Source organism: Cellvibrio sp. PSBB006 (genome assembly GCF_002162135.1).
GTDB lineage: Bacteria > Pseudomonadota > Gammaproteobacteria > Pseudomonadales > Cellvibrionaceae > Cellvibrio.
This window is the reverse complement of the sequence record NZ_CP021382.1, coordinates 3,152,050-3,382,735: the sequence shown is the minus strand read 5'-3', so window position 1 is coordinate 3,382,735 and position 230,686 is coordinate 3,152,050. Positions and strand designations below refer to the sequence as shown.

177 protein-coding genes, 1 tRNA gene and 2 pseudogenes (2 of these 180 running past the window's edge) are annotated in these 230,686 nt (G+C 50.5%); 120 read left to right on the top strand and 60 right to left on the bottom strand.

The features are described from left to right. The 7 genes from rsmG to rpmH all read right to left on the bottom strand — a co-directional run. On the bottom strand, positions 1–19 hold the start of the coding sequence (rsmG, locus tag CBR65_RS13905; RefSeq protein ID WP_087469074.1) for a 16S rRNA (guanine(527)-N(7))-methyltransferase RsmG. The gene continues 641 nt to the left of window position 1, outside the view; 19 of the gene's 660 nt are visible here — the first part of the coding sequence; its start codon is at positions 17–19; its stop codon lies beyond the left edge, outside the window. Between the two features lie 182 nt (positions 20–201). After that, positions 202–2,112, bottom strand: coding sequence for a tRNA uridine-5-carboxymethylaminomethyl(34) synthesis enzyme MnmG (mnmG, locus tag CBR65_RS13900; RefSeq protein ID WP_087467415.1), 1,911 nt, complete (start codon positions 2,110–2,112; stop codon positions 202–204). Positions 2,113–2,712: 600 nt separating this feature from the next. Further along, positions 2,713–4,074 (bottom strand): tRNA uridine-5-carboxymethylaminomethyl(34) synthesis GTPase MnmE, encoded by a 1,362-nt coding sequence (gene mnmE, locus CBR65_RS13895; RefSeq protein WP_087467414.1) that lies wholly within the window; start codon positions 4,072–4,074, stop codon positions 2,713–2,715. 9 nt (positions 4,075–4,083) lie between these two features. Continuing rightward, positions 4,084–5,751 carry a membrane protein insertase YidC gene (yidC, locus tag CBR65_RS13890; protein ID WP_087469073.1) on the bottom strand — a complete coding sequence of 556 codons (1,668 nt, stop codon included), beginning with the start codon at positions 5,749–5,751 and terminating at the stop codon, positions 4,084–4,086. 1 nt (position 5,752) lies between these two features. Then, positions 5,753–6,001 (bottom strand): membrane protein insertion efficiency factor YidD, encoded by a 249-nt coding sequence (gene yidD, locus CBR65_RS13885; RefSeq protein ID WP_087467413.1) that lies wholly within the window; start codon positions 5,999–6,001, stop codon positions 5,753–5,755. Between the two features lie 5 nt (positions 6,002–6,006). Then, complete coding sequence (gene rnpA / locus CBR65_RS13880; protein ID WP_087467412.1) at positions 6,007–6,393, bottom strand: ribonuclease P protein component; 387 nt, start codon at positions 6,391–6,393, stop codon at positions 6,007–6,009. A gap of 32 nt (positions 6,394–6,425) precedes the next feature. Beyond that, positions 6,426–6,560 carry a 50S ribosomal protein L34 gene (gene rpmH, locus CBR65_RS13875; RefSeq protein ID WP_087467411.1) on the bottom strand — a complete coding sequence of 45 codons (135 nt, stop codon included), beginning with the start codon at positions 6,558–6,560 and terminating at the stop codon, positions 6,426–6,428. Positions 6,561–6,974: 414 nt separating this feature from the next. On the opposite strand from rpmH, the gene dnaA reads away from it, so the two are divergent. From dnaA to CBR65_RS13845, 7 genes are all read left to right on the top strand, one after another. Continuing rightward, positions 6,975–8,510, top strand: a complete 1,536-nt coding sequence (dnaA, locus tag CBR65_RS13870; RefSeq protein ID WP_087467410.1) for a chromosomal replication initiator protein DnaA — start codon at positions 6,975–6,977, stop codon at positions 8,508–8,510. A 114-nt stretch (positions 8,511–8,624) separates the two neighbouring features. Beyond that, on the top strand, positions 8,625–9,728 hold the full coding sequence (gene dnaN, locus CBR65_RS13865) for a DNA polymerase III subunit beta (RefSeq protein WP_087467409.1): 1,104 nt from the start codon (positions 8,625–8,627) through the stop codon (positions 9,726–9,728). Between the two features lie 57 nt (positions 9,729–9,785). Further along, the gene (gene recF / locus CBR65_RS13860; RefSeq protein WP_087467408.1) at positions 9,786–10,889 is read left to right on the top strand and encodes a DNA replication/repair protein RecF; all 1,104 of its coding nucleotides are present in this window, start codon (positions 9,786–9,788) and stop codon (positions 10,887–10,889) included. A 36-nt stretch (positions 10,890–10,925) separates the two neighbouring features. Then, the gene (gyrB, locus tag CBR65_RS13855) at positions 10,926–13,346 is read left to right on the top strand and encodes a DNA topoisomerase (ATP-hydrolyzing) subunit B (protein WP_087467407.1); all 2,421 of its coding nucleotides are present in this window, start codon (positions 10,926–10,928) and stop codon (positions 13,344–13,346) included. Positions 13,347–13,431: 85 nt separating this feature from the next. Beyond that, positions 13,432–13,596: a hypothetical protein gene (locus CBR65_RS22320; RefSeq protein ID WP_198300743.1), complete on the top strand. Its 165-nt coding sequence runs from the start codon at positions 13,432–13,434 to the stop codon at positions 13,594–13,596. Positions 13,597–13,795: 199 nt separating this feature from the next. Then, positions 13,796–14,572: a ParA family protein gene (locus CBR65_RS13850; RefSeq protein ID WP_087467406.1), complete on the top strand. Its 777-nt coding sequence runs from the start codon at positions 13,796–13,798 to the stop codon at positions 14,570–14,572. Positions 14,573–14,697: 125 nt separating this feature from the next. Continuing rightward, the gene (locus CBR65_RS13845; RefSeq protein WP_157672075.1) at positions 14,698–15,939 is read left to right on the top strand and encodes a hypothetical protein; all 1,242 of its coding nucleotides are present in this window, start codon (positions 14,698–14,700) and stop codon (positions 15,937–15,939) included. Positions 15,940–15,951: 12 nt separating this feature from the next. Here the strand turns inward: CBR65_RS13845 and CBR65_RS13840 are convergent, their stop codons facing one another. Then, on the bottom strand, positions 15,952–17,817 hold the full coding sequence (locus tag CBR65_RS13840; protein ID WP_198300742.1) for a sigma 54-interacting transcriptional regulator: 1,866 nt from the start codon (positions 17,815–17,817) through the stop codon (positions 15,952–15,954). A 525-nt stretch (positions 17,818–18,342) separates the two neighbouring features. Here CBR65_RS13840 and CBR65_RS13835 point away from each other — a divergent pair. The 15 genes from CBR65_RS13835 (at position 18,343) to CBR65_RS13765 (ending at position 31,512) form a co-directional block, all read left to right on the top strand. Next, entirely contained in the window at positions 18,343–19,776 is a 1,434-nt protein-coding gene (locus CBR65_RS13835) for a CmpA/NrtA family ABC transporter substrate-binding protein (protein WP_087467404.1), read from the top strand. Positions 19,777–19,778: 2 nt separating this feature from the next. Further along, a complete protein-coding gene (gene ntrB / locus CBR65_RS13830; protein ID WP_087467403.1) occupies positions 19,779–20,606 on the top strand; it encodes a nitrate ABC transporter permease in 828 nt (275 codons plus the stop codon). 3 nt (positions 20,607–20,609) lie between these two features. Then, positions 20,610–21,512 carry an ABC transporter ATP-binding protein gene (locus CBR65_RS13825; RefSeq protein ID WP_087467402.1) on the top strand — a complete coding sequence of 301 codons (903 nt, stop codon included), beginning with the start codon at positions 20,610–20,612 and terminating at the stop codon, positions 21,510–21,512. Between the two features lie 12 nt (positions 21,513–21,524). Further along, positions 21,525–21,965 carry a cyanase gene (gene cynS, locus CBR65_RS13820; RefSeq protein ID WP_087467401.1) on the top strand — a complete coding sequence of 147 codons (441 nt, stop codon included), beginning with the start codon at positions 21,525–21,527 and terminating at the stop codon, positions 21,963–21,965. 183 nt (positions 21,966–22,148) lie between these two features. Further along, positions 22,149–22,736: an NAD(P)H-dependent oxidoreductase gene (locus CBR65_RS13815; protein ID WP_087467400.1), complete on the top strand. Its 588-nt coding sequence runs from the start codon at positions 22,149–22,151 to the stop codon at positions 22,734–22,736. A 172-nt stretch (positions 22,737–22,908) separates the two neighbouring features. Further along, positions 22,909–23,907 (top strand): family 43 glycosylhydrolase, encoded by a 999-nt coding sequence (locus CBR65_RS13810; RefSeq protein WP_232461197.1) that lies wholly within the window; start codon positions 22,909–22,911, stop codon positions 23,905–23,907. A gap of 160 nt (positions 23,908–24,067) precedes the next feature. Further along, a complete protein-coding gene (locus tag CBR65_RS13805; protein ID WP_087467398.1) occupies positions 24,068–24,982 on the top strand; it encodes a hypothetical protein in 915 nt (304 codons plus the stop codon). 135 nt (positions 24,983–25,117) lie between these two features. Continuing rightward, positions 25,118–25,654 carry a hypothetical protein gene (locus CBR65_RS13800; protein ID WP_087467397.1) on the top strand — a complete coding sequence of 179 codons (537 nt, stop codon included), beginning with the start codon at positions 25,118–25,120 and terminating at the stop codon, positions 25,652–25,654. Beyond that, positions 25,651–26,349, top strand: coding sequence for a hypothetical protein (locus CBR65_RS13795; protein ID WP_087467396.1), 699 nt, complete (start codon positions 25,651–25,653; stop codon positions 26,347–26,349). The genes CBR65_RS13800 and CBR65_RS13795 overlap by 4 nt, the downstream gene beginning before the upstream one ends. 17 nt (positions 26,350–26,366) lie before the next feature. Then, positions 26,367–26,894: a hypothetical protein gene (locus tag CBR65_RS13790; protein WP_198300741.1), complete on the top strand. Its 528-nt coding sequence runs from the start codon at positions 26,367–26,369 to the stop codon at positions 26,892–26,894. Then, positions 26,888–27,988 carry a PQQ-dependent sugar dehydrogenase gene (locus CBR65_RS13785; RefSeq protein ID WP_087467395.1) on the top strand — a complete coding sequence of 367 codons (1,101 nt, stop codon included), beginning with the start codon at positions 26,888–26,890 and terminating at the stop codon, positions 27,986–27,988. The genes CBR65_RS13790 and CBR65_RS13785 overlap by 7 nt, the downstream gene beginning before the upstream one ends. A 230-nt stretch (positions 27,989–28,218) precedes the next feature. Further along, positions 28,219–28,599, top strand: coding sequence for a GntR family transcriptional regulator (locus CBR65_RS13780; protein WP_232461196.1), 381 nt, complete (start codon positions 28,219–28,221; stop codon positions 28,597–28,599). A gap of 36 nt (positions 28,600–28,635) precedes the next feature. Continuing rightward, positions 28,636–29,517 carry an ABC transporter ATP-binding protein gene (locus CBR65_RS13775; RefSeq protein ID WP_087467393.1) on the top strand — a complete coding sequence of 294 codons (882 nt, stop codon included), beginning with the start codon at positions 28,636–28,638 and terminating at the stop codon, positions 29,515–29,517. Beyond that, positions 29,514–30,248, top strand: a complete 735-nt coding sequence (locus CBR65_RS13770; protein WP_087467392.1) for an ABC-2 transporter permease — start codon at positions 29,514–29,516, stop codon at positions 30,246–30,248. Before CBR65_RS13775 ends, CBR65_RS13770 begins: the two co-directional genes overlap by 4 nt. 58 nt (positions 30,249–30,306) lie before the next feature. Then, positions 30,307–31,512 carry an acyltransferase family protein gene (locus CBR65_RS13765; RefSeq protein ID WP_087467391.1) on the top strand — a complete coding sequence of 402 codons (1,206 nt, stop codon included), beginning with the start codon at positions 30,307–30,309 and terminating at the stop codon, positions 31,510–31,512. On the opposite strand, the gene CBR65_RS13760 is transcribed toward CBR65_RS13765, so the two are convergent. Further along, positions 31,505–31,969: an Lrp/AsnC family transcriptional regulator gene (locus CBR65_RS13760; RefSeq protein ID WP_087467390.1), complete on the bottom strand. Its 465-nt coding sequence runs from the start codon at positions 31,967–31,969 to the stop codon at positions 31,505–31,507. The two genes, CBR65_RS13765 and CBR65_RS13760, sit on opposite strands and share 8 nt — an antisense overlap. A 519-nt stretch (positions 31,970–32,488) precedes the next feature. Here CBR65_RS13760 and leuA point away from each other — a divergent pair. From leuA to CBR65_RS13635, 23 genes are all read left to right on the top strand, one after another. Beyond that, entirely contained in the window at positions 32,489–34,153 is a 1,665-nt protein-coding gene (leuA, locus tag CBR65_RS13750; protein ID WP_087467388.1) for a 2-isopropylmalate synthase, read from the top strand. A gap of 163 nt (positions 34,154–34,316) precedes the next feature. Next, positions 34,317–34,697 (top strand): DUF4150 domain-containing protein, encoded by a 381-nt coding sequence (locus CBR65_RS13745; protein ID WP_087467387.1) that lies wholly within the window; start codon positions 34,317–34,319, stop codon positions 34,695–34,697. Between the two features lie 50 nt (positions 34,698–34,747). Next, the gene (locus CBR65_RS13740) at positions 34,748–35,815 is read left to right on the top strand and encodes a hypothetical protein (protein ID WP_087467386.1); all 1,068 of its coding nucleotides are present in this window, start codon (positions 34,748–34,750) and stop codon (positions 35,813–35,815) included. A gap of 158 nt (positions 35,816–35,973) precedes the next feature. After that, positions 35,974–36,222, top strand: coding sequence for a YidH family protein (locus tag CBR65_RS13735; RefSeq protein WP_087467385.1), 249 nt, complete (start codon positions 35,974–35,976; stop codon positions 36,220–36,222). 342 nt (positions 36,223–36,564) lie between these two features. Further along, positions 36,565–37,290, top strand: a complete 726-nt coding sequence (locus tag CBR65_RS13730; protein ID WP_087467384.1) for an ABC transporter ATP-binding protein — start codon at positions 36,565–36,567, stop codon at positions 37,288–37,290. A gap of 6 nt (positions 37,291–37,296) precedes the next feature. Further along, positions 37,297–38,532 carry an ABC transporter permease gene (locus tag CBR65_RS13725; RefSeq protein ID WP_087467383.1) on the top strand — a complete coding sequence of 412 codons (1,236 nt, stop codon included), beginning with the start codon at positions 37,297–37,299 and terminating at the stop codon, positions 38,530–38,532. A 5-nt stretch (positions 38,533–38,537) separates the two neighbouring features. Next, positions 38,538–39,803, top strand: coding sequence for an ABC transporter permease (locus tag CBR65_RS13720; RefSeq protein WP_087467382.1), 1,266 nt, complete (start codon positions 38,538–38,540; stop codon positions 39,801–39,803). Positions 39,804–39,905: 102 nt separating this feature from the next. After that, a complete protein-coding gene (locus CBR65_RS13715; protein WP_087467381.1) occupies positions 39,906–40,979 on the top strand; it encodes an efflux RND transporter periplasmic adaptor subunit in 1,074 nt (357 codons plus the stop codon). Between the two features lie 194 nt (positions 40,980–41,173). Continuing rightward, positions 41,174–42,043: a MipA/OmpV family protein gene (locus tag CBR65_RS13710; protein ID WP_157672074.1), complete on the top strand. Its 870-nt coding sequence runs from the start codon at positions 41,174–41,176 to the stop codon at positions 42,041–42,043. Positions 42,044–42,110: 67 nt separating this feature from the next. Further along, positions 42,111–42,467: a DUF3019 domain-containing protein gene (locus CBR65_RS13705; RefSeq protein WP_232461195.1), complete on the top strand. Its 357-nt coding sequence runs from the start codon at positions 42,111–42,113 to the stop codon at positions 42,465–42,467. Between the two features lie 18 nt (positions 42,468–42,485). Continuing rightward, a complete protein-coding gene (locus CBR65_RS13700) occupies positions 42,486–43,187 on the top strand; it encodes a response regulator (protein ID WP_087467379.1) in 702 nt (233 codons plus the stop codon). 9 nt (positions 43,188–43,196) lie between these two features. Beyond that, positions 43,197–44,474, top strand: a complete 1,278-nt coding sequence (locus CBR65_RS13695; RefSeq protein ID WP_087467378.1) for an ATP-binding protein — start codon at positions 43,197–43,199, stop codon at positions 44,472–44,474. Between the two features lie 353 nt (positions 44,475–44,827). Then, the gene (gene pelA / locus CBR65_RS13690; RefSeq protein WP_087467377.1) at positions 44,828–45,973 is read left to right on the top strand and encodes a pectate lyase; all 1,146 of its coding nucleotides are present in this window, start codon (positions 44,828–44,830) and stop codon (positions 45,971–45,973) included. Between the two features lie 124 nt (positions 45,974–46,097). After that, entirely contained in the window at positions 46,098–49,040 is a 2,943-nt protein-coding gene (locus CBR65_RS13685) for a TonB-dependent receptor (RefSeq protein WP_087467376.1), read from the top strand. Between the two features lie 98 nt (positions 49,041–49,138). After that, positions 49,139–51,445, top strand: a complete 2,307-nt coding sequence (locus tag CBR65_RS13680; protein WP_087467375.1) for a fibronectin type III domain-containing protein — start codon at positions 49,139–49,141, stop codon at positions 51,443–51,445. Between the two features lie 133 nt (positions 51,446–51,578). Further along, positions 51,579–54,221, top strand: coding sequence for a pectinesterase family protein (locus tag CBR65_RS13675; RefSeq protein WP_087467374.1), 2,643 nt, complete (start codon positions 51,579–51,581; stop codon positions 54,219–54,221). 149 nt (positions 54,222–54,370) lie between these two features. After that, positions 54,371–56,425 carry a polysaccharide lyase family 1 protein gene (locus CBR65_RS13670; RefSeq protein WP_087467373.1) on the top strand — a complete coding sequence of 685 codons (2,055 nt, stop codon included), beginning with the start codon at positions 54,371–54,373 and terminating at the stop codon, positions 56,423–56,425. 841 nt (positions 56,426–57,266) lie between these two features. Then, positions 57,267–60,851 (top strand): pectate trisaccharide-lyase, encoded by a 3,585-nt coding sequence (locus CBR65_RS13665; protein ID WP_369825665.1) that lies wholly within the window; start codon positions 57,267–57,269, stop codon positions 60,849–60,851. Between the two features lie 303 nt (positions 60,852–61,154). After that, entirely contained in the window at positions 61,155–61,415 is a 261-nt protein-coding gene (locus CBR65_RS13660; protein WP_087467371.1) for a hypothetical protein, read from the top strand. 351 nt (positions 61,416–61,766) lie between these two features. Further along, a complete protein-coding gene (locus CBR65_RS13650; protein WP_087467369.1) occupies positions 61,767–62,792 on the top strand; it encodes a hypothetical protein in 1,026 nt (341 codons plus the stop codon). A gap of 161 nt (positions 62,793–62,953) precedes the next feature. Further along, positions 62,954–63,112, top strand: coding sequence for a DUF3309 family protein (locus CBR65_RS13645; protein ID WP_087467368.1), 159 nt, complete (start codon positions 62,954–62,956; stop codon positions 63,110–63,112). 38 nt (positions 63,113–63,150) lie between these two features. Continuing rightward, on the top strand, positions 63,151–64,437 hold the full coding sequence (locus CBR65_RS13640; protein WP_232461194.1) for a sorbosone dehydrogenase family protein: 1,287 nt from the start codon (positions 63,151–63,153) through the stop codon (positions 64,435–64,437). Between the two features lie 151 nt (positions 64,438–64,588). Continuing rightward, positions 64,589–66,574 (top strand): glycoside hydrolase family 97 protein, encoded by a 1,986-nt coding sequence (locus CBR65_RS13635; RefSeq protein ID WP_087467367.1) that lies wholly within the window; start codon positions 64,589–64,591, stop codon positions 66,572–66,574. Between the two features lie 292 nt (positions 66,575–66,866). On the opposite strand, the gene CBR65_RS13630 is transcribed toward CBR65_RS13635, so the two are convergent. The 5 genes from CBR65_RS13630 to glyQ all read right to left on the bottom strand — a co-directional run bounded on the left by CBR65_RS13630 (position 66,867) and on the right by glyQ (position 73,724). Further along, entirely contained in the window at positions 66,867–69,062 is a 2,196-nt protein-coding gene (locus CBR65_RS13630; RefSeq protein WP_087467366.1) for an alpha-glucuronidase family glycosyl hydrolase, read from the bottom strand. Positions 69,063–69,233: 171 nt separating this feature from the next. Next, the gene (locus tag CBR65_RS13625; protein WP_087467365.1) at positions 69,234–70,004 is read right to left on the bottom strand and encodes a 1-acyl-sn-glycerol-3-phosphate acyltransferase; all 771 of its coding nucleotides are present in this window, start codon (positions 70,002–70,004) and stop codon (positions 69,234–69,236) included. After that, a complete protein-coding gene (gene gmhB, locus CBR65_RS13620) occupies positions 70,004–70,594 on the bottom strand; it encodes a D-glycero-beta-D-manno-heptose 1,7-bisphosphate 7-phosphatase (protein WP_087467364.1) in 591 nt (196 codons plus the stop codon). The genes CBR65_RS13625 and gmhB overlap by 1 nt, the downstream gene beginning before the upstream one ends. A 68-nt stretch (positions 70,595–70,662) precedes the next feature. After that, positions 70,663–72,741 (bottom strand): glycine--tRNA ligase subunit beta, encoded by a 2,079-nt coding sequence (gene glyS / locus CBR65_RS13615; protein ID WP_087467363.1) that lies wholly within the window; start codon positions 72,739–72,741, stop codon positions 70,663–70,665. Next, complete coding sequence (gene glyQ / locus CBR65_RS13610; RefSeq protein WP_087467362.1) at positions 72,741–73,724, bottom strand: glycine--tRNA ligase subunit alpha; 984 nt, start codon at positions 73,722–73,724, stop codon at positions 72,741–72,743. The genes glyS and glyQ overlap by 1 nt, the downstream gene beginning before the upstream one ends. A gap of 365 nt (positions 73,725–74,089) precedes the next feature. On the opposite strand from glyQ, the gene CBR65_RS13605 reads away from it, so the two are divergent. The 4 genes from CBR65_RS13605 to CBR65_RS13590 all read left to right on the top strand — a co-directional run bounded on the left by CBR65_RS13605 (position 74,090) and on the right by CBR65_RS13590 (position 78,601). Next, positions 74,090–74,989, top strand: coding sequence for a lysophospholipid acyltransferase family protein (locus CBR65_RS13605; protein ID WP_087467361.1), 900 nt, complete (start codon positions 74,090–74,092; stop codon positions 74,987–74,989). 206 nt (positions 74,990–75,195) lie between these two features. After that, positions 75,196–76,101: a RimK/LysX family protein gene (locus tag CBR65_RS13600; protein WP_087467360.1), complete on the top strand. Its 906-nt coding sequence runs from the start codon at positions 75,196–75,198 to the stop codon at positions 76,099–76,101. Further along, on the top strand, positions 76,098–77,648 hold the full coding sequence (locus CBR65_RS13595; RefSeq protein WP_087467359.1) for an inactive transglutaminase family protein: 1,551 nt from the start codon (positions 76,098–76,100) through the stop codon (positions 77,646–77,648). Before CBR65_RS13600 ends, CBR65_RS13595 begins: the two co-directional genes overlap by 4 nt. Further along, positions 77,645–78,601: an alpha-L-glutamate ligase-like protein gene (locus tag CBR65_RS13590; protein WP_087467358.1), complete on the top strand. Its 957-nt coding sequence runs from the start codon at positions 77,645–77,647 to the stop codon at positions 78,599–78,601. Before CBR65_RS13595 ends, CBR65_RS13590 begins: the two co-directional genes overlap by 4 nt. A 70-nt stretch (positions 78,602–78,671) precedes the next feature. On the opposite strand, the gene CBR65_RS13585 is transcribed toward CBR65_RS13590, so the two are convergent. The 6 genes from CBR65_RS13585 to def all read right to left on the bottom strand — a co-directional run bounded on the left by CBR65_RS13585 (position 78,672) and on the right by def (position 85,804). Further along, entirely contained in the window at positions 78,672–80,117 is a 1,446-nt protein-coding gene (locus tag CBR65_RS13585) for a TrkH family potassium uptake protein (RefSeq protein WP_087467357.1), read from the bottom strand. A 32-nt stretch (positions 80,118–80,149) separates the two neighbouring features. Beyond that, positions 80,150–81,538: a Trk system potassium transporter TrkA gene (gene trkA / locus CBR65_RS13580; protein ID WP_087467356.1), complete on the bottom strand. Its 1,389-nt coding sequence runs from the start codon at positions 81,536–81,538 to the stop codon at positions 80,150–80,152. A gap of 129 nt (positions 81,539–81,667) precedes the next feature. Beyond that, a complete protein-coding gene (locus CBR65_RS13575) occupies positions 81,668–82,879 on the bottom strand; it encodes a hypothetical protein (RefSeq protein WP_087467355.1) in 1,212 nt (403 codons plus the stop codon). Between the two features lie 76 nt (positions 82,880–82,955). After that, positions 82,956–84,263, bottom strand: a complete 1,308-nt coding sequence (rsmB, locus tag CBR65_RS13570; RefSeq protein WP_087467354.1) for a 16S rRNA (cytosine(967)-C(5))-methyltransferase RsmB — start codon at positions 84,261–84,263, stop codon at positions 82,956–82,958. Further along, positions 84,263–85,246, bottom strand: coding sequence for a methionyl-tRNA formyltransferase (fmt, locus tag CBR65_RS13565; protein ID WP_087467353.1), 984 nt, complete (start codon positions 85,244–85,246; stop codon positions 84,263–84,265). Before fmt ends, rsmB begins: the two co-directional genes overlap by 1 nt. 51 nt (positions 85,247–85,297) lie before the next feature. Continuing rightward, complete coding sequence (def, locus tag CBR65_RS13560) at positions 85,298–85,804, bottom strand: peptide deformylase (RefSeq protein ID WP_087467352.1); 507 nt, start codon at positions 85,802–85,804, stop codon at positions 85,298–85,300. A gap of 312 nt (positions 85,805–86,116) precedes the next feature. Between def and CBR65_RS13555 the strand changes: the two genes are divergently transcribed. The 7 genes from CBR65_RS13555 to CBR65_RS13525 all read left to right on the top strand — a co-directional run bounded on the left by CBR65_RS13555 (position 86,117) and on the right by CBR65_RS13525 (position 94,405). Next, positions 86,117–87,151, top strand: a complete 1,035-nt coding sequence (locus CBR65_RS13555; RefSeq protein WP_087467351.1) for a LysM peptidoglycan-binding domain-containing protein — start codon at positions 86,117–86,119, stop codon at positions 87,149–87,151. A 68-nt stretch (positions 87,152–87,219) separates the two neighbouring features. Next, positions 87,220–88,353: a DNA-processing protein DprA gene (gene dprA, locus CBR65_RS13550; RefSeq protein WP_087467350.1), complete on the top strand. Its 1,134-nt coding sequence runs from the start codon at positions 87,220–87,222 to the stop codon at positions 88,351–88,353. Positions 88,354–88,455: 102 nt separating this feature from the next. After that, complete coding sequence (locus CBR65_RS13545) at positions 88,456–89,025, top strand: L-threonylcarbamoyladenylate synthase (RefSeq protein ID WP_087467349.1); 570 nt, start codon at positions 88,456–88,458, stop codon at positions 89,023–89,025. Between the two features lie 120 nt (positions 89,026–89,145). After that, entirely contained in the window at positions 89,146–90,072 is a 927-nt protein-coding gene (gene hemF, locus CBR65_RS13540) for an oxygen-dependent coproporphyrinogen oxidase (protein ID WP_087467348.1), read from the top strand. Between the two features lie 84 nt (positions 90,073–90,156). Next, positions 90,157–90,999, top strand: coding sequence for a shikimate dehydrogenase (gene aroE, locus CBR65_RS13535; protein WP_087467347.1), 843 nt, complete (start codon positions 90,157–90,159; stop codon positions 90,997–90,999). Positions 91,000–91,752: 753 nt separating this feature from the next. Beyond that, complete coding sequence (locus tag CBR65_RS13530; protein WP_087467346.1) at positions 91,753–92,721, top strand: pectate lyase; 969 nt, start codon at positions 91,753–91,755, stop codon at positions 92,719–92,721. Positions 92,722–93,151: 430 nt separating this feature from the next. Beyond that, complete coding sequence (locus CBR65_RS13525; RefSeq protein ID WP_087467345.1) at positions 93,152–94,405, top strand: pectate lyase; 1,254 nt, start codon at positions 93,152–93,154, stop codon at positions 94,403–94,405. A gap of 71 nt (positions 94,406–94,476) precedes the next feature. Here CBR65_RS13525 and CBR65_RS13520 read toward each other — a convergent pair whose 3' ends face one another. The 3 genes from CBR65_RS13520 to CBR65_RS13510 form a co-directional block, all read right to left on the bottom strand. Continuing rightward, complete coding sequence (locus tag CBR65_RS13520) at positions 94,477–96,975, bottom strand: glycoside hydrolase N-terminal domain-containing protein (RefSeq protein ID WP_198300740.1); 2,499 nt, start codon at positions 96,973–96,975, stop codon at positions 94,477–94,479. A gap of 132 nt (positions 96,976–97,107) precedes the next feature. Continuing rightward, entirely contained in the window at positions 97,108–98,772 is a 1,665-nt protein-coding gene (locus CBR65_RS13515; protein ID WP_087467343.1) for a family 43 glycosylhydrolase, read from the bottom strand. 54 nt (positions 98,773–98,826) lie between these two features. After that, a complete protein-coding gene (locus tag CBR65_RS13510) occupies positions 98,827–99,840 on the bottom strand; it encodes a LacI family DNA-binding transcriptional regulator (protein ID WP_087467342.1) in 1,014 nt (337 codons plus the stop codon). Between the two features lie 562 nt (positions 99,841–100,402). Here CBR65_RS13510 and CBR65_RS13505 point away from each other — a divergent pair. The 9 genes and pseudogenes from CBR65_RS13505 to CBR65_RS13470 all read left to right on the top strand — a co-directional run bounded on the left by CBR65_RS13505 (position 100,403) and on the right by CBR65_RS13470 (position 117,761). Further along, positions 100,403–103,129: a TonB-dependent receptor gene (locus CBR65_RS13505; RefSeq protein WP_087467341.1), complete on the top strand. Its 2,727-nt coding sequence runs from the start codon at positions 100,403–100,405 to the stop codon at positions 103,127–103,129. Positions 103,130–103,290: 161 nt separating this feature from the next. Further along, positions 103,291–104,895 carry a carboxylesterase/lipase family protein gene (locus tag CBR65_RS13500; RefSeq protein WP_087467340.1) on the top strand — a complete coding sequence of 535 codons (1,605 nt, stop codon included), beginning with the start codon at positions 103,291–103,293 and terminating at the stop codon, positions 104,893–104,895. 53 nt (positions 104,896–104,948) lie between these two features. Further along, positions 104,949–105,758: a rhamnogalacturonan acetylesterase gene (locus CBR65_RS13495; RefSeq protein ID WP_087467339.1), complete on the top strand. Its 810-nt coding sequence runs from the start codon at positions 104,949–104,951 to the stop codon at positions 105,756–105,758. Positions 105,759–106,133: 375 nt separating this feature from the next. Next, on the top strand, positions 106,134–110,000 hold the full coding sequence (locus tag CBR65_RS13490; RefSeq protein ID WP_087467338.1) for a LamG-like jellyroll fold domain-containing protein: 3,867 nt from the start codon (positions 106,134–106,136) through the stop codon (positions 109,998–110,000). A gap of 15 nt (positions 110,001–110,015) precedes the next feature. Next, positions 110,016–110,954 (top strand): annotated as a pseudogene (locus CBR65_RS22730) (glycoside hydrolase 43 family protein); the annotation flags it as partial. Between the two features lie 171 nt (positions 110,955–111,125). Then, positions 111,126–111,674 (top strand): annotated as a pseudogene (locus tag CBR65_RS22725) (glycoside hydrolase); the annotation flags it as partial. Between the two features lie 579 nt (positions 111,675–112,253). Next, positions 112,254–116,366 carry a pectinesterase family protein gene (locus CBR65_RS13480; RefSeq protein WP_087467336.1) on the top strand — a complete coding sequence of 1,371 codons (4,113 nt, stop codon included), beginning with the start codon at positions 112,254–112,256 and terminating at the stop codon, positions 116,364–116,366. Between the two features lie 76 nt (positions 116,367–116,442). Next, positions 116,443–116,796, top strand: coding sequence for a lactoylglutathione lyase (locus CBR65_RS13475; protein WP_087467335.1), 354 nt, complete (start codon positions 116,443–116,445; stop codon positions 116,794–116,796). 47 nt (positions 116,797–116,843) lie between these two features. Then, entirely contained in the window at positions 116,844–117,761 is a 918-nt protein-coding gene (locus tag CBR65_RS13470) for a polysaccharide deacetylase family protein (protein ID WP_087467334.1), read from the top strand. On the opposite strand, the gene CBR65_RS13465 is transcribed toward CBR65_RS13470, so the two are convergent. Together CBR65_RS13465 and CBR65_RS13460 are read right to left on the bottom strand one after the other, a co-directional pair. After that, positions 117,758–119,878, bottom strand: coding sequence for a YCF48-related protein (locus CBR65_RS13465; protein ID WP_087467333.1), 2,121 nt, complete (start codon positions 119,876–119,878; stop codon positions 117,758–117,760). The two genes, CBR65_RS13470 and CBR65_RS13465, sit on opposite strands and share 4 nt — an antisense overlap. Before the next feature lie 324 nt (positions 119,879–120,202). Further along, complete coding sequence (locus CBR65_RS13460) at positions 120,203–121,105, bottom strand: LysR family transcriptional regulator (protein WP_087467332.1); 903 nt, start codon at positions 121,103–121,105, stop codon at positions 120,203–120,205. A gap of 180 nt (positions 121,106–121,285) precedes the next feature. Here CBR65_RS13460 and CBR65_RS13455 point away from each other — a divergent pair, with 180 nt between their 5' ends. The 12 genes from CBR65_RS13455 (at position 121,286) to CBR65_RS13400 (ending at position 140,818) form a co-directional block, all read left to right on the top strand. Then, entirely contained in the window at positions 121,286–121,726 is a 441-nt protein-coding gene (locus CBR65_RS13455) for a DoxX family protein (RefSeq protein WP_087467331.1), read from the top strand. Positions 121,727–121,799: 73 nt separating this feature from the next. After that, a complete protein-coding gene (locus tag CBR65_RS13450; RefSeq protein ID WP_087467330.1) occupies positions 121,800–122,495 on the top strand; it encodes a pirin family protein in 696 nt (231 codons plus the stop codon). 209 nt (positions 122,496–122,704) lie between these two features. After that, positions 122,705–123,274, top strand: a complete 570-nt coding sequence (locus CBR65_RS13445) for a hypothetical protein (protein ID WP_087467329.1) — start codon at positions 122,705–122,707, stop codon at positions 123,272–123,274. Between the two features lie 29 nt (positions 123,275–123,303). Continuing rightward, positions 123,304–124,098 (top strand): hypothetical protein, encoded by a 795-nt coding sequence (locus CBR65_RS13440; protein WP_087467328.1) that lies wholly within the window; start codon positions 123,304–123,306, stop codon positions 124,096–124,098. A 424-nt stretch (positions 124,099–124,522) separates the two neighbouring features. Beyond that, the gene (locus tag CBR65_RS13435; RefSeq protein WP_087467327.1) at positions 124,523–127,612 is read left to right on the top strand and encodes a BspA family leucine-rich repeat surface protein; all 3,090 of its coding nucleotides are present in this window, start codon (positions 124,523–124,525) and stop codon (positions 127,610–127,612) included. Positions 127,613–127,741: 129 nt separating this feature from the next. Next, on the top strand, positions 127,742–130,105 hold the full coding sequence (locus CBR65_RS13430; RefSeq protein WP_087467326.1) for a sensor histidine kinase: 2,364 nt from the start codon (positions 127,742–127,744) through the stop codon (positions 130,103–130,105). A 57-nt stretch (positions 130,106–130,162) separates the two neighbouring features. Continuing rightward, on the top strand, positions 130,163–130,792 hold the full coding sequence (locus CBR65_RS13425) for a response regulator transcription factor (protein ID WP_087467325.1): 630 nt from the start codon (positions 130,163–130,165) through the stop codon (positions 130,790–130,792). 181 nt (positions 130,793–130,973) lie between these two features. Beyond that, on the top strand, positions 130,974–131,834 hold the full coding sequence (locus tag CBR65_RS13420) for a hypothetical protein (RefSeq protein WP_087467324.1): 861 nt from the start codon (positions 130,974–130,976) through the stop codon (positions 131,832–131,834). Between the two features lie 194 nt (positions 131,835–132,028). Beyond that, entirely contained in the window at positions 132,029–135,298 is a 3,270-nt protein-coding gene (locus CBR65_RS13415) for a hypothetical protein (protein ID WP_087467323.1), read from the top strand. A 136-nt stretch (positions 135,299–135,434) separates the two neighbouring features. Then, a complete protein-coding gene (locus CBR65_RS13410) occupies positions 135,435–136,055 on the top strand; it encodes a hypothetical protein (protein WP_087467322.1) in 621 nt (206 codons plus the stop codon). Positions 136,056–136,434: 379 nt separating this feature from the next. After that, positions 136,435–137,058 (top strand): YopT-type cysteine protease domain-containing protein, encoded by a 624-nt coding sequence (locus CBR65_RS13405; RefSeq protein ID WP_087467321.1) that lies wholly within the window; start codon positions 136,435–136,437, stop codon positions 137,056–137,058. A 232-nt stretch (positions 137,059–137,290) separates the two neighbouring features. Beyond that, complete coding sequence (locus CBR65_RS13400; protein WP_087467320.1) at positions 137,291–140,818, top strand: carbohydrate-binding protein; 3,528 nt, start codon at positions 137,291–137,293, stop codon at positions 140,816–140,818. A gap of 115 nt (positions 140,819–140,933) precedes the next feature. Here the strand turns inward: CBR65_RS13400 and CBR65_RS13395 are convergent, their stop codons facing one another. The 10 genes from CBR65_RS13395 to CBR65_RS13350 all read right to left on the bottom strand — a co-directional run bounded on the left by CBR65_RS13395 (position 140,934) and on the right by CBR65_RS13350 (position 149,375). Beyond that, complete coding sequence (locus CBR65_RS13395; RefSeq protein ID WP_087467319.1) at positions 140,934–141,401, bottom strand: cyclic nucleotide-binding domain-containing protein; 468 nt, start codon at positions 141,399–141,401, stop codon at positions 140,934–140,936. Positions 141,402–141,407: 6 nt separating this feature from the next. Continuing rightward, a complete protein-coding gene (locus tag CBR65_RS13390; RefSeq protein ID WP_087467318.1) occupies positions 141,408–143,216 on the bottom strand; it encodes a DUF885 family protein in 1,809 nt (602 codons plus the stop codon). A gap of 273 nt (positions 143,217–143,489) precedes the next feature. After that, on the bottom strand, positions 143,490–144,293 hold the full coding sequence (locus tag CBR65_RS13385; RefSeq protein WP_087467317.1) for a M48 family metallopeptidase: 804 nt from the start codon (positions 144,291–144,293) through the stop codon (positions 143,490–143,492). Positions 144,294–144,317: 24 nt separating this feature from the next. Beyond that, entirely contained in the window at positions 144,318–144,791 is a 474-nt protein-coding gene (locus tag CBR65_RS13380; RefSeq protein ID WP_087467316.1) for a YbjQ family protein, read from the bottom strand. Positions 144,792–144,796: 5 nt separating this feature from the next. Continuing rightward, positions 144,797–145,111 carry a YbjQ family protein gene (locus CBR65_RS13375; protein WP_087467315.1) on the bottom strand — a complete coding sequence of 105 codons (315 nt, stop codon included), beginning with the start codon at positions 145,109–145,111 and terminating at the stop codon, positions 144,797–144,799. Between the two features lie 73 nt (positions 145,112–145,184). After that, complete coding sequence (locus CBR65_RS13370; RefSeq protein WP_087467314.1) at positions 145,185–146,012, bottom strand: ABC transporter permease; 828 nt, start codon at positions 146,010–146,012, stop codon at positions 145,185–145,187. Beyond that, positions 146,009–146,986: an ATP-binding cassette domain-containing protein gene (locus CBR65_RS13365; RefSeq protein WP_087469068.1), complete on the bottom strand. Its 978-nt coding sequence runs from the start codon at positions 146,984–146,986 to the stop codon at positions 146,009–146,011. The genes CBR65_RS13370 and CBR65_RS13365 overlap by 4 nt, the downstream gene beginning before the upstream one ends. A 198-nt stretch (positions 146,987–147,184) precedes the next feature. Further along, on the bottom strand, positions 147,185–147,871 hold the full coding sequence (locus CBR65_RS13360; RefSeq protein ID WP_087467313.1) for a fumarylacetoacetate hydrolase family protein: 687 nt from the start codon (positions 147,869–147,871) through the stop codon (positions 147,185–147,187). Between the two features lie 81 nt (positions 147,872–147,952). Next, complete coding sequence (locus tag CBR65_RS13355; protein WP_087467312.1) at positions 147,953–148,657, bottom strand: hypothetical protein; 705 nt, start codon at positions 148,655–148,657, stop codon at positions 147,953–147,955. 130 nt (positions 148,658–148,787) lie between these two features. Then, positions 148,788–149,375, bottom strand: a complete 588-nt coding sequence (locus CBR65_RS13350; protein WP_087467311.1) for a gamma carbonic anhydrase family protein — start codon at positions 149,373–149,375, stop codon at positions 148,788–148,790. A gap of 128 nt (positions 149,376–149,503) precedes the next feature. Here CBR65_RS13350 and prlC point away from each other — a divergent pair, with 128 nt between their 5' ends. Together prlC and CBR65_RS13340 are read left to right on the top strand one after the other, a co-directional pair. Continuing rightward, positions 149,504–151,558 carry an oligopeptidase A gene (gene prlC, locus CBR65_RS13345; RefSeq protein WP_087467310.1) on the top strand — a complete coding sequence of 685 codons (2,055 nt, stop codon included), beginning with the start codon at positions 149,504–149,506 and terminating at the stop codon, positions 151,556–151,558. After that, positions 151,558–151,797, top strand: a complete 240-nt coding sequence (locus tag CBR65_RS13340) for a YheV family putative zinc ribbon protein (RefSeq protein WP_087467309.1) — start codon at positions 151,558–151,560, stop codon at positions 151,795–151,797. The genes prlC and CBR65_RS13340 overlap by 1 nt, the downstream gene beginning before the upstream one ends. Positions 151,798–151,877: 80 nt before the next feature. On the opposite strand, the gene CBR65_RS13335 is transcribed toward CBR65_RS13340, so the two are convergent. Continuing rightward, positions 151,878–152,546, bottom strand: coding sequence for a hypothetical protein (locus tag CBR65_RS13335; protein ID WP_087467308.1), 669 nt, complete (start codon positions 152,544–152,546; stop codon positions 151,878–151,880). 740 nt (positions 152,547–153,286) lie between these two features. Between CBR65_RS13335 and coxB the strand changes: the two genes are divergently transcribed. From coxB to CBR65_RS13315, 4 genes are all read left to right on the top strand, one after another. Next, positions 153,287–154,432, top strand: a complete 1,146-nt coding sequence (gene coxB / locus CBR65_RS13330; RefSeq protein ID WP_087467307.1) for a cytochrome c oxidase subunit II — start codon at positions 153,287–153,289, stop codon at positions 154,430–154,432. Positions 154,433–154,442: 10 nt separating this feature from the next. Then, positions 154,443–155,993: a cytochrome c oxidase subunit I gene (ctaD, locus tag CBR65_RS13325; protein WP_087467306.1), complete on the top strand. Its 1,551-nt coding sequence runs from the start codon at positions 154,443–154,445 to the stop codon at positions 155,991–155,993. A 12-nt stretch (positions 155,994–156,005) separates the two neighbouring features. Next, on the top strand, positions 156,006–156,575 hold the full coding sequence (locus CBR65_RS13320; RefSeq protein WP_087467305.1) for a cytochrome c oxidase assembly protein: 570 nt from the start codon (positions 156,006–156,008) through the stop codon (positions 156,573–156,575). A gap of 79 nt (positions 156,576–156,654) precedes the next feature. Continuing rightward, positions 156,655–157,575: a cytochrome c oxidase subunit 3 gene (locus CBR65_RS13315; protein ID WP_087467304.1), complete on the top strand. Its 921-nt coding sequence runs from the start codon at positions 156,655–156,657 to the stop codon at positions 157,573–157,575. Between the two features lie 42 nt (positions 157,576–157,617). Here CBR65_RS13315 and CBR65_RS13310 read toward each other — a convergent pair whose 3' ends face one another. Then, on the bottom strand, positions 157,618–157,842 hold the full coding sequence (locus CBR65_RS13310) for a DUF2909 domain-containing protein (RefSeq protein ID WP_087467303.1): 225 nt from the start codon (positions 157,840–157,842) through the stop codon (positions 157,618–157,620). A gap of 61 nt (positions 157,843–157,903) precedes the next feature. On the opposite strand from CBR65_RS13310, the gene CBR65_RS13305 reads away from it, so the two are divergent. From CBR65_RS13305 to CBR65_RS13285, 5 genes are read left to right on the top strand one after another with little or no spacing between them, the layout of a single operon-like run. Next, positions 157,904–158,665, top strand: a complete 762-nt coding sequence (locus tag CBR65_RS13305; RefSeq protein ID WP_157672072.1) for an SURF1 family protein — start codon at positions 157,904–157,906, stop codon at positions 158,663–158,665. 14 nt (positions 158,666–158,679) lie between these two features. Beyond that, entirely contained in the window at positions 158,680–159,318 is a 639-nt protein-coding gene (locus tag CBR65_RS13300; RefSeq protein ID WP_087467301.1) for a hypothetical protein, read from the top strand. Positions 159,319–159,323: 5 nt separating this feature from the next. Next, positions 159,324–160,358, top strand: coding sequence for a heme A synthase (locus CBR65_RS13295; RefSeq protein ID WP_087467300.1), 1,035 nt, complete (start codon positions 159,324–159,326; stop codon positions 160,356–160,358). Between the two features lie 29 nt (positions 160,359–160,387). Then, positions 160,388–161,320, top strand: coding sequence for a heme o synthase (gene cyoE, locus CBR65_RS13290; RefSeq protein WP_087467299.1), 933 nt, complete (start codon positions 160,388–160,390; stop codon positions 161,318–161,320). Positions 161,321–161,331: 11 nt separating this feature from the next. Beyond that, positions 161,332–162,006, top strand: coding sequence for an SCO family protein (locus CBR65_RS13285; protein ID WP_087467298.1), 675 nt, complete (start codon positions 161,332–161,334; stop codon positions 162,004–162,006). Between the two features lie 52 nt (positions 162,007–162,058). Here CBR65_RS13285 and CBR65_RS13280 read toward each other — a convergent pair whose 3' ends face one another. The 6 genes from CBR65_RS13280 to CBR65_RS13255 form a co-directional block, all read right to left on the bottom strand. Next, entirely contained in the window at positions 162,059–162,940 is an 882-nt protein-coding gene (locus tag CBR65_RS13280) for a UDP-2,3-diacylglucosamine diphosphatase (RefSeq protein WP_087467297.1), read from the bottom strand. 104 nt (positions 162,941–163,044) lie between these two features. Further along, the gene (locus CBR65_RS13275) at positions 163,045–163,326 is read right to left on the bottom strand and encodes a hypothetical protein (protein ID WP_087467296.1); all 282 of its coding nucleotides are present in this window, start codon (positions 163,324–163,326) and stop codon (positions 163,045–163,047) included. 25 nt (positions 163,327–163,351) lie between these two features. Next, complete coding sequence (locus CBR65_RS13270) at positions 163,352–163,570, bottom strand: hypothetical protein (protein WP_087467295.1); 219 nt, start codon at positions 163,568–163,570, stop codon at positions 163,352–163,354. 111 nt (positions 163,571–163,681) lie between these two features. Further along, positions 163,682–164,467 carry a zinc ABC transporter permease subunit ZnuB gene (gene znuB, locus CBR65_RS13265; protein WP_087467294.1) on the bottom strand — a complete coding sequence of 262 codons (786 nt, stop codon included), beginning with the start codon at positions 164,465–164,467 and terminating at the stop codon, positions 163,682–163,684. Then, positions 164,460–165,233: a zinc ABC transporter ATP-binding protein ZnuC gene (znuC, locus tag CBR65_RS13260; RefSeq protein ID WP_087467293.1), complete on the bottom strand. Its 774-nt coding sequence runs from the start codon at positions 165,231–165,233 to the stop codon at positions 164,460–164,462. The genes znuB and znuC overlap by 8 nt, the downstream gene beginning before the upstream one ends. After that, on the bottom strand, positions 165,230–165,733 hold the full coding sequence (locus tag CBR65_RS13255; RefSeq protein ID WP_087467292.1) for a Fur family transcriptional regulator: 504 nt from the start codon (positions 165,731–165,733) through the stop codon (positions 165,230–165,232). The genes znuC and CBR65_RS13255 overlap by 4 nt, the downstream gene beginning before the upstream one ends. 185 nt (positions 165,734–165,918) lie before the next feature. Between CBR65_RS13255 and CBR65_RS13250 the strand changes: the two genes are divergently transcribed. After that, positions 165,919–166,782, top strand: a complete 864-nt coding sequence (locus CBR65_RS13250) for a zinc ABC transporter substrate-binding protein (RefSeq protein WP_157672071.1) — start codon at positions 165,919–165,921, stop codon at positions 166,780–166,782. On the opposite strand, the gene CBR65_RS13245 is transcribed toward CBR65_RS13250, so the two are convergent. Together CBR65_RS13245 and CBR65_RS13240 are read right to left on the bottom strand one after the other, a co-directional pair. Beyond that, on the bottom strand, positions 166,741–167,025 hold the full coding sequence (locus CBR65_RS13245; RefSeq protein WP_087467290.1) for a hypothetical protein: 285 nt from the start codon (positions 167,023–167,025) through the stop codon (positions 166,741–166,743). The genes CBR65_RS13250 and CBR65_RS13245 overlap by 42 nt on opposite strands. 293 nt (positions 167,026–167,318) lie before the next feature. Next, on the bottom strand, positions 167,319–167,582 hold the full coding sequence (locus tag CBR65_RS13240; RefSeq protein WP_087467289.1) for a hypothetical protein: 264 nt from the start codon (positions 167,580–167,582) through the stop codon (positions 167,319–167,321). Positions 167,583–168,011: 429 nt separating this feature from the next. Between CBR65_RS13240 and polA the strand changes: the two genes are divergently transcribed. Then, positions 168,012–170,801, top strand: coding sequence for a DNA polymerase I (gene polA / locus CBR65_RS13235; protein WP_087467288.1), 2,790 nt, complete (start codon positions 168,012–168,014; stop codon positions 170,799–170,801). A 456-nt stretch (positions 170,802–171,257) separates the two neighbouring features. Here polA and yihA read toward each other — a convergent pair whose 3' ends face one another. Next, complete coding sequence (gene yihA, locus CBR65_RS13230; RefSeq protein ID WP_087467287.1) at positions 171,258–171,875, bottom strand: ribosome biogenesis GTP-binding protein YihA/YsxC; 618 nt, start codon at positions 171,873–171,875, stop codon at positions 171,258–171,260. A 178-nt stretch (positions 171,876–172,053) separates the two neighbouring features. Here yihA and CBR65_RS13225 point away from each other — a divergent pair, with 178 nt between their 5' ends. The 5 genes from CBR65_RS13225 (at position 172,054) to CBR65_RS13205 (ending at position 179,790) form a co-directional block, all read left to right on the top strand. Further along, the gene (locus CBR65_RS13225) at positions 172,054–172,737 is read left to right on the top strand and encodes a cytochrome c (RefSeq protein ID WP_087467286.1); all 684 of its coding nucleotides are present in this window, start codon (positions 172,054–172,056) and stop codon (positions 172,735–172,737) included. 210 nt (positions 172,738–172,947) lie between these two features. After that, a complete protein-coding gene (locus CBR65_RS13220) occupies positions 172,948–173,580 on the top strand; it encodes a thiol:disulfide interchange protein DsbA/DsbL (RefSeq protein ID WP_087467285.1) in 633 nt (210 codons plus the stop codon). A 145-nt stretch (positions 173,581–173,725) separates the two neighbouring features. Continuing rightward, a complete protein-coding gene (locus CBR65_RS13215) occupies positions 173,726–175,441 on the top strand; it encodes a GGDEF domain-containing protein (RefSeq protein WP_087467284.1) in 1,716 nt (571 codons plus the stop codon). Between the two features lie 247 nt (positions 175,442–175,688). Next, the gene (locus CBR65_RS13210; protein ID WP_087467283.1) at positions 175,689–178,178 is read left to right on the top strand and encodes a glycoside hydrolase family 9 protein; all 2,490 of its coding nucleotides are present in this window, start codon (positions 175,689–175,691) and stop codon (positions 178,176–178,178) included. Positions 178,179–178,296: 118 nt separating this feature from the next. After that, positions 178,297–179,790, top strand: a complete 1,494-nt coding sequence (locus CBR65_RS13205; RefSeq protein ID WP_087467282.1) for a tryptophan halogenase family protein — start codon at positions 178,297–178,299, stop codon at positions 179,788–179,790. 78 nt (positions 179,791–179,868) lie between these two features. On the opposite strand, the gene CBR65_RS13200 is transcribed toward CBR65_RS13205, so the two are convergent. Further along, positions 179,869–182,826, bottom strand: a complete 2,958-nt coding sequence (locus tag CBR65_RS13200; protein ID WP_087467281.1) for a TonB-dependent receptor — start codon at positions 182,824–182,826, stop codon at positions 179,869–179,871. A gap of 751 nt (positions 182,827–183,577) precedes the next feature. On the opposite strand from CBR65_RS13200, the gene zigA reads away from it, so the two are divergent. From zigA to CBR65_RS13185, 3 genes are all read left to right on the top strand, one after another. Continuing rightward, complete coding sequence (gene zigA, locus CBR65_RS13195) at positions 183,578–184,780, top strand: zinc metallochaperone GTPase ZigA (protein ID WP_087467280.1); 1,203 nt, start codon at positions 183,578–183,580, stop codon at positions 184,778–184,780. Positions 184,781–184,880: 100 nt separating this feature from the next. Continuing rightward, positions 184,881–185,501, top strand: coding sequence for a DUF2796 domain-containing protein (locus tag CBR65_RS13190; RefSeq protein WP_087467279.1), 621 nt, complete (start codon positions 184,881–184,883; stop codon positions 185,499–185,501). 47 nt (positions 185,502–185,548) lie between these two features. Beyond that, positions 185,549–186,553: a GTP-binding protein gene (locus tag CBR65_RS13185; protein WP_087467278.1), complete on the top strand. Its 1,005-nt coding sequence runs from the start codon at positions 185,549–185,551 to the stop codon at positions 186,551–186,553. A 406-nt stretch (positions 186,554–186,959) separates the two neighbouring features. Here the strand turns inward: CBR65_RS13185 and CBR65_RS13180 are convergent, their stop codons facing one another. Further along, a complete protein-coding gene (locus tag CBR65_RS13180; protein ID WP_087467277.1) occupies positions 186,960–187,601 on the bottom strand; it encodes a DUF3299 domain-containing protein in 642 nt (213 codons plus the stop codon). Positions 187,602–187,713: 112 nt separating this feature from the next. Here CBR65_RS13180 and CBR65_RS13175 point away from each other — a divergent pair, with 112 nt between their 5' ends. Together CBR65_RS13175 and CBR65_RS13170 are read left to right on the top strand one after the other, a co-directional pair. Continuing rightward, complete coding sequence (locus CBR65_RS13175; RefSeq protein WP_198300974.1) at positions 187,714–188,418, top strand: ABC transporter ATP-binding protein; 705 nt, start codon at positions 187,714–187,716, stop codon at positions 188,416–188,418. Next, positions 188,408–189,664 (top strand): ABC transporter permease, encoded by a 1,257-nt coding sequence (locus tag CBR65_RS13170; RefSeq protein ID WP_087467276.1) that lies wholly within the window; start codon positions 188,408–188,410, stop codon positions 189,662–189,664. The genes CBR65_RS13175 and CBR65_RS13170 overlap by 11 nt, the downstream gene beginning before the upstream one ends. Positions 189,665–189,667: 3 nt before the next feature. Here the strand turns inward: CBR65_RS13170 and CBR65_RS13165 are convergent, their stop codons facing one another. Both CBR65_RS13165 and pdsR read right to left on the bottom strand, forming a co-directional pair. Next, positions 189,668–191,761 carry an ATP-binding protein gene (locus tag CBR65_RS13165; RefSeq protein WP_087467275.1) on the bottom strand — a complete coding sequence of 698 codons (2,094 nt, stop codon included), beginning with the start codon at positions 191,759–191,761 and terminating at the stop codon, positions 189,668–189,670. Between the two features lie 2 nt (positions 191,762–191,763). Next, positions 191,764–192,462: a proteobacterial dedicated sortase system response regulator gene (pdsR, locus tag CBR65_RS13160; RefSeq protein ID WP_087467274.1), complete on the bottom strand. Its 699-nt coding sequence runs from the start codon at positions 192,460–192,462 to the stop codon at positions 191,764–191,766. 235 nt (positions 192,463–192,697) lie between these two features. Here pdsR and CBR65_RS13155 point away from each other — a divergent pair, with 235 nt between their 5' ends. The 4 genes from CBR65_RS13155 (at position 192,698) to CBR65_RS13140 (ending at position 199,352) form a co-directional block, all read left to right on the top strand. After that, entirely contained in the window at positions 192,698–194,836 is a 2,139-nt protein-coding gene (locus CBR65_RS13155) for a marine proteobacterial sortase target protein (RefSeq protein WP_087467273.1), read from the top strand. After that, positions 194,829–195,698, top strand: a complete 870-nt coding sequence (locus tag CBR65_RS13150) for a class GN sortase (protein WP_087467272.1) — start codon at positions 194,829–194,831, stop codon at positions 195,696–195,698. Before CBR65_RS13155 ends, CBR65_RS13150 begins: the two co-directional genes overlap by 8 nt. A gap of 281 nt (positions 195,699–195,979) precedes the next feature. Continuing rightward, positions 195,980–198,382: an acyl-CoA dehydrogenase gene (locus tag CBR65_RS13145; protein ID WP_087467271.1), complete on the top strand. Its 2,403-nt coding sequence runs from the start codon at positions 195,980–195,982 to the stop codon at positions 198,380–198,382. 49 nt (positions 198,383–198,431) lie between these two features. Then, complete coding sequence (locus CBR65_RS13140) at positions 198,432–199,352, top strand: pirin family protein (RefSeq protein WP_087467270.1); 921 nt, start codon at positions 198,432–198,434, stop codon at positions 199,350–199,352. A 28-nt stretch (positions 199,353–199,380) separates the two neighbouring features. On the opposite strand, the gene CBR65_RS13135 is transcribed toward CBR65_RS13140, so the two are convergent. Next, positions 199,381–200,688, bottom strand: a complete 1,308-nt coding sequence (locus tag CBR65_RS13135; RefSeq protein ID WP_087467269.1) for a GGDEF domain-containing protein — start codon at positions 200,686–200,688, stop codon at positions 199,381–199,383. Between the two features lie 357 nt (positions 200,689–201,045). Here CBR65_RS13135 and CBR65_RS13130 point away from each other — a divergent pair, with 357 nt between their 5' ends. From CBR65_RS13130 to CBR65_RS13120, 3 genes are all read left to right on the top strand, one after another. After that, positions 201,046–201,327, top strand: a complete 282-nt coding sequence (locus tag CBR65_RS13130; protein ID WP_087467268.1) for a helix-turn-helix domain-containing protein — start codon at positions 201,046–201,048, stop codon at positions 201,325–201,327. Beyond that, the gene (locus CBR65_RS13125) at positions 201,320–202,576 is read left to right on the top strand and encodes a type II toxin-antitoxin system HipA family toxin (RefSeq protein ID WP_087467267.1); all 1,257 of its coding nucleotides are present in this window, start codon (positions 201,320–201,322) and stop codon (positions 202,574–202,576) included. Before CBR65_RS13130 ends, CBR65_RS13125 begins: the two co-directional genes overlap by 8 nt. Before the next feature lie 496 nt (positions 202,577–203,072). Continuing rightward, entirely contained in the window at positions 203,073–206,687 is a 3,615-nt protein-coding gene (locus CBR65_RS13120; RefSeq protein ID WP_087467266.1) for an SIR2 family protein, read from the top strand. 393 nt (positions 206,688–207,080) lie between these two features. Here the strand turns inward: CBR65_RS13120 and CBR65_RS13115 are convergent, their stop codons facing one another. From CBR65_RS13115 to tviB, 6 genes are all read right to left on the bottom strand, one after another. Next, positions 207,081–207,329 (bottom strand): hypothetical protein, encoded by a 249-nt coding sequence (locus tag CBR65_RS13115; RefSeq protein WP_087467265.1) that lies wholly within the window; start codon positions 207,327–207,329, stop codon positions 207,081–207,083. A 2-nt stretch (positions 207,330–207,331) separates the two neighbouring features. Further along, on the bottom strand, positions 207,332–207,796 hold the full coding sequence (locus CBR65_RS13110) for a hypothetical protein (RefSeq protein WP_087467264.1): 465 nt from the start codon (positions 207,794–207,796) through the stop codon (positions 207,332–207,334). Between the two features lie 206 nt (positions 207,797–208,002). Next, positions 208,003–208,079, bottom strand: a tRNA-Arg gene (locus CBR65_RS13105). Positions 208,080–208,161: 82 nt separating this feature from the next. Continuing rightward, a complete protein-coding gene (locus CBR65_RS13100) occupies positions 208,162–209,109 on the bottom strand; it encodes an XrtA system polysaccharide deacetylase (RefSeq protein WP_087467263.1) in 948 nt (315 codons plus the stop codon). A gap of 63 nt (positions 209,110–209,172) precedes the next feature. Beyond that, positions 209,173–210,180 carry an NAD-dependent epimerase gene (locus CBR65_RS13095; RefSeq protein WP_087467262.1) on the bottom strand — a complete coding sequence of 336 codons (1,008 nt, stop codon included), beginning with the start codon at positions 210,178–210,180 and terminating at the stop codon, positions 209,173–209,175. 17 nt (positions 210,181–210,197) lie between these two features. After that, positions 210,198–211,472, bottom strand: a complete 1,275-nt coding sequence (gene tviB / locus CBR65_RS13090) for a Vi polysaccharide biosynthesis UDP-N-acetylglucosamine C-6 dehydrogenase TviB (protein WP_087467261.1) — start codon at positions 211,470–211,472, stop codon at positions 210,198–210,200. Positions 211,473–211,714: 242 nt separating this feature from the next. On the opposite strand from tviB, the gene CBR65_RS13085 reads away from it, so the two are divergent. The 7 genes from CBR65_RS13085 to xrt all read left to right on the top strand — a co-directional run bounded on the left by CBR65_RS13085 (position 211,715) and on the right by xrt (position 220,150). Continuing rightward, positions 211,715–213,133 (top strand): TIGR03013 family XrtA/PEP-CTERM system glycosyltransferase, encoded by a 1,419-nt coding sequence (locus tag CBR65_RS13085; RefSeq protein WP_087467260.1) that lies wholly within the window; start codon positions 211,715–211,717, stop codon positions 213,131–213,133. A gap of 112 nt (positions 213,134–213,245) precedes the next feature. Next, positions 213,246–213,788 (top strand): XrtA/PEP-CTERM system exopolysaccharide export protein, encoded by a 543-nt coding sequence (locus tag CBR65_RS13080; protein ID WP_232461444.1) that lies wholly within the window; start codon positions 213,246–213,248, stop codon positions 213,786–213,788. Between the two features lie 36 nt (positions 213,789–213,824). Then, complete coding sequence (locus CBR65_RS13075; protein ID WP_087467259.1) at positions 213,825–215,345, top strand: XrtA system polysaccharide chain length determinant; 1,521 nt, start codon at positions 213,825–213,827, stop codon at positions 215,343–215,345. Between the two features lie 14 nt (positions 215,346–215,359). Continuing rightward, positions 215,360–216,145, top strand: a complete 786-nt coding sequence (locus tag CBR65_RS13070) for a CpsD/CapB family tyrosine-protein kinase (protein WP_087467258.1) — start codon at positions 215,360–215,362, stop codon at positions 216,143–216,145. A gap of 21 nt (positions 216,146–216,166) precedes the next feature. Then, on the top strand, positions 216,167–217,450 hold the full coding sequence (locus tag CBR65_RS13065; protein ID WP_087467257.1) for a hypothetical protein: 1,284 nt from the start codon (positions 216,167–216,169) through the stop codon (positions 217,448–217,450). A gap of 436 nt (positions 217,451–217,886) precedes the next feature. Beyond that, on the top strand, positions 217,887–218,459 hold the full coding sequence (locus tag CBR65_RS22120; RefSeq protein ID WP_157672070.1) for a hypothetical protein: 573 nt from the start codon (positions 217,887–217,889) through the stop codon (positions 218,457–218,459). Positions 218,460–218,686: 227 nt separating this feature from the next. Then, a complete protein-coding gene (xrt, locus tag CBR65_RS13050) occupies positions 218,687–220,150 on the top strand; it encodes an exosortase (protein ID WP_087467254.1) in 1,464 nt (487 codons plus the stop codon). Between the two features lie 2 nt (positions 220,151–220,152). Here xrt and CBR65_RS13045 read toward each other — a convergent pair whose 3' ends face one another. After that, positions 220,153–221,301 (bottom strand): DegT/DnrJ/EryC1/StrS family aminotransferase, encoded by a 1,149-nt coding sequence (locus tag CBR65_RS13045; protein ID WP_087467253.1) that lies wholly within the window; start codon positions 221,299–221,301, stop codon positions 220,153–220,155. After that, positions 221,280–222,425, bottom strand: coding sequence for a glycosyltransferase family 2 protein (locus CBR65_RS13040; RefSeq protein WP_087467252.1), 1,146 nt, complete (start codon positions 222,423–222,425; stop codon positions 221,280–221,282). The genes CBR65_RS13045 and CBR65_RS13040 overlap by 22 nt, the downstream gene beginning before the upstream one ends. A gap of 171 nt (positions 222,426–222,596) precedes the next feature. Between CBR65_RS13040 and CBR65_RS13035 the strand changes: the two genes are divergently transcribed. The 6 genes from CBR65_RS13035 to CBR65_RS13010 all read left to right on the top strand — a co-directional run bounded on the left by CBR65_RS13035 (position 222,597) and on the right by CBR65_RS13010 (position 230,398). After that, positions 222,597–223,691 carry a glycosyltransferase gene (locus CBR65_RS13035; protein WP_087467251.1) on the top strand — a complete coding sequence of 365 codons (1,095 nt, stop codon included), beginning with the start codon at positions 222,597–222,599 and terminating at the stop codon, positions 223,689–223,691. 71 nt (positions 223,692–223,762) lie between these two features. Beyond that, on the top strand, positions 223,763–224,608 hold the full coding sequence (locus tag CBR65_RS13030; RefSeq protein WP_087467250.1) for a glycosyltransferase family 2 protein: 846 nt from the start codon (positions 223,763–223,765) through the stop codon (positions 224,606–224,608). A 98-nt stretch (positions 224,609–224,706) separates the two neighbouring features. Then, positions 224,707–225,645 (top strand): glycosyltransferase family 2 protein, encoded by a 939-nt coding sequence (locus CBR65_RS13025; protein WP_087467249.1) that lies wholly within the window; start codon positions 224,707–224,709, stop codon positions 225,643–225,645. Beyond that, on the top strand, positions 225,642–226,778 hold the full coding sequence (locus CBR65_RS13020) for a glycosyltransferase family 4 protein (RefSeq protein ID WP_087467248.1): 1,137 nt from the start codon (positions 225,642–225,644) through the stop codon (positions 226,776–226,778). Before CBR65_RS13025 ends, CBR65_RS13020 begins: the two co-directional genes overlap by 4 nt. Positions 226,779–226,861: 83 nt before the next feature. Continuing rightward, a complete protein-coding gene (locus tag CBR65_RS13015) occupies positions 226,862–228,598 on the top strand; it encodes an ABC transporter ATP-binding protein (protein ID WP_198300738.1) in 1,737 nt (578 codons plus the stop codon). A gap of 279 nt (positions 228,599–228,877) precedes the next feature. Next, positions 228,878–230,398, top strand: a complete 1,521-nt coding sequence (locus CBR65_RS13010; RefSeq protein ID WP_087467246.1) for a putative Ig domain-containing protein — start codon at positions 228,878–228,880, stop codon at positions 230,396–230,398. A gap of 23 nt (positions 230,399–230,421) precedes the next feature. Here the strand turns inward: CBR65_RS13010 and asnB are convergent, their stop codons facing one another. Further along, positions 230,422–230,686: the final stretch of an asparagine synthase (glutamine-hydrolyzing) gene (gene asnB, locus CBR65_RS13005; protein WP_087467245.1), read on the bottom strand. Its footprint extends 1,682 nt past the window's final position; only the last 265 of its 1,947 coding nucleotides appear in the window; its start codon lies off the right edge, out of view; the stop codon is at positions 230,422–230,424.

Genomic DNA, 230,686 nt, shown 5'->3' with positions numbered 1-230,686 from the left:
TTTTTTGTAGATCAGTCAAAACCAAATACTCGTAAGGAAAGATGTTCGCGAGGATTCCATAGTGACTTCCGAGACCATCACCCGCATGGATGCGGGTGCTGAGCCTACAGGGATGTATTCACGGCGTGTCTCGGAAGTCACTATGGAATCCGTCTCTCAGAGCTAAAACTCTGAAATTAAAATTTTCTTTTTCGCAATTTATCAAGAAGCTTGTTCAAGACTCTCGGCTGATTTTGCTTTTTTTAACAAGCCACGTTTTTTCATGTACATCATGAGTTGTGAAATCGCTGCCGGGGTTACGCCGGAAATTCGTGAAGCCCGTGCAAGAGTTTCCGGTTTGGCGTTGGCGAGTTTTTGTTTTACCTCGTTGGACAAACCTTCCACTTGGGTAAAATCAAAATCCGTCGGAATCAAGGTGTTTTCATACGCGCGCATGCGCTCGATCTCTTCCTGCTGGCGATCAATGTAACCTGAGTACTTCGCCTCGATTTCAATTTGTTCCGCCACAAACTCATCAGCAACGCCTTCGCCTTTTAAATCGGCAAGATCTGCATATTCCAGTTCCGGACGTTTTAATAAGTCGTAAAGATTGTATTCGCGTAATAATTTCGTCTGCACTTTCGCTTCGATTTTTTCGGCTTCAGGTGATCCGGCTTGAATCCAGGTGGCTTTCAGGCGTTCCTGTTCGCGCGCGATGGCTTCGCGTTTTTCGCAGAAGGCGCGCCACTGTTCTTCGCCGACTAATCCCAGTTCGCGCCCTTTTTCTGTGAGCCGTAAATCGGCATTGTCTTCGCGCAGCATCAACCGGTATTCCGCGCGGCTGGTGAACATGCGATAGGGTTCTTTGGTACCGAGGGTAATCAGGTCGTCAACCAATACACCGAGATAGGCTTCATCGCGACGCGGACACCAGGTGTCTTTGTCCTGCGCGCGCAGCGATGCATTTAAACCGGCGAGCAAGCCTTGGGCGCCCGCTTCTTCGTAGCCCGTGGTGCCGTTAATCTGGCCAGCAAAAAACAATCCGCCAATGACTTTGGTTTCAAGACTGTGTTTCAAATCCTGTGGATTAAAAAAGTCGTATTCAATCGCGTAGCCGGGGCGAACGATATGCGCGTTTTCAAAACCTTTGATGGATCGCACCAGGCTCATCTGCACATCAAACGGCAGGCTGGTCGAAATACCATTGGGATACAGTTCGTGGGTGGTTAAACCCTCCGGCTCGATAAATACCTGGTGAGAGTCTTTATCCGCGAAGCGGTGAATCTTGTCTTCGATGGATGGACAGTAGCGTGGACCGATGCCTTCGATGACGCCGGAGTACATCGGCGAACGATCCAGACCGCCGCGAATAATCTCGTGGGTTTTTTCGTTGGTGTGGGTGATCCAGCAACACATTTGCTCCGGGTGCATCGCGCGATTGCCGCGCACTGACATCACCGGGCGTGGCTCATCGCCCCATTGTTTTTCCAGACCATCAAAATTAACGGTACGCGCATCAATACGCGGCGGTGTACCGGTTTTCAAGCGATCAACGCGCAAAGGCAACTCGCGCAGACGTTTGGAAAGTGCAATGGACGGTGGATCACCGGCACGACCACCGGAATGATTTTGCAAACCGATATGGATCAAACCACCGAGAAAAGTGCCGGCGGTCAACACCACCGAACTGGCGTAAAACTTTAATCCCATCTGTGTCACCACACCACGTACCTGATCATTTTCCACGATCAGGTCATCGGCGGCTTGCTGGAAGATCCACAGGTTAGGCTGGTTTTCCAGCATGTGGCGAACCGCTGCTTTGTAAAGAATCCGGTCAGCCTGGGCACGGGTAGCCCGCACGGCCGGGCCTTTACGAGCGTTGAGTACCCGAAACTGGATGCCGCCTTTGTCGGTGGCCAACGCCATCGCACCGCCCAGGGCATCGATTTCTTTCACCAGATGGCTTTTTCCGATACCGCCAATAGCCGGATTACACGACATCTGCCCCAAGGTCTCGATATTGTGGGTCAACAACAGGGTTTTACTACCCATCCGCGCCGCCGCCAGGCAAGCCTCGGTCCCTGCGTGGCCGCCGCCAATTACGATGACATCAAAACGTTCAGGAAAGATCATGGTTTTAAAGGCCTCACAAGTCAGCCGGTTGGAAAAAGGGGATCAGGCAAATTCAAAAGGGGCGCCATTATAGAGCGGCGCGCTCACTTGTACAAAACTTGCGCAAACTATTTTTAGTTTCAATGTTTTTAGTTCTTCACGTTACAACAGTGGAAAATTTATTAATTAAAAATATATAGAGTTATTTAATGAAAGGATAAATGCTGTTACTACTAATATGAGACCGGCATTCTGTGGATAAGACAAAAATATCCTTTAATTTCAATAAATTAGTTTAATAATAAGTCCAAGGGAAAGATCCTCATAAGCTGGCAGAAAGCTGCCGCAAAGCTGGTGGTAAAAGTGTTAGTTATACAGCCAGAGCTGATTTTTCAGGTTATCCCCAAAACTATTGGCAGTTTTTAAGCCCACAAGCCAACAGACTTACCCACATAACGCAGATAGCTGGATCAAAATATGAAGGAAAACAGAAGTTTATTGAATAAACCTGTGAATAAATGTGGATAACTTGTGTAACTGCTGGTGGAATCAGGGTTAATAACGAGGAAAAGGTTACTCGCAGGGGAAGGTTTTTGCTCGTTATTGACGTGGATGGGGTGTTTATTTGCCGATGCAGAAACTGCTGAAGATACGGCCGAGGAGATCATCAGAGGTAAATTGACCCGTAATTTCACTCAGTGCGTTCTGAGCCTGGCGTAGATCCTCGGCGAATAATTCGCCCGCAGCATAGCCATGAAGCTGGGCTTTGCCGGCATTGAGATAGATCTGGGCACGTTCCAGTGCATCCAGATGGCGTCGACGGGCGGTGAAGCCGCCTTCACCGGTCTGTTGATAACCCATGATGTCTTTAAGGTGTTGCTTGAGGATATCGATCCCGGCTCCGGTAGCGGCACTGATGCCTATAGCACTGTGTTCTTTATTAAGGAATCCACAGGCCTCGTTGGTTAAATCGATCTTGTTGCGTACCAGAGTCAGCTTGTCCGGGTCCGGCAGCTGGGAAACAAATTCCGGCCAGAGGATCTCCGGTTGTTGCTCGTCACTGCTGCGCGCATCGACTAATAAGAGGATACGGTCAGCCTGGCGGATCTCCTGCCAGGCGCGCTGGATACCGATCTGTTCGACTTCATCGGGACTGTCGCGTAATCCGGCGGTATCGATGATATGCAGCGGCATGCCGTCAATGTGGATATGTTCGCGCAACACATCGCGAGTAGTGCCTTCGATGCTGGTGACAATGGCGCTGTCCCGTCCGCTCAAGGCATTTAACAAGCTGGATTTACCGGCATTGGGACGACCGGCAATCACCACCCGCATGCCGTCACGCATCAAGACGCCTTGTTTGGCTTCGCGAAATACCGCTTCAAGACGCTGCTCTATGTGTGCAAATTCTTTTGCAACGTGGCCGTCGCTCAGGAAATCGATCTCCTCTTCGGGAAAATCGATAGCCGCTTCAACATAGATGCGTAACTGGATCAGCGCTTCCACCAGTTCATTGATCTTCACTGAGAAGGCACCCTGCAAAGAATGTAGGGCATTGCGAGCGGCCTGTTCGGTAGTGGCATCAATCAGGTCAGCGATGGCTTCGGCTTGGGCGAGGTCCAGTTTGTCATTGAGGAAGGCGCGCTCCGAGAATTCGCCGGGACGCGCAAGTCGTACACCCAGTCGGGTAATTTCGCGCAGCAGTAAGTCCAGGATAACCGGGCCACCGTGGCCCTGCAGTTCGAGGACATCTTCGCCGGTGAAGGAATGGGGACCGGGGAAAAACAACGCAATACCCTGGTCGAGGACTTCGCCAGCTTGAGTGTGGAAGCTGCAATAGTGCGCATGGCGCGGTTGCAAGGGTTGCTTGAGTAATGCATCCGCCACTATGCGGGCTTTAGGGCCTGAGACCCGCAGGATACCGACACCACCGCGCCCGGTGGCGGTGGCGATGGCGGCAATAGTGTCGGTATTGGGATTCACGATAAGGGCTTAAGCCTTTTTATCGGCGTTCTCTATCTGGCGGGTAATCAACCATTGTTGCAAGATACCCAGTGTGTTGTTGGTAACCCAGTAAAGTACCAGACCGGCCGGGAACCACAGGAACATAAACGTAAACACGACCGGCATCAACTGCATAACCCGCGCTTGCATCGGGTCCGGTGGTGTCGGGTTCAATTTCATCTGGATAAACATGGTGAGGCCCATAATCAGCGGCAACACAAAGAATGGATCTTTAACGGACAGATCCTGAATCCAGAAGAAGAAAGGTGAATGACGTAACTCGACGCTCTCCATCAAGGTCCAGTACAAGGCCAGGAACACCGGCATTTGCACCAGGATCGGCAGGCACCCGCCGAGCGGGTTCACTTTTTCTTCCTTATAAAGCTTCATCATTTCCTGCGACATCTTCTGGCGATCATCGCCACACCGCTCTTTCAGGTCCTGCATCTTTGGCGCCAGCTTGCGCATCTTGGCCATGGATCGATAACTGGTAGCACTCAATTTGAAGAAAGCGGCTTTCACCAGGATCGTTAAACCGATAATCGCCAGACCCCAGTTACCCACGAAGCTGTGGATAAATTTCAATAACCAGAACAGAGGTTTGGCAATCCACCATAGCCAGCCGTAATCCACGGTCAGGTCAAGGTAGGGAGATATCTCTTCAAGCCGTTCGGTATCTTTCGGGCCGGCGTAGAACTGGGCCTGCAAACTGCCCTCGCTACCCGGCGCAACCTCTACCCGTTGACTGGTAAAACCCAGCAGATACAAATCCTGTCCGGCAACCTTGCGCAGGTGGTAGGTGTTTTGTTGTTGTGCGGCGGGAATCCAGGCGCTGATAAAGTAGTGTTGCACCATCGCGACCCAACCACCGTCGCGCGTGGTTTTAAAGTCTTTCTCGCTCAGGTCATCAAAACTCAATTTCTTGTAGTTTTCATCCAGCGTGGTGATGGCTGCACCGAGGAAAGGGTTCATCTCCAACGCGCTGACTTTATGGAAGTTCTGACCGTCGCGCTTGATCTGACCATAGAGGTTGGCGCTCCAGGCTGTGTCGCTCTGGTTGTTGATCAGGTATTCCACCTTGACCAGGTATTCTTCGCGGGTGAAAGTGAAGCGCTTGGTGATGGACACCTCACCTTGTTGATAAACCAGGTCTACGATCAGGCTGTCCTGGTCATCTGCCATGCGGTATTCGCGTTGAGTCGCGCTGAAGGTCGGCCGTCCTGCCGCACTGTCGGTGCCGTTAGCGCCAATCAAACCGCTCTGTGCAACATAAGTGTGGTTATTGCGATTATCCAGCAGTACGAAGGGAACATCGGGCGTATTCAACTCAGCGTAATGGCGCGGCAGGGCAACAGAGGTGATATCGCCGCCGAGGGTGCTGATCTCCAGCTGCAGACTGTCGGTGAATACCTTGATGGTCTGATTGGTGGGGGTTGGTGCCTGATTGGGTTCGGCCGGTACATCCTCATTAGCCGGCAGGCTCGGGATATCACTGGCACTTTGATCCGGGGTCTCGAAACCTGAACCTTCAGTAGTGGAGCTTGCTACGGGTACTTGTGAGTCGGGGAGGTTTTCCTGAAAGTCATTCCAGCGAATCACCAGCATAAAAAGAACGGCGATCATCGCCGCGATTAACAGGTTCTTTTGCCAATCCATCTTATCGAGTGCCATCTGTTGGTTGAGTATGAGTGGTTTTCTCCGGGACCAGATCAATTCCGCCCGCATGCCAGGGGTGGCATTTTATAAGGCGACGGAACGTTAAATAACCCCCTTTTATAAAACCGTGTTTTTCAATTGCTTCCTCAGCGTAATGCGAACAGCTCGGGTAAAAGCGGCATTGATTGCCGATCCACGGACTCAGCAGGTAGCGATAGCCATGTATACATTTAATGGCCAGCCGACGCATGCGTGTTACCTCTGTTCATTGCGGGCAGGTTGCGGCGTCTGATTGAGTTTGCGTACTACCCGCTGCCACTGTTGCTGGAGTTGTTTCGCAACGACCGGATTCGCCAGGTCATCCATCCCTTTGCGGGCCAGTACAATAACATCTATACCCGCCAAAGATTGCTGTTGTTGACGAAAACTTTCGCGAATCAAACGTTTTATGCGATTGCGAGCCACGGCAAGACGAATGTGTTTCTTGGCTATCACCAAACCTAAACGGGGATGATCCAATTGATTGGCGCGCGCGAGGATAAGGAAGTGCTGGTGGGATATACGAGCAGTGGCGCCATCGAAGACGCTTTGAAAATCACTAGAGGAAAGAAGGCGGAGCGACTTCCCGAACGCCTGCTTCACTCTAGCGACTCATTTTCTTGCGGAAGCAGCAATTAGATAGTTAATTGCTTGCGACCTTTAGCGCGACGACGAGCCAATACCAAACGACCGTTCTTGGTAGCCATGCGGGCACGGAAACCGTGATTGCGGACGCGCTTCAGATTGCTGGGCTGGAATGTTCTTTTCATGAAACTGAACCTGTTGTTTAAGAGCTGCTGTTGATGCAACCGTAGCGGAGATCACACGGCGTGTGAAAAGACGCGGGATTCTAAAGAAAGCCCAAAGGTAAATCAATGTATTTTGTCGAAATGCTGCAGGCTTGAGTGCATTTTGTTGTTATTTTTCGATATACCGGTTTTTCACCAATTTATTACGAGGATATCCACAGATTTATTAACAGATAAGATTAAAAAATGAACAATTTTTTGTGCCAGCTCTGTGTATAAATTTTCTGGTGAGTGGTTGTTAACTTATTGAATTTAAATGAGTAAAAAATTTCTTATGACATTATTTTTTTGTGTCAACTGTGGATAACAAAGAGGTGGGAGAGTACACTAGCCGGCTCATTTTGAAATAATAACTTTCAGCCTGGAGTAGGGGTTTTGCCGCAGTCACTTTGGAAATTATGCGCATCGAGTTTACAGGGTGAATTGCCCCAACAGCAGTTCAACACCTGGATTAAACCGTTGCAGATCGATGAGTCGGCCGGCCCCAACGAATTACGTTTATTAGCACCTAATCGATTTATTTGCGATTGGGTGTCCGAAAAATTTCTGACTCGCATTCGTGAGTTGGTCGGCAGTTACCAGCAGGGAAGCAGTTTGACAGTGGTGATCGGGATTCTTCCCAGACCCCAGGCAGCGTTCCAATACAATCGCGTGCCGGTATCGCCTGCTGTTGAATCAGTTCCCGTATCCTCGTTTGCGACCCAGCAACCTCAACACAATGGCAACTTATCATCGGAATCCCGCGCTCCTGCTTTGTCTTCTATTGATGGCGTGGTCTCAGGGGTTACCTCGATGGCTACGCCGATAAAAGACGCCGCAGCGGTGGAGACCGGTTTTGAGTCTGGTTCGCGTAACACGCAGGAGGCGGAAGTTGAGGGAGCGCTTAAGCATAGTAACTATCTGAATGTGTCCTCAACCTTCGCTACCTTTGTTGAAGGTAAGTCCAACCAGCTGGGCCTGGCGGCGGCACGTCAGGTGGCTGAAAATCCCGGCGGTGCATACAATCCGTTATTTATTTACGGCGGGGTAGGCTTGGGTAAGACCCACTTGATGCAGGCAGTTGGTAATGCCATGGTGGCCCGTAATCCGAATGCCAAGGTGGTGTATCTGCACTCCGAGCGTTTTGTGGCAGATATGGTTAAGGCGTTGCAGCTGAACGCGATCAACGACTTCAAACGCTACTACCGTTCCATGGATGCTTTGTTGATTGACGATATTCAGTTCTTCGCTGGCAAAGAGCGGTCCCAGGAAGAATTTTTTCATACCTTTAATTCCCTTCTTGAAGGCGGTCGGCAGATCATTCTCACCTGTGATCGTTATCCCAAGGAAATTAATGGCCTTGAGGAGCGCTTGAAGTCCCGTTTTGGTTGGGGGCTAACGGTGGCCATTGAACCGCCGGAGCTGGAAACTCGCGTCGCTATATTAATGAAGAAGGCTGAACAGGTCGGTATAGATCTACCCCACGAAGCCGCCTTCTTTATTGCCCAGCGTATTCGCGCCAATGTGCGCGATCTGGAAGGTGCGTTAAAGCGGGTGATTGCCAGTGCTAATTTTACGGGTCGCGCCATTGATGTGGACCTGGTGCGCGAAGCTTTGAAAGACCTCTTGGCCCTACAGGATAAACAGGTGGGGATAGATAATATCCAACGCGTTGTAGGCGAGTATTACAAGATCAAGATCAACGACTTGCTTTCCAAGCGTCGCAGTCGCTCAGTTGCACGTCCGCGGCAGGTGGCCATGGCGCTGGCAAAAGAATTAACCAATCACAGCCTGCCGGAGATCGGTGAGGCTTTTGGTGGACGAGATCATACAACGGTTTTGCACGCTTGCCGCAAGATCAAGGAGCTGCAGGAAGAGAGTGCGGACATTCGTGAAGACATGAAAAATTTGCTGCGTTCCCTCACAACTTGATCCAGACACACTGATTCGGTTTATGATGCGCAAGCCGTGCAGGGTTATCGCACACCAGAATTCCTATACCTTCTGTTGAAGCACTTTTATCAGGACATTTAAAGAGACCAACACATGAAATTTGTCGTTTCCCGCGAGGCTCTGCTTAAACCCTTACAATTGGTTGCCGGTGTGGTAGAGCGCCGTCAAACCCTGCCAGTACTGTCTAATGTGCTGCTGGTCCTGAATGGTGATCAACTGTCGTTGACCGGTACAGATCTGGAAGTGGAGATTGTCGGGCGCGTACAACTGGAGCAGGCAGGGGAGAGTGGTGAGATAACTGTTCCTGCACGTAAGCTGGTAGATATCTGCAGATCCCTTCCTGATGGCTCCAATATCGAGTTTTTTCAGGAAGAGCAGCGCATTATTGTCAAGAGCGGACGCAGCCGTTTTACCTTGTCTACGCTCGCCGCGAGTGATTTCCCCAATGTTGAAGACAGCCCGGGCAATTTGCAATTCAGCTGTGCCCAACAGGAGATTAAACGCCTGATTGAACGCACGGCTTTTGCCATGGCACAACAGGATGTCCGTTACTACCTGAACGGGATGCTATGGGAAGTTCGTCAGGATCAGCTACGTGTAGTTGCCACCGATGGACACCGCATGGCGATGTGTACCAGGGCAGTTGCCGTCAATACCGCTGAAATTATCCAGGCGATCCTGCCGCGTAAAGGGGTATTGGAGTTATCCAGATTACTGGATGACTCTACTGCTCAAGTAGAAATTACTCTCAGTGCCAATCATATTCGCGTCACTTCAGCTGAGTACACCTTTACCTCCAAGTTGGTGGATGGCAAGTTCCCTGAATATGAACGAGTGCTGCCCCGTGGTGGTAACAAGGTGGTGATTGGCTCGCGTCTTGAACTTAAACAGGCGTTTGGTCGCACCGCTATTCTATCGAATGAAAAATACCGGGGCGTGCGCTTGTTGTTAAGCGATGGTGTGCTGACGATTGTGGCTAATAACCCGGAACAGGAAGAAGCAGAAGAGCAGGTTACTGTAGATTATTCTGGCGATTCTTTGGAGGTGGGTTTTAACGTGAGTTATTTGCAGGATGTAGCGAATGTCATCAACCACGAGAACATCAAGATTACCCTTTCTGATGCTAACAGCAGTGCCTTGATTGAAGAGCCTGAGAACAGTGATTCGCTTTATGTTGTTATGCCGATGCGTCTGTAAGACGCGTCGGTGTAGCGGCCTCATCTCAATCCCTGATTTCCATTAAGAGACCTTCTTATGACCTTGAAGCGTCTCTTTATCCAGCATCTCCGCAATCTCGATTCCATCGACATTTCCCCATCAGAGCAGGTTAACCTTATTTTTGGGGAGAATGGCTCCGGCAAGACTAGCATTCTTGAAGCCATCAATGTCTTGGGTGTCGGCCGTTCCTTCCGTAGTCATAAACACAAACCGCTTATTAATCACCAACAGGATTCCTTTACTGTATTCGGTAAGGTGAGTGCTGAGGGCACAGAGATACCGGTCGGAATCAATCGTCAAGCCAATGGAACAGCCACTTTTAAAGCCAACGGAGCTTTGGTGCCTTCAGCCGCAGCGCTGGCATCCTATCTACCGATTCAGGTGATCAACTCGGATACGTTTCAGCTTTTAGAGGGAAGCCCTAAGGTGAGGCGCCAGTTTATGGATTGGTTGGTGTTTCACGTGGAACCGGGTTTTTTCCAGGTCTGGAAAGATGCGCAGCGGTGCCTCAAACACCGCAATAGCCTGCTCCGGCGTGATAGAATGGACCGCTTTGAACTCGCGACCTGGGATAAAGAACTGGCTCAGTATAGCGAGCAGATTCACGCTTACCGACAGGTTTGCATGACCAAATTTTTCGAAACCTTTTATTCATTGATTCAGGAATTCATTGCCATAGAAGGGATTGAGCTCACCTATTATTGCGGGTGGGACCAGAATAAAGACTACGCCAGCATTCTCGCAGACAGTGCGGAAAAAGATCGGCGGCAGGGTTTCACCCAGATAGGTAGTCATAGGGCAGATCTGCGCATAGCAGTAAAGGGGTTTCCGGCAGCTGAAGTATTGTCCAGAGGTCAACAAAAGCTCCTGGTATGTGCCCTTAAGATTGCTCAAGGCTATGTGTTTTCTCGACTTACAGAACGTCGTTGCATCTACTTGATAGATGATTTGCCAGCGGAGTTGGACGAGCAGCACCGTTACTTGCTCGTAAGATGGCTGGACAGTATGGGTACGCAAACATTCGTAACCGGTGTAGAGCAACAGATTTTGATAGATGCCTGGCGGCAACTGCCGGGAACGGAGATAAAACTGTTTCACGTGGAACAGGGTAAAATTCAAGCGGTTATCAATTCACGATAAACGCGACAGATAAAGTAGCAAGCGGAGAATAAATCTATGTCAGATGAGAAGACTTACGACTCGTCCAGTATTAAAGTCCTTAAAGGACTGGATGCGGTGCGTAAGCGCCCAGGGATGTACATTGGTGATACTGATGATGGTTCAGGCCTGCACCACATGGTCTTTGAAGTTGTCGATAACTCCATCGACGAGGCGCTCGCCGGTTACTGTACTGATATCAAAGTAATTATCCACCCGGACGAAACTGTCTCTGTCGCTGACAATGGTCGGGGTATTCCGACAGATATGCACGAAGAAGGTGTATCAGCGGCTGAAGTTATCATGACAGTTCTGCACGCTGGCGGTAAATTCGATGACAACACCTATAAAGTGTCCGGCGGTTTGCACGGGGTAGGGGTATCCGTGGTTAATGCGCTGTCAGAAGAACTTAAACTGACGATTCGCCGCAAAGGCAAGATCCACGAGCAAGTCTACCGCCATGGGGTTCCACAGGCACCCTTGACCATTGTGGGCGATACCACAACGACCGGTACAGAGATTCACTTCAAACCTTCTCCGGAAACCTTTACGAACATTGAGTTCCACTACGATTTATTGGCCAAGCGCCTGCGTGAGCTATCTTTCCTTAACTCCGGTGTCTGCATCCACCTGAAAGATGAACGCAGTGGAAAGGAAGACACCTTTCAGTATGAAGGTGGGTTAAAAGCGTTTGTTGAATACCTGAATCAAAACAAAAGCTCCATGAATAAGGTTATTCACATCCTTGCGGCGCAACGGGAAGACGGCATCGGTGTGGAGATTGCGTTGCAGTGGAATGACTCCTTCCAGGAAAATCTCTTCTGCTACACCAATAACATTCCCCAGCGGGATGGTGGTACTCACCTGGCGGGCTTCCGCGCAGCATTAACCCGCAGCTTGAATACTTACATCGAGAAAGAAGGCTTGGGCAAGACCGCCAAGGTTGCCACCACCGGTGACGATGCCCGTGAGGGTTTGACGGCTATCATCTCGGTAAAAGTACCGGACCCCAAGTTTTCCTCACAGACCAAGGACAAACTGGTTTCATCCGAGGTGAAAACAGCCGTAGAGCAGGAGATGAACCAGATCTTCAGCGATTACCTGCTGGAGAATCCCTCTGAAGCCCGCGCTATTGTTAACAAGATGATCGAAGCGGCTCGCGCCCGTGAAGCGGCGCGCAAGGCGCGTGATATGACTCGCCGTAAAGGGGCATTGGACATTGCCGGGCTGCCCGGCAAGCTGGCGGATTGCCAGGAAAAAGATCCGGCATTATCAGAAGTTTACCTGGTGGAGGGTGATTCGGCGGGCGGTTCAGCCAAACAGGGTCGCGCCCGTAAGACCCAGGCAATATTGCCGCTCAAGGGGAAGATCCTCAACGTTGAGAAAGCTCGCTTCGACAAGATGCTCTCCAGTGCTGAAGTCGGCACCCTGATTACCGCCTTGGGCTGCGGCATTGGTAAAGACGATTACAACCCCGAAAAATTGCGTTACCACAGCATCATCATCATGACGGACGCCGATGTGGACGGTTCCCACATCCGTACCTTGTTGTTGACCTTCTTCTTCCGCCAGATGCGTGAATTGATTGAACGGGGCCACATCTACATCGCTCAGCCGCCCTTGTACAAAATCAGCAAAGGCAAACAAGAGCAGTACTTAAAAGATGAAGCGGCGATGACGGAGTTCCTGACCCAGGCTGCCCTGGAAGGCGCCAGCCTGCATGTCAATGCAGATGCGCCGGGTATCAGCGGAGAAGCACTGGAAAAGCTGGTGGGCCAGTACCGTAAGGTCATGGCTACGATCGAACGTTTGTCCCGTCTTTATCCATCAGAAGTGCTGGAGAAGATGATTTACTTGCCATCACTGCGCGCTGAACATTTGGCAGATCAAGGTCATATGCAGCAATGGTGTGACCAGATGCTGGCCCGATTTAGCCTGGATACCCGTGCTGGCAGCCAGAAGTACATCATCAGTGTGCGTGAAGACAGTGAGCGCCATTTATTCCTGCCACAAGTCGAGATCATCGCGCATGGCATTTCACACCACTATCCCTTTAACCACGACTTCTTCCAGTCCGGCGAGTATGCTTCGATCGTATCCTTGGGTGAAAACCTTGAAAGCCTGATGGAAGAAGGTGCCTATATGCAGCGTGGTGAACGTAAGCAAACGGTAAGTAATTTTGCCGAGGCGCTCGATTGGTTGATGAAGGAATCCCGCAAGGGTTACAACATCCAGCGCTATAAAGGGCTGGGGGAGATGAACCCGGAACAGCTGTGGGAAACCACCATGAACCCGGAAACCCGACGTATGTTGCGGGTCAGTATCCAGGATGCTATCGCTGCTGATCAGATTTTCACCACGTTAATGGGTGATCATGTGGAACCGCGCAGGGAGTTTATCGAGACCAATGCGTTAGCGGTTGCTAACCTTGACATCTAATGTTGCTGCCGCCATGGTCTATACTGGTTGTATGGCTGCATCGCAGTCAGTTCAATCAGTAACCGTGTAGCAAGAGGCAATATCAATGAGTGAAGAAAAACTCAAGGTAGTAACGCTTAGCCAGATCGCTGAGGCGTTGGAAGAACGCCAGACGCCCGATCGGCGCAAGAAGAGTGAGGAGCTTCCGGAAGGAGTCGTCAATGAGCGCCGCAAAGGTGATAGACGTAACCTTAAAAGTGAAAGCAAGTAACCGGTAACGTTTTCGCAAAAAAGCCAATCTGTACAGATTGGCTTTTCTTTTTGGTCATCACAGAAATCTACGCATCAAGTTTGCATTAGCGGATGAGAATCGATATATATCGCTTTGATACATTTTTTTACTAAAAGACGACGTATTATTCCAACAGCATCATCGGCTTGTCGACCGGGCTCAACCTTGTGAGAGGGTTATGGACACACCTGAACAGTCTAATAAACAACGATCATCCGCTGAGCCCATGGTGTCCATCCAGGTATTGAATGCCTGTCGTATTCTGGTGATCAACGGCAAAGGAGGTGCGGGAAAGACAACGGTCAGTACCAACCTCGCTGCCTGGCTTGCTCACCGTGGCGAGCGAACGGTATTGGTCGATGCTGATCCGCAGGCTTCTTCCCACTACTGGGTAACGCATCGCGATCCTGTGTTGCCTTCTATATATAGCGTCAAGATCGAAACCAATTCGCGCACAACGCGCAGCTTCCAATGGCGTGCCCCCAAGCCGACTCGCTGGCTGATTACCGACGCTCCGCCGGGCCTGACAGGCCCTGCGCTGGACGATCTGGTGCAGGACCACGATTTGATCGTGGTTCCCGTACAGCCTTCTGATATCGATATTCGTGCGAGCGCGCGCTTCATCGGTGAGTTGCTGCTGACGCAAAATATGCGCCGCAAACGCCGGCCGATTGCTGTGGTTGCCAATCGTGTGAAGCAACAAACCAACGCGTGGGAGCGCCTGCAAAAATTCCTGCTGAGTTTGAACATTCCGTTTCCCGCCACGCTGCGCGATACCCAGAATTATGTGCGGGCTTACAGTGAAGGGCGTGGCATCGTGGATTATCCGTTTCAAAGCCACGCGCGCGATCGCCAGGATTGGGAGATTTTAATTCGCTGGCTGGATGCGCAGAATTCGACCCATGAATGGCTGAAAGACGAATCACCGAGTAATACCATTACCAACGCATCCTGATACCGGACACCGTATCCTCAATGATAAAAAAATCTGTCCGATTCCTATTGCTTATTTTGTTGGCAATAGCCTGTCTTTCCATACTCTGTTATCTGCTGTTGCTCGCTATAAATTGGCGTGACCAAGTGCCCAATGCTGCTGCTTTGGAAATGGTGAGAATCAATTCACTTCCAGCTATCGGTGACGACCAAGATAATGGATTTCATATTTTTTATGGATTTGATGCACCCTTAGAAAAAGATGCGCAACAAGTGGGTAAAGACAGAGCAAAAGAAAATCACAGAAATGATTATGGCGCTGGGACTATATGGGAGTCTCAAGACTTTAAATCTACGTGGTCAGAGGCTTCATTGAAGCTATTTCGTGACTGCGAGGAAATGAATGACCACTGTTACGAATCAATAATCAAGGCAAACAAGACGGACAACATCCTGTTTGAAAACGAAGAAGTGGTTGTTCAACGTTATCAAGAGCTTCTAGATAAACCTTTCTTTCATGAAACAACCGCATCAGCTATTCGATTTCCTTCTTATGCGCCTTTGCTCGACGCACAACGTTTGTGGTTATTTCGCGCATTTGCGCTGGCGGAAGCCAGAGAGAGTAAAGGCTTGGCTGATTTATTGGATCAGGATTTCGTCTTCTGGCGCAAAGTAATGGCAGACTCCAAGCTTCTTATCACACGAATGGTGGCTGTGAACGCTATCAAGCGAAACTTGGCGGCAGGCTGGATAATCTATGTAAATCATCAATCCGAAATGATTCTTCCAAGTGCATGGCAAGTTCCTTTTACCCATGCAGAACTATCGTCAAGAAAAGTTCTCGCAGGTGAGTGGCAATATGTTGCAGGTTTAATTAACGAAGGCTACGAAAATATTTCCTCCAACGAAACCAGATTCGAAAAAATAATGAAAACTATCGTTGCACCATTATTTCAGCCTCAGGATTCGATGAACCGCCACGCCACTTATTTGTTAGCTTTGGCAAAAGAATCAGAAAGAGAGCTGAATGAAATTCAGCTCAACGTGAGTAGCGCACAAAAACTTGCTGATAAAGCTTTCGATCCAAATAACCTTGGGTGGATTAACTATATCTATAATGGTATGGGAAAAATATTGTTGAATTTGGGATTCTCGCAATATACCGAATACATAAAAAAAGCACATGATCTTGAGGGAATTCGTCGGCTCCATATTTTAGCAATTCAGTTGCGTGCTTCTCGCTCGTTGAACAAAATGCAGAAGCGAATCTCTACAAGCATGTTGAGAAACCCATACGACGAAAAACCATTTCTCTGGGATCAAATGAACAGAAAGCTAATCTTTGATGCTCGGGGGGATAAGGAAAAATATTACGAAATTCCGTTGTAGTTCTTAAAGCTTTCACGCAAACAAAGATCTATCAATCCCCATTTTCTTCATACGCGACGCCAGGGTAGTTGGCTTTATACCCAATAGACTCGCAGCACCATCATCGCCATACAGTTTTCCTTTTGTTTGTCGCAAGGCGTCGATCGTGGTTTGGTAACGCAAATGCCGATAATCCTGCTCCGTAATAGCTTCGGATATCGTTGGCGAAATATCTTGTGCTGGCTCATATGTTAAAGCGAGATCATCGAGCACCAGCTTATCGCCGCGACTTAAAATCACTTGCCGTTCAATCAGGTTTTCCAACTCACGAATATTGCCGGGCCAATCGTACTGCTGCAGACGCTGTATTTGTGCGATGGATACTTTTAATTCCGGTTTGTGAAAACGCTGACAGGTTTTTTGCAGAAAGTGAGCTGTTAGCAAGGGAATATCTTCCAGTCGCTCGCGCAAGGGCACAGAGCGAATCGGGAAAACATTTAAACGGAAATATAAATCCTCGCGAAACCTTCCTTCCTTGGCGAGTTGCCTGAGATTACGATTTGTGGCAGCGATTACGCGCACATCTACCCGGCGTGTTACCGATTCACCAACCCGCTCAAACTCGCCATCCTGTAACACCCGTAACAATTTTCCCTGCAATCCCGGCGGTAACTCGCCCACTTCATCGAGAAATAGTGTGCCGCCATCGGCCACTTCAAAGCGACCCAGGCGATCTGTCACCGCACCGGAAAAAGCGCCACGCACGTGACCAAAAAATTCACTCTCAAATAAATCCTGCGGAATTGCCGCGCAATTTACGCGGATTAAGGGTCGGCTATTACGATCACTCGCGCTATGAATGGCACGAGCAATTAATTCTTTACCGGTCCCGGATTCGCCGGTAATCAAAACTGTTGCAACCGTGGGTGCGACCAATTGAATTTGATACGCAATTTGTTGCACCGCCGGACTGCGGCCAACGATATGATGCGGGTTATAGCCTTCACTGATCTCTTCTTGCAGATAAGCATTTTCCAATTCCAGTTTATGCTTCAACTGCTCAACTTCTTCCAGTGCCTTACGCAATTTACTTTCGGCCAGTTTGCGATCCGAGACATCGCGAAAGATGACCACCGCACCCACCAGGTGACCATTGTCCATAATAGGTGTACTGGTATATTCCACCGGAATCGGCCGGCCATCACGATGCCAAAAAACTTCGTCATCCACGCGCCGTATCGCACCGTCTTTAAAGGCGGCAAAGATCGGGCAATCGTGCACGCAATAATCTGAACCGTCGGTATGACTGTGATGAATTGCCACATGAATATTACGACTGATTAATTCTTCCGCCTTCCAACCCAGGATACGCTCCGCCGCAGGGTTCACAAACGTCGCGCGACCCTCGGCATCAACGCCGTAAATACCTTCGCCGGCCGCGCTCAATATCAACTGGTTTTCCTTTTCAATATCCTGGAAAACCTGGTGGATGCGTTGCCACTGCAATAAACCAAATTTGTGATGGCGCTGCGCGTTCGCGTGCATGCGCCACTGCTGATAAAAATCCCGGTCGCGCAGGCACAGACAAATCAGTTGCTGGTTGTCGACGCTGGTGATCGAAGCATTGATCTCCAATTCAATTTCGCGACCATCTGCAGTGGTGATGGTGATGTCATCAATCAAACTGCTGCCTTTGTGCAACACCGCTTGGGTAAACACATGCAAACTGGGAAGTGAATTTTTAAAGCAACTGCTGACACGCTGATTAATTAACTCATCGCGATCCCATCCCAACAAATCACAGGTTAATTGATTGATAAACACAAACCGGTCTTGCCAGGGGTTGATTAACGCCATGGCTTCAGGTGCTTGATCGAGCATGATTTCGTTCATAGTCATACATTTGTTGTGAAGATGGTCAGGGCGCATTGGGTAGAGGTTTCCGAGACCGTCGGAGGCATGGATGCCGACGCCGAGCCCCCACGGAAGGGTTCACGGCGTGTATCGGAAACCTCTACCCAATGCGCCCACAGTCCCACTTTAAGAAGAGAGGTGGCAGCACTCCGTTGCCGCTTGCGAGACACGCCGTGAATACATCCCTGTAGGCTCGACATCGGCATCCATGCCGATGACGGTCTCGCAAGCGGCAACGGAGTGCTTTTCCCGCCGACCTTCACTTCGAAGAACAACAACGAAAAATCGTGCCAAGTGCAACGAAGTTTCGTTAATCACGAAAAATCGTGGTGATCAGATATCAAAAGGGAAATAAAAACAGAATAGAAATCAGGGAGTTGAGCGAAAAGACAGGATTGGCACAAAGCTCGCAATAGCCCTCTCAGCCGTAAAACAGCAACAACAACTTCTTAATACATTCCGTGCAATGGCTGCCGCAACTTGGTGCCTTGCGCATTAAAAGGGGGCGTTATGAGTAACAAGAGTTTGGGGAATCCTTACGATAGCAATGTCTCGTTAATCCATACCAAAGGCTGCAGCTGCTCCACTTGCCAGGCTGCCACCGATCAGAAAAGTTATTCGCAGGCGCTCGAACAAAACAAAGAACATACTCAACCGGTTGCTGCCGAGACAACGGATTTACACTCCGTCGAAGATTACATGGATCGCGCTGTGGAAAACGCGATTGTGCGTGCGGTGTTTAATCAGGATGACGGTGGTCGCCGGCGTTTCCTGCAAGCGATTGGCGGCGGAACTTTGGCCGCTGCGCTCTCCAGTGTGATTCCGCTCGGCGCCATCAAAGCCGCTGCAAAAGAAGCGGGCGGTCCGTTGGAAAAGAAAAACCTTAAAGTCGGTTTTGTACCCATTACCTGCGCAACGCCCATCATCATGGCGCATCCCATGGGCTTTTATGCCAAGCATGGTTTGGATGTGGAAGTGATCAAGACGGCGGGTTGGGCGGTGGCCCGGGATAAATCCCTGGCGGGCGAATACGATGCGTCGCACATGCTCACGCCCATGCCGATTGCCATGAGTATGGGTGTGGGTTCAACCGCGAAGCCTTTCATCATGCCCGCCGTGGAAAATATTAATGGCCAGGCCATTGTGTTGCATGTGGATCACAAAGATAAACGGGACCCCAAACAATGGAAGGGCTTCAAGTTTGGTGTGCCGTTTGAATTTTCCATGCACAACTTTTTATTGCGTTATTACGTTGCCGAGCATGGCCTTGATCCTGATAAAGATATCCAGATTCGTGTTGTACCGCCGCCAGAGATGGTCGCCAATTTACGTGCGGGGAATCTCGATGGTTATCTCTCGCCCGATCCGTTTAATCAACGCGCCGTGTGGGAAAAAGTAGGTTTTATCCACACGTTGACCAAAGATATCTGGGAAGGTCATCCCTGTTGCGCCTTCGCGTGTAGCAAGGAATTTGCATTGACCAATCCCAATACCTACGGCGCCTTGTTGAAGTCTATTGTCGAGGCGACGCACTACTCCGCCAAGCACGAAAATCGCAAGGAAATCTCAGCCGCAATTGCTCCTGCGAATTATCTTAACCAACCGGTACCGGTGATAGAGCAAGTCTTGCTAGGTCGCTATGCCGACGGCTTGGGTGAAGTGAAAAATGTACCCGACCGTATCGACTTCGATCCCTTCCCCTGGCATTCCATGGCGGTGTGGATTCTCACCCAGATGAAGCGTTGGGGTTATGTAAAAGGTGATCTGGATTATCAAAAAATTGCCCAGGAAGTTTACCTGGCTACCGATTGCGAAAAAGTCATGAAAGAGCTGGGTTATACCGTGCCGACATCGACCAACAAAAATTATTTCATCATGGGCAAAGAATTTGATTACACCAAACCCGACGCCTACGTTGACAGTTTTGCCATCCGGAGAAGTTGAGCATGAGCAGTATCAACTTACGCGCGCTCATCGTATCGCTCACCTTTCTTGTGGTGGTGCTGGGCATCTGGGAAATCAGTGCGCAAGCACCGGCGGCAACAGAAGCCTTATCGGAATATGAATTACTGATGGGTGGCGCCGACCAGGAAGCGCGTGTGCCACCACCCTCAGCGATTCTGGTGCGCGCGTGGGAAGAATTGAGCAATCCATTTTACGATGCCGGGCCCAATGATAAAGGCATCGGCATTCAATTGGGCTACTCCATCTACCGTGTATTGAGTGGATTTTTTCTCGCTGTGTTAGTGGCGATTCCGATCGGCTTTTTAATCGGGATGTCGCCGCTGATGTATTGCGCGTTGAATCCCTACATCCAAGTATTGCGCCCGATTTCGCCGCTGGCGTGGATGCCGCTTGCGCTGTTTATCATCAAGGATTCTGAAACCTCCGCGATCTTCGTCATCTTTATCTGTTCCATCTGGCCGATGCTACTCAACACGGCGTTTGGTGTGGCTAATGTACGCGAGGATTGGATTAATGTAGCACGCACCCATGAGCTTTCGCCCTTGCGTACCGCGTTTACCGTCATCCTTCCCGCTGCAGCGCCGACCATATTGACCGGTATGCGAATTTCCATCGGTATTGCCTGGTTGGTGATTGTCGCCGCCGAGATGCTTGTGGGCGGCACCGGCATTGGTTACTACGTGTGGAATGAGTGGAACAACCTGGATTTAACCAGTGTGATTTTCTCGATCCTGATGATCGGCATCGTCGGCATGATCCTGGATCTGTTGTTAACCGGCGCCACAAAATTGGTGCAGTACGACGAGTAATTTATGAATAAACATTTTCTGCAAGTTCAAAACCTTGCCAAACGTTTCAGCGGAAAAACCGCTAACGATTCGCTTACTGTTTTTGAGAACGCCAACTTCTTTATCGAGAAAGGTGAATTTGTTTGCATCATCGGTCACTCCGGCTGTGGTAAATCCACCATCATGAATTCGCTGTCCGGGCTGGATAAACCCAGCGAGGGTGTCGTGATCATGGACGGAAAGGAGATCAGCGGACCGAGCCTGGAACGCGGCATTGTGTTTCAAAATTATTCACTCTTGCCTTGGCTGAGTGCACTGGACAATGTGATCTTTGGTGTGCGTGCACGCTGGCCTCAATGGTCGAAAGAAAAAATCAAACAACACAGCCGCGACTATCTGGAGATGGTGGGTTTAAAAGGTGTTGAAAATCGCAAACCGTCGCAACTCTCCGGTGGTATGCGGCAACGGGTTTCTATCGCGCGCGCCTTTGCAACGCAACCGAAGTTACTGTTACTCGATGAACCTTTTGGTGCACTGGATGCGCTGACGCGCGGTGTGATTCAGGATGAACTCACGAACATTTGCAACAAGACCCAGCAAACCGTTTTCATGATTACGCATGATATTGACGAAGCCATGTTGCTCGCGGATCGTATCCTCTTGATGAGCAATGGACCGGGTGCGGTCATTGCTGAATCAGTCGTGGTGGATTTACCGCGCCCGCGCAAACGTGCGGATATTATTCACCATCCTGGCTATTACCAGATTCGCAATTACCTGGTGGATTTTTTGGTCAACCGTTCAAAAACCATCAAGGCTGAACCCGGCGTACAACACTTTCCCATCAACATTAACCCCACAACCGTTAATCCAACAGAGGATGCGCAGCAAACGTACAAGGTTTCTGCGCACGCCGTTAATGCCTAGGAGCACCACACCATGAAAAAACAAGACGTTGTAGAAGCTATTGTTCTCGCCAAACAAAAGATGAACCTGACCTGGGAAGGCATCGCGGAAAGTATCGGCATGTCGCCCGTGTGGACGACCTCGGTGTGCCTGGGTATGAACAGCGCACCGGCCGAAAAAGCCGAAGCCTTGTGCAAGGTATTTGATCTGCCGGAAAGTGCCAAAGCCGCGCTGATGGAATGTCCTACCAAAACCTGGGGCGACGCCATTCCGCAAGATCCACTGATCTATCGCCTCTATGAAATGATCGGCGTTTACGGCCCGACAATCAAAGAAATCATCCACGAAAAATTTGGTGACGGCATCATGAGTGCAATTGATTTTTCCATGGAGATTGGCAAGGAAGAAAATCCCAAAGGGGATCGCGTCATTATCAACTTAAACGGGAAATTCTTGCCCTATAAAGCGTGGTAATATCCGAATCCTGCGCAGAGTCTTTGGTTGGTCTGTACCATCTGAAGGCATCCGCGCGGGGTCACAGAATGCTTCTCCCGCCAAAATGAAACGCGATTTACCCATTCTTGTTTCAAATCAACTCCTACGATCACTTTCAGACTTATTTTATAAGTTGAGAGAATCAACCAGGAGTACATAGAAATGGGTAAACGCATCTTGCTATTACAAGGTCACCCCGACGGAGCTGGCCATCACCTGTGTCATGCGCTGGAGCGGGCCTACCAGAAAGGCGCTGCCGATGCGGGCCATGACATACGACAGATAAATATAGCGGCGTTGGATTTTCCCTTATTGCGCAGTCAACAGGATTGGGAGCACGGCAAACTACCCGCGGTGTTGCAACCCGCACAACAGGACATTCACTGGGCCGAGCATCTGGTAATGTTTTTTCCGTTGTGGCTGGGCGATATGCCCGCGCTCGTGAAAGGATTTCTGGAGCAAGTGGCGCGCCCCGGTTTTGCTTTCAACTACGATGATAAAAACCCCTTTGGCAAAAAAGGCCTCACTGGCAGATCTGCACGCGTAGTGGTTACCATGGGTATGCCCGCTGTCGTTTATCGCTGGTTCTATCGCGCCCACAGCGTCAAGTCGCTTGAGCGTAACATTCTCGGCTTTGTCGGATTCAGCCCCATCAATGAAACCTTGGTTGGCCTGGCAGGTAATATGAAAAAACCTGATGCACAAAAATGGCTGATTAAGCTGGAAAAACTTGGCGCAAGCGGCGAGTAAGACTTGCGCCCACGGTTTTACAACATCCTGAAGTCCTGGTTCAGAAATTCCTTCCGTAGTAGGTTAAGATTGCCGGTAATCCAATAATTGTCAGGGGTTTCTCCACCTGGCAAACGCTTTACCTATTCGGCATGGTGACGGGTCTGCAATTCTTCCAACCGTTAGGACAATAATGATGAATCAACTTACTACCGCAGCGGCGCTTTGCGCAGTGCTTGCTTCTTCACTGACATTTGCACAGAACCCTCTGAACTTCGGCAGCAATATAAAAACCGCTGATCCCTCAGGCCACGTATGGGCCGACGGTAAAATGTACCTTTACACCTCTCACGACGAAGAATGCCAGCAAGATTTCCACATGAAAGACTGGCACACCTTCTCGTCATCAGACCTGGTGACCTGGACCGACCACGGCCCCAGTCTGTCGGTGGATGACCTCACCTGGGCCGACGACTTCGCCTGGGCGCCGGATGCGGCTTACAAAAACGGGAAATACTATCTGGTCTTCCCCGCCGGCACCGGCTTTAAAGATCGCGTCAATCCGGAAAAAAGCACCAAGTGGATGGGTATCGGTATTGCCGTCAGCGATTCCCCCACCGGCCCCTTTAAAGATGCCATTGGCAAACCCTTATGGAAAAAGCCCTACGCCAATGACCCCAGTCTGTTTATCGATGATGACGGCAAGGCCTATTTGTATTTTCACGGCATGCAGCACGATTACTATGTGGCTGAAATGGCAGACGATTTACTCAGCGTGAAAGGTGATTTCATCAAGATGGATATGGGCGGCTACGAGCCCAAGATGGAAGGCCCCTGGGTGTTCAAACGCGAAGGCATCTATTACTTCACCATGCCGGAAAATAATCGCGTACTCACCTACTACACGGCCAAGTCACCGACAGGCCCGTGGAAATATCAAGGCGTGTTTATGGATGAAGAAGCCAATGCAAATAATCACCACTCCATCGTTGAATACAAAGGCCATTGGATTCTGTTCTACCACCGCTGGCTGCAGACACCGGGTTTAGCCTGCGACAAGAAACAACGTCACGTCGCTGCCGAATACATCCATTTCAATGAAGACGGCACCATCCAGAAAATAGAAAGAACCACAGAGGGTGTGCGTGATTTCCCGCAAAGAATCAAACAATCTGAACAGCTGAAACGATAGCTAAAACCTTGGTGCCATTGATGGGCTGCTGTGAATTTGGTGGCGTTCTTGCTACTGTAAGCTGCTTTCTGTGAGCCGCTCCTGCAACTTATGGAACCTGTCTCCCTTCCGGTGACAGGTTCTCACCATCAATGGAAAGACTGAAAAGGTATAAGTAACCATGAACGCAACTGAACAGATCAATGCTTTCATCGCGCATATCAAAACGTTCAACAAGAGTTTTACCGAAAGTCGCAGTAGCTTGAAAAAATTGCTGGTGTATTTACGAATTCCGGCAAACAGTGAAAAACGCTTTATGAGCGTGCAAGAAATAAAAATGAAATGTGCAAACCCCAAAGATAAACGGCTCGATAAATACGAGCCTGCACTTAATGAACTGAAAAAAGTCTGGGGCACATCGCTCAATTACGGAAGACCGGTCAGCGTAGCACTTCCTCCACCTCCGCTGGTCACCCCAAGTAACGCCATGACCCTGGTGAACGAAGTCAGAGCGGAACTGGAAAAGTGTAAGCTCTATGCCTGCAACGATGTAGGAACTTTCTCTTCTTGTGTTAATAAAAGTTTGCCTAAATCCGAACAGGATCGTATTAGAAAAGCCAAACCCGAATTTGTTGGTGCACCGATTCTCTCACCGGACAGAAGTTGGAAAGCGCGAAGCCTGAAGGTTGCCTTCGATTCTGTTAATAGCAAACAAGCGGCGGAATGCACCAACTTCGCTTACTACGCCGCGCATATTCTCGGCACCGGCAAAACAACCCCGCAACCGCGAATTGAAATCGTGTCCTGGGAAGGCGAGGGAACATTAAAACATCTATTCGTTCTTGTCGGCCGAAAAGGCACTACGGCTGTTGACGGTCGCATACCCTCCGCATCGACCTGGAACAATGATGTCGTTATTGTAGATTGCTGGGCACTATCCCTGGGTTGGGACTGCGTCTTTACGAAAGATAACTACTGCTTCAAGGGCATGATGTCCCCCCTCAAAGTGCAGATGGACAGCACCATCGCCAGCCTTGCCGGACCGATGAATGTGCAAGGTGGACTGAAAAAAACGGGTTTTGATCTGACCAAGTAGCCGGCTTCATTTTTCTGATCGTCGAACAACCCAAACGACTTTCAAATTGCCTTTTCACCTCGTAACCGGTTAGGATGTCCTTTGTCCTGAAACAAAGGACATTCCGGGCGTAATTTGCTAAAACGAGAATCAGAGATGAAAGGTCAGGACATAGTGCTGCTGCTCAAACTCCTGAGCATCGAAAAATCCGCATCCGCGGCAAGCGAAACCCAATACAGTGTGCGTCAGTTGGAGGTTGCTACCGGCATTAGCAAATCGGAGTTGAGCGCGGCGCTTAATCGCTGTATTCGAGTGGGGCTGGCTGCGCGTGACCATCAAACGGGTATACCCAAAGTGAATCGTAAAGCCCTGCTAGGCTTTTTGCTTCACGGTATTAAATACGTGTTTCCAGCAAAACCCGCCGAGTTGGTCCGTGGTATGCCCACTGCTTTTGCTGCTCCGGTTATGGCCGGCAGATTGATGTCTGCAGGTGAAATTATTAATGTCTGGCCAGATGCAACAGGGCAACATAAAGGCCAAGCTATCTCACCACTCTTTAAATCTGCACCTATGGCGGCAAAAGCCGACGCCAAGCTCTATGAATTACTTGCTTTGGTCGATGCAATTCGCATTGGCAATGCTCGGGAACTGAAGCTCGCTACTCAGTTGCTTGAAGAGGAATTCGCCCGATGAGCATCTACAACACACATCGCGAAATGATACTGATGGTTGCCGATGCGTTAGGCAGTGAACTTTTACCGCAAGTAGCTTTTGTGGGCGGCTGTACTACTGGACTACTGATTACCGATGAGATGAGTAAAGAGTCGGTACGGTATACCGACGATGTTGATCTTATTATTCACGTATTCGGATATACCGGTTGGCATTCATTCAGCGAACAACTCATTGCGCGTGGTTTTCGTATATCAAAGGATGACGAAGTAAACTGCCGTTTTCGCTTGGGTGATTTGCAGGTTGATTTTATGCCGGATGATGTCAGCGCTTTAGGCTTTACCAACCGTTGGTACAAAGCAGCACTGCAAACCGCTCAGCCTTTTTCCATGAGCGAAAAGGTCACTATTAGATTGGTGAAACCAGTTTATTTTTTAGCAACTAAATTTGAGGCCTTTAAAGGTCGTGGAAAAAATGATGTGCTTGGCAGTCGTGATATTGAAGATATTCTCAGTGTGATTGATGGTCGCGCTGAATTACTCGAAGAAATACGCAGTGCAGCAGCGGACGTGAAAAGCTATTTAACCATGGAATTTAAAATGTTGCTTGGTTCGCCAGATATAGCATACGCCGTCCAGTCTAGTGGAGCGGGAGATGCTGGACGTATACACCTGATATTCGAACGAATCAACGATATTGTTACGCTTCCAACATAAAAAAACCGGACTGTTTTGTGCTGTTTTACCAAGTGAACATCTGGGAAACAACGACTGATAAATCCTTTATGCCGAACATAGAACCATCCATTAATAAAAAATCTTTTATGCTAACCTCTGTGTGTTTTGTGCAAGCTGTACTGATAGCCACTGTGATGGGTTGCATCGCCCAAACCCAAATTAACCTGGCGGCGCTGATCAACCTCGGTGCAGAAATTCCACCGGCGTTACGCCTGGATGTCACCATTCAGGATCTGCTGGGTTTCGGTCCCGTATATTTCGCAATGGTGTTTACCGCATTTATCCCCGCCTTGTTATTTGCGCATTTTCTTGCTCGACGTTGGCCGCACCTTAGCTATCTAATTTTCGTTTTCGCCGGTGCTTTATCGTTGTTATTAACCTTCAAATTGGCCGATGCTTTTGCACCTATGCCGACCTTGATCGCTGCGACGCGAGATATTTTCGGCACTTTATTGATGATGGCCGGTGGTGCCTTGGGAGGTTGGTTTTTCGCGCGGGGATATCGACGAGGTGACGTATGTTGAGCTCGCTTCGTGCGGTAGTTGCCAGCCTGATTTTTGTAGCCAGTTTGATGGCGCATAGCCAGCAAAATTATCACGTCGAAACACTCGCCGAAGGTTTGGAACTTCCCTGGTCCCTGGCTTTTTTACCGGATGGCCGGCTGCTAATCACCGAGCGACCGGGGCGTTTGCGATTACTGGATCGGGAAGGCAAACTGCATTTCGTGAGTGGCATGCCTGAGGTTTTTGCACAAGGTCAATCCGGTTTGTTTGACGTATTGCTCGCCCCGGATTTTGCCAGCAGTGGGCAGGTTTATCTCAGCTACACCTGCGGTACGCACAACGCGAATACCCTGTGTTTGGCGCGCGCGGTGTTGGGTAACAAAAATTTGAACAATACTCAGCAGATCTTTGCTGCAAAACCTATGCGCGAGGGCGCCGCCCACTACGGTGGCCGCATGGTTTTCCTGCCGGATAATACGTTGGTTTTGACCCTGGGTGATGGTTTTGATTATCGCGAGGAAGCACAGAATCCACGCAATCATCTGGGTAAAATATTGCGGTTAGATGTAGATGGCAATGCGCCAGCTGATAATCCCTTCATTGATAAAGCCGATACCGCACCGGAAATATTTAGCCTCGGTCATCGCAATGTGCAGGGTCTGGTATATGACCCCCAACAAAATCGCATCCTCGCGAATGAACACGGCCCCAAAGGTGGCGATGAAATCAACTGGATTCGCGCCGGGCATAACTATGGCTGGCCGTTGGTGAGTCACGGTATCGACTACACTGGCGCGCGCGTGACGCCGTTTACACAACTCGCCGGCTTTGAAGCACCCTTGCTTCACTGGACACCGTCAATCGCGCCCGCGGATATGACCTTGTATCAGGGAGAATTATTTCCAGCCTGGCAAGGCGATTTGCTGGTCGCCGCGCTCGCGGCCAAAGCCGTTTACCGTGTTCGCTTAACGGATAGCGGCGCTGAGCAAATTGATATTGTATTTGCCGACTTGAACGAACGTATCCGCGCCGTGCGCACCGGTCCGGATGGGGCGATTTATTTACTAACGGATAGTAGGGAAGGGCGGTTGCTTAAGGTGACGCCCCGGCCCTAATTGTTTTAATCTCGAAGAGAAAAATTCGAGCCTAACACCTTGTTCCGCATAAGAAATCAACTCATTTAATAACCCCCGTTCGTTTAACCTCGCTTCTGCAATCTTTCCAGGACGCTGTACGTGAAACGCCCCCGCTCCGGACATCTCCTCAACAAACTCAATAAAATCACTTGCCAACTGTGTATATCTGTATATACTGTGCATATCGTATATATACAGATGGGGTTTGCGTGACCGAAGCATTATTTCTTTCGCAGAATGATAGTCGGCCCATGTATCTGCAGATCATGGAGCAAATAAAGCAAAAGGTTCGTGCGGGCGATTGGCCGGCAGGGCATCCCTTGCCTTCAATTCGGGAGCTGAGTGTTGTCACCAAGGTGAGTGTGATTACGGTTAAGCGTGCATATACCGAGCTGGAACAGGAAGGTGTGATAGTGACCCAGGCCGGGCGCGGATCGTTTGTGGCAGACAGCGCCGACTTAACCACCGAATTAACGAAAGCCGAACTGGAGAAGACCTTGGACAGTTTTATTAGCGGTATGAGGCGGTTGGGTCTGAGCGATACGGAAATCATGGCGCAGCTAAAAAAAGCGTTAGGCAGAGTTCGCTAGCACAACAACGATTAATGGATTTATTGGGATAGGGTTATGCAAAACGCCATCGAATTTAATCAGGTCTGTAAACGTTATCCGGAGTTTTATCTGGATCATCTCGATTTGCACCTGCCTGTTGGTCAGGTGATGGGACTGGTCGGTGTGAACGGCGCCGGTAAATCCACGATGCTCCGTTTGGTGATGGGCTTAATCCAGCCGGATGCAGGCAGCGTTAGTGTGTTGGGATATCGCCTGCCGGAACATCAAGTATCGGCAAAGGAAAATATTGGTTACGCTGCCGAAGATATGCGTTTGTACGGAGCGGAAAATCTGCGTTGGCACATGCGCTTTATCCAATCGATTTTCTCTTCGTGGGACCCACTTTATGCAGAGCATCTATTAAAAAAATTCGACATGAATGCCGAGCAAAAAACCAGGGGTTATTCACACGGTCAGCGCGTTAAAGCGAGTTTGATTTTATTGCTGGCGCGGCGCCCGCGTCTGGTGATTCTGGATGAGCCTACGACCGGGCTGGACCCGGTATCACGGTACGAAGTCTTATCTGAGCTAGCCGAAATTCTGCGCGATGAAAATCGCAGCGTTTTATTTTCCTCGCACAGTACCCAGGATGTCGAGCAGCTATCAGATTCGATTACCTTTCTACATAAGGGAAAAACCCTGGCCTGTCAGGACAAGGAAACCTACATCGAAGGTTGGCGCAGGGTGTTGTGTTCAGGCACGCTCAATCAGTCACTGAATTTACCCGGCATCGCAGAATTGAAAAGTAATGGTTCGCTGCATGAGATTAAAATCAGGGGATTTGACGAGACCATGCTTGCCAAACTCAGTGCGCACGGGCTCCAGGTGTCACAGGTTGAGCGGATGACCTTGGAGCAAATTTTTATCGCAAGTGTGAGGGAGGTAGCGAAACAATGAACCCAATAATCGACACGGCGAGTAACGACCCGGTAAGTATCAATTCGCAAGCGAATCGCCCTGCGCTGAATATGCCGGTGATCAAACAACTGGTTTATAAAGATTGGTACTTGAACCGAAAATTGTTGGCCATCTATATCGGCGGCGGCATCTTCTCTTTGAGTATTCTCAGCCTGGGTGAATGGCAATTCTTTATGGGTTCCATCATGTTCATCACCATGTTGGTGGCCTTGGGCAACCACCAATTATCGGTCACCATGATCAATGAACGAAAAGAACAAACCCTGGCGTTTGTAATGAGCTTGCCGGTGTCGCCCGCCGATTATGCGATGGCGAAATTTTTAGCGAATATGGTGCTCTTTTTTGTGCCTTGGCTATTGTTGGTCATGGTGACAACGGGCGTTATCTTGCTTACACCGTTACCGGATGGACTCCTGGCCTTTACCCTGCTGGTGTGTGTGTTGATTGCCGTGAATCATTGCATCTGCTGGAGTGTCACCATGTTTACTGAAACAGAAGCTGCGTTTCTGATGGTGATGATTGGTCTCAACTGTTTGCTAAACCCGGCTTTATATTTCCTGGCACGTTCGCCGAATATCGGTATTAGCCAAGGTGAAAGTTTTATCTGGACTGATACGGCAACGCTTGTGTTGTCGGGCGAAATTTTAACGATTCTCCTGCTGTTATTCGGCACCCTGTATTTCCGATCGCGTAAGAAAGTTTTCTTCTAGTCCTGATCTCATCCCTGAGTCATCAGGGTTCCCAAATTTTCCTTAAAAGGTGGCTATTATGAACTCCACAGAGTCCCCGCGCGCCCATGAAATGATAAGTCCTACTACACAGCGTCTGCACTATCTTGATAATTTGCGTGCGTTAGCCATGATCGGCGGAGTATTTTTTCACGCCGCGCTCGCCTACAGCCCGGTGTTACACAATCTCTGGTTGACGGCGGACAGCCATCAATCAGCGGTGGTCGATATTATCAGTTGGTTTTCACACTTGTTCAGGATGCCGGTGTTTTTTGTGATTGCCGGATTTTTTGTCGCCTACCTGGTTGGCAAACGCGGTATGGGCGGCATGTTGGCCAATCGCGCCAAACGCATCCTGTTGCCGTTTATTATTTTCTTGCCGTTGTGTTTGTGGGCAATTGTTGCATCGCTGATGTCGGCGGTAGCGACAGTGGAAAATAAATCGCCCATGTTGCTGATGATTGCTCAAGCCATCGCAACACCGGGCTCGCCACCACCACCGTTTTCCACCATGCATTTGTGGTTTTTATATAACCTGACGTTTTTCTGCATCCTGACCTGGGTACTTGGCTACCTGAACTGGACGCGGCTATTTAACCTGTTTAATAACATCAAGCCCTTGTACTTTATGTTGTTATTTCCACTGCTGTTACTGCCAGCGCTCATGTCGGTTTCATCGCCATTTCCTGCACCGGATCAACTATTGCCGCAATTGTGGTCGTTTGGTTTCTTTGGTTTATTCTTTGCCCTTGGCTATTGGATATTTCGCGCTGAGAGATTTATTGAAAAATTTCAACCCTACGGCTGGACCTTGTTGGTAGCGAGCGTTCTGGCTTATGCGCTTTATCATTATTCTATTCCCAAACAAATCAGCTACCCGCCCGTGCCCAATGCGTTCCCGCTAAACTTGCTATTGAAATGTTGCGAGGCCTATATTTCGGTCTGGATGACGCTGGCCTGTCTGGTTTTCGGTAAGCGTTATTTAAACACTCACAATTCGGTTATGCGCTTTTTCTCGGATAGCTCTTACTGGATCTACATTATCCATTTGCCCCTGTTGTTTGCGGTGCAGTATCAGTTACTGGATCAGGATTGGGGCTTGCTGGCGAAATACACAGCGTCAGTTGGCATCACATTGGTAATTGGAGCCGTGAGTTATATTGCGTTTGTCCGCTGGACGCCGATTGGATGGATGTTAAATGGGCGAAAGAAAACGACCACCAAAACCGAGGCGGTAGTTAGCTGACCGGCAGCGCCGTTTTATTTAACGGCGACTTCAACACAAACGACGAATGCACACCGCTGACGCCTTCGATACGGGTCAGTTTCTGTAATAGAAATTGCTGGTAAGCGTCCATGTCTTTCACGATGACTTTTAATAAATAGTCGGCGGATTGTCCGGTGATTAAATGGCACTCCAGCACTTCCGGATAACTGCCGACGGTTTTTTCGAAGGCGTCAAAACGTTCCGGCGTATGCTTATCCATGCTGATCTGGATAAAAGACATGAGCGTGAGGCCGAGCTTGCGTGCATTGAGAAGCGCGACATAACCGTCGATAAGACCGTCTTCTTCCAATTGACGAACCCGCCGCAGGCAAGGGGAGGGCGACAGGCTGATCGCATCGGCCAATTCCTGGTTGGAGATACGGCCATTGTGTTGCAATTGTTCCAGAATCAATCGGTCGTAACGGTCGAGGTTCATGGCGATGACTCACTGCATAGATGAAATAAAAAAACGTATGGCGTTACCAAAACCGCTCAAGAAAATTCAACAAGCGTTCGCCTGACACATCGGTCATTACCTTCTCAATCTAAAAATACCCTAAAAGGCTGGCCTTTCCTGCCGGGTGTATTTACTCATCAGGCGATCGCTAAAGCTGGTTTTGTGTTGCCTTCATGACCGTTTGAAACGGCATGAAGCTATGCTATCAGCTATTTATGCCTTTAAATATCGTTTTCTGGCAATAAAATTGCTCAAAAAACTTTATCGAGGCAATTTTGGCAATATTCTGGCGCGGCAACGCGATTATACTGTGTCCAACCTGTTCGCGAAGAACACACCGCCACAAGCGGTTTGCAGGGCTGGCTGCCTGAATTCTTACCGGGATCGCCCACAAGCCAGCGGCACAAGGGGTATTCCCTAAGGCCATACCCGCAAGTTTCTTCTACAGGTTTTTGCTCAGCTTTTGCCGTTTAGCCACCTTTGTTCCTGGAGCCCATCATGCTTGCCAACCCATCCACCAAATATCAGCGTTTTGTCGGCGTGGCTTTGCCCGACCGCCAGTGGCCGAACAAGATTATTGAAAAGCCGCCGATCTGGATGAGCACCGACCTGCGCGATGGCAACCAGGCGCTGATCGATCCTATGTCGGTAGCGACCAAGTTGCGCTTCTTTAAAGAACTGGTGGCGATTGGTTTTAAAGAAATCGAGATTGGTTTTCCCTCCGCTTCGGAAACTGATTTTGAATTTACCCGCTTATTGATCGAAGAAAATCATATCCCCGACGACGTCACCATCGAAGTATTAGTGCAGGCGCGATACGACCTGATCGAAAAAACCGTGCAGAGTTTGCGCGGTGCCAAGCGCGCGATCTTGCATATGTACAACCCGCTCGCGCCGGCGTTTCGCAAGATCGTTTACAACACCGATAAAGAAGGTGTGAAAAATATCGCCATTCAGGGCACCAAATGGGTTAAAGAATTAACGGCGCAGGCGCCCGAGGTGGATTGGACTTATCAATATTCTCCGGAGGTGTTTTCCAGCACAGAGGTTGAATTTGTCAAAGAAGTGTCCGACGCGGTGGCGGCGATCTGGCAGCCGACGCCGAGCAAAAAAATGATCCTCAATTTACCGGCAACCGTGGAGATGAGCACGCCGAATACCTACGCCGACCAAATTGAGTGGATGCATCGCAACATCAACAACCGCGACGCCATCATCATCAGCGTGCACCCGCATAATGATCGCGGTACCGCCGTGGCGGCGGCGGAGTTAGCGGTGATGGCCGGTGCGGATCGTGTTGAGGGTTGTTTGTTTGGTAATGGTGAGCGCACCGGCAACGTTGATCTGGTCACGCTCGCGTTGAACTTATATTCACAAGGTGTTCATCCCGGCCTGGATTTTTCCGATATCGATCGAGTGCGCAAACTGGTGGAAGACTGCAACCAGTTGCCGGTGCATCCGCGTCATCCTTATGCGGGTGAATTGGTATTTACCGCGTTCTCTGGTTCGCATCAGGATGCGATTAAAAAAGGTTTCGCCGTGCAGAAAAAAGACGCACTCTGGGAAGTGCCTTACTTGCCGGTTGATCCCGCAGATTTGAATCGCAGTTACGACGCGGTGGTGCGCGTCAACAGCCAATCCGGTAAAGGTGGCGTGAGCTTTTTATTGCAGCAGGAAGCGGGTTTGCAGTTGCCGCGCCGGTTACAAATTGAGTTCAGCAGCGTCGTGCAAAAGGTCAGCGACAAGACCGGTAAAGAAGTCAGAAGCAGCGAGATCGCGCAATTGTTTGAGCAGGAATATTTTGCCGTTAATGCGCCGTTCCGTTATCACAGCAGCAAGGTGAGTGAGGATGCTGAGCATGTGGATATCATCATCCATGCGCAGCACCAGGAAAGCCCTCTTTCATTGTCTGGCAGCGGTAATGGTCCCATTGATGCTGCCGCGCACGCGCTGAGTCAGCAGATTGGTAAGGAAGTTAGCGTGGTGGATTACCACGAACACGCTATCGGTGAGGGCTCGGATGTGGCGGCGATCTGCTATGTGGAATTAAAAGTGGAGCAGGGCAAGCCGGTCTTCGGCGTGGGTAAGGACAGCAACATTATTTCAGCGGCAATCAAGGCATTGCTGAACGGCGTGAATCGACACGAGAGAACCCGTAGTTGATATTCAATGGCCGGTGTTGAACGTGTCGGCCATTGAATTCGGAAACGCTAAATTTTCTAACCTTTGGCACAAACCGGCGGTGAAAACTGGTGTAAAGTTAACCACCGCCATCGTGCTGTCATCACCATCCGGTTAGAATCTGGCGAATCACAAGGAGTAGCTTATGGCTCAAACCACCTTTGCCAACTGCCGCGGTATCGTCCACAAAGGCAGTAACGGCATAAGCATAGTTTTTCCCGATGTCTGCAAGACTCCCACCCCGGGTGGGCCTGTGCCGATCCCTTATCCCAATATTGGTAAATCCTCCGATACTGCCAAAGGCCCCAAGAGCGTAAAAACCGACGGCCAGATGCCCATGGTTAAAGGCGCGCAGTACACACGCAGCATGGGTGACGAGCCGGGTACCCTGAAGGGCGTTGTCAGCAGCGACCAAATGGGTGTCTGCGAATTTATGATGTATTCACCGGATGTGAAATTCGAAGGCAAAAATGTCTGTCGCATGGGCGACCCGCTGTTTCACAATAAGAAAAATATCATGGGCTGATAAGGCCCAGCGAAAACCCATTACCGACTGCAGAATCGAAGGAAGCGTTGATGTCCCAGCACACCAAGGTCTATGTGGCCGGCGCCGGCACCATCAGCCCTCTCGGCCCCACATCCGCCGCTATGGCGGCGGCGGTCAGCGCCGGTATCAGTGCCGTGCAGGAAACTGCGCTGCTGAGCAAGCACCTCATTCCTATCAAGATGGCCCAGGTACCGGAACCGGTATTGAGTCCCCTCGATCCTCGTTTGATCTCCGCCAGGTTGCCTTCCCGACAGGTGCGATTGCTGCAAATGGCAGCGCCGGCGCTGCAACAATTGCAACCGCTGTTACCCCAAGGCGTTGTGATGCCGATGCTGCTCGCCCTGCCGGACGTTATCGCCGACCTCAGTCACCCCTGGCGCGGTAATGCGATTGAGCAACTGGCTATACAGAGCGACATCCCTCTGGACGTGCGCAACAGCAAGGCCGCTGAAATCGGGCGCGCCGGCGGCTTGCATGCGCTCAAGCATGTTTTCCAACTGATAGAACAGGGCCAGGATTGGGTCCTGCTCGGCGGTTTAGATACCTATTGGGATGCGGAACTGTTAGCGCGGCTGGATGCGCAGGACCGGCTGCTGCTGGAAAACAGTCTCGATGGCTTTCAGCCGGGCGAGGGCGCCTGTTTTGTGCTGCTGGCCAGCGAGCGGGTTGCCGGGTCATTAGCCGCACCGCGCGTGGCGCTTTACCGCCCCGGTATCGCACAAGAGGCTGGCCATCGTTACAGTGACGAAGCTTATCGCGGTGATGGTCTGGCTAATGCTGTCCGTGAAGCTATCGCGCAAGCGCCGACAGCGAAGATCGATGCTGTCTGGACCAGCATGATTTACGATAGCTACGGTGCAAAGGAATTTGGCGTGGCCATCACGCGCAACAGCGCACATTTTTCTCCGGCCGCCAGCCAGAATCACCCGGTGGATCGATTCGGTGATGTGGGTGCGGCAATCGGTCCGACACTGATCAGTCTGATCTTCGAATTGTCCCGACGCCCAAAAAAACCGGGGCAACATCATTTGCTTTGCTGCTCGTCCGATACCGCCTATCGCTCGGCGGTGCGTCTGGATATAGAAGCAAACCCATAACCGCACTTAAAAAAACTGTCTGGAAAGCGTCTGAAAATTCGGCATTGCCCAAAAATTCAAGCTGTCAATTGTTCAACAAGGCGTTCAGCAACCTGAGGTATTGGTTGGCGATGATTTTACCTGGAGAAGACAAACTAATTAACGAAGGAGCAAAACGCATGGGCGAAACCGATCTGCGCGATGCATTAGCGGTGGAACGTACCCACCTGGCCAATGAGCGCACGCTCTTGTCTTATATCCGCACGGCCCTGGCTTTGTTGGCCGGGGGTGCGATGGTGTTGAAATTCCTGAATAATGACCCGGTGTTGATGCCTTTCGCCTGGGCGGCGTTGGTGGTGGGTACGCTGGTGTTGGCGATCGGCGGTTATCGTTTTTTCAGTGTGCGGCGGCGTATCAGTCGCGGTTAACTTTGTTGTTAAAAGGACGCTTTTTCCAAAGTTGTAAGGATGACGATTTCCCTCTGTGCTGTACTCTCCTTATCCTCCGGCTTTGACTTACGTCGTCCATTTTCAGCGAATTGAAAAAATTTTTAATCAGGTGAATCTGAAAGCGCATTTCCCACTTCTAATCAGATAACAAAACGGCAAGAAGGCTTTGTAGCGAGCACCATGTCGAGAGCCAGACGGGTAGGTGACAGATGTCATTAGTTTGTTAATTTCGGTAAAAACCTGGCCATTTTGCCGATGGCGACCGGGAAAACTGTTTAAGCTTGGCGCAAGCCCGTGGTTCCACGAAGGATTCAGAAAACAATGATCAAACTGCATAACATCCATAAATACTATTCCACCGGTGAGCAACGCTTGCACGTGCTCAAAGGAATTGACCAGCATATTCGCGAGGGCGAGCTGGTATCGATCATGGGCTCGTCCGGTTCGGGCAAGTCTACCTTGTTGAATATCCTCGGGATTCTCGATAACCACGACGAAGGTGACTACTTTTTGAATGGGGTGGAGATCCGCCGTCTCAAGGAAAAAAAGGCCGCCCAACTGCGCAATCAGTTGCTGGGTTTTATTTTCCAATCATTCAATTTATTGCCGTTCAAAAATGCCACGGAGAATGTGGCCCTGCCGTTGTATTACCAGAATGTTAGCCGTAAGGAGCGCAATTACCGCGCCGCGCAGTATCTGGAGATGGTCGGGTTGGCGGATCGCGCAACTCATATGCCCAATGAATTATCCGGTGGCCAGAAGCAGCGCGTTGCGATTGCCCGAGCGCTGGTGACCAAGCCCAAGGTGATCCTTGCCGACGAACCGACCGGTGCGCTGGACAGCCAGACAACACAAGAGATCATGGCACTGATGAAAGAGGTTCACAGCCTGGGGAATACGATTGTGATTGTGACCCACGAACAGGATATCGCTGACCAAACCCAGCGTCAGATTATCCTCAAGGACGGCTTGATTGTGCCGGGCAGAAAAAGCTCACCGGTCACACTGACACCCGCCATCGCCAACGAAGAAGACATCCTGGGATAAATGACAATGGACGGCTTACAGGAAATTCTCTACACCCTGCGCCAGAACAAACTGCGCACCGCGCTGACCGCATTCGGCGTTTTCTGGGGCATCCTGATGTTGATTTTATTACTCGGTGCCGGGCGCGGGATGCAGAACGGTGTTTACGCCGACTTTGGTTCAGATGTTCTGGATTTTATCGTGGTGTACACAGGCACGACATCTGTGGCCTATCGCGGCATGGGACTGGGTCGGCAAATCAGTTTGACGCTCGACGATGTTGAAGCCATTCAACGGCAGGTAAAAGGTGTTGGTGTGATTTCACCGACCAACGAGCGCGGTGGTATTTCAATTGTTTATGGCGATAAAACCGGCAGCTTTGCGGTTCACGGTGTGCCGGATGAATTCTTCAAGGTGAAAGAAAGTGTGCCCTTTCCGTTGGGGCGCAAGATAAACCCGCTGGATGATGAATACGTGCGCAAGATTGCCGTCGTCGGCACTGTTGTCGCCGAGCGCGTGTTTGGTAAAGACGTTGATCCGGTCGGAAAAGATATTCGTGTTAACGGCGTAATGATGAAGGTGGTAGGCACCTTTTACGATAAAGGCAATCGCGGCCGCGATTCCGAGCGTGTGTATATTCCCATTACCACCTTTCAGAAATTATTTGGTGCCAGCGACAAGATTGCCGCCATCTGGCTGCGGCCACAATCCGGTTTTGATGGTTTTGTGGTGGAAGAAAAAATTATCGAATTATTAAAACGTCGTCACGCGGTGTCACCGGAAGATCGCCGCGCGATTCGCTCGTTCAATATGGCCGAGCCGGCCAAGATGGTAAACGGTTTGTTCCTCGGCATTAATGCGTTTATCTGGTTCGTCGGCCTGGGTACTTTAATGGCCGGGATTGTGGGTGTGAGCAATATCATGATCATCACGGTTAAAGAGCGCACGCGTGAAATCGGTATTCGTAAAGCGCTCGGTGCAACGCCGTTAAATATTGTCAGCACGCTGCTGTTGGAGTCGATACTAGTGACCAGTATTGCCGGCTATGCAGGGTTGGTTGTGGGTGTGGGGTTGATTGAGCTGGTGGCGTATTTACTCAAGTCCGTCGGTGCGCAACTGCCTTACTTTACTAACCCCGAAATAAATTTTCAGGTGGCAATCACCGCGATTATTTTATTGATTGTGGTCGGTGCGCTGGCAGGGCTGATGCCCGCGTTGCGCGCTGCGAAGATTATGCCCATTGAAGCCATGCGCGCGGATTAATCACCATGATTATTGATACAGAAAAATGGCAGGAAATTTTCAAGACTCTGGGCCAACACAAGTTGCGCACTTCGCTCACCGCGTTCGGTGTGTTCTGGGGAATCTTTATGCTCACCGTGCTGCTCGGTGCAGGTAAAGGCTTGGAAAACGGTGTGATCGAAGGTTTCCCTCGTGTAACTAATAGCGTGTACATCTGGATTCAAGGGACCACTCAAGTGCCTTATCAGGGGCTTCCCATTGGCCGACAAATTCGTCTGGAAGCGGCAGACGTCAAAGCCATTCAAGACAATGTGCCCAGTGTCAGTTTTATTCGCGGGCAAAATTCTGTGGGCATCTGGGACGGCACGCCGCCTTACACAAAATACAAGGATAAAAACGGCACTTTCTATGTACAAGGCACTCACGCTGGCATGACCAATATTAATTCCATGCGCATTATCGAGGGCCGCAGCATCAATGAGACCGATGACAACGAACGACGCAAGGTGGCGATTATTGGCACGCGGGTAGAAACGCAATTGTTTGATGAAGGCGTCAATCCGCTGGGTGAGAACATCACCATATCCGGCATCAGTTTCACCGTGATCGGTGTATTCAAATCCCTGGCAGATGGCAACCAGCAACAGGAAGAAGAAAAAATTTATATCCCCAACGACACCTTGCGTTACGCCTTTAATCAGGTCGGTTGGGTCGGCAGTTTTGTGGTGATACCGCAACCGGGTTTACATGCGCGGATAGCGGAGCAGGATGTCAAAAAATATCTTGCCGAAATCAAAAAAGTGTCACCGGATGATGTCGGCGTGTTCGGCAGTTTCAATTTGCAAAACGAGTTCGACAAGATCCAGGGTTTGTTTACCGGTATTGAAGTATTCAGTTGGATGGTGGCTATCGGCACCATCATGGCCGGTGCGATCGGCGTGGGCAATATTATGCTGATCGTGGTGAAAGAGCGCACGCGGGAAATTGGTTTGCGCAAAGCCCTGGGCGCTACACCGACATCAATCGTTGCGATGATTGTGCAGGAATCCATCTTTATCACCGCTATCGCGGGTTATATGGGCCTGGTGGTGGGTGTCTTCCTGCTCGAAGGCGTCAGCAATGTGCTGGAAGCCAGCGGCGGTGGCTCGGGTATGTTTCGTCGACCCGAAGTGGATTTCGGTACAGCGATCAGTGCTTTGGTCGTGTTGGTTATATCCGGTTTTCTGGCGTCGCTGATGCCGGCCGCCAAGGCGGCCGCTGTGAATCCGATTGTGGCCTTGCAAGATGAATAATTGAGGTGTCTGCTGAAAAATTTCCTGTGCTGTAGAGCAGCTATTTTTCAGCAGTAGCGAACAAACCTGTAAAAAATTTCAGTCAAAGGTAAGAAGGGAAAAATGAAAAAATTAGTGTGGTTCGCCGTATTGGCTCTGATCGCGTTTATCTTTATCGGGACCGCTGTATTCCTGTTCAATAAATCCCAGGAAAAACCGGTGGTTTATGAAACAGATGCGCCTTTTAAAACAACCATCATCAAAAAAACCGTGGCCATCGGTAAAGTCATTCCACGTAAAGAGGTCAATGTCACCTCCCAGGTTTCCGGCGTGGTGGAAAAGGTTTACGTGGTCGCTGGCCAAACGGTTAAGAAAGGTGACTTGATCGCGCGCATTACCCTTGCTCCCAATATGGTGATGTTGAACAGCGCTGAGTCACAGCTGCAATCAGCCGAAATCAATTTAAAAAATGCCGAAGATGAGCTGGAGCGGCAGAAAAAACTCTATGCCGACAAACTCATTTCTGAGTCGGAATACAACAAATTTTTGTTGACCTATAACCTCCAGCGCCAGGCGGTAGAGTCGGCGGAAAATAATCTGCTGCTGATTCGCGAAGGGGCGACGCGCAAATCGGATTTGGTCTCCAATATGATTCGCGCCACGGTCGATGGCATGATTCTCGATGTACCCAATAAGGAAGGTGCGTTTATTGTGGAGTCCAGTACCTTCGGCGCGGGCACCACCGTGGCCAGCCTGGCGGACATGAACGATATGATCTTCGAAGGGATGGTCGACGAGGCGGAAGTGGGCAAGATCCGTGAAGGCATGGAGTTGGTACTGGATGTGGGCGCACTGGAAGGTGAGCCCTTCAGCGCGGTACTGGAATATATCTCGCCCAAAGGCATTGAGGATCAGGGCACCATCAAATTCCAGATCCGCGCGGCGGTGACCCTGAGCGACCAACTTTTCCTGCGCGCCAACTACAGTGCCAACGCGGATATCGTGCTGGACAAGCGTGAGAATGTACTGGCGATCAATGAAGGCAATCTGTTAATCGAAGATGAACAGCATTTTGTGGAAGTTGAAACAGCGCCGCAGCAGTTTGAGAAACGCAAGGTGGAAACCGGGCTGTCTGACGGTATCAATATTGAAATTGTATCGGGCCTCAAAGAAAGCGAAAAAATCAAACGCCGTTGAGAAGCTGTCCCTCATAGCGGATAATGCGGGCCACATCAGTGGCCCTTTTTTCAGGGTAATTTCATGGGTCTGCAAGCCATACGCTGGCTGCTAACCGGGTTATAAAGCGAACTACAAATTGTTACAACATAGCGGAACCTTTCAAGGTATACATAAGCTGGGTGATTTTGCCCTGGCAACTTATGTACGCAATTATGAATAAACACCTTATCCAAGCCTGGTTATTACTCCTCGGCTGCTTCAGCGTAACGGCTATGGCCGACGACTGTGAGAGCAGCGCGGAAGGCTGCGTGGAGATTGGTAAATGGCAGGTCGCCGTCGCGGTTGGCGTGGGAGTGCGCACCAATCCGGTTATTGATAACGATGATATTCCGCTCTACGTCATTCCGCAGATCAGTTATAACGGCGAACGCGTCTTCCTGCAAAACCTTGACCTGGGTTATATCCTGTTCGAGGACGACACCCGGCAATTCAACCTGTTGTTAACGCCCAGTTACGATCAGGTTTTTTTTCGCCGTTGGGACGTGAATAATTTTGTGCTCAGCGAAAATCTGTTATCCGATCCCGGCCCTACCTTCGGCCCCTCAACCGACGCTTACCATAAACTCATCGATACCGACCAACTGCGCAAACGGCGCATGGGAGGATTGGCCGGTTTTGAATACAACCACCAGTTCAACAAGGTTGATCTACAGCTCCACGCCTTGCAGGAGTTCACCGGTTATCACGACGGACAGGAAGTGCGGATTGCCCTGGCGCGACATTTTTTAGCGGGCAAACATCACTGGATTTTATCCGCTGGAGCGATCTGGCAAAGCGAGGCGGTACTCGACTATTACTACGGCATTCGCGAAGGTGAGGGCGGCACTCTGGGTTATCGCTACAACCCCGGTAGCGGAGTATCCGGCGTTGCGCGCCTCGACTGGAACTATCGTATCAATGAGCGCTGGAGCCTGAATTTCACCACCGCCTATCGACGCCTGGCCTCGGGCATCCGGCGCAGCCCCGTCGTGAATGACGATAAAGTGATTACCTCGTTCATTGGAGGGGCGTACCATTTTTAACGGCAGGTTATTTTCGGTATCCACAGCACTGTTTTGCTTGCTTGCGTTATCGCTGAGCGGCTACGCTGTGGCTGATGATGCTATGGGTCAAAAGAAACTGCCGGTGATTCAATTCTCCATTAAGCCGCGCCTGTGTGTACTGGCTGCCAAAGAAGAAGTGTGTCGCGACGAACTGGAAGTCACCTGGGCGGCGGAAGAGGCACGCAGCCTGTGCTTGTACCAAAGCGGCGAATCCATGCCCCTGCGCTGCTGGGAAAATCAAACCCAGGGTGCTTATCAATTTAATATTACCGCCAGTACCAGTGTCGATTTTCATCTGCGCGAAGAAGAAGGTACGCAAGCCTTGGGCAGTGAAGTGTTTGAAGTGGTTTACGATCAAAAGAAATTCCGCAAACAGCGGCGCAACCCCTGGAGTTTTTTCTAGCGCGATCAGTTTATGACTATGAATAACAATCTCATCCTGTTAGTAGAAGACGACCGCCGCCTGGCCGATCTGGTTAAGGATTTCCTTGAAAGTAATGATTTTGCGGTGGTGGTGGAAGCGCACGGCAATCGTGTCATTCGCCAATGCCAGAACGTAAATCCAGCGTTGATCATCCTCGACATCATGTTGCCGGGTAAAGATGGCCTGACGTTGTGTCAGGAATTGCGTCCGGAATACAAAGGCCCGATCCTGATGTTGACCGCGCGCAATGAAGACGTGGACCAGGTGCTCGGCCTGGAATACGGCGCAGATGATTATGTCATCAAACCGGTTGAACCGCGGGTATTGCTTGCCCGCATTCGCGCCCTGCTACGTCGTTACTATCAAACCGATGTGCGTGAACAGGAAGTGTTGGTGTTCGACCAACTAACGATTCAACCGATTCAGCGCAAAGTAGAGCTGGCGGGTCAGGAAATTCATTTATCCAGCCACGAATTTGATTTACTGTTGGCGCTGGCCAATCAAGCCGGCCAGATTCTCAGCCGTGAATTTTTATTCAATCAGATCTACAGTCGTCCCTACGATGGCCTGGATCGTTCGATTGACGTGCGCATTTCGCAATTGCGTAAAAAATTACTCGATAATCCGGAAAATCCCACACGTATTAAAACCATCTGGGGACGCGGCTATTTATTTATTGCCGATGCCTGGAAGGACTAACGGGCGTTTATGAACCGCGCGTTTATCTCGCTGTATTTCTTCATTGTCTTTTCCGTCATTGTCATCGGTTGGGGTTTGGATAAGTTTTGGGAAAAACTTTACCCGGCGCCCGAATTGGAGACTGATGTAGCTGATTTGATTGTACTGCTTGAGCAAGACCTTCAACTGTTGTCAGCAGAACAGCAAGATGCCCGCATCGAACAACTTAATCAGAATCTGCACAATCAACTCCAGTTAATTCACATCGATGACCTCGCCAATTCATCAGCAACGCAACAGATTCGCGCGGGCGAGGTGGTCAGTGCTTCGGCCAGTTCTGATCGCCTGATCTGGTATAAGCGTGTTGCAGAGAGCGATCAAGTCCTGGTGATGGCATCGCCCAATCCCGACCGGACACGTTCACCGGTTTACTCCGGGTTGTTAATCATGTTTTATCTCGGCATTGCGCTGGTGGTTTTCTTGTGGGTCTGGCCCTTGTCGCGCGATCTTAGCCGGCTGGAAAAACATACGCGCCTGGTAGGCAAGGACGGCGCGCCGGATCAAATTGCTGTTGCACCGACCTCGACGGTATTTACCCTGGCTAATGCATTCAATCGCATGGCAAAACGCATCCGCGAATTGATCGGCTCCCATAAAGAAATGACCTATGCTGTCTCACACGAATTGCGCACGCCCCTGGCGCGCATGAAGTTTGCGTTAGCTATGGCGAGCAATCACGGTGACGCACAGTTACAGAAACAACTCGACAGTATTCATCAAGACGTGATGGAGATGGAAAACCTCATCAGCTCACTGTTGAGTTATGCAGGCTTTGAACAGGAATCCCAGCAACTTGATCGTTGTGATGGCTACATGCAGGATTTACTGAGTGAAATTATCGCGCGAATTTATCGCGACCGCCCGGACGCGGTACCGATTCGCATCCAGGATGACACCGGCGGGCAAGCATTTAACTGTGAATGGAAATTGATGGAGTGTGTGATTCTCAATTTGCTGCAAAATGCGGCGCGCTTTGCCAAAGAAAATATCGTTGTCGAGTTGCGCGTAACAGAAACGGAATTTCAAGTCGCCGTTGAAGACGATGGCCCCGGCATTCCCCCCGAAGAACGCGCCCGCGTGTTTGAATCTTTTGTCCGCCTGTATAACGAGAACAGACCGCAAGCCAGTGGTTTCGGGCTGGGGCTTGCGCTCGTCAAGCGCATCATGAGATGGCATGGTGGCGACGCCGCCTTTGTCGATTCACACAGCGGCGGGGCACGCGCTTACTTGTCCTGGCCAAGAGGCTGACGGCGATTAGTTCCCCCTACATCACCCATTCTCCAATTGAATGGCATATAATAATTAGGAATTAATCCAAAGACTTTTATATCAAAAATCAATTAATAGGCCATTTTTTCAATCAAATTTTACCTAAATTGATTGAAAAAGCTCCGCTCGGGGGGTGGATGTGGCGCGATTTATGGGTATAGAATGCAGACTCAATCAACCACAGAGTGTGATTTGGGTGGGATAACAGTAAGACCAAACACCCCCGGGCGGCGAAGAGAGCGCCACTATCTTTGAGTACAGCCGGCAAACGGCGACCGAAGAAACCCGATAATAGTTATCCCTGAATCATCACTCGCTGCTTGCGTGTGACAATGAAAATAATAAGCCTGATCAGGGCGCTGGGGGTTATATCCCTGGTGTTCGTTGCTGTTTGTGCAGCCGCCGATAACACCTATCGAGAAATATCGATAAGTGAGTTTGCGGATGCCATAAAGCATTGGAATGATCGCACCGGCGAAACAGACGCAGCGCATTACTCCCTCACCCAAATCCCGCAAATTGCTGACAACATCCTGCGCTATCAACGCGAGAATGGTGGTTGGCCCAGCAATAAACATCCCACGCGCTTACTCTCTGCTGCGGAGCAAAACGTCCTCGCTGCGGAACAACACCTCACCGACGCCAGCTTCGACAATCGCAATAGCTATCCGCAAATTAACTACCTCGCGCATGCCTATCAACAAACCGGTGATGTCCGTTATCGCGATGGCGCTTTGCACGGCATCGACTATATTCTAAAAAATCAATATAAAAATGGTGGCTGGCCCCATACGCCGGCCAGCACTAAAGCGGACTATCACCAACACATTACGTTTGCTGATGATGTGATGACGGGCCTGCTCACATTTTTGCGACATGTGCGCGAAGATCAGTCGCTCTTCAATTTTGTTCCGGCCACAACCTTGGCGAATATTAACAACGCGATTCAAAAAGGTGATCGGCTGATTGTGCAATTGCAAATAAAAGTCGACGGAAAACCGACTATCTGGGCCGGCCAATACGATAAGAATACCCTGGAGCCGGTTGGCGCCCGCGCGTTTGAATTACCCGCGCTGCTGGCATGGGAAAGTGTGGCGGTGGTGGATTATCTACTAGATATTAAAAATCCTTCGCCCGACATACAGAACGCAATACACGCCGCAACTACCTGGTTCGACCAAGCGAAAATTGAAGGCATAGCGATTCAAAAAATTGCGCATCCGGCAACGCGTTATCCCTACCACACGGCTGATTACGACATAAAAATTATTCGCGACCCAAACGCCGAACCGGTCTGGGCAAGATTTTACGACTTGAAAACACAACAACCATTTTTCGCCAATCGCGATGGTAAAAAAGTATTCAGCCTTGAAGAAGTGCATCAAGAACGCCGCACGGGCTACACCTGGTATGGCACCTGGCCGAAAACGCTACTGACCACCCGCTATCCCGCGTGGCGCGACAAAGTAACCATTTAATACCAAGAAGCAGCGAGGTTTTTAGTTTTACGCAGGCTACACCCGAATAATAAATCAATCACTGTATCAACCTAGTCTTACAAGATCCTTTTAATAAATTTCGATAAAAACGAGGGAGAAAGAGATGTTCAAAAAACGCCTACTACCAGTCTTTGTTGCCATGGCAGCCACCGGCTCGCTACCCGCACAGGCACAGGATTCTTCTGACGGTGCACTGGAAGAAGAAATTATTGTGACCGGTGTGCGGAATGCGGAGTTGAATGCGCGTCAGCTTGAGCGTGATAAAAAAATATTCAGTTCCGTTATCTCGCAAGATGACGCGGGTAATTTTGCCGATCAGAACGTAGCGGAATCACTTCAGCGTCTTCCAGGTATCACCTTACAGAAAACGGAAGGTGAAGGCCGTTATGTCACCGTTCGCGGTCTGGGCCCAGGCTTCGTCACTGTAAGCATGAACGGTGCTGAATTGGCTTCTGCCGGTGGTGACGTTGGCGGTGGTGACAGCCGCGACTTCGCCCTGGATGCTCTGCCAGCAGATATGCTTGGTTCCATTGAAGTGTTTAAATCGCTTACCCCGGATATGGATCTCAATTCCATTGGCGGTAATGTCAACGTTAATACCGTGACGGCGTTTGATCGCAAACGCGATACGCTAAAAATGACCGTGCAAAATTATTACCAGGATTTCCGTGAAGAGCATTCGCCGAAAATCTCGGTTCAGGGCACTAAACTGCTTGCAGATGACACTATTGGTATTGGTTTTTCGCTCTCTCACGAAAAACGCCAAACAGATACTTATGAGGTACGCCATCATTCCACAACCGATATGCGATATGTGCAAGCGGACATTGACGGTCTGGAAGAGCCCACTCCATCCGATGCGAGGATGTTAATCCCATGGGAAGTTGAGACTCGTGAAGAAGGCGCGGAAAAAACACGCAATGGTGCGTCATTAGATCTGGGTTATCGCCCTAACGAAAACAGCGAATATTACGCACGTTTTAGTTATACCGAATTTACAGACCTCGATATTGCTTTGCGTGAGTACTACCGATTCAGCCAAGCAGGGGATGGAGATATCGCCTACCTCGATCCGAGTACCAATACCTTTGGTGTTGTAGGTGGCGATTTACAGCATCAGTTCTTTATCCAGGAAAGTGAAAACACCACCACCGCTTTCTCCATCGGCGGTGAAAATATCTTTAATGACCTCTGGACGTTGGATTATCAATATTCCCATTCTGTTGGTAAAGATGAAAAGCCTGATGGTCGACGCGTGCAGTTCCGTATCCGCGATATTCCGATGTTAGGTCAATTAGACAAAGAATATATCGCTGGCCAGGTTGTTGCTCCGTGGGACATGGCTGCTTTAGCAGGTGTTGATTCTGTACCCGGCGGTGCATATGGAACCAACGGTTATCGCGATGGAGAGCAGATGCAACGCAATATGCTCTACGACAATATTTTTATTGAAGACGCATTGCGCGAAGATACCTTGGACCAGATTTCTGTCAATCTCAGAAAGGACTTTACGGACGGCTTTGTCAATTACATCAAAGCCGGTTTCACCATCAAAGAGCGTGAACGTGAACGCAACAAAGATCGCTGGAGTATTGTGCCGGGTGACTTCCCTGCTGGTTGTGGTGACGATGCGGAATGTCAGCAAGCGGTAAACAGTCGTCTGGGTGATTATGAAACCTATACCCCTAACAATCCGGACTTTGATCACGACTTTATTACCTACAGCGAAGCTGAACGTCTGCTCGATATCACGTCCAAGGTTGCACGTTTCACCGATCCAGATGGCGTAGATCAAGAGAGTGTCAATGACGATTATCTGTTAACCGAAGACACAGCAGCAGCCTATTTAATGGCGGAGTTTCAACTGAGTGAGAAATCTTCGGTGATCACCGGGGTGCGTTACGAAGAAACCGATTTTACCTCGACCGGTAATTTCTCTATTCGTAATGACCGCTTCGAAGCAGAAAACGAAGCTGCTTCTTTGGATATTGCCATCCCTCTACAGGGTGCGAGCAGTTCTTACGATGACTTGTTTCCCAGCATCCACTACCGTTATGAAATGAATGACGAAATTCTGGTGCGCGCTGCACTGTGGACCAGCTTTACTCGTCCTTCCTATGACCAGGCTCGCGCCTCCGCTGAGGTGAGTGGACGCGTCATACTGTGTAATCCGGAAACCAACGTCTGTAACGATAATCCCTCAACGAATGGCGCTGAAACGTTAGCGGATATACAAGACTTTACCTTTGCGTCAAACAACACATTGAATTTTGGTAATCCGACCTTAACAGCAATGACTGCTACCAACTTTGATGCATCAATCAGTTGGTACGCCAGCGAAGATCTGTTCTTGCAGGCAGCTGTTTTCTACAAAGACATTGATGACTTCGTTGTTGACGTTAATGGTGCGACTCAGCGCCTGGATGAATTACCACTAGACCTGCCAACGGAACAAGTAACGCAGTTCATCATTCCTGAAGACCTGGTCATGACCAATGTCAACTTCGCCACCAACGGTGACAAAGCAAAAGTCTATGGTATTGAATTGAGTTACTCACAATATTTCCAGAACGGATTATTCGTGCAGAGCAACGCCACCTTTATGAATAGTGAAGCCAACGTCGGTGATACCTTACGCGCGGGTGAAATTCAATTACCGGATCAAGCAGACAATACCGTTAACCTGACACTCGGGTGGGAAAACGAGAAAATTTCCACACGGTTTATCACCAACTATCGCAGCAAAGTGCTTGATCGCATTGGTGCCTGTTCCTCAGACGCTATCGTGGCTGATGAATCAGTAGGCTATGCAGAGAACTGCAAAACCTGGGCTGACGTATTCCACGACGATACCTTTGGCCTGGATTTCAAAGCGACCTACAAAGTGACTGATGCAATCAGAGTTTACTTTGATGCAATCAATATCACTGACGAGAAATCCATCTACTACTTTGAAGGCAACCAATACTCCGGCGGCAATGTGCTATTTACATCAGAAGCCTTCGGTAGATCTTTCCAATTGGGTGTCAACGTAGATTTTATGTAAATGTGGATGCTGTCCGCCGGACGATTCGTCTGGCGTAGTACAGCCCTTAAACCAGTTTCTGAGAGAGCCTCATTAAAAATAAATTAAGGTAATCAACTATGAAAAAGCTAACGTTATTCAGCGCGCTGATCCTGACCGGATTGCTCGGCGCATGTGGTGGAAGTGACCCAAGCAACAAACCCGATACGCTATTCCCGGACGGCTATGAACCGCTACCTCCACCCGTAGGCGGCAGCGATGACAATATTGTCAACACACCGTTACCCATCCTTGAAGACTTTGATAATGCTGTAGACATCGGTGGATTCTTCAGTGCCGATTACAAACCCTTATCAACCGATAATGCGGAAGATGCAGCTCCCTCGTTCTACTACCCAACCTGTTGTTTATACGACGACGAAGGCAACGTTCAGGAAAATAGTTTCTGGTTGTCGGATACTGAAAATAAAAAGATGCGCTTTGGTAACGCGCGTTTCACCATCGGACAAACCTTGTCTGAACTTGCAGGTGATGCATCAGATCCGAAGATCAACACAACTTCTGCGACTAACACTGACAGCTGGGGCGAACTGGATTTATCACGCCCTTACAAAGTCTCGTTCTGCGTGGTGCAAACCGGCGGTAGTGAAAATATGTTGATCTTTGTTGACAACAACACCACGGGCGAAGCCAACTCCAAATGGGGCGGCGGCACTAACGGTTCGCCCATCTTCAAACAAAATGTAAACTCACTGATTCCTGGCCAACGTGTCACCATCAATGTTCCCGGTGAAACACGCTTCTCACCCGATGGTGCTTCGGTGTTGAACATCACCGAGCAAGTCGGTGAAGAGCACTCTTTCCTCCAAGTACGTGTCGGCAGCGGCGGTTACGCCATCATTGATGATCTTGTTATTGAGTATCAGGATGAAACTTCAATTGAACCGGCAGCTGAAACCTGCGTGGCCGATCCTGATCTGCAAGCACCGCCACCGAAAACAGCGCCGGTTGCGCCTTCTGCACCGACACTGATAGTGGGTGATGCACAACTGACAGTCACATGGTCAGCAGTATCCGGTGCTGCTAATTACGAGGTTTATTACAACACAACAGATTCTGCTGAAGGGGCCACGCCTTTTGCGGGTAACCCTGTAGAAAGCACCAGTGCCGTATTGACTGATTTAATTAACGACACACCTTATTACGTTTTTGTCCGCGCCGTTAACAATATTGGTGTCAGTGAATACAGTGAAAGTACGACTGCCACACCCGTTGCGCCAACGGTATTCGATACGGATTACGAATGGGTCTTTAATCCTGTTGCCTATCAGAACGAAGAAAATTTCTTTGCGGCGGCATTCGATGCTGGCGGAAACAACAACATTGTTACTTCTGATGAAACACGTGAAGTAGATGGTCTGCTTATCTTTCTAAATAATGGAACAGCTCTGCGTTATCGCGGTAACGACAATCGTTGGAATTTCAACGGTCACTCCTGGTCCGGTGGCTCGTCGGTTCTTGCGCCTGCTGTTGGTGAGGACGTCGCTGAGCTGCGGGCTTTCCTAGGAGTGCCTATTGATGCAGGAAGAAGTGTGACTTTGGACTTTACATTCCAACAAAGCTCCGGCAGCGCTGTGGCAGGTAAGGTCATGTTAATAGGCAGCGACAACAAACTGCTTGCTGTAATGGATGCTAATAATGGTACAGATCCTCAAACAATTACCTACTCAGCACCTGAAGGCCACACCTTGTCTCACGTGAAGGTCGCCTATTCAAGAGAAGGTGATTCAACGGGTGGAGCTCACATTAACGGCATCGTAAAAACTTATGGTGATGGTGGAGATCCAGCCGCAGAAGATAAAACCTGGGGTTACGATATTGCTGCTTACCAAGAAGTGGATACCGATCTGTTTGAGTCGGCATTTGATATAGAAGCGAGCGATAACCGGATCAAGGCTATGGCCGATGTAGATGACTTGCCTGCACCTGCCGTCGAAGTTGATGGATTACGCTTTTATTCTCGCTCAGCCGGTGTACTTCGTTTCCGCGTAGCAATACCCGCATGGAATACCAATGGTTCGTTCTTCACCAATAACACAACATTGCTACCTGGGGTTGGAGAGGACCTACCGACGAATGTCAGAACTTATATTGATGTTCCGGTAGTTAGTGGGGAAGCTGTTGATATTAGTATCACTTACACTCAAACCTCTTCCGGTATTACCGCAGGAAAGCTGGCGTTTGTAGGTAGCGACAATAAGCTCTTGGTTGCGCAAGATGCAGATTTTGAGCGAGTTGGCCAAACCCTCACCTATAGCTTATCCGATGGCCACTCCTTAACTCATGTAAGAATTATTTACGGGAGAGAAGAAAGCACTAGCGGTGGTGTCAATATCACCGAGATATCAAGGGAGTATCAACCTTAAACCCAAAGCAGAAAGTGGTGATTCAGTCACCACTTTCTGCTTTTATTTTTAGATAAAACTGACCATATTTCTTTTGCTGTAAACCTCGGTGTGAGAGCCGATTAACAACCTTAATAATAAAGAGATGTACAACATGAATAAAAACCTTCTAGTTGTGCTGCTAATCAGCAGCGCACTGGCCGCCTGTGGCGGTTCCGATAATAACTCCTCTTCTTCAAGCGCATCATCTTCTCCGACTATTTCTTCAAGTTCCTTATCTTCCTCGTCGGAGGCGCAGTCGTCTTCTGCACAATTCTCGTCTGCGCCGCCTTCATCGGAAGCATCATCATCCGAACAAAGCTCAAGCACCGCATCCAGCGAACCGGGTTGTGACGTTGCGGCGATTGATCTCGCGGCGGTAACACCTTTGAGTCGAAGTGTGCTTGATGGCGCTGAGCCGGAAACGGACGTGCCGGTTGATTTGCCAGAATATGTATGCGAAGACGGTTTATATTTCTGCGATGATTTTTCCGCAGGCGATGGTAAGTGGAACTTGTTGCCAACAACAGAGCACGAGCTAACACCCAACGGTGCTTTCGATGTGCTGGATGACGGTGGCAATAATGTATTGCGTTATACCGCCGACGGCGTGGGCGGCGTGATTGCATTGATTGATCCGGCAGAGTTTACCGGCGTAACTTCGGCGGATTATTACGTGGAGGCGCGTATTCGTCCGCGTGCGAACGGTACGACGGGCAATAAACAAATTTATCTGCTGGCGCGTTATCAGGATGGCAATAACTGGTATGCCGGTGCGTTGAATGTGCAGAACGCGACGACCAGTACCCAGGTTGAAATTGCCATGATGAAAGACGGTGTTATATCGCGGCCGTTGCAAGTGAAGCGTCCCCTGGAGCAAGGCGCGCGCGATGCAACCGACGGCACCTGGTACACGTTGCGCATTGAGTTAATCGGTGATGCTTTAACGGTTTATCTTGACGGCGAATTAATTGGTAGCAGAACGGAGGCAGAGTTTACGTCAACCGGTTTAATCGGTTTGTGGACGGCGAATAAATCCTTCGAGATCGATGACATAAAAGTGGGCAACGCCAATGACAAGCCCGCGCAACTCAGTATTTCTCCCGCGAGCACGATTTACGCAGCCGAAGTCAATGACGCGCCTTACGTGATTGATGTGACAGCGGTTGCGCCCAGTGGTGATGCAGATAATTTTACCGTGGAGTCGAGCGATCCGACCGTGGTTTCTGTCAGTGTTGAAGGCTCGCAGGTTTCTCTTGCGCCGGTGGGTGAGGGCAGTGCGGTCATTACTTTCACCAGTGGAGCGGATGCCGGCCTCACACGACGCATCAATGCGACTATCGCGCCGGAGTTTGTATTACCGGTGGCGACTTACGATCTTGAGTGTGCTGCATTTCCTGCACCGGGTAGTGTTGATGTACACGTAGATACCAGCTTGACCCTGACCTTTGATGAAGCGCCGACTTTCGGTGACGTGGGCGCAATCCGCATCTTCAAAGCCGATGACGATACGCTGGTGGACAGCATCAAGCTGGCGTATGAAAAAGATATTATCGGTGTGGGTTCAACCACGCGCACATTGAACACGCTACCGATTCAGTTGACCGGCAATACGGTGACGATTGATTTGCATAGCGATAAGTTGGAATACAACACCACCTATTACGTTGCCATCAGTGCGTCAGTGTTCCCGGACGCTACGCTGGCTGGTGAAGTGTTTGCCGGGATCGGCAAAGACGCCGGTTGGTCGTTCTCTACCAAAGCTGCTCCACCGGCGAATGAAACAACCGAGCTGACCGTTGGCAAAGACGGTGCAACCAGCGACTTCGGTTCGGTGCAAGGTGCATTAAATTTCGTGATGGAAAACATCGCGAAAGAAACACCGGCCACGATTGAAATCCAGGATGGTGTCTACGAAGAATTGTTGTACCTGAATAACAAAGACAACCTCACCATTCGCGGCGAAAGTCGCGACGGTGTGACGATTCAGTATCGCAATTCCGAAGGCTTGAACGGCGGTTCCGAAGGACGCAATGTGTTCCTGGTGGCGAATACCGATTTGTTAACTCTGGAAAACCTTACGCTGAAAAATACCACCTTGATCGGTGAAGGCGGTCAGGCAGAGACGATTTACTTCAATAGCCAGCAACGCTTGATCGCGAAGAACGCCAGCTTTATCAGCGAACAGGATACGCTGCAGCTGAAAGGTTACAGCTGGTTCTATCAAACACTGGTCGCGGGTAACGTCGATTATATTTGGGGTAATAATCGCGTTGCGCTATTTGAAGAAAGTGAAATCCGCACCATCGGTCGTTCCAGCGGCAACAACAACGGCGGCATTATTCTGCAAGCGCGTACCGTGAATCCAGAGGATAAAGGTTTTGTATTCCTCAACAGTGAACTCACGCGCGGTGCAGGTCCGACAGGTGAAGAATTTGCTGATGGAACCGTGTGGCTGGCGCGTAGTGGTGGCAATGCGTCTTACTACGACAACATTGTTTTTGTGAACACAAAGATGGACGCTCACATTCGCCCCACGGCCTGGTCCAACGATCCCGTTGCTAATCCGGCCGTGCCCTCCGCCATCAGCGGCTGGCGTCAATACAACAGCATGAATCTCGCCGGTGAATTGCTGGATGTCAGCGGCTGGACCCTCGGTTACACCTTGTCGCAAACCGAGTACGAAGATGAATTCGCCGATCGCGCAAAAATCTTTTCAACCTACAACGCCGGCGCAGGCTGGAATCCCCAACCCTAAGACGTAGGTCGGATTAGCCAAAAGCGTAATCCGACAACCCTCTCAAAAAGCACAAAAACGCTGCCCCTAAAAAGGGGCAGCAACAAAACCAAAAAAAGGACGTTTAAAAAACGCAATAAAAACTGTAACGACAACGAGAGAATCAACCTATGAAAATCACACAGCTCGCTTTATTGGTTGCCATGGGCAGTACCCTGGCAGCTTGCGGTGGCGGCGGGTCCGGCGGCTCGTCTAACGATCCGAGTCCGACACCGAGCAGCAGTTCGACATCATCCAGCAATTCAGTTGCATCCAGTAGCGCAGTTGTATCTAGCAGCTCTGCAATATCCAGCAGCCAGAACAACTCATCCGCGCCGGCAAGTGCTTCTTCAAGTAGCGATGCCAATCCCAACGCATGTGAAAAAATCAACACCGTCCAGGGTTTTGCGTCATTAAATGGTGGCACCACCGGTGGTGCTGATACAGGCGCAGGCAATCACGTTGTTGTCGCCACAACCGGTGCAGAAATTTCAGCAGCGTTAACCAATGCCACTTATACGGATTTACCTTTGACCATCTATGTCGATGGCCAGATGACCTGGGAGAATTCCAACAGCGCACCGATTCGTGTTCGTCGCGATAACGTGTCGATCATCGGTCGCAATGCGGGTGAATTTTACGGCGTGGGGATTGAAGTCAGTCACGGCGCCAGCAACGTCATTATTCGCAACTTAAAGATGCACGAAGTTCCGCAAAGTCGTGGTTCGGGTGACATCATCAGTTTAAATGGCCAGGATGGTCCGGTGAGAAATATCTGGATCGATCACAACGAGCTTTACAACAGTTTGGTCGCGCCGGGTTGTACCACCGAAACCTGCCATAAAGATTATCACGATGAACTGGTCAGTGGTCGCGCCGATGTGAGTGACGTAACTATTTCTTACAACTACCTCCACGATAGCTGGAAGACCTCTTTGTGGGGCTCGTCAGATACCGGCGAAGAAGGCGATGCTGATCGCCGCATTACCTTCCATAACAACTACTGGTACAAAGTGAATTCGCGCTTGCCATTGTTCCGTTTTGGCGAGGCACATATCTTCAACAATTATTATCATCAAGTTGACGGTTCAGGCATTAACTCGCGCATGGGTGCGGTCATGCGTATCGATGGTAATTATTTTGATACCGTGAAAAATCCGATTGTCTCTATCGACAGTGCTGAGTTGGGTTTCTGGACAGTGGCAGACAATGTGTTTGAAAACGTCACGACCAGCAGTGGTAGTTGTGCAACTGATTCACCGCCTTGTTACAACGCTCACGAAATCTCCACCATCGAAGGTCATACACCCGCATATGAATATGAGTTGATGGCAGCAGCAGATGTTAAAGCGCATGTCAGCGAAAATGCCGGCGCATATAAAATCAATGCGTGTCTCGGATTTGATGAGATCAGCAGTTCTTCATCTTCCGCCAGTTCCTCGGTCATGCCCGAAGGGCCAGCGGCGTGGAATGTTTACAACGCGGATGCCTTGCCGGGAACAGCCGGATCGGTTTCATTAGCAAACGGTGGTTCAACGGAATTTTCGATTGGTGGTGGAAACAGTGATTACGCTGCGTTTACCCTGGACTCGGGCGTTGTGCATTTTGATACGTCAGTGGGTTCCATTGTGCATCACGCCAGTGTGAATGAGGTTGTTAATAGCGATGGCACTTATCCAAAATATTTCACGCTGTTAGCCGGTGTAACCGGCAATGCAGATGCGCTGCGTGGTCTAGAGATTGAAGTCGCCATGGCCGATGCCGGTGAAACCGGTAGCCGCGTAAAAATGTTGATTCGCCCGGAACAAGGCGGTGTGCAACTGGAGCAAGCGAACAGCGGTGATTCAGTAGCGAGCTATCAAAGTCCCGGCACAGCTATCGACATGGATGTGTTTCGCGTTTATCACCTGACGATTGCATTAACATCCGACACTGTCGGGTCAGTAAATGTTTACGCTGAGGGCAGTGAAACGCCCATGCCCAACCTGAGCCTGAGCGATGTCACCATGCGTCCGGCTAGTGGCACCGGCAGTAACTATGTGCGTATCGGTGATGGCGGTAGCAGTGACTACAAATCCAGTATTGATTGGCTGATCTGGAGTGACGAAGCTGTCTACACACCGGCACAACTAAAAGGATTGTTACCCGACGGGCTCGGTCAGATTACCGGCTATGCAGCTGACTGAAGTCTCCCGACTAAAACCCGCTTCGGCGGGTTTTTTTATGCGTGAAGTTTGCCGATCAAGGATTATCTGCTGGCACACCATCATCAGAAAGTTCTCGCATTACTTAACCGCATTAAGAACTCAAAGTTGTAACCTCTCGCCCTGACCACAATTACAGCACATAATCAGAAAGATAAGAAAACGGTTACATGCTTTTCATGAGAAAAATGTAATCGGATTCATTCATAAAATGGCAATATCCATCACAATAATTGGCAAAAATGACAAAATTATTGATTGACCTTTAATTGGGGAAAGTGCAAGAATTGATCAACACGCCAAGACAGGGAAAGCCATACCAAGCAGATCCCTTTTCACATTTCTTCAGGGCTCGCGCCAACCCGCCGCAGGATTCAGCGGGCGATGTAAAAAACACAAAAAGACGGTGAGAGAAGTCTGAATAGACGTCGTTAAATACGCGGGCAAAAGACCCGCACATAACAACAATAATGAAAATACAGCGTTGGATAACAACGCCAATGCGGAATTCCCGCAATCAAGTGATACATCTTTTTACGTTTCGATTTGCAGCCGCAAGACACGCTGAGCCGTGTGTGGATTTATTTCTCCGCGGCGCAGTGCTGTCGCTGCGATGCTGTAAAAAAATAGTGGTAACCGTGGTAAAGAGCAATGCTTCGATGAGTTCACTCATTGAAGTCTTGTTATTTATGTTTCCATTTTTTCGAGGAGGTCAAACGTCAACATCCAGCCTTACCCATTCTGTTAACTCACTCATTGCGCCCTGTTAATCAACCACATAATGAAGCAGGCGTAACAAGATAAGAAGGAAAAATTTATGAAGATGCGAGTTCCCCTTTTACTGCGCCAGTGCGCGCTCGGCGTAGGCGGCTTGCTAACTGCCGCCGCTACTTTTGCCGGCCCGGTAGGTTATGCAACCTTGAATGGCGGTACTACCGGCGGTGCCGGTGGCCAGGTGGTTTACGCCAGCACCGGTGCTGAAATTAATCAGGCGATGTGTAATCGCGCCTCCGATGATACGCCGCTGATTATTTACGTGAGCGGCACCATCAACCACGGCAACACCCAAAGCTATTCAGGTAGCTGTGACACCCAGGACGATGAAATTCAATTCAAGGGCGTCAGCAACATCTCCCTGATCGGTGTAGGCGATGGCGCTTTGTTTGATGAAATAGGTATTCACTTGCGTGATACCTCCAACATCATCCTGCAAAACCTGCACATCAGAAATGTGAAAAAATCCGGATCACCGACCTCTAACGGTGGCGATGCCATCGGTATGGAAAGTGATGTATTTAATATCTGGGTTGACCACTGTACGCTCGAAGCATCCGGTGGAGAAGATGACGGTTACGACTCCTTGCTGGATATGAAAGCGACCACGCAATACGTAACGGTTTCCTACACTTACTATCACGATTCCGGTCGCGGTGGTTTGATGGGTTCCAGCGACAGTGACGATACCAATACCTTCGTCACCTTCCACCATAATCGTTACGAAAATATTGATTCACGTTTGCCACTGTTGCGTCATGGCACCGCGCATGCGTTTAACAATTACTATTACGGTATTACCAAGTCCGGTATGAACCCGCGTATGGGCGGTGAAATTAAAGCCGAACATAACCACTTCGAAAATTCACATAACCCCATCGGTACCTTCTACACCGACGAAATGGGTTATTGGGATCTCAAAGATAATATTTTTGAAAACGTCACCTGGGCTTCTGCGTCAGACGAATTTCCGGCAGGTCCTAATCCGGTTTCCACCACGTCCATCAGCATTCCTTATTCGTATCAATTAGATGCGGTGAATTGTACAAAAAGCATCGTGTTGGCTACGGCGGGTGCAGGTAAAGGCCTGGCGACGTCTGATGGTTCTTGCAGCGTAGATCCGGGCAGCTCTTCAAGCTCAAGCGCGCCAGCAAGTTCTTCTTCCAGCACACCGGTAAGTTCTTCCTCCAGCTCTACCCCTCCGGGTGGCGGCACGCAAACATTACAGGCAGAAAATGCCTACATTGATCGCGGTACGGTGGATAACATTCACAACGGCTACACCGGTGCCGGTTTCGTGGATTACGAAAACGTTGCTGGCAGTTATGTCGAGTGGACGGTTACCGGCGTAGCGGCAGGCCAGGCAACGGCTACATTCCGTTACGCAAATGGCACCACCACCAATCGCGCCATGTCGATCACCGTTAACGGTCAGGTTGTTAACAGCAGCCTTGCTTTCAATGGTACCGGCGCTTGGGCTAATTGGGCTGAGCAAAGCATGACGTTGAACTTGAGTGCGGGTACTAACGTGATTCGCGCAACGGCTGTTACGTCTTCCGGTGGTCCGAACCTGGACTCGTTGGTACTGACTACCGCTGCTGCCAGCAGCGCGCCAGCATCCTCATCCAGTTCTGCCACGCCTGTCAGCTCGTCCAGTGCCAGCTCTGCGCCGAACGAAGAGCCTGGTGAGTTAGGGCCTAACATTGCCGACGATGCCGGTGCCGATGGCAGCAGCAAAGGCGGTGGCACCAGCTACGGCAACGTGACGGATGGTGACCTGAGCAGCTACTGGTCTCCCGGTTCATCCAGCGGTGAGCGTGTCTCTGTGAAAGGTTTGAGCGGCAGCTTCAACACCGTCATCATTCGTGAACTCAACAACGCAACGACAAGTTGGCGTTTGGTGAATAACGATAATGGTCAGGTGTTAGCGTCCGGTTCTACCTTAGGCAGTGCAGGTGTCATTACGTTTGCCAGTGTTTCGGCGAGCAAAATAAACCTGATGATCGACAGCGCAAGCAGCGCGCCGCAGATTGCAGAGTTCGAAGTGTATAACGCGACCGGCACGATTCCGGCGAGCAGTGCGTCTTCTGCTTCCAGCGTTACGCCGCCCTCCAGCAGCAGTGCACCAGCACCGTCCAGTTCAAGTGCGCCGGCCAGCAGTTCGTCTTCTGTAGCAAATTCCAGCAGCAGCGCGGCTAACTCTTCACTACCGGATTACTCGGGTCCATTGAGCAACGACTGTATCAACCTCGCCACCAACCCCAACGTGAACTGGCGTGATACCTCGCTGCAAAGCGATCAGGAAATTGTTGAGTGTCTGGCGCAAACCCTGGGTCAACCGGTAGGTTACGGTGAAAATGCACGCGGTGGTTACGATCCGAATGGCAACAGCAAGTTGACTGTTATCACCAAAAACGGCAACACCTCGGTAGAGCAGCAAATTTATGATGCGATTACCGATAACGCGCATAACTGGATCGTATTCGACAAGTTTGATTTTGCGAATCCATCTGAAATTGCGATGTACCGTTTGCAGTGTGGTAACGCTGCTGTTCAATCCCATCTGGGCGCAACCGAAGCACAATGTATTAACTACACCCAGTGGTGTTCCAGCAACGGCGTCTCCAGCGCTAATTGTGTAAGCGAATTCTTCAACAACGCGTTGAACGAAAGCGACTTGCCGATTCGCAATATCGTTGTCGGTTCCAACAAAACGCTTGATGGTCGCATGAGCGAAGCTTTCTTCCGCTTTAACGGTTTTGCCATTGGTCGCGATAGCGAAGGTCAAGCGGTTCAAACATCTAACAGTGTGATCCTGACTCACCTGAATTTTGTGGGTGCCGGCCACACTGAAGACCATGGCCTTGATCCCGATATGATTCGCGCTACCGGCGAGTCACACGATATCTGGATTCATCGCAACAACTTCGACACCACCGGCGATGCCGCCTTTGATGTAAAAGTTGGCGCTTATGACGTCACCATTTCTTACAACAAGCTGGTCGATGTGAAACGCGCCTCCTTGCATGGCTCCAGCGATAGCCGGACTATCAATGCGCAAATCACTACAACCATGCACCACAACGCCTTTATCACGCGCGATGGCAGTTACGATTCCTTGGGCAACACCCTGCGTCGTATTCCGTTGATTCGCCGTGGTACCTCACACATGTTCAACAACGTCTTTGTTAACTATCGCAAAGACATCCTGAGTGTACGTGTGGGTGCGAGTGTATTGTGGGAAGACAACGCTTTTGTAGTTAACCGTGCGCACCAGGAAAAAAGCTCGCTGGAGTCTTCTCTTGACGAACTGCAAGCCAACTTGGCACGGGATGTTGATGGTGGTAGCTTCCGAGCCGACCGCACTTATCTGTGGTTCGCCGATGGTGCTTGTAACATCGACGGTTCTACTCAACGTCAGATCACCAACTCATCTGGCAGTGTAGGTAATCTTACTCAACAATATTCTTCCAGATCACAAAACAGTATTGCTGACTGGCGTTTCGATGCCGGCCAGGATCTGGTTGATTACGTGAGTGCGACCGCAGGTCGTGATGGCGTGTTGCCCTTCAATTCGCCCTTGGCTGGTGATCGCTACTACGTGTTGGGCCTCGGTAAGGTGCCTTGCCTGTAAGCACTATCCGTAAGACGTTCAAGATATAACTGAAAGTCGAAAAAACTCCCGCTAAGACTTGTCTTGCGGGAGTTTTTTTATAAGCAACAATTAAGTGGAGAGAGTTTTCTTGAACTGTTAAACAAGATCGACAAACTTGTTAAAAAATGTACGAGAGATGATTGACTTGAAAAAACCCTTGTGTGCAAAATAACGCCAAGGCTAATAAGAAAAACCCTGTTGTAGCTTTTCTTCTGATGTGTGTCTTCTGGATATATGAGTACGCCTGATTTATGTAGGAATCAGGCCGCACCGATGTAAATCTTGTTTGAAATTAATTTTACTGAAAAATCTCATAAGGACTTGGTTATAAGTTTCCTTAATGTTTTCGGCGCTTTATTACTGAAAAATGTTGAAGAAGTTATAAAACAAGCTGTTGCGCATTGTGCTTTGAATCGCAACATAAAAATAAGAGATAGAAAAATGAAAGAGCTTAGCCCCTCCAAACAAATCCTGCTGTGTGTGTCGCTGTTGTTGATCAATATTATTTTTAATGTGGTGATTCCCAATCCCAACCCCTGGTGATGTGCCTGCATTGATAAACCGTTCTCGTTGTGCTGTATAGTTTTTGCTATCCGCATTTGGGTTGGCAGTACGGATAGCAAAACTTGTCAGATAACCTATCCCCTTTCGCTTTTTTAAATTCGTTCCTCGTAAAAACACCGATACTTTTTATTCCCTTAAAAATACCCGCTTCGTTTGTTTTCCACGCACGATTCTGGACGACCTTATCTTTCCTATGGCTGTGTAATTTATGCGTCATAGCCGCCTCGTTGGTAGGTGTGTGAACGAACAGACCGTGATTACCGCCTAAACTACTTTCGCTTTCCACTGCCCTACATAAAAATAATTTCCGCAAAGGTAAAGGAGATCGGTATGCAAACTACACTCGATGAAAATTCTGTGAGCACTTATCGTAGCGATGAAACAAACCTCGCGGCTGTTTCTGCCAGTGCTGTTTCCTGGGGTGCCATCTTCGCCGGTGCAGCGGCGGCGGCAGGTTTGTCGTTAATCTTATTAATCCTCGGCGCCGGTTTGGGATTTGCCACTACCTCGCCATGGTCTGGTGAAGGTATCAGTGCAACCACCTTCGGTGTATCCACCATTATTTGGGTGATATTTATGGCTTTTGCCGCCTCGGCAATTGGCGGCTATATCGCAGGGCGGCTCAGAACCAAATGGGTCGGCGTGCACACGAATGAAGTGTATTTTCGGGATACCGCCCATGGCTTTCTCGCGTGGTCAGTAGCGACGTTAGCCACGGCGGCACTTTTAAGTTCAGTCACCGGCGCCATTATTAGCGGCGGGGTAAAAGCCGGCTCTTCCATGATGGGTGGTCTGGCTTCTACGGCCAGTGCCACAGCCGGACAAGTGGAGCTCAACGGGGGTGAATTGGAAGAGAGTGTTGATTATTTTGTTGATTCACTCTTCCGTCGCCAGCCAACAAATGACAGCGCCAATCAGGCGCCAGCGACTGAAACCACAAACCCGGAAACCAATCCCAATGCATCTGAACCTGCTGCTGTAGCCACGACCGATGTGCCAGCCCAAGCTGATGCCACTGAAGATAACGCTGCAGAAAATACCGCTGAAGTTGTGCGCATTTTTATGCGTGGCTTACGCGAAGATGGCGATTTACCGCAAGAGGATGTGAGTTACGTTGCGCAATTGATTGCGCAGGAAACGGAGTTATCGCAAGCAGAAGCTGAGCAACGGGTTAACGATGTTTACGAGCGTGTGCAAAGCAGTTGGCAAGAAGCCAAAACCACCGCAAAAGAAGCGGCGGATAAAGCACGCGAAGCATCTGCTTATGCTTCCTTGTGGTTCTTTGTTTCTTTGTTAATTGGCGCGTTTTCAGCGAGCCTGGCAGCAACCTTCGGCGGTCGTCAACGCGACCTGTAAACAATAAATTTTTTAAAGGAGAAGGATTATGCACGCGATTCTTTTATGGCTACTCGGTGTACCTATCCCCATCATTATTTTGCTGATTTTATTGTTGTGATGGGTTGTTAAAAAACGCCGTGTGACGCACGGGCAAATTATCAACATTAAGGAGAACATCTATGTCTGTCGGAACTATTCTGATCATCATTTTGATTTTGCTGTTAATTGGCGCCTTTCCCGCGTGGCCCCACAGTCGCAGTTGGGGTTACGGCCCAACAGGCGGCTTAGGGTTGGTGCTGGTCATTCTGCTGGTGTTGGTGCTACTGGGCGTTGTCTAGTGGAGGCAGCAGCCAGGTTTCAACGTGTGGTCGGCACTGTGCTACTGGCATCAGTACTGGCAGGCTGCGGGGAGAGCGCGCGTTTGCCGGTGGAAGCTGGCACCGGCGTTAATCCCCAGTTGCCGGAGCCCAATGAAACATTGCTGCCGACCGTCAATATTGCACCGGCCGAAGGTTGGCCGGATGACGCCGAGCCTACCGCTGTTCCAGGGACGCAGGTTAACGCCTTCGCCCGCAATCTGGATCACCCGCGCTGGCTCTATGTGTTACCCAACGGTGATGTGTTGGTGGCGGAAACTAATGCGCCGAAGCGTGCCGAAGGCAGACCGGGCATTAAAGGCTGGGTAATGGGCAAAGTGATGGCCAAAGCCGGCGCCGCCGTACCCAGTGCCAACCGCATTACCTTGTTGCGCGATGCCGATAACGATGGTGTGGCCGAAGTGCGCACGGCTTTTCTGGAAGACCTTAATTCGCCCTTCGGCATGGCGCTGGTGGGCGACCAACTTTATGTCGCCAATACCGATGCTGTGGTCAGTTTTCCCTACACAGCGGATGCCACAGAAATTACTGAACCGCCCTCCAAACTGGTGGATTTACCGGCCGGTAAACTGAATCACCATTGGACTAAAAACCTGATTCCCAACGCTGACGGCACCAGGCTCTATGTCACCACCGGCTCTAACAGCAATGCGGCGGAACAGGGTATGGACGTGGAAGAAGGGCGCGCGGCAATCTGGGAAGTGGACATCGCCAGCGGCGAGCATCGCCTCTTTGCCACCGGCTTGCGCAACCCCAACGGCATGGCGTGGGAGCCGAACACGGGCATGTTGTGGACGGTGGTTAATGAGCGCGATGAACTGGGCAGCGATCTCGTGCCCGACTATCTCACTTCCGTACAGGACGGCGGTTTTTACGGCTGGCCCTACAGTTATTTCGGCCAACATGTCGATGAGCGGGTAGAACCCCAACGCCCGGATCTGGTGGCCAACGCCATCGTCCCCGACTACGCCTTGGGCGCACACACGGCGGCCTTGGGCCTGACGCATTCGGCAGGCAATCAATTAGCACCGCAATTTGCCGAGGGCATGTTTATCGGCCTCCACGGCTCCTGGAACCGTAAACCCCACAGCGGTTACAAAGTTATCTTCGTCCCCTTCGCCAACGGCAAACCTTCGGGCCAGCCGCTGGACGTGCTGACCGGATTCCTCAGTAAAGAAGGTGGTGCCTACGGCCGCCCGGTAGGCGTCGCGATTGATAAGCGAGGCGCGTTATTAGCGGCTGATGATGTCGGGAATGTTATCTGGCGTGTGACTGCAGCAGATTAAAATTGATGTGCAAGAACTCACTTTCCCCTCTCTATTCATTTTTTCATCAAATGTAAGAACGCGTTAAAGCCATTGTATTTTGTCACTCACGCGGGCAGACTGATTTTTATAAATCGGATAAATAAGCCTAATAAATGTGACAGGAGATCTTATGGCCCCCATCTTTGCTTTCCGCAAACGGTTTACCCTGCAATACACACTGATTTTATTATTGAGTGGACTCGCGTCGCTTTCCGTTATGGCCGAAACCTTCACCGTGTCGTCCCCGGATGGCGCGCTTGACGTAACGGTAGTGACAGACAATCAATTGCAATGGTCGGTGACCCATCGCGGTAAAAAAGTGATTACGCCCAGCGAACTGGGCATGGTAGTGGATGGCAAACCCATCACCCGCAAGCTCGCCATTACGGAACATCGAACCCATGAAGTCGACCAGGTTGTAATCCCCGCTGTTGCACAAAAATCCTCACGCATTCGCGATCATTACCACGACCTGCACCTCGTGTTTAACAATCAATTCGGCATTGAATTTCGCGCATATAACGACGGTGTTGCTTATCGTTTTTTCAGTCAACGTGAAGGCGATATGCAGATCGACAGTGAATTGATGGAATTAAATTTCCCCGCGGGCGCGACCACCTTATTTCCGGAAGAAGAAACGCTGATCTCTCACTTCGAACGCCATTACATTCCGGAAACCATTGCCGATATCAACAAAAAACGGTTTGCATCTTTGCCGGCATATATGGCGGTGGATGACATCAATGTTGTATTTACCGAAAGCGATGTGTGGGATTATCCCGGTATGTTTTTATACGGCACCGGCAAGAGCGGATTCCGCGCAGATTTTCCCGGCGTTGTAACTCGCGCAACACCCATGCGCGGCTCGGAAGATCGCAACCAGGATGTAACCTTTGCCAAACACATCGCCGAAACACGCGGCACGCGCAGCTTTCCCTGGCGCCTCGCGATTATCACCGCAGACGACCGAAAAATTATTGAAAGCGAACTGGTGTATTTGCTCGCGCGCGACAATCAGATTGGTGATACCAGCTGGATAAAGCCTGGTAAGGTCGCCTGGGATTGGTACAACGCCAACAATATTTACGGCGTGGATTTTAAATCCGGTTTAAACACGGAAACGTATAAATACTACATCGACTTCGCATCCCGATACGGCCTGGAATATGTGATCCTCGACGAAGGCTGGTCCAAGTCCACCACCAATATACTCGCACCCAATCCTGACCTGGATGTGGAAGCCTTGATCGCCTATGGCCGCGAAAAAAATGTGCGCATTATTTTATGGACGCTCTGGGGACCGCTGGATAAAAACTACGAAAATATCCTCGCCACCTGGGCATCCTGGGGCGTCGCCGGAATCAAGGTCGACTTTATGCAACGCGCCGATCAATACATGGTGAACTTCTATGAAAAAATCGCCCGCGAAGCCGCCAAACACAAATTATTGGTGGACTACCACGGCGGCTTCAAACCCAGCGGCCATGGACGCACTTACCCCAACGTGCTCTCACACGAAGGCGTCAAAGGCAATGAAAACAACAAATGGAGCCGCGACGTCACACCCAAGCACACCGTCACACTCCCCTTCATCCGCATGGCCGCCGGCCCCATGGACTTCACCCCCGGCGCGTTACGCAATGCACGCATCGAAAACCACAACATCAACCACTACCGCCCCATGAGCATCGGCACCCGCGCGCATCAAGTGGCGATGTACGCCGTTTTCGAAAGCCCCTTGCAGATGCTCTGCGAATCACCCTCAAGCTACTACCGCGAACCCAAAACCACCGAATTCATCGCCCGCTTCCCCACCACCTGGGACGAAACCCGCGTACTCCACGCCAGCGTCGGCGAATACGTCGTCATCGCCCGCCGCCACGGCGACAACTGGTACATCGGCGCAATGACCGACGAACAACCACGGGAATTTACAATTGATTTTTCTTTCCTGGGTGAAGGGAACTATCAACTGGATTTATATCGCGACGGTGTTAACACCGAAAATTTTGCAGAGGATTATCAGCGTGAACAGCGCGATGTAACGAGGGAAGAAAAACTAAAAATTAAACTCGCATCCGGTGGTGGTTGGGCGGGGATTGTTTCGCGGAATTGATTTTTGCGCGTAGCGAAGACGTTTGCCATGAGTCACCATGTTTCGACAGCACACAACAAATTGGCAGGAAAGCCAATTTGCACAGCGGAGCTGCCCGCAGGGTAAGCCACAAGGATCTAGCGAATGAATAAACTCTCTACTTGACCCTTGCACAATGCGAGTTTGGCGTTAGGGCTTTGGTTTCGAAACCCTCAAGTCAAGGACGACTTGAGGGAGCTACAAGGATGTATTCATGCGTTTTCGAAACCAAAGCCCTAATGACAAACGTACTACGAAGCACTTCCCTTCAAAACTATCTTAGCGCCCGACTTGAACTCGCCGGATGCCAAGGCTCAGGCACATAATGCGTTCTCTCCAACGCTTTGTAATGCTCCAAATCATACTCCGGCTTCTCCAAACCAGCAGGAATCGGCTTCCCGGAAAGACTCTGAAAATAAAGCACACAAGAATCCCGCCACCGCACCGCATCGCGTTCTTGTATTTCCAACAGCGCCTTCACCTGCGCAAACCGTTGCGAATCAATCAACCCTTCCAGTTCACTCCACTCACGCTGCATTTCCCGCACCTGCTCAACGCCTGCGTAATATTTGTGAACCAACTCCTCCCACAAGGTACGCCCCGATACCATCTTGTGATCCCAACTCACGTGATGAAACCACAGCATTAAATCCTCAGGCACTTTATCGATATCACCATAGATATCCCGCACCGCAGGATGATATTGCGCGACCGCATTGGAACCGCTGGCGGTGCGATCAAAACCGATGCCGTCTTTGCTGGCGCGGTGATAATAGGTTGCCGTCCAGTCGGCGCGGCCGGATTTATCGTGCCAGGGTGCGGGACCATAGTGGTGGCCTTGCGCGTACAAATGGGTAAGACCCAATGGCGAGCGATAATTCACCCCGGCTTCGCGGGATTGCATCATCATCTCGCGCAGGGGTGCGATAAATTTTTCGTTATTGGTGAAGGTCATGCGCAGCCATTCATCGGCAATGGCTTCTGCGGTGAGTGTGTAATCCCAGGCCAAACGGCCGAAAGCGTACCAACTGGATTGCACAAACGGATGACCGGTCCAGTTACGGTCGGTGCCGGGATTGATGACGGCGGCCATGCCGGTGCGTGAATAATTAAATACTTTGCCTTCGAGAATTTTGCCGATGGTCGTGCCCGGCCCTTTGGCGTGAGTGTCGGTGTTGAGCACTTCAGTAAACAATGGCCCCTGGTAGGCGAGGTGTTTGTCGAAACCAAAATATTCCTGGGTCACCTGGAATTCAATCATGGTGTTGGTGTTCGGCAGGTTGCCGAACAGCGGCGAGAAAGGTTCGCGCGGCTGGAAATCAATGGGGCCATTTTTCACTTGCAGGATGACGTTTTCACGAAACTTCCCGTCGAGTGGTGTGAACTCATCGTAAGCACCGCGAAAGCGATCTTCGATATCCGCGTTGTAGACAAACGCCCGCCAGAATACGACGCCGCCATAAGGCTTGAGCGCATCAGCCAGCATGTTGGCGCCATCGGCATGATTGCGGCCGTAGCCTTGCGGGCCGGGTTGACCTTCGGAGTCAGCCTTCACCAGATAACCGCCGAAGTCAGGAATATAGGAATAAATTTTTTCGGTGCGCGCCTTCCACCAGGCTTGCACGCGCGGATCGAGCGGATCGGCGGAATCCAGATCGCCAAAGGCGCGCGGCGAATCGTAATTGATGGAGAGATACAACTTGATCCCATAGGGCCGGAAAGTGTCAGCCAGGGCAGCGACTTTTTTCAGGAATTGATCGCTGAGGATGCGCGGGTCTGCATTGACGTTGTTGATTACCGTACCGTTGATGCCGAGCGACGCATTGATACGCGCATAATCGGTGTAACGCGGGTTTTTATACTCCGGCAGGCTGCCCCATTCCCACAGTGACAAACCGGCGTACCCGCGTTCTACCAGGCGATTCAAATTATCCCAATGGTTGACCACGCGATGCTGTACGCGCGGCGCGCTACTGATAGCGAGATCATTCAATTTCCGGTGTGTCTGCATCTGGCGCAGCAAATCGAACACACCGTAAAGCACACCCACATCACTGTTGGCGGCGATCACCAACACGTCGCGCTTGTTGACCTTGGTCTGTTCAATCAAATACCCCTCGGGTCCGAGTTCGGCCAGGCGGTCATCAAGTTTCAGGGCGGCAATCAAGGGGGAGCCTTGCGGGGTACCGATAACCACAGAACCTTTGCGGGCAAGATTTTTGGTTAGGGGGATCTCGGTATCCAGTAAACTCTTCAGGCCAGTTTGCAATTCAGCCGTTGCGGCATGCAAAGTGGGTGAATCGGCTTCGCTGACAATGTGCTTAACCTGCGCGCGGTAGTGTTTAAGCAAACTACTATCAGAGACGGTCGGGTAGCGCAGCCACATGTCGTAGCCGTCTTCGGCAATGGCTATCTGGGCGACTAGTATACAAGTCAGCAGAATAAACCGGGAGAAAGCGCGTATAAACATAATAATCGGCCTGTTTTTATCGGTATATTGACGCGTTTATCAGCGTCGATCAGATTGGATAGGAGAAAGGGCAGAACGCAAACAATGCAAAAGATTCTGGTTAATGTCAAATAAACCTAAAGTAAAAAAGCGTCAATGTGGGACGCTGGCGGGACAGGGGTTCAATAAAAATCAGGGCTGCTCAGCCGCCCGATTGGCTTCATCCAGCCAGGGGCGTTTGCCGTCCTTGCGAGCGGGTGGCAATTGACTGATCTGGGTTTCAATCCAGGTTTTAATGTCTTCAGTTAACTGTTTGCGATCACGGCCTTCGGTGAGGATGGGCTCGCCGATCACGACGGTCACTGTGCCGGGGTATTTGAGAAAGTGTTTGTGGGGCCAGCACTCCGCGGCATTGTGCGCAACCGGTACAACAGGCACACCGGCGGTGCAGGCGATGTCTGCGCCGCTGCGCGCATAATTTCCTACCGTGCCCAAGGGCACGCGCGTGCCTTCGGGAAAGATCAATAAATTGTTACCTTCCTTAAGTCTTGCCAGACCTTTGCTTTTGACATCTTTTAAAGCCTGGATCGGATTCCTGCGATCAATGGCGATAGGCCGCAAGGTTGCCAGGCCCCAGCCAAAAAACGGAATGCGCAGTAATTCTTTTTTGAGGATGGTGCTGACCGGACCGAAATAATATTGCAGGAACATGGTTTCCCAGGTGCTTTGATGTTTGGACATTACCACGCAGGGATATAGCTCCGGGTGGCGCTGGCCGACGATGCGAAAACGAACTCCGCAGCATATTCGCAGCAACACCATGGTCAGACGGTTCCAGATGGTGACGATACGCCAACGCCAGCTGTATGGCAGGATAGGCTGAATGATTACCGCGATAAAGCCGATGACCATGCCGGTGAAATTGTGCAGGACGAGAAATAAAAAACTGCGAAGGTAGAGCACTATGCATTCTCGCGTGTTGTGTTGATCAGAGAGTCGGCCGCTGCGGCCAGATCATCAAAAACCTGTACCTGTTCCAGGGTCAGCCCCGGAAAATCATCGGTGCTGTCGCTGTCCGGGTATTGCAAATCTTCAAGGGTTTTTAACCCATTACCGGTGCGCACCAGCACCGGCTGGCAAGCTTTACTGATTGCCGCTTGCAGATCGCGCAGGGTATCGCCGATAAAAGGCGCACCTTCGGCAGAGATATTAAATTCTGCTTCGATAGCGTCAACCAAACCGGGTTTGGGTTTGCGGCATTTACAGTGATCTTCCGGCGCATGGGGGCAATAAAAAATCGCGCTGATCTCGCCGCCGTGATCTTCCACCAGCTGCGTGATTTTTTCATGCATGGCTTCCAGATCGTCAAGATCAAATTTGCCGCGCGCCAGGCCGGATTGATTGGTAGCAATCACCACCGTAAAGCCCGCCTGCGATAAACGCGCGATGGCCTCAATACTACCCGCAATCGGCACACACTCATCCGCCGACTTCACAAAGTCAGGCCGGTCGAGATTGATCACACCATCGCGGTCAAGAATTACCAGTTTCATGCCATCTCACAAGGTCGAATTAGCCGCGCAAAGCGCGGCGTAATCCGACACGCATCTTAAAAAAAGAATTAACTCTTTGCCGGCACCAGATAAGAAATATCCGCCACTTCCAAAAACAAGCCGCGCAGTTGCTGCAACAAGGCCAGGCGGTTTTGCTGTAGCGCCGGGTTGTCGCACATCACCATGACGTTGTCGAAGAAGCTGTCCACTGGCTGTTGCAAATCAGCGAGGCTGGCGAGTGCTTCCGTATATTGATGCGCAACATACATGGGTGCAACCACACTGGCTTTTGCGATGATCGCGTTGGCCAGATTTTTCTCGGCCTCTTCCACCAACAGGTCGGGATTTAATGCTGCGCCAATCTCGCCAGCTTGTTTGCTTAGGATATTGGATACGCGTTTGTTCGCGGCTGCCAGTGCTTGTGCTTGGGGCAATTTGCTGAATTCGAAAACTGCTTTTACACGCAGGTCGATATCCAGCGGCACGCTGATTTGTTTCGCGTTAACTGCCTGGAACACTTCTGCCGGAATCTGTGCGTCTTCATAAAACGCGCGGAAACGGTCGAGCATATAACCGAGCACAGTATCTACCAGCTCGTCGCCTACCGTTAATGCTTTGTGTTGTGCCTTGGCAAAGTTCAGCAGGTCGCGCAGATCCAGGTTGAGTTTTTTCTCCACCAGAATACGCAACACCGAAATGCTGGCGCGACGCAACGCGAAAGGGTCTTTAGAGCCGGTAGGTTGTTGGCCAATGCCAAAGATACCGGAGATGGTATCCAGGCGATCCGCCAGTGCAATGATGGCACCAGTCGTTGTCGCGGGTAATTCATCGCCGGCGAAACGCGGCAGGTATTGTTCGTTCATCGCCGCTGCGACGTCGACATTTTCGCCGTCATTCAATGCATAGTAATAACCGGCGATCCCCTGCATATTGTCGAATTCGCCCACCATGTTGGTGACCAGATCCGATTTGCACAATTGCCCGGCACGTTCAGCCAGCTTTTTATCGGCCTTTAATTGCTCAGCGATATACACCGCCAGTGCTGCGACACGTTCGGTTTTTTCATAAATCGTCCCAAGCTGGGCCTGGAAGACGATAGTTTTCAAACGCTCACGCAGGGATTCCAGAGTAACTTTTTTATCGGTTTCAAAAAAGAAGGCTGCATCGGACAAGCGTGGGCGAATCACGCGTTCATTTCCGTCAATCACCAGCGCCGGATTTTTACTTTCGATATTGGCCACGGTAATAAAGTGCGGCAGGAGTTTGCCTTTGCTGTCCACCACGTGGAAATATTTCTGGTGTTCTTTCATGGACGCGATCAGTGCTTCGGCGGGCACATCCAGAAAACGTTTTTCAAATTTACCGGTTAAGGCCACCGGCCATTCCACCAGCGCGGTGACTTCGTCGAGCAGGTCCGCATCGATAACTGCGACACCGCCAACCTTTTTCGCTTCGGCTTCCACTTGCTGTTTAATGAGTTCGCGTCGCTCGGTCATGTCGACCAGCACGTACCCGATAGTCTTCAACTTGCTCAGGTATTCTTCCGCACTTTCCAGTTGTAACTCCTGGTTGTAATGGAAGCGATGGCCGCGCGTGCAGCGGTTGGCGCGCAAGCCGAGCACGGTTGCGTCCACGATGTCGTAACCATAGAGCATCACCAGCCAGTGGGCCGGCCGCACAAATTCGGTCCGTTTTGCGCCCCAGCGCATGCGTTTGGCGATGGGTAATTTGGCGAGCGCGGTTTCTACAATCTCACCCAACAGGCTGCAGGTTTCCTTGCCTTCGGTGGTGACGCGGGCAACGAGTTTTTCGACTTTGCCGTCGCTCTCGGCAGCCAAGGCATCCACGGAAATACTATTCTTTTCTGCGAAGGCGATAGCGGCTTTGGTGGGTTTGCCAGCGCCATCAAATGCCACGGTTTTTGGTGGGCCCCAGACAACCAGTTCTTTTTGCGGCGTAGCTTCGATCAACTGTTCAACGATGATCGCCAAACGGCGTGGCGCCGCAAACGATTTAATTGCGCTGTAAGTTAATTCCTGAGCTTGCAAACCGGCGGCGATGTTTTCTTCCAGCGCGGCAATCAGGGTTTTCAGGGCTTTGGGTGGCAGCTCTTCGGTGCCCAGTTCCAATAAAAAATCAGCAGACATTATTCTTCTCCCTCCGCGGACAGCAATTCATTGCGCAGAGATTCAGGGGCCAGCGGGAAGCCGAGGGATTTGCGTTTGTCAAAATAGGCTTGCGCTACCGCACGCGCCAGCGCACGCACGCGCAAAATAAAACGTTGGCGTTCGGTAACCGAAATGGCGTGACGGGCATCCAGCAAGTTAAACGCATGGGATGCTTTCATCACCATTTCATAGGCTGGCAGCGGCAGACTTTTTTCCATCAAGCGTTGGCTCTCGCGCTCGTAGACATCAAAGCTGTGAAATAAAAATTCCGTGTCCGCTTCTTCAAAGTTGAAGGTGGACATCTCCACTTCATTTTGATGGAACACATCACCGTAGGTGACCTTGTCGCCGTTGGGGTTGATGGTCCACACCAGATCAAAGATCGAATCCACGCCTTGCAGGTACATGGCGATGCGCTCGATACCGTAGGTGATTTCGCCGGTCACGGGATAACACTCCAGACCACCCACTTGTTGAAAATAGGTGAACTGCGTGACTTCCATCCCGTTCAGCCAGACTTCCCAACCGAGACCCCAGGCGCCGAGTGTGGGCGATTCCCAGTTGTCTTCCACAAAACGGATATCGTGAACGGCGGTGTCGATGCCCATTTCGCGCAATGAACCCAGATAAAGTTCCTGGATATTGTCCGGCGATGGTTTAAGTGCAACCTGAAACTGGTAGTAATGTTGCAAGCGGTTGGGGTTCTCACCGTAACGGCCGTCTTTGGGGCGGCGGCAGGGCTGCACGTAAGCGGCGTTCCAGGTCTCCGGGCCGATGGCGCGCAGGAAGGTGGCGGGGTGAAAGGTGCCGGCGCCGACTTCGAGGTCGAGCGGTTGCAGGATCACGCAACCCTGGCGTGCCCAATATTCTTGCAGGGCGAGGATTAGCCCTTGGAAGGTGCTTACATCCGGTTTTTTTGCATCAGGCTTGGGAGAACCTGCGGAATCTTGATGGTCAGACACGGAGACTTGCCTCTGGCTTGCGGTTCGAAAAGATAAAAGAGCGCCGGATTATAGCGGGACTGGTGCGGCATTAGTACTGTCGGGCTCCATGGTTGTGGATGGATTGTGAGGTTATCTCTGAGACTCGCCGTAAACCCGGCCCCTTCGCGCTCCCGGCGCTTCGGGACACTTCCCACATCCATGTGGGTCGTCCATCGGGGCTCATCACCAGCATCCTTGCTGGTGATGGTCTCAGGGGTAAGATCGGAAACCATGGAAGATCGGAGCAATACCCGGCGTTCAGTTGTGGGTTTTTTTCCGGTAAGCTGGCTGGCCGTTTTGCCAGTTGTTGGCAGTAGTTGTTCACAATAATGAGCTCAACAAGAATGAAAGACTGGTTGGTCGTCAGCTTTATTAAATTCCTTTCGCTTTTACCGTTATCAGTAAGCCGTGCTCTGGGTGCTTTTCTGGGTGGTTTGTTATGGCGCGGGCGGGGGCGGGAGAAGCAGGTGACGATCACCAATTTGCGTTTGTGTTTTCCGGAGTTAAATGAAGAAGAAATTCATGCGTTGGCGCGCCAGAGTTTGCAGGAGACGATGAAGACGGCGATGGAGGCGGGTGCGGTTTGGCGGAAAGATTACGCGTGGCTTAAGAGCAAGATGGTGGAGGTTGAGGGCGAGCATATCCTGCGGGAAAAGTTGGCTTTGGGGAAAGGGTTGTTGGTGTTGGCGCCGCATCATGGGAATTGGGAGGTGGTGGCGCCTTATCTGGCGAGTATTGCGCCCTTGACGGCGATGTATCAGCCGTTGAAGTCGGCGGCGATGGATGAATTGGTGTTGAACGGGCGCAGTAAGTTGAACATTACGATGGCGCCGACCAATCGCAAGGGTGTGATGATGCTGCTCAAGGCGTTGCAGCAGGGCACCATCGTGGGCATCCTGCCGGATCAGGTGCCAGAGAAGACGGCGGCTGGGGGTGTTGCGCCTTTCTTTGGTCAGCCGGCGCTGACGATTGGTTTGATCCACGGGCTGATTCAAAAGACCGGTTGCGCGGTGGCGTCGGTTTTTGCGCAGCGGGTGCCGGGTGGGTTCAAGATGGTGGTGCTGGATGCCGATCCGGCGATTTACAGTGAGGATGAGTTGACCTCGCTGGCGGGTATGAATGCGAGTGTGGAGGCGTGTGTGCGACGCGCGCCGGCGCAGTATCAGTGGGAATACAAACGTTTTCGTCGCCTGCCGGAGGGTTATCCCCGGCATTACCAGAAATCATCCCGCCAGACGGCGTAGCGGGGTAAGCATTAGCGCGTGGCTATCGATATGCACGCTTTGCAAAAAATCCTTTTTCACCATAGTGTGTTGCGCCAGTCTTAGGGCTACAATTAGGCGGCTTTTATGTCGCTGCGCTCCGTGTGTTATTGACGAGGGCGCTCATCCGTCGCTGCTAACCCAGCATCTTCTGTATTCAAATCATGTGATAGTCGTTGGCCAGAATAATGAGCAATAACACAAAGTCAGGTTTGCATTGGTTCCTTTTTGGTTCGCTATGGTTAACGCTGACTGCTTGCAGTTCGACCTCTCATCTGTTTGTTAAAAAAACTGAGCTGGATGCGCTGGACCAATGTCTGGCAACGCAGAAATCCCAGCAGGAAATCTTTACCCAGCAACAGACCAAGCTGGAAGAAACCATCAATATGCTCAGTGAGAGTCTTGAGGAACAAAAGAAACTCGCTGCCATTCCCCCACCGCCTCCGCCGCCCGTAGAAAGACCCCGCCCGATTGTATGTCCGAAATTGCCACCGCGCCCGGTGCAGGCGACCAACGTTAATGACACGGTATTTCAGGATAAGCAGGTCGTGGGTGAGAAAGAACAGGTTTACCTCAACGATCTGGGCATCAGCATGAGTGCGCGTATCGACACCGGTGCCACCACAGCGTCGATGGATGCCCGTGACATTCAGACCTTTGAGCGCAACGGCGAAGAGTGGGTGCGTTTTATCGTGTACCACCCGACCACCCGCGAGCCGATTGAGGTTGAGCGTAAACGGGTCCGTCGTGTGCACATTGTTCAGTCCGGCGCTGAAGAACCGGAGCGTCGTCCGGTGGTGGAGATGCGGATTACCTTGGGTAAGATTACCCAGAATGCCGAGTTCACCCTCGCTGACCGCAGCAATCTGGAACAGCCGATGATTATTGGTCGCAATGTATTGCGCGATGTGATGCTGGTTGATGTGAGCCGCAGTGAAATTGTTCCTCCGGTTCGCCCGGAGAAAGCGCCCGAGCCAGCACCCAAGCCACAGGACAAACCCAAAACGGAAGAAAAGCCCAAGGCGGCCAGCGAGCCTCAAGCCAAACCGCAAACCCAACCAGAGCCTAAACCTGAACCACAGGCTGACCAATGAACAAACCCTCCCGCGTTCCGTTTTACAGCATTATTGTCGGATTGATTCTGCTCGGGCTGGGCACCGCCTGGCTGCGTCATACCACCATGGAGATTCCCTTTCTGGCCGGTGAGCAGCGCCCGGTGTGGATGATTGAGGCACGGGTAGATTTTTATGCGAGCGGTGATGCCGTCGTCGCCAATCTGGCTTTGCCGGATAACCCGCCCGGTTTCCGCATGTTCACCGAACAAGCCGCGTCGCCCGGTTACGGCTGGTCGGTCATCGAGAGCAGTGAAGGCCGTCGTGGCGAGTGGACCAAGCGCAGCGCCAGCGGTCTGCAAACCCTGTATTACAAAGCACAATTCGTCGGTGGTCTGGATTACGAGCCGACCATGGAACCCGAACCACCCCAAGCCAAACCCGTGATCTGGGATGGCCCCCAGGCAACCGCTGCCGGCCAACTACTGGCGGTGGCGCTGTCCACTTCCAGCACGCCGCAAAGCATGACGCGGGAGTTGATCAAGCTGCTTAAAGATCCCTCGCCAGACCAGAACGCATCGCTGATGTTGGCGGCCGAGCCCAATATGGCCACTCTGCTGGAAAAGCTGCTCAATCAGGCCGGTATCCCCGCCCGCAGTGCCATGGGTTTGTATCTTGAGGATGCCCGTCGTCACCAATCCCTGACGCAGATGGTGGAAGTTTATGACGGCGAAGAATGGGTGCTGTTTAATCCCGTCACCGGCCAACAAGGCGTACCGGAGAATCTGTTGATCTGGCATCGCGGCAATCAGTCGTTGCTGGACGTGGTGGGTGGGCGCAACTCGCGTATCGGTTTCTCGATGATTTACCAGACAGTCCCGGCGCTCGAACTGGCCCGCGCCCAGACCAATGACAGCATCTTTTCCATCATTGGTGTGCATCGCCTGCCCATTGAAGAACAGAGCATGTTCAAGCTGCTGTTCCTGCTGCCGCTCGGTGCGCTGGTGGTGGTGTTCATGCGCGTAATCGTGGGTTTGAAGACCTCCGGCACCTTTATGCCGATCCTGATTGCGCTCGCTTTCTTGCAAACCTCGCTCGTTCTCGGGTTATTCAGTTTTATTACCGTGGTGTCCTTCGGGCTGGTGCTGCGCACCTATCTCTCGCGGCTGAACCTGTTATTGATTGCACGGATTGCCACGCTGGTGGTGTTGGTGATCTTTATTATCTCCATCCTCAGCCTGATTGGTTACCAGATGGGTCTGAATACCGGTATGACCATCACCTTCTTCCCGATGATCATCATCGCCTGGACCATTGAGCGGATGTCGATCCTATGGGAAGAAGAAGGCCCGAAAGAAGTCTTGGTGCAGGGTGGGGGTAGTTTGCTTGTCGCCGTGCTGGCCTACCTGATGATGCAATTGCCGTTGATCGGTCACCTGACCTTTAACTTCCCGGAGCTCAACCTGGTGTTCCTGGCGTTCATCATGTTGATGGGTCAATACACTGGCTACAAATTCTCTGAGTTGCGCCGCTTCCGCGCCATGGTGGAGAACGAAACTGTCGAAGACAAGGCGGGTGGCACCAAGTGAAATGGGTCAGTCCGTGGCGCCTGCGCCGCATGGGAATTCTGGGGATGAATTGCCGCAATCGCGACTTTATTGGCAGCTACAACTCCCGCCACCTGTTTCCTTTGGTGGATAACAAGCTCAAGACCAAGCTGCTGGCCGAAGAATATGAAGTGGCGACGCCGCGTCTGTTTTTTGTGGTTGAACAGCAGCACGAGATTGCCCATATCGAAAAGAAGCTGGAAGGCTTGGAAGGCTTCGCGGTCAAGCCGGCGAAGGGTTCCGGCGGTAAGGGGATTCTGGTCATTATCGGCCGACGCGGCGACAAGTTCATCAAATCATCCGGCGCGGAAATTACTGTCGAAGATATCCGCCGCCACATGAGTAACACCCTCGCGGGTCTCTATTCACTGGGCGGCAAACCGGACATGGTGATCGTGGAAGACCTGATCCAGTTCGACGATTCGTTTGAAGGCTATTCCTACGAAGGCGTACCGGATATCCGCATCATCGTGTTCAAGGGCTATCCGGTGATGGCGATGCTGCGTCTGGCAACCCATGCCTCGGACGGTAAAGCCAATCTGCACCAGGGCGCAGTGGGGGTGGGGCTGGATATCGCCACCGGTCGCGCGCTCAAAGCCGTGCAATTCTCCAAGCCGGTTACCCATCATCCGGACACCAAACGCCCGCTCAATGAAATTCAGATCGCCAACTGGCGTGACATGCTATTGCTGGCCTCTCGCTGTTATGAGATGACCGGCCTGGGCTATATCGGCACCGACATCGTGCTCGACAAAGTGCGTGGCGCGCAGCTGTTGGAATTGAATGCGCGCCCCGGATTATCGATTCAGGTCGCCAATGGTCGTGGTTTACTACCCCGTCTGCGCCACATCGAATCCCTCAAGCCCCGCGCCCACCGTACCCCGGAACAGCGGGTGGACTATGTGATGCGCACCTTTGTAAAAGACGGCCTGTGATGTTTGGTGTTTGTTGATCCCGTAGGTCGGCTTAGCCAAAGGCGTAAGCCGACACCCCACGCTCCAACACTCACCGCCGCCAAAACATCGGACTGAACAACACCAATAACGTAAACACCTCCAACCGCCCCAACAGCATCGCGAAGCACAACACCCATTTTGCCGGTGCGTTGATGCTGCTGTAGTTGGACGCGACCTCGCCCATGCCCGGACCGAGATTGGTGATACAGGCGCCGACAGCAGAGAAGGAGGTAACCAGGTCCAGGCCGCTCATCAACAGCAGCAAAAACATCAGGATGTACATCACCACGTACATCGCAAAAAATCCCCACACCGCTTCCACCACGCGATCCGACACATTGATACGCCCCACCTTGATAGGGATGACCGCGTTGGGGAAGATCAGGCGATGGATTTCGCGAATACCTTGTTTGTAGAGCAGCAATACTCGAATCATCTTCATGCCGCCGCCGGTGGAACTGGCGCAACCGCCGAGAAACGCGAGGATAAACAGGGCAAAAGGCAGGAAGGATGGCCAGGCGACAAAGTCTGCGGCAAACCCGGCAGTGCTGAGCGTTGATGCCAGGTTGAAGAAGCCGATGACAAAACTGTCTTTGGCGTCGTAGGTATGCGTGAAATAGAGGTAGCTCACCGTTACCAGCGTGCCCACGGCGATCCAGCCGAAGTAAAACCGAAACTCTGCATCGGCGAAATAGTAATGCAGGCTTTTTTCGCGCCACACGAAAAAGTGCAGTGCGAAGTTGGCGCCCGATATCAGCATAAAGATGGAACATATCAACAAGATCGCCGAACTATCGAAATAGCGAATGCTGTCATCGTGGGTGGAGAAGCCACCGTTGGCGACGGTGGAAAACGCGTGGCATAGGGCCTCAAACCAGTTCATCCCCGCCAGCCAATAGGCGACACCGCAGGTGATAGTGAGCACCAGGTACATCAGGAACAGTGCCTTGGCGGTTTCCGTAATACGCGGCGTGAGTTTGTTGTCCTTCACCGGTCCTGGCGCTTCCGCGCGGTACAGCTGCATGCCGCCGATGCCTAACATTGGCAAAATTGCCACGGCGATCACGATGATCCCGATCCCGCCAAACCATTGCAACTGGTGGCGATAGTAGAGGATGGAGGGCGGCAGCTGATCCAGGCCGCTGATGACGGTAGCCCCGGTAGTCGTCAGGCCCGAAACGGCTTCAAACATGGCGTCGGTAAAGGACAGAGTCAGCCCATCGGACAGGATCAACGGCAGCGTCCCGAAGGTACTCAACACCGACCAGAAGAGTGCCGTAATCAGGAAGCCGTCGCGGGTGCGCAGGTCCGCTTTGCTGGTGCGCGCCGGCAGCCACAAGCCGATACCGGCAGCGAAGGTAATAGCGAAGGCCAACAGAAAGGTCATGTAATTGTGGTCGTCAAACCACAGGGAGATGGCGATAGGTACCAACAGCGTCAGGCTGAACAGGGTGAGCAGTACGCCCAGCACCCGGGCGATGATGGCAAAATTCATGTCACACGTAATCCATCAGTGGGCGTTAAACGTCAAAAGAAGGTGAAGCCGACCTGGAACAGCTTCTCGATGTCGCGAGTGTGCTTTTTATCCAGCAGGAACACAATCACGTGGTCGCCGGACTGCACCACCACATCGTCGTGGGCGATGATAACCTCGCTTTCGCCATCTGCTGTATCGCGCACAATTGCCCCGATATTCGCACCTTCCGGCAAGTCGATATCTTCCAGCGCCTTGCCCACCACCTTGGATGATTTGGCGTCGCCGTGGGCAATCAGCTCCAGTGCTTCCGCCGCGCCCCGGCGCAGTGAGTGAACGTTCACCATATCACCGCGCCGCACGTGGGTCAGCAAACTGCCGATGGTGGTGGTCTGGGGCGAGATGGCGATATCGATATCGCCGCCCTGTACCAGATCCACATAGGCGGGGTTGTTGATCAGCGTCATGACCTTGCGCGCCCCCAGCCGCTTGGCGAGCATCGATGACATGATGTTGGCTTCGTCATCATTGGTCAGGGCGAGGAATACATCGGTATCTTCAATGTTCTCCTCCAACAATAAATCCTGATCCGTCCCACTGCCGTGGAGCACGATGGCGCGTTCCAGTTGTTCAGACAAACGAGCACAGCGATTGCGGTTGTGTTCAATCACACGCACGTTATAACGGCCTTCCAGTTTCTTCGCCAGCCGATAACCGATGTTGCCACCACCGGCGATGGTCAGACGCTTATAGGGCACCTCCAACCGGCGCAGCTCGCTCATGACCGCGCGGATATCGGCCTTGGCTGCGATAAAGAAAACTTCATCATCGGCTTCGATCACCGTCGAACCGGTGGGCATAATGGCACGATTGCGTCGATAAATAGCGGCCACACGGGTTTCGACATTGGGCATATGCTGGCGCAGATAGCTTAACTCCTGACCCACCAGCGGCCCGCCGTGGTAAGCACGGACGGCAACTAACTGAACTTTGCCATCCGCAAAATCCAGCACCTGTAAGGCGCCGGGGTTTTCGATCAGGCGAAAGATGTAATCAGAGACCAACTGTTCAGGGCTGATCAATACATCAATGGGAATGGCGCCGCTTTCAAACAGGGCGCGGTGGGTGAGGTAGGCGGTGGAACGCACCCGCGCGATCTTGGTGGGGGTGCGGAACAGGCTGTCGGCGACGCGGCAGGCGATCATGTTGATTTCGTCGTTATTGGTCACGGCGATCAGCATATCCGCATCTTCAATACCGGCCTGGATCAGGATATCCGGGTGTGACCCCTCGCCGGTGATGACACCGATATCGAGTCGGTCGCGCAGATCGCGCAGGCGCCCTTCATCGGTATCGACCACGGTAATGTCATTGGCTTCGCTGGCGAGATGCTCTGCAAGACTGCCGCCCACTTGTCCCGCACCGAGGATGATGATCTTCATAAGCCTTCTTAGTTAACCTGAGGTTCAAATCCGCCGTCGCGCATCCGGAGCCCGACTGGATAGCGGCTGCCACTTTACTGCGTTTGGGTGTAAATACACCATAAAAAGTAGCTTAGTCGCCTTTTCTTTTTAGTGCTGGTTTCCTTGTGCTCTTGGGTTCGTCAAAATTTCCCTTATATCAATTGCCCATATTAGTTTTGTTGCTTTCGATAGGGCAAACAAGAAGATCAAGGGCAGGATCATGGTCTTTAGTAGAAAAAGCGTCATTAAATTCAAGATGCCGTTTATAGCACCTTCAAGTTTATCCTTCATGGAAAAAGCATTAAATTTATCGCCAAGACTTTTCATTGACGACATCGAATCAGACACGGTCATTCCGATGGATTCCATAAGGCTGTTTGGCTTTCCGGTCAGGGTATTTTCTATATAGGTTTTTCTTTCCTGGATTGCTTCCATATTTTCTTCAAGCTCCTCTATCTGTTCTTCGAGAAGTTGAAGGCTTTTCTTTTTGGCTGAAGCAGTGCTTTTTAATGACGATAAATCTTTATCCGACAGCCTTTGCATGAGGCTCAATTTTTCTTCTGCATTTTTGATGTTTTCATCAGCTTTATTTACAGAATCGTTTGCGTCCTCACGTAGTTGGTGCTGCTTCTTCAAGAGACTGCTAATAGATTGCTCCTCTGCATTTAGTTGTAGCAGTTGATCTGAAAGTGTCTTATTGTCTGCGACAGATATTTTTTGTATCTGATTTGCTGTATCAATATCGTGACTAAGTGAACTTAGTGCTTCTACATCATCTTGTGTTTTCTCATCGAGAAACGCTTGGTCTACAAAACTATTCATAATGATGACGAAAGCTAAAGAAAACCTTATGAACAGGAAAAATAAAAAGAGCCTTGACAGAAAATTCAGATGAATCCCGCTTTTAAAATAGAATCCGATTAAAAGTATTGCTCCTGATACGCTCAATAAAATCTTGAACAATGTGTCAGATACAATCTCCACTAATAATTTTTGAATTATTAGTGATCCGATAGCAAGTTTCATGAGTGATGCATAGTCTTCTACCAAGTTATTGACAGGATTCAATACCTCTCCAATCGTTACATTGGCTACACCTACGCCTAATGTTAATGATTGACAGACAGAAATTACGGCATTAAGTGTTCGCGCAACACCAAACGCTACAGTGGACTTTACCAACGAGTCGTCAATATATTCCGTAGAGAGCTCGTCCAGTTTGCCGAGCCATGAAATTAGCACTAAAAGTAAGATGCTAATTACTAGAATGTTGCGGGTTTTCGGATGCTGGATCTTAGGTGGGTAGGGATCAAATGACATACTAACTCCTTATAGCTTTTGTTGTTGATAGCTGCCTTAGCAAAAAGTAATTGCTCATTCAAACGAGAGTAGCTTGTTAATTTATGCCATTTTTGCGCAACTGCGCATAATAAAATCCGTCATGGCCATTTTCGTTAGGTAGTAATTGTCGACCACAATGTTGTGGAGTGCCCCAGGGAACATCGAGCAATTCACACACAGCTTCAGGTTGTCGCGTCAAAAAGGCTTCGACAACCCGGGTGTTTTCATCAGGCATGATGGAACAGGTGGCGTACAGCAAGACGCCATCGGGCTTGAGCAGCGGCCACAGGCTATCGAGCAGCTTGCCCTGGAGCTGCGCCAGCTTGGCGATATCGGCGGCGCTACGCAGGACTTTGATATCCGGGTGGCGGCGAATAATGCCGGTGGCGGAGCAGGGTGCATCGAGTAGGATGCGATCAAAAGGCTGACCGTCCCACCAGTCGTCGGGTTGGCTGGCGTCACCGCACAGGATCTGCGCGCTGACATTCAGACGCGCAAGATTCTCCCGCACCCGCCCGAGGCGGCGTTCATCGCTGTCCAGCGCCACGACCTGCAGATCGTCGGTGCTTTCAAGGATATGTCCGGTTTTACCGCCCGGCGCACAACAGGCATCCAGGACCCGTTGCCCCGGTTCAAGCAGCAGCAAGTCAGCGGTCAATTGGGCGGCTTCGTCCTGCACGCTGATCATGCCCGCGTCAAACAGCGGCAATTGTCGGGGATCGCAGGCGGTTTCAAGGGTAAATCCCACCGGACTAAACGGTGTGGGTTGCGCAGCGATAGCGGTTTCAGCCAAGCGGGCGAGATACCTTTCCCGGCTCTCCTGCCGGGTATTGAGACGCAGGCTAAAGGGCGGGTGAGTGTTGTTGGCGGCGATGATCTGTTCGATCTGGTCCGGCCAGGCACGCTGGAGGGTATTGAGCAACCAGGCAGGATGGTTGCTGGTAAATACCGGATCATCCTGCAACTGCCGATCCAGATCTTCGCGCTCCCGCTGAAAGCGGCGCAGGACGCCATTGATCAGTTTCGTGGCCCAGGGCTTTTTCAGTGGGCGGGCAGCTTCCACGGTTTCGCTGATGGCGGCATGATCAGGTACGCGGAGGTGAGTCAGTTGGTAGAGGCCCAACAGCAGCAGCGCCTGGATATCACTGTCCTTGGCGCGCAGCGGTTTGTCGAGCAACCGTTGCAGGTAGGCATCCAGATGCGGTTGCCAGCGCAGGGTGCCGAAGCATAACTCCTGCAAAAATGCGCGCTCTGATTCGGGTACTTTGGTCTGGTTTATCGGTAACACGCTCGACAGTGAACCCTGCTGGCGCAGAATCTGGCCGATAACCTGAGCGGCGGCCGTGCGGGCAGTGAGCGGCATCAGGCGGGTAACTCCAATTGATCACCGACACTGAAGAGATGGGGATGTCCGCGTAGCAGTTCATCGACGGTTACCGGTTTTTTGCCGGGTAATTGCAGTTGCTCAAGCAGCAAACTGTCCTGCCCGCAACTGACCCGGATGCCGGGGGCGCCCACTTCAATCAAGCTGCCATGCGGTTTATTAGCGTTGCCAGCGACGACCCGACTTGCCCAGATACGGATGCGCTCCTCACTACCGGCTTTTTGGGTAAACGCTACAGGAAAAGGATTAAATGCGCGCACTTTACGCTCCAGTACCGCGGCCGCTTGGCGCCAGTCCAGCAATGCCTCATCTTTGTGTAGTTTGGGTGCATAGCAGCTTTGGGTATCGTCCTGTACTTCGGGTTTAGCCGTGCCGTGTTGCAGTTGATCAAGGGCTTCCAGCAGCGCTGGCGCGCCGATACCCAACAATCGGTCGTGAAGACTGCCGCCGGTATCTTCCGACAAGATTGGACATTCCACTTTGACCAGCATATCCCCGGTATCCAGCCCCACATCCATCTGCATGATGGTCACGCCGGTAAGGGTATCGCCGGCTTCCAGGGCGCGCTGAATCGGTGCGGCACCACGCCAGCGGGGCAGGATGGATGCATGCACATTGATACAACCTAATCGTGGCGTATCCAATACCACCTTGGGCAACAGCAGGCCATAAGCCACGACCACCATGATGTCTGCTTGCAAAGTCGCCAACTCTTGTTGGGCTGCGGGATCTTTAAGGGAAAGCGGTTGGTAGACGGGAATATTATGTGCAAGGGCCAGTGCCTTCACCGGGCTGGCGGTTAATTTCTTGCCGCGCCCGGCCGGGCGATCCGGTTGTGAGTACACCGCGATGAGCTGGTGGTGGCTATCCAGCAAGGCTTGCAGATGATGCGCCGCAAAATCCGGGGTACCGGCGAAGACAATGCGCAGACCCTCAGTGGCGGGACGAGACGATGATGACATGGAAGACCTGGCTGTTCGGGAGTCGTAAAGAAAAAAGCCTGATGGTTTAGATCAGGCTTGGGCGCGATGTTTCTTCTCAAGCTTCTTGCGAATACGCGAGCGCTTGATGGGTGATACATAATCGACGAAGAGCTTGCCGTTAAGATGGTCGATTTCGTGCTGGATGCAGACCGCCAGTAACCCATCGGGCTCGATAGTGAACGGCTTGCCATCGCGATCCAGGGCGTTGACCCTGACATGGCCGGGGCGCACGACCGTCTCATAAAAGCCGGGAATCGACAGACAGCCTTCGTCATATTCCTGTAGTTCTTCATCCAGCACAGTAATCTCGGGGTTGATAAACACCATGGGCTGGGATTTGTCTTCGCTGATATCGATCACGATGACCCGCTCATGCACATTGACCTGAGAGGCGGCGAGCCCAATACCCGGTGCGTCATACATGGTTTCAAACATGTTATCGACCAGCTGCCGGATACGGTCGTCGACCACGGCGACAGGTTTCGCAACTGTGCGCAGACGCGGATCGGGAAATTCGAGTATTTCTAATATCGCCATAGCTTGTGACAAACTTCTAGTAAAAAGACAATAACCGCTGCTAACATGATGATCGCACAGCATTTACGCCGCGCACAGAGGCCACCAGCGGGCGGTAGATTGGGCTATTATAACGTCAACAGCAGGGTGAAATCCTGCTTTACTTGTTGGTACAACGTTAAAAATGGCGGTTAAACCACCGGCTTCAAGGGTGACGCAACAAAGGATGACGCCAATAGTGGTTTGAATTTGTGCTAGCCTTCTTTCGGCGGCACCGCTGTGCAATTGGGGCGCTGCTAACTTCCAGGACCGAAAAAAACAGGATCGGTTTCTATGAAAAAAATGATAATTGCGGTACTCGCAGTGTCACTGCTGAGTGTGTTGACTTGGGCACAGGATGGGATCTTGCGTGATAACCATCCCGATGAATACACCGTTAGAAAAGGCGATACCCTGTGGGATATCTCTAACACCTTTTTGAACACCCCCTGGATGTGGCCGGAAATCTGGCACGTTAATCCCCAGATTGAAAATCCTCACTTAATATATCCCGGTGACGTGATCCGTTTGATTTACCTCGACGGTCAACCGCGTCTGACGCTGGATCGCACCGTCCGCCTGGCCCCCGGTGATACCAAACTCGGGCCGAGCGTACGCGTATTGCCCAACGAAGATGCCATCCCTGCGATCCCGCTGGATCGTATAGACAGCTTCCTGTCGCGCAGCCGAATTCTCGACCTGGATGATCTGGAAGGCGCACCTTACATGCTCGCCGGTCCGGAGAAACGTATTGTGGTCGGTGCTGGTGACACGGCTTATGCGCGCGGTGATTTCAGCGGCGATATCAAAAATTACGGTGTCTTCCGCAAAGGCGATAAGTATGTCGATCCGGAAACCAAAGAGTTTCTGGGCATTCATGCGCAAAGCATCGGTACCGTCAGTGTGCAATCGCTGAAGGACGATATCGCGACAGTTAAAGCGATCCGCAGCACAGAAGAAATTCGCATGGGTGATCGCCTGCTGCCTAACGAAGAGCGTTCGGTAGATTCCATCTTCTACCCCAGTGCACCGGATACCGAGATTGAAGGGGTTATCCTGGGCGTTGAAGGTGGCGTGAGCCAGGTCGGGAAGATGAACGTGGTGATCCTCAATCGCGGTGATCGCGAAGGGCTCCAGGTCGGCAACGTATTAGCCATCTATAAAACCGGTGAGCTGGTACGCGACCGGGTAACCAACGATCGCGTGCAACTGCCGGACGAGCGTGCCGGTTTGCTGATGGTCTTCCGTACCTTTGAGAAGATGAGCTTCGGTCTGGTACTGGAAGCAGAGCGTCCGCTCTCCGTGAACGACAAAGTGCGCAATCCCTGATCAAGTTTCCCCTTAATCCAATACAGCCGCTTCATTGACGAAGCGGCTTTTACCCAGCAAGGACGTGTATGCAAGACTCCCTTCAAGCCAGCCTTATTCTCCAACGTTTACCGGATTTCGGCCCCGCTACTTACTGGCGGCTACGTGATGCTTTTGGCGATCCGGCCAATGTGCTCATGCAATCCCCGGACAAACTGCAATCGTTTCTTAAGCCCGCCGCAGCGGAGGCCTTGCTGGATTATCAGCGGCAGCGCCACAACAGCCAGGTGGGCCGATACCTCGCGCGCGACCTCGCCTGGCTCAATGAACATCCCGAGGTGACGTTACTCAATCTGGACGATACCAATTACCCAGGGTTGCTGCGCGAAATTCGCCGCCCACCGCCGTTGTTGTTTGTCTTGGGTGATCCTGCCTGCCTCAGCTTGCCGCAGGTGGCGATTGTGGGTAGTCGTAATCCCACACCGGGTGGTAGCGATAACGCGCATCAATTTGCCCGCTTTCTCGCCGGCGCCGGCTTTACTATTACCAGTGGGCTTGCTTTGGGTGTTGATGGTGCGGCACATCGCGGTGCTCTGGCGGCGCAGGGTAAAACCATTGCGGTATTGGGTACCGGCATTGATCGGGTCTACCCGGCACGCCACCGGCAACTGGCCCAGGACATCATTGCGGCGGGTGGAGCATTGGTCTCTGAATTTCCCCTCGATACACGCTCCAATGCCAGCAACTTCCCGCAACGCAACCGCATCATCAGCGGCTTGAGCTGTGGCACTCTGGTGGTGGAAGCGGCGGTACAGAGCGGATCATTGATCACCGCCAGGCTGGCGCTGGAGCAAAACCGCGAAGTTTTCGCTATCCCCGGCTCTATCCACAACCCGCTGGCGCGGGGTTGTCACAAGCTGATTCGCGACGGCGCAAAGCTGGTCGAAACCGGGCAGGATATCGTGGAAGAGCTGGGTGCTTTGCTCGGCTTTCAGCAGGCGGAGCTGGATTACACCCAGAGCGTCACCGCCGTTTCGCAAATGCAGCTTGACCCAGCAGAAGCCAGGCTATTGGATGCCATGGGTTATGACCCGGTCGATGTGGATACCCTCGCGCAGCGCACGACGCTGGATGTTGGTCTTATTGCGTCGCAGCTCATCGGGCTGGAATTAAAAGGGGTAGTCAGCAATACGCCGATTGGCTACGTGCGGGCAACCGCCTGAGCTAGACACGTGCGGATGTACCTTGAGCCAGCCGGCGCGGTGCATTAGAGTGCGGTCTCGTTTAACGGGCCAGCCATGCCCACTTGCTACAGGATCTGCGTTATGACCGACTGGTCACTCAATCCACGTATTCGCCACGCAGCCGAAGTGATGCGTCGGGGTGGCGTTATTGCCTACCCCACCGAGGCCGTCTGGGGGCTGGGGTGTAATCCGTTCGACCGACGGGCGGTGGAATATCTGCTGTCACTCAAGCAGCGCCCCATGCACAAAGGCTTGATCCTGATCGCGGCCGATATCCGCCAACTGGGGCCGTTTATTGATCATCTCGATGACCTGCAACGCCAGAAACTGAAAAACTCCTGGCCTGGTCCGGTGACCTGGTTGGTGCCCAGAAATAAGCTGGCACCTTTTTGGGTGACGGGAAATTCGCCGTCTCTTGCGTTGCGGGTGACAGATCATCCCCTGGCGGCGGGTTTATGTCGGGCATTCGGTGCGCCGATAGTTTCCACCTCTGCTAACCCTCAGGGGCTCGAACCGGCGCGTGATGCATTGACCTTACGGCGCTATTTCGGCGATCAACTGGATGCCATTACCCAGGGGAAAGTCGGTCATCGAGCCAATCCCTCGGAAATTCGCGATTTGCTCACCGGAGAGATTCGTCGGCCCGGTTAGCTTTGATGAGACCGCCACATACGCTGGCATCATCAGAGCTTACAATGGCACCCCGCTGCAAGGCAGTGATTCACCCATGTCATGGCCGAAGCAAGCCATGCTCAAGCAGAGTGAGGATTTATGAGCGAGACCACCCCCGGCAATATCCCCGACAAGCTAGCCGTGAAGGCCTATTTACTGGATTTGCAGGAGCGTATCTGCGCAGCGCTTGCCGAAGAAGACGGTGGCGGGAAATTTATCGAAGATTCCTGGGTCAGAGCGGAAGGTGGCGGCGGACGTTCCCGCGTGTTGACCGAGGGTGCCGTGATCGAAAAAGGTGGGGTTAACTTTTCCCATGTACACGGTACACAAATGCCGGCTTCGGCCACTGCCCATCGTCCGGAACTGGTGGGGCGCGCATTTGAAGCCATGGGGGTGTCGTTGGTCATTCATCCACACAATCCCTACGTGCCCACCAGTCACGCCAATGTGCGTTTCTTTATCGCAGAGAAAGAGGGAACGGAGCCGGTTTGGTGGTTTGGTGGCGGTTATGACCTGACACCTTACTACGGCAACGAAGAAGATTGCCGTCATTGGCACCACACAGCTCAACAAGCCTGTGTGCCATTTGGTGAAGAGGTATATCCGCGCTTTAAGCAGTGGTGTGATGATTACTTCTTTCTCAAACATCGCAACGAGGCGCGCGGTATCGGTGGTTTGTTTTTTGATGATTACAACGCGGGCGGCTTTGAACAAAGTTTTGCCCTTATGCGCGCGGTTGGCGACAGTTATCTTCCTGCTTACCAACCGATCATGGCGCAGCGCAAAAACCAGGCCTATGGCGAGCGTGAGCGGCATTTCCAGTTGTATCGGCGCGGCCGCTATGTGGAATTCAATCTGGTTTATGACCGTGGCACGCTATTTGGTTTACAGACTGGCGGACGCACCGAGTCTATCCTGATGTCGCTGCCGCCGCTGGTGCGTTGGGAGTACAATTGGCAACCGCCGGCCGGATCAGCGGAAGCAGCGCTTTATGAGAAATTTTTGCCAGCGCGCGCCTGGATTTGATTGGCCGTAGACTTGCCGCCCTTATCGCGGGGTGGCGCCTTCTTACAAGAACGATAACAACACGCACGACACACTGGACTTGCAATGACTGATCTCTACGCTGTTTTCGGCAACCCTATCAACCACAGTAAATCGCCGCACATTCATCGTCATTTTGCCGAGCAAACCGGGCAGGATATGACCTACACCAAACAACAGGTGGCGCCGGGTGAGTTCGACCAGGCGGCGACGGAATTCTTTGATAAAGGTGGTAAAGGGTTGAATATCACCGTGCCCTTTAAGCTGGACGCCTACAGTTTTGCGGCGCGCCTGACGCCTCGTGCCCGTCGCGCCGGTGCGGTTAATACCTTGGCACTGCAAACGGATGGCACGGTACTGGGTGATAACACCGACGGCATCGGCATGATCCACGATATGCACAATCTCGGATGGGAATTGCGGGGCAAACGCGTATTAATCCTCGGCGCGGGCGGTGCGGTGCGCGGCATCCTGCAGCCCTTGCTGGAACAGGAGCCGCAAGAGGTTGCCATCGTGAATCGCACGCATCATAAAGCGGAACAACTGGCTAACGGCTTTCACGATTTAGGTGACGTGCGCGCCCTGACGCTGGAAGCGCTTGCTGGTCAGCAATTCGATATTCTTATCAATGGCACCTCCGCCAGTTTGCATGGCGAATTGCCGCCGCTGCCGGATGATCTGCTGGCGCCCGGCGCCTGTTGTTACGACATGATGTACAGTGCCGAGCCGACAGTATTTTTACAGTGGGCCCAAACCCATGGTGCGGCGGCGGTCGCCGATGGCTTGGGTATGTTGATAGGGCAAGCGGCGGAAGCTTTTTATCTATGGCGCCAAATCCGTCCGGAAGTGGTGCCGGTTATTACTGCCATGCGTCGACAAATGACGGAAAAAAATCAGAATCATAAATAAAGACAGAACAGTCGCCTGATAAAAATAATCGGCCAAAATAACACCAATCAGCTATAGTGATGAGGCAAACCGAATCGGTTCGCCAGTTGAATTTAGGATGTTATCGCTACTGGATAACCTCCAGGATTACTGATGCTTTGCAAGAAGAAAACCCCTTCAACCGTCCATGAGGATGTAAAGTATGAGTAAGTCACAAGACTCTAAAAAAGAAACCAAGAAGCAGCCTTTACTAAACGCCAAGGAAAAAAAGGCGCGCAAGAAAGAGAAAAAAACGGATAAGTAATCGCGTATCACTGACGGAACCCGCGCTTGTTCAACGGGTTCCGTTATCTGCCCCACAGAGCCCGCGCAAAAAACTATTTGTCAGCTCGACGCAAAAAACAGCTGCGCATTTTCAATAGAAAAAATCCCCGTCGTCATTCCTCCGTTTAAAACGCTTATACCCATTTAATTAGCCGGGATTTTAATTATTTGTGCGGGATTTTCATTTTGCTAATAAAAAGCAAAAATCCCGGATTGATGTGTCCGAAAAAACCAGATTCTTAGGCAGTTTTCCAGCTGAACAAGACAAAAATAATTCGCAGGAAGTGTGATGCAAGAGCGCTTTCGGTATTGCGCTTCTCTATATAGTTTTTCGGCTGTTGGTTTAAAGCGCAACGCGGGCAGCGACAGACGGAGGTTCTATCGTTAGATCGCAAGATAAAAATCCCAAGCGCTGTTCGCACAATAATAACGTCATGTGAGAGAGCAAAAATGTTGAAAAAAACGCTAGTTTCAATCGCCCTGTTATCCATGTCGGTGAGCGTCTTCGCCGCCAAAAATCGTCCTGACGGCTACGTCACTATCTGTAAGATTGGCCAAACCTGTTCAGTCAGTTCTCCAACGAATGTGGCCTTTGGTGCGGCTGACAAATTCGTTTACAAAGTATTGAGCGGCAGTTTTTCCTGCTCGGTGGCGACCTTTGGTTCCGATCCAAATCCTGCCAAAGCCGTAAAAGAATGTTCCGTTCCATCCGGCAGTTCTGGCGGTGGCACATCTTCCAGTGCTTCGTCCAACTCCTCCACGAGTTCATCAAGCAGTTCGTCGGGCGGCGGCAACTCCGGCAGTATTACCGGTGCGTCCTGTTCCGCTAACGGCTCAACCACAGTGAACTCTACTATCCGTGTCACCAGCGGTACTTATGATGGTAGTTGCCGTGTGCATAACGGTGGCGGTGCGCTAGGTGATGGCAGCCAGGATGAAGGCCAGGACCCTATATTCCGTGTGGAAAACGGTGCGACCCTGCGTAACGTGATCATCGGCAACAACGGTGCAGACGGCATTCACGTGTACAACAGCGGTAATGTAGATAACGTCACCTGGCAGAACGTCGGTGAAGATGCCTTGACCATCAAGTCATCCGGTACGGTGAATGTCACCAACATTGAAGGTTATGATGCCGGTGATAAATTCTTTCAGGTTAATGCGGCCAGCACCTTGCGCGTAAGCAACTGCATTATTCGCAACGCGGGTAAAGCGCTGCGTCAAAACGGTGGAACAACGTATAAGATCGATGTGGCGTTTGATCGTTGCGATCTATCCGGTTTGAATGAAGGCGTGTTCCGCACCGACAGCTCTACCAGTGTGGCCCGCATAACAAACAGCCGGCTGGAGTCTGGTACGACCATCTGTATCGGCTTCAGATCGGGCAACTGTACCTCGTCCAATATTACTTATTATTAATTTTTATCGCTGAAATTTAAATTGTGTAAGCGCCGACTTCGGTCGGCGCTTTTTCTGTTCTGATCGAGATGATGTGTATTTTTTCAGGAGAATTTTTCAACCTGTCATGGCGAAAATGATTTTTATCGATAAAATCATCGGAACCTATTCTTTATCTGCTGTAAAAACATTTCAATCAATAAAATCAGTTGTAATTGTCAGCCGAGTTGGTAATAGCAAATCCGTCTACTCATTTGTCACATTTATATCAGGTAACCGTTTACCTACCCCAGGTATGCCTATATATTTTTCTCCCGCTTGAAGTTCGCAGTAAGCGCAACGCGAACAATCATTGCCCGACGGATTTATTTCCGCTCTGCGGTATGATTGTGAAAATAAAAAAGTCGGCGTTGTTCGCACAATAATAACGTAATGTGAGAGAGCTAATACTATGTTAAAGAAACTGTTATTTTCTTTTGTTGTGCTATCCCTATCTGCCAGCGTCTTCGCTGCCAAAAACCGTCCCGACGGTTATGTCACTATCTGTAAAATTGGTGAGACCTGTTCTGTCAGTTCTTCAACCAATGTCGCTTTCGGTGCGGCGGATTTGTTCGTCTATAAAGTGCTGAGCGGTTCATTTTCCTGTTCGGTAGCGACCTTTGGTTCCGACCCAAATCCGAACAAGTCCGTAAAAGAATGTTCGATTCCTACCGGTAGTTCAGGTGGCGGCGGCAATTCCAGTTCATCCAGCTCATCAGATTCCGGTGGCGGTTCTTCTGATGTAAGTCTGGGTGCGTCTGCGGGTAACGGTAGTGTGTCTTTGAATTGGTCTACCTCGGCCAATATCAATGCGATTGAAATTTATCGCGATACCGATTCCAATCCCAGCGGTCGTGTTCGTATTGCCAGCCTGAGCGGCAGTGCACGCAGCTACACCGCGACCGGTTTGTCGAACGGCACAACATACTGGTTCTGGGTGAAATACCGTTTGAGCGACAACAACTGGTATAACTCCAACGCGGCGTCAGGTACACCGACAGGCTCTTCCGGCGGCGGCTCCAGCAGTTCATCGGGCGGTGGTTCCGGTGGTATTACCGGTGCGTCCTGTTCCGCTAACGGCTCAACTACAGTGAACTCTACTATCCGTGTCACCAGCGGTACTTATGATGGTAGTTGCCGTGTGCATAACGGTGGCGGTGACTTAGGTGATGGCAGCCAGGATGAAGGCCAGGACCCGATATTCCGGGTGGAAAATGGTGCGACCCTGCGTAACGTGATCATTGGCAATAACGGTGCAGACGGCATTCACGTGTACAACAGCGGTAATGTAGATAACGTCACCTGGCAGAACGTCGGTGAAGATGCCTTGACCATCAAGTCATCCGGTACGGTGAATGTCACTAACATTGAAGGTTACGATGCCGGTGATAAATTCTTCCAGGTTAATGCGGCCAGCACCTTGCGCGTAAGCAACTGCATTATTCGCAACGCCGGTAAAGCACTGCGTCAAAACGGTGGAACAACGTATAAGATCGATGTGGCGTTTGATCGTTGCGATCTATCCGGTTTGAATGAAGGCGTGTTCCGCACCGACAGCTCCAGCAGCGTGGCGCGGATCACCAACAGCCGTCTGGAAAGCGGGACTACTATTTGTATCGGATTCAGTTCAGGTAATTGCAGTTCATCCGGTATTACTTACTACTAAGTTCATGCATTAACGATTTTTATTCGTCTGATTGAGCGCCGACTATGTCGGCGCTTTTTTGTGTGTATTAACTACTTTGCCCGATGGAATTCGTATTCCTCGCCCGCCGTTGTTGCCACATCCCATAAATAGCCTTCACGCACGACGGATCTTTGAGCTGTCAGGCCACTGGCAATGCGTGGTGTTTTAGTAACGGGTACCGAAAAAAACGGGTTTGGGTTATCGCCATTCGCAACGGCCAAAAGATCAGTTTTCTCCAGTGCGGTATGAACGCGCAGCCGCGCAACGCCACCCAGCTGTGAATGTAATCTCAGGTAACTCAGCTCCCCGTCTTTCCAGGCAATGTCCACCATAAAACCACCGCGCGTTACCAGGCCTTTTACTTCACCTGTTGGCCAGGCATCTGGCAAAGCAGGCAGAATGTGAATAAAACCATCGTGACTTTGCACCAGCATCTCAGCAATGCCCGCGGTCACACCAAAATTACCGTCAATTTGAAACGGCGGATGGGCGTCGAGCATATTCGCGTAGGTGCCGCCTTTTTCGGAGATAGCATCAGTTGCTTCGGTAAGATTAATTTGTTCTTGCAATAACGCGTAGGCGCGATTGCCATCGAGGAAGCGTGCCCACCAGTTGATCTTCCAGCCCATGGACCAGCCGGTTGACTTATCACCGCGATGGGCCAGGGATACTTTCGCAGCGTTTAACAACTCAGGTGTGCGGTAAGGGGAAATCTGATTACTCGGAAACAAACCATACAGGTGCGATACATGACGATGATGATCCTGCGGATCATCCCAATCTTCCAGCCACTCCTGCAATTGCCCGAAGCGACCGATCTGCATAGGCGGTAAACGGTCACGTTTGGTTTGTAGTTCCGTTGCGAATTTTTTGTCGATACCCAGCACAGCTGATGCATCAATAACCGCTGAAAATAAATCAAACACCAGTTGGTTATCCATGGTAGTACCGGCGCTGATTGATGTTGGTGTGCCTTCGCGGCGGTAAGTATTTTCCGGTGAGTTGGAGGGCACCACGACCAGCCATTGATGCGCGGGTTCCACTTGCAGGGTATCTGCAAAAAACTGCGCGGCTCCGCGCAACACCGGGTAATACTTGCGCAAAAAATCTTTATCGCCGGTAAATAAATAATGCATCCAGATATGCTGGCTTAACCAGGCTCCGCCGGTTTGCCACTGACCATAAAAGGGCGCATCCACTTGCCCGGTAATACGCCAGAGATCGGTGTTGTGATGCATCATCCAGCCGCGCGCACCATACAGTTTTTTAGCGCTGTCCTGACCCGTTACAGAAAGGTCTTCGAGCATGTCAAACAATGGTTCGTGCAACTCAGACAGTTGTGTAACTTCGGCGGGCCAGTAATTCATCTCAGTGTTGATGTTGACGGTGTACTTGCTGTCCCACGGCGGATTGGTGTGTGGGTTCCAGATACCTTGCAAGTTTGCCGGCTGGGTGCCCGGTTGCGAGCTGGAGATCAACAGATAACGACCATACTGGAAATACAACATGGCCAGATGCGGATCATCCTGGCGGGAAAAATTGGCAATGCGTTGATCGGTCGGCTGTTTTATTGCCGGTGTTTTACCGAGATCAAGCGTAACGCGATTAAAAAATTGTTGATAAAACTGTTGGTGCGTACTCCGCATCGCTGAATAAGGTTTATCGTGGGAGCGACGCAAATAATCCTCGGCCCGCGCTAAACTGTTACCACTTACATCATCATAGTGATTAAAGTTGGTGCCGACGGCGATACGAATAATGACTTCATCCGCTGCTTCAATAACCAAACCCTCGGCCGCTTTCTTTACTCGACCACCAACCACCTGTGGTTCGATCAAAGCCGTAAATTGAATCTTGCCTTCTACACCCTCATGCGCATGGCCTTGCCCCTCAATGCGTAAACGAGAGTCTTCAACATACAGCTGATGTGTTTGCGGGCTGTTAAAACCAAGGCGCGTGGAAATTTGCCCGGCATGATCTGCCGTTAAGCGGATGACCACCACCTGATCGGTAAACGAACTGAACATCTCGCGCGTAAAAGTCACGCCATTGTGGCGATAGCGAACTGTCGCCACCGCATTGGCCAAATCCAGGTCGCGATAGAAATCGGTGTACTCCGCATGATCGGGAAAATCCAGCGTCAGATTGCCCAGGGTTTGATAAGGCATGCCATCGTTAGTGGATTTAATCTTTCGATCAGCCAGAGCCTGCGCCTTTTCATATTCACCCGCGAGTAATAAGTCGGTGACTTGTGCAATTGCATCGGCAGCGGCCGGATTAACGTTATTGTTTGGACCGCCGGCCCAAATGGTGTCTTCATTTAACTGAAGCTGTTCCTGTGCCGGATTACCAAACACCATAGCACCCAAGCGGCCGTTACCAATGGGTAAGGCCTGGTTCCAATTCTGTGCCGGCTGTTTGTACCACAGGCGTAAATCGGTGGATGACGAGGGAGCATGGGTGGTTTGACAGGAGAGTGTTAACAAAGCAGCGCCGACATATAACAGCATGCCCAAGCGTGAAGAAAAAGAAGTGAAAACGGAAAGCATGATGACAATCCTGTTAGGGAACAATGATTTCAGCAACCGCACATGAGCCGCTGCACAGAGATATGCCGAGCAGTATGAGTATTATTGTAGGAATAAAAAACCGGCCCGCCTGGCGGGCCGCTAAAGTATAAATCAGGGAAGCGCGCGATAAATCAGATTACGAAACTTTACCTTGCCGGTGCCGGCGGCATAAATCGCCGGGCGCAAACTCATAAAACCGTAGGCCACGTTATGGTGATAACCGGAGACTTCCATCTGCGTATCGTATTTGTGCCAGGTTTTCCCGCGATCTGTGCTGTAGTGAATTGTTAATATATGACGATCATTGGTTACGCGTAATCGGAATTTATTCCCTGTCGGGCGTTTGGTATAGCGCTGATCCATGCCGTAGCGATGCAACAGAAAACCTTTCTCTGCAATTCCCACACCGGCGTACAGCTTATCGTTGTAAAACAACAAGGCACCGCCCAGTGCGCCCGGTTGCAATTCAATATCCACTTCAAATTGATAAGCCTGATCGCCGGCGACAAATGTCATGGGTGATGAATTGCTCGGTGAATCACCTTTCGGACTTAACTCCAGGTAAGGCCCTTGCTCATCTTTTCCGTAACGCAGGCGTTTGCTTTCGGTGACATCACCGCGAAAGAAACTCCACTGCACGCCAAATTTATTGGAGCTGAAATCATCCGATAAAGGCATGCCGTTTGCATCGGCGATACCACCAGCGGGTTTGGGAATGGGTTGGCCTACGTTGTAACCCTTGGAGCGAAACCAGCCATCATCGGTCCATTCAATTGGCTCCAGCATCGCCTGACGACCGAGTGTGTGAAAACCATTCTCGTAACCGTGATACATCATGTACCAGTCGCCCTCGGTCGGGCCTTCCACCAAGGTGGCGTGACCGCGCGACCACCATTTTTCCGCGGCGGATTCCGTGCGAATGATGGGGTTGTAGGGCGAATTTTCCCAAGGGCCGTGAACGGATTTGGCGCGCGCGGCAATCACCATGTGCCCGGTAGGCGGGCCGGCGGTGCCGCCGACAGCGGTGACCATATAAAAATAATCACCGTGCTTTAACATCTTCGGGCCTTCTTGCGCGTAACTTTCCACATCCCATTCTTCCGGATATTTCCAGCCGTCGTAGACATGCTTCATCTCACCAACGAGACTCAAGCCATCGTCTGCCAGTTGCACATAATCGCCGTGGGAGAAAAATAGATAACGTTTGCCGTCTTCACCCACCAGATGACCGGGGTCGATACGGTCCGGGTATTTTTTATCGAGATTTAAATCAATCGGGTCGGACCAGGGACCGCGAATATCATCAGCCCACACCACGTAATTGGAATTATGGCCCGGCAATTTAGCGGGAATATACACGTAGTAACGACCGTTGTGTTTGGTCAGCTCCGGCGCCCAGATGCTGCCGACATACTTGGTCAGTGCAGGGCCGACGGGTTGCCAGTTGATCATATCCTGCGAATGCCAGATGGTTAGTGCGGGATAGGATTCAAAGGTAGAAAACACCATGTAGTAGTTTTCCCCATCTTTCAAAATGCTGGGATCGGGATGGTCGCCGGCGACAATGGGATTCAAATAAGTGCCGTCACCCAAGTCCGCCTTGCGTTGACCTTCGTGGGTTGTGGCCCATGTCTGACAATGCCGCAAAAACGAAATGCCCAGATGTTCCGTACAATCTTTTTCTGACACGTGCGACGCGTATTGAGGTGTGCTATGACACGCGCTCAATACGAGTGCCAGCAGCGCATAAAGTAATAAAATGGTACGTTGATGCATGGGTCTTTCCTCTCTCTCGTGAAATAATTTTTTGTTATGGCTTTGCAAAAAAATTTACATATGACGGCTGATGATATCCATGGCAGCAATATGCCGCTCAGGCTCTTGGATGCCCTGAATTAATTTTTCCATCTCGGTGAATGCAGCATTGATCATAAACGCAGAATCCTGACGCACAGAACACAACGGATTGGGTAAGAAATCCAGCATGGTGTGGTCGTCGAAAGTGGCCAGGATCATCTCCGGCGGAACAGCGCCATGCTCCCGGCGCAACGCGTGCAGCGCGCCTTCGAATAAGGGAATGGATGAGGTTATTAATACGCTCGGTAATTCAACGTTACGTTGTAAAAATTCGGTTATTGCATCGACACCTTCGGTAAAACCGTTGCGCGGTGCATGGCAGATCTCGATCTGCTCGGCAGGAAAATCCAGCTCGGCCAGAGCGTGCTGAAAACCGTGTAGACGACCGGCAATGGATGGCATTTCCGGATTACCGGCGATAAATAAAAACCGTGTCGTGGCCGCGCGCGTCTGGCTAAAACGATAAAGTTTTTGGGTTAATGTCGCGCTGCTGCTTTCGTTGGCCGTGACCACCACCGGATACTCTGCAAAACCGAAATCGCGATCAAGCAGCACCATACGTTGCTCAAACAATTGTGCGGCTTTAGGCGGGATCTCGGCGTTGGATGGCACAACAAATAGTCCATCGATGTTGCGCTGGCGAAAATTCTGGATCAACTGCAATTGCGTCGCGGGATCGTCATAGCAACAGGAAATAAATAATTGCAGTCCCGCTGCGCGGCAGCGAATTTCCAATAGCTCCGCCAGCAGTGCAAAAAAGTGGTTCGACAGGCGCGGTACGATCAGCGCCAGAGAATCGGTACGCTGCAGGCGCAAACTGCGCGCGGTATGGTTGATCTGGTAACCGTGCTCGTCGGTGTAGCGTTTAACCCGCTCTTCGGTCTTCGCACTGATGCGGTATTGCCGGGCCTTGCCCAGCAGCACCAGCCTGACCGTGGTGACGGAAATACCCAGTTCCGCCGCGATTTCCTCAATTGTCTTGCCCATAGTCTTCACTTATCGGTTTTTTATCGACTGTTTTTAGATTAAGCCAGTGCTAACACGAATTTGCAATATGCGATAAAAAAATAAGTAGCATCTTGTATTCATAATAACCATATGATAATTTTAATGCTAACACGTATTAGCAAAAAAGATTCTGGCGCCAAAAAGGCCGCCGGGCGTGTGACCAAATAAGAATAATTCAGCCAAGCAAGACCGAGAGAACAGCCGATGACAACAACGATTCAGCCACAGTCCGGTGCCATGTCGCCATCATCTTACATTTCCCCGGCCCCCAAGCACCGGGTAGGGCTGCCTTTTCCAAGCCGTCCCGTGCCCCAGCTCGCTCGCCCTTCGGGGGCGCTAACACCGTAACGAATTTCCCGATCGCCGCCCGGCGCACGCTATCCGCATTTAGGCGGCGGCAGTTTTTTGCAAGTGCGCTGTGTGGCCGGGGATCTTTATTCAGGATGTTGTATTGACGTCGCGTCAATAGCAGGACGTACAGCAGGAAATAACAACAAGCAGGACGTAACAGCAGCAACAATAATTAAACGAGGAATCAACCATGAATAATAAAATCTTTAAACATAAATTATTAACCCTCAGCGTGTGCGCCGCTATTGCCGCCAGTGTGCATCAGGTGTCCGCACAGGAGTCAGACATTGAAGAAATTGTGGTCACCGGCAGCTTTCGCGATAGCCTGGCCAGCGCGCTGAACGTAAAACGCAACAATACGGCGGCCATCGACAGCATCGTGGCCGATGATATTGCGTCATTCCCCGATAACAACCTCGCTGAATCCATGCAGCGTGTGCCGGGTGTGAACATCACTCGCGTCGGCGGTGAAGGGCAGCAGATCAATGTGCGCGGTTTGAGTGCGGATTTTACGCGTGTGCGTATCAACGGTATGGAAACTATCTCTACCGGTTTGGGTAATCGCGGTCGCGCGTTTGATTTCAATATTTTTGCGTCTGAATTGTTCAGCCGTATCGACGTGCGCAAAAGCCAGTCGGCGGCGGTTGAAGAAGGCTCTTTGGGTGCTACGGTAGATTTATCCACCGGCAAGCCACTGGATTACGATGAATTTACCTTTGTGACCTCTGTGCAAGGTGGCTATAACGATCAGTCAGAGTCCTTTGACCCACGCGCGACAGCGTTGGTGAGTTTTACCAATGATCCCGGCACTTTTGGTGCGTTGTTTTCGGTAGCTTACTCTTCACGCGATGTTGATCAAATCGGTCATAACTCCGGTCGCTGGGAATCAAACCGCAACACCGGTGACAACCAATGGGCTAACGCCGCCGATTTGCCAGATGCTGTGAATAGTGCCGCACACCCGCGCTTTCCCCGTCAAATGGACCGCAATATTGACATTGATCGTTTAGGCTTTACCGGTTCCTTGCAATGGAAGCCGGCAGACGAAACGCTTATTACGCTTGATGCAATGTATGCCGACCTTGGTCAGGTGCAAAGCGAATATACTCTGACTCCGATTTCCCTCGCACGTACCGGTGGAACGGGCCGAATTGAAACTACCGTTAACGACTATTTTTACGATGCTGAACGCAACGGTTTGATGTATGCCGACTTGTCTGGTGTGGATGTGCGTAATGAACACTTCCGTCAGGATTGGAGCACGGAATTTCATCAAGTATCGCTGACACTTGATCATGACTTCACCGATTCACTGCGCATCAAAGCCCTTGCGGGAACTTCAGAGTCGCAACACGAAGTTCACAGTGAAACCACCGCTGTGTTCGAGCGTTACAACGCCGATATGAGTTACGACTACCGTAATAGCATGACTGATCCTGTGATCAGCTTTGGTTTCAATCCGGCTAACTCGGAGAACTATTGGGTTGCGGAACTGCGTGATCGCCCCGCAGATACCACCAATACTTTCGATACCCTGCGCGGTGAAATTGAATATGATTTCTATGTCGGCAATATTGAAATGACGCTGAACACCGGCGCCTCCTGGAAAGAATTTACTTTCGACAATAATCAATACACCCGCGACCGTGCGATCATTGATCAAGGTGACCATGAAAATCTCGCCGTGGATGTACCGGCTGGCTGTGACATTACGTTGGATGATTTACAAGTTACCAATGCGATGGGTTCGGTGTTTCAACCAACCGGTAATTCACCTGCGTTCTTCTTGCCTGACCTGAATGTGGTGACAGAGCAATATGGTTTATTTACCAATGACGCTTGCTTCCCTCTGGTTGCCAACCAGGGTGCAGATCGTTGGGTGGAAGAAGAAAGCCTTGGCTTCCACGTGCAATTGGATTTCTCTACGGATATTGCGGGCATGCCCTTCCGTGGTGATATCGGTGTGCGCGAAGTGGAAACAGATCAAACCTCCAGCGGCCTGGTCAGCGGTGCAGAACAAACTATAAAACGCAATTACAGTGATACCTTGCCCGCGTTGAACCTCGTGCTTGAACCCGTGGGTGATGTGTTGCTGCGCGCATCCTGGTCAGAGGTGATGACCCGTCCGGGGTTGGGCAGTCTGACACCGGGCGGCAGTGTGGATCGCTTCAACCGTGTTCTCACGGCAGGTAACCCCTACCTTGAACCTTTCCGTGCAGAAGCGACAGACCTTTCTGTTGAATGGTATTTTGCTGAAGAGTCGTTGATCTCTCTGGCGTATTTCGAAAAAGATATTGAATCTTTCCCGGAAAGTATTCGCGAAGATTTGACCTGGGCGGAAATTCGCGCGTTGGGTTATTCAGATAGTCTGTTGGAGCCGGGACCAGCAACTGTGGACGACATCTTTAACTACCGCACCTCTGTCAATGGAAAAGGTGGCTCGCTCGAAGGTTGGGAAGTCCAATATCAACAGCCCATCACTGTCGGGCCAGACTGGTTGCGTAACTTCGGAATCAAAGCCAACTATACCTACATTGAATCAGAACTGGACGGTGGTACGGATGAAAATGGCCAACGCATTATCACGCGTATGAACGGCCAATCCAAAATAAGTTGGAACACCACTTTGTGGTATGAAAACGAGGCGGGTTTCAGCGGTCGTGTGTCCTGGAGTTATCGCGATCCTTACCAACGTGCGACAACATCTACCGCAGGTCCCGGTGCGGATACTGCCGACGGTACGCGCGTCGTGGATGCGGCGTTTAGTTATCAGGTAAACGACAATCTGAAGCTCACGCTGGATGCACTCAATCTCACTGACGAATCAGAAACCTTGTTGCAGAGTGATTACGATTATCTGGAAACACTGGTGCTCTCCGGTCGCCAGTTCTACCTGGGTGCACAGTACACATTCTGATGTTGATCGCATTATAAAGATACTTTCTGTTCGCCGGATCACTATTCCGGCGAATTGAAAGGAGGTAAATGCTCTCCTTTTCCCCCACCACGCAAGCAGCTTAAGTGGGTTTGGGGTATGAATTTTATACCCCTTTTTTCAACGACTTCCGGGATTGGCTTATGACATCCAGCAGCAACATCAAGTCGCTCAATCGCCGTCATTTATTACGCACAGGTTTGGCCGGTGGTCTTGCGGTTAGCCTTTCACCCTTGCTTCATGCCCAGGATAAATATCCACTGGCAACAACCCGCAGTGGAAAAATTCGCGGTGTGACTGAGCATAATATTCATGTGTTTCGCGGTATTCCCTATGGCGCTGATACAAGCACACGTCGTTTTATACCTGCCTTGCAGGAAGAAAAATGGACAGATACGCGCGATACATTTTATTTTGGAGCGGCTGCGCCGCAACGCAATACGCGTGAACCCATTAGTGAAGATTGTTTGTACTTGAATGTCTGGACACCAGGACTCCGCGACGGCGCGCGGCGGCCGATTTTGTTTTACATCCACGGCGGCGGCTACAACAATGGCTCTGGTGCTGATCCGCAATACGATGGCATTAATTTGTGCCTGCGCGGCGACGTGGTGGTGATTACGGTTAACCACCGTTTAAATGCGTTTGGTTATCTCTACCTTGCGCAATTGGGCGGAAAAGAATTCGCTCATTCCGGCAATGTAGGTCAACTGGATCTTGTGCAAGCCTTGCAATGGGTTAAACAACATGCGCTGGAGTTTGGTGGTGATCCGGATAACGTCACTGTGTTTGGTCAATCCGGTGGCGGCGCCAAGATTATTACGTTGATGGCCATGCCAGCCGCCAACAATTTATTTCAGCGTGCTTTCACCATGAGCGGCCAACAAGTAACTGCCGCCGGACCGCGCGCCGCGACACAACGCGCAGAAATATTTCTCGACGTCTTGCAGTTGCCGCGCGAAAAAATCGCACGCATACAATCCTTACCGCTGGAAAAAATACTGGAAGCAACCCAGGTAAAAGATCCTTCGCGTGTAGAAAACAACCGCCTCTATTTTGGGCCGGTTCTGGATAATCAGGTATTGCTGCGTCACCCATTCTATCCCGACGCACCGGCGCAATCGCGCCACATTCCACTGGTCATTGGTAACACCAAAGACGAAACCCGCGCGTTCCTCGGGGGTGATCCGGACAACTTCAAGCTCACTTGGGAACAGCTACCACAAAAATTAATTGAGCAACAATATGTTGATCTCAACCCAGAGGTCGTGATTGCCGAATACCGGCGTTTATATCCCAAGTATTCACCCTCAGATGTATTTTTCGCCGCAACCACTGCCGGACGCTCCTGGCGTGGCGCCATCATTCAGGCGGAAGAACGCGCGCGGCAGGGCGCTCCTGCTTATGTATATCAACTCGATTGGGGCTCACCGCTCGATGATGGAAAATTCGGCGCTTTTCACACGCTGGATATTCCGCTGGTCTTCGACAACATTGTCCAACCTGGGTCGCGTACCGGCACATCCAAAGCAGCCCAAATAGTTGCGGATCAAATGAGCGAAGCGCTGCTCGCCTTTGCACGAACAGGAAATCCCAGCCACAAAGGTATTCCTGATTGGAAGCCCTACACCCTTGATAAACAGGAAACCCTGGTGTTTAACGAAAAGTCAGCGTTGGCTTTTGATCCGCGCGGCGATGAACGGAAACTCTATGAACGAGTGCCGTTCATCCAGCGCGGAACTTTTTAATTCAAAACCAAAAAAACCAACGTAAAAAAATGAGAGGAAAAGAGAGAACAACGATGTGCCAAACAATCCGACAACTGACGCCCTTGCTCCTCGTATTTCTATTATCCGCTTGTGCTGCCACGCACAAGGCAAGCTCAACCGATAATATCACCCACATCTACCTGGCCGCCGATTCCACCGTAGCCGATCACACCCTCAACGAGGACTACTGGACCAACCGCCACCCGGTCACCGGCTGGGGCCAAAAATTTCAGCCCTTTGTCAGTGAAAAAAATCTGGACGCGCTACGCCACCTGATCAAAACCGGGCACACTGACGTCATCAACAAAGCCAAAGGCGGCCGCAGCACGCGCACCTTTTTTGAAGAAGGCCGCTGGGACGAAATCTACCGCGCCCTGCAACCGGACGACCTGGTACTCATCCAATTCGGCCACAACGACGCTGCCTTGGAAAAGCACGAACGTTACGTCAACCTTACCGGTTACAAACAATACCTGCGCCTGTTTATCCAACAGACGCGCGAGAAGAAAGCATTACCGATTTTACTAACACCGGTTAACCGTAACTATCCCTGGGAGAATGGCCAGCTAGGCAATTCCCACGGCGAGTATCCGGCGGCGATGAAGGAGGTGGCGCAGGAAATGGATGTGTTGCTGATTGATCTGGGCCAGTTATCGCGGGATTTCTTTACTGAAAAAGGCCGGGATTTCGTGAGTCAAACCTATTTTATGAATCTGTCGAAAGGTGCATTTCCGGCGTACCCCAATGGTTTGAATGACAACACACATTTTCAACCGAAAGGCGCGGAAGAAATAGCCAGGCTGGTGTATGAAGGAATGAAGAGCCTGCCTGCTCATCACTAAGAATAAATTTTTTATCTAATTAAGAACCACGTTTTACCAGATGGCACAGCGGTGATTGCGGAGTACCTTGTGAGACCATCACCGACATGGATGTCGGTGATGAGCCCCCATGGATGGGTTCACGGCGAGTCTCACAAGGTACTCCGTAAGCGCCGTTCTCAATTAAATATGAGTTTAAGAGTGTTACTTCGTAGTTTAAGGCAGCTGTTCCGAAGCCCTCTGCGAGACACGCCGTGAATACGTCCCTGTAGGCTCATCACCGACATCCATGTCGGTGATGGTCTAGAGGGCTTCGGAACATCTGCTGTGCCACCTGATGTAAAAATGCTCACTGAATTTCAGGGAAAGAAAAATAATTAATTGAGATGTCATCTGATGAATAAATTAAGAAACACACTCAACATATCCAGACAATATGCAACCGGCATACTTTGCTTGTTTGCAATATTGGTCTTCAATACTACAATCGCTGACACCAACAAACCGCAATTACTCTTTTACGTCAGCGCCGAAGAAAGCCTCACTGCCGACATCGCCGCCGGTGAACCCCAACCCAATTTTCGCGATAACATCAAGCGCACCCCAACGGGCGTACCCGATCAAGCCGGCAAACCGGGATGGGCTATCGAGTGGGCCGACAACGGCGTACTCAGCTGGAACGCGCCGGGCAATATCTACGCCCAGCGCGGCACGCTTTCGTTTTTCTGGCGCTCGCGCTACCTGGTTACCGAAGCGCCCTTTGTGATTTTTCGAGTTGGCTACGCTGACCACAGCAGTTGGGATATGGCCTGGTTGCGGCTTGATTGGAATGGCGAAGGCTTCGATGCATTTGTTACCGATGCCAATCTCGCGCGTACCCGAGTTTCCTATCGAATACCTGAAACACCTGCGCCGGATCAATGGCTGCATCTCGCCGTTGCCTGGGATGAAACCCGTGGTGTGGTGTTGTATGTCAATGGTCGTGAAGCAGCGCGCAAAGAAATGACTACGCGGTCTGGCAGTGCTGATTTTGATAGCGGCCTGGATCAGTTCGGCTTGGCGGGGCGGGTGTTGTCGCCGCATCAGGTGCAAAGTCGTTACAATTTTTTGCGCGGCAGTGATATCGCGGAGATACGTATTTATGATCGTATGTTGGATGCCGCAGGTGTCGGCGAGCTTGCACACAACCGCGAAGCGCACACAGCGGAATCTTTTGCTACGCGGGACGCCTGGCTATTTCGTCACGGTTGGGAAGGGCGCACGCCACCGCCGCTGTTGCAATCGCCGACTACCAGTATTCGCAAGGTAGAGTTTGCGGATACGCGCGATATCAAGCAGTGGATGTGGAAGGGTACCGACGGTATTGCTGAAACCACTTGGCCTGGTGTGTATAACCGTTCACGTTTGCCGGGGCGCGACGATTATTTTCAGTTGCCGGATTGGAATACCTATGTTGAAGGCGGCAAGAATTTTGATTTGACCTTGCCAGCGGAAACCGTTAATCGAATTGAAATTCGCGGTGCAGCTTTTGGTGAATTGCAATATCGTGGCAACAAGAAAGAAAATTTTACGTGGGTATTGAAAAGACCTGAAGGTGCAGTGCGCAGTGTATACGACATCAAGGACCTTAAGGGTGGTGAGTTACGGTTTAGTAACAGCGAACAGGAAACGCCGATCCAGGAAATCTGGGCTTATCATGTCAGCTATAAACCGGAGCCGGAAGGATCGGTAAAATTGCGTTACACCATTCGCGCGGACGTCGCGCCGGATTTTGATAATCTCGCCGAGCTGCGCGATTTTATCGTTGGTCGCTTTCCCGCCGATGAGCGCGAGACGGTAACTGCCGTGCCACGCGGTGCATCGGTGCGTACCCGTGCTACATCCAGCGCAAAAAAATCCCAGCCCCTCGTGCATGTGCTGATTCCATCCAGCGTCGGTCATCCACCTGCAGGCAAAGCGGTAACGCGCAGTTGGGCGTACGGTTGGGAAAATATGTACGACGGCCTGGATGGCATCGCCATTGATTTGCCAGCCTTGACGCTTAAGCCGACCCACAAGGGCGTTATCCCACTCAACATTCGCGTTAAAGATCCGCTGTGGCCAGCGCGCGATCTTATCGATGTGTCGGTGTCCGTCAAACCGAATCAGGCGCGCACGCTGTGGCTGGATGTGCGTGACCGCATCCTGTCCGACGACAGTTTTTATCTCACCATTGCATCGGCCTCACCGGAATTTAACGGTGCGTCGCTGGACGGTGCAGAAGTGCGCCTGATTTTTAAACCACGCGCGCAAGCATTGGCAGAACATACAGAGGATCGCTTTAATCAAGTGCGCGACAACTGGGGCTTTTTGGTGGAGGAACACACCACCTCGCAACGCCAACAGTTATATCGGCGCGCTCACCGCGACATCAGTGATTTATTGCGCGTCGCACCGGATCATCAATTGGGTCGGCAGTATTGGCATTACATGAGTTACCGCAGCCAAGGCGATCTTCCTTTCGAGCAACCCCAGGCGCCGAAAGATGGTCCACTTTGGGCTTTCCGCCAATTAGAAGAATTAAAATTGATCCGCCATCACATTAACTGGTGGATAGATGAACGGCAGGCACCCTTTGGGGACTTTGGTGGCGGCATTTCCGATGATTCGGATATGGTCCAACAATGGCCCGGCCTGGCGTTGATGGGTGTCGATCCGGAGAAAATAAATGCCTCCATCACCGCCCTTGCCGATGCCGCATACAAGAATGGCATGTTCACTAATGGCCTGAGCACCATTGAAACTGATGAGCTGCACGTTTATGAAGAAGGTATCAACACCAACAGCGCGCTCTTGTTATTGAACTGGGGTGATCCACTGGCAACGGAGCGCCTGATGGAAACCGTCAATGCGCTCTATGACATCATCACCGTGAATCCACAGGGTAATCGGTTGTTCTCCAGCAATTGGTTCAGCGGCAAAAAAATTTACCGCGATAATAATTGGGAATGGCAAAAACCTTATTCGTTTCCGATTCTGCACCCCGCCATCATGCTCGGCGAATTTAACGCAGGGCCACGCAGCCGCCAGTTACTTACCGAAACGGCAGACGGTTATATGGCTTACGCCTACACCGCCGATGATGGCCAGTGGGTGTTGCCCAACGAAATTCATTGGCGCACCGGTGCAACGCGCGGCGGCGAGATGATGCGCGGTTCCGGTTCCGGCGATGTGCCAACAGTGTTCTGGACGGCCTGGCATTGGACCGGCGATAAAAAATATTTAAAGGTGCTGGACTATCGCCGAGCGCGCGGCGGCATCAGCGCCCTGTCGCGCCTGAACGATAATTTTATTGATGCCTTGGACAAACGCGAAACCTGGGGAAAAACCCTCACCGAAAGCGCAGGACCGCAGCGCGATTTTGAGAATTTTGTCGCCTGGGAAACCACTGGCGATAAAACCTACCTAGAACAACTCTATGCCGACGCGATTCGGCAAAAATCCCAGTCCATGTATTTCAATACGGAAGGTCACTGGTGGAGTGATCGGGTGGAAGCGCGGCACGACCTGTTGCAACGTGCGCGCCTCGGTGGCGTCGCGCTCAGTCGCAACAAAACCTATCCCGGCCATCGCGTCAGCTGGCGCTTCGCCGATCCGGAAGGTGCTGTGCAGGTGGCATTGTTGATGCCCCGCGCGCAACCTGATCAATTCAAAGTGATTGCCTACAACACCAGCAACAAACCCCAGGCCGCCAGCATGACCGGCTGGAATATCGCAGCGGGCGAATGGCAATTAAGCACCGGCGTCGATACCACGGGTGATGACAAAGCCGATATAAAACACGAGCAACGCCGTGTGCATTTTGAAAAAACCCAAACACTCGATTTCACCTTTCCACCCAAAACCACATTGATTATTGATATGCAATTGCGCGAGGAAACAGCGCCGGTAGAACAGCGCCCTGACCTCGGCATAGGTCGTGGCGACGTCACGCTGAAGGGCAACCAACTCACCGTTACCGTTCACAGCCTGGGCCATGAAGACACATCAACAGGTGTGTTGCTGTTGGAGGATCATGAGGGCAGGGAAATCCAGCGAATCACCATTCCACCACTTGCCGCGCCAGCCGATTTATTACCCAAAACGGTGCAGCTACAAATGAAACTGCCACGCGGATCTAATGCAAAAGCGGCGCGAGTGCGTGTAGCGCTCGCGAACGGCGCCGCGGAGATCACGCAAACGAATAATCAACTGGATTCCAGCCATTGGAATATCCATCGGTAATAAACAGGATGATGTATGTTTAAGGTTTACAAAAAAGTTTTCTCTATCGCCACATTGTGTGCGGGAATAGTTCTAGGGCTCGCTGGCTGCGCGCAGCAACCGATAAATCATTCATCCGCCTGGGTAGCAGACCTGGGCAATGGCGAATACCAGAACCCCATCCTGCACGCCGATTATTCCGATCCGGATGTGATCCGTGTCGGCGATACCTACTACATGACCGCCTCCAGTTTTAACAGCGCGCCGGGCTTGCCCTTGTTGACCTCCAAAGACATGGTCAATTGGGAACTGGTTGGCCACGCTTTTCAACAGCAAGTGCCGCTGGACGTGCATTCGCGCCCACAACACGGCGGCGGCGTCTGGGCGCCGACGCTGCGTTACCACGATAATAAATTCTGGATTTTTTACGGCGATCCTGATGTGGGGATTTACATGTACCAGGCGGAAAATTTTTCCGGCCCCTGGAGTGAACCGCATTTATTGCTCACCGGCAAAGGCCTGATTGATCCGACGCCCTTATGGGATGAAGACGGCAACGCCTACTTATTACATGCCTGGGCTGCCAGCCGTGCGGGCATCAGCAATAAATTAACCCTGCGCCGCATGTCGCCCGACGCACGTCGCATTCTCGATGACGAAGCGCCAGTGGTGGTGAATGGCGATCTACTGCCTGAATACCGCGCTCTGGAAGGGCCGAAGTTTTATAAACGCAACGGCTACTACTACATCTTCGCTCCCGCAGGCGGCGTCGCCCCGGGTTGGCAAAGTGTATTCCGCGCAAAGAATATTTACGGACCCTATGAAGATCGCATTGTGCTTGAACAAGGCAACACACCCGTGAACGGCCCGCACCAGGGTGCCTGGGTGCAAACACCGGCAGGTGATGATTGGTTCTTTCATTTTCAGGACAAAGGCGTTTACGGTCGCATCGTGCATCTGCAACCCATGCGTTGGGAAAACGATTGGCTGGTGATGGGCCAAAACATTAACGCACAGGGCGTCGGCGAACCTGTTTCACGTTATCGCAAACCGGTGCAAGGTTTTCCTATCAAGGTGCCTGCAACCAGCGATTCATTCGATAACGACAAACTCGGTTTGCAATGGCAGTGGAATGCGAACTGGAAACCGGAATGGTATTCACTGTCCGCCCGTCCTGGCCACTTACGTTTGTACAGCCAGTTCGATGACGTTTCCACCCGCCAAAAAAGCTTGTGGCCCACTGCATCGCTTTTATTGCAAAAATTTCCCGCACCAGAATTTTCCGTGACCACCCGCGTGACCCTGAATGGCTCGGCAACCGGCGACCGCGCAGGTTTGCTGGTTTACGGGTATCACTATGGCTGGATCGGTTTGCGCAAAGAGGGCGATAAAATCCAACTGGTTTATGCAACCTGTTATGACGCGATGAGTGATCGCGCTGAACGCATTCGCTTTCGTGAGGACGTTAATACGTATTCGGTGTATTTGCGTGTGGAGATGCGGGAGGAGGGAAAGGCGGAGTTTTCATTTAGTGTTGATGGGAAGCATTACCGGACTGTAAGTGGATTATTTCGCGCGGATCGCGGGCGTTGGGTTGGTGGGAAGATTGGGTTGTTCAGTTCCAGTGACGTGGGTAATGATCCAGAGCGTTATGGGGATTTTGAATTCTTTGAAGTCAATCCGTTGGTCGATTGAAGCTTGGATAGGCGCTTTGAATACGTTCGCTGTGAGACTGGGTATTTCGAAAACGCGGTGAATACATCCATGTAGCTCCCTCACGTCATCCCTGACGTGAGGGTTTCGAAATACCCAGTCTCACAGCGAACTCACAATGTGCTAAGCGACGAGAATACATGTGCCGGATGCGCGAAGCTTGAAGCATTTTCCGCCAAAGATATTTGCTAAGAAATTACATTCACAAATATGGCACAGCAGGTATAGCGGAGAGGTATGCGAGACCGTCACCGGCATGGATGCCGGTGCCGAGCCTACAAGGATGTATTCACGGCGTGTCTCGCATACCTCTCCGCTATAGCTGCCCACATTCGGAGAAAAAAACTCGACACCAATATAAAACTCAGCGTTTGAAATTAATTAAATAATCATGCTGCAAAAAAAAGCGGCACAGGCATCTATTTGCCAAAAAACCATCAACATCCGTCTATCACCAACCAAGGAGGCAACACCCATGATATAGCCCAAAGCGTCACAATAATCAACGCAAAAATCAAGAAGTCATTCCCAATAACGCATAACAACTTTGAGAGATTCCTGATGAAAATACTAACCAGTCTATTCATCATCACCGCACTCGGCCTCAGCGCCTGTGGCGGTTCCGATGATGAACCCGATCAACAATCCAGCAGCAGTGCTGCAACCAGTTCAATCAACAACTCTGCCAGCAACAGCAGCCAATCTTCTGCTAATGAGAGCTCCTCCAGCAGCACGTCATCATTCGCTGCCGGAACTTATACGCAATGGCAAGAAATCGACACCGCATTTCCTGGTGCAGAAGGCTTCGGTAAAAAAGCCAGCGGTGGAAGGGGTGGTGATATTTATTATGTGACCAACCTGTCCGATAACAACGAGCCGGGGAGTTTGCGGTATGCGATTAACCAAACCGGGCCGCGGATTATTTTGTTCAAGGTCAGTGGTTATATCGACTTGAGTAGCAACCTCGATATTGCGAATGGTGATGTGTCTATTCTTGGCCAGACAGCGCCGGGGGATGGTATTACGTTGCGCGGTGGCAGTTTGCGGATTCGGTCGGGCGTGGAGAATGTAGTGATTCGGTTTATTCGCTCACGTCTCGGCGCGATTGAAAATGAGGCCGATGCGTTTGAAGGCCGTTATCTGAATAACATCATTGTTGATCACAGCAGCTTTTCCTGGGCCATTGATGAAACCACGTCGTTTTATGCCAACAACAATGTAACCTTTCAATGGAGTGTGATCAGTGAAAGTTTGAACGATGCGGGTCACGGCAAGGGTGAGCACGGCTACGGTTCCAACTGGGGTGGAGTGAATGCGAGTTTTCACCATAATGTGATGGCTCACCATAAAAGTCGCGCGCCGCGCATTGATGGCATTCTCGACAAGTGGAGCGACCACAAAGACATTCCCAATGTCGATGGTGTAGCGGATTTACGCAATAATATTTTTTATAATCACGCAACCTTTCCGCCCTATGGCGCAGAAGGCAGAAGCGTGCAGTTTATCAATAACTATTACAAACCCGGTCCGGCTACCACGGCGGACAATGTGAAAAACTTTATCTTCCTCGCCAGTGGTCGCCGTCCTATGTATGAAGAGGATCGCCTGTACACCCTGAGCGATTACAACGCGATGGCTGCGGCCGGTACACTCGATCCAAAATTTCTGGTTAATGGTTCGCCTGCTAAACCGGTGGGTCGGGTTTTTGTAAACGGTAATTACCTGGAAGGTAACGCAGAGGTCACTGCCAACAATGTACTGGGTGTGCGTTACGACGATGAAAGTTTGAAAGACAACATCATTCAGGCGGAAGCATTTTCTGTTGTGCAGGGTGAGGTCACCACGCAATCCGCAGCGGAGGTATTTGATTGGGTACTGGCGGGTGCCGGCGCAAGTTTGAAACGCGATGACGTTGACGAGCGCGTCTTGTACACGGTGCGTCATGGCATTGCCAGTGTAGGTAATGGCATCATCAATCGGCCTGAGGATGTTGGTGGATATCCGGTGCTGAACAGCAGCGCGCCGCCCATGGATTCCGACAGCGATGGTATGCCGGATGCGTGGGAAACAGCCAACGGCCTTGATCCACAGGATGCAAACGATGCGTGGGAAATTTTTCAGGATTTGCAACAGCAATATCCTGAAGCGAAGGGTTGGTACACCAACGCAGAAGTTTATTGGTACAGTCTGGTCAAACACGTACCGGGTGCGGGTTTTTCCAATGATCCCGATGAATATGATTGGTCTACTTCCAGCAGTTCGTCTTATCAACATTCTTCCTTCAGTTCACCGGCTAGCAGTGTCAGTTCATCGGTAAGCAGCAGTGCGTCGTCATCCAGTGCACCGGTGGTGGGTTGCCCGGATACTGGCGAATATTTTTGCGATGACTTTTCCAGTGGCTTGACCAATAGCTGGACGCAAATAGCGCAAGCCGGAAATCCGGTCGGTGCCAACGGTGACTTTGCCATTACCAACGACGGCGACGCGGCGTATTTGAGTTACACCTCGGGCAGTACAGGCGGCGTTTTATTGTTGAGCGACCCGGCAGCTTTGGGTGATGTGGAAGGCGATGATTACTATGTGGAAGCGCGCTTGCGTATAACCAAGATTGGTGGCAACAAACAATTGTATTTGCTCGCCCGTTATCAGGACGAAGATAACTGGTACGGTGCCGGCTTGAATGTACAAAGTTCGCCTTCGGGCAGTCGCGTGGCTGTGGATAAAAATGTGGGCGGTGTACGTGGCGAAAATTTCCTGCCGCGTCATAACCTATCACTGTATCCAAATACCTGGTACACGGTGCGCTTTACGCTCAAAGGTGATGCGTTAACCGTTTATCTCGATGGCATTCCGGTTATTACAGGTAGCGATAGCAGTTTATCTGGACGTGGGCAAGTCGGATTATTCACCCACAATTTTTCGTTTGATGTGGATTATATACGCGTCGGCGACGCTGACGATATCCCGCTGCAACCATCCCAGCTGACACTTTCACCGGAAGCAACCACCTGGAATGCCGAAGCCAATGATGATCCTTACGAAGTGACGGTGACGGCGATCAATCCCAATGGTGCTGCGGATACGTTTACGGTTGAGTCGGATAATACGGCGGTGGTGAACGTGAGTGTTGTTGAGAATGTAGCCACGCTGACACCGCTGAGCGAAGGCACCGCGACAATCACCTTTACCAGTGGTTCTGATCCGAGCTTGACGCGTACCATTAGTGCGATCATTGCACCGGAATTTGTGCAGCCCGTGGCGACTTACGATTTGTCCGCCGCATCTGCATTTCCTGCGGCGGCAGAAACCGACACACCGGTGGATACTTTCCTGCGTCTCACGTTTGATTCGCCGCCCGCGTTAGGCACTGGCAGTATTCGGATCTTTAACGGCAACGACAACACACTGGTAGACACCATCAAGCTGGAAGGGGAATCCGACAGCATTGGTGTAGACCCCAGCCGGTTGCGCACGGTAAACACCAACCCGGTGCGTATCGATGGGAATAGCGTCACGATTAACTTGCATAACAATCGCCTCGCCTACAACACGCCTTACTATGTAGCCATTACCGCCGGCGTATTTACCGGTGCAACACTCGCGGGTGAAACCTTTGAAGGCATCGGGAAAACCACCGGCTGGCAATTTACAACACGTGCTGCTGCGCCGACCGAAAATGCGGTAGTGGTTGATGATGACGGTCCAGCCGACTTCCGCACCCTGCAAGGTGCATTGAATTATGTGATGGACAACATTGGCAAAGATGATCCGGCTAGCATCACGCTAAAGAATGGTGTGTATGAAGAGCTGCTGTTCCTGCGCGATAAAAATCAACTCACCATTCAAGGCGAAAGTCGTGAAGGTGTCGTCATTCAATATCGCAACAACGACAAGTTGAATCCCGGCGCGGGTGGCAGTGGTATAGCGGGTGGTGCAAATGGTGGACGCAGCGTGTTCCTGATAGAAGCCGTTGATTTGCTTACGCTGGAAAACCTCACCATCAAAAACACCACTTTGATCGGCGAAGGCGGACAAGCGGAGACGATGTATTTCAACAGCGGCGGCCGCCTGATTGCAAAACAGATCAACCTTATCAGCGAACAGGACACCTTGTTAGTAAAAGGATACAACTGGTTTTACCAATCGCTGATTGCCGGCAACGTGGATTTTATCTGGGGCGGCAACAATGTCTCACTGTTTGAAGAATCGGAAATCCGGTCGCTCGGTGATTCGCGCGGTAACGGCGGCGGTGGTTATATTCTGCAAGCGCGCACCGCCAACATCACCGACAAAGGTTTTGTATTTCTTAACAGCCGACTCACACGCGGCCCCGGCCCACTCGGACACACAATCCCCGACGGCGAAACCTGGCTTGCGCGCAGTGGTGGCAGCAGCAGTTATTACGACAACATTGCATTTATCAACACGCGCATTGACAGTCACATCCAGCCTGCCGGCTGGAACGGCTCCAAAACCCCCAACCCGGCCATTGCCTCGGCAACTGCCGGTTGGCGGCAATACAACATCATGAATCTCAATGGTGAACCCGTAGATATCTCCGCCTGGACTCTGGGCTACACCCTGACGGAAACGGAGTACCTGAACGAGTTTGCCGACCGGGAGAAAATTTTCTCGGCGTATAACGGTGGGGAAGGGTGGAACCCACAGCCGTAGCCGTATAACAGTGTTAAACTCAGCCTCTCACAGGATACTGTGGGGGGCTTTTTTTCGCACGGTGAAAGGAGTATTTATGAAACTCAACGATATCCGAATGTTTATTCCCAGCAAGGATTATGAAATATCCCAATCCTTTTATCAGGCGTTGGGGTTTACGTTATCGAGGGCGTCTGATGATTTATCTATCTTGGAAAAGGACGGTGTGACATGCTTTCTTCAACGATATTACAACAAGGAGTTTGCAGAGAATCTGATGCTGCAACTCGTGGTGGAAGATATTGAAGCAGCCTATAAAGTTGTGTCCGGGATTCAGGTTGGCAGCTACGATGTTAAATACAGTCCTATAAAACAGGAAAGCTGGGGCAAGGTGATTTATTTGTGGGGACCGTCGGGAGAGCTTTGGCATATTACCGAGTTAAAACCCTGAAAAATGAAAGCTCAAAATCTGTTTCCCCAATATTTAAAGGATTTCCTATGAGTAAACTGATCTTACGCTACACGCTCGTCGCCATCTTCCTTATCCCTTTCAGCGCATTTGCACGCGAGATTGCCATAACCTTTGATGATGCACCCACACCGGACTCTGCGTTGATGACGGGTATGGAGCGAACCACGAAGTTAATTGCGGCGCTACAAAAAGCCAATGTCCCCGATGCGCTGTTTTATGTAAAGGCAGATTATATAAATCCACAGACTTCGGCGCGCCTTGAACAATATACCCAAGCCGGGTTTCATCTGGCCAACCACAGCTTTAGCCACGTCTCAGCTAATGAGCTGGGTGTTGATGCTTATGCGGTGGATGCGTACAAGGCGCATCTGCAATTAAAATCCTTTGACAATGTTGTGATGTATCACCGCTTTCCTTACCTGCACTACGGCAAGGAGTTAGCGTCTATCAATAAGCTGCAACAGTTATTGGCTGAGCTGGGTTATAAGGACGGCTATGTCACCATCGATAATTTTGATTGGTATATAAACGCCTTGCTTGTCAAAGCGGCGGAAGAGGGTAAGTCAATAAACTATGAACGGGCGCGTTATTTTTACGTGAATACGCTCTATGACAATATAGAATTTTATGATGCGCTTGCCGAAAAATCCCTGGGCCGTTCGCCTCGGCATGTATTGTTGCTGCATGAGAACGACGCGGCCGCTTTATTTGTTGCTGATTTGATAGAACACTTGCGAAATAAAGGCTGGAAAATTATCTCGTCGCAGAGAGCTTATCAGGACAAGATCGCCAAAGATTTTCCCCAAACAGAGTTCCATAAACAGGGCAGGATCGCTGCTATCGCCCATGCTAAAGGTATACCCGAAGCTGAGTTGCGTCATGTATCTGAAGATGTTGATTATTTAAGTAACGCATTCTCGGCCGCAAAAGTTATCAGTGATTAATCAATCCGAACAATTCGCTCTCCCACCGCAAGCACCGCGCCCGTTTTCGGATCAGTCGTCAGGCTCCGGAAATGGCTGGTGGTGTGGGTGGGTAAAGTTTCCCAGCTTATACCGCCGTTTGTTGAGCGAATAACCTTGCCATCACGACCAGTGAGCAGCAGATTGTTTGTATCAGGTTCCACTACGGCATCGCGCAGCTCCTGAGTTGTTCCGCTATCCATCGCCTGCCAGCTATCGCCCGCGTTGGATGAACGAAGAATAGTGCCATCGCCCCCAAAGGCCAGTAGGGCTTTGTTATTCGGGTCCATTGTCATTCGCCGCAGATCGGATTGTGTCGGCAAAGCGATTGCTTGCCAACTTTGTCCATCGTCCCGTGAGCGTAACAAGGTGCCGCCCGCGCCGAGTAGAAATAATTGTTGATGGTGTTGGTCTGCATAACTTCCGAACAAATCAGCGATGGTGTTGGTATCAATCGCTTGCCATGTCTGGCCACCATCAAGGCTGCGCGCTGCTACACCAGCTTGACCGGTTATGAGAACGACGCTTTCCTGCGCGCGCATTAATACACTGCCATGCCAGAATTTGCGTTGTGTTGTAAGGGGAGATGCAACCCAGGTTTTACCCTGATCCTTTGACAGGTAATGTCGTCCATCGGCTTCGACTGCGATGAGCTGATGATGTGTTGAATCCATTAATAAATCGGTAAACGCTTCTGCCTCATTAAAAGGTGTGTAATGCACCTCGGTCCAGCTCACGCCATCATCTGTTGAGCGCACAATGGTACCGGTTGGCCCGGCGGCAATGAGTGTATTGGATTGGGGTTCTTCAATCAGTGCCCGGTAGGTTGGTGGCGTCATCGGATCGGTATAGGCGATGTTCAGGAGCTGCCAGTTTTTTCCTTGATCGGTGGACCTCAGCATATAACCCAACTCGCCGGCTACTAACCAGGTGCCCTGCGAACTGACCAATGCGTTGCGCCAATAAATATCCAGCTGCATGCGATGATTCTGCCAATGGTCGCCACGATCATTGCTGGTCGCGAGTAAACCGCCGCGCCCGAAGGCGACGTAGCTTTTTTCATCTTCCAGCACTAACACTTCTTCAAACGGCGTTTGCATATGCTGGGTTTGTGACTCCCAGGTTAAACCCGCATCTCGCGATATCAGATGCGTGCCGTAGTGGCCAAATGCGCGCAATACGTTTTTCTGTTTATCGATTACCACATTGCCGAGATAATTAGCCGCGCCGTGAAAGGGTGCATCGATTAATTGCCAGGTTTCTGCGTTATCCGCCGTGCGCAAGATTTTACCGTTGTGGCTCGCCAGCAAAAAAACATTCGCGGCGCTGTCAAACACCCCGTCATTAAAAAATGCCTGGCCATCGGTTTCAATCAATTGCCAGTTGCTACCTTCATCGCGCGACACCAGCAGTTTTCCATAAGCACTGGTCGCAACCACCACATCATTGAACGCATAAAACCCGCTCAACGGCGTATCCAGATCCAGTTGCATGACCTGCCAATTCACACCGCCATCATCCGAAAAACCAAACAAACCGCGCGAGCCTCCGATAAATAAACGCTGGCTCTTGGGCGAAACAAAAATCGCCTCTATATCCAGCATCGCCAAACCTTTGCCGAGCTCAATCTTTTGCCAATGCTGGCCATCATCAGAACGCAAAACCGTACTGCCGGTACCGACAGCAAACCACCGCTTATGCTCGCTGCTGTAAATTAACGCCTTCAGATTCGCCGTCGTATCCGCAGAAATTTTATTCCACGCTTTACCCTGATCGACAGAACGCAACACCGTACCCTGTTCGCCCACTGCAACCAACGCATCGCCACCGCTAACGATTTCATTCAACTGCGCCGTCGTCGGCGTCCCAACAAACTCCCACGTCCTCGCATCGGTTGAACGCTGAATAGCACCATCACTACCCCACACCAAAATCGCCTGCGAATGCGGTTCAACCAATGCGCCGGTGTAATTGGGATTAATGACCTCGGGTTGATAATGAACCACTTTTTCCGGCGATGCAGATTTCTCTGTACAACCGAATAATATGAAAACCAATAGAAAGGACACGCGTAACATAACGCTGGACAGGCATTGCATGATCAGGTTTCTCCCTCGATATTGCGTACAAGATTTTTATATCTTTTCTGTACATGATTATTTTTATTCTTGAAAAAAAGCAAATACTGCCAATCTCTGTTCGAAGTGAGTTTGTTGTTCGGCTTACCTGTTTCGAAACCTTCAAGTCAGGGATGACTTGAAGGAGCTACAGGGAAGTATTTATGCGCTTTCGAAACAGGTAAGCCGAACAACAAACTTCTAGCCAGTTACTCCCAGAGTGAATAAATCAACCAACCTCGTAATTATTATCAGCTGACAAAACCCACCATAAGCACAACCCCTTCCCAACACAACCCCCACACACTAATCCTGCGACGCAAACCAATCTATTCCCCCACACGCCTCCACAAACCACGCCAACGCCCTCCCGGCATTATCCTTCCGCCACGCCATATACAACGGCATATTCGGCCGCGGCACACTACACGGCAGCGCCACCAACTCACCGCGCGCCAGCAAATTCCCAATCAAATGCCGCGCCAGAAAACCCACACCCACGCCCAACCGCTGTGCATCAATCTTGGCCGTCATATTCGCCACCCGCACCGTCTGGTGACTATCCAGCAAACCGCTGGAGCGCAGGGGCGAAGTCAACGACGAATCCGCTGCAACAATCGTCGTGAACGCGCGGATCGCCGCCGCATCCACCGGGCCTTTATGCCGGGTCAGCGGATGGTCCGGCGCCACCGCAAACACAAACTCCACCTCACCCATCAGGCGGTACTCGAAAGTCCCCTTAGGAAATTCACCGCCCACACCCAGGGTCAGGTCGCAGCGGTCGCAGACCAACGCATCCCAGCTGCCACCGAGCACCTCCTCGCTGATATCGATGGCCACCTGTTTGTCCAATTGGTGAAATGGCGGAATCAGTTTCAGTAAGGGTTCGTTGGGCAGGATGGTGTCCTTGGCGATACGCAATTGCGTCTCCCAACCCGACTCCAACTGTTTGACGGCATCCTCCAGGCGGCTGGTGGCCTGCAAGAGTGTGCGGCCTTCTTCCAGCAGCAAACGGCCCGCTGCCGTGAGTTGGGCCCGTTGTTTCGATCGATCAAATAGATTGACGCCAAGCTCGGATTCCAGCTTTTGTACAGTATAGGAAAGTGCTGAGGGCACTTTGAACAGCATCTCCGCCGCCGCACCGAAGCTGCCTTTACGGTCAATAGCATCCAGTACTCGCAGGGCATCCAGGGTAATAGCATGGTGCATAACCAGCTCCAATTCGTGTGTTCAAATTTTTTGAAGTCTAGGCTCAAAATGTTCCGCTTTTAAGCGATGCGACGCAAGCATAAAGTGACAACCACTGGGGCGACGACAGGTTCACGCCGCAGGGAAGACGAAGACCTTCTTCGCCGACACAACCCTAAACTTTTATGTGGAGCACGCACCATGAGCGCAATTAAAAACATCATTAACCCCGGTCAACAATGGTCATCCCTGGTACTCCGCGTACCGCTGGGCATCATCTTCGCCGCCCACGGCGCGCAAAAATTGTTTGGCTGGTTTGGCGGCTACGGCCTCGAAGGCACCGGACAATGGATGGCTTCCATCGGCCTGCAACCGGGTTACCTGATGGCGCTGGGCGCGGGCTCGGCAGAATTTTTCGGCGGTTTGTTCCTGTTGTTCGGTTTGCTGACTCGCCCCGCAGCGCTGGTACTGGCGATCACCATGGTGGTCGCAATCTTCGCGGTGCACATCGGCAACGGCCTGTTTATGAGCAACAACGGTTACGAGTTCGGCCTGGCATTGTTGGCCGGTGCAGTCTCACTGGTGTTGTCTGGCGGCGGTCGTTTGAGCCTCGACGCCGTGCTCGCCGAGCAAGTGAAATAACACGCAATACAAAGACGCCGGGAGCGAACCAGGTCGCTCCCGTTTAAAAGCGAAAAGCAACGGAGGTCACACCATGATTAGCATCAGACGCAATAAAGAACGCGGCGCGGCGCAGTTCGATTGGTTGAAGAGTCGCCACACTTTTTCGTTCGGCAACTATTACGATCCCAAACACATGGGCTACTCCGCGCTGCGCGTGATCAACGACGACGAAGTAATTCCCGGCGCTGGCTTCCCCACCCACGGCCACCGCGATATGGAAATTATCAGCTACGTGCTGGAAGGCGAAATTGCCCACCGCGACAGTGAAGGCAACATTGCAACACTGCCGGCGGGAGAGTTTCAGTTGATGTCAGCGGGCAGTGGCATCACGCACAGTGAGTTCAACGCGTCGAAGAAAAACGCACTGAAATTTTTGCAAATCTGGATTCAACCGAATGTGTATGGACAAGAACCCGGTTACCAGCAAAAAGATTTTGGTCGTAAAGATGGCTTGACGTTAGTGATCAGCCCTACCGGTGAAAACGGCAGCCTGACCATCAAACAGGATGCATCGCTCTACCAATTGTTGCTACAACCAAAAGGCAGCGCGAGTTTGGCAAATCCCTACAAGCGCAAACACTATGTGCATGTGATTGATGGCGAGCTAACGGTGGAAGGCGAAGTGCTAAAACCCGGTGACGGTGCACAACTGGATGGCGTGGATGCGTTGCAGTTGGTGGCGGGTGAACAGAAGGTAAGGGCGTTGGTGTTTGATTTGCCGAAGTAAGTGAGTCGGGAGATTAAAATATAAAAAATACCTGCTAACTGGCAGGTATTTTTTATATTTACGCAACTACTAATGTAATCATTGTAATCAAAGTAAACCTGGAACAAATGATTTTCAGTTGATATTTTCGGTCCCTGGATTGGCAGGACAATCTTCTCTTCTCAATCTGCGCCTACTCTACTCTGATAATTACCAAAAGGATTTTACTAGTGATCAAGTTAACCATTAAGCTTATCGTGCTAATCAGTTCTATTTTACCGGTGGCAACAATATCTCAAACATATCGGGCCTGCACGGAGGGTGGCGGATGTAATTACTATACCCCACCACCAAGCCACCTCGATCCATACACTCCTGGCGGCATTCCAAATAACACCATGTACGGCACCCGATATTCAAACGAAGCATATCAACAAAAACTTGCGGCAGAGCGGGCAGGTCAAGCGGCAGCTGCGAAAGCCAAAAAAAAGTATGAATGTAAAATACAAAATGAAACGCTGCATCATCAGGTAAAAATTGCGCTTCTTAATGAGTTCAAAAATAATACCAATACCTGCAATAGCTACTACATAGCGGCCGGAGGGACTGGTGTTGTCGGCGTCGTTACTGCCATTCCCACATTTGGATATACTGCTGCGGTTGCCACCTCCGCATCAATATCACTTGGCACCGCAGGGGCTATTTGCCAAACTAACGCTGATGGAGCCTATGCAGAGCAGATCGAGAACGCAGAATATACCTTTAAGCAATATGATCTAACCGTATGCGAACAAATATAGTGAGGTAGATCATGTTAGGAAATTCCACAATGAACAACACTTCCAAGTATGTTGGCATAGCGATTTGCCTCACAATGATAGCCATATCGAGTTATCAGGTACTGAGATCAGACAGTCGAATGCCTATCTCAGCGAGTGATGCGCTGAGACAAAAAACGTTAGTAAGAGAGCCTGATACAACACAAACTCCTGTTGAACAAGAAGTGGAGTCCCGATCATATTCTCACCCGGAGAATTATCAACGCGACGCTTCAGATTTTACAGCATCTGATATCGCCGACATGAAAAAGTGGGATGAAGATATTGGGTATATACCCAAAGAAGATACTGCTATCTATGAAGGGTATGATATGCAGATTCTGGAATCTATGACTCAAGCTGGAGATGGGCGCGCCGCTACGACATTAGCCAATAAATATGTAGATGCTGGAAATTTCCCAAAAGCCAAGTCGTATTACTGGGAAGCAGCAGCGTTGGGCGTAACTGCATCACTTGGCAATCTAGCTTTACTTAGCGAGCCCGCAAGCTATGCAGGTTTAAGCCTTGACGAGCGGAAAGATAAAATTAAGGAGGTAATGGCTCTTTTAAAATTAGCCGAACTGCGAGGAGACATGCGTACAGCAAATATCGTCGGCAAAGGAGTAATCCAGACCTATCAGGCTAATTTTGGAAAACTGGAATTCAACGAAAGCGAAACAAAACAAATTGAAGCCCGAGCCCAGCAATTGTATTCAACTCTTGAAAATAGAAGACGCGAATTTGGCCTTGGTGATTTTAACAATTCAACCCCGGATATCATTAAGAAAAGGTATTCAGACGAATAGACCATGCGATCATGTCACGGCAAATAAGGCTCTACAATTTCCTATTGCTGTTAAGCTAATTCTACCGTGCACTCCTGTTATTAACGGCATGGCTGAATCTCACCTAAAATGTATTTCTGAGATGGCTGTTAGAAAAATATAGCGTCTCCTGCATTGTGGCACTGTGATTAAACGTTCGGTAGGTAAAAGTCGGATGACGCCTTTGGCTAATCCGACCTACGAATATTACGAATAGCACTCCGTAAATCCCTCTGTAAATCGAAAGACTCCCCCCATTTGGCGGGTTTTGCCGCTTGCATCCTGAACGTATGATGACCGATTCCGAGTAGACGGTGTGGTTAGAGCCCGGCTTTTTGCTGGGTGAGGACTTTGCGTTCGCCGGCCAGGCTCTTCCTAATACATTCCAATATAGTGGGCTAAACAAATGAAGCAGGTTATTTCTTGGGGCCGTGTGTGCATGGTATCGCTGGTCTTGATCCTCAACGCTTGTGGCGGCGGTGGTGGGGGAGGCGGCGGTAATGGCGGTGGTGGGAACAGCAGTGTTGCCAGCAGCGCAAGTAGCACCGTTAGTAGCGCAAACAGTAGCGTTAGCAGCGTCACGAGTTCATCCGATAGCAGTTCCAGTAGCAGTGTTCCCCCCGTGCCAACACCACCGGATTTGGTCGATGCAAACACACAAAGCTTTGTTCTGGATGAATTAATCAGCGTCAGCCTGAACAATATCGGTGGTCAGGCGCTGACCGAGTGTTCATCTGATTTACCGGACACCTTCACGGTTGCAGTGTCAGCGAATGCGTCAACCTGCGAGATCAGCGGTGAGGCTACGGCTTTGTTGGCTTTAACCAATTTTACGGTCACGGCAGTTAACGCAGAAGGCAGTGATTCAGCTCTGGTCCCGATTGAAATCGTAGCGGCTTCGCCCTTTATCACCACCTGGAAAACCGATAACGAAGGCGCCAGTGACGATAATCAAATCACGATTACCACATCGCCGAATTTCAGTTACGACTACACCATTGATTGGGGTGATGGTAACGCAGACGAAAATGTGACGGGTGATATTACCCACACCTACGCCACGCCCGGTGAGTACCAAATATCGATTAGTGGCCGCTTTCCTCAAACCTATTTCAATTTGTTTGAAGAGATTACCGATGCCAACAAGCTTTTATCGGTAGATGCCTGGGGTAACCGGGTCTGGCTGTCGATGGAATTTGCATTTGCAGGAGCAGCTAATCTGGTGATTAACGACAATCAAGCACCTGACCTATCCCGCGTGACCAGTATGTTAGGTACCTTTGCCAGCGCCGTTAACTTTACCAGCGATATCAGTCACTGGGATGTTTCTAATGTAACGGACATGACCGGAACGTTTTTTTCTTTAGAAAATTTCAACGGTGATTTAAGCAGCTGGAATGTATCCAATGTAACCACAATGGAATTCATGTTCAATCAAGCGTTTACATTTAACAGCGATATAAGTCAATGGGATGTTTCTAACGTAACGAACATGGCAGACATGTTCTCGGATGCAATTGCATTTAATCAGGCTATCAGCAGCTGGGACGTCGCCAAGGTCACTGATTTTTCTTCCATGTTTGAAGACGCACAAGCCTTTGATCAAAACCTTGGCAGTTGGAATATCTCCAATGCGACATCCATGAGTGACTTCGCGGAAGGGTCGGGTTTAACGCTGCAAAATTATGATGCCCTCTTGCTCGGCTGGTCGTTATTGCCGCTACAACAAGAACTCGATATCAATTTTTTTCCAACACAATACAGTGCAGCGGCCGAAGCGGCGCGCTTTATCCTGACGGATACCTTTGGCTGGTCAGTGTTTGATGGTGGCTTGTTGACCTCCCCTGATCTGCAAGACCAGGCTTTGAAGGTGCAAACCAATGATCTAACAATGATCAATATCGACAACAACGGTGGACAACCCGACAGCTGTGTTGCCGATGCCTTACCTGACGGACTTGAAGTCCAGGTGGTTGACAACACATGCGCCATCGTCGGCACACCCGCAACAGCGCAAGCAGCCATCGACGTTACGATTGTTGCAACCAACGCCTTGGGCAGCGATTCTGCGCTTGTCACGCTGACAATCGAGGAGCAAACGCCCTTTATCACGCGCTGGAAGACCGACAATCCCGGCATGAGTGACGATAATCAAATCACCATTCACACCGCATCTGGTATGACTTACAACTATCGAGTTGAGTGGGGTGATGGATCATTTGATGAAAATGTGACGGGTGAAATTACCCATACCTATGCATCAGCCGGTGAATATACGGTATCGATTACGGGAACATTTCCACAACCATTTTTCAAAGCCACATTCGATGCAACACAAACAGATTCGCAAAAATTATTGTCGGTTGAACAGTGGGGTAATCGAACCTGGCGCTCAATGAGACAAGCCTTTTTTGATTGCCGCAACCTAACCATTAATGATACAGAAAGTCCTGATTTGTCACAGGTCACCAGCATGGCCAGCATGTTTAGAAACGCTGATAATTTAAGTGGCAATATCGGTCAATGGGATGTATCCGGAGTGACCACTATGAGCCAGATGTTCAATGGTGCTGACAATTTTAATCTGGATATTAGTAGCTGGAATGTTTCCAATGTAACCAATATGGACAACATGTTCCGAGGCACAAAATTCAATCACGATATTAGTAACTGGGATGTAGCTAAAGTCACCAATATGAATGCTATGTTTCAGGAGGCAAGAGTATTTAACCAACCCATTGGCAATTGGAACGTCGGTAATGTCACGACCATGTTCGCTATGTTTAGAGAGGCCGATGCGTTTAATCAGCCTATTGGTAATTGGAATGTCGGCAATGTCAGGAATATGGTCGATATGTTTTTTGGAGCCGACGTGTTCAATGCTGATATTAGCAATTGGAACGTTTCCAACGTCACCGATATGGGCAATATGTTCAGAGAGACCGGCGTATTTAATCAACCTATTGGTAATTGGAATGTCGCCAATGTGACCAGTATGCGCGAGATGTTTTTCCGCACCCCGTTTAATCAGGACATTAGCCAGTGGAACACATCCAAGGTTACCGATATGGGCAATATGTTCAGAGAGGCCAGAGCATTTAATCAACCTATTGGTAATTGGGATGTCGCCAATGTCACAACGATGAGAGATATGTTTCTGTTTGCTGACCTGTTTAATGCCGATATTAGCAGTTGGGATGTTTCCAAGGTTACCGATATGTCGAACATGTTCAGAAGCACAAAAGCGTTTGATCAAAACCTTGGCAACTGGAATATCGCCAACGTAAATAACATGACTAACTTGTTTCTCGAAGGCGTGCTCTCTACGGCAAATTACGATGCCCTGTTAATCGGTTGGAGCCAGTTGCCCAGCGTTCAACCTGATGTGACCCTCAATGCGGGAGCAACAAGATTCTCGCCCGCTGCACAAACCGCGCGCGATACATTGATTAATAATGCTGGTTGGACTATCACGGATGGTGGTTTAGCGGAGTAATCCCTTGTGGCTGACGCCGCCTCACGGGAGGCGGTGTCAGTTGTACGCCAGGCAACTGTCCGCTGGTTGTTTAATGGAGATTTCAGGCATACTCCAGGATCACTTGATAGCTATGCCTCGTGGTGAAATATGCACATCTCTCAATCAACCTTTTCAGAATTACCCGTCCACCTCGCGGTGAAATGGGTTGTTCTTGTTCTGCTTTTCAGTCTCACCATGTCGACGGTTGGCGCTGTGCCGGACACAGGTGATGTATTGATCCTGAGCGATCCCAAGGCACGCAATGATATTAACTCCGCTCCCCAGGCATCGGGGCTCTATACCTGCCCGCAGGGTTTGAACCCTGACGCTGTGGTAGAACTTCAACGCCTGGCGACGCTTAAGCGGATAAATCCACACAGCCTTCAAACCACAACACTGCCAGATTTTCAGGAAAATCACCGTTACTGTATGTTTATTGCATTTCGTAATGAAACGGATCAGTACCAGTGGAAGCTGCATTTCAGCAACTTTTTTCTGCATAAGGTAAAGATAATCTTATGGGATGGAACGAGCCTGCAGGCGTATCAATCGGATTGGGCGTCTGGTGTCGGCACAGAAAGCATTAATGTATTGGGTAGGGCGTTTTCACTAAAACTTGAGCACAACAAAGATTACTTTATGGCCGTGGAATTAACCTCGCGCGGCTTGGTGGCAGCACCCTATGTGGCGCTGATGACGAAACATCAATACCAGACATGGTCAGCCGCCATGAGCGACCTGTACAGCCTCAGCACCGGCGTGGTACTGGGGTTGGTATTGATGGCGTTGTTATGCAGTGTCATCCTCAAAGATATTACATTTTTCTGGTTCGGTATCTCATCACTGTTTTTGTTCTCGTTCTTTGCCATCCGAAGTCATTTGGGACTTTTTCTGCTGCATGGCGATGAAGATCTACCTCCCTGGATCTGGTTGTGGGCCACGATAGCGCTATTGAGTTTTATGCTGTTCGCGCGCTCGTTTTTACTACCGGAACCGGAAGACCGTCCGCTCAAAAAAATATTTAATGCAGCTATCGTTATCTTTCTATTGTCTCTGCTGTTAAGCCAGTTCTTCTCGCGACAGTGGAACGTAGCGATGTATTTGTTAAACGGCATCATCATGATAACGCTTATCTTTTCTGCCGGTATCGTGCGGGTCATTGAAAAAGGCCGCTATTACCTGATCTTTATGTTGGGTTGGGTTCCTGTACTTTTCTCGCTGGTAGAGCTTGTCGGAACGGTTACCATTGAGCCAAAGCCTGGTGAAAGTACCCTGTCATATAAAATTTTACGCGAACCGTTATATCAAATCGTCCACATGCTGATTCATTTTGTGGCCATGTTGATACGTATCGATACATTGAAAAAAGAAAAACATCAGGCAGAGATGAAGAATGAGGCCAAGTCACGTTTTCTCGCCTCGGTAAGTCATGACCTGCGTCAGCCGCTACACAGCATGGGTATGTTTCTGGCGCACCTGAATGATTACGTGAGTTCGCCAGCAGGGCAAAATGTCCTGACCAAAGTCTATGGCCTGCACACGGCGATGAATGATTCGTTCAAAAAATTAATGGATCTGAGCCGCCTTGAAGCCGGTGCGGTCAAGTTAAACAGTGAATCTGTTGACCTGCGTTTACTGATTGCACGCATGCAGCTTGAGTTCGAACCCTATGCTTGCGCAAAAGGATTAAAAATTCGCTTTAGAAGCAACATAAAAAAACTTGATACCGATCCCGAACTGCTTGAAAGAATCCTCCGGAATTTGCTAACTAACGCCATCAAGTACACGGAAGCAGGCGGCGTGCTGGTGGGGTTTCGTCGCCGGAGAGATCATCTGCTTATCCAGGTCTGGGATACGGGTTGTGGCATCAGCGCGGATGATCAGCGCGTGATTTTTGATATCTACGAGCGCTCAGAAAAAGTGTCAGCCAGTCATAAAGGCATGGGGATTGGTTTGGCGATTGTCAGGCACCTGGTGGATCTATTAGGTGGTGAAATCCTTGTACGATCAACTGAGTCGAATACTCGGGCGAAAACGGGAACATTATTTCAGGTCAAGTTGCCGTATACAGAAACCAGTAACCAGGAAACCGAGAACAAGGCCAAGACCGGTTTGCGCATTATCGTCGACCTGCCTGATACGCCCATGTTGAGTAAAGTGTCCGGTAGTTTAAAAAGTTGGGGTTATTTAACGACCGACGAGTCCAGCGAGGGTGGCAGTGTGCCGATAACGCTGATCATCATGGCGTGTGCCGGGCAGTTAACCGCTGAATCCATGGCTGACTCTGTAAGTCATTTGGAAGAACAATACGGGAATGTCGTGATTGCCATGTTTTGTGACCATGTTGATCGGGAATTGTCCGGAAAATTAACGGCGCTTAATGTCCATATTCTCTCGGCACATTATCGCCCCGCGCAATTGCGTTCATTGCTTCGTTACCTGGAAAGCTTTCTATTAAAAAAGCAAACTTAGCTATTTGCGTAACAGCATGACATACCACCACGCGTAAAAATTTGTTGGAATAAATGTATGGCAGAATTACTTGCAGGCGAAAAAGTGCTGATCGCAGAAGATCACGAACTCTATCGCGACGGCTTAAAATTGCTTTTCGAGGAAATAAATCGCGAAACGCACATATATCTGGCAGGAAATTTCCCTGATGCGCTGACAATACTTCTGCGTGAACCGGATATCACGCTGGTTATGCTGGATATCCGTATGCCAGGAACCCAGGACCTGGATGGTTTGAAGGAGATACGCAGCCGCTTTCCGACACTGACCATTATCGTTGTATCCACGCTGGATTTTGATACGAGTACCCGGCAGATGATCGATGCGGGCGCAAACGGTTTTATCGCCAAGTCCACCCCGAAACATTTAATGAAAAAAGCGATTGCCGAGGTTCTCGATGGCAATATCGTGATTGAGTCCGAGCGCGAAGGAACGGACTTTATCGATCTATCGCAACAGCAGCTGGCTACCCTGCGCTATTTAGCGGAAGGTTTATCCAATAAAGAAATCGCCAGTCGGCTCGGCGTATCGCCGCTGACAGCAAAAGAATATGTCTCTAAAGTCATTGAACGCCTTAACGCCGCAAACCGAACCCAGGCCGTGCTTATCGCGCAAAAGCATGGACTGCTGATCGACCATTTAATGTAATTCGCACAACAGGCCTTGCGTTTTTTAGTGCAGGGTGTTTTCTATTTCAGCAAGTTTACTTTCTTCTCGTCCCCCCATTTGGGGGGTATTGGCTGCCAAGGATGGGGCGTATCATGAATCTTCCAATTGGATTTATGCTAGGTCGGGTATATCCGGACATTAGCTTACGAGGAGATGTGAAATGGTATTCAAAAGTAAACGTAAAGAAATTGAGATTACCAACCGTAAAACGATGCTCACGCTCCCCCAGTTTTCTTACCTGATAAAAACAAAGCATGAATTTGCGGCCTTGGTGGCGGCTGTTGGGCCGGAAGCAGCAGAAGAATCCATCAGGGATATGCACTGGCGTTACACCAGCAACAAGTTTAAGGGAGCTATCCTTGATGATGGGGATTGGGAAAGTACCTATACCTCCAATTTTCGCCAGACTCTCATTCGACAACGGGAAAAGGCGCTCAGTACAAAGGAGCTCGTTCAGCGCCTTTTCCGCAAGGCACTGGCGAACGACTTGGGAAAGAATTTACGTCAAACGCAAAACATCTTACCGATGGCAAGATACGGCGCGAGTAATGCCGACATCGACTCGCTCAAAGGCGCAAAGTGGATTGTCATGGCTTCTAACTCATCCAGGATGTCTGCGAATGATATTGCTGATGTCATCATCGAATGCCGCCGCACCAATCGTTCAGTCTTTGAGTTGGACACATTAAAATTTCTACATGATCGCCTGGTCCCAAAAGGTTCCATCGTGGAACGCCGACCGCTGAATCATGAACAACCCTGGCCAAGTTCGGGTGCAGCAAAAGCACTACAGAAAATGGTTGCTGATAATGTCCGCACCATCGGTGCTCGCACAAAGTTATTGACAGACGAAGACTGGGATAGCTTTGCCTGCTACTTTCTCAGTGCTTACATGCGTACCCACGGCTTTCCTGATGGCAATGGTCGCCCGAACCGCGCACTCTATGTGTTAACCATGATCGAAGGTTTTCGCCCCTTCGTTGCACCAAATTACAACTTTGAGCAAAGTCTGTGCGTCTAAACATTACCGTTGCAGAATTGCTCTTAACATATATTCCCTCCCACTTATCAAGCACCCCCCATTTGGCGGGTTTTACCACTTGCGCATCAAACGTATGATGATCAGCCTGAAGTAGAAGTATTTGCCGTTGAGTATAAAAAATTATGCTCATTAGACAGGCTCTTCTCAACACAAAAAAACATCGGGCTAAATAAATGAAACACATTAATGCGTTAATCCGTTTGTGCATCCTGTCGCTGGTGTTTGTTCTCACTGCTTGTGGTGGCGGAAGCGGTGGCAGTGACGATGGCGGCAGTGCAAACAGTAGCGTGACGAGTAGCACCAACAGCACAAATAGCAGTGCTGTGAGTAGTGCAGATAGCAGCACAAGTAGCAGCGAGAATAACGCCTCAGAAAATAGCTCAAGCAGCGTTGCAGAAAGTAGTGCAAACAGCAGTGTCGAGAGTAGCGCAAGTAGTGATGCACAAAGCAGTGTTGAAAGTGCCAGCAGCACAGCCAGCAGCGTCATCGCTATTCCGGACACAAGTTCAAGTAGCAGCGCGGAAAGCAGTTCACATAGCAGTACAGAAAGTAGTGCCAGTAATAGCGAAGAAAATAGTTCAAGCAGTAACGCCGAAAGTAGCGCAAGCAGCAGCGAAGAGAGTAGTTCAAGTAGTAATGCCGAAAGCAGTACTAGCAGCGAAGAAAGTAGCTCAAGTAGCAGTAGCAGCGTAGAAAATAGTTCTAGTAGCAGCTCTGACAGCAGCTCCAGTGAAGCCAGCGAAGACACAATACCAGACGCTTTTGCGTTTGCCGGTCAGCTTGATGTAACCCCCGGTGTTTTTGTGATGTCGGAAGCGATCACCATCGCTGGCATTAATGCACCTACAGCGATTGAGATAATCGGTGGTGAGTATGCCATTGATGATGGTCTCTTCACCGATGCAGACGGGACGATTACAGACGGGCAAACGGTGCGCGTTCGCGTCTTGACTGCGGATACCGGATTAACCACAACTACTGCCACATTGACTATTGGTGGCATCAGCAGTCATTTTGACGTGACGACTCAGGTGGATATTACGCCGGATACATTTAGTTTTGAAGCGCAAACCGATGTGGCATTTTCTGCGCTCGTCGAGTCGAACAGCGTGACCATCAGCGGACTGGATGAGCCTGTCATCATCAACGTTACCGGCGGTGAATACAGTATCGATGGCGCTGGCTTTACACCGGAAGAGGGTGTTATTCAGGTTGGTGAGAGTGTCAGGTTACGCGTGGCAGCAGCAGATACCTTCGGCACCACCACAACCGCTACCATTATTGTAGGTAACATCAGTGCGGAGTTTTCGGTTACCACCATCAAAGATACTTCAGCACCAACGGCAAACGTCCTCTTTCCTCTGCCAGTCGGGATGACAACGAGCAATACCATTTTGGTTCGTGGCACAGCGAATGATGCAGAAAATAATGAAATTACCGCTGTTACGATTGAGGGTGTGCCTGCCACCAGCGATGATGGCTTTGCTACCTGGCAAGCGCAGGTGCCACTCGCACTGGGCAAAACCATACTGGATGTAACCACGCAAGATATCAACGGCAATATCGACACGAATGCCGCCAGAATCACGATGACCTCAGGCACCTCCGTAGAAAACTTTGAACGGCCGCGAGCGATTGAGTTTGATGCGGAAAATAATCGAGCACTGGTGGTGGATGAAACCTTGAAAGCACTGCTTTCTGTTGATTTGGACACAGGCGGTCGCATTATGTTATCCGGTGCTGGGACGGGCGAAGGAACAACCTTTAGTAAACCGACGTCGGTTGCACTTGATAGTGACAACCATCGTGCGCTGGTGACTGATATTGGCAGAAAGGCCGTTATTGCCGTGGATCTGACCACCGGCGACAGAAGTATTTTTTCCGCCAGCTCAGACTGTGTTTTGTCAGGCCTTAAAGACCGGGTTCCGCTCGCTGTTGCGATGGACAAAGCCAATAATCGCGCGCTGACATTGGACTGCGTCAGCATAGCAGCAGCGGTGATGGCGATAGATCTAACCACCGGTGAAAGCAGTCGGCTGGACACTGGAGGCGCACGCATGGAGAACGTCACCGGTATCGCCGTAGACAGTCTAAACAACCGTGCTTTGGTGAGTGCTTTTGGCCAGTCATTTTTCGTCGGCGATGTTCCCCAGAACACGCCCAGTGTGTTAGCGATCGATTTTGCCACCGGAACCAGAACGGTATTTTCAGGCGACAACGGCAGTCGCCTTGTAGGAGCCGGCCAAAATGATTTTGAAAACCCGGTATCCATCAGCATGGATGTCGCCGGCAATCGCGCCATTGTTTTAGACGCCGACACCGATGGCTTGGGTGCTTTGTTTGGTGTCGATTTAACAACCGGCTTCCGCACGGTATTGTCCGGCCCGCGCGATGGCGGTGGCTCCACGGGCACAAAAGATCCTTTTACGGAGGCGATCTCCGTTGCCTACAACAGTCTCACCGGTAATAACCTGGTACTGGATGCCGCTCGAGATCTCATCATTAATGTGAGGAATGGTTTTCGCTTTCCCATCGCCAATCGAACAAACGCAACACTATTTGAGACACCCAACGGCTTGGCGCTTGATAGTGACAATAACCGCGTATTTACCGTAGATCATACCCGGGGCACTTTATTTTCCGTGGATTTAAATAGCGCGCAGATAGGCATCATATCCAGCGGAGCGCAAACCGATGGCATTCTGGATTTTGATTTGCCTTTTAATGTTGCCTTTGACCGGGATAACAACCGCATACTGGTGCCTGATGTACCGGAAGGTTTGATATCCGTGGACCTGACGGTGGGCGATTCCACGCGTAACCGCTCGCTATTGTCGGGCGCCGGCGCCGGATCTGGCCCTACGCTGGACTCACCCTTCTCCGTTGCATTAGATACCGAAAATAATATTGCTTATGTCGGGACAGCAGTTCAAGCCGATGCCAAGTTATTTGTTGTAGATACGGTGACGGGCGCTAGAACATTATTATCTGCCAGCACAAAGGGAACCGGGCCCACGCTCAGGAGTGTGCAATCGATTATTTTGGATAAGGACAACAATCGTGTATTGGCAGCCAACAGTAACTTCTCTGATGGCGGTTTTATCTGTGCCATAGATCTGACTACGGGTAATAGAAATATTATCTCCGGTCTCGGTGTGGGGGGAGGAACGCCTTTTGGCAGTGTTGCTTACATTGCCTCTGATACTGTTAACAATCGCCTCTTAGCTGCAGACAGCAAGTCAAATGCGATCATCGCAGTCGATTTAACCACCGGTGACCGGGTGGAAGTATCAGGGCCTAATACCGGCAGCGGTCCATTGTTCGGATCGCCTTCAGGCATAGCGCTGGGTGAAAACAATATTGTCTTCGTGATAGATAGCGGTCTTGATCAATTGTTTGCGGTGGACTTAATCAGCGGTGAGCGAGTGATGGTGGCACGCTAGATAAATAAAAGTGGCTCCCCCCATTTGGCGGGTATTGACCCGCGGAGATCGAGCGTAAAATTCAGTCTTCGTCGGCGTATTTCAAAATGAACTCAACAAATTATCTGTCGCTGCTGTAATAAAAAGAGGGCTTTCCATGACACATTGGTTGATCATAAAAAAGGCCGAAGCATTTAAAGGAATACATTCCTGGAATATATCTCAAGGCGGACATTTTCTTGCACCTTATGTGGGCACAGGGATCTGCCTTGCTGCCTCTTGTTACTATATGTCTATGCATAAACGAGGAAGTTCGTTAAGGGAAGGCTTGGGATTGCAACAAGGTAACAACAACCTATTCGCTCAGTTGAATGAAGATTCCATAAAGTTTCTTAGAAGTCAGCAAATATGTTTTGGCAGCAGAACTGATTCAAGCACATTTAAAAAATGGCTAGACACGGAAAGCAAGCTGAAGAGGAAAGGATACGGCGGAGGTGAGCTTACCATGGCAAAGTTATTAGCCTCGATCCGCGGCATTCTGCCTTCAGGAGGATACATGATGTTTATTGTTTCTCCGGCTGAAGAGTCGAAGCACGCTATGGTTGCGTACTTTGGCGCGAGAAGAAATAACCGGGTTCCTGTACGCTTTTTTGACATCAACGTCGGAGAATTTCTCTTTCGTGATCATGTGCGATTTTTATTCTTTTTTGATTGGTTATTGAGGTGTGTTTACGCTAATAACCAGCCTGCCACCTACGAATTTCAGCATTTTCTTTAAGCAATAGTTACAAACGGCCATCATTAAGATTAAAAGCTTGGGCCAGATAGGTACGATTACACACCAACCTATCGGGTTACTATGACATTCAAAACATGTATTGAACTTCCCAGACTTTCATAGACAAATCCAAAGCTCATTTTGAGGCGCGTTCAAACGCCTTGATAAGGAATGCAAAACGGCCATGGCGCGCAAAATAACATCATAGCCGTTGGTGACGCTCGGCATACCCCCCCATTTGGTGGGTACTGCATATTCACTATTTGACGTAGCATAAAGACTCGTCTTACCCCCTGTCTTCCAGGTGAGCCATCGCAACCGTGAGTTCTTCCGCTCGCTCATGGATTTGAGACACTAACAATGAGGTTGAAAAACTCCTATGCCCTTACCCACCGACCTGGAAGTTCTGGAAAAAGCCGAAGCCTACAAAGGCATTCACTCGTGGGACGTGTCCCAATCCCATACGATATTGGGCAGACAGGCGGGGCGGGGTGTTTGCTTTGCCGCCTCCTGTTATTACATTTCAAAGCACAAAGCGGGTGGATCATTGAGAGAGTTCATCGGCATGTATTTGGAAAATAACAAGCGAACCTTCGTTCCCTTGAACCAAAAGGCGGTAGGCCTGATTAAAACCGAGCAGAAACATTTCAGGCATTTTGAGACACCGGCTTTCGAGGCTTGGCTGAATCATAAAAGTGGAGTGAAAAAGCGCGGCTACGGTGGCGGTTCTGTCACTAGAATGAACTTGTTGAACTCCATCCTGGCCGTAAACGCCGGGTATATGCTGTTCGGTTTTATGCCGCCGGACGGTAGTGGGCATGCGGTGGCGATGTATTTCGGTACTGAAAGACGAGGTAAGGTTCCGGTTCGGTTTTTTGATGTAAATTTTGGGGAGTTTTTGTTTAGGGATCGCTATGAATTTTTCTGCTTCTTCGAATGGCTGCTTTTCGTGGGTTACGGCAACAGCGCAACATCGCGTTACGTGTTCTTCCACCTCGTATAAAGTGATTGCCGGTTCGGAATGTCAGTAGTGCCTGAAAGTGGCACTGACGCATTAGCTAACAATAACATTTTCTTTTGGAAGTACGTTGAAAACTGAAATCGTTTTCAACGTACTTTTAAATAATTTATAAAAATTATTTACGCAGCACCGCACAAAATTTCTCTTTTATCTGGCCTAGCATGATTGTGCCAGGTTGCCCGTTAAGGACATCAACGATAAGAGAGATACTCCCATGACTTTTTTTTCACACTCACGCATCGTCAAAAAAATTGCAGTGCTTTTTGCAAGTTCTCTATTCGCTTTTCCCACTTTCGCCCAAAACGAACACAATAATCTTAATCAAAAATTATTGATGGGTTATCAAGGTTGGTTCCTTGCCGCCGGTGATAACTCGCCGCCCAATGAATGGCGCCATTGGTTTAACAGCCTCACCAATCCTTCCGCCGCTAACCTCAATATTGATATGTGGCCGGACATGCGCGAATACACGCAAACCTATCCGACCAACATGACCTATGGGGACGGCTCCAGCGCGCGATTATTTTCGTCTTACGACGAAAGCACGGTGATGACCCATTTCAAATGGATGGAGGATTACGGTATCCACGGCGTTTATCTGCAACGCTTTCTCGGTGAAGCGGTAAACGATCCGCGCTTTTTTCAAGTGCGTAATAAAGTGCTGCAAAATGTGATGACCGCCGCGCAAACCCATGGCCGGCAATTCGCGGTGATGTACGACTTATCCGGCGTGCCCGACGACGGCAACCTCTACAACAAATTAATTAATGACTGGGAGTATCTGGTACAGAACTATCAGATGACGACGCAAGGCACTTACCTCAAGCAAGAAAATTTACCGGTGATTGCGCTCTGGGGTATCGGCTTTAATGAGCGCGGATTGAACCCGGATACTTTCGCGCAGATCATCGATTACTTCCAGAACAGTGCGCCGCCCGCGTATCGCGCTTACGTGGTAGGTGGTGTCCCTGGTGAGTGGCGCACGCTGACCGGCGATTCTGAAACGGATGCGCGCTGGGCGCAGGTGTATCGCTCACTGGACATGATCTCGCCCTGGACGGTGGGCCGTTATACCAACAATACCGAGGTGGATAACTGGAAGAATCAGCGCATCGTCCCGGATATGGCCGCCGCAGCGGCCAGCGGCGCGGATTATATGCCGGTGATCTGGCCGGGCTTTTCCTGGTACAACCTGCACGACGGCCCGCTCAACCAGATCCCGCGCAACGGTGGCCAATTCTATTGGCGGCAGGCCTACAACGCGCTCGACGCGGGTGCCGGGTTTATCTACGTGGCGATGTTCGACGAGGTGGACGAAGCCACCGCCATGTTCAAACTGGCGGAAACGAGCAGCGACATTCCCGCCCAAGGCAACTTCGTGACTCTTGATGCTGATGGCACAGACCTGCCCAGCGACTGGTACCTGCGTCTGGCCGGGGAAACCCAGAAGATTCTCGCGGGCACATCGCCTTTGTCCGCGACTATTCCCATCAGTCCCACTGACGAACCGGATGTGCCGGTGGGTGAACCGAAAAACCCGATCATCCGCCATATGTTTACCGCCGACCCGTCCGCCCATGTGTGGGACGACGGCCGTTTATATATCTACGCCTCCCACGATATCGCGCCCGCGCGCGGTGCGGATTTGATGGACCAATACCACGTGTTCTCCACCGACGACATGGTGAACTGGGTGGATCACGGCGAGATCCTGCGCGCCAGCGACGTGCCCTGGGGGCGGCCGGAAGGCGGTTTTATGTGGGCGCCGGATGCGGCCTACAAAGACGGCACCTACTATTTTTACTTCCCCCACCCCAGCGGCACCGAGTGGAATACCACCTGGAAGATCGGCGTGGCCACCAGCAGCCAACCCGCCAGCGGCTTTGTGGTGCAGGGTTATATTCCGGGGCTGGATGCGCTGATTGATCCGGCGGTATTTATCGATGACGACGGCCAGGCCTACTTTTACCACGGCGGTGGCGGCGTCGCGAAAGGCGGCAGGCTGAAAGACAACATGATGGAGATCGATGGCCAAATGCAAACCATGGCGGGTCTGGAGGATTTCCATGAAGCAGCCTGGGTTCATAAACGCAACGGTCTCTATTACTTGTCCTACTCTGACAACCATGACGTTGGCGACCAGCACAACCGCATGCGCTACGCCACCAGCACCAACCCCCTCGGCCCGTGGACGTCGCGCGGCATCTATATGGACCCGACGGACAGCTACACCAACCACGGTTCGATCGTGGAGTACAAGGGTCAGTGGTACGCCTTCTACCACAACAGCTCGCTCTCCGGTGACGACTGGCTGCGCTCGGTAGCGGTGGACAAATTGTTCTACAACGCCGACGGGACCATCCGGAAAGTGGTGCAAACCAAGGAACACGGCGCGCCCTATGGCGGCGTCGCGCGTGCCATTCCCGGCACCATCCAGGCAGAAGACTTCGATGAGGGCGGGCAAGCCGTTTCCTACAGCGATAGCGATGCGGAAAACCTCGGCGGCGCCTACCGACCCAACGAAGCGGTGGACATTGCAGCTAATGCGAGCGGCGGCCATCACGTCGGCTGGTTGGGCGGCAGTGAATGGCTGGAATACACCGTCGAGGTAGCCAACAGCGGCAACTATGAACTCGAACTGCGCGTAGCGTCTGAAAGCGGTAGCAGTTTGCGCATCATGGTCGATGGCATTGATGCGACTGGTCAGGTTCCAGTGCCTGCCACCGGCGCATGGCAGAGCTACACCACCATTAGCACACCCATCACGCTAACGGCCGGTCAACATATCCTGCAATTGCGCGCGGGCGGCGCATTCAATATCGACTTTATGCGCTTCAGCAACACCGGCGGCGATGGCCAGACGCCATTCGGCGGCACGCCCTGGGCCATTCCCGGCACCATCGAGATGGAGAACTTCGACAACGGTGGTGAAGGCGTGGCCTACCATGACGCGGATGCTGCCAACAACGGCAATGCCGGTCGCACCAACGAAGGCGTGGACACCGAAAACGCCAGCGGCGGCGGTTTGAATGTGGGCTGGACCAGCAGCGGCGAATGGCTGGAGTACACCGTCAATGCGGCCACCAGCGGCACCTACGACCTGGAATTCCGCGTGGCCACTATCTTCGGCGGCGGCAACTTCCATGTGCAGTTCGATGGCGAAGACAAAACCGGCTTGATTCCCACCAGCAACACCGGCGGCTGGCAAACCTGGACCAGCGTCACGGCAGAAAATGTCGCGCTCGACGCGGGCGAACAGGTAATGCGCGTTTATCTGGACAACGCCAACTTCAACCTCGACAAGGTCATTATCACCCCCGCCAACCCGGACGTACCGGACGACGACCCGGTTGCCTACCGCATTCGCAACGTCTGGCAAAACAGCTACCTCGGCGACGGTGGCGCAACAGTGACCTACAGCAACTCACCGAACAGCGCCAACTTCGAATGGCAACTGGAAGAAGTCGCCGGCGGCCTGCAAGAAATCCGCAACCGCGCCACCGGCGACTACATGCACATCGAAAACCTCACCGGGAATATCCAATGCACCACTCGCACCAGCGGCTGGGCCAGCGCCCGCTGGCACATCGCCGACGCCGGTAACAGCCAGTTGCGTATCAGAAACGCCTGGCAAGGTAATGACTACATTCATGTGGAAAACCTCAACGGCAATGCGCAGCACGGGGGTATTTATATGGAGTGGAGTAGTGCGAAGTGGGTGTTGGAGGTGGTGGAAGATTGATGGTTAATAGGCAGGAACTTATTTATTAGAAATTTATGTGTGGTGCAAGGTTATCTGTTTGTAAAAAGTCGGATTACGCCTTTGGCTAATCCGACCTATATTAAGCAAACGATGATTAACTGCTTACCAATTTCCCGGCGGCGATGCGCAGGCGGCGGGAGAGTGACACGGCAATTGCGCGAATCACTTTGGCGGCGACTTTGGGGTTTTCCTGCATCATTTTTTCGAGTGAATCTTTGGATAGCAGCAGCAACACACATTCACTGGCGGTGGCGCACATGGCAGAGCGGCGTTCGCCATCGAGCACCGCCATTTCCCCAAAACTCTGGCCTTTGGGTAAGGTGGCGATCTGGACATTTTTTTCTTCGGCATTGGCTTTATAGACGGCAACACTGCCGCTGTTGATGATGCCCATAAAGGTACCCGCATCCCCTTCCTTGAAGATAATCTTGCCTTTGGGAATTTTGTTAAGGCTGAAATAACCGGCAGCAGAAAGTAGCTCCGCTGCGGCCAGGTTGTTGAACAGATTACACTCCGCCATCATGTCGCGGATTTCAGTGATCAGTGAAGACTTGTCGGGCATGATTCGCTAACCTGCAGCAGTTACCGTTTTTTGTTTACGAATCCATTCATCCACTTGATGTTCCAATACTGTCAACGGCAGGGCGCCGCCTCCCAATACAAAATCGTGAAATGCACGCAAATCAAATTGTTCGCCTAACTCGCGTTTTGCTTTATCTCGCAGTTCAACAAATTTATTCATGCCGATTTTATAAGTCGTCGCCTGGCCGGGCATGACGATGTAACGCTCAATCTCCCGCGTTGCATCAGCGCGATTCATCGGACTGTTGGCAACAAAATAATCGATGGCTTGTTCCCGCGTCCATTTCTTGCTGTGAATGCCGGTGTCTACCACCAAGCGCACCGCACGCCAAAGTTCCATCGCCAGCCGGCCAAAATCGGAATAGGGATCAGCGTAAAACCCCATCGCCCTGGGTACCAGCTCAGCGTAAAGACCCCAGCCTTCGATGTAAGCGGTGTAACCACCGTGGCGACGGAACGACGGTAAATCCTTCATTTCCTGCGCAATCGCAATTTGCATGTGATGGCCCGGTAGTGCTTCATGATACGCCAGCGCTTCCATTTGGTAACGGGGTACGCCGCTCATATCGTACAAATTCACGTAATAGGTACCGGGGCGGGAACCGTCAGGTGCGGGACCATTATAAAACGCCTTGCCTGCTGATTTTTCACGAAAGGGTTCAACCGCTTTGACAATCAGATCTGCTTGGGGCAAGTGGCCGAATAGCTCCGGCAAACGTTTTTTCATCGCATCAATAATAGCGCGCGTATCCTGTAAATATTGTGCCCGGCCAGCGTCACTGTCGGGATAATAAAATTGCGGATCATCGCGCACAAACGTAAAAAAGGCTTGCAGGTCGCCATCAAATTTGACGGTCTTCATGACCTGCTCCATTTCCTTGCGAATCCGCGCAACTTCGGCCAGACCAATTTTGTGAATAGCGTCAGCACTTAGCGTGGTTGTGGTCATCCGCTCCAGCGCGTGATTATAAAAAGCTTTTCCCTGCGGTAATTTCCACACGCCATCACGGCTGTCCGCACGGGCCTGCAAACCCTCGACCGCTTTAATTAAACGCTGATACGCTGGCTTTAGGGTATGCTGCAATTCATGTGTTGCGGTACTGAGTACTCTTGTCTCTTGTTTGTCATCGAGCTTCAAGGCCTCTACTTTCTTGGTGAAATCTTCCAACAAAGGGCTGATATGTTTGCTGTCATCAAAGGGCTGGCCTTTGATGATATTGCGACTGTCATCCAACACGTAGGGATAAACAAACGCCGGTGCGAGAATACCTTTATCCGCGCGACGTTGCAGGTTGTCGATCAGTTGATCAATCAGTTCTCCCACACCGGCAAGTCGTGCTACATAAGCGTCGGCATCTTCTATCGATGCAATATTGTGCGAGTTGATAAGAAAGGCAGGAATACCGGCATGGAGTCCGAACATTTGGTTGACCGGATAATTGTGATCGCGCCACTTATAACCTGCGATATCTTTTTTCAGTTCAAATTTCTGTAGCTCGTAACTGAGCTGGTTATCAGGATTGAGTGAATTCTTATCCAGTTTTTTCAAACGCGCCAGTTGATCTTTATTCAGTTGGAGATAAAGCTCGCTTCGCTCTGGACTGATATCGTCCCATTTATCGTAATTGGTTTTGCGCCCCAGGTCGGTTTGCCACATAGGGCTGAGTGATACTGATTCTTCAAAAAATAATTCGAAAAGTGCACGCGCTTTTGCGTCTGCATCTGTGTCGGCGGCGAAGGTTTCAGTGGTGACGAATAGTAAAAAAAAAGCGATAAAAAACTTTGCGCGTATCATAACGTCCTCGTCGTGAAGATTTGTTTTAAGTCCGGAATTATTTACTACCTAATGGCACGGAGTTTGTTATCAGGGGTTGTGTTTCGAAACCCTCAAGTCAGGGATGACTTGAGGGAGCTACAGGGATGATGCATTCACCACGTCCATGTGGTTCACCCTACGGGCAGCTTCGCTGTGCAAATTGACTTTCCTGTCAATTTGTCATGTGTTTTCGAAACACAACCCCTGATAACAAACGCACTCCATTGTTACCACAGAGTGTCACTCCCAAAACTATTTACCCTGAATAACAGGCAACAATTTCCCATCCATTTCATATCCATTATCCCGCGCAATCTTCTCCAAATTAGCAATGCGCGCATCCAGGTCCGGGTGCGTAGACATCCATTCCGGCAACACCAAGTCATCATGTTCTTCTTTAAGTTTACGGAACAATTCATCAGCTCCCGCCACATGACCATAATGATTGTGGAGTGCCTGCAATGCCCAACGATCTGCTTCGTTCTCCTGTTGGCGGGAATAATTTAACAGGGCGAGATTTCCACCGACACCGGCGAGTTGGGCGAGGTCGGTTTGGCCGAAGATCATGGCGCTGAGCAAGCTCATACTTAAACCCCGCGCGACGGCTTGCACCGGGTGGCGGTGTTGGATGTGGGCGATTTCATGAGCGATCACAAAGGCGAGGCCTTGTTCGCTGTCGACGGCATCCACCAGGCCTTCGAAGATCATCATGTTGCCGCCGAGAGTGGCGAAAGCATTGATGGTGTCGTCTTCGCTGTAGCGAACCTGCAAGGTGAGTTCAGGTGATAGGCCACCGGCTTGTGCGAGTTGGTCGGCGAGTTGTTGTAAATAGCGTTGCTGTTCGCCGGGTTGTTCGTCCAGTGTCCAGGATTGTGTCAGTGCCTGTTCCCAGGAAAAGGGTGTCCACTTTGCACTCCAGGCGACGAGTTGTAATAGCAGCCAGCACAAGAGGGCGAGTCCGGCAAAAAAACCGATCACCAATAAAATAAAATCTCGCGCCCAGCCGTGCTCGACAACGTTGATGCCTTCCGGCGGTTGACGATTTTCGTAGCGCATGTGGCTGCCCTTCGTGACGATAAACTAATTGCGCGGAATAACGGCGGTACCGTAGGCAAGCACTTCCAGACAACTGACGCTGTTGGGGTTGCGTCCGCCGATGGACATGGTTTCCAATTTGACATTAAAGATTTGCGTTGCGCCGAGCGCTTTGGCTTCTTCACGCATGCGCAGAATGGCTTCACGGCGCGCACGGTCGAGCAGGGATTCATAGGTGTTCAACCGCCCACCAATCAGCATGCGCAAGCCAGCAATAAAACGCTTGAAGTAATCTGAGGAAATCACCACCGAACCGCTCACCAGTTGCGTTGCCGGTGCCGGCAACACGGGCGGTGGCAAACGTTCCGCGAAGACCATCACCTGGTCAGGCGAGGTCTCGCGGGCGATGATGCTGGCGTAATGTTTTTTCTCCAGGTAGCGACCGGAAAAAAACCCCACCGTGAGTAATACCAACGCAATGACCAGGGGCCCGATAAATTGGGCGAGAAAAATTTCCATGGTATTTACTCCAGTTCGACGGCGCTGCCATAGACGAATAATTCTGCAGCGCCCACAGCAACGGAACTGGTAGAGAAGCGAATATTAAGGATGGCGTTGGCACCCATGGCTTTTGCCTGGGCGACCATGCGCGCGATGGCTTCTTCGCGCGAGTCATTGAGCAGCTCGGTGTAGCCTTTCAGCTCACCGCCGAAGACATTCTTGAACGAGGCCGCGATGTCGCGCCCCACATGTTTTGCGCGCACGGTACTTCCCTGCACCAGACCATAATGTGCAACAACCCGACGGCCGGGAACAATTTCCAGATTACTCAGCAACATGAAGGCTTCCTTTTTCAACAGGCAGATTTAGAGGAGCGGTTAATCTAGCACAGTTGTCACTTCATGCAACGCATCAACGCTTGCGGCGGTAAAGCGTCATGGCGATGGGACCACAGACCAGTGTCAGCAGTGCCGGGGCAATCAAGGACAGACCGATAAGTTGCACGCTGGCATTGCCATCCATCAAGCCGCGAATGGCGCTTACCAGATGCGTTACAGGATTCACCGAGACAAAGGCTTGCAACCAGCCGGGCATAGTGGTGGGGTCAACGTAGATATTGGAACCGAAGGTTAACGGCATCAGTATCAGCCAACCAATCGTCATCACCGCGCCGGGTGTGCGCAACAGTAAACCGATGGTGGTAAAGATCCAGCCGAGCCCCAGCCCGAACACGTTTAACAGCAGCAGTGATAACAACACACCGACCACACCGGCTTCGGGTCGATAACCCATAAGTAAGCCGATAATTACGACGATGATGGACGCCGCGGTGTAACGCAGCACATCGCCGAGCATCGCACCGACAATCGGCGAGGGCGACCAGATGGGCATGGATTTAAAGCGGTCGTAGATGCCTTTGGAAATATCGGTATTCAGGGTGACGCCGGTGTAAAGCGACGTGAAGGTAACCGTCTGAGCCAGGATGCCGGGCAATAGAAATTGCAAATAGTCACTGGTGGAACCTGCCAGCGCGCCGCCGAATAAGTAGGTGAACATCACCGTAAACATAATCGGCGTGATCACCACATCAAACAATTGCTCCGGCAGGTGTTTTATTTTTAACAGCGCCCGCCAACCAAACGCCACCACATTGGCGATTGCACTGGCTTGCGGCGGGCGGGTGTGAGCGCGAATCACCTTGTGCAAAGCGGCGTTGATATCATGTGATGTGTTATTCATGAACCCGCTCCTTCTGTCGTCGGTTCGGCTGCGAGGGGCGCCTGGCCGGTTAAAGCAAAAAACACTTCATCGAGACTGGGTTGACCGAGCGAATAATCGCTTAAACTGATTCCGGCCCGCGCTATTTCTGCCAAGGCCAGCGTGGCTTTTTGGGCGTCAGAAATCTGCACCGACAATGCGCAAGGATCTTTCTCAATCAACACCGGCACCGCCAACTGCTCGACCAGAATTCGTTGCGCTGCTTCACGCTCCGGCGCATGGCTAACGCGCAGATGCAACACACCGGAGCCGACAGATTTTTTCAGCTCACCGCTGGTGCCTTCCGCAATCACCTTACCGTGATCAATCACCGCAATGCGATCCGCCAATTGATCGGCTTCCTCAAGATACTGCGTCGTCAACAACACCGTCGTGCCCTCAGCCACCAAGGCCCGCACAATATCCCACACCTGATTGCGCGAGCGCGGGTCCAGCCCGGTCGTTGGTTCATCCAGAAAAATCAGATCCGGCGTCACCACCAGCGACGCCGCAATATCCAACCGCCGCCGCATACCACCGGAATACTGCTTGATCTGCCGATCCGCCGCCTCCGCCAGATCAAACGCCAGCAACAACTCCTGCGCCCGCTCCCTCGCCGCGCGCCCGCGAAACCCCAGCAGCCGCGCCAACAACACCAGATTCTCCCGTCCGGTCAAATCCTCATCCACCGACGCAAACTGCCCCGTCAAACTGATCCGCGAACGCACCGCATGCGCCTCACGCACCAGATCATGCCCCAACACCCGCGCCTGCCCGCCATCCAACGGCAACAAGGTCGCCAACATCCGCACCGTCGTCGTCTTCCCCGCCCCATTCGGCCCCAGCACGCCATACACGCTGCCCCTACGCACGCGTAGATCAATACCATTCACCGCATGCGTCGCACCGAAATGTTTGATCAACCCGGAAGCTTCAATCGCCAAATCGTCAGTCATTGTTTTGTCCATAACTTTGGTTGTCGTACCACCAATCTTGCCGCCTTGGTCTGGTAATGCCGGTTGGGACCATCAGCAGCAGGGATGCTGATGATGAGCCTACAAGGATGTATTCACGGCGTGTCCCAACTGGCATTACCAGATCAAGGCCCGCACGAATTTACGCAACGTGATAATCAAAAAGTCTTCAACAAAAAATTACCCAGCAACAACATTCACCCGCAAACACTCCCCCAACCCCTCAAGATTCGCCACCAACCGATCCCCCGGCACCACCGGCCCAACCCCCGCCGGCGTACCCGTAAAAATCAAATCCCCCGCCCGCAAACGCACAAACCGCGACACCTCCGCAATCAACTCCGCCACCGGCCACACCATCTCCCGCCAATCACCTTGCTGTACCAGATTCCCGTTACGGGTCAGCGACAGCTGCCCCATCTTCTGCAACTCCTCATAGCCACCGAGCTGCAACGCCGAGCAAGGCGCGGAACCATCAAAACCCTTTGCCAATTCCCACGGCCGCCCCTGTTGTTTTGCCTGTTGCTGCACATCGCGGCAGGTCATATCCAGCCCCACACCGAAACCCGCAACCAGGGCCGGCGCATCCGCAGCGGACACCTGATAACCCGACTGACCCAGCGCAATCACCAACTCCACCTCGTGATGCACATTCTGCGAAAACCAAGGGGAAATAAAATCTGTGTCAGATTCTGTCAGTGCACTTTGCGGCTTGAAAAAAAAGAATGGCGGTTCACGTTGCGGATCATGGCCCATCTCCCGCGCATGCTCGGCGTAATTACGCCCGATGCAGATAATTTTATTGACCGCAAAACGCGTATGGGGCTGGCCGATAACAGGCAATGAACAATGAGTATCGATGGACATAATGAGATCCCGATCAGGCAGTGCAGAAATAAAAAAAGACCCTGGAGCGGGGCTCGATCCAGGGTCAAAAAAGCGGATAGCTTATTTGGCGGTCAGGGTACCGGTGTCAACCAGATAATTAGTCAGATTGCGCGTCCAGCGTTCCATCAACATTCTGAAATAACGGGCATTGGTTACCCGATCCGTGCGCTCCAGGCGATTGCCGATATTGGCTGAGGTTTCACGATGGTCAATAAATTGCGCGATGACTTTATCGTTGCTGGCCTGGATCAGGGTTAAATCAAACGTAGCATTACCCACTTCATACACATACTTTTTTGTGCGGCCGGGCATGCTTAAATCCGGCGCGTAAATATTTAACTCGCGCAACAGCGGGCGATAGATAACATCTGCTTCTACAGCGCTGTCGACCACGGTGACATTGGTTTGCTCAGCCATGCCTTCGCGCAAGGCTTTCTTCAACATCTCGCCGTAGGTGCTGGTGATGCGCTCCAGATCCCGGTCGGTGTAATCGCCGCGAAAATCCAGCAGCCAATGTTTGTTGAAACTGACTGCCGGGTCTTCGATAAACACGTTTGAAAATGCAGGAATTCCACTGCCCGGCATCATTAATACATGATCAAAGCTGCCCGCTTTGGTGCCCATTAATTTTGGATCAGATTTCGGTAAAACCGGATCGCTGGCGCAGGCGCTCAGCAGTAAAGCGACAGCCAGTGAAACAAAGATGGCTGACAGGGTTCTGAATGCATTGCTGGAAAAATTTTTTCTCAACAGGGGGAATGACATAACGCCTCCGTCCACTAGGTGGTATAGCAAAAAGACTGCAAATTATGATTGTGAGTGCAACGGCTTGGACAACATCATCCTGATATAAGCACTTTGCGCCAGGAGTATCAGGACGGACCGGATCAACCGTTTACCGGTCTGTCGTCATAGACAACTCGCGCAAGTGAATGTCCTTCAGCTTGACATAATTATTTGCAGAATATGTAAAAAATTGTTTCTCGCTGTCCTTCAGTGGTCGTATCTGTTTGCAGGGTGATCCGACGTACAGATAGCCACTTTCCAGACGTTTACCGGGCGGCACCAACGTACCTGCACCGATCACCACATCGTCCTCTACCACCACGCCATCGAGCAGCGTGGAGCCGATGCCTACCAATACCCGATTGCCAATCGTGCAACCGTGGAGATTGACCGAGTGGCCGACGGTCACATCATCGCCGATCACCAGTGGATAACCATCCGGGTTAAACGGCCCGGCGTGGGTAATATGCAGGATGGAGCCGTCTTGAATACTGGTGCGGGCGCCTATACGTATAGAGTGCATGTCACCACGCACCACCGCATAAGGCCAGATAGACGAGTCATCGCCGATTTCAACCTGGCCGATAATGACCGCCGTCGGATCGACCAACACATTTTTGCCCAGTTTGGGGGTGTGGCCCTGATGGGTACGAAGCGCCTGATGGGTACTAAGCAAAGGTGACGTGGGTGTATTCATTGCAAAATCTCACGCGTGGAAATGGAGGTCGGTGGCGCTCACAAGCCGGCGCTACGCCGTAAACAATGCGTGTATCATACGGAATCCCGCACAGTGATTCAGCTGATCGATTGATTGGAGTCTGCGTTATGTCCAACCCGTTATTAGAAATCCACGAATTGCCCCCGTTTTCTGCTATCCAGCCGGAACATGTTGAACCGGCTATCAGTCAGTTGATCGACGCCAATCGCAAACACCTACAGGCGCTGCTCAGCGATCTGCAACAACCGAGCTGGGATAACCTTGTCGCCCCGCTGGAAGCACAGGGTGACTTGCTCGATCAGGCCTGGTCGCCGGTCAGTCATCTCAACGCCGTGTGCAACAACGACGCGCTGCGTACCGCTTACAACAACAGTCTGGCGCTGCTGACAGAGTACGGCACTGAAGTCAGTCAAAATACCGAGCTTTACAACGCCTATCAGCAATTGGCTGATAGTGAAGACTATGGCCGCCTGACTCAGGCCCAGAAGCAAGCGGTCGACAACGCCTTGCGCGATTTTCGTCTGGGCGGCGTAGCGCTGGATGGCGAGCAGAAAAAACGTTTCGGCGCGATTCAAAAACGCCTGTCCGAATTGTCCACGCAATTTTCCAACAATGTCTTGGATGCAACCCAGGCGTGGTTTAAACATTTCACCGACGCAGAAGCACTTGCCGGTTTGCCGGAATCGGCGCTGGCCCAGGCTGCTCAAGCGGCAGCGCAAAAACAATTATCCGGTTATGTCGTGACCCTGGATTTTCCTTCTTATTTAGCGGTAATGATGTATGCCGACAGCCGCCAATTGCGTGAAGAAATGTATACCGCTTATGTCACCCGCGCGTCGGCAGATGGCAAAAAAGCGGACGGTAGCAGCGCCGCGCAATGGGACAACAGTGCACTGATTACCGAGACGCTGGCCTTGCGTCACGAGTTGGCGCAATTGCTTGGCTTTGCTAATTACGCCGAACGCTCACTGGCGAGCAAGATGGCAGAGAGCACGCAACAAGTGCTGGATTTTCTGAATGAGCTTGCACAAAAATCGCGACCGCTGGCAGAGCGCGATATCCAGGAACTGCGCGACTTCGCGGCAACGCAAGGTTGTACGGATTTGCAACCCTGGGATATGACCTATTACAGCGAAAAACTGCGCGTGGAAAAGTATGCGATTTCGCAGGAAGAATTGCGGCCCTATTTTCCTGCCGAACGCGTTATCACCGGTATGTTTGATGTTGTGAAACGCTTGTATGACATCGATATTGTGCAAGTAGCGGTATTTGATTCCTGGCATCCTGACGTGCGTTTTTATCACATCTTCAAAAACGGCGAAAAAATCGCGAGCTTTTATCTCGACCTGTTTGCCCGCGAGCATAAACGTGGCGGTGCCTGGATGGCGGATTGTCGCGTGCGCCGCAAAACCGACACCGGCACGCAATTGCCAGTAGCCTTTTTAACCTGCAATTTTACGCCGCCGGTGGGTGATACGCCCTCGCTGCTCACGCACGATGAAGTCACCACGCTGTTTCACGAGTTTGGTCACGGCCTGCATCACATGTTGACGCAAATTGATGTGGCTGCGGTGAGTGGTATTAACGGCGTCGCCTGGGATGCCGTAGAGTTGCCCAGCCAATTTCTGGAAAACTGGTGTTGGGAACCGGAAGCCATTCCTCTGATTTCAGCGCACTACCAAACCGCAGAACCTTTGCCTCAAGCTTTGCTCGACAAGATGCTAGCCGCAAAAAATTTCCAATCCGGCATGCAGATGGTGCGACAGCTGGAATTTTCATTGTTCGATTTCCGCTTGCATGCAGAATACGACCCCGCTAATCCACAAGACCCGCAAGCGGTGCTGGATCAGGTGCGCCGTGACGTCGCGGTGGTACAGGCGCCGGCGTTTAATCGTTTTCAAAACAGCTTCAGCCATATCTTTGCCGGTGGTTACGCCGCCGGTTACTACAGTTATAAATGGGCCGAAGTTCTGTCTGCTGATGCCTTCTCACGTTTTGAAGAAGAAGGTATTTTTAATGCACAAACCGGTGAAAGCTTTCTGCACGAAATTCTGCAACAGGGTGGCAGCAAAGCGCCGATGGAATTGTTCATCAATTTCCGCGGCCGTGAGCCCAGCATCGAAGCCTTGTTGCGTCATAGCGGTTTAGGTGAGGCGGCATAATGGCCTACAGTCAAAAACGTCGTTTTGTTGCCGGCGCGGTGTGCCCGCGTTGCTCGGCAATGGATAAACTGGTGGTCTACAGTGAGGATGGCAAGGATTACCGCGAATGCGTGAGTTGTGGTTATAAGGATGAAATGCGCTTTCCCGGTAAGACTAAAGAGTTGCCCACACGAGTGAATACAACGGAGGAAGAAAAGCAGGAACAAGTGCAAGTCGTGAAAATTCTTTCGCCCAAATAATATGATGTGTCCATGTAAGTTCATGTAAAAAGCCCGCTCAAATGTCGCGGGCTTTTTTCAGGAATTTTAAGCAGGGTCTGCTAATGCAATTTATCCGGCTTCTCGCCAAATTCTACTGCAATCGCCAGGTCATCAGTCAGACAAGGCCAGCGCTCCAATTCCTCGGACCAGCCGCGGGCTTTATGTGAATCAATATAATGTTGGAAATTTTCGCCGGAGAAACCGTATTCATTCAGTAACAATTCAGCGGAAAACAACACGGCTTGGTCCAGCTCATTGGCAAAGGGCTCGCCAATTAATTCATGAGCAATGATATTGGCACGGGTCATATCCATGGGCGCAAGTGGAATCCCGCAGTAACCGATAAAACGATCGTTCACTTCTTCCAGCAACCGGTGCGCCAGATAAGCTTCATCCAGCAAGGTCTCCAGATGGCTGTGGCCATTCACAATATCCGGCGGCGATAAAAAATAATCGCAGGCAATATTAAGCAGCGGGCTGACACCGTCATAGATACCGGCTTCCTGTGCAATGCTGGTAATAGCCTCAATAAAATTGGGCACTTGTTCAATATAACGCACGACAAAATCTGCGAGTAAATCCGCAGCGTGGTCATCAGGTAATTTGATGGCCTCGTGGAGGTAGTGGGCGCGTTTCTCAAGCAAGCTCAGAAGTTGCGCGCTTTCCTTGTCATGTTCTCTGGCGTGGGTGATAAAGTCGCGAATTTGACTCACAGGGTTGATACTCATGGTTTTCCGAATCTTGCGATTCTGTCTGGATTGGCTGTGACAGCAGTGTCGATTCTTTGTCGAAGAATGCCGTCGAACGCAACATTAAAAGTAAACCAAAAGGCTGTAATCGCAAGTGAGTCTTAATACCGTCTTCTTATAAAAATAAAAAAAAGTGCTGTGAAGCATGCAATCCCTGTCTGAAAACTGTCCGCCTCATCCCTTGGGGGAGCAAGAGGCCTGTTGTCGTCCGTAGTAACGAAGCGGGGCGCATGGATTCTCACCTGTGCTACTTCATGTGAAAAACCAGGGGAAATTAACCACAAAAACCACAAAGCGATTGACTTTTTAATTTCTATATGGAATTACTGTCGCCTCTTTATGCGACAATTCGTCGCATGCAATGATCTGTACTCACGAAGGGTGTTGTAAACACCCCGGGACTTGTTCAGGATCTTGTCGCGCCAGGTAGTGCAGCGTGAAATAATGATTCAACAAGGTTTTTACTGCGTGTAAACTCCGCGTTCGCTCTACTTTCGCTCGGCTTGCCCCGCTTAGTTCCTGAATAGCTTCCCTGTAAAGCGGTAAGCGTAGTCTTCCTGTTAGCAGAGTAGAGAGAAATTGTGAATCTGGCTTTCGTTGAGGTGGTAAGGGGTATCGCCGCCAGGTGGTTCAGCGAAGATGTAGCCTGGGGCACTCCCTCAAGGTGTCCTGCAGTAGTTAGAAAATAAGCATAATTAGCTACACGGAGAAGATGGGCGATGTTGAATAGAGCACACGGGCGAAGCCCTTGGCTGCTTGCCCCTGCCTTGCTGGTCAGCAGTTACCAGTCACTGGCAGAAGAGGTAGAGCGGTGGAAATACAATATGACTGAAGGGGTTACGCCTGTCAGTCAGGACATCCATGGTCTCCATATGGAGATGTTCTGGTGGTGTGTCGGTATTGGTGTTGTGGTGTTTGGTGTCATGTTTTTCAGCATGATTGTCCACCGCAAGTCGCGCGGCGTTAAGCCGGCACACTTTCACGAAAGTACTGCATTGGAAATCCTCTGGACCGTCATCCCGGTGGCTATCCTGATCCTCATGGCCATGCCGGCCACCAAAAGCCTGATTAATCTCTACGATGCCTCTGAGGCAGATATGGATGTATTGATCACCGGCTACCAATGGCGGTGGAAGTACGATTATGTTGAGGAAGATCTCAGCTTCTTCAGTAGTCTGAGCACACCGCGCGAGCAGATCGAAGGCCTGGCGCCCAAAGGCCCGCATTATCTGCTGGAGGTCGATGAGCCGCTGGTTGTGCCCATCAATAAAAAGATCCGCTTCCTGATTACCGCCAACGACGTGATTCACGCCTGGTGGGTGCCCGCTCTGGGTGTCAAGAAGGATGCAATTCCCGGTTTTATCAAAGAGTCATGGGCCGTGATTACTGAGCCTGGTACCTACCGCGGTCAGTGCGCTGAGCTGTGTGGTCGTGACCACGGCTTTATGCCCATCGTGGTGGAAGCCAAAACAGAAGAAGACTATCGCGCCTGGCTACAGGAAAAACAGGCTGCTGCCGCGGCTGTTCGCGAACTGACCTCCAAGACGTTTACCTTTGATGAGCTCTACGCGCGTGGTGAAGAAGTCTACAACCGCTCCTGCGCCGCTTGTCACCAGGCTAACGGTGAAGGTATTCCCGGTACATTCCCCAGCCTGAAAGGCGTAGGAGTTGCCGTAGGTCCCATCGGCCAACATATCGATGTGGTTGTGAATGGTGTGAAAGGCACCGCCATGCAGGCGTTTGGTGAGCAGTTGAGTGAAGTGGATATCGCCGCCGTTGTGACCTATGAGCGTAATGCCTGGGGTAACAACATGGGCGATATGACCCAGCCAATTGACATCTATAACCATAAACAAGGCAATTAGGAGCTAGGTTATGGCACACGGTCCTGCTAAGGGTATAACCCGTTGGTTATACACCACCAATCACAAAGACATCGGCAGCATGTACCTCTGGTTCAGCTTTGCCATGTTTCTGCTGGGCGGCGTCTTCGCCCTGGTCATCCGCGCGGAATTGTTCCAGCCCGGATTACAAATCGTTGATCCCAACTTCTTCAATCAGATGACCACCATGCACGGTCTGGTGATGGTCTTCGGTGCGGTTATGCCGGCATTCGTTGGTTTGGCTAACTGGATGGTGCCGATGATGATCGGTGCGCCGGATATGGCACTGCCGCGCATGAACAACTGGAGCTTCTGGATTCTGCCCTTCGCCTTCGCGATGCTGACCTCCACGCTGTTTATGGAAGGCGGCGCCCCCAACTTTGGTTGGACGTTCTACGCTCCGCTCTCCACGACTTATGCGCCGCCGAGCGTGACATTCTTCATCTTCGCTGTGCATATCATGGGCGCCAGCTCGATCATGGGTGCGATCAACATCATCGCCACCATCCTCAACATGCGCGCACCAGGCATGACCCTGATGAAGATGCCATTGTTCGTGTGGACCTGGTTGATTACCGCCTATCTGCTGATTGCGGTGATGCCGGTGTTGGCGGGTGTGGTTACCATGATGTTGATGGACATCCACTTCGGTACCAGCTTTTTTAATGCGGCCGGTGGCGGTGATCCGGTGCTCTTCCAGCATATCTTCTGGTTCTTCGGTCACCCCGAGGTGTACATCATGATCCTGCCGGCGTTTGGTATCGTCAGCGCGATCATCCCGACCTTTGCGCGCAAGCCGTTGTTTGGTTACGCCTCGATGGTATATGCCACGGCATCCATCGCGTTCCTCAGCTTTATTGTATGGGCGCACCATATGTTTACCGCTGGTATGCCATTGGCAGGCGAACTCTTCTTCATGTACGCCACGATGCTTATTGCGGTCCCGACCGGGGTGAAGGTATTTAACTGGGTGGCGACCATGTTCAAGGGCTCCATGACCTTTGAAACCCCTATGTTGTTCTCCATCGCCTTCGTGATTCTGTTCACCATCGGCGGTTTCTCCGGCTTGATGCTCGCCATCGCACCGGCGGACTTCCAGTACCACGATACCTACTTTGTCGTGGCGCACTTCCACTATGTACTGGTACCTGGCGCCATCTTCTCGATCACGGCGGCAGTGTATTACTGGTTGCCCAAGTGGAGCGGCAAGATGTACAGCGAAGTCATGGGTAAAACCCATTTCTGGCTCGCGTTTATCGGCCTGAACCTGACCTTCTTCCCCATGCACTTCTCCGGCTTGGCCGGTATGCCTCGCCGTATCCCGGACTATCACATGATGTTTGCTGACTGGAATATGATTTCCTCGGTTGGCGCCTTCCTGTTTGGCGGTGCGCAGGTCTTGTTCCTCTACATCGTTGTGTCCACCATTGTCAGCGGCAAAAAAGCCACGGACAAAGTGTGGGACGACCCGGAAGGTCTGGAGTGGACCGTGCCGTCGCCGGCGCCTTACCACACATTCAGTACACCACCGGAAGTGAAGTAACGGGGTTTCGTGATGAAGGGGCTGCTGCCAAATAATCCCATCCATGCGCTCTGCCTGAAGCTGGGCGTACTGGGAATTGGTATGTTTGCTTTCGCTATCTGGGTTATGCCGCCGATTTACGATGTGTTCTGTGAAATCACGGGACTCAATGGTAAAACCGGCGGCCCTTACCAGGCTGTATCAGCGGAGGTGGATACCAGTCGAACCATCACTGTGCAATTCGTAGCGACTAACAACGAAGGTATGCCATGGGAGTTTTCGCCCGAGGTGCGTACGGTGAAGGTTCATCCGGGTGCCCAAACGCGAATTAATTACTTCGCGAACAATCGCACGGATAAAGACATGATCGGTCAGGCAATTCCCAGCCTGGTTCCTTTTAAAGCTGCCACGTATTTTCACAAAACAGAATGTTTTTGTTTTGAACAGCAGCCATTAAAGGCGGGCGAAAGTGCTGAATTGCCGATGTACTTTATTGTCGATCAGGATATTCCTGAACATATCCACACCATCACCTTGTCTTACACCTTATTCGATGTAACTGAACGCTATGCCGACGACAAGGTTGCGAAAGTAGCAAACTAAAGAAAGCGACGAATTAAAGAAAGTAACAAATTAAATTGGACGTTTAACCGCAAAACCATAACGAACGCGGAGAGAAAAAATGGCAACGCATGAAGGAAGTTATTATGTACCCGAACAGAGCAAGCTGCCGATCTGGGCCAGCTTCGGCCTGTTCCTGACAGTATTTGGTGCCGCTAACTGGATCAACGGCAACAGCAACGGCCCGATGATATTTTTCGCGGGCGGGCTGGTATTTGCTTTTGTGTTATGGAGCTGGTTTTCCACGGTAATCAGCGAGAACATGGCTGGTCTTAACGGCCCGCAACTCAAGCGTTCATACGTATGGGGCATGGGCTGGTTTATCTTCAGTGAAGTGATGTTTTTTGCGGCATTCTTCGGTGCATTGTTTTATGTGCGCACCATGGCATTACCCTGGTTAAGCGGTGAGGGCGATGCAGCGGCAACCAATGAATTTTTATGGAAAGGTTTTGAAGCGGAATGGCCGCTGATGACTACGCCGGACATGGCGGTGAATGGCGATAAAGCCACCATGCTGGGGCCAAAAGAAAACATGAGCTTTCCTGGTCTGGTCGCTATGTTCAGTTGGTTGCCCTTCTGGAACACGGTGATCCTGCTTAGTTCGAGTGTCACTGTTCATTTTGCCCACAGTGCCATCAAGAATGACAAACGCCAAGCGTTTAATGCCTGGCTCGGTTTGACCGTGCTGCTAGGGATGATCTTCCTGGTGTTACAGGTGTGGGAATACCACCATGCTTATACCGAACTGGGTCTTACTCTCGAATCCGGTATCTATGGTACAACCTTCTTTATGTTGACCGGTTTCCACGGTGCACACGTGACCCTCGGTACGTTTATGCTGTTGGTGATGTTGCTGCGTTCGGTGCTCAAAGGCCATTTCAAACCGCATGATAATTTTGGTTTTGAAGCCGCCAGTTGGTACTGGCACTTTGTCGATGTGGTGTGGGTCGGCTTGTTTATCGCGGTTTATATCTTTGGTTGATGGTTATTTTCAGGCAGCTGCCGAATGGCAGTTGCCTGAAATTCAAATACGGTGATCCCAAGGTGCCTGGCTGTGTAATATGCCGCTATAAAATCCGTAGAAAATACACAGCATCATCAGTACCGCCAGGGTGATGCGAATACCCAAGGCATATAAGGTTCTTTTCGATTGAGGAACGTTGGCATCTTTCAACAAAAATCCCAACGCGCTGCTGAGACTGATCAGGATACCCACAAACAACACCAGAATAATTATTTTCAACCACATAGCAGTTTCCGTGTAATCAGTAAAAAATTGTGATGTAAGCGAAGGCGAGATTGAGGTACACGTGAACTCTGTCGATAAATCCGCACATCAACCGCGTTTCGTTGTGACCTTCAATCGCAATATCACCCTGTTTACGTTAATAGCCCTGCCAATTTTATGCAGTCTGGGTATTTGGCAGTGGCACCGGGCGGCGGAAAAACACGAGCTGGAAACCCGCTACGCACAGCTGCATGCGCAGCCACCGGTAACGCTGACAATGGAAAATATCAGTGACTTGCCCGACTATCAACGCGTTATGGTGCAGGGATACTTTGACAATGACCATACATGGTTGCTGGACAATAAACAACGTCACGGCAAGGTTGGCTTTGAGGTCATTACGCCATTTGTATTAACGGGAGGCCAGCGCTTGTTGGTGAATCGTGGCTGGTTAGCAGCGGGCGATACGCGTGCGCAATTGCCGGTAATTGAAGATGTTCCGGGGCAGGTAACCCTGTTTGCTGAATTGGTTTCGGTGGTGAAGCATCCTTTATTGGATGCGCATAGTGAGCGCAGCGACTGGCCGAGGATAATAATGGCCATCGATGTGGAAGACATGAACGCACAATTGCAGAAAGATCTTTTACCGCGCTACGTGCGTTTGGATGAAGGTAGTCCAGGTGCGTTTGTGACCGGGTGGCAAGCTGTCAACATGACACCGGAAAAACATATTGGCTATGCATTCCAATGGTTTGCCATGGCGTTTGCATTGGTCATCTGGTTTGTATTCGCCAATTCTAATCTGGTGGAATATTGGCGCAGTCGCCGACAGAAAAACAGGTAATAAAAAGGCTTTTTATGAGCAGTGATGTAACCCCTTTAACCGAACAGCAAAAACAGCAACAGCGCCGGGGGCGTATACAGGCAGCGGCAATTATGTTGATTGTTATTCTGCCCATGGTGATTGCCTACAGTGTGTATTACACGGGTGTTGGTGTCCCGCAAGGCACCATCAACAAAGGTCAATTGATAGACCCTCCACAGCAGATTGACGACCTGTCTCTCCAAACGCTGGACGGAAAGAATTGGCATGTCGCCGATCAAGCTACGCGATGGCGCTTGATCATTCCGGGGCACGCGCAGTGCAATGAACTTTGTCAACAAAATCTTTATCTGACACGGCAGGTGCACATTCGTCTCGCCGAAAAATCCGGCCGCGTGGAGCGCCTGTATTTATTGCTTGATCAACATATTGATGCAGCCACTGAGGAATTTATTCACACTGAACATCCGCATATGCCGATAGTTAAAAGTTCGGCAGATGCGGTTAAAAATCTATTCGCCCAAACCAATTTACCTCCAGAAGCCATCTCTGCTGGCCATTATTTTCTGATGGACCAGGAGGGCTTTATCATGATGTCCTACAACCCCCAACATCAAGGCAAGGATTTGCTCGACGATATCAAGCGCATGCTTAAATATTCATATGAGGAGTAAATCCGGTGTGGCATAACAATACATTATCGAGTGCATACCGTTGGGGTTTGATCGCCACTGCCATCGCATGTGTCGTTGTCGTCTTGGGCGCATTCACACGCTTATCCGATGCGGGACTTGGCTGTCCTGATTGGCCGGGTTGTTATGGACATCTGACCTGGCCGAAAAGTGATGATGCAGTAGCGCGTGCCGAAGCGCGTTTTCCGGAATTTCCTGTAGAGCATGATAAAACCTGGCCGGAGATGGTTCACCGTTACTTTGCCGGTTTTCTCGGCCTGATTATTCTGGGCATTACGATTTCGACCTGGCGTTGGTCGGTGAAGACACCGCACCAATCCTACCCACGCAAGCATGCTTTAGGTTTATTGTTTTTGGTCATCATCCAAGGCTTGTTCGGCATGTGGACAGTGACCTTGAAATTGTGGCCACAAGTGGTCACCGCACATCTCTTGGGCGGCTTCGCGACGCTCAGCCTGTTGTGGCTATTCACCTTGCGCTGCGCCGGCACTACCTGGCAATTACCCAGCGACAAGCATCGACAATTAACCGGAATAAAGTGGTTGGCACTGTTGAGTTTGCTGGCGGTCATTACCCAGATCGCCTTGGGTGGTTGGACCAGTTCCAATTACGCCGCACTGGCCTGCACTGATTTACCGACATGTCACGGAGAATGGTGGCCGGCCATGGACTTTGAGCACGCTTTTAATTTTGCGCAAAGTATCGGCCCCAATTATCTTGGCGGATTACTGGAAAACGAGGCACGCACGGCTATTCATGTTACCCATCGGGTGGGCGCGATTGTCGTGACGATGCTGGTATTACTGCTGTCATGGAAATTACTGCGCCTGGGAAGTTTTGTCACTCGACCCATTGCCTGGTTGTTAATGTTAGTCTTACTCGGACAAATCAGTTTGGGTATAAGCAACATTGTGGGATCGTTGCCCTTGGCCGTTGCAGTCGCCCATAATGCTGTCGGAGCCTTGCTTTTATTGGTGATGGTTACGCTGATGCATCGCTTGTTTACCGCCAAAAGTTGTTAACCGGATTCTGCGCGAGCAGAGGTAGTGAAATGAACAAAGTTCCAGAAAGCCAAACCACACAGACAATCGCTTCCGCCAATTGGCGCGACTATTACGAATTGTGCAAACCGCGTGTCGTCATGTTGATGATTCTAACCTCATTGATCGGCATGTTTCTCGCTGTGCCCGGTATGGTGCCCCTGGACGTATTGATCATCGGTAATCTCGGTATTGCTTTATGTGCGGGTTCAGCTGCGGCAGTCAATCATCTGGTTGATCGACACATCGATAAAAAAATGGCACGCACCTTTAACCGCCCGGTAGCCAAAGGACGTGTTGAGCCGATGCAGGCCGCGCTCTTCGCGCTGGTGATTGGCGCGCTGGGTATGACGTTGTTAGTGGTGTTTATTAATGTACTGACAGCTGTGCTCACGCTCGCTTCGCTCCTGGGTTATGCCGTTATCTACACCTTATTTTTAAAACGCGCTACTCCGCAAAACATCGTTATTGGCGGCCTCGCCGGTGCTGCGCCGCCTTTATTGGGATGGACAGCCGTTACCGGCGAAATTCATGGGCATGCGCTGTTGCTGGTGTTGATTATCTTCGCCTGGACACCGCCGCATTTTTGGGCTTTGGCGGTGCATCGCAAAGATGAATACGCGAAAGCTGACATTCCGATGCTGCCAGTAACCCACGGCGAGGCTTACACAAAACTGCACATTTTGTTGTACACCATCATCATGATTATCGTGACGGTTTTGCCTTACATCACAGGTATGTTTAACTGGTTGTATTTATTGGGCGCCCTGGTATTAGGCGCCGGCTTTTTGTATTGGGCGCTCGCTATGATTTTTAGCAAAAAACCTTCGGTGGGAATGGATACTTTTAAGTATTCCATTATTTATTTGATGGCGTTGTTTGTCATTATGTTGCTAGACCACTATCTATTGCCAATGCCGCAACATCTTGAATTTAATCTTTAGTAGGTAGCGTTGTGACCGATACACCGGACGAAAATTTTGATCTTGCCAGCCGACAACGCGGGATACGCAATACTGTCATCATTTTATTGTTGATTGTGGCAGCTATTATCGGTCTGATTGTTCACAAGGTGACGAAGCCGCGTATCCTGAGTCAAATGGAATTGCGCGCTCAGGATGCCATTTTGTTTGACACGCCGCGTCGGTTTAGTGATTTTGAATTGATTGATGATCATGGCGAGCCATTTACGCGGGAAGATTTACAAGGTAAATGGTCGTTATTATTCTTTGGCTTTACTCAATGCCCGGATATTTGTCCGTTGACCCTGTTGGATCTCAGCCGGCTTTTACCGACGTTGCCAAAAGAGATTGCTGAAGATACCCAGGTTATTCTGGTGAGTCTGGACCCAGCACGCGATACACCGGAGGTGCTGAACGAGTACGTGGCAGCCTTCAATAAAGATTTTATTGGCGTAACTGGAGAGTTTCTGACATTGCGTCGCTTCGCCAATGAACTAAATGTGGCGTTTGCCAAGGTGACGCAGGGAGAAGATTACACTGTCGATCACAGTGGCAATATTGTGTTAATAAACCCTATGGGCGATTACCACGGTTTTTTCAAGCCGCCCTTTTCCGTGGACAAATTACAACTGACGTATACATCAATCGTACGCAGCTTTGATTTCTGATGCTCACCTGTTTTACAAAAATATTTACCTAGTGACTTTCATTGGGTATTGATTAAGCCACTTTGCTGGTGACCAACTCACAGGATAAATCTTCCTGCCATTGCATCTGATCGCTGTAATGCAATAAACGCATCTTGCCCTGATAGTCTTCTACCAGCGCGGTGCAGTTTTCAATCCAATCACCGGTGTTGGCGTAGCGAAGCCCTTGCCTTTCAAACAGCGCCGGATAATGAATGTGTCCGCAAATAACACCGTCAAAACCACGCCGCCGGGCTTCTTCCATAGCCTCATTTTGATAAGTTTCAATAGCTGCTTTAGCGCCTTTAATATTGCTTTTAATCAGACCAGCCAGGGAGAAATAGGGGCGACCCATCCACTTGCGGAAACGATTTGCCCAGCGATTGATAAACAATAAGAAGTTGTAAGCAATGTCACCACAAAATCGAGTCAACCAACTGAGGTTGATATACGCATCCATGGCGTCGCCGTGCATGATCAGCAGTCGCTTGCCATCGGCAGTGGTGTATTCATGTTCCAACGCAATTTCAATTGGCCCGAATAACTGGCCGCAAAAATGGCGCATGGGTTCATCATGATTACCGGGTACATAAATGACTCGGGTACCTTTGCTGGCTAATTCATAAAATTTCAACATCACTTGATAATGTTTTGCCGGCCAGCAGAAGCGTCGCTTGAGCGCCCAGAGATCAATGACATCGCCGACGAGATACAAAGTGTCGCATTTGATATCGCTGAGAAACTCCAGCAGATAATCCGCCTTGCAGTCGCGATACCCCAAGTGGATATCAGAAATCCAGATAGTACGCGCACTGATATGGTTTGCGGGCGGTCGGGATTGGGGTTGGGACAATGCGGAGGTTAGTGGGGCGCTGTTGATATCGTCGTTACGCAAGGCTTGGCGGTATGCAGTCATGGTGCTGTTCCGTCGGGCTGTTTGCGCCAAGTCTTACCCAGCCATGTGACGGCTTTGCAACAGGATGATGAATATTTAATGACGAACAAAATGACGAAAATTAATTAGCCGGCTTGTTGTGCGCTTTTTGGATGGAGGATATCGGAAGGGTCGATATGAATGCCCTGGCCGGCCAATGCATTCAGTTGGCGTTCGTTTAGCTCCATGGCAAACGCGGTATAGCAGCGTTTGACATCAGGGGCATGGGAGCTGGCACCAGCAATCAACAGATTAATGATGCCTTGGGTCGTGGAGAGTTTGTGACGCGTGCCTGTGTGATAGTGGAGATGGTTGGCGAGTTGTTGCAGATGAAAAACAGCGGCTTGGGAAAAGATCAAGGTGTCCATGATAAATCCTTCCCTAAGGGGCCTATCAACCGTTACTGACTTTTTTGTTGTCCTGCAGCAGCCAATCCAGAACCGCCTGACGGCTTTCCAGCATATTTTTGTAAGTTTGAACTACAACGGGATTCGGGTTGCGTTGTTGTTCAAGCAGTTTCAGTCGATCAGCCAGAAACGTGATATCTGATTGCACCTTGATGGCAATCTCTTCGCTGTTAATCGCTTCATCACCAATGTTAAGTACCGCCATGATGCATGATCCTTGTGCGTTAAATTGTTACCAGTTTGCTACAAAGCACAACTGCAAAACAGTGGCTAACGGCGGTAGATCTTGTGAGATATTGCCTACAGGGTAAAAGCGCTAAGCCAATCGCTGCTTAGTTAACGTCAGAATAAAGAAAGCGGTGGCGGACAACACGATAGAAGGGCCAGCCGGCGTATCCCAAAAAAACGAAGCGGCTAAGCCGCCGCATACCGAGAGACAACCCAGCAGGCTGGCCAGTATCGCCATAGCTTCCGGCGTATGGGTTAAGCGGCGGCTGGCGGCGGCCGGGATAATCAGCAGGGCGGTAATCAACAGTACGCCCACGATCTTCATGGCGATGGCGATGACCAGCGCCATTAATAGCATCAATGCTGTGCGAACGGCTGTTACCGGCACACCCTCAACCTGGGCCAGTTCTTCATGAACGGTAATTGCCAGCAAAGCGCGCCACAACCCTATTAGTGCAGCCAGCACCAGGACAGAGACAATCCAGACGGTGACCACATCGGTCAGATTGGCTGAGAGAATATCGCCAAACAAATAAGATAAAAGGTCAATGCGACTCTCGCTGAATAAACTCACCGTCACAAGTCCCAACGCCAGGGTGGAGTGAGACAAGATACCCAGTAGCGTATCTGTAGCGAGAAAGCGATTTTGCTGCAAGGCGACCAATATCAGTGCCAACAATAAACAACCCACCGCCACGGCCAGGTTTAAATTGATATTCAGTAAAAACCCGAAGGTGACACCGAGTAATGCCGAGTGAGCCAGGGTATCGCCAAAGTAAGCCATGCGCCGCCACACCGCAAAGGAGCCCAGTGGACCCGCCACTAAAGCTACACCAAGACCGGATAGCAGCGCATAGAGTAAAAAGTCAGGCATGGTGATCGTGCTCGCAATCAGCACCGTGGCGGTGGGTAATAATGTTGCCGTGAGCATCGTGTTGATGATCGTGGTGATGAGTATAAATTGCCACTTGAGGCTTGGGTGAATCACCAAAGAGCGCCAGGTAAGCTGGATCGCTGGTGACTTTTTCCGGGTGGCCGTGACAACACACATGCTGGTTGAGGCAAATGACGGTATCGGTGGTGGCCATCACCAGGTGCAGATCGTGGGATACCAGCAATACGCCGCATTTACGCCGCTTGCGTATCTCGTTAATCAATCCATAAAGCGCTGACTGGCCAGTTACGTCAACACCTTGAACCGGTTCGTCCAAGACTAATAACTGTGGATCGCGCAAAAGAGCCCGGGCCAGCAAGACACGTTGGGTTTCGCCACCGGAGAGCGACTGCATGGGTGTTTGTTGCAACTGGGTAATACCGGTTAATTGCAATATCTCCGAGAGCTCAACCTTGGGCTTGCCCCCGAGGGCGAGAAAGCGCGCGACGTTTAAAGGGAGGCTTGCATCAATATTCAGTCGTTGCGGCATATAGCCGATGCGCAAGTCCGCACGACGCACAATAGTGCCCTCATCAATGCTGATTAAGCCGAGGACACTGCGCACCAAGGTCGTTTTACCTGCACCATTGGGGCCGATCAATGTAATGATTTTGCCTGCTTCGAGTGTCAGATCGGCATTCTTCACCAGATAACGGTCGCCCCGTCGAACACCGACGCCGCGAGCGCTGATCAAAGGCTCACTCACGATGCTTTTTCCTTACGTGGTTTGTTTACACACGCCGGGCAAATGCCCATTACCTCCAATGAATGAGTCTCCACGATAAAGCCGGCTTCTTTTGCTGATGATTGGATATCCTGGGTCAATTTAGTGTTATCTAACTCAACAGCCGTGTCGCATGAACGGCAAATCAAAAAATGACTCTGATGTTTCTTTTCCGGGGAGGGACAACCGATAAAAGCATTCAGCCCGTTGATGCGGTGCACTAGCCCCTGCTCAAGTAAAAAATCCAGCGCACGATAGACTGTTGGCGGCGCTACTCTCCGCGTAGACGCGGAAGCCAGCATATCCATCAGTGTGTAAGCGCCGAGGGGTTTGTGATTTTGCCAGATCAGCTCAAGCACCTGTTCGCGCAAAGCGGTCAGACGCACGCCTCGACTCTCACACAAATGACGCGCAGACAACATGGCGTCTTTGATGCAGTGATTGTGATTGTGGTGGCTATAAGCCAGAGGCGTTTTTTCCATAGCGAAGCGTAATTTCCGGTGAGCTGGCGAGAAGCAAGTATGTTACTCTATAACAGTCTTTGGCACTACCAGTCTTTATCTTCCCTCTTTGTTTGGTACCGGCGCTTCTTATGTTTCACTCCCGTTCATTAATATTTTTGAGATGTCTTCCAGGCATTTGTTGTTTGCAGTTGCTGGGATTATTGATGCTCCCATTAACGGCTGCTGCTGACGTTAGGGTATTGACCAGCATCAAACCTCTTGCCCTGATTGCCAGGGAAGTTGTGGGTGATAAAGCTAGCGTGGAAACCTTGCTGCCGGTGAAAGCTTCGCCACACGATTATCCGTTGCGGGTCTCTGATATTCGCCGCCTGCAACAGGCGGATCTGGTGCTTTGGGTAGGGCCAAATCTGGAAGCTTTTTTGCAGCGCCCTTTGAATAATATTGCGTCAGAGAAGCGCGTCGCTGTCTATGATATTCCCGGTATGTATTGGCCGGAAGAGGAGCCGCATTCGTCCCCCGGTGAGGCCAGCCATCAACATCATGGGCATGATCCGCATGTCTGGCTTGATCCGCGCAATGCCATTGTCATTGCGCAAGCATTAGCAAAAAAATTGAGCGAGATTGATCCTGCTTCGTCAGCTTTTTACACGAACAATGCCAGAAATTTTTCTGTAGCGGCCATGGAACTGGATCGACAGCTAATGACGGCATTGGCTCCGGCGAGAGATAAAGGTTTTGCGGTTTACCACGAAGGCTATCTTCACTTTGTGAAGCGTTATGAGTTACAGCAGCTGGCTTATGTGACGTTTACCCCGGAGCGTCGTCCCGGTGCAAAACATTTATATGAATTGCGCAACAAATTAAACGGCCGTGCCGCATGTCTTTTTACCGAGCCTTATTATGACGTAAGCATTGCTATGGATCTGGCGCAAGAATTGAATTTAAAAGTCGCTATCCTCGATCCTATTGGCGAAGAACAGGTGACATCTTATAAGGAGTTATTAGAAAAGATGGCGCAAACTTTTTTAGCTTGCCTTACGAATCGCTCCGTTACGGGAGAAGTTTAAAGGTACACGCAGGGTGACACCACGATCTGATAATGACTCAATTTGCCGCTTGTTTAGCTCCATGACAAATGCGTCATAGGATTCACGGACGTTAGCATCTTGTGCAAGCGCAGCGGCTTTCAACAAATCAAGAATACCTTCCGGTGTGGCAAGTTTATGTCTTACACCACTGTAATGGTAATAATGACTACCTAATTGTTGTAAACGAAAAATAGCAGACTGCGAGAAGATCAGAGTATCCATAAAAATTCCTTTGCTATTCAAAAACGATTAGCGATTGATCCAGAAATTGGTACATCCAGTCTCTCTAACGACAACCTCAACGAAAGAGTTGTTCACAGTGTAGGTGAATAGTGAAGAGTTTCAGGGCGGTAGCTCACTTAATAAGTACTAAATGTCAAATTTGTGATGCGAATAAAAAAAGAACCCTGTGTTTTTTGCACAAAAGGAAATAAGTGCCGACACAGGGTTAATCACGAGGAGAAAAAGGGTCAATAAAAATCCGGTTTGTGGTGATATAAACCGGATAAATAAAATCAGTAATCCAATTGGTTGTTAAATTTTTCTTCCAGACTTTTTTCCAGTTTGGCATTGAGTTTTTCATTCAATGCATCAGTTTTTTCAGCCAGGATGTCAGTGTGACGTTGTTCGGCAGTGGTCTCAGCCTTTTCCAGGGTCCAGCTTAACGTGCTGCCAGTTTCTGCTGCTGCAATGGTCAGATTTGAATAAGCTGCAGCGTCATCCGCCAGCGCATTAGTGGTCAGCATCAAAGCTGCAACGATAAAAGCGAGTTTTTTCATGTTTTCGTCCTCCGTGGGATGTTTTGCCTGTGAGGTGCCGGTGTCTCCGGTCAGCCCCTTGTTTGTTACTTGATGTTACGCATGGTAACACATTTATTATTTTGCGCTAGTGGTATTTCAGAAAAGTTTAATTTCCATGATGGTTTTGTGAATAAATACCGATACTTATACGAATATATGCATGTGGATAATCAACTTTGGCGTCAGGTAACACAAGGTAACACTTAATGGCGGGCTTATCTGGGAGGGGAATACATGGTTTCGGTGGGTTTGGCTTGTCGAAGGAAAGCTTCGGAATGAGAATTGGCTTGGGTAACAAGGTGGGGGCGGGCCGACCCGTCGGTTATTTTGGTGTATCCTGCGACCTTCTCTGCTTATGCCTGTCCACTCAGGGCGGAATGCCTCTTGAATACTAAAGAATGATGATTCATGACTCAGAATGATTTTCCCACGGCACCCCTGGTGCTGGTTGACGGCTCTTCATATTTGTATCGCGCGTATCACGCGTTGCCACCCCTGACCAACTCCAAAGGACAGCCGACGGGAGCGGTTAAGGGCGTTATCAATATGTTGCGCCGTTTGCGCAAGGACTATCCCCAAAGTCCCGTCGCGGTAGTCTTCGATGCAAAAGGTAAAACGTTTCGCGATGAACTGTTTGCAGCTTACAAAGCCAATCGACCGCCGATGCCGGATGATCTTCGGCCCCAGGTTCAACCTATTCACGACATTGTCACCGCTATGGGTTTACCGCTGCTGGTCGTCGAGGGCGTGGAAGCGGACGATGTGATTGGCACCCTTGCGCGGCAGGCGGCGGAAAAATCTCGTCCCGTCATTATATCTACAGGTGATAAGGACATGGCACAGCTGGTTTGTGAGCATGTTCATCTGGTCAATACCATGACCGACAGCTATCTCGATGTGCCGGGCGTGAAAGAAAAATATGGATTTGGGCCAGAACTGATGATCGACTTTCTGGCGCTGATGGGCGATAAGGTTGACAACATTCCCGGCGTGCCGGGAGTGGGGGAGAAAACCGCACTGGGCCTGATTCAGGGTTTGGGCGGACTTGATGCGATTTATACCAACCTTGAAGCTGTACGCGAACTGGATTTTCGCGGGGCAAAAAAAATGCCGGAAAAACTACAGGAGCATCGTGATCAGGCCTTCCTCTCCTATCAGCTCGCAACAATCAAAACGGACGTGCCTCTCGCGGTAACCCCGGAATCCATCCATATCGGCCAGCCGGATAATCAACGTTTGCTCGCTTTATTTGCGGATCTGGAATTTAAAAGCTGGGTCGCGGAACTCAGCGATGCCAGTGTAGCGCCGACAACAGATTTATTTCAGGCTTCAGGTTCAACACTCAATGAGCCCGATGTGGCGCCACACGTTGAAACTGTTGTGCCGATTGAAGTCAATTATGAAACGATTGTCGATAAAGCCGCCCTTGGGCAGTGGATTGATCGTTTGGCAAAGGCTGAGCTTTTTGCATTTGATACAGAAACCACCAGCCTTGATGCCATGCAAGCCAGGATTGTCGGTGTTTCCTTTGCTGTTGCGCCGGGTGAAGCCGCTTACGTGCCTTGCGGCCACGATTATATGGGCGCACCGACCCAGTTGGATCTTAACGATGTATTGCAGGCGCTCAACCCTTTACTGGAAGACGCCAACAAACAAAAGGTCGGACAAAACCTGAAATATGACCGCAGTGTTTTGTTAAATCACGATGTCAGGTTGGCGGGTATTGCCTATGACACGATGCTGGAATCGTATGTGCTGAATTCCATTGGCAGTAGGCATAACATGGATGACCTCGCCCAAAAATACCTTGGTCACACCACGATTCTCTTTGAGGAGATTGCCGGAAAAGGATCGAAGCAACTTACCTTCAACCAGATCAAGGTAGAAGACGCTGCGCCTTATGCCGCGGAAGATGCTGATATCACCTTGCGCTTGCACCAGCGGCTTTGGCCGGAGCTGGAAGCAATTGCTTCGCTAAAACGTGTATTCACCGACATTGAAATGCCGCTGTTACCGGTGCTGTCAGCTATTGAACGCAATGGTGCTCTGGTGGACGCCAGGTTGCTTGGTCAACAAAGTATCGAGTTGGGTGAGCGCATGGTCGAACTTGAGCGCAAGGCCTACGATATCGCCGGGCAGGAATTTAATTTGGGGTCACCCAAACAGTTGGGCGCGATTCTGTTTGATCAGCTAAAACTGCCAGTGATCAAAAAGACCCCAACCGGATCTCCCTCGACAGCGGAAGAGGTGTTGCAAGAGTTGGCGTTAGACTATCCTTTGCCCAAGGTGCTTATGGAGTACCGTATGCTGGCGAAGCTTAAGTCCACCTACACCGATAAATTGCCGTTGATGATCAATCCGGAAACCAAGCGAATCCATACGTCATATCATCAGGCAGTAGCCGCTACCGGGAGACTCTCCTCGACAGATCCGAATCTGCAAAACATCCCGATTCGCAACGAGGAAGGCCGTCGGATTCGTCAGGCATTTATAGCGCCAACAGGCTACAAAATCGTGGCAGCGGACTATTCGCAAATTGAGCTGCGTATTATGGCCCACCTGTCAGAAGATGCCGGTTTGCTGAATGCATTCGAACATGAGCTGGACGTGCATCGCGCCACGGCGGCCGAAGTGTTTGGTGTCGACCTTGATCAGGTAACGCCGGAAATGCGCCGTAGTGCCAAAGCCATCAACTTCGGTTTGATATACGGTATGTCGGCATTCGGCCTCGCCAAGCAGTTGCACCTGGGGCGCAATGAAGCACAACAATATATTGATCGCTACTTTGAACGCTATCCGGGTGTTCAACGTTATATGAACGAAACGCGCGCGCTGGCTCATGAACAGGGGTATGTGGAAACCCTGTTTGGTCGGCGGCTCTATCTGCCGGATATCAATGCGCGCAATAAAAATCTACAGCTGGCCGCAGAGCGCACAGCGATCAATGCACCTATGCAGGGAACGGCGGCGGATATCATCAAGACTGCGATGATTAACGTTGATAACTGGCTGTCTGAAAGCCAGCTGGACGCGCGAATGATCATGCAGGTGCATGACGAACTGGTGCTGGAAGTCGCGGAGAATCAGGTCGAGACGGTGAGCAAATCCCTGAAACAACACATGTCTTCTGCCGCATCCCTGAAAGTGCCGCTGTTAGTTGAGGTGGGGGTGGGAAACAACTGGGATGAGGCGCATTAATTCGCTTTTATGAAGTTCTGACCGAGTCGTCAGAAAAATTTTGTCAGTGGGAGTGAACTTATTAAAACGGCGGTAGGTCATAGAAATGTGTGTTTTATGTTCATGAGCTAACTCCTCCCCCTGATTGGCTTTTTAAGCCAGCTAAGCCTTCTAAGTATCAAGCGAAGCAACCCCGATGATAAATCGGGGTTTTTTTTTGCCCCGAAATTCGGTCATTTGCTTTGAAAATTGGCAGAAGTGTCGACATCGGCACGTAGCAAGTAAAAAGTTTTATTACCGTTGAACTTAATTATCCGGCCGTCGGTCGTAAATTCTGAACGCAAGTAGTGGCTACTCCCCATAGCTTCTGTAACCGCTTCAACTGACATCACCCCAAGGGTGTCAGTCCTTTACTCCGGTGATCTTCCTCTTGAATCACCGGATTTTTTTGCCTCAAATTTGAGCGAAACGGGTGTGTTACTGAGGAGTTTCCAGGGTCAGCCAGGCTTGTAATTGGGCTTGCAGTTCCTCGATACCGCTGCGCTTCAACGCAGAAAAGCACTGCACACTGATACGCTCGGCTATTCCTGCGGCTTTTAATTCCTTGATGACGGCCTGGCGCACATTATTGGCCGGCCCGCGATTCAGTTTATCGGCTTTGGTGAGCAGGATATGGACCGGCATATCTGCATTGATGGCCCAGCGAATCATGGTCGAATCAAATTCCTGTAAAGGGTGACGGATGTCCATCAGGAGTATGAGGCCACGCAGACATTGGCGTTTTTGCAGATACTCCGACAGGTGACGCTGCCATTCTTCCTTCATATGGCGCGATACCTTGGCATAACCGTAGCCGGGTAGGTCCACGAGTCGCTGTGTGTCTGAAAGATTGAAGAAATTGATCAGCTGGGTGCGTCCCGGAGTCTTACTGGTCCGCGCCAGTTTAGTGTTAGTCAACGCATTGATTGCGCTGGACTTTCCGGCGTTGGAGCGACCGGCAAAGGCAACTTCTACGCCGGTTTCCGGCGGGCATTCGCGCAGACTGGGCGCACTCTTGGTGAAATAGGCCTTGCTAAAAACAATGTCACTGCACATAAAGCCCTGCAAAATGGTGTGTTATTAAACGGTTGGTATATAATGCGAACCGCTTCTATATGGCCGTTCCCGCATCGGGGGCGGAATTGTAGCCTGAGCATAACAGGCAAGGCCAATCAGGCCGCAGAAGAAATCGTCGTAATCGTAACGAAACATAATCAGAACAACGGGTTAGCCAATGAAAAATTTACTGAAGCATGCACTTTTTTCGCTGGGATTGATGGCCATTGCGCAAGGCGCATTCGCCGCCGGTGATGCCAAAGCGGGTGCAGATAAAGTAGCGGTTTGTGCCGCTTGTCATGGTTCTGATGGCAACAGCCCTCTGCCGACCTTCCCCAAACTTGCTGGTTTGGGTGAGAGATATCTGCATAAACAACTGCAGGATATCCAGGCTTGGGATCTTGAGAAAGACGCTGCTAAAAAGCCAACCACGGGTCGTGCCGTGCCCGAAATGACGGGTATGTTGAGCAACCTGAGTGATCAGGATCTGCAAGACATTGCTGTTTATTTTGCCAGTCAGACTATTCAATTGAGCGGCGCAAAAGATTTACAAGTAAAAGTGAATTCAGGTGTTATGGTTGATGGCCTGGATCTGGGCGAGCGGATTTATCGCGCGGGTAATCTGGCCAATGGCGTACCGGCTTGTACCGGCTGCCACGCGCCGGATGGTCATGGCAATGCACCGGCAGGCTTTCCTCGCTTAAGCGGCCAATACCCCGAGTATGTTGAGAAGCAGTTGCAGGCATTTCGTAGCGGCAACCGCACCAATGATGGTGATCAGATGATCATGCGCTTGGTGGCAGAAAAGATGAGTGATGCTGAAATCAAAGCTGTGGCCAATTTTGTAGGCGGGCTTAATTAATTGATAGCAGCGTGAATCAGAAATTAAAAGGCGACTCAGGTCGCCTTTTTTACTATCGGCAGTCTGGTTTCGTTAACTTTTCAGTTTTTTACGTCATGGAATCTGGCCCATGGCTTGCTTTTGCTAGTGGAACTTGAATAACCTTCCCGGTTCTATAGTGCGTGCGGCAGCGTACATTTAACTCTATTCGATAACAACGGAGTAAATCCTATGCGTTTTTTGGTGGCCCTTTTTGCCGTTTTCCTCTCTCTTGCAGCTTGTGCTGAACAATCATCCAAACAGGCATATGTTGCCGGCGAACATTACATCGTGCTGGATCAACCGGTAAGAACCGTTGACCCGAAGAAGATTGAAGTTGCTGAAGTATTTTCCTACCACTGCGGGCACTGCTTCAATTTCGAACCTGCCTTGCAAGCCTGGAAAAAGCAACAACCGGACGACGTGGTAGTAGTACAAACTCACGCAATCTGGAATTCGCAAATGGAAAATCTGGCACGCGCCTTTTACACCATTAAAGCATTGGGCATTGAAGACAAAGCACATATGGCTATCTTCAACGCAATTCACCTTGAGCGTAAAAACTTCAATACCCCGGATCAGTGGGCTGAATTTCTATCTGGCTACGGTACAGATAAAGCCGCCGTACTGAAGACCTTTAATTCTTTCGGCGTGACCAGTCAGGTAAAGCAGGCTGACGCACGTGCGCGGGGCTACGGAATCACTGGCACACCGGAGATCATCGTCAACGGCAAGTATCGCATCAGCAGTTCCAAGTTGAGTGGACAAGCTGAGATGTTGAAAGTAGCTGATTTCCTTATCGAAAAAGAGCGCGCTGCTCTCTAGGTACAATTTAACAATAATCGCCTGCCCGCCAGTGCCTGTTGCTTCCATGCGCAGGTGCTGGCGGGCAGTTTCGTTTCTGGCAAGCGTGTTCTGGTGAAGTGTGTCTATAATCATAGGCACATAAAACGACTGAACAGGCTTTATCATGGTAGATCGCCCGGACGATACCGCTCATCACACGAACTGGCGTGACAAATATCTCGATGCTCTGGATACCCAGGAAGCAATAGAGCAGCAGCGGGAACTCCTGAGGCGCGCACTGGTGCGTCTCAGTGTGTCGGCGGATGGGCACCATGATTCTCTCGATACGGCGTTGGACAAGCTGCGTCACGCCCTGCGCAAAGATGTTTCACTCGATACCGGGGATCTCCAGCAACTGTTTGATCAACTCGATCAGGCCGTGGTTGCATTTGAGCGGCAGCGAGAAGCAACCGGGCAGCACATGTATCAGGCACTGGCTGATATTCTGCGGCCGTTCCATGATCGACAGCTCTCGCGGGGATTAAAAAAAGATATCGGAAATTACCTGTCACAATTACCCAAGCGCAGTGAAAAAATTCGTTTATATCCTGTGCTGTTAGAACAACTGGCTCATCTACAACAACGCGTTTTTATCGAGCTACAGCAACCACCAACCGGTATTCTGCAAAAACTGTTCGGTACCTCGCCAACAGTCGATGCTTCCCAAGGCTCCGAAAAACAAGGTTCAGAAAACCAAGGTTCCGAAAATTTTACTGCTGCGGAATCTCTGGTTACGGAAAACAGATCACTTCATCATATGCCGGATAATCACGAAGTGATTTCTCCTGCATCGTCCCAGCAAACAATTGTTACCAATGTTAGCCAGGTGTTAAGTGACATGCTTGACAAGGTTGACGTACCGGAAACGATTGCCTCGGATGTTGACATTATTCGCCAGCGACTGACGCAGGGCCTTTCCTCTGATAATTTGATATCAACATTGGAGCATGTGCGCGATCTGGTAGTTGAAGCCTACCTCGCGGCCAATCAGGCATTTGCTACCTATCTCAACAATGTTAATCAGGAACTGGCCGATATCTATCGCGTGTTGGGTGGTGCCGCCCAGCACCATGCGGAACGGCGCGAGGTAACCCGCAGCTTGCAGGATTCGATGATGCAACAAGTCGCCAATCTGGAAACCCATGTGGAGACAGCGACAGACCTGAACCAATTAAAAGCACAAGTTACCTCGCAGCTCGGCAATATTCGTCAGGCGCTGGACAATTTCCATCAGAGCGAGCAGGAGCAGCACCTATTGACCGGCCAATTACAGACGCTGGCGGAAAAGGTCAAAGCCATGGAGGAAGATGCCGAGCGAAACCGCAACGCGATGGAAAAACATCGTTATAAAGCGTTGCATGATCCATTAACAGAATTGCCTAACCGGGAAGCCTACAACGAACGTGTAGAGGCAGAGTGGCAGCGTTGGCAGCGCTACAACCACCCGTTAACGCTGGCGGTATGCGATCTCGATCACTTCAAAAAAATTAATGACAACTTTGGTCACCAGGCAGGTGATCGGGTATTGAAAGTCATCAGCCGTTCTATTGCAAAACGATTGCGTGAAGTTGATTTTTTTGGTCGATATGGCGGTGAAGAGTTTGTTGTGATTTTACCTGAAACGCCGCTTGAAAAAGCCGTGGCGGTGTTGGAAAAAATTCGCGCGGCGATAGCGAACACCGCGTTTAACTATAAAGATGAACCCCTCGCTATCACTCTATCCATGGGGATCACTGAATTTCGTGCGGGGGACACAACGGAAAGCGTTTTTGCCCGTGCCGATCGCGCACTTTACGCCGCCAAGGCTAGCGGGCGTAATCGTTGTCAGGTTGCTGAATAATATTTCCTCGGAGATTTGCTCGATCTGCGCCAGCATTATGTATCAATAAAAATAATCAGCAGTTGTTTAACAGTATTTAACATTTCTCCACAAAATAGAGCGATTCAAATAGCTGCATCGGGGTTTATGCTGGCGCCGCTTGGGTGCTCATTTATGCAAGCGGAACAATAATCATAATTCATACCTGACCGGTGTTATTGGCGATGCAGTTCGTCATTATGCCGGCATAACAGGCGAGGAGAACGACATGCGCTTAATCATATTCTCACTTTGTTTTGCCTTGGCTGCCGTAGCGCAGGCCAAGCCTAATCTGAAAATTAACGATCAAGGTTACTTTGCTACCCAGGGTTTAAACGTCACCGTATTTGCCGATATTTATCCTGATGGTCACCAGACCGGCGTCACTGTTATTCAACACGGCTCACGTGTTGCTGCTAACGGTGATTTGCGTCTTGAGGCTTCACCGGGGCAATGGTCTCCAGTGCCGCGCGGTGTCGGTGATGCGGTCGTGGATAAAGAAGCGCAGCGTATTTCCCAGACGCTTGCTTACCCGGACCCGGACAAAGATCGCAAAGGTTTTAACCCGATTTTATATCCGGATTTGCAATTTTCTTATCAGGTCCATGTAACAGCGCTGGACGGCAACAGTTTCAAGATATCTGTAGATCTGGATAAACCTTTGCCCAAAGAGTGGATCGGTAAAGTAGGTTTTAATTTTGAATTATTCCCCGGTCATTTATTTGGCAAGTCTTTCTTGATGGACGAGCAGTCCGGCATCTTCCCGCAGCAACCCAATGGACCTCTGGTTCATCATCATGGTGAAGTGCTTACGGCGCCTTTGGCGGTAGGCAAAAAATTTACGCTCGCGCCTGATCAGGATCAACAGCGAATGCAAGTGGAAGTAAAACGGGGCGGTGCACTGGAATTGTGGGATGGTCGTGCCAATCACAATAATGGTTGGTACATCCTGCGCAGCGAAGTGCCGGAAGGCGCAACGAAAAATGCTATTGAATGGGTTGTTACGCCCAATGTTATAAAGAACTGGCGTTACGCACCTGTCATTCAGGTTTCACAATTGGGTTACAGCGCACAACAATCCAAAAAAGTCGTGATAGAGCAAGATGCTGCCGATACCAAAGCAGATCGTGTGACGTTGTTTCGGTTAACAGAGGACGGAAAAAAAGTTGTACAGCGTGGCAAGCCGGAAGCCTGGGGTAAATTTTTACGTTACCACTACCTCACCTACGACTTTTCCGACGTGACAGAGCCGGGGATGTACGTGGTGAGTTACCGCGATCAAACCTCCCACGCATTTAAAATCGGTGATGATGTGTTTGATCGCCACGCCTGGCAACCCACACTGGAATATTTTTTGCCCGTGCAAATGTGTCATATGCGCGTGAATGAGAAATACCGTGTGTGGCACGGGCTTGATCATCTCGATGACGCCATCATGGCACCGGTAAATTTTAACCATATTGATGGCTATATCTCCGGCCCTTCAACCTTGACGACATTTAAACCCGGCGAGCGCGTGCCCGGCTTGAATGTGGGTGGCTGGCACGATGCGGGTGATTACGACCTGCGGGTAGAATCGCAAATCGGGACGGTCTGGCTGCTGGCGATGATGGTAGAAGAATTTGGTCTGGATTATGACGCGACCTTAATCGACCAGGAAAAACGTCTGGTTGAGATTCACGTGCCCGATGGCAAGAACGATGCGTTGCAACAAGTTGAACACGGCTTGCTGAGTATCCTCGGCGGCTATCGTGCCATGGGCCGTTTGTATCGCGGAATTATTGTGCCGACCATTCGCCAATATGTGTTGTTGGGCGATGCTTCGGTGCAAACTGATAATTTTGATTACGATGCGAATCTCAAACCCGGTGAAATCAAAAACGGTAAGTCGGGTACACCCGATGACCGCTGGGTTTTTACCGAGGACAACCCCGATCGCGAGCTCGATGTTGCCGCCGGATTGGCCGCCGCCGCGCGAGTCTTGCGTCAATACAATCCTGATATAGCGAAAGAATCACTGAGCGTAGCGCAAGCACTTTATCGCGATGCGTTTGCACGCAGCGATGACGTTGCGGTAAAAGCGTTTGTGTTGGCGGAGTTGATTTTATCCACCAATGATCAGCAATACCGTGATGCCTTGATCGCAATGCAAGCGGATGTTGTCAATAACATTGCCGACACCGGCTGGACGATCGGGCGCGTCATGGACAAGATCAACAATCCTGCGTTTGTTGACGCTGTGTCTGACGCCGTTGCGCAGCATCAACAAGCCTTGCGTGCGGCAGCAAAAACGGAATCGCCCTACGGCGTGCCTTACAAGCCCAATATCTGGGGCGCCGGTTGGACCATTCAGGACTTTGGTGTTAAACAATATTTCTTCAACAAAGCCTGGCCGGAACACACCAGCGCCGACTTTTATCTCAACGCGTTAAATTTTGTGTTGGGTGTACACCCTGGCGAAAATACCCAGTCTTTTGCATCGGGTGTCGGCGCTAATTCGGCAATTGTTGCTTACGGTGTTAATCGCGCCGACTGGTCTTATATCCCCGGTGGTGTGATTTCCGGAACGGCATTAATTCGTCCGGATTTACCTGAGCTGAAAGTCTGGCCATTTTTCTGGCAACAAACGGAATATGTCATGGGTGGCGGAGCAACGAATTATATGTTCCTGGCACTGGCGGCGGATGCGTTGGCGAAACAGCAGGCCAACCATCCCTGATAAACCAAATGAAGAATAAATTCGCGCGGTATAGTGCGCGAATTTATTCTTCAGGTGTCGTTGAGACTCTTCGCTATCCGTGGGAAAATTTGCACTCATACCTGACGATGAGTACCACATGATCAACGATATTCTTATTCTGGGTGGTGGTTCTGCCGGCTGGATGACTGCCATGATTATGGCCCGGGCCTGGGCGAAGAAAAATATTCGCATCACGCTGCTTGAATCTGCCGAGGTTGGCACAATTGGTGTCGGTGAAGGATCGACACCGGCATTGAAAAATTTCTTCGATAAGATGGGTATTGCCGAAGCGGAATGGATGCCAGAGTGCAATGCCACTTATAAATGCGGCATTACCTTTGCAGATTGGTCAACGCGGCCTGGCTTTAACAAGTATTATCATCCGTTTCCCTCTGTGGTCGACAGTCACACCTTGCCGATTTTTATACACCAGGCGCAGCAGCGACTGGCAGGTATGGATGTTGATGCGCATCCCAATCGTTTTTTTCTCTCTCACCACCTGGCCGAGAAATCTCTCGCGCCCAAAGCCCATTATCACTTTCCCTTTGATACGCAATACGGTTATCACTTTGATGCGGTTTTGCTGGGCCGTTTTCTGCGGAAAAAAGCAACGGAGATGGGCGTTGTGCACCGCGAGCTGCATGTAAAGGACGTGATACAGGATGATGCTGGAAATCTCCGGCAATTGGTGGCTGACACGGGTGAAATAGTAACGGCCGATTTTTTTGTAGATGCCAGTGGGTTCTCCGGTCTGTTGATACAAAAAACCTTGCAAATCCCTTTCGTCAGTTACTCACAGCAACTATTCAACGATGCCGCTGTTGCAATCCCGTCGGTGATTACCGAAAAAATTCCCACGCAAACACGCGCTACTGCGTTGCGCCATGGCTGGGCCTGGCAGATTCCGTTGACCAACCGCTTCGGTAACGGTTACGTCTACAGCTCTGCCTTTTGTTCGGCTGACGATGCTGAACTTGAACTCCGTAAGCATCTGAGCTTATCGGACAATGATATTCCGGTTCGCCATTTGAAGATGAAAGTCGGCCGGGTAACGCAGCATTGGCACAAAAACTGTTTGGCCGTAGGCCTGGCGCAGGGCTTCATCGAACCTCTGGAAGCAACAGCATTATTTTTGATTCAACAAACTGTCGCGATCTTTGTAGAGCTGTTTCAACAGGGAGGTTTTACCGATCGCCTGCAGCACGTATTTAATGAACGCATCAACAATCAGTTTGATGGCACCCGTGATTATATTGTGACGCATTACAAAACCAGCTCACGTCAGGACTCGGAATACTGGCGAGCGAATACCGCCAATCCTGATGATGTCTCTGATTCATTGCGTGAGTTATATCGCTGTTGGAAACGCGGCGGTAACCTGGCTGCGGAAATCCAACGGCAGGATATTGCAAAGTATTATCCGGCATCCTCCTGGTACTGCATCTTCGCCGGCATGGGAATCTTTCCTCCCGTGCAACGAGGGGCTGATGCTTCAGCATATGATTTGAATCAACTGGATGATTTTCTAACGCGCTGTGCGTTGAATTATGACGATCATCGAACAGTCCTGGCGCAATTGCGACAAGCATAAAAAAACCCCGCAAAGCGGGGTTGAAGCGTGGTCCGGAATCATTGCTATGCACAATCATTCCATTCCTGATGAACAATATTAGAAGGTTGCGCGAACACCGAGAGTGTAGCGAGCCTCGTAAATATTCTGATTAACTACTACATCTTCCCACTGCATATAAGTTTCTTCGTACTCTTCAGTGATGTTAGTGCCTTGCAGGTAAACAGACACAGTGTCATTGATGTCGTAGCTGACCGATGCATCGATATAACTCGTCGGTGCCGACCACCAGGCTGCCGGGCTGCCATCATTCCAGGCGCGACCGATGAAACGCTCACTGCGGTAGTTGTAAGCAAGGCGCGCTTGCCATGAATCGTACTCGTACCAGAGCACCGCGTTAATTTGATCTTCGGAATTATCGGCCATGGGCATGGTTGCGCCATAGAAGTCTTTCTCGCCGCCTTCCGCATCCGTGAAGGTGTAGTTCAGATTCATACCCAAACCGCTGAAGGCACCGGGCAGGAAGTCAAACGCCTGTTGGTAGTTGATTTCATAACCTTTCACCACGCCACCTTCGACGTTGTCGCGAATGGTCAGGTCGATGGTTTCGCCGGGTCGGCGGTTAACGCCATCGGAGTCCGGTACCGTCGGAATTTGTACGGAGCTGGTGGCGATAAAGGTTTCGATATCGAGATAGAAAATGCCGGCGCTGAGCAACGATGATTCATTGAAGTACCACTCGTAACTCAAATCCCAGTTATCGGAACGCCATGGGTCCATATTCGGGTTGCCGTTCTGGGTTGCGCTGACTACTTCGAACACACCGAGCTCGGGATTGTTGTTGGTGGTGTACACCAAGCCAAGGCCAAGATCATCCGCGTTCAACTGCGACATTGTCTTGGTAAAGGCCAAACGCAATTTGGTGGTGTCTGAGGTGTCCCAAGCGATGTTGAAACGTGGCAATACATCATCAAAACTGCGGTCAGTCACGTTGGTGCCAACGATGTCCGGAGCAACACCATCGGTCACTGGATAAACCACGCCGTCAATGGTGGCTTGGGTTTTATCAACGGCTGGCACAAATTGCGTAATGTTCAGGTTGGTTTCAACATACTGCACGCCCAGGTTTGCCTGGAACGGAAATACCATTTCGCCCTCAATGTTGCCCTGGATGTAGAAGGTGTGCGTCTCGTCCTCAACGATATAACTCTGTGCACCGTCTTTACGCTGGATATTGCCGCTGTAGAGCGACTCCTGGAACGCGAAGTTGTCTTCCATCGCCTTCGGATCAATAAAGTAGTAGCTGTTGCCATCGCTGGCGGGGCCAAAGTCATTTTGGGTGTGAATGTATCCCATATCATCCAGCTCTTCAAAGCTGAAGGTTCTGCCGAGGGTGTCTCCGCCCTGACTTACCGCAATACCGGAATCTTTCCATTTGGAGTAAACAGTCACTGGGTTGCCGTCGGCATCATTTTCAGTGAAAGGAGATATCAGATCGTACTGATCACGTTCAATCTGACGATCAGCGTATCGATATCCGAAATCCAGGCTGGCGGATTCATTGATATCAAAGATGCCGTCAAAGCGGAATACATCCAGCTCCGATTCTTCGTTGCGATTCTGGGCGGAGAAGGTGGACACCAGGCCGTAACTGTTGATGTCTTGCCCAAAGCCTTCCGGATAGATCATGCGCGGATGTTCGCCGGAAAAATCTGCCGTCACAGGTACGCGCTCCGGTCCCCAGCCATTGGGGTTTACGGGAGCAGTCACGCCATCATTTACAGTCACCAAGCCGGACTGAGCGCCGCTGGTTAACTGCGCATCGGCGATGCTGGCGGTGTGGTCGTTGCTTGCTTCGCCGTGCAGATAGCGGACGCTACCACGGAAGTTGTCGCTGAACTCGATGTTGGATTGCAGGTTGATGTTCAACGACTCGCGCTCGTCCATGATGGTTTGGGACGAGGCGATTACGCGTAGCGCATCAAGATGGGTAATGCTTGAGGTATAGAAGTCCTTACCATTACCGCCAGCACTCGGTCCGCGATTGATCAGGGTATCGGGATCGGGCGTCACCCAATCGTATTGCGCCCAGGAGTTGTCGGCGATGAGGCCGTTGACATAATCGCCCTGGTCCATCTTGGTATAGAACACATCAGCCAGCACCTCTACGCGGTCACTCGCCTGGAACTGGAAGGAACTGGAGACACCCAGGCGCTCACGCTCAGCCACGCGGTTGGTGACGCCGTAGTCGATGGTTCCAAAAACCTGATCGTTAAAATCGCCGTCGCCGGTCAGGTCGGTATTAACCCCCGTGGGTTGGCCCGGCCAGTCGGCGTCGTTTTCGTTATAGCCCCGGAACCACCAGTCGGAATACATCCCATAACGATAGTTGGCCAAGGTGGCATCGGAGGTGGTCAGGGTGAACAGCGCACCAAAGTCTTCGCCGTTATTGAAGCCAGCAAAGCCGGAGATCTTGTGGCCAATATCGTCATCTGTGTACTGCCCCTGCGAACCTTCAGCGGAGCCGGCGAAGGTCCAGCCTTCGTCCAGGTCGAAGGGACGACGGGTTTTCATATTGATAGTGCCCGACACACCTGCTGCAAGGGTGCTGGCTTGAGAAGATTTGATCACGTCCACGCCGGAAAGAAGTTCAGCCGGAATATCGGTGAAGTCAGGTTGGGCGGTGGTGATCGAGCCGGCGCTCAGGAACTGTTCGCCATTCAGGAGTGTACTGACTTGTGGCATGCCGCGTACGTTGACGGTGGAACCTTCGCCAGCGGTGCGGCGGATCTGAATGCCTGGAACACGCTGCAATGAGTCGGCAATAGTGACGTCGGGCAGTTTACCTATATCTTCAGCGCTGATGGCATCCACGACAGAAGGCGCGTTGCGTTTTACGTCGGCGGAACGGGTGAGTGAGCTTCGAATACCCGTCACAACAACTTCTTCCACCATGCCGGTGTCTTCCTGGGCCTGCACCATACCAACGGAACCAAAAGCTACGGCGGCAATACAGGAGGACAACAAACTCTTTCTGAAGCGGGAAGGCTGCATCATGTTTAACTCCTCGAATTATTAGGGGGTGTTATTGATTTTTATATCAACGGGCTCCGGCAGCCTGGTTGAAGGGAGAGCAGATAAAGAATGGTTGGATTTATGATTATCTTGCGTCCCGGCTGACCGGTGGACTTTGATTGGGGCCGTACGATAGTTGAAACCGATTACATATTCAATCGGGAATGTTACATATTTATAATATTTAACACATGGTGTGGCGATTTTTCAGGGTTAGACGAAGTAAGCGTGGTGGCGGCTAAATCGAGAATAAAAGTTATTCAACGTATTGATTATTAATATATTTATGAAAGTTGTCGATCGGTGGAATTTAACTGAATGCGGGCATAGGAACGTTATACAACTCCTGACGTATTAGTCAACATTGTCTGATCAAAAAAAGAAAACGATTACAAAAACTCACGAATTTTTACGTTGCGCTGAAGAATGCCGAGGCGCCGGATGGACAGCATCATGCTGGCTGGTCAGCTATCGAAGGCTTGCGTCACGGAATTTATATGTTATGTTATAACATCAATTTCAGAATGCTCTGTGAGAAGTACAGATGAATGAAGCTGCATTGACGCCCCAGTCTTTACTGCGTATGCCTTACAAGGACTATATGAATCTGCAACAACAACTGTTGTGACCCACGGCTGAACTTTGCGCAGAAGAAAAAGCGTGTCAAGAACACCTGGAGCGTAATCTCGCTCAGCGCCATCTTTAACATTCAACGATTACCTGGATTGGAATCATGCAAAAATCGCTTCCCGTTACACTGCTCTCCGGCTTTCTCGGTGCCGGCAAAACCACGGTACTGAATCACATTCTCAATAATCGCGCGGACTTGCGCGTGGCGGTTATTGTGAATGACATGAGTGAAATCAATATCGATGCCGCGCTGGTAAAAAATCAGGTGCAACTACATCGCGCCGAAGAAAAACTGGTGGAGATGAGCAACGGTTGTATTTGTTGCACCTTGCGTGAAGATTTGCTGGTTGAAATAAATCGCCTGGCCAGCGAGGGACGTTTTGATTATCTGGTGATTGAATCTACCGGCATTTCCGAACCGCTGCCCGTGGCCGAAACCTTTACTTTTGAAGATGAAGACGGCAATAGCCTGTCGCAGGTTGCGCGCCTCGATACCATGGTCACTGTGGTGGATGCGGTAAATTTCCTGCGTGATTTTTACGAAGCGCAATATTTGCAGGAAACCGGCGAGCATTTAGGTGATGAAGATCAACGCAATGTTGCAGATTTATTGGTGGATCAAATTGAATTTTGTGATGTGCTGTTAATCAGCAAAACTGACCTGGTAGATGCTGACACACTTGCCGAACTGCAAGCGGTATTACACAAACTGAATCCGGATGCTGACATTGTACCGATAACAAAAGGCCAGGTGCCGTTGGATCGTGTGCTGAATACCGGCCGATTTAATTTTGATAAAGCGCAACAGGCGCCGGGTTGGTTAAAGGAAATGCGCGGCGAACATCTGCCGGAAACGGAGGAATACGGCATCAGCAGTTTTAGCTATCACGCGCGTCGCCCCTTCCATCCGCAAAAATTGCACGACTTCTTTTTTAATCCGGTTATGACGGGCAAGCTCCTGCGCTCGAAAGGATTTTTCTGGCTCGCCAGCCGTCCGCAGATCGCAGCACAGTGGAGTCAGGCGGGCGGTATTGCGCAACACGGCGCAGCGGGAATGTTCTGGAAGTCCATCCCCGAAGAACACTGGCCGGAAGATCCGGAACATCGCCAATATATTATGGATAAATGGCAGGAGCCCTTTGGCGATATGCGCCAGGAACTGGTATTTATCGGGCAGGGGTTGCACGCAGATGAAGTAATCCAACGGCTGAATGAGTGTCTGTTAAATGATGAAGAATTATTGGCAGGGCAATCTCTCTGGAAAACCTTGCCCGATCCTTTTCCGGAGTGGCAAATAGACTCTTGAGTTAAATAGGTCAGGTTATCATGCGCACGGATAAGCTTTTTATTGTGACTACAATAACCTTGCGGGCCGCTCTGGCTTACCAGTTTTCCTGAGAGGAACCATGCAAATAATAAAATACATAACATCTCTGTTTGCGATAGTTGCCCTGCTAAGTGCCTGCGAAAAATCACCCGCACCCGCAGAGCCATCCGCCAACCACGCGCTGGATAAAACCACGGTTGCTGCTCATCATCATGATGACCATGACCATGACCATGACCACAGCTATCGCGACCTGGGAGCACATCAACATGGCGCGGCGGAGATGACGCTGGTGCTCGAAGGATCACTACTCAGCATCAATCTCAATCTGCCGGCCATGGATGTACTGGGCTTTGAACGGGCGGCAAAAACGGAGCAGGAACAACATCAACTTGGTAAGGCGGTAGCGGATCTGCGTGATGCGAAAAAAATGCTGACGTTAACGCCGGCAGCGCTGTGTGAATTAAGTGATGCCGAGATGCAATCCGGTTTGTTAAGCACCGAACAAGCGGGGAACGGCCATGCAGACTTTCTGGTGTATTACGAATTCACTTGCCAGGCGCCGGAGAAATTATCCTCTGTCGATGCGTCGGTTTTTAACCGCTATCCCAGTATCACCGCGCTGCAATTAACCTGGATTATCGACGCGCAGCAAGGGCTGGAAACCCTGTCACCGGATAACGCCACATTTCATTTTTAAAATCCCTTGCGTTACCATGCATCGCCTTATCAATCTACAGGTGATCTATGCGCAACGCGATTCCAACCAATATCATCACCGGATTCCTCGGCGTGGGGAAAACCACCGCCATTACCCATTTGTTACGCCACAAACCGGCGGACCAGGTGTGGTCGGTACTGGTCAATGAATTCGGTGAAATCGGCATCGACGGCGCCATGCTCAAAAGTGTCAACGCTCATGTGCGCGAAGTGCCCGGCGGTTGCATTTGCTGTGTAGCCGGCTTACCCATGAAGATCGCGCTCAATATGATGATCGCCACCACCAAGCCGGATCGCATTCTGATAGAACCCACCGGCCTCGGTCACCCGGAAGAAATCATCAACACCTTAACTGGCGAATATTACGATACGGTGCTGGATTTGCGCGCAACCCTGACACTGGTCGACCCACGAAAACTCACCGACGAACGCTACACCACCAACGCCAACTTCCAAGATCAACTGGCCGTAGCCGACGTGATTGTTGCCAACAAAACTGATTGCTGCGACGCGCAGGATCGCGAAAATTTCAATCAACTCCTGCAAAGCTTCGAGCCGCCCAAACAACTTTCCGCCTGGGTGGAGCAGGGTGCTATCGAGGCCGATTGGCTGGATCTACCGCGCACTCCTCGCACTTCAAAAAATCCGCAAGCGCATCGCAATAATTCACTCAGCCCGCAACGCGAGTTTTACAACTCTGCTATTCAGTTGCCGCAGGATAAAGATTTTATTCGTCGGGATAATCAGGGGCAGGGCTACTACAGCTGCGGTTGGTTGTTTCGGCCGGACTGGCAATTTAATTTCAATTTATTATTTTTGTTGATGACGGGTTTGTCGGTAGTCCGTGCAAAAGCGGTGATGAGTACCGATCAGGGTGTGCATGTGTTTAATTCTGAAAACGGGGTACTAAGCGTTAATCAATTGGATCAATCATTGGCAGGGGATATTCTTGATAGCCGTATAGAGCTTATTGATGATCAAGTAATTAATGCGGAAGAGTTTGAGGCGCAGTTGTTGGCAATAAAAATATAAATTAGTGAAGTTTTTGAGAAGTCATTTGCGGGTTATGGACTCCGGTGTTTCCTCTGAGACACGCCGTGAACCCATCCCTGGGGGCTCGGCACCAGCATCCTTGCTGGTGACGGTCTCAGAGGAAACACCGGAATCCATCGGCAAGTGTGGTGGTATAAATTAGAACAAAAGAAAAGCAAACTTGACGCTAATAAGATGTGAGTTTGGCGTTGGGTACATAGGTTCGGAACCCTCAATTCAGGGATGAATTGAGGGAGCTACAGGGACGATTCATTCGCCACATCCCTGTGGCTCACCCTGCGGGCAGCTTCGCTGTGCAAATTGGCTTCCTGCCAATTTGTCATGCGCTTCCGAACCTATGTACCCAACGACGAACGTACTACGAAGTCGAATGCTTCCCGTCTTGTTATTCCTCCGTATACTCCACCATCGAATCCACTTTCATACTATAAGCCGCCAATCCCAACTCATGCTCATGGGTTTCAATCTTCACCGTCCCACTCAGCCAATACGGCGTATACAAATCCTCCAACGTAAAACCCTGCGGATACTCAACATAAATTAACTGATTCGGCGGTGGTGGCGGAACGTGAATGCAGGCTCCGAAATACGGAACCAGAAAAAACGACGTGATAACTTGCTCATCGTCATACTCCAGCGGCACGATATAACCCGCCAGGCGGATCTTGGTATTGTTAAACTCCGGCCGCACGCGGGTAGACGTTAACGCATCCTGCCAGGTGCGTCCGCCGGATGGCTTGGCCATGGCCTGTTCTATTGCACTGGTCACCTGATTTTCAAAACTGCTGGTGGTGGTTTGGGGCGAGTTGTTGTTGGTCGGCTGATCCATGGCCAGCTCTTCTTCGCTCAATGCGGTGTGGTCCACCTGCGGCATGTTCATCAACAGCTTCAGGTCTTCTTCCGGCATCAAATCAGTCCACTCAATGGTGCGTGGAGACTTGGTGTTCGCAGAAGGGGTTTGTGCGAGGCAAACACTGCTGCACAAGGCAATTAACAGAACGACTGAACAAAGCGGATGTCTTGGCATAGGAGTGATTCAACAGGTTTAGGGACAATAGGTTTAAGGACAATGTGGGTTATGATAAGGCAAGTCTTCGACATCCTGTCTATAAAAAATTCCGGCTGAACAAATTTTTGTGATGATGATAAATACCAAACCTGCTTTTGCCCTGCGCGACCTCAATTTTCGGTGGTCGGCTACCGAGCCGCCTCTGGTGCAGATTCCCGTGCTGGATATTGCGCGTGGCGAACGCGTATTTTTGTATGGCCCCTCCGGTTCCGGCAAGACGACCTTGCTGAATTTGTTGGCTGGGGTTATCAAACCTCAGAGCGGGCAGCTACAGGCGTTGGGGCAGTCGTTTGATCAACTCTCGCAGCGTCAGCGTGACAAGTTTCGTGCGCGTCACATCGGTGTCATCTTTCAGCAATTCAATCTTATTCCTTATCTTGACCTGTTGGATAATGTGTTACTGAGTGCACATTTTGCCGGTATACCGTTACTGCCTGCGCGACAACGCGCACAACAATTGCTGGATGCATTAGGATTATCGAAAAGCCTGCTCAACCAATCCGCGCGACAGCTCAGTGTCGGTCAACAGCAACGCGTAGCGGTGGCACGGGCGCTGGTAACGCAACCGGAGATCTTGATTGCCGATGAGCCAACCTCGGCGTTGGATAGCGATAGCCGCGCCGCCTTTATGCAAGTGTTGTTGGACACGGCCGCTGAGATTAATTGCACCATCGTGTTTGTCAGCCATGACCGCAGCTTACAAACTTTTTTTTCGCGCGCGCTGGATATTCGTGATCTCGATAAACCGCTTACGAGGACTGCGTATGCTGATTAAACTGGCGCGCCTCAGTGTGTGCAATCGCCGCACCACCGCATCCCTGACCTTGGCTTCATTAATTATCAGCGTAGCGCTGGTATTGGGCATTGATCATCTGCGTGTTCAGGCGAAGAAAAGTTTCAGCCAAACCTTGTCGGGCACGGATCTGATTGTCGGTGCACGCTCCGGGCAATTAAATTTACTCTTGTATTCCGTATTCCGCATTGGCAATGCCACCAACAATATTACCTGGCAAAGTTTTCAGGAGTTAAGTCGTCACAGTGCGGTGGAGTGGACCGTACCATTGTCCTTAGGTGATTCCCATCGTGGCTTTCGCGTGTTGGGTACGACGGCCGCGTACTTCGAACATTATCGTTACGGTCAACAGCGGCCACTGATATTTGCCGAAGGAAAAATATTTAATGGCGTTTACGACGCGGTGCTTGGTGCTGAGGTCGCACGCAAATTGAATTATCAGGTGGGCGATGAGCTGGTATTAGCCCACGGTAGCGGTGCGGTAAATTTGCATCACCACGATGACAAACCCTTCCGCGTAACTGGCATTTTGCAACCGACCGGCACGCCGGTGGATCGCACGGTACATATCAGTCTGGCGGGTATTGAGGCGATTCATCTCGACTGGCAACAGGGCATGCCGATTCCCGGCAATACGATTTCGGCAGAAGCGGCATTACAGCAGGATCTTACGCCCAAAAATATCACCGCAATGCTTGTGGGGTTAAAATCCCGCGCCGCGACCTTCACCGTGCAACGCCAGGTAAACCAATATCCGCAAGAGCCTTTGATGGCGATACTGCCCGGTGTTGCACTTACTGAACTCTGGCAAATGTTAAGCGTGGTGGAAAACGTGTTGTACCTGATTTCCATCATGGTGTTGTTGGCTGTGTTGATCGGCATGATGACCAGCTTGTTGGCATCTATGAATGAACGGCAACGGGAGATTGCTATCCTGCGCGCGGTAGGTGCCGGTGCAGGTTATTTATTTTTACTGATTGAACTGGAAGTTTTGTTGTTGATCGTGCTCGCACTGGCCGGCGGCGTTTTATTATTGACCGGTAGCTTGTGGATCGCGCAACCCATGTTGGCAGACCAGTTTGGTTTATTTATTGACATCAATCCTCTACAGCCGCAGACGTTTTACTTACTCGGCGGTATTGTCGGTCTGGCGATGCTGATGGGGTTGATCCCCGCGTTAAGTGCCTATCGTCGCGCGTTAAGCGACGGGCTGGCACAGCGTTTGTAATTTTTAAAGCGTATAACTGATAGCCGGCGGAAAGATAACTTCAAACTCCACGCCGCTGTTATCAGCACGATTGCGCGCACTGACCCGCGCGTGATGCACCTCGACAATCAAACGCACGATATGTAAACCCAGCCCCAGGTGGATTTTGTTGTCGTTGTGTTTATCTTTGGATTCACGAATAGACACCAGCGAGTCGAATAACTGGCTCTGCATCTTTTGTGGTAACAAGGGGCCATCGTTGCTCACGGTAAGCACAACCTGATCCTTGAGTTTGCGCAGTGAAAAAACAATTTTCCCTTCGGGTGGACAAAAATCGCAGGCGTTGTCGAACAGCTTGTCGATCATCTGCACAATCAAATCGGCAGAGCCGTGAATAACAAACGACTCGTTGGCAGGAATATCCGACACGACGTGTTGTTGCGCAATATCCCGATAGGCAAGCGTCAGTTCATGAATCACTTTTTCCAGCGGAACCGGTTCCATCTCGGTGGTACGAATGCTTTCTTCTACGCGGCTCGCGGAGCTGATCGCGTTGAGGATAGCGGAAAGCCGTTGCGAGCCTTCCTGTGCCCGCGTCGCAAACACTTTGGCTTGCGCATCCAGTTTTTCATTATCGAGATTGTCGAGTGAACTGCGCACCACCGCGAGCGGCGTGCGTAGTTCATGGGACAGCTTGTTGGAAAGGGTGCGTAAGTAATCCGTGTATTCCTGCAAGCGGGCCAAGAGTTGTGCGTAGCTGCGATTCAGATCACCAATCTCATCCTGTGCCTTGGATACCGGAAATTGATTCTCCAGTTTTCCGTCCTCGCGCATGGCGGTGTCAGCCGCTTCACTCAAGCGGCGAATGCGCAACGACAACCAGGTTGCATAAGCCACTAGTCCTGCGCCGGCAACCAGCGTCGCCAGCAAGGTATAAAACATCAAGCGTTGAAATGCATTGTTGGTGAGCGACAGAATACTGGCACTGGTTTGTTCAACCACCACGGTTCCGATGATGCGCGTCTGGCGCACGACCGGCACAACAGCGCGGCCCAAATTGTGTACACCATACTGATACCAGGTGCGTGCGTTATCGCCGTTGAGTGCCTGCTGAATTTCCGGTGCATCCAGGCGGCCGGTAAATTGCGGTGTATCCAGCGGTGGCAAATCAGTGCGGGTAAACAAATTGCGCATCAGCCAGGCCAGCAATCCATTTTCCTCGACGGGTAATTTAGTCGGTGATTGCAAGCGACCGGCTTCGGCAATCAGCCATTGATTGCGGCCGGTTATGCGTAAGCGCAAATCCTGCCCGGCAAATACATTCAGGGCGTCCGCGAGCACGGCATTTTGTTTTACCAAAGGTTTGGGATTATCCGTGCGTTTTATTGTGCCCAACCAAGCGCCGGCGGTTGTCGCATCACTGACCGTGCTGTGATTGACCGCCGCCACACTTAAATAACCGTGGGTCATGGTGAGTGGTAATTGCAACTCCAGTTGATAACCCTGCTCGCGCTCCTGCCACACGCCTTTGATGCGATGTTCGCGCACATAACGTGTAATGCGTTCACCATAGTCGTTGTAGTCGAGCGTTGCCGCGTGCGCATTGATCATGCCCGGTGCGCTGGTGTTGATAACAAAATCCTGCGCATTGCCTTCTGTGTCGTGCATGCGCAATACCAGATGATCGCTTTGGGTCGGCGATTCAAAGCCGGGGTTGTAATACACAATGTTTGCATCATCGACACGGGCAAACAGGTACAAATCCTTGTCGTGGCTGGCGGCTTGCAGATGGAATGAAAAGATAGAATTTTCCCAGGCTAATCCATCGAATTCGCGATGGCGCCATTCATCGTCGTAACCGTCGAGTATGGCTGGTGCGGGAAAAGGATGCGCGTAGATTTGATCGATGGCATAAACCTGGGCCGCCGGTTGTTGCAGTTCTTCCAATAGCGCCGGCTCGTTGCTGATGCGATTGGCTACCGCTTGCGCGCTGGCCAATAGTGCAATGCTTTGGCCCTGACGCAACGCATCTTCCATCTCGCGAATATATTGGCAACCAGCCCAGGGCAAACTCAGCCCGAGCAAACTCACCAGCAATAATTGTCGACGCAAACGCATGGTTATTGTTCGTCCCAGCGGTAGCCCATGCCGTAAGCGGTTTTTACCGCATCAAATTGTTCATCAAGGCGCAGGAATTTCTTGCGAATGCGTTTGACGTGCGAGGTAATGGTATTGTCATCGAGCACGACGTTGGCCGCGTCCATCAATTGCTGGCGGTTTTTTACGTGGCCGGGATGCTTGCTGAGCGCGTGGACGATCCACAATTCCGTCACCGTCAGGTCTACCGGTTGTTCATCCCAGTGCGCGCTCATGCGATCCATGTTCAACAATAATTTTCCGCGTTGCAGAATTTCTTCACTGGGTTGCGCGTCGGGTTTGCGCAGGGCATCCACGCGCCGAAACAAGGCCACGATGCGCGCGAGCATATGGGGTTGGCTGATATCTTTGGTGAGGTAATCATCGGCGCCCAGACGCAAACCGGATACCACATCAAATTCACTGTCGCGCGCGGTTAAAAAAATAATCGGCAAGGCTGGCGCTTTACTGCGCAGGTCGCGGCACAATTCAAACCCGCCTTCAATGTCATCTCCCAAACCCACATCAATGATCGCCAAATCCGGCAGGCTTTTATTAAACGCAGCCAAGGCGTCAGGGCGGTTGTGGTAGAGACTCACGCTGTAACCCTGGCGGGTGAGCGCATCGCGGTAGTTATGGGCGAGGGCGATTTCGTCTTCAACGATGGCGATGTGGCGGGCCATGGGTGTCCTTTGCGGTTGATAGGGTGGTGTCGGATTACGCCGCGGTGCGGCTAATGCGACCTACGAATGGTGATGGATTTTAATGGAGAAAAATGGCTGTGAAAGGTTTTGCCACAATTCGCCATAATTGATCACCGCTTTTGCGTTTTTGTGCCCCGGCAGCGCCGGATTGCGCTGGTTTACTGACCCTGTCGAAACGCCGTTCACGGCTTTAACTTTTGCAGGGAATACTATCATGTGTTTTAACCGCCGCCGCATCCCCAAACATCTGCTATTGCAACCGTCACCGCCTCACCGACCCACGCGTCGGATATGGACATGGGTTTTAGGCTCGCTGGTGGTGCTGCTGACGATAGCCGCCGCCGAAATCGCCCGCGCCGATGTGAACCCGGAAGAAGCCAGCGCCGGGTCTTTGTTGGTTAAAACCGCCAGCGGTTACCGCGCGGCGCTGCATCATCACAGCGAGGCGCAGGTCACCATCAAGGGCATGCTGGCGCGGGTGGTGTTGCGTCAGACCTTTGAAAATGTCACCGACGACTGGGTGGAAGGCGTGTATGTATTTCCGCTGCCGGAGGACGCGGCCATCAATCGCATGGTGCTGGAGATTGGCGAGCGTCGGATTGTGGCGGACATTAAGGAAAAGCAGGAAGCACAACGGATTTACGACCAGGCCAAGCGCGAAGGCAAGCGCGCGGCACTGACCCGGCAGGAGCGGCCCAACCTGTTTACCCAGGCGATTGCCAATATTGGTCCCAAGGAAAAGGTCATCATCGAATTGCAGTATCACGAGCTGGTGACCTATCGCAATCAAACCTTCAGTTGGCGTTTGCCCACCACACTCACGCCGCGCTACATCCCCGGCGTGATGAAACAGGATGCCGACACTCAGGTGTCGCTGGAAACCAACAGCGGCTGGGGTTGGGCGCAGCCCACCGATCAGGTGCCGGACGCGCATCGGATTACGCCCTTTGTGCATCCCGCACCGCAGCCTGACACCAACAACATCGCCATCAATATCAGCCTGGATGCCGGCGTGCCCCTGGCGCAAATTCGCGGCGCTTACCATGAACTCAGCATCTATAAGCTGGGCAACGGCCACCAGATTACACCGACGCAAAAGCACATCCCCATGGATCGCGACTTCGAGATGCAGTGGCATACCGTTGCCGGCAAGGCGCCGGACGCGGCCTTTTTTACGGAGCACATTGATGGCGAAGATTACGCGCTGCTGATGGTGTTACCAACGCAACAGGAACAGGCCGGCGCAACCCTGCCGCGCGAAGTGATCTTTATCATCGACACCTCCGGCTCCATGGGCGGTGTGTCCATTGAGCAAGCCAAGGCCAGCCTGCAACTGGCGCTGTCGCGCCTGGCCGACAAGGATCGCTTCAACGTCATCGAATTCAATTCCTTCCATCAGGCGTTGTTCAGTCGACCGGTTCCGGCAGATGCCAACGCGCTGCAACAGGCGCGCAGTTTTGTGCAGCGGTTAAATGCCGATGGTGGCACCGAGATGGCGCCGGCATTGGATGAAGCGTTGCGTTACCCGGCGGCGGAAGGCTACCTGAAGCAGGTGATCTTTATCACCGACGGCAGCGTCGGTAACGAGACATCACTGTTCGAATTGATTCACCAACAACTGGGCGATGCACGCTTGTTTACGGTGGGCATCGGCTCCGCGCCCAACAGCTACTTTATGACCAAGGCAGCAGAATTCGGGCGCGGCACCTTTACCTTTATCGGCGCTCAGACCGAAGTGGCGGAGAAGATGCAATCGCTGTTTACCAAACTGGAAAGTCCCGTGATGAGTGACATAGAAGTTAACTGGCCGGTGCCGGTAGAAGCCTGGCCTGCGCGTATCCCCGACTTGTATCAAGGCGAGCCGCTATTGGTCAGTGCCAAGGTGAGCGGCACCTGGCCGAATCGGGGTGTGATTGACGTGCGTGGCCAGCAAGCCGGTAAAAGCTGGTCGCGCAAGTTAGCCGTGGCTAATACCTCCAGCGATGCTGCATCCCACAGTGGTATCGGCGTGCGCTGGGCAGAGCAGAAAATTGCCGCGCTGCTGGATGAGAAAGTCCGTGGTCGCCCGGAGGCCGAGGTTCGCGACGCGGTGCTGGAGGTAGCCTTGCAGCATCAGTTGATGTCGCCCTACACCAGCTTTGTGGCGGTAGAGGAAACACCGAGTCGCCCGCAGGATCAGGCGCTGGAGCAGGCGCCGGTCCCCAATCTGTTGCCCCAGGGTCAGCAAGCCGCGCCGCTGATGTACCCGCGTACCGCGACCCCGTTACTGCTCAACTGGTTGCTCGGTAGTTGTGCATTACTCGCGTTACTGGCGTTGCGTCGCTTCGGCTCGCGGGAGGTGCATCATGACTAGACGCTACCTCAGCAACAGGATTGCTGGCGGCAACAGCCGGGCAGTGGGAGCGGATCAACCGGGCTCATGCGGGAATCCTGATTTAACGGGCGATTTACTGGGCAGGCGCCGTCGGGTATTGCGGCCGCTGCCCGAGGCTTGCACCCCCGAGGCTTGCACCAGAGTGACACCCCGTCGGCAATCCCGCCGTGTGGTGTCATTGATTAGCGCACTCTTGATACTCATATTGGCCTGGCAATGGGGTAATGCCGGCTGGATTCTGGTAAAAGCCCAACTGGCGCAATGGCTGATCGCCCAGGCATGGGACAACAGTCAGACGCCCGGACACGAGCCTTTAGCACAGCGAGAAAATCCGTTAACACCGGACATCAAACCCTGGCCCTGGGCCGACACTCATCCGGTCGCCCGCCTGCGGATGCCGAATGAAGGCGTGGATCTGTTTGTGCTTGAAGGCGCCCAGGGCAACTCCCTCGCCTTCGGCCCCGGTCATCTGCAAGGTACGGCCTTGCCGGGCGACGGCATCAGCGTGATCGGCGGCCACCGCGATACCCATTTCCGTTTCCTCAAAGACATAAAACCCGGCGACGACCTGTATATGCAAACCCGCGACGGCCGCCAGCTCACCTATCGCATCGAACAGCGCCAGGTGGTGGATTCCCGCCATACACCACTGCAACTACCGGATTACCCCGCCTCCGGTCTGGTGCTGGTGACCTGCTATCCCTTCGACGTGATTGATCCCAACGGACCTTTGCGGCTGGTGGTGTGGGCAAGGGAGGTGAGAGACGCCGACCTGCTGCCCGCACAGCAGCCTTACCCTGAGCAGCCCGCAACCATGGGCACATTAAGCTTTTCACTTTAATCTGCCTTTCTATGTCCCCGGTTGTCCGGTTGCCCGCAAAGGTGACCGGCCCGGCTTTTCCCTCCGTATAAATCCTCAGCCTTCGTACCGGATGTTCATGGCGCGCCAAGGTGACAAAAACCTTGAATTATTGCGTGCCGTAAACAGGTGCAATGGGCTATTGTTATGAAACGCGCCGGCACCTGAATTGGGCAGCCGGTCTGTGGTCTGAACAGTGATTGTTTTGACCTTGCCTTCCCGAATCGGGCACGTCTCATCTTGTGAGCAGTTAGGAGAAATCTATGTTGTTGCTGTCGTTGCTACTTATTCTGATTTTGATCAGTGTCCTCCTGTACCGTAAGGTCCCTTTGCCGGCGTCGTCGGCCATTGTGGTGGTGGCCTGGCTGGTGTTGGGCGTGCTGTCTTCGGCCATGTGGTCGTTGTGGCTGGTGATTCCCCTCGCGGCGGTGCTGCTGATTTTGAACGTGCCCGCCTTGCGCCGGCCGATCCTGACCAAACCGGTATTTGAAATCCTCAAGAAATCCATGCCTTCCATGAGCGTGACCGAGCGCGAAGCGCTGGAAGCGGGCACTACCTGGTGGGAAAAAGACATCTTCAGTGGTAAGCCGGACTGGAATCAATTTGCACAAATCGGCCTGCCGCAATTAACGACAGAAGAACAATCCTTCCTCGATAACGAAGTGAACGAGTTGTGCGCGCTGCTGGACGAGTGGGATATCCACCACAACCACAAAGACCTTTCCCCCGAAGCCTGGCAATACCTGAAAGACAAAGGCTTCCTCGGCCTGATTATCCCCAAGGAATTCGGTGGTCGCGACTTCAGCCCCTACGCGCAAAGCCGCGTAATGAGCAAGATCGCCAGCCGCTCTATCACCGCTGCCGTGACCGCCATGGTGCCTAACTCCCTCGGCCCGGGTGAACTGTTGATGAAGTACGGTACCGACGAACAGAAACACCGTTGGTTGCCCGGTCTGGCACGCGGTGAAGAGATTCCCTGTTTTGGTCTGACCGGCCCGGAAGCCGGTTCCGATGCGGGCTCGATTCCCGATGTGGGTATTGTCTGTAAAGGCGAATTCGAAGGTAAGGAAGTGATTGGCTTGCGCCTGACCTTCAACAAACGCTGGATTACTTTGGCGCCCGTCGCCACCGTGGTCGGTCTGGCGTTCAAGCTGGTGGACCCGGATGGCTTGCTCGGTGACCCCGGCAAGAAAGAATACGGCATCACCTGCGCGCTCTTGCCCGCTAACCACCCCGGTATTGAAATCGGTCAGCGCCACAACCCCGGCTCACCGTTTATGAACGGTCCGGTGATGGGCACTGATGTGTTTATCCCGGTGGATTGGATCATCGGCGGTGCGCCCATGGCCGGTAAAGGCTGGCGGATGCTGATCGAATGCTTGGGCGCTGGTCGCGGCGTGTCCCTGCCGGCACTGGCCACCGCCAGCGGCGAGATGAGCTATCGCATGGTGGGCGCGTTTGCGCGCATTCGTCGCCAGTTCAATATGGAAGTCGGCAAGTTCGAGGGCGTTCAGGAAGCCACGGCGGATATTGCGGGCGGTGCTTACACCCTGGAATCCATGCGCCATCTGGTTACCAAAGGTCTGGAGTCTGGCGCGCCGGCGGTGATGACCGCCATGGCCAAATACCACGCTACGGAGATCATGCGTCGTTTGATCAACCACAGCATGGACGTGGTTGCCGGTCGCGCGATCCAGCTTGGCCCACGTAACTTCCTCGCATTTCCCTACCAGAGCATTCCCGTGGCGATTACTGTGGAAGGAGCCAACATCCTGACCCGTTCGTTGATGATCTTTGGTCAGGGCGCGATGCGCTGCCATCCTTACCTGTTCGAAGAAATGCAGGCCATGCAGGCGGATGATCTGGAAGCCTTTGATCGTCTGTTTATCCATCACCTGGGCCATGTGTTCAGCAACCTGGTGCGCACCAAAGTGCTGGGTGTTACCCGTGGTCATTTCAGTGAGGCGCCGGCCAATGCCGATAACTTCAGCACTCGCTGGTATCAGCGTATCAATATCCTCAGCGCTTCGTTGGCGGTAACCTCGGATTTCGCGCTGGCAATCCTCGGCGGCAACCTGAAGCGTCGTGAGTTGTTGTCGGCGCGTCTGGGTGATGTGCACAGCCAGCTGTTTATCGCCTGTTCGATCCTCAAGTATCACTCCGCCCACGTGCGCACGAAGGAGGAGGATATCCACGCGGAATACGCGATTACCCTGGCGCTGTATAAAGCCCAGGAAGCGCTGATCGATTTCTATGAGAACTTCCCGGTGCGTCTTGTGGCGGGTGCATTGAAACTGGCGACTTTCCCCACCGGGCGCATTGTGGCCAAGCCCAGTGATGAGCTGACCCGTCAGATGGGCGACCTGATCATGGAAGATAATCCTGTGCGTCAGCATCTGGGTACGTTTGTGTATCGCAATATGGAGCCGGATGATGCGACGGGTCGGGTGGAGAGTACGTATCAGATGTTGCTGTCGCTTGGCCCATTGTGGAATACCTTTGCGCGTGCCCAGAGTAGTGGGAAGTTGACGGGTGCGACCTTGGAGGAGCGGTTACAGGATGCGGTGGGTAAGGATATTATTCAGCAGGAGGATGTGGTGCGCTTGCTGGAGTATGACGCGCGTCGGTTTGATTGTTTGCTGACGGATGCGTTTGATTCGATTTAATGTTTAAGAAGCCCCTCGTTGTAGGGGCTTTTTTCCAGAAGGAGAAACCATGAGCTGGCTCCCCGATGCAGAACCTGAATGTGTGGACCATGCTGGCGATGTGTCGCCGGTGGAATTGATTATTGAGCCCAAGGCGCGCGATCTGGGTGATTTTGAAGTGCGGCGGGTGTTGCCGTCGGGTAAGCGGCAGATGGTGGGGCCGTTTATTTTTTTTGATCATATGGGGCCGGCGCATTTTGGTGTGGGTCAGGGGATGGATGTGCGGCCGCATCCGCATATCGGGTTGGCGACGGTGACCTATTTGTATAGCGGTTCGATTCTGCACCGCGATAGTTTGGGTTGTACGCAGTTGATCACGCCCGGTGCGATTAACTGGATGACGGCGGGTCGGGGGATTACGCATTCGGAGCGCAGTAGTGATCAGGCGCGGCAGCAGCATCAGGTGCTGGAGGGTTTGCAGTTGTGGGTGGCCTTGCCGAAAGAGCATGAGGAGGTTGAGCCGTCGTTTGTGCATTATCCGCCGGAGGATTTGCCGGAGCTGGATCGGGATGGGGCGCGGATTCGGGTGCTGGCGGGGCGGGCGTTTGGTGTGGATTCGCCGGTTAAAACCTTGTCGCCCTTGGTGTATGTGGATATCGCCTTGCATCCGGGCAAGGTAATTAAGCTGGACGTCGAGTACACCGAGCGGGCGATTTATATCGTCAAAGGTGAGATCACCCTGGCGGGTGAAACCTATGCTGCTGGTCGTATGTTGATATTGTCCGCAAACAGTGACGTGACTTTTCGCGCGGATGAAGAGACGCAACTGGTGGTGGTTGGGGGTGAGCCTCTGGATGGTCCGCGTATCGCTTGGTGGAATTTTGTTTCGAGCAGCCGCGAGCGTATTGAACAGGCCAAGGCCGATTGGCAGGCCGGGCGTTTTGCACAGGTGCCTGGCGAAACCGAGTTTATTCCGCTGCCGGAGCGCTAGCCCCGGCTTAGGGCTGAACAGTCCCGACTTAAGGCTGTTCAGTCTCCGCAATGATGGTGCAATTTCTGCCGATGGATTTGGCTTTATACAAAGCGGCGTCCACGCGTTTAAAGGCGGAGGCAAAATCTTCATCCTGCTGAATAGTGCCGACGCCGAAACTGGCAGTAATGGTCACCGGTTTCTCTTCCTCAAACATCGTATCGCTGACAATCTTGCGAATTTTTTCCGCCAGATAAAATGCGTTATCGATATTGGTTTTGGGGCAAATCAGGATAAATTCTTCCCCACCCCAACGGCCAAAGATATCGTCGCTGCGAATATTGCTGCTCACAATCAGCGTAAATTGCTTGAGGATGTTGTCGCCCACATCGTGCCCGCGTCGGTCGTTGATGCGTTTGAAATGGTCGATGTCGATGATGATCAGCGCGATGGAATTCTTGCGCGGGTCGGCGAGCAACTGCGCAATGCTTTTGTCGATAGCGTAACGGTTATAGATACCCGTAAGCGCGTCCAGATTCGAGAGGGTTTGGAAGCGTGACTTCTCGGTTTGCAAGCGGGAATTGCTCACCGCCAATTCATTGATTCGCTGCTTGGCCTCTTGACCTTCCTGTTTCAGGCGAACCATCCGCACCGCCACGACCAGCAGGCCAGCCAGTATCCACAGCATCAGGATGCCGAGGTACCAATGCTCCGGCGAGATCAGGTCGCCGCTGAAGCTCAGCGATTCCAGCGTGACATCATGATTACCGGGCGGCAATCCCTCAACAAACTCAATCCCGATAAACATTACGTTACTGACATCCGGCCGCGCCAGATGACGGGGCAGATCGAACTGCTCAATCCACCATTCGGCTACGGTAAACTCGTTCAGGCTGATACTGACTTCTTTGTTGAAATCCTCTTGCCGCAGGATCACAAACTGGAATTTGGTGCTATTGCTGTCATCCGCCGTCGTGAAGCGCTCATCGTAATGCCGCAACACCACGCGCATCTTGCGGGCGGGATCGGTGTAATTCAGCTTGATATCAATGGTGGAATAGCTGGATAAATCCCAACCTTTAGAGACATCTTTAACAAAGACCATCGAAAAACTGCACACCAGCCAGCCTTCCAATTCCTCACTGATACAGCGCCACTGGTGCTTACTCTGGTCGAGAAACTCAAAGCGCGTCTTACTGCCTTCCGGCGCCGCAAGGTAATAGAAGGTGTCGTAATGCTGCGTACTGGGCACGACAACAATTGACTTCTTGGGGAGATACTTTTGCAGCCCTATCGCACCCACAGACGCAATAATCGCCAACAACAGCACCAGGTTGAGGGTGTTGAGTTTTTTCATAGAAGGGGAATCGCAACCAACGGCATGCCCTAAGTATTGTAGAAAATTCCGGGATTGCCACCGGTGAATGAAGAAAATTGCGCCATGGGGTGTGATCTAGAAATGTTCTTTTTAACGGTATGAAGATAAAGGTGAACTTTGGTGTCTTTGCTTCCTTCGCCTTTCCAAGCTTTTTTAGTCATAACTTCCCTTCAGAAAATGTAGATTGCGTTCGGGAGGATATTTTTACCGTACGGGATATAAATCGCATTTTGTTACGGGAAAAGCCTGTTTTTTACCGTACGGTAAATATTTGATTGACCATAGGGTATTTACCCGCTAATTTTTATCGTACGGTAATTTTTATGGCCAATCACGATGAAAGAACAAACGGAATACGGTGTCATTCGGTCTGCCGAAGAATTGGGCAAACTGGCACGTGCGCACAGGAAACAACGCAAGCTGACCCTGGAAACTATCTCAGGGCTGGGCAATGTGAGTACTCGTTTCTTATCCGAGTTTGAACGAGGCAAGGAAACTGCCGAGTTGGGCAAGGTATTGAAAGCCCTGCGCACCTTGGGGTTAGAGGTGATTATACAGCCGCGTGGTGTTGCATCACACGCGTCGCCATTAAAGCAAAAGGAGGACAAGAATGCTTGATGACACTGATGGCCTTAATGTCTGGAGTGGCTTACAGCTGGTAGGTTATTTGTGGCGTAACGCCCAAGGACTAATGGGGTTTCGCTATGACGATGAGTGGCTGGAGGCACCAGAGCGGTTTGCTGTTTCCCACGCATTACCCCTGCAAGCGGGCGAGTTTGCGCCGGAGTCCGGCCTTGCGCACCGCTTTTTTGCCAACTTGTTGCCTGAAGGCGGAGCACGGGATCAGGTGGTACGCGATTTAAAAATCGCCAATACTGATTTTGACTTGCTGCGTGCTATCGGGGGTGAGTGCGCGGGGGCACTGTCGGTGCTTCGAGCCGAATATTCCCCTGTGGTACAACATGATTACTACAAGCTATCAGAGGAAGAGCTGACACGTTTGGTGACTCGCAAGGGACAACCCTATACCTGGACAGACCATGAGCGCCCCCGGCTTTCACTGGCGGGCGCCCAGGATAAATGCCCTCTGTTGGTTAAAGATGATCAATATTGGCTACCCAAGAAAGAGTCACCCTCAAGCCATATCCTTAAATTTGAGCTCGCCGATTACCGCAATCTGCCCGCCTATGAAACCTTTACTACTCTGCTGGCTCGTGCCATTGGTTTGCCTGTGGTGGACATTCACTTGCAGTCGATTGCCGATACGCACTTTGCTCTTATCAAACGCTATGACCGGCTGATCGATAATCAGAGACAGATAGTGCGGTCACACCAGGAAGATTTTTGCCAGGCATTAGGATTTGGACACGAACGAAAATATCAGGAAGATGGCGGCCCTTCTTTTGCCGATTGCTACCAGTTGGTACAAGAGGTATCCAGTGATCCGGCAAACGATTTGCAACATTTATTGCATTGGCAAATTTTTAACGTACTGGCAGGAAATTCCGATGGACACGCAAAAAACCTGTCATTACTTTATATGCCGCAAAAAGAAATCCGGTTAGCGCCCTTTTACGATTTGATTTGTACCCGAGCTATTGAGCGAATTGATTATCACCTCGCGCTTGCCGTGGGTGATGAGCGTAATCCCGGCGTTATCACCACTGCAGATTGGGCTGACCTGGCGCAGCGCTGCGGCTTGCGCCCGCGCTTCCTTCAAGAAAGGGTACGCACGTTAGCAACCGCGTTGTTGCAACAATTACAGCCCGTGAAGGAACAATTTGAAGCTCTCTATGGAGCTTATCCTGCCTTGCAACGGGTAGAGCAGGTAGTTACCAAGCAATGCCGCCGCGCATTGGCTTTTTAATCTGCTCGTTCTTACAGAGAGGGCGGCGGCAGTGAAATATCGTGTTATTCGCATTTACCCGGACGTCGTCTATTCTTTCATAAGCAGAATTTATGGGACCAATCTGTACTCGCTTGGCATACCCTATGGAACAGGTTCAACGGATGATCCGGCTTTCTGCCATGAAGTTCTTTCTTATGATTTGGCTGTTGTCAATTTCATTAAACTTGCGTAATTATTTGTATTCCTATTCGCTAAATGCTGGGTGTTGGCTTTTTTTATGTATTATTTGCGCATAAGCAAGTACTAAAGTCTTTGGTCGGGCTAGGGACTGAAATGGTGTCGAGCGGAACTGACATCTGTTGTGGGCATGGTTCCCGCGCTCACCTAAAAAAAATAATAAGGCTAAGTATACATGTCGTCATGCGTCCAAGGCGGGTAGTTAAACATTTAACATTATTAGAACGATAAATTTCTAGAGATAAATATATTCGTGGCTCGGAGAAGGTAGTTAAAGTTGAATAAACTAAAGCAAATTCTTGCACAAGAAGATACAGTTATTTTCATTGGATCGGGAATATCATCATGGTCAGGTCTCCCCTCATGGTCTGGTTTGATAGAAAAACTGGCCGCATTTCTAGATGAAGCAGGATTTACTGCTGATTTGGTTCGTGCAGAGGCAGCACGCGGGGATTTATTACAGGCGGCGAGTTACGGTTTCGACAAACTGACGAAACATCAAATTGGCGAATTTATTCGTTCAGCTTGTCGCTTGGGTGTTGCAGAACCACATGAAATTCATAAGAAAATCGTTTCTTTCGGTGCACGATGTTATGTCACAACCAACTACGATAATCTTCTTGAGGAAGCTCTTCGGCAGTGGAAGCCAGATAGTTTTTTCCGTTCACCAATTACGAATCGCCACCTCACGGAAACTGCTGAGATAGTACATGCTCGCGCCATCGATTTCGTATTTAAACCTCATGGCGATGCTGCAGACAGCGAAAGCATTATCTTAACGAGGGAGCAGTATCGTGAGTTACTTCCTCAGGGCGAACGGCATAGCGCGTTAGATTCGCTGAAGATGCTTTTAGCGAGCAGACCTGTCGTGTATCTTGGGTTTGGGTTGAGAGACCCTGATTTCATCTATTTGCGTGATATTCTATCTAACACATACAAGGGAGGCATTCGAGACCATTATGCAATCATGGCGGATGTTACAGATTCCGAATGTGACTACTGGCGAAGAATATATGGCATTCATCTAAATAGCTATCGAACAAAAAAACTACCCGATGGAACCATTGATCACTCCGCACTTCTTGTTTTTCTTAATTCGCTTCTCGATAGTACACCCGCCGTACGGCCAGTAAATCTGGCGGAAACTGGCGATGAACAAGAATGTACACCTAACATAATTCTATCTTTAGCTCGATATGCGGCGGGATTAGAACATACGTCCAAGGCAGATCCTGAGTTTCCTATTCGGGTGCGTCTAGAGCGTACCAATCATAAGGCTGGTGGTGCTTACATTCAGCTAGACAAATTCGACAGCTATCCAATTGAAAAATTTTTGGATGAAGGTCCTGCACAAGCACTTTTGATTGGACTTCCTGGCGCTGGGAAAACATACTCACTTCGCCAGGCTGCATCTCGTTTTGCGGGTAGGTTGAGTGCAATATGCCTTTCAGATTCTTTCAAAAATAAAGATATCGTTGTTCCAATTTATATTGATCTAAAATTATATCGAGGAAACCTAATCGAGTTAGTAAGTCAATCTTTGCCAAATAGCTTGCCATTGGAGGAAATAACTCGCCGATTTCAATTAAAGATTTTTTTAGATTCCTTCAATGAGATTCCGAGAGAGTACTGGGAGAGCGGTGCCTATGAAGCAGATTTTACTACCTTCGCGGCGACGGCTAAACGAGCATCTATAATCATTGGCTCTCGAACAGATGACGGGCTCAGTAAGTTGGATTTCCCTTCTTATTGTCTCGACCAGATTGATGAGGATGTGGTTGCTGATGAGCTGCAGCGTCTTGGAATTGAAATCGGTGGAGGCCGTTTTGAACATGAGGTTAGGTTAATTTTGCAGAGGCCCTTCTATTTTAGGTTCATTACAAGCGGAGCTATAAGCTTGCCTAAAGAAGCTCATCCACGAGATTTCTATCAATCATTCTTTAGTAATCTTCATAAATCATTTCTTATTCGCTTTGGCAAAGAAATTCAACTCGAAGAAATTCTATCAATCATGGCTTATGATGCGATTAATAGGGGTGAAGAAGCTTATCCCTTGCCAGACCTTCTTCGAATTATGCGTGTACAGATTGAAGCTGCAGGTATTATAGGTATTGAGAGCAAAGATATCGCCAATTGGCTTGTTTCAAGCTCGGTCTTGATCCCATATATTGGTGGTCGCATTGCATTCGTTCATCAATCGATCACTGAATATCTTGCAGCGAAAGAGCTCGCTCGTCGATATAAAGAAACCCCCCAGATTTTAAAGGAAAAACTTAAACTAACTAGATGGGATCAAGCTCTATTTTTCACTCTTAGTCTTCTTCCTGATCGCTATGCGGAAGCGTTTTTTCAAGATGTAATAAAGACAGATATTGTCCTGGCTCTGGTAGCCGTTAAATATATTGAAGTTGATCGGGATAATTATGTTTCAAAACTTCTCGCAAGAATTCCCGATTACATTAAAGATCTTGATCCCTTTGAAAATAGAGTCGAATGGACTTTATCTTATAGCTTACCACTCTCTGAAACCCACGAATCGCAGCTACGAGAGTTGATGGCGTTGGGCAACACAATTGGAGGCGCTGCAGCTATGAGGCTGAGCGAGATAAAAGGTTCGGAAGTTAAAGATGAGTTACTGTTAGCTATGCTTGAGGCAAGAGATGATTACAATTATTGTTGCAATGGTATTTCAGGTGCGATTAAGCCATTTGCCGAGCTGGAAGATATCAAGAAGGTGGCCGACTTGTCAGATTTAATATCCGATGAGGTGACATCTGATTCTGATGAAAGCGCTGCCCAGGGATTTATAAGCGGTGCCGCAATTTTTCTCGGAGATCTGGAAATATCTGATATTAAGCTTGGCTTACTTCCTAGCAATGATTCAGATCCTCTGACTGAGATTCGTGCACGAATTTTATGCAATATTCTTTGGGATAATCGTTCTACCGCAGCTTTAGAGTTGGCGGGAGATCTACTATTACGGGGTGTCAACGAAGCAGCGACATCAATCCACTTTATAGGTGGGCTATCAAAACCAGATGAGAGTCTGTCTTGGGAGTCATTCAGCGACGCTCACATACATCGCCTTATATCGATGCTCGATCATAAAGAAGAGGACTCTTGGTGGTTCAGGGCGCTCCAATGCATTTGTAAAAATCGGCCTGATTTAGCGAAAACCACAAATTCGTTGGCGTCTAAGCTGTCTGGCTTGGCTAATGTGCTTTTGCGGTATTGCGCTGAACCCTCAGAAATTAATTTGGTTCTAGATGAGCTAGAAAAAATCGCAGTTATGGATTATGCCCAAAGAAACAAGCAGCCATTGTATCTACTCAATCAAATTGATATTAAATGGGTAGGACGTGAAGATCTTTTTATTAAAATATTAAGGGGGCGTGATTCGAAACTAGCTCTTTCTATTCTAAAAAATACTAGTGATGATCGCGACTTTCAGCAGGGCCAATTAGATTTTGGCCCAATTGAGTGGTGGCTGGACTGGATAATTGATGAGGACGACTACTGGTTTAATTATTTTATGTCTCGGCTTCTTGCGCTATGTTTAAGCAAAGAGGAGTTCATTTCCCTAATAGCGGAGTTTAATAAGGCTGAATCGAAATATAGAGCTGTCATCACCAATATAATACTTTATCGAAACAATGAAATTACAACGGATGACTTCAGTATGGATGCGATTTCATTTTTGCTTACAGATCTTGGTCGTATGGAGATTAGTGATTCATGGCGAGGACATCTTCTCGGTCAAACAGCAACAGAACAATTTGTATATGAAAGGCTTTTCCCCCTGCTCCCAGAAGCAAAAGCACCATTGTTAACCAATCTCAAGAATGTAATTCGGCAAGCAGGTTCTCGTCATGGTCGGCGTTATGAATTCTAGCGAGTAATGAGGTTTGCTGTTCTTAGTAGACACGGCCTTTATTTCTGTTCATGTTAAAACGTATACAAGTTCTTCAGTAGGGGGCGTGGCAACCAAAAGATCAACTATTCATCCTGATCTTACGGATGAAACAGATTTTTAACATTACCCCTCTTTTAGCTCTTTTCAATTTCTGGAGGAGCGGAGCAAAAAAATCTCCTTTTCTCATTTCTTGGCTATTTCTTTTACCTTTTCTAAGCGATCTTTTTCAGTCACAGTTCGTTGGATAGTTTGGTTGCTTTTGGGGGCGCAGGACACTCAATTGTAAAAAGATAAGCTTTATCTTTGACAGAAATTGAGCTTGAATAGAGCGATATGATGGCTTCTTCTTATGTTATTAGACATACCGGATCTTCATAGCCTTCTTTCATGAATGTCATCTATAAGAAGTTCATAACTAATTTCATCTTCTGAATCGGCCCATTTTATTTTGTACATAGTTTTCAATGTGGAAGACAGGGCCAATAACTGCAAGCTGTGTTCACTGCTATCATTAATTAAATCGTCATCGGCATTTTTGTCTTCAATAATTTTTTTCATCTCGGCTAATTCTACTTCTGTAAGCTCTATAAGAAGTGCGAGTTGTGATAAAGAAAGTTCCATGATTATTTCTCAAAGATTAATTGAGCCGCTAATTCGTCAAGCAGCATAAGGAATTTGGTCAGGGGCATGTCCCAATTAGCTCTAATAGAATAATGCGTGGCTCTGTGAAGATCGTTGAATTCATCTTTAGTTATTACTAAACCAAATGGAATTCTTACTCCAGCTGGCAGCTTATAATATTCCCATTTTTTGTTAGGCACACCAAGTACATCGAAAAGTGAAACTCCACCACTCTTGCAGTCTATCCATAATTCTCCGTTTTTGGTGTACGTTCTGATGTCCTTTTTGCGAACTCTGCCGTTTGAAAGCTTAAAAGACTTAAGTATGGGATAAAGTGGTGGATTGCTCTTGTCTTCGGCTTTCTGACCACGCCATAAATTTATATTGAGTGCGTACTTTGAATCAAATAACTCCCCCAATTCGCGTTTGTGAATAAGATAGTCATTTTCCTTTTCTTTAGTGGGCATTTTATAGCTAACTCCTGTTAGTAATCTGGCGATATTCTCCGGATTTTAAGCAGACACTGGGTGGTGGGTGTTCTTCAAACAAAACTAATAATACATAAATGCCTTGGGCAGCCGGCGCACTTGCATCACAAAAATATCACTGAAGATTTCAGATGAATTGAGCTTGCACGAGAAGTGCGTATGGGATTATTTCGGGGAAAGGAAAATGGCGCACCCGACAGGATTCGAACCTGTGACCAACGGCTTCGGAAGCCGCTACTCTATCCAGCTGAGCTACGGGTGCTGGAGATGATTTCTAAAATGCTTGCTTCACCCGGCTAAGCCTCGGGCTCTGAAAGCAGATAGCTATCAGAAGGTCGGCGATTTTACTTGTCTCGGCGGCCTGAGTCCATGGCCAATTTGGTTGATTCGATATTTTCCGGTGATCCCGCCAGGTCTTGTAGCGTCAGGGTCTGGCTGATGGCGACGGAGCCCAGGCTTTGGCTGATGGTGCCGAACTGGAAGTCGTCGATCATGCGTTCCAGGCGCGGCAGGCAGCGTTTGAGGTTGGTGTAGTGGCGGAAGCGGGAGAACCAGCTGGCGTTGGGGATGCGCGGTTGGTCCGGGTCTATCTCCCAGGGGTGGAGGTAGAAAATTTGCGGTTTGGTCTGGTTGAGACTGGCGCGTTCGAACAGCCAGCGCGACAGGGCGTAGGGGTATTGGCGAAAGTAGCCGCCGCCGGCGGCCGGTATGGCTTGCCCGAGTACCTTGGCGGTGGTGAGCGGGAATTCCGTCAGTCGCACGCCTTTGCTGGTAATAATGGTGTAGGGCGTTTCGGGGCTGCCGGGGATGCCGTAGTTATCATGGCGGGTCGGGAAGATACTGGAGTCCCAAGTGAAACCCAGCTCCGCGAGAATATCCAGCGCCCACAGCGATTTGCGGGTAATTGAGTAGCTGGCGGCGCGGTAGCCGGTCACCGGCGTGTTGATAATGCCTTCCAATATCTGCTTCGAGCGCGCGGTTTCATCGCGAAATACGTCGGGCGTTTGTTTGTAAATCAATTGATGGCTGTAACCGTGGGACGCGATTTCATGGCCTTGGGCGTGGATGCGTTTGACCAGTTCAGGGTGGCGTTCCGCCACCCAGCCGAGGATAAAGAAGGTGATCTTGATACCGGCATCGTCGAACAGTTGCAGCAACTTGTCCGTGTTTTCTTCCACGCGCGACGGCCATTGCGTCCATTCGGCGGGCTTGATGACATTGGCGAAGGCGGCGACCTGGTAGTAGTCCTCCACATCGACGGTCATCGCGTGGGTCACAGTGTTTGCTTTCATAATGAATGCCTTTGAAGAAAATCCTTGCCGGTTGCTGCCTGTTAAGTCGTTTAGCCTCGCAGCCTAGACTTTGTAATAGTCCCGATACCATTTCACGAAATTATCAATCCCCGTTTCCACCGGCGTGGTGGGTTTGTAGTCCACGTCTTCAATCAGTGCGTCCACATCGGCGTAGGTATCCGGCACATCGCCGGGTTGCAAGGGTAATAAATTCTTGATCGCTTTTTTGCCGAGGCAATCTTCCAGCACTTCAATGTAGCGCAACAATTCCACCGGATTATTACTGCCGATGTTGTAGATGCGATACGGCGCTTTGGAGGTGGCGGGGTCCGGTTTGTCGCCGTTCCATTGCGGATTGGTCGGCGCAACATGGTCCAGCGTGCGAATCACGCCTTCGACGATATCGTCGATGTAGGTGAAGTCACGGCGGTGATGGCCGAAATTAAATACATCGATCGGCTCGCCCGCGAGAATCTTTTTGGTGAAGATAAACAACGCCATGTCCGGGCGACCCCAGGGGCCGTATACGGTAAAGAAGCGCAACCCGGTGGTGGGAATGTTGAATAAATGGCTGTAGGTATGCGCCATTAATTCGTTGGCTTTTTTACTGGTGGCGTAAAGGCTGACCGGGTGATCCACGTTGTTGTGCACGGAAAACGGCATGGCCGTGTTGGCGCCGTACACGGAGCTGCTGGAGGCATACACCAGGTGTTCGGTGCCGATGTGGCGACAGGCTTCCAGAATATTTAAAAAACCGGTGATGTTGGAATCAATGTAAGCCTGCGGGTTGATCAGCGAGTAGCGCACACCGGCCTGGGCGGCGAGATTCACTACGCGGTCCGGTTTGTGTTCCTTGAAGATCTTGTCGATGGCCGCTTTGTCTTCAATGTTGGCGCGCACATCGGTAAAGCCGGTTTGTGGCAGCAATTGTGCGAGGCGGTCTTTTTTAATTTGCACATCGTAATAATCGTTAAGATTATCGACGCCGATGACTTCATCACCGCGTGCTAACAAACGTTTTGCCAGGCTGGAACCGATAAATCCGGCGGTGCCGGTCACTAACACTTTCATGGGAAATCCTTAATTAATTACAGACGTGCATCCACGGCTTCTTTGGGCAGGATGTGTTTGACATCAAAGAGCACGTGGTTGGGTTTGCCGAAGGCGCGAATCGCGTCGGCACCCAATTCGCGGAATTTCTGATGGCCGACGCACAGAATGACCGCATCGTACCCCCCTGCCTGGGGGTTATCAATCAGATCAAGCGCGTACTCGTGTTGGGCCTCGGCTTTGTCGGCCCAGGGGTCGTACACATGCACATTAGCATTATATTTTTGCAGTTCGTGAATGATGTCGATGACGCGGGTGTTGCGCAAATCCGGGCAGTTTTCCTTGAAGGTCAGGCCCATGATCAGGATGTTGGAATCCACCACGTGGGTCTTGCGCTGGGTCATCAATTTCACCACCGAATCCGCGATGAAATTGCCCATGCCGTCGTTGATGCGGCGGCCGGCCAGAATGACTTCAGGGTTATAACCGACCTGCTGTGCTTTATGGGTAAGGTAATAAGGGTCCACGCTGATGCAGTGACCGCCTACCAGGCCGGGGCGGAAGGGCAGGAAATTCCACTTGGTGCCGGCGGCTTCGAGTACTTCCAGGGTGTCGATATTCAGGCGCTTGAAGATCAGTGCCAGCTCATTGATCAGCGCAATGTTGATATCGCGCTGGGTATTTTCGATCACCTTGGCCGCTTCCGCCACCTTGATGCTGCTGGCCTTGTGTGTGCCGACCACCACAATTTTGCGATAAAGCTGGTCGACATATTCAGCGACGTCCGGCGTAGAACCGGAGGTGATCTTGGTGATGTTGTGGACCCGGTGCTGCTTGTCGCCCGGGTTAATCCGCTCGGGGCTATAGCCGGCAAAAAAATCCCGGTTAAATACCAAACCCGAACCCCGCTCGATAAGCGGGACACACACTTCTTCGGTGCAACCGGGGTATACCGTGGATTCAAACACCACGATGCTGTTTTTACCGATCACCCGGCCAAGTAGCTGAGATGCTTTTTCCAGTGGGGTCAGGTCAGGTTGTTTGCTTTCGTTGATCGGGGTGGGCACGGTGACGATGTAGACATCACAACCTTTGATGTCATCTTCGTGCGTTGTGTAACGCAGCGATTTCGCTTCGTTGAGTTCGGCAGTATCCAGCTCTAATGTATGGTCGATGCCACGGCGCAATTCATCGATCCGGCGCTGATTGATATCAAACCCGATGGTGGTAATTTTTTTTCCGAATTCGACCGCCAGTGGCAGGCCGACATAACCGAGACCGATGATGCAAAGGGTGGGGTTGCTGGCAAACATGATGGATGAATTTCCTTGGCTGTTCAGTTGATCCAATGGGCGGCTAAGTTACCACATTTAACGGCATTTTTTGTATCGCGCTGAGCGTGAAAATGTAAAGCCGCTGGCCGACCTGTAATGAATTCCGACACTCTGTAAATAAGCGCTCCAAACGCGCTTCGGGTAGTCGAGTATTTGTCACAAAACCCGCTATAATGCCGGCTCATTTGCGTTCTATAACAGCCGCTTAAAAGGATTAAGCTTTGTCGTATATCCGTCTCAGCAAACATTACGTTCATTTGCCGTATCTCTATCTCGGGATCACCGAGGCATTGTTATTGATGCTCGCCGCATGGCTGGCGCAACGCGTGGATGCATACATCACGCGCGACGCGGTAGACGCGGAGACGATCACGTTTTATTGGTTTCCCGTGCTGGTCTTTTCCATTGTGATGAGCTGCTGCACCCTGTCGATGGGTGTTTACACAGCCATGGTGCGCGAAGGGAATGCGAGCATGATGCTGCGCACCCTGGTCAGTTTCTTTTTGCTCGGCAGTGTGGCTCTGTTTTTATTAAACCTGATTATTCCCGGCGATTTAATTAATCAGAGTTTTATCTTCTGGGGCGTGATCATTGCAACGGTGCTGGTGTTTATTGCGCGCTGGTTATTTCTGGCGGTGGTTGATACGGCAAATCTGAAACGTCGCGTCATACTCTATGGTGCCGGCGAGCGTGCCAAAACCTTGTTGCAGGATCTGGCACCAGAGGTCGATGTGCTGGGTGTACAAATTGCCGGGTGTGTTGCCAATGCGCGGGAGCCGGTAGAAGTTGATCCGGCTTTGTTGATTGATGAACCACAGGACTGGCTGAGTTTTGTCAAACAACATCAGATTTCTGAAATCGTGGTATCGCCCAACGAACGTCGCCGGGGCGAGGGCGGTTCTTTTCCGCTGAATGAATTTATCGATTGCAAACTGGCCGGCGTTCCCTCCAGCGATGCACTAAGTTTTTGTGAGCGTGAGTTGGGCAAGATTGATATCACCTTGCTCAAACCCAGCTGGATGTTATTTTCTGACGGCTTCAAATATTCCAAGCGGCGCTCGGTCGCCAAGCGCTTGTTTGATCTGGCATTGGCTTCCGTGTTTTTTCTGGTGCTCTGGCCATTTATGGTGCTGACGGCCTTAGCTGTAAGGCTCGACAGTCCAGGGCCGATTTTGTATCACCAATTGCGGGTGGGGCTGAACGGAAAAACATTTCGTATTTATAAATTTCGCAGCATGCGCCAGGATGCTGAAGCCGGCGGCAAAGCCATGTGGGCACAAAAAAATGATTCCCGTGTGACCCGTGTCGGTGCCTTCATTCGCAATACCCGTCTTGATGAACTTCCTCAGCTTTACAATGTTCTTACCGGTTCAATGAGTTTTGTGGGCCCGCGTCCGGAGCGCCCGGAATTCGTCAGTGACTTGGGCAAACAGATTCCTTTTTACGATATGCGTCACAAGGTAAAGCCCGGCCTTATGGGTTGGGCACAACTGAAGTACCCCTACGGTGCATCCGTTGAAGATGCAAAGAATAAACTGCAATACGATTTGTACTACACCAAGAACCACAGCTTTCTCATGGACATGCTAATCATGATTCAAACTGTGGAGATTATTTTGTTAGGCAAGGGTGTGCATTAATTTCCTCCAGCCACAGACTCGATGAAGGAGTGAGGGCGTGAAAAAATTTATTTGGTTCAGCGGAGTGTTGTTGGTCAGCTTATTGATCGGTGCCTGCTCCGGCACTAAGAACATTGCTCCACCGGTGAGCGAAAATGCCGGTGTACTTGAAGAATATCGCATTGGCGTGGGCGACGCCTTGGATATCAACGTATGGCGCAACCCTGAATTATCCGTATCGGTGCCAGTGCGGCCGGACGGAAAAATCTCCATGCCATTGATCGGCGATATTGATGCAGCCAATCTGACCACGCGCGAGTTGTCGGACAACATCGTAAAAGGTCTCACCAACTATGTGCGTAGCCCGCAGGTAACGGTGATTGTGACCAATCCCAGCAGTTCCGATTTCCAGCGTCGCGTGCGTATCACCGGTGCGGTTAACAACCCGCAATCCATTCCCTATCGCGAAGGCATGACGGTGCTGGATCTGGTATTGCTCGCCGGTGGCACCAATGAATTTGCTTCCGGCAACGGTGCAAAACTCTATCGTAAAATTAACGGCACAGTAAAAGTGTATTCGATACGGTTGAACGATCTGGTGAATAAAGGCGATGTCAGTACGAATTATCCATTGCAGCCGTCGGATATTGTAACCGTGCCGGAGCGCGCATTCTGACGGTTGTTAGACAACCCTACAGCCAGGTGAGGATTCATGGATACGGCGTTTATTAAAGATATCTTGCTCGCGTTGAAAGCAGAGTTGATCCGCTTTCGTTTCTGGTGCGTGCTGTTGTTTATTCTGGTGAGTGGCATAGCGTTGCTGGTGGGCGTTATGTGGCCCAAGAATTACGCCACCAGCGCGCTGTTATTTGCCGATGAAACCAATATTCTTGAACCCCTGTTGCGCGGACGCGCAGAAGTGACATCCATTGACCGTTCCGTGCAGGCACGCGAAATTATTTATACGCGTGGCATTATGGAAACCGTAGCGCGGCAGCGCGGTATGCTGACAAAAGATACACCGCCGGAACAAGAGGACCGCATCATTCGCGCTATACGGGGTGGCCTTGATGTGCGTTCAGAACAGAATAATTATTTCCGTATCTCGTTTGTATCCAACGATCCTGATAATTCATTTGAAACACTCAACACCATCATCAACGTCTTCATTGAAAACAGTGCCAGCAAAAAGCGTCAGGAGAGCTTAAACGCCTTTAATTTTATTGATGCACAGGTACAAACCTACAAACGACAACTGGAGCTGGCAGAAGAAAAACTCAAGGAGTTTAATGCGCAAAACGTCGACGGCACCGAAGCGGGTGTTGCCACGCGCATTGCCGAGTTACGCGGCGAAATTGAATCCCTCAAAATTACCATTGAAGAAACAGAAGCGCGCATTAACACCATCACCACTCAACTGGGTAATGAAAGCCAATATCAGCAGACCAAAGGTGAGATAGATGAGTTGCGCCAGCGTCGGCAGGGTTTGGTTAATCAACTGGAGCAACTGCTGTTGGTTTACCAGGAAGGCTATCCGGATGTTATTTCCCTGCGGGCACAAATAGCGGAATTGGATACGGCGATTCATATGGCACAGGCTTCCGGTGGTGATGTCTACACCGGGCGGGGCGAGGCGGTAGAAAATCCATTGTATGAAGAATTGCGGCGGCAATTGTCGGTGGCAAAAGTCGACTTGCGCGGCCAAAAGCGTCGTATGGAATCCTTGATACATTTGTCAGAACAGGAACACGAACGTGCGCAACGGGTCGCCGCCAATCAGGCGCAGCTTTCGGAATTAACCCGCGATTACAACGTAACCCGCGATGTATATGAAGAGATGTTGCAGCGTAAGGAATCGGCGCGCTTATCCATGACTCTGGATATTGAGGGGCAGGGAATCAGCTATCGCATTCAGGAACCGGCGACCTTTCCGTTAAAACCATCCGGCTTGCGTTTTATTCATTTCGCTATTATCGGACCCATCCTCGGATTGTTGGCACCCATTGGTTTGCTGGTGTTGTATGTCATGGTCGATCCGCATTTCCGTTCAGCGCGCGCCTTGCAGCAGCAACTGCCCGCAGGTATCGAGCTAATCGGCATTATTCCGCATTACCACACACCGCTCAGCGAACGTCTGCTGAGAAAAGATGTGGTGATATTGTTCTTTCTGTGTCTGTTGGCGATGGCCGCGTATGCCAGTTTTGCCAGCTATTGGCATATCACCAGAAGCTAAGGGGGCAGGACAGAATGGATAAGAACAAAGAACGTAATATTGAACAGCTGATCGAAGGCGTTGATGCCATGGTTGAAAGCCGCGATCAATTGGTCAAGACGGCTGTGCTTGAGCATCGCAAGCGCGAACAAATAAAAAATATGTCGCTGCCGATCCTGTGGACACAGGATGAACTCTATGAAAAGAAAGTCGTCTTCATCGGCATGCGTCAGCGCGAATTGTTGAACGCCTTTCGTGAGGTCCGGATTCGCCTGTTACAAAAAAGTAAGAGCGATAACATTGTGGTATTGGTGTCTTCGGTGACTACCGAGGCGGACTCGAGTTTCTTCGGCTTCAATTTAGCGGCAACTTTTGCGTTGGACCCTCACAAAACAGCCCTGTATGTCGATTGCAATCCGCACAGCACCTCCGCTGAACGTTACACCACGACGGAAGTTGACAATGGGTTAGTGCAATATCTGTTTGATAACACCATACCCTTGAAACACATTATTTATCCCAGCGGTGTTGAACGCTTACGAGTGATTCCCTCCGGTGGATTGAGTGAGTCGGCAGCGGAATTATTCAGCTCCAAGCGTATGGAAGTGTTTATCGCCGAGATAAAAAATCGCTACCCGGATCGTTTTATTGTGTTGGACGCACCGCCGGTGCAGCAGTCGACAGAGGCGCGAATATTGTCGCAGTATTGTGATCATGCTTTATTGGTCGTGCCGTTCGGAAAAGCGGTGACGAATGAAGTGTTGTCAGCCGTTGAGGCGGTAGGTAAAGAAAAGTTTGCGGGGCTGGTATTCAACAACTGATTTCACTCAGAGGCATCGAATATGAAACGGACATTATTTTTCAGATGTATTACGCCGTTATGTCTGCCTGCTCTGGCGATGCCGGCCATCGCTGCCGTGGAGATCGATCTGGGTGTTACCAGCCGCTATTCTGATAATGCGCGACGCACGTACAGCGACAAAATTTCTGAGCGTCAGGATGAGTACAGTGCAGGTATTCTGGCTGATTATGAAAATTCCCTGCTGGATTTTGAAACCGATTATCGTGCAAGTGAGAACCGCTTCGACAAGGAAACACAACCCGACCGCAGTTTAATTGAAGGCAATGCCGAATTGTTAATTGGCAAAGCCCACCACCCCGTGGATTTATTATTGGTCCACTCGCGCCGTTCCGTATTGGGCGCGCCGGATCAGGTTGATTTGTTACAAAACGAAGATGAGCGACAAATTTTTTCGGCTATTCCGACGGCGCGGTTGCGTCTTTCCCCCGTCGATAATGTGTTGCTGCGAGGCGACTACACGCAAGTCGATTTTCGTTACACGGATATCTTTAATTCAGAGCGCACCGGCGGTTCACTGATCTGGCAGCATCGCTTTTCCTCCGTGAGCAACCTGGAGGTTGCGGCCCAGCACACCGAAATAAGTTACGACGCCCTCCCCGATAATGACTATGAATATCAAAATGCCTCGGTCACCTTCGCTACCGAATTGCGCTACCTGTCTTACCGCGTAAGCTTGGGATATAACCAGAGTACGCCGGAAGTGGGCGAGGATTTTTCCGCACCCAGTTATCGGGTCGAGATAGATTACCGCTCGGGCTTTAATACCCTGAGCTTGCTTGCCAGCCAGCAGATTACTGATACCTCTCTGGGGGATGGTAATCAGGGCATGCTGGACAATGTGAACCTGGATGATGCGACGGGTGTAGGTCTGGATCAATTTGAAAGCCGGGTGGTGGAACTCCGCTGGGACAACGAGTCTCTTTGTGAGCGTTGCAACGCCTACGCGAGCCTGTTGTACGAGCAGGAACAATACCAGACACTCATAGAAGACAATGATCAAAATGTAGCCAGTATTGGCTTCGACTACCAACTTTCACGGGCGTCATCTGTTGGCTTACAGGCGAGCAGACAGGAACGTAAATTCGACAGTGACGTAGACAGAAACGATTTTACGGTAACGTCTTTCGGTGCCAATTATCGTTACACCTTTATCAATGATTTGTCCGTACAGGTTTTCTTTATCGTCGATGAAAGCGAGTCCGATGCGGAAACGCTGACCTACGATGAACGCATCTCCGGTATATCCCTGACCTACACCTTCTAGATTCACAGCTCATTTTGGCGCTGAATTATTTGTTTCGCCGGTGGCGGGCAGATTTAGCGCTTCTGTGGGGCTGGAATTTTCTCAAGATGTCGCCCGCTTCTCATATTTCCCGCATTTATCCCGCTATGATTCGGCCGCCTCGGTAAATTTGTCGATTTTTTTAACACTTTTATGACAAGCGCCGGGGTATCAGGGGAAAGGTTTCACGCGTGTCGTCTTAATCCTTTATATAACCAAAGCTCATATAAAGATTTTGCCGTCAGTGAACCAGGCTGCACGAAAAGAGTGGCGCCTTTCTACAAATTGCAAAATAGTGCGCCCGCCGCGTGAAATTGCAAAACCCTGATCAATACTCTCTTCAGGATTCCATCGAAGGACTGACGAAAATCAACAGTTTTTCTTGGCTTCAGCCATAGATTTTCAGGATGTACCCAGCATGAATATCGTCAATGTCGCGCGTCGCTTACCCAATCTTCTGGCATGTGCCAGCGCATTGCTGCTGCTTTCTGCATGCGGTGGCAATGACGATGAATCCCGTCTCGGCCAGGTTAATGACGCATCAAGTCAAGCCTCGGTAGCGGCGTCTGTCCCCAGTAGCAGTTCGGGGACGGTATCGTCCAGCGTTTCATCCCAGCGTTCATCAATGAGCTCTTCTTCAAGCAGCTCTTCTCCGGTGGGCGTGGGCGTTTCCAGCAGCTCCAGAAGTTCAACCAGTTCGGTAAAATCCAGCAGTTCTTCGTCAGCAGCTCCCGTCTCCAATGATGTGGTCATTGAATGGTATATCCCCACGGAACGTGAAAACGGTGATTACCTTGAGCTGTATGAGATCGGTGGCTATGAAATACGTTATAAACTGACGTCCGCGCAAGATTATGAATCCGTTGTCATCGACGATGGCACCGTTGACCATTACGACATGGGTGAACTTAGCGGAAGCTATGAATTCCAGATCGCCACCTTTGATGTGAATGGTTTATACAGCGAGTATGTCCCTATCAATCCCAATTGATTCGATGACAGTGTTCAGGGATGAATTGATTTCGGGTGTTTGTTAGTCTTTTATCCTCTTCTTCATATATACCTATCCAAGCCTTGGTTGGTTAGGTAGTATCCCCTTGCATTATTAAATCAGGCCGCGGTGGCGAACGGCTCAACAGCTCTTATATCAAAACTCCACCTCCCTTTGCCTTGCCAGCGCGGTTTCAAACATTTTTCAAAGGTTCCTGAATCGAGCAGATGAAAGATACAGATCTATCCGCACTTGTAGCGCGTGAACAACGAAACGCATTCGTACAGTTTTGTCTGTTCTTTTTGCTCATCATTGCTTTTTATTTTTCGTCGGTCAGCCAGTTGTATCTGCGTTGGATTCAATGGGATCAGGACCTGTCTCATGGCTTACCCACGGTTGCTATTTTTCTGTTTTTAATGTGGCACGCCTTGCCCTGGCCTTATCGCAAAGATGCTAAAGCAGTGCGTACTTTTCTGCTCATTTTGCTGGGGCTGGCTTCTCTGGCGTGGTTTTTGTTCCACAAAATTCACATTGGTATTCTCGTTCAGGTCACGCTCCTGTGTATCATCCTGCTATTTATAGCGAGTTGTTATTCATTGAAGACGCTACGGCATGTTGCAGTGCCCTGTGGAATATTGATTTTTGCACTACCGCTGTGGGGCATACTCAATGGACCGCTGGTGGAAATCAGTGCGGCCGTTGTCGGCAAGACGGCACGGCTGAGTGGCATGACGCTCTTGATGGATGGGAGCAATATCTTTATTCCTTACGGGCGTTTGTATATCGATGATGGCTGCTCCGGCTTGCGTTATTTCGTTATCGGTTTGTTGATGGCTTATCTGATCAGTTATCTGAACCATTATCGCGTGAAACAGGTATTGGTCGCATTCGGTGTGGCCATTGTGCTGTCCTTGTTGACGAATTGGGTGCGCATCTTTTCGCTGGTGGTCATCGGTTATCAAACCGAAATGAAAAGCAGCCTGATGGAAGATCATGAATTGTTTGGGTGGGTACTGTTTGCTTTGGTGATGTTGCCGGCGATTTACTATGCACCGGCGTTCAAACCAAAGCCGCGTGTCGAAAGTGGAATACCAACTGCACGCCCACTACTTCCGCTGCTCTTGTTGATGATTGGACCGGCCTTAGCATTACTCGCGCCTACCACACTGGAAAAGGCTCCGGCATTTACCTTGAACGCCTTAAATCATTATTCAGCCGCACATTCAACCGGTGCACCGGTTCCTAATGTTGAGCTGAGTTATCCGGGTTTGCCATTAACTTACAATCAGTCTGTCATCGCGAAAGATGTTGTTGTGCGTGTAGAGCTTGTGCAATATGTTCAGACAGACACGCAGGAAAAACTTGTGCCTTATTTCAGGAGTCTGCATGACCGGGATGTCTGGTCAATTGCCAGTGAAAGGAAGGACGACGCTACCGGATTACAATTTTCGGTCATGAAGCGTGCAGGTTCGGAAAATTATCATCTGCTTGCGCATCTCTATTTCGTGGGGCGCTATGCAACTCACCAATATGAGTTGGCGAAATTGTTACAAATCCCCGCGATGTTATGGGGGGATAATTACTTTGTTATCTTTACTGCCCAGGCTGCATGTAATGATTCAAGCTGCGCTGCACAAACAGAGGCTATCAAACAGGTTGCGCGGGATTGGTTGGCGGAGCCCGTGCAATAATTTTATCGCTTCAGGTGGGAAATTATACTGATAATCCTGTTAAATGACTTTTCATCAACACCCTCATGCAGCGGCAGCGTAATCAGTCGATCTGCAAAATCCCTGGCATTGTTGTAATTGCCTCTGATATCAACCATCGCCTCAACGCCGGGAATTTCCGGTAGGGGTTTTTGATACATTGCCGTTGCCCCCAGTCCTGCACTACGCAACTTTTGCAACAGCAAATCGCGTTGTAATCTATCATCAACCAACAAAGGGTAGCGTAACAATCGTCTCCTGCGTGGCGAGGTGAGTGCGTCCAGACAATTAACGGAGGCGGGAATCTGTTTGTCGTAGGCAAACTCCCGACTCTGTGACCGCTTTGAATAACGATTAAAATTTTCGGGCAACAAACGTCGGCGCTGATCATCCATCGGCGTGACAACGGTCAACGGATGATAACGAGTCTCCCCGAGTTTTAATAAGGGGTTTCTATTCAATAGCTGATAAAGACGCGGTTGAAGCAACAGGTTATACGCAGATACTTTCAACTTCAGTCGGGAAGACGGTGCCGGTTGCCCGGTGAGATAGGCAGCCAGATCAGTCTGAGGCTCGGCTTTTGCCAACAACAAGCCACCACCTAACAAACTGAGCGGTTTGCCGCGCCCGAAAGAAAACACCACATAATCACCCATCAGGCTCGAAAACGCTTCTGCATCAGGAAACCACTGGGCATTATCTTCGATGAGGCTGATGTGCGGGTGCTGTTGTCGCAGCTGGGTAAGTGCGGCTAAATTGTCGCAAATACCAAGAAAATTTACCGCGATAATTGCCACCGTGCTGTCGCTGATGGAAGCTTGCAAGGCATTTGTATCCAATGCTGGATCTGCCTTCGCAATATCAACAACTACCACCTTAACGCCGGCAAAATTTGCCGCCGCTACCAGATCCGGGCAGCAATAAGCTGGAACAATAACTTCCGGCGCGCTTATTTCAGGATGCTTCGCCTTTGCCGCCAAAAGGGCAACCGCCAAGGCGGATGTTCCGCAGTCCAGCCACAGCGGTTGGTAGTCGATGAATGACGGCAGCTCTTCCTGCGCGGCTTCATGCCAACAAATACGGTTGCCGACTGGCGGCAGATCGCCATATATCAACGCGCCGAAGGCTTCCACGTCGTCATTCTCTCACCGGCCAAAAATTTGATGGCCGCATCCAGCAAAGCCACATTTACCTGCACAAAGAAATAAATCAATTTAACCCAGGATGTCTCGCGCAGATGCGGCAGGAAATGCGCGAGCAACGCTACGCCATAAAAGCCAAGCTGCACCAAAAGTGCGAAGGAATAAAACAGGCTTTCATGAGCGATAACGGCCGAGACGATGAGCAGGCCGATCAAACACCAGGGCACCAGCCAACGCATCAACTTGTGAGAAAACACCTGAAAAGCAAACAGACCAAAACGTTGCGGATTGAGTACTTCGCTATGTCGTGAAAGCGCCGTCATACCGCGAATAACTGTCCGGATTTTACGCTGGTATTCCTTTTGCGGATCTTTCAGGTCCTGGTAATAGCCGAGTACATCCGGTGCAGTGACGGCACGCAAGCCCAGCCGGGCGGTATTCAATGCCGTGTTGAAATCACTGGGAGAATGAATGTCCCATACCTGGCAAACGGCCTTGCGTGCAGCAAAAAAAGAACCGCTGAGGCCGACTAGGCCGGCAAGCTTTGACTCCTGCTGGCGCAGCCACATTTCATATTTAACGTAGGCACCTTCGCCCGCTATGCTGCCGTCTTTGCTGATAAACCGATCCTCGCTGGATACGGCGCCGATCTGCGGATCTTGAAAATAGGCCTCCAGTTTTTCCAGTGCATCTTCCGGAATCTGGGTTGCCACGTCGGAAAAAACAATGACATCTCCGCGAGCTTCTTCGATGGCAGTTCTCTGTGCGTTCTCCTTGCCAAGTCGCTCGGCCGCCCGCACCAGGCGGACACCGCGATCAGCATACTCGCGGACAATATCGTCTGTCTTATCATCGGAGCAGTCAGAGGCCACAATCAGCTCCAGGCGTGTTGGATCAAAACGGACCATTAAGGTATTTTCGATCTTCTCGCGGATGCGTGCTTCTTCGTTATAGGCTGTAACAATCAACGAGAGGAAAAGTGGATTGGCTGGCTCCTGGCTATCCGGTAAAACATTATGCTGGCGAGTTTGTGCCAGTACCTTTAGGATCAGCGGATAGATGAAGTAACTGAAAACGGAACCCAGCGCAAAAAACCAAAAAAGAAACTCAAGCATGGACGGCCTCATTGTTGGAATTCTTTACAGGTGACATTCATAAAATTGCTTGTTGTGTGAAGACATCGAAGCATAATATTCATCTCCATTGTTTAGCCTTGATGACGGGTAAGTTTTACCCGGGGTCGATGCATCCTGACGCTTTATAGTGACTGATCAAGAAATCTCAGCATGGCAATTGTAAACCGACGCATGAAGGTAATGCACATTATTTCTGGCGATCTCTGGGCGGGCGCTGAAGTGCAGGCATACACCTTGCTAAAGGAGTTGCGGACTGATTGTGATCTGCATGTAATTTTGATGAACCCTGGCGAACTGGCCGATCGTTTAAAGGTTTTGGCCATACCGGTAACTCTGCTTGATGAAAGCAAGATGAGCCCGGTGAAAATTTTGCTGGGCATGCGCAAGATCATGTTGTCATTTCGACCGGATATTATTCATACGCATCGGCAAAAGGAAAATATTCTGGGTGCTATTGCAAATTTACTCAGTGTTCGTGCCAAGTCTGTCAGGACGAGCCATGGGGCGCCGGAGTTTACTGCGAAGGGTATGCGTCGGTTGCAACCGCTACTGGACAACTTTCTTGGTGCATATGTGCAGCATGGCGTTATTTCGGTTTCCGAAGATCTGACCGAAAAGCTGAAGAAAATATTTCCCGCCAGAAATATCCACACCATTGTTAATGGTGTGGACGTCGGTGCTCTGAAAAAGCAGGCTGCTGATACCGAATTCCCATTTAAGAATGCGGACAGGTTCCATGTTGGCATTATAGGCCGTCTCGAACCAGTAAAGCGAATCGACATATTCTTACAAATGGCTGCCCTACTTATAAAGCAGCCTTCAGAAAAATTACTGCAGTTCCATATTATTGGTGAGGGTGCTCAACGGAGTATCCTGGAAAACGAACGTGATAGATTGGGACTAGGTGACGGTGTGTTGTTTCATGGTCATTGTAAGGATATTCCGGGATGGATAAATTCATTGGATGCAGTGGTAATGTGTTCTGATCACGAAGGAACTCCCATGACAGCACTGGAGACATTGGCATTAGGTGTTCCATTGGTTGCCCATAACATCGGTGGTCTGAGAGCAATTCTGGAAGAATATCCTGATTTGCGAGTTGATGATCACACTCCGCAAGGTTATGCAAAAGCGGTGAGTTCTATCTTGCAAGGAAATGCCCCTAGAGTGGTATTAGAAGATCGTTATCTCGCTCAACATAACGCGAACAGCACGACTGAATTATATGAGACTATTTTGCGTTGATGATGCGCATAAGAAAGTATTGTTTTTTAATAGATTATTAGGGAGTAGTAGCTTTAGTAGGGGGGTACAACGTGAAAATTTCATTGGTGGTGTGTACCAAGAATCGTGCGGAGCAACTCCGTAATTGTTTAGATTATGTAGCAAAGATCAAATGCTTGTTCGAATGGGAATTGATTATTGTCAACAATGCTTCAACAGACCATACAGACGCTGTACTGGAGGAGTTCTCCAAAAAGACATCGTTGGTGTTTCGCACGATCTACGAACCCAGTTCAGGTACTGGCTTTGCAAGGAACACTGGCTGGCGACTTGCTTGTGGTGAATATGTTGCATTTATTGATGACGATTGTTATCCGAAAGAGGATTATCTGACAAAAGTCATCAACTGCCTGGATGAAGGCGTTTGGGGTTTTGTTGGAGGGCGAGTTCTACTGTTTGATCCTACGGACTATCCAATAACCATCCAGACATCCGAAGCGCGTAAAGAATACGAGGCTTTTAGTTTTATAGCCGCTGGTGAAATACACGGAGCGAATTTTGCATTTCGTAAGCAGGCGCTGGAGGTAGTAAAAGGATTTGATCCCCGATTCGGCGCGGGCACGGCTTACCCTTGCGAAGATGTTGATGTGCTTGCGCGGATTTTGGGGGTGGGTTGGGCTGGTATTTACGATCCTCGTCCAGTGGTGCACCATCATCATCGTCGTAAAAGCGATGCAGTGCCGAAACTCATTGCCGCTTATGATCGAGGTCGCGGGGCATACTATGCAAAATGTATGATGAACAGTAACTTGCGTCGACGGTATGGGTTCAATTGGTTGAAAACTATACGCCATCAATCCGTAGTAACTACTCAGCGTGAGCTTGTGGCAGCAGTGAGGTACTCGCTCATGTGGTTGGCTATCAAATTAAAACGATAGATATAAATAGTGTTGAACTGCTGCAACTATCAGGACTGTAATGATAATGTCTCTTGGCTGCTAAAGAGGTAAAAACGCAGAAATATGAGTAACAACGAATGAATAGCAAACCGTTAATTAGCATTGTTATTTGCACATATAATAACGCAGATTCTCTCTTGATAACCTTGGATCAAATTCTACGTCAATGTCTCACTGATTTGTCACTGGTGGAAATAATCATCGTTGATAATAATTCCCCTGATCACACCGCGAGTGTAGTTCAATCAGCTATCAAGGTTTCACCAATAGTGATGAAATATTTTTTTGAAGGGCGCCAGGGATTATCATATGCAAGAAACACAGGCGTAGAGGCGGCCGCAGGAACCTATATTTTGTTTACTGATGATGATGCTGAAATACCACCAGTGTGGGTAGATGAATATATTAAAAAAATCCGGGACGTTGAGCCAGATTGCTTATACAGCAAAATCAATATTGTATGGGATAAGCCAATTCCGTGGTGGTACACGAACCGTTATCGTCCGTATTTTGTCGGTCTGGACTACGGCGAGATGAGCCTTGATGTCATAGATAATAACAAGGAGTTTTTTGGGAAAAATTTCTGCATTAAGCGAGATCTAATAATAAGTATGGGTGGATTCGACCCTGCTTTGGGGCGTAGCGGATCAAAGTTGATCGCTGGCGAAGAAACACTGCTTTACAGAAAACTTGTTGAGCAAAAAAAGAAAGTGCTTTATTTTCCCAGCGCCCCTGTGGGGCACCGACTGAAAGAACGTGAGTATCTTGAAGAGAATATTAAAAAGCAGTTTATCGACAGCGCCTACTCTAACTACCATATTGCAAAGCTAATTTCGAGGAAGCAATTTCTCGGGCGACCATTGGGAGTACTCTTAACCAGTCTCAAGATGTTACTCGTATCGTTGATTCTAATGCCTGTAAGCTGGATTCTGAACAATAAGCAAGAGTTGTTTTTCCACTCTATTTCCCTAAGCAGATCAGTGGTTCTATTGAAATTATGGATTATTGAAAAATGAAAAAGGACCACTCCTTGTTGATAATGTTCCACTGTGAGCAGTTTACCGGTTACGCCATTGAGGTGTTAGAGAAAGTGTTTGTAGACGCTGCTAAAATGGCTGGGTATGCAGAAGAGAATTTATTTTTTTCCTATAAATCGATAGTCGATTCAACGAAGGGAAAAGTAATTGGGTGCGATTATTATAATGTCGAAGACAGCAGAGATTTAATGGATTTCATAAAGAACAATTCCATCAACAAAGTTATTGCGTTTGATCTGCCTTATCCAGCACCTGTCTTGAAGACCTTGCAGTTGGCAGGGGTAGAAGAAATTATCTCATACTGGGGGGCGGGGATAAGCTCCATTAATCAAGGTATTAAACTGCTAACCAAGCGCATCGAATGGTATGTTCGAGCCGTGAAGCCTGATTATTTTATATTTGAATCCGAAGCTATGAGAAGAACAGCTACTCACGGCCGCGGTATTCCAGCAAGCAAGACGCGCGTAATTCCTCTGGGCGTGGATACATCTGTATACAAACCCAACTATGGAAAAGATAGCTATGCTCACACTGTATTGGGAATTCCGGGGCACCGTAAAATAGTCTTTTATTCTGGGCATATGGAGGAACGTAAAGGCGTAGGAATTATCGTGCGTGCCGCAATGTATCTCATAAATGTATTGGGTAATAAGGACATTCACTTTGTTATGTGTGGTAACAAAGGGAATGAGGCTGATATTTATTTACAGTTGCTTAATGGAGATGAGGCCAATCATCACGTAACTTTTGCTGGCTATCGTGGAGATATTGCCGGGCTTATGAGAAGCTCTTTTATTGGGGTTATTGCATCAACAGGGTGGGACTCCTTTACTATGTCGAGTGTAGAAATGATGGCTTCTGGCTTGCCTTTGATTGTTTCTAATCTACAAGGTCTGGCTGAGACAATAGAGAATAATAAAAATGGTTTCCATATCGAACCGGGAGATTATCAAGATCTTGCAAGAAAAATTGATTATCTGGCCAAAGACATCGAGCTTGCCAAGTTGTTTTCAGATGCATCGCGAACGAGAGCGGTAGAAAAATTTTCCAGGGAGCACCAGGTAAAGCAAATGTGTTCGGTATTAACCCATACGAGTGATAACCAAGGATAACGCGGCGGGCAATAGCATTTATGTATATAATTACTATTATTAAAAATATATTCAAAATTCTAAACAAAAAGCAGAAGGTTAGATTGTTCTTATTGCTTTTGTTCTTTCTGGCGTCGGCTGTTGTTCAAATTGTCGGTGTGGCAAGTATTGCTCCATTTATAGCAATAGTCTCCAATCCAGAAATTATACAAAATAATCCGTTTTTGAGCTTTTTATATGGTTTTCTGGGCTCTGACTCAAATCATGATTTCATTATCGCTTTTGCCCTTTTGTCTGTAGTGATGATTCTAATTTCAAATGGTATTTCAGGCTTGACCTTGTGGATGCTCACGACCTATTCGATGAAAGTGGGTGGACAGCTGCAAAGCAAGCTGTATGAAAATTTTCTGCGAAGAGAGTATATCTACCACAAAGTGACCAATTATACGAAGATAATCTCCAGTATTTCACAGGAAGTTCCGCGTTTTATTTATATGGTCATGCAACCATTCCTACTGCTGATGAGCAATTTGTTTGTTGCGACGCTTATCCTTTTGGGGTTGATATTCTTAAACCCGGTCATAGCCTTTTTCTCCGGATTAATAATTGGTGGGTCTTATTTTGTAACCTATGTGATTATCAAAAAATCTTTAGTTAAACATGGAAAATTGGTTACTGATAGAAACTCGGGCGTACAATCTATTCTTTCTGAATCGTTTATAGGCATTAAAGATATTAAGCTGAATTCTCTTGAGGATAATTATTCCAGGGAATTTAATAAGATTAATTTCAAAGGGTTAAATTCTTCAGCTTATATAACGCTCTCTGGTGACTTGCCAAGATTTGTTATCGAATCTATATCTTTTGCTGCAATATTACTTTTAGCCGTCTTTCTTTTAACTAGCGCTGAATCAAAAGACAACGTCATTTCGTTGCTGAGTATCTATGCTCTTGCGGGTTATAAGCTGCTACCGACAATGCAACAACTTTATCGATCTATGTCGAATATGAGTGCTAATGGCAGTGTTGTCGGAGAGCTTAAGGAAGAGATATCACAGCTGGTTCAGCTGCCAAGAACTTCGAAAAGCGAGCCCCTGAAATCCATTCACTCCTTGAAAATTGAAAACATAACATATCAGTACCCCAATTCGTCCAAGGCTGTTATCAATGAAGTATCTTTATTCTTTCGGTTGGGGAGCTTGAATACCATAGCGGGCGCATCGGGTTCTGGAAAATCCACGCTTGCGGATATTATGCTAGGTCTATTGCCAGCTTGTTCTGGAAGCATAGCAATAGATAATCAGTCTCTCAGTGATGACCTAATTGATAGTTATCAGCGCAGTATCGGATATGTTCCACAAAGTATTTTTATACTGGATGACACCGTCGTTGCTAATGTTGCGTTCGGTGTTCCGAAAGCTGAAATTGATTATGAAAAAGTATCCAGGGCACTACACCAGGCGAGTGCTATGAGCTTTGTCGAGAAGTTGCCCGAAGGGGTTGAGACAAGATTGGGGCAAGATGGAAAACGTTTAAGCGGAGGGCAGCGTCAGCGAATAGGCATTGCAAGGTCGCTATATCGCGAAAGCAAGATTCTTATATTGGATGAGCCAACCAGTGCGCTTGATATCGACTCAGAGTTTGAGTTTATGAGTCTCTTGCAAGTATTAAAAACGGAAGTCCTTATCATTGTTATATCGCACCGGCCAGCGGCGATTAAATTATCAGACTATATCGTGATGCTGGAAGATGGAAGGGTTGTGGCAGATGGCTCATATGAACTGCTAAGAAAGGACAACATATACTTTAAAAATATGATGGAAAAGGGATTTATGCACTAATGAACCAGAGCGGTCTCGCAGAATATTTGGCGCCAAAATTAACAGATAATTGATGCTCTCATTCGCTACTTAAGGACGTTTGAATAAACAATAGCGATCTTTGATATCGACTACTCATTTTAAAAAGAAATAGTTTCTAAGGTTATTATTTGACCGTTAACTCCTATGCTACACTTCAAGCGTCCGTTTCTCCCTTACCTAAATTAGAGACTCAATTACTTTCATATCCCTCCCTCAGGGCAGAGCTTCTAATGCCTTACTCATTTCAGAGGTAAAGTCATGTCATTTCTAAGGCTAAAGCAAAGTATTACCTGTTATATATTCATTATCCTATTTTCTTCCTTCGCCCATGCGCAGGATGTTGAGGCTCCCTACGATTTGGAAATTATCCAGCCAAGAGCAGGGCTGGATGTGAACAACAGATTCTATAAAGCATATCCGGGGCTCGTATACGAGGTTCGTGCTGCTGTAATAGGCGGACGTTACCCGTATGAATATGCATTGGAAACTGCTCCTGAAGGAATGACTATAAACGCAAAAACGGGCGAGATTACCTGGCCTTCACCGGTAGCCAAATCAACAGCATATCCGGTCTCATTGGCAGTAAAGGATAGTGCTGGCAATTCCCAAAAGGTTTCGTGGAGTGTGCTAGTAACTACAGATAAATTCCTGTTTGTTGATCCTGCAAAAGGAAAGCGTGGCGCCAGCGGTACTATCAACGATCCGGTACAAGGATTCTATGATGTATATGGTGGTAATAACTATGACGCAAAATATGCCACAAAGCTGCAAGGGTATTTTGTGTATTTCAAGTCGGGCAACTACAGTCTTGATGGCTACACTGGCGGAACCCAAGGTGTCCAATACACCAACCGTCAACCCTTGGTATGGTTAGCGTATCCCGGACATTCTCCGTCAATCGAGATGTCTAAGGTTGCACTGAGGATTATTGATACGCGGGCAGATAACTTTTACCTTGATGGTTTCGAAATTCATGATATTGATACCAGTGCTTCCAACGAATACAGAATGGGTGTGAGGATAGGCGGTGCTTCATCAAATGTGACATTCCGCAATAATAAATTTCACACAATTACATCAACGCAAGGCTCCTATAATCAGAGCGCAATAATGATTTCTCGGGATTCAAGTGTTCAGGGGCGCTATTGGTCATTCCAGGATAATGAGTTCTATAACATTAGCGGCGCTTATGGAATTTTAGGTTACTCCGCACAAAAAGTTCTCATCGAAGATAACCGGTTCTCCAACTTCACTGGAAATAGCCACCCAATTGGACCCAAGACCTCTACCAGCTATTGGTTTATTCGCCATAACACAATTGTAGATGTGGATAACTATGGAATATGGTTGTACTACAACGACAGTAATTATGGAAATATGGAGGTAAGTTATAATTATGTGGCAATGTCGAGCGGAAGAGCGCTGTCCGTTAATGAGAGTCAGAATAAAAGCCTTCCTCCTTCCTATATATTCAGAAATACCTTTATTGGTGATGTAGAATTCCACGGAGTTGATGGCTCAGTAGGACCTTTTTATCTGAGCAAGAATGTAATTATTAATAATTCAGCAGCTAGCGGCGGTTATAAGTGCGACAATTGTTCGAGTTCAAGCAGAGTTATTGCAGATAATAACTTAACCGGTTTGTCGACACTGAATATTGTTAATAATGTTGGTAATTTAACAAAAGAATACTCCTCATTTCTGGGTAAAAGAGGATGGCAGGTTTCGGATGCATCTCCGCCCAGGGCACCGTCCAACCCGGTGATAAAGAAAGACTAGCGAAAGAGTTAATGGAGCGGGTGTTATATGTTGCGTTTGTACCATGCTTGAAACATTAGCATGGTCCAAAGTTTGTTGCCGTGATCATGTGACCCCGCTTTGTGTTCCCTGAAGACCTGAGCGACCATTTTGTGGTTGAAAATATTTTGAGAAATTAGGAAGTTTTCCTCCAGTAGTTCCTCTGCCCAATCTTTCAACTCGTGACGTAACCAATGTGAAATGGGTACCGAGAATCCCATCTTTGGTCGCTCAATTAATGACTTGGGCACGTAGTCATATAAAACTTGG

Excerpts from the sequence above, each read along its gene's own strand:
- hemF (WP_087467348.1), top strand. The coding sequence starts at position 89,146 with ATGAGCGAGACCACCCCCGGCAATATCCCCGACAAGCTAGCCGTGAAG.
- prlC (WP_087467310.1), top strand. The coding sequence starts at position 149,504 with ATGTCCAACCCGTTATTAGAAATCCACGAATTGCCCCCGTTTTCTGCT.
- ctaD (WP_087467306.1), top strand. The coding sequence starts at position 154,443 with ATGGCACACGGTCCTGCTAAGGGTATAACCCGTTGGTTATACACCACC.
- CBR65_RS13025 (WP_087467249.1), top strand. The coding sequence starts at position 224,707 with ATGAATAGCAAACCGTTAATTAGCATTGTTATTTGCACATATAATAAC.
- CBR65_RS13495 (WP_087467339.1), top strand. The coding sequence starts at position 104,949 with ATGTGCCAAACAATCCGACAACTGACGCCCTTGCTCCTCGTATTTCTA.
- CBR65_RS13770 (WP_087467392.1), top strand. The coding sequence starts at position 29,514 with ATGAACCCAATAATCGACACGGCGAGTAACGACCCGGTAAGTATCAAT.
- CBR65_RS13245 (WP_087467290.1), bottom strand. The coding sequence starts at position 167,025 with ATGGATACTCTGATCTTCTCGCAGTCTGCTATTTTTCGTTTACAACAA.
- rpmH (WP_087467411.1), bottom strand. The coding sequence starts at position 6,560 with ATGAAAAGAACATTCCAGCCCAGCAATCTGAAGCGCGTCCGCAATCAC.
- CBR65_RS13300 (WP_087467301.1), top strand. The coding sequence starts at position 158,680 with ATGAGCAGTGATGTAACCCCTTTAACCGAACAGCAAAAACAGCAACAG.
- CBR65_RS13255 (WP_087467292.1), bottom strand. The coding sequence starts at position 165,733 with ATGGAAAAAACGCCTCTGGCTTATAGCCACCACAATCACAATCACTGC.
- CBR65_RS13455 (WP_087467331.1), top strand. The coding sequence starts at position 121,286 with ATGAGCGCAATTAAAAACATCATTAACCCCGGTCAACAATGGTCATCC.
- CBR65_RS13585 (WP_087467357.1), bottom strand. The coding sequence starts at position 80,117 with ATGAATTTTGCCATCATCGCCCGGGTGCTGGGCGTACTGCTCACCCTG.
- CBR65_RS13670 (WP_087467373.1), top strand. The coding sequence starts at position 54,371 with ATGAAAATCACACAGCTCGCTTTATTGGTTGCCATGGGCAGTACCCTG.
- CBR65_RS13035 (WP_087467251.1), top strand. The coding sequence starts at position 222,597 with ATGGCAATTGTAAACCGACGCATGAAGGTAATGCACATTATTTCTGGC.
- CBR65_RS13815 (WP_087467400.1), top strand. The coding sequence starts at position 22,149 with ATGGGTAAACGCATCTTGCTATTACAAGGTCACCCCGACGGAGCTGGC.
- CBR65_RS13810 (WP_232461197.1), top strand. The coding sequence starts at position 22,909 with ATGATGAATCAACTTACTACCGCAGCGGCGCTTTGCGCAGTGCTTGCT.
- CBR65_RS13595 (WP_087467359.1), top strand. The coding sequence starts at position 76,098 with ATGAACAAACCCTCCCGCGTTCCGTTTTACAGCATTATTGTCGGATTG.
- CBR65_RS13150 (WP_087467272.1), top strand. The coding sequence starts at position 194,829 with ATGACTAGACGCTACCTCAGCAACAGGATTGCTGGCGGCAACAGCCGG.
- pelA (WP_087467377.1), top strand. The coding sequence starts at position 44,828 with ATGAAAATAATAAGCCTGATCAGGGCGCTGGGGGTTATATCCCTGGTG.
- CBR65_RS13420 (WP_087467324.1), top strand. The coding sequence starts at position 130,974 with ATGGTATTCAAAAGTAAACGTAAAGAAATTGAGATTACCAACCGTAAA.
- CBR65_RS13840 (WP_198300742.1), bottom strand. The coding sequence starts at position 17,817 with ATGACTATGAACGAAATCATGCTCGATCAAGCACCTGAAGCCATGGCG.
- CBR65_RS13460 (WP_087467332.1), bottom strand. The coding sequence starts at position 121,105 with ATGCACCATGCTATTACCCTGGATGCCCTGCGAGTACTGGATGCTATT.
- CBR65_RS13675 (WP_087467374.1), top strand. The coding sequence starts at position 51,579 with ATGAATAAAAACCTTCTAGTTGTGCTGCTAATCAGCAGCGCACTGGCC.
- CBR65_RS13740 (WP_087467386.1), top strand. The coding sequence starts at position 34,748 with ATGTCCCAGCACACCAAGGTCTATGTGGCCGGCGCCGGCACCATCAGC.
- CBR65_RS13435 (WP_087467327.1), top strand. The coding sequence starts at position 124,523 with ATGAAGCAGGTTATTTCTTGGGGCCGTGTGTGCATGGTATCGCTGGTC.
- CBR65_RS13040 (WP_087467252.1), bottom strand. The coding sequence starts at position 222,425 with ATGCTTGAGTTTCTTTTTTGGTTTTTTGCGCTGGGTTCCGTTTTCAGT.
- CBR65_RS13630 (WP_087467366.1), bottom strand. The coding sequence starts at position 69,062 with ATGTTTATACGCGCTTTCTCCCGGTTTATTCTGCTGACTTGTATACTA.
- CBR65_RS13710 (WP_157672074.1), top strand. The coding sequence starts at position 41,174 with ATGAATAAACACCTTATCCAAGCCTGGTTATTACTCCTCGGCTGCTTC.
- CBR65_RS13665 (WP_369825665.1), top strand. The coding sequence starts at position 57,267 with ATGCGAGTTCCCCTTTTACTGCGCCAGTGCGCGCTCGGCGTAGGCGGC.
- CBR65_RS13070 (WP_087467258.1), top strand. The coding sequence starts at position 215,360 with ATGGATAAGAACAAAGAACGTAATATTGAACAGCTGATCGAAGGCGTT.
- gmhB (WP_087467364.1), bottom strand. The coding sequence starts at position 70,594 with ATGAAACTGGTAATTCTTGACCGCGATGGTGTGATCAATCTCGACCGG.
- CBR65_RS13480 (WP_087467336.1), top strand. The coding sequence starts at position 112,254 with ATGAAAATACTAACCAGTCTATTCATCATCACCGCACTCGGCCTCAGC.
- CBR65_RS13765 (WP_087467391.1), top strand. The coding sequence starts at position 30,307 with ATGAACTCCACAGAGTCCCCGCGCGCCCATGAAATGATAAGTCCTACT.
- aroE (WP_087467347.1), top strand. The coding sequence starts at position 90,157 with ATGACTGATCTCTACGCTGTTTTCGGCAACCCTATCAACCACAGTAAA.
- CBR65_RS13685 (WP_087467376.1), top strand. The coding sequence starts at position 46,098 with ATGTTCAAAAAACGCCTACTACCAGTCTTTGTTGCCATGGCAGCCACC.
- CBR65_RS13110 (WP_087467264.1), bottom strand. The coding sequence starts at position 207,796 with ATGCCCACTAAAGAAAAGGAAAATGACTATCTTATTCACAAACGCGAA.
- CBR65_RS13135 (WP_087467269.1), bottom strand. The coding sequence starts at position 200,688 with ATGAAAAAACTCAACACCCTCAACCTGGTGCTGTTGTTGGCGATTATT.
- CBR65_RS13320 (WP_087467305.1), top strand. The coding sequence starts at position 156,006 with ATGAAGGGGCTGCTGCCAAATAATCCCATCCATGCGCTCTGCCTGAAG.
- CBR65_RS13600 (WP_087467360.1), top strand. The coding sequence starts at position 75,196 with ATGAGCAATAACACAAAGTCAGGTTTGCATTGGTTCCTTTTTGGTTCG.
- cynS (WP_087467401.1), top strand. The coding sequence starts at position 21,525 with ATGAAAAAACAAGACGTTGTAGAAGCTATTGTTCTCGCCAAACAAAAG.
- CBR65_RS13520 (WP_198300740.1), bottom strand. The coding sequence starts at position 96,975 with ATGCTTTCCGTTTTCACTTCTTTTTCTTCACGCTTGGGCATGCTGTTA.
- CBR65_RS13065 (WP_087467257.1), top strand. The coding sequence starts at position 216,167 with ATGAAACGGACATTATTTTTCAGATGTATTACGCCGTTATGTCTGCCT.
- cyoE (WP_087467299.1), top strand. The coding sequence starts at position 160,388 with ATGAACAAAGTTCCAGAAAGCCAAACCACACAGACAATCGCTTCCGCC.
- CBR65_RS13280 (WP_087467297.1), bottom strand. The coding sequence starts at position 162,940 with ATGACTGCATACCGCCAAGCCTTGCGTAACGACGATATCAACAGCGCC.
- CBR65_RS13240 (WP_087467289.1), bottom strand. The coding sequence starts at position 167,582 with ATGAAAAAACTCGCTTTTATCGTTGCAGCTTTGATGCTGACCACTAAT.
- CBR65_RS13140 (WP_087467270.1), top strand. The coding sequence starts at position 198,432 with ATGAGCTGGCTCCCCGATGCAGAACCTGAATGTGTGGACCATGCTGGC.
- CBR65_RS13200 (WP_087467281.1), bottom strand. The coding sequence starts at position 182,826 with ATGATGCAGCCTTCCCGCTTCAGAAAGAGTTTGTTGTCCTCCTGTATT.
- CBR65_RS13175 (WP_198300974.1), top strand. The coding sequence starts at position 187,714 with ATGATGATAAATACCAAACCTGCTTTTGCCCTGCGCGACCTCAATTTT.
- CBR65_RS13365 (WP_087469068.1), bottom strand. The coding sequence starts at position 146,986 with ATGACTGACGATTTGGCGATTGAAGCTTCCGGGTTGATCAAACATTTC.
- CBR65_RS13650 (WP_087467369.1), top strand. The coding sequence starts at position 61,767 with ATGCAAACTACACTCGATGAAAATTCTGTGAGCACTTATCGTAGCGAT.
- CBR65_RS13385 (WP_087467317.1), bottom strand. The coding sequence starts at position 144,293 with ATGCGCTACGAAAATCGTCAACCGCCGGAAGGCATCAACGTTGTCGAG.
- CBR65_RS13350 (WP_087467311.1), bottom strand. The coding sequence starts at position 149,375 with ATGAATACACCCACGTCACCTTTGCTTAGTACCCATCAGGCGCTTCGT.
- CBR65_RS22120 (WP_157672070.1), top strand. The coding sequence starts at position 217,887 with ATGAATATCGTCAATGTCGCGCGTCGCTTACCCAATCTTCTGGCATGT.
- mnmG (WP_087467415.1), bottom strand. The coding sequence starts at position 2,112 with ATGATCTTTCCTGAACGTTTTGATGTCATCGTAATTGGCGGCGGCCAC.
- xrt (WP_087467254.1), top strand. The coding sequence starts at position 218,687 with ATGAAAGATACAGATCTATCCGCACTTGTAGCGCGTGAACAACGAAAC.
- glyS (WP_087467363.1), bottom strand. The coding sequence starts at position 72,741 with ATGTCTGCTGATTTTTTATTGGAACTGGGCACCGAAGAGCTGCCACCC.
- CBR65_RS13180 (WP_087467277.1), bottom strand. The coding sequence starts at position 187,601 with ATGCCAAGACATCCGCTTTGTTCAGTCGTTCTGTTAATTGCCTTGTGC.
- CBR65_RS13475 (WP_087467335.1), top strand. The coding sequence starts at position 116,443 with ATGAAACTCAACGATATCCGAATGTTTATTCCCAGCAAGGATTATGAA.
- CBR65_RS13425 (WP_087467325.1), top strand. The coding sequence starts at position 130,163 with ATGGCAGAATTACTTGCAGGCGAAAAAGTGCTGATCGCAGAAGATCAC.
- CBR65_RS13115 (WP_087467265.1), bottom strand. The coding sequence starts at position 207,329 with ATGGAACTTTCTTTATCACAACTCGCACTTCTTATAGAGCTTACAGAA.
- CBR65_RS13155 (WP_087467273.1), top strand. The coding sequence starts at position 192,698 with ATGTGTTTTAACCGCCGCCGCATCCCCAAACATCTGCTATTGCAACCG.
- coxB (WP_087467307.1), top strand. The coding sequence starts at position 153,287 with ATGTTGAATAGAGCACACGGGCGAAGCCCTTGGCTGCTTGCCCCTGCC.
- CBR65_RS13310 (WP_087467303.1), bottom strand. The coding sequence starts at position 157,842 with ATGTGGTTGAAAATAATTATTCTGGTGTTGTTTGTGGGTATCCTGATC.
- polA (WP_087467288.1), top strand. The coding sequence starts at position 168,012 with ATGACTCAGAATGATTTTCCCACGGCACCCCTGGTGCTGGTTGACGGC.
- CBR65_RS13715 (WP_087467381.1), top strand. The coding sequence starts at position 39,906 with ATGAAAAAATTAGTGTGGTTCGCCGTATTGGCTCTGATCGCGTTTATC.
- pdsR (WP_087467274.1), bottom strand. The coding sequence starts at position 192,462 with ATGGCCCGCCACATCGCCATCGTTGAAGACGAAATCGCCCTCGCCCAT.
- CBR65_RS13220 (WP_087467285.1), top strand. The coding sequence starts at position 172,948 with ATGCGTTTTTTGGTGGCCCTTTTTGCCGTTTTCCTCTCTCTTGCAGCT.
- CBR65_RS13680 (WP_087467375.1), top strand. The coding sequence starts at position 49,139 with ATGAAAAAGCTAACGTTATTCAGCGCGCTGATCCTGACCGGATTGCTC.
- CBR65_RS13645 (WP_087467368.1), top strand. The coding sequence starts at position 62,954 with ATGTCTGTCGGAACTATTCTGATCATCATTTTGATTTTGCTGTTAATT.
- CBR65_RS13340 (WP_087467309.1), top strand. The coding sequence starts at position 151,558 with ATGGCCTACAGTCAAAAACGTCGTTTTGTTGCCGGCGCGGTGTGCCCG.
- CBR65_RS13390 (WP_087467318.1), bottom strand. The coding sequence starts at position 143,216 with ATGATACGCGCAAAGTTTTTTATCGCTTTTTTTTTACTATTCGTCACC.
- CBR65_RS13825 (WP_087467402.1), top strand. The coding sequence starts at position 20,610 with ATGAATAAACATTTTCTGCAAGTTCAAAACCTTGCCAAACGTTTCAGC.
- CBR65_RS13215 (WP_087467284.1), top strand. The coding sequence starts at position 173,726 with ATGGTAGATCGCCCGGACGATACCGCTCATCACACGAACTGGCGTGAC.
- CBR65_RS13360 (WP_087467313.1), bottom strand. The coding sequence starts at position 147,871 with ATGTCCATCGATACTCATTGTTCATTGCCTGTTATCGGCCAGCCCCAT.
- CBR65_RS13730 (WP_087467384.1), top strand. The coding sequence starts at position 36,565 with ATGATCAAACTGCATAACATCCATAAATACTATTCCACCGGTGAGCAA.
- CBR65_RS13510 (WP_087467342.1), bottom strand. The coding sequence starts at position 99,840 with ATGGGCAAGACAATTGAGGAAATCGCGGCGGAACTGGGTATTTCCGTC.
- def (WP_087467352.1), bottom strand. The coding sequence starts at position 85,804 with ATGGCGATATTAGAAATACTCGAATTTCCCGATCCGCGTCTGCGCACA.
- CBR65_RS13225 (WP_087467286.1), top strand. The coding sequence starts at position 172,054 with ATGAAAAATTTACTGAAGCATGCACTTTTTTCGCTGGGATTGATGGCC.
- CBR65_RS13605 (WP_087467361.1), top strand. The coding sequence starts at position 74,090 with ATGAAAGACTGGTTGGTCGTCAGCTTTATTAAATTCCTTTCGCTTTTA.
- CBR65_RS13375 (WP_087467315.1), bottom strand. The coding sequence starts at position 145,111 with ATGTTGCTGAGTAATCTGGAAATTGTTCCCGGCCGTCGGGTTGTTGCA.
- CBR65_RS13850 (WP_087467406.1), top strand. The coding sequence starts at position 13,796 with ATGGACACACCTGAACAGTCTAATAAACAACGATCATCCGCTGAGCCC.
- CBR65_RS13575 (WP_087467355.1), bottom strand. The coding sequence starts at position 82,879 with ATGTCATTTGATCCCTACCCACCTAAGATCCAGCATCCGAAAACCCGC.
- CBR65_RS13405 (WP_087467321.1), top strand. The coding sequence starts at position 136,435 with ATGCCCTTACCCACCGACCTGGAAGTTCTGGAAAAAGCCGAAGCCTAC.
- yihA (WP_087467287.1), bottom strand. The coding sequence starts at position 171,875 with ATGTGCAGTGACATTGTTTTTAGCAAGGCCTATTTCACCAAGAGTGCG.
- CBR65_RS13370 (WP_087467314.1), bottom strand. The coding sequence starts at position 146,012 with ATGAATAACACATCACATGATATCAACGCCGCTTTGCACAAGGTGATT.
- yidC (WP_087469073.1), bottom strand. The coding sequence starts at position 5,751 with ATGGATTGGCAAAAGAACCTGTTAATCGCGGCGATGATCGCCGTTCTT.
- tviB (WP_087467261.1), bottom strand. The coding sequence starts at position 211,472 with ATGTTTGCCAGCAACCCCACCCTTTGCATCATCGGTCTCGGTTATGTC.
- dnaN (WP_087467409.1), top strand. The coding sequence starts at position 8,625 with ATGAAATTTGTCGTTTCCCGCGAGGCTCTGCTTAAACCCTTACAATTG.
- CBR65_RS13515 (WP_087467343.1), bottom strand. The coding sequence starts at position 98,772 with ATGCATCAACGTACCATTTTATTACTTTATGCGCTGCTGGCACTCGTA.
- CBR65_RS13785 (WP_087467395.1), top strand. The coding sequence starts at position 26,888 with ATGTTGAGCTCGCTTCGTGCGGTAGTTGCCAGCCTGATTTTTGTAGCC.
- CBR65_RS13095 (WP_087467262.1), bottom strand. The coding sequence starts at position 210,180 with ATGAAAGTGTTAGTGACCGGCACCGCCGGATTTATCGGTTCCAGCCTG.
- zigA (WP_087467280.1), top strand. The coding sequence starts at position 183,578 with ATGCAAAAATCGCTTCCCGTTACACTGCTCTCCGGCTTTCTCGGTGCC.
- CBR65_RS13490 (WP_087467338.1), top strand. The coding sequence starts at position 106,134 with ATGAATAAATTAAGAAACACACTCAACATATCCAGACAATATGCAACC.
- CBR65_RS13450 (WP_087467330.1), top strand. The coding sequence starts at position 121,800 with ATGATTAGCATCAGACGCAATAAAGAACGCGGCGCGGCGCAGTTCGAT.
- CBR65_RS13695 (WP_087467378.1), top strand. The coding sequence starts at position 43,197 with ATGAACCGCGCGTTTATCTCGCTGTATTTCTTCATTGTCTTTTCCGTC.
- rsmB (WP_087467354.1), bottom strand. The coding sequence starts at position 84,263 with ATGCCGCTCACTGCCCGCACGGCCGCCGCTCAGGTTATCGGCCAGATT.
- trkA (WP_087467356.1), bottom strand. The coding sequence starts at position 81,538 with ATGAAGATCATCATCCTCGGTGCGGGACAAGTGGGCGGCAGTCTTGCA.
- CBR65_RS13185 (WP_087467278.1), top strand. The coding sequence starts at position 185,549 with ATGCGCAACGCGATTCCAACCAATATCATCACCGGATTCCTCGGCGTG.
- CBR65_RS13250 (WP_157672071.1), top strand. The coding sequence starts at position 165,919 with ATGCTCCCATTAACGGCTGCTGCTGACGTTAGGGTATTGACCAGCATC.
- CBR65_RS13545 (WP_087467349.1), top strand. The coding sequence starts at position 88,456 with ATGACCGACTGGTCACTCAATCCACGTATTCGCCACGCAGCCGAAGTG.
- CBR65_RS13760 (WP_087467390.1), bottom strand. The coding sequence starts at position 31,969 with ATGAACCTCGACCGTTACGACCGATTGATTCTGGAACAATTGCAACAC.
- CBR65_RS13720 (WP_087467382.1), top strand. The coding sequence starts at position 38,538 with ATGATTATTGATACAGAAAAATGGCAGGAAATTTTCAAGACTCTGGGC.
- CBR65_RS13530 (WP_087467346.1), top strand. The coding sequence starts at position 91,753 with ATGTTGAAAAAAACGCTAGTTTCAATCGCCCTGTTATCCATGTCGGTG.
- CBR65_RS13400 (WP_087467320.1), top strand. The coding sequence starts at position 137,291 with ATGACTTTTTTTTCACACTCACGCATCGTCAAAAAAATTGCAGTGCTT.
- fmt (WP_087467353.1), bottom strand. The coding sequence starts at position 85,246 with ATGTCATCATCGTCTCGTCCCGCCACTGAGGGTCTGCGCATTGTCTTC.
- CBR65_RS13700 (WP_087467379.1), top strand. The coding sequence starts at position 42,486 with ATGAATAACAATCTCATCCTGTTAGTAGAAGACGACCGCCGCCTGGCC.
- CBR65_RS13795 (WP_087467396.1), top strand. The coding sequence starts at position 25,651 with ATGAGCATCTACAACACACATCGCGAAATGATACTGATGGTTGCCGAT.
- CBR65_RS13075 (WP_087467259.1), top strand. The coding sequence starts at position 213,825 with ATGGATACGGCGTTTATTAAAGATATCTTGCTCGCGTTGAAAGCAGAG.
- CBR65_RS13125 (WP_087467267.1), top strand. The coding sequence starts at position 201,320 with ATGCTTGATGACACTGATGGCCTTAATGTCTGGAGTGGCTTACAGCTG.
- yidD (WP_087467413.1), bottom strand. The coding sequence starts at position 6,001 with ATGCGTCGGCTGGCCATTAAATGTATACATGGCTATCGCTACCTGCTG.
- dprA (WP_087467350.1), top strand. The coding sequence starts at position 87,220 with ATGCAAGACTCCCTTCAAGCCAGCCTTATTCTCCAACGTTTACCGGAT.
- CBR65_RS13800 (WP_087467397.1), top strand. The coding sequence starts at position 25,118 with ATGAAAGGTCAGGACATAGTGCTGCTGCTCAAACTCCTGAGCATCGAA.
- CBR65_RS13500 (WP_087467340.1), top strand. The coding sequence starts at position 103,291 with ATGACATCCAGCAGCAACATCAAGTCGCTCAATCGCCGTCATTTATTA.
- CBR65_RS13465 (WP_087467333.1), bottom strand. The coding sequence starts at position 119,878 with ATGCAATGCCTGTCCAGCGTTATGTTACGCGTGTCCTTTCTATTGGTT.
- recF (WP_087467408.1), top strand. The coding sequence starts at position 9,786 with ATGACCTTGAAGCGTCTCTTTATCCAGCATCTCCGCAATCTCGATTCC.
- CBR65_RS13010 (WP_087467246.1), top strand. The coding sequence starts at position 228,878 with ATGTCATTTCTAAGGCTAAAGCAAAGTATTACCTGTTATATATTCATT.
- CBR65_RS22320 (WP_198300743.1), top strand. The coding sequence starts at position 13,432 with ATGAGTGAAGAAAAACTCAAGGTAGTAACGCTTAGCCAGATCGCTGAG.
- CBR65_RS13775 (WP_087467393.1), top strand. The coding sequence starts at position 28,636 with ATGCAAAACGCCATCGAATTTAATCAGGTCTGTAAACGTTATCCGGAG.
- CBR65_RS13165 (WP_087467275.1), bottom strand. The coding sequence starts at position 191,761 with ATGCGTTTGCGTCGACAATTATTGCTGGTGAGTTTGCTCGGGCTGAGT.
- CBR65_RS13315 (WP_087467304.1), top strand. The coding sequence starts at position 156,655 with ATGGCAACGCATGAAGGAAGTTATTATGTACCCGAACAGAGCAAGCTG.
- CBR65_RS13145 (WP_087467271.1), top strand. The coding sequence starts at position 195,980 with ATGTTGTTGCTGTCGTTGCTACTTATTCTGATTTTGATCAGTGTCCTC.
- CBR65_RS13020 (WP_087467248.1), top strand. The coding sequence starts at position 225,642 with ATGAAAAAGGACCACTCCTTGTTGATAATGTTCCACTGTGAGCAGTTT.
- CBR65_RS13335 (WP_087467308.1), bottom strand. The coding sequence starts at position 152,546 with ATGAGTATCAACCCTGTGAGTCAAATTCGCGACTTTATCACCCACGCC.
- CBR65_RS13735 (WP_087467385.1), top strand. The coding sequence starts at position 35,974 with ATGGGCGAAACCGATCTGCGCGATGCATTAGCGGTGGAACGTACCCAC.
- CBR65_RS13635 (WP_087467367.1), top strand. The coding sequence starts at position 64,589 with ATGGCCCCCATCTTTGCTTTCCGCAAACGGTTTACCCTGCAATACACA.
- CBR65_RS13410 (WP_087467322.1), top strand. The coding sequence starts at position 135,435 with ATGACACATTGGTTGATCATAAAAAAGGCCGAAGCATTTAAAGGAATA.
- CBR65_RS13170 (WP_087467276.1), top strand. The coding sequence starts at position 188,408 with ATGCTGATTAAACTGGCGCGCCTCAGTGTGTGCAATCGCCGCACCACC.
- CBR65_RS13275 (WP_087467296.1), bottom strand. The coding sequence starts at position 163,326 with ATGGACACCTTGATCTTTTCCCAAGCCGCTGTTTTTCATCTGCAACAA.
- CBR65_RS13130 (WP_087467268.1), top strand. The coding sequence starts at position 201,046 with ATGAAAGAACAAACGGAATACGGTGTCATTCGGTCTGCCGAAGAATTG.
- CBR65_RS13355 (WP_087467312.1), bottom strand. The coding sequence starts at position 148,657 with ATGTCATTCCCCCTGTTGAGAAAAAATTTTTCCAGCAATGCATTCAGA.
- CBR65_RS13525 (WP_087467345.1), top strand. The coding sequence starts at position 93,152 with ATGTTAAAGAAACTGTTATTTTCTTTTGTTGTGCTATCCCTATCTGCC.
- CBR65_RS13380 (WP_087467316.1), bottom strand. The coding sequence starts at position 144,791 with ATGGAAATTTTTCTCGCCCAATTTATCGGGCCCCTGGTCATTGCGTTG.
- CBR65_RS13210 (WP_087467283.1), top strand. The coding sequence starts at position 175,689 with ATGCGCTTAATCATATTCTCACTTTGTTTTGCCTTGGCTGCCGTAGCG.
- CBR65_RS13100 (WP_087467263.1), bottom strand. The coding sequence starts at position 209,109 with ATGAAAGCAAACACTGTGACCCACGCGATGACCGTCGATGTGGAGGAC.
- leuA (WP_087467388.1), top strand. The coding sequence starts at position 32,489 with ATGCTTGCCAACCCATCCACCAAATATCAGCGTTTTGTCGGCGTGGCT.
- CBR65_RS13190 (WP_087467279.1), top strand. The coding sequence starts at position 184,881 with ATGCAAATAATAAAATACATAACATCTCTGTTTGCGATAGTTGCCCTG.
- CBR65_RS13725 (WP_087467383.1), top strand. The coding sequence starts at position 37,297 with ATGGACGGCTTACAGGAAATTCTCTACACCCTGCGCCAGAACAAACTG.
- CBR65_RS13430 (WP_087467326.1), top strand. The coding sequence starts at position 127,742 with ATGCACATCTCTCAATCAACCTTTTCAGAATTACCCGTCCACCTCGCG.
- CBR65_RS13205 (WP_087467282.1), top strand. The coding sequence starts at position 178,297 with ATGATCAACGATATTCTTATTCTGGGTGGTGGTTCTGCCGGCTGGATG.
- CBR65_RS13470 (WP_087467334.1), top strand. The coding sequence starts at position 116,844 with ATGAGTAAACTGATCTTACGCTACACGCTCGTCGCCATCTTCCTTATC.
- CBR65_RS13415 (WP_087467323.1), top strand. The coding sequence starts at position 132,029 with ATGAAACACATTAATGCGTTAATCCGTTTGTGCATCCTGTCGCTGGTG.
- CBR65_RS13805 (WP_087467398.1), top strand. The coding sequence starts at position 24,068 with ATGAACGCAACTGAACAGATCAATGCTTTCATCGCGCATATCAAAACG.
- gyrB (WP_087467407.1), top strand. The coding sequence starts at position 10,926 with ATGTCAGATGAGAAGACTTACGACTCGTCCAGTATTAAAGTCCTTAAA.
- CBR65_RS13555 (WP_087467351.1), top strand. The coding sequence starts at position 86,117 with ATGAAAAAAATGATAATTGCGGTACTCGCAGTGTCACTGCTGAGTGTG.
- CBR65_RS13395 (WP_087467319.1), bottom strand. The coding sequence starts at position 141,401 with ATGCCCGACAAGTCTTCACTGATCACTGAAATCCGCGACATGATGGCG.
- CBR65_RS13440 (WP_087467328.1), top strand. The coding sequence starts at position 123,304 with ATGAACAACACTTCCAAGTATGTTGGCATAGCGATTTGCCTCACAATG.
- CBR65_RS13270 (WP_087467295.1), bottom strand. The coding sequence starts at position 163,570 with ATGGCGGTACTTAACATTGGTGATGAAGCGATTAACAGCGAAGAGATT.
- CBR65_RS13745 (WP_087467387.1), top strand. The coding sequence starts at position 34,317 with ATGGCTCAAACCACCTTTGCCAACTGCCGCGGTATCGTCCACAAAGGC.
- ntrB (WP_087467403.1), top strand. The coding sequence starts at position 19,779 with ATGAGCAGTATCAACTTACGCGCGCTCATCGTATCGCTCACCTTTCTT.
- CBR65_RS13505 (WP_087467341.1), top strand. The coding sequence starts at position 100,403 with ATGAATAATAAAATCTTTAAACATAAATTATTAACCCTCAGCGTGTGC.
- znuB (WP_087467294.1), bottom strand. The coding sequence starts at position 164,467 with ATGCCTGACTTTTTACTCTATGCGCTGCTATCCGGTCTTGGTGTAGCT.
- CBR65_RS13835 (WP_087467404.1), top strand. The coding sequence starts at position 18,343 with ATGAGTAACAAGAGTTTGGGGAATCCTTACGATAGCAATGTCTCGTTA.